General features: G+C 44.8%; 136 protein-coding genes, 1 tRNA gene, 1 pseudogene and 1 riboswitch (1 of these 139 cut by a window edge). Of the genes and pseudogenes, 34 read left to right on the forward strand and 104 right to left on the reverse strand.

The genetic code is table 11. The features are described 5' to 3' along the window. Positions 1–787 precede the first annotated feature (787 nt). Together arsS and FN815_RS04575 are read right to left on the reverse strand one after the other, a co-directional pair. A complete protein-coding gene (gene arsS, locus FN815_RS04570; RefSeq protein ID WP_142453443.1) occupies positions 788–1,834 on the reverse strand; it encodes an arsenosugar biosynthesis radical SAM (seleno)protein ArsS in 1,047 nt (348 codons plus the stop codon). Between the two features lie 51 nt (positions 1,835–1,885). Beyond that, entirely contained in the window at positions 1,886–2,221 is a 336-nt protein-coding gene (locus FN815_RS04575) for an arsenosugar biosynthesis-associated peroxidase-like protein (protein ID WP_142453444.1), read from the reverse strand. Positions 2,222–2,429: 208 nt separating this feature from the next. Between FN815_RS04575 and FN815_RS04580 the strand changes: the two genes are divergently transcribed. Continuing rightward, on the forward strand, positions 2,430–2,906 hold the full coding sequence (locus tag FN815_RS04580) for a hypothetical protein (protein ID WP_246075149.1): 477 nt from the start codon (positions 2,430–2,432) through the stop codon (positions 2,904–2,906). Between the two features lie 7 nt (positions 2,907–2,913). Here FN815_RS04580 and FN815_RS04585 read toward each other — a convergent pair whose 3' ends face one another. The 9 genes from FN815_RS04585 to FN815_RS04625 form a co-directional block, all read right to left on the reverse strand. Next, a complete protein-coding gene (locus FN815_RS04585; RefSeq protein WP_142453445.1) occupies positions 2,914–3,738 on the reverse strand; it encodes an MBL fold metallo-hydrolase in 825 nt (274 codons plus the stop codon). Between the two features lie 242 nt (positions 3,739–3,980). Then, on the reverse strand, positions 3,981–6,044 hold the full coding sequence (locus FN815_RS04590; RefSeq protein WP_142453446.1) for a DUF349 domain-containing protein: 2,064 nt from the start codon (positions 6,042–6,044) through the stop codon (positions 3,981–3,983). A gap of 205 nt (positions 6,045–6,249) precedes the next feature. Next, positions 6,250–7,068: a mechanosensitive ion channel family protein gene (locus tag FN815_RS04595; RefSeq protein WP_142453447.1), complete on the reverse strand. Its 819-nt coding sequence runs from the start codon at positions 7,066–7,068 to the stop codon at positions 6,250–6,252. Positions 7,069–7,191: 123 nt separating this feature from the next. Continuing rightward, positions 7,192–7,377, reverse strand: coding sequence for a CsbD family protein (locus FN815_RS04600; protein ID WP_142453448.1), 186 nt, complete (start codon positions 7,375–7,377; stop codon positions 7,192–7,194). A 103-nt stretch (positions 7,378–7,480) separates the two neighbouring features. Then, a complete protein-coding gene (locus FN815_RS04605) occupies positions 7,481–7,984 on the reverse strand; it encodes a Dps family protein (protein WP_221930236.1) in 504 nt (167 codons plus the stop codon). Positions 7,985–8,246: 262 nt separating this feature from the next. Further along, positions 8,247–9,158 (reverse strand): HAD family hydrolase, encoded by a 912-nt coding sequence (locus FN815_RS04610; RefSeq protein WP_142453449.1) that lies wholly within the window; start codon positions 9,156–9,158, stop codon positions 8,247–8,249. A 1-nt stretch (position 9,159) separates the two neighbouring features. Next, positions 9,160–10,641, reverse strand: coding sequence for a glycosyltransferase family 4 protein (locus tag FN815_RS04615; RefSeq protein ID WP_142453450.1), 1,482 nt, complete (start codon positions 10,639–10,641; stop codon positions 9,160–9,162). Next, positions 10,641–11,615 carry a glucosyl-3-phosphoglycerate synthase gene (locus tag FN815_RS04620; protein ID WP_142453451.1) on the reverse strand — a complete coding sequence of 325 codons (975 nt, stop codon included), beginning with the start codon at positions 11,613–11,615 and terminating at the stop codon, positions 10,641–10,643. The genes FN815_RS04615 and FN815_RS04620 overlap by 1 nt, the downstream gene beginning before the upstream one ends. Further along, entirely contained in the window at positions 11,605–12,804 is a 1,200-nt protein-coding gene (locus FN815_RS04625) for a M20/M25/M40 family metallo-hydrolase (RefSeq protein ID WP_221930237.1), read from the reverse strand. The genes FN815_RS04620 and FN815_RS04625 overlap by 11 nt, the downstream gene beginning before the upstream one ends. Positions 12,805–13,319: 515 nt before the next feature. Here FN815_RS04625 and FN815_RS04630 point away from each other — a divergent pair. Continuing rightward, the gene (locus tag FN815_RS04630; protein WP_142453452.1) at positions 13,320–14,939 is read left to right on the forward strand and encodes a BCCT family transporter; all 1,620 of its coding nucleotides are present in this window, start codon (positions 13,320–13,322) and stop codon (positions 14,937–14,939) included. Positions 14,940–14,956: 17 nt separating this feature from the next. Beyond that, a complete protein-coding gene (locus FN815_RS04635) occupies positions 14,957–15,874 on the forward strand; it encodes a universal stress protein (RefSeq protein ID WP_142453453.1) in 918 nt (305 codons plus the stop codon). 14 nt (positions 15,875–15,888) lie between these two features. Here the strand turns inward: FN815_RS04635 and FN815_RS04640 are convergent, their stop codons facing one another. From FN815_RS04640 to FN815_RS04660, 5 genes are all read right to left on the reverse strand, one after another. Then, entirely contained in the window at positions 15,889–17,610 is a 1,722-nt protein-coding gene (locus FN815_RS04640; protein WP_142453454.1) for a carbon starvation CstA family protein, read from the reverse strand. A gap of 191 nt (positions 17,611–17,801) precedes the next feature. Further along, positions 17,802–18,209 carry a DoxX family protein gene (locus FN815_RS04645; protein ID WP_142453455.1) on the reverse strand — a complete coding sequence of 136 codons (408 nt, stop codon included), beginning with the start codon at positions 18,207–18,209 and terminating at the stop codon, positions 17,802–17,804. A 240-nt stretch (positions 18,210–18,449) separates the two neighbouring features. Beyond that, positions 18,450–20,297, reverse strand: coding sequence for a T9SS type A sorting domain-containing protein (locus tag FN815_RS04650; protein WP_142453456.1), 1,848 nt, complete (start codon positions 20,295–20,297; stop codon positions 18,450–18,452). Between the two features lie 275 nt (positions 20,298–20,572). Further along, complete coding sequence (locus FN815_RS04655) at positions 20,573–22,726, reverse strand: T9SS type A sorting domain-containing protein (RefSeq protein WP_142453457.1); 2,154 nt, start codon at positions 22,724–22,726, stop codon at positions 20,573–20,575. A 103-nt stretch (positions 22,727–22,829) separates the two neighbouring features. Continuing rightward, positions 22,830–29,369, reverse strand: a complete 6,540-nt coding sequence (locus FN815_RS04660; RefSeq protein WP_142453458.1) for a dockerin type I domain-containing protein — start codon at positions 29,367–29,369, stop codon at positions 22,830–22,832. A 932-nt stretch (positions 29,370–30,301) separates the two neighbouring features. Between FN815_RS04660 and FN815_RS04665 the strand changes: the two genes are divergently transcribed. Beyond that, positions 30,302–31,255 carry a YpdA family putative bacillithiol disulfide reductase gene (locus FN815_RS04665; RefSeq protein WP_142453459.1) on the forward strand — a complete coding sequence of 318 codons (954 nt, stop codon included), beginning with the start codon at positions 30,302–30,304 and terminating at the stop codon, positions 31,253–31,255. A 281-nt stretch (positions 31,256–31,536) separates the two neighbouring features. Here the strand turns inward: FN815_RS04665 and FN815_RS04670 are convergent, their stop codons facing one another. From FN815_RS04670 to FN815_RS04680, 4 genes are all read right to left on the reverse strand, one after another. Then, positions 31,537–32,709: a Glu/Leu/Phe/Val family dehydrogenase gene (locus tag FN815_RS04670; RefSeq protein WP_142453460.1), complete on the reverse strand. Its 1,173-nt coding sequence runs from the start codon at positions 32,707–32,709 to the stop codon at positions 31,537–31,539. Positions 32,710–33,081: 372 nt separating this feature from the next. Next, positions 33,082–35,364 carry a TonB-dependent receptor gene (locus tag FN815_RS04675; protein ID WP_185957165.1) on the reverse strand — a complete coding sequence of 761 codons (2,283 nt, stop codon included), beginning with the start codon at positions 35,362–35,364 and terminating at the stop codon, positions 33,082–33,084. 48 nt (positions 35,365–35,412) lie between these two features. Continuing rightward, positions 35,413–35,506: riboswitch (TPP riboswitch) on the reverse strand. Between the two features lie 125 nt (positions 35,507–35,631). Beyond that, positions 35,632–35,769, reverse strand: coding sequence for a hypothetical protein (locus FN815_RS18825; protein WP_185957166.1), 138 nt, complete (start codon positions 35,767–35,769; stop codon positions 35,632–35,634). A gap of 384 nt (positions 35,770–36,153) precedes the next feature. Then, a complete protein-coding gene (locus FN815_RS04680) occupies positions 36,154–37,344 on the reverse strand; it encodes a D-alanine--D-alanine ligase family protein (protein ID WP_142453462.1) in 1,191 nt (396 codons plus the stop codon). A gap of 252 nt (positions 37,345–37,596) precedes the next feature. On the opposite strand from FN815_RS04680, the gene FN815_RS04685 reads away from it, so the two are divergent. Further along, entirely contained in the window at positions 37,597–38,493 is an 897-nt protein-coding gene (locus FN815_RS04685) for a dimethylarginine dimethylaminohydrolase family protein (protein ID WP_142453463.1), read from the forward strand. A gap of 106 nt (positions 38,494–38,599) precedes the next feature. Here FN815_RS04685 and FN815_RS04690 read toward each other — a convergent pair whose 3' ends face one another. Next, positions 38,600–38,962 carry a four helix bundle protein gene (locus FN815_RS04690; RefSeq protein ID WP_142453464.1) on the reverse strand — a complete coding sequence of 121 codons (363 nt, stop codon included), beginning with the start codon at positions 38,960–38,962 and terminating at the stop codon, positions 38,600–38,602. Between the two features lie 114 nt (positions 38,963–39,076). Between FN815_RS04690 and FN815_RS04695 the strand changes: the two genes are divergently transcribed. Continuing rightward, positions 39,077–41,491, forward strand: coding sequence for a penicillin acylase family protein (locus FN815_RS04695; RefSeq protein ID WP_142453465.1), 2,415 nt, complete (start codon positions 39,077–39,079; stop codon positions 41,489–41,491). A gap of 81 nt (positions 41,492–41,572) precedes the next feature. Here the strand turns inward: FN815_RS04695 and FN815_RS04700 are convergent, their stop codons facing one another. Further along, a complete protein-coding gene (locus FN815_RS04700) occupies positions 41,573–42,442 on the reverse strand; it encodes an IS3 family transposase (protein ID WP_246075151.1) in 870 nt (289 codons plus the stop codon). Between the two features lie 11 nt (positions 42,443–42,453). Beyond that, positions 42,454–42,768 (reverse strand): transposase, encoded by a 315-nt coding sequence (locus tag FN815_RS04705; protein ID WP_142453467.1) that lies wholly within the window; start codon positions 42,766–42,768, stop codon positions 42,454–42,456. 345 nt (positions 42,769–43,113) lie between these two features. Between FN815_RS04705 and FN815_RS04710 the strand changes: the two genes are divergently transcribed. Continuing rightward, positions 43,114–43,467 (forward strand): hypothetical protein, encoded by a 354-nt coding sequence (locus FN815_RS04710; protein WP_142453468.1) that lies wholly within the window; start codon positions 43,114–43,116, stop codon positions 43,465–43,467. Between the two features lie 10 nt (positions 43,468–43,477). Here the strand turns inward: FN815_RS04710 and FN815_RS04715 are convergent, their stop codons facing one another. Continuing rightward, positions 43,478–44,446 (reverse strand): YheT family hydrolase, encoded by a 969-nt coding sequence (locus FN815_RS04715; RefSeq protein WP_142453469.1) that lies wholly within the window; start codon positions 44,444–44,446, stop codon positions 43,478–43,480. Between the two features lie 294 nt (positions 44,447–44,740). Here FN815_RS04715 and FN815_RS04720 point away from each other — a divergent pair, with 294 nt between their 5' ends. Next, positions 44,741–45,502, forward strand: coding sequence for a lysophospholipid acyltransferase family protein (locus tag FN815_RS04720; RefSeq protein ID WP_142453470.1), 762 nt, complete (start codon positions 44,741–44,743; stop codon positions 45,500–45,502). On the opposite strand, the gene egtD is transcribed toward FN815_RS04720, so the two are convergent. Both egtD and FN815_RS04730 read right to left on the reverse strand, forming a co-directional pair. Then, positions 45,474–46,409, reverse strand: coding sequence for an L-histidine N(alpha)-methyltransferase (gene egtD / locus FN815_RS04725; RefSeq protein WP_246075153.1), 936 nt, complete (start codon positions 46,407–46,409; stop codon positions 45,474–45,476). The genes FN815_RS04720 and egtD overlap by 29 nt on opposite strands. A 111-nt stretch (positions 46,410–46,520) precedes the next feature. Beyond that, the gene (locus FN815_RS04730; protein WP_142453471.1) at positions 46,521–46,772 is read right to left on the reverse strand and encodes a hypothetical protein; all 252 of its coding nucleotides are present in this window, start codon (positions 46,770–46,772) and stop codon (positions 46,521–46,523) included. A gap of 272 nt (positions 46,773–47,044) precedes the next feature. Between FN815_RS04730 and FN815_RS04735 the strand changes: the two genes are divergently transcribed. Further along, positions 47,045–48,676: a sodium/sugar symporter gene (locus FN815_RS04735; RefSeq protein ID WP_142453472.1), complete on the forward strand. Its 1,632-nt coding sequence runs from the start codon at positions 47,045–47,047 to the stop codon at positions 48,674–48,676. 243 nt (positions 48,677–48,919) lie between these two features. Beyond that, positions 48,920–51,382, forward strand: coding sequence for a glycoside hydrolase family 2 TIM barrel-domain containing protein (locus tag FN815_RS04740; protein WP_221930238.1), 2,463 nt, complete (start codon positions 48,920–48,922; stop codon positions 51,380–51,382). 400 nt (positions 51,383–51,782) lie between these two features. Here FN815_RS04740 and FN815_RS04745 read toward each other — a convergent pair whose 3' ends face one another. The 27 genes and pseudogenes from FN815_RS04745 to FN815_RS04865 all read right to left on the reverse strand — a co-directional run bounded on the left by FN815_RS04745 (position 51,783) and on the right by FN815_RS04865 (position 105,082). Next, positions 51,783–52,826, reverse strand: coding sequence for a UDP-glucose--hexose-1-phosphate uridylyltransferase (locus tag FN815_RS04745; protein WP_142453473.1), 1,044 nt, complete (start codon positions 52,824–52,826; stop codon positions 51,783–51,785). A gap of 362 nt (positions 52,827–53,188) precedes the next feature. Continuing rightward, on the reverse strand, positions 53,189–54,370 hold the full coding sequence (locus FN815_RS04750) for a galactokinase (protein ID WP_142453474.1): 1,182 nt from the start codon (positions 54,368–54,370) through the stop codon (positions 53,189–53,191). A gap of 94 nt (positions 54,371–54,464) precedes the next feature. Continuing rightward, the gene (locus tag FN815_RS04755; RefSeq protein WP_142453475.1) at positions 54,465–55,502 is read right to left on the reverse strand and encodes a DUF5107 domain-containing protein; all 1,038 of its coding nucleotides are present in this window, start codon (positions 55,500–55,502) and stop codon (positions 54,465–54,467) included. 120 nt (positions 55,503–55,622) lie between these two features. Beyond that, positions 55,623–58,010, reverse strand: a complete 2,388-nt coding sequence (locus tag FN815_RS04760; RefSeq protein ID WP_142453476.1) for a glycoside hydrolase family 2 protein — start codon at positions 58,008–58,010, stop codon at positions 55,623–55,625. Positions 58,011–58,029: 19 nt separating this feature from the next. Then, positions 58,030–60,822: a rhamnogalacturonan lyase family protein gene (locus FN815_RS04765; RefSeq protein ID WP_221930239.1), complete on the reverse strand. Its 2,793-nt coding sequence runs from the start codon at positions 60,820–60,822 to the stop codon at positions 58,030–58,032. Between the two features lie 157 nt (positions 60,823–60,979). Further along, entirely contained in the window at positions 60,980–63,580 is a 2,601-nt protein-coding gene (locus tag FN815_RS04770; protein WP_142453478.1) for a glycoside hydrolase 5 family protein, read from the reverse strand. Between the two features lie 217 nt (positions 63,581–63,797). Then, on the reverse strand, positions 63,798–65,948 hold the full coding sequence (locus FN815_RS04775; protein WP_142453479.1) for a T9SS type A sorting domain-containing protein: 2,151 nt from the start codon (positions 65,946–65,948) through the stop codon (positions 63,798–63,800). 124 nt (positions 65,949–66,072) lie between these two features. Next, positions 66,073–67,116, reverse strand: coding sequence for a T9SS type A sorting domain-containing protein (locus FN815_RS04780; protein ID WP_142453480.1), 1,044 nt, complete (start codon positions 67,114–67,116; stop codon positions 66,073–66,075). Positions 67,117–67,262: 146 nt separating this feature from the next. Beyond that, positions 67,263–68,771, reverse strand: a complete 1,509-nt coding sequence (locus tag FN815_RS04785; protein WP_142453481.1) for a RagB/SusD family nutrient uptake outer membrane protein — start codon at positions 68,769–68,771, stop codon at positions 67,263–67,265. A 92-nt stretch (positions 68,772–68,863) separates the two neighbouring features. Then, a complete protein-coding gene (locus FN815_RS04790) occupies positions 68,864–71,995 on the reverse strand; it encodes a SusC/RagA family TonB-linked outer membrane protein (RefSeq protein ID WP_142453482.1) in 3,132 nt (1,043 codons plus the stop codon). A 316-nt stretch (positions 71,996–72,311) separates the two neighbouring features. Beyond that, entirely contained in the window at positions 72,312–74,231 is a 1,920-nt protein-coding gene (locus FN815_RS04795) for a glycoside hydrolase family 43 protein (RefSeq protein ID WP_142453483.1), read from the reverse strand. Positions 74,232–74,391: 160 nt separating this feature from the next. After that, on the reverse strand, positions 74,392–75,417 hold the full coding sequence (locus tag FN815_RS04800; protein ID WP_221930240.1) for a DUF4861 family protein: 1,026 nt from the start codon (positions 75,415–75,417) through the stop codon (positions 74,392–74,394). 8 nt (positions 75,418–75,425) lie between these two features. Continuing rightward, positions 75,426–76,382: a glycoside hydrolase family 43 protein gene (locus FN815_RS19270; RefSeq protein ID WP_342780475.1), complete on the reverse strand. Its 957-nt coding sequence runs from the start codon at positions 76,380–76,382 to the stop codon at positions 75,426–75,428. Further along, a pseudogene (locus tag FN815_RS19275) lies at positions 76,368–77,438 on the reverse strand (glycoside hydrolase family 43 protein); the annotation flags it as partial. The gene FN815_RS19270 and the pseudogene FN815_RS19275, both read right to left, overlap by 15 nt. Before the next feature lie 60 nt (positions 77,439–77,498). Then, complete coding sequence (locus tag FN815_RS04810; protein ID WP_142453485.1) at positions 77,499–79,352, reverse strand: glycoside hydrolase family 2 protein; 1,854 nt, start codon at positions 79,350–79,352, stop codon at positions 77,499–77,501. A gap of 52 nt (positions 79,353–79,404) precedes the next feature. Further along, positions 79,405–82,476, reverse strand: coding sequence for a beta-galactosidase, LacZ type (gene lacZ, locus FN815_RS04815; RefSeq protein WP_142453486.1), 3,072 nt, complete (start codon positions 82,474–82,476; stop codon positions 79,405–79,407). 262 nt (positions 82,477–82,738) lie between these two features. After that, positions 82,739–83,956 carry an AGE family epimerase/isomerase gene (locus FN815_RS04820; RefSeq protein WP_142453487.1) on the reverse strand — a complete coding sequence of 406 codons (1,218 nt, stop codon included), beginning with the start codon at positions 83,954–83,956 and terminating at the stop codon, positions 82,739–82,741. Between the two features lie 45 nt (positions 83,957–84,001). Next, entirely contained in the window at positions 84,002–85,330 is a 1,329-nt protein-coding gene (locus tag FN815_RS04825; protein ID WP_221930241.1) for a BNR repeat-containing protein, read from the reverse strand. Beyond that, positions 85,327–87,294 carry a DUF2264 domain-containing protein gene (locus FN815_RS04830; protein WP_142453488.1) on the reverse strand — a complete coding sequence of 656 codons (1,968 nt, stop codon included), beginning with the start codon at positions 87,292–87,294 and terminating at the stop codon, positions 85,327–85,329. The genes FN815_RS04825 and FN815_RS04830 overlap by 4 nt, the downstream gene beginning before the upstream one ends. Before the next feature lie 261 nt (positions 87,295–87,555). After that, complete coding sequence (locus FN815_RS04835; RefSeq protein ID WP_142453489.1) at positions 87,556–89,163, reverse strand: RagB/SusD family nutrient uptake outer membrane protein; 1,608 nt, start codon at positions 89,161–89,163, stop codon at positions 87,556–87,558. Positions 89,164–89,181: 18 nt separating this feature from the next. Further along, a complete protein-coding gene (locus FN815_RS04840; protein ID WP_142453490.1) occupies positions 89,182–92,154 on the reverse strand; it encodes a SusC/RagA family TonB-linked outer membrane protein in 2,973 nt (990 codons plus the stop codon). 664 nt (positions 92,155–92,818) lie between these two features. Further along, a complete protein-coding gene (locus FN815_RS04845; protein ID WP_185957168.1) occupies positions 92,819–94,072 on the reverse strand; it encodes a rhamnogalacturonan acetylesterase in 1,254 nt (417 codons plus the stop codon). A 317-nt stretch (positions 94,073–94,389) separates the two neighbouring features. Further along, a complete protein-coding gene (locus FN815_RS18835) occupies positions 94,390–94,533 on the reverse strand; it encodes a hypothetical protein (protein ID WP_185957169.1) in 144 nt (47 codons plus the stop codon). A 65-nt stretch (positions 94,534–94,598) separates the two neighbouring features. Further along, positions 94,599–97,508 (reverse strand): sugar-binding domain-containing protein, encoded by a 2,910-nt coding sequence (locus FN815_RS04850; RefSeq protein ID WP_221930242.1) that lies wholly within the window; start codon positions 97,506–97,508, stop codon positions 94,599–94,601. 232 nt (positions 97,509–97,740) lie between these two features. Beyond that, positions 97,741–101,133, reverse strand: a complete 3,393-nt coding sequence (locus FN815_RS04855; RefSeq protein ID WP_142453492.1) for a DUF5107 domain-containing protein — start codon at positions 101,131–101,133, stop codon at positions 97,741–97,743. A gap of 25 nt (positions 101,134–101,158) precedes the next feature. Next, positions 101,159–102,589 carry a sugar porter family MFS transporter gene (locus FN815_RS04860; RefSeq protein WP_142453493.1) on the reverse strand — a complete coding sequence of 477 codons (1,431 nt, stop codon included), beginning with the start codon at positions 102,587–102,589 and terminating at the stop codon, positions 101,159–101,161. A gap of 54 nt (positions 102,590–102,643) precedes the next feature. Next, positions 102,644–105,082 carry a beta-galactosidase gene (locus FN815_RS04865; RefSeq protein WP_142453494.1) on the reverse strand — a complete coding sequence of 813 codons (2,439 nt, stop codon included), beginning with the start codon at positions 105,080–105,082 and terminating at the stop codon, positions 102,644–102,646. A gap of 261 nt (positions 105,083–105,343) precedes the next feature. On the opposite strand from FN815_RS04865, the gene FN815_RS04870 reads away from it, so the two are divergent. Beyond that, positions 105,344–106,264: an AraC family transcriptional regulator gene (locus FN815_RS04870; RefSeq protein ID WP_142453495.1), complete on the forward strand. Its 921-nt coding sequence runs from the start codon at positions 105,344–105,346 to the stop codon at positions 106,262–106,264. Positions 106,265–106,611: 347 nt separating this feature from the next. Here FN815_RS04870 and FN815_RS04875 read toward each other — a convergent pair whose 3' ends face one another. The 12 genes from FN815_RS04875 to FN815_RS04930 all read right to left on the reverse strand — a co-directional run bounded on the left by FN815_RS04875 (position 106,612) and on the right by FN815_RS04930 (position 125,284). After that, complete coding sequence (locus FN815_RS04875; protein ID WP_142453496.1) at positions 106,612–107,631, reverse strand: LacI family DNA-binding transcriptional regulator; 1,020 nt, start codon at positions 107,629–107,631, stop codon at positions 106,612–106,614. A gap of 262 nt (positions 107,632–107,893) precedes the next feature. After that, positions 107,894–109,420, reverse strand: coding sequence for a hypothetical protein (locus FN815_RS04880; protein ID WP_142453497.1), 1,527 nt, complete (start codon positions 109,418–109,420; stop codon positions 107,894–107,896). 56 nt (positions 109,421–109,476) lie between these two features. Then, positions 109,477–110,793 carry a D-tagatose-bisphosphate aldolase, class II, non-catalytic subunit gene (locus FN815_RS04885; protein WP_142453498.1) on the reverse strand — a complete coding sequence of 439 codons (1,317 nt, stop codon included), beginning with the start codon at positions 110,791–110,793 and terminating at the stop codon, positions 109,477–109,479. Positions 110,794–110,856: 63 nt separating this feature from the next. After that, on the reverse strand, positions 110,857–112,650 hold the full coding sequence (locus FN815_RS04890; RefSeq protein ID WP_221930243.1) for a glycoside hydrolase family 31 protein: 1,794 nt from the start codon (positions 112,648–112,650) through the stop codon (positions 110,857–110,859). A 41-nt stretch (positions 112,651–112,691) separates the two neighbouring features. Then, entirely contained in the window at positions 112,692–114,206 is a 1,515-nt protein-coding gene (locus tag FN815_RS04895; protein WP_221930244.1) for a hypothetical protein, read from the reverse strand. Between the two features lie 33 nt (positions 114,207–114,239). Next, positions 114,240–114,983 carry a c-type cytochrome gene (locus FN815_RS04900; RefSeq protein WP_142453499.1) on the reverse strand — a complete coding sequence of 248 codons (744 nt, stop codon included), beginning with the start codon at positions 114,981–114,983 and terminating at the stop codon, positions 114,240–114,242. A gap of 18 nt (positions 114,984–115,001) precedes the next feature. Further along, the gene (locus tag FN815_RS04905; RefSeq protein WP_221930245.1) at positions 115,002–116,471 is read right to left on the reverse strand and encodes a flavin monoamine oxidase family protein; all 1,470 of its coding nucleotides are present in this window, start codon (positions 116,469–116,471) and stop codon (positions 115,002–115,004) included. A gap of 57 nt (positions 116,472–116,528) precedes the next feature. Beyond that, the gene (locus FN815_RS04910) at positions 116,529–118,604 is read right to left on the reverse strand and encodes a glycoside hydrolase family 36 protein (protein WP_142453500.1); all 2,076 of its coding nucleotides are present in this window, start codon (positions 118,602–118,604) and stop codon (positions 116,529–116,531) included. Positions 118,605–118,614: 10 nt separating this feature from the next. After that, complete coding sequence (locus FN815_RS04915; RefSeq protein WP_142453501.1) at positions 118,615–119,694, reverse strand: amidohydrolase family protein; 1,080 nt, start codon at positions 119,692–119,694, stop codon at positions 118,615–118,617. Beyond that, positions 119,691–120,656 (reverse strand): carbohydrate kinase family protein, encoded by a 966-nt coding sequence (locus FN815_RS04920; RefSeq protein WP_142453502.1) that lies wholly within the window; start codon positions 120,654–120,656, stop codon positions 119,691–119,693. Before FN815_RS04920 ends, FN815_RS04915 begins: the two co-directional genes overlap by 4 nt. Positions 120,657–120,739: 83 nt before the next feature. Beyond that, complete coding sequence (locus FN815_RS04925; RefSeq protein WP_142453503.1) at positions 120,740–122,206, reverse strand: RagB/SusD family nutrient uptake outer membrane protein; 1,467 nt, start codon at positions 122,204–122,206, stop codon at positions 120,740–120,742. A 36-nt stretch (positions 122,207–122,242) separates the two neighbouring features. Beyond that, positions 122,243–125,284: a SusC/RagA family TonB-linked outer membrane protein gene (locus FN815_RS04930; RefSeq protein ID WP_142453504.1), complete on the reverse strand. Its 3,042-nt coding sequence runs from the start codon at positions 125,282–125,284 to the stop codon at positions 122,243–122,245. A gap of 336 nt (positions 125,285–125,620) precedes the next feature. Between FN815_RS04930 and FN815_RS04935 the strand changes: the two genes are divergently transcribed. The 3 genes from FN815_RS04935 to FN815_RS04945 all read left to right on the forward strand — a co-directional run bounded on the left by FN815_RS04935 (position 125,621) and on the right by FN815_RS04945 (position 128,674). Continuing rightward, positions 125,621–126,538 (forward strand): DMT family transporter, encoded by a 918-nt coding sequence (locus tag FN815_RS04935; RefSeq protein ID WP_142453505.1) that lies wholly within the window; start codon positions 125,621–125,623, stop codon positions 126,536–126,538. Positions 126,539–126,613: 75 nt separating this feature from the next. Then, complete coding sequence (locus FN815_RS04940; RefSeq protein WP_142453506.1) at positions 126,614–127,765, forward strand: SIS domain-containing protein; 1,152 nt, start codon at positions 126,614–126,616, stop codon at positions 127,763–127,765. Between the two features lie 87 nt (positions 127,766–127,852). Beyond that, positions 127,853–128,674 carry a class II fructose-bisphosphate aldolase gene (locus tag FN815_RS04945; RefSeq protein WP_142453507.1) on the forward strand — a complete coding sequence of 274 codons (822 nt, stop codon included), beginning with the start codon at positions 127,853–127,855 and terminating at the stop codon, positions 128,672–128,674. 77 nt (positions 128,675–128,751) lie between these two features. Here the strand turns inward: FN815_RS04945 and agaR are convergent, their stop codons facing one another. Then, positions 128,752–129,516, reverse strand: a complete 765-nt coding sequence (agaR, locus tag FN815_RS04950) for a transcriptional repressor AgaR (protein ID WP_142453508.1) — start codon at positions 129,514–129,516, stop codon at positions 128,752–128,754. A gap of 371 nt (positions 129,517–129,887) precedes the next feature. Here agaR and FN815_RS04955 point away from each other — a divergent pair, with 371 nt between their 5' ends. Next, positions 129,888–130,310 carry a DUF4249 family protein gene (locus FN815_RS04955; protein ID WP_142453509.1) on the forward strand — a complete coding sequence of 141 codons (423 nt, stop codon included), beginning with the start codon at positions 129,888–129,890 and terminating at the stop codon, positions 130,308–130,310. A gap of 32 nt (positions 130,311–130,342) precedes the next feature. Further along, positions 130,343–131,743 carry a glycoside hydrolase family 28 protein gene (locus tag FN815_RS04960; RefSeq protein ID WP_142453510.1) on the forward strand — a complete coding sequence of 467 codons (1,401 nt, stop codon included), beginning with the start codon at positions 130,343–130,345 and terminating at the stop codon, positions 131,741–131,743. A 260-nt stretch (positions 131,744–132,003) separates the two neighbouring features. Here the strand turns inward: FN815_RS04960 and FN815_RS04965 are convergent. Continuing rightward, a tRNA-Val gene (locus FN815_RS04965) sits at positions 132,004–132,081 on the reverse strand. Between the two features lie 136 nt (positions 132,082–132,217). Here FN815_RS04965 and FN815_RS04970 point away from each other — a divergent pair. The 4 genes from FN815_RS04970 to FN815_RS04985 all read left to right on the forward strand — a co-directional run bounded on the left by FN815_RS04970 (position 132,218) and on the right by FN815_RS04985 (position 138,991). Next, a complete protein-coding gene (locus FN815_RS04970; protein WP_142453511.1) occupies positions 132,218–133,522 on the forward strand; it encodes a thiolase family protein in 1,305 nt (434 codons plus the stop codon). Positions 133,523–133,863: 341 nt separating this feature from the next. Continuing rightward, positions 133,864–134,235: an endonuclease domain-containing protein gene (locus FN815_RS04975; protein WP_142453512.1), complete on the forward strand. Its 372-nt coding sequence runs from the start codon at positions 133,864–133,866 to the stop codon at positions 134,233–134,235. 447 nt (positions 134,236–134,682) lie between these two features. Next, the gene (gene fadJ / locus FN815_RS04980; protein WP_142453513.1) at positions 134,683–136,800 is read left to right on the forward strand and encodes a fatty acid oxidation complex subunit alpha FadJ; all 2,118 of its coding nucleotides are present in this window, start codon (positions 134,683–134,685) and stop codon (positions 136,798–136,800) included. 460 nt (positions 136,801–137,260) lie between these two features. After that, complete coding sequence (locus FN815_RS04985; protein ID WP_142453514.1) at positions 137,261–138,991, forward strand: SWIM zinc finger family protein; 1,731 nt, start codon at positions 137,261–137,263, stop codon at positions 138,989–138,991. Between the two features lie 336 nt (positions 138,992–139,327). On the opposite strand, the gene FN815_RS04990 is transcribed toward FN815_RS04985, so the two are convergent. The 12 genes from FN815_RS04990 to FN815_RS05045 form a co-directional block, all read right to left on the reverse strand. After that, positions 139,328–144,259, reverse strand: coding sequence for a tandem-95 repeat protein (locus tag FN815_RS04990; RefSeq protein ID WP_142453515.1), 4,932 nt, complete (start codon positions 144,257–144,259; stop codon positions 139,328–139,330). Positions 144,260–144,380: 121 nt separating this feature from the next. Further along, entirely contained in the window at positions 144,381–153,044 is an 8,664-nt protein-coding gene (locus tag FN815_RS04995; RefSeq protein ID WP_142453516.1) for a leucine-rich repeat domain-containing protein, read from the reverse strand. 123 nt (positions 153,045–153,167) lie between these two features. Continuing rightward, complete coding sequence (locus FN815_RS05000; protein WP_142453517.1) at positions 153,168–160,757, reverse strand: S8 family serine peptidase; 7,590 nt, start codon at positions 160,755–160,757, stop codon at positions 153,168–153,170. 98 nt (positions 160,758–160,855) lie between these two features. Continuing rightward, positions 160,856–161,086 carry a hypothetical protein gene (locus FN815_RS05005; RefSeq protein ID WP_142453518.1) on the reverse strand — a complete coding sequence of 77 codons (231 nt, stop codon included), beginning with the start codon at positions 161,084–161,086 and terminating at the stop codon, positions 160,856–160,858. Between the two features lie 44 nt (positions 161,087–161,130). After that, on the reverse strand, positions 161,131–163,113 hold the full coding sequence (locus FN815_RS05010; RefSeq protein WP_142453519.1) for a hypothetical protein: 1,983 nt from the start codon (positions 163,111–163,113) through the stop codon (positions 161,131–161,133). Between the two features lie 475 nt (positions 163,114–163,588). Continuing rightward, entirely contained in the window at positions 163,589–165,757 is a 2,169-nt protein-coding gene (locus FN815_RS05015) for a hypothetical protein (RefSeq protein WP_142453520.1), read from the reverse strand. A 97-nt stretch (positions 165,758–165,854) separates the two neighbouring features. Further along, on the reverse strand, positions 165,855–166,631 hold the full coding sequence (locus tag FN815_RS05020) for a hypothetical protein (RefSeq protein WP_142453521.1): 777 nt from the start codon (positions 166,629–166,631) through the stop codon (positions 165,855–165,857). 59 nt (positions 166,632–166,690) lie between these two features. Continuing rightward, complete coding sequence (locus FN815_RS05025) at positions 166,691–167,710, reverse strand: hypothetical protein (RefSeq protein ID WP_142453522.1); 1,020 nt, start codon at positions 167,708–167,710, stop codon at positions 166,691–166,693. 93 nt (positions 167,711–167,803) lie between these two features. Further along, on the reverse strand, positions 167,804–170,068 hold the full coding sequence (locus tag FN815_RS05030) for a heavy metal translocating P-type ATPase (protein WP_142453523.1): 2,265 nt from the start codon (positions 170,066–170,068) through the stop codon (positions 167,804–167,806). A gap of 106 nt (positions 170,069–170,174) precedes the next feature. After that, positions 170,175–170,393 carry a heavy-metal-associated domain-containing protein gene (locus FN815_RS05035; protein ID WP_142453524.1) on the reverse strand — a complete coding sequence of 73 codons (219 nt, stop codon included), beginning with the start codon at positions 170,391–170,393 and terminating at the stop codon, positions 170,175–170,177. A 161-nt stretch (positions 170,394–170,554) separates the two neighbouring features. Beyond that, complete coding sequence (locus FN815_RS05040) at positions 170,555–170,989, reverse strand: type II toxin-antitoxin system VapC family toxin (RefSeq protein ID WP_142453525.1); 435 nt, start codon at positions 170,987–170,989, stop codon at positions 170,555–170,557. Next, positions 170,979–171,239 carry a DUF6364 family protein gene (locus FN815_RS05045; protein WP_142453526.1) on the reverse strand — a complete coding sequence of 87 codons (261 nt, stop codon included), beginning with the start codon at positions 171,237–171,239 and terminating at the stop codon, positions 170,979–170,981. Before FN815_RS05045 ends, FN815_RS05040 begins: the two co-directional genes overlap by 11 nt. 328 nt (positions 171,240–171,567) lie before the next feature. Between FN815_RS05045 and FN815_RS05050 the strand changes: the two genes are divergently transcribed. Beyond that, entirely contained in the window at positions 171,568–173,643 is a 2,076-nt protein-coding gene (locus FN815_RS05050) for a S9 family peptidase (RefSeq protein ID WP_142453527.1), read from the forward strand. A gap of 484 nt (positions 173,644–174,127) precedes the next feature. On the opposite strand, the gene FN815_RS05055 is transcribed toward FN815_RS05050, so the two are convergent. The 5 genes from FN815_RS05055 to FN815_RS05075 form a co-directional block, all read right to left on the reverse strand. Beyond that, the gene (locus FN815_RS05055; protein WP_246075155.1) at positions 174,128–175,309 is read right to left on the reverse strand and encodes a mechanosensitive ion channel family protein; all 1,182 of its coding nucleotides are present in this window, start codon (positions 175,307–175,309) and stop codon (positions 174,128–174,130) included. An 87-nt stretch (positions 175,310–175,396) separates the two neighbouring features. Beyond that, the gene (locus FN815_RS05060; protein WP_142453528.1) at positions 175,397–177,880 is read right to left on the reverse strand and encodes a glycogen/starch/alpha-glucan phosphorylase; all 2,484 of its coding nucleotides are present in this window, start codon (positions 177,878–177,880) and stop codon (positions 175,397–175,399) included. Positions 177,881–178,020: 140 nt separating this feature from the next. Next, the gene (gene ispE / locus FN815_RS05065) at positions 178,021–178,893 is read right to left on the reverse strand and encodes a 4-(cytidine 5'-diphospho)-2-C-methyl-D-erythritol kinase (RefSeq protein WP_142453529.1); all 873 of its coding nucleotides are present in this window, start codon (positions 178,891–178,893) and stop codon (positions 178,021–178,023) included. Continuing rightward, positions 178,886–180,301: a CCA tRNA nucleotidyltransferase gene (locus FN815_RS05070; RefSeq protein ID WP_142453530.1), complete on the reverse strand. Its 1,416-nt coding sequence runs from the start codon at positions 180,299–180,301 to the stop codon at positions 178,886–178,888. Before FN815_RS05070 ends, ispE begins: the two co-directional genes overlap by 8 nt. Positions 180,302–180,447: 146 nt before the next feature. Further along, complete coding sequence (locus FN815_RS05075; RefSeq protein WP_142453531.1) at positions 180,448–181,302, reverse strand: transglutaminase family protein; 855 nt, start codon at positions 181,300–181,302, stop codon at positions 180,448–180,450. A 167-nt stretch (positions 181,303–181,469) separates the two neighbouring features. On the opposite strand from FN815_RS05075, the gene FN815_RS05080 reads away from it, so the two are divergent. The 5 genes from FN815_RS05080 (at position 181,470) to FN815_RS05100 (ending at position 185,677) form a co-directional block, all read left to right on the forward strand. After that, positions 181,470–182,702, forward strand: coding sequence for an arginine deiminase (locus tag FN815_RS05080; protein WP_142453532.1), 1,233 nt, complete (start codon positions 181,470–181,472; stop codon positions 182,700–182,702). A 23-nt stretch (positions 182,703–182,725) separates the two neighbouring features. Then, on the forward strand, positions 182,726–183,940 hold the full coding sequence (locus FN815_RS05085; RefSeq protein WP_142453533.1) for a site-2 protease family protein: 1,215 nt from the start codon (positions 182,726–182,728) through the stop codon (positions 183,938–183,940). Beyond that, positions 183,940–184,356, forward strand: coding sequence for a hypothetical protein (locus tag FN815_RS05090; RefSeq protein ID WP_142453534.1), 417 nt, complete (start codon positions 183,940–183,942; stop codon positions 184,354–184,356). The genes FN815_RS05085 and FN815_RS05090 overlap by 1 nt, the downstream gene beginning before the upstream one ends. A gap of 47 nt (positions 184,357–184,403) precedes the next feature. Beyond that, positions 184,404–184,877 (forward strand): SsrA-binding protein SmpB, encoded by a 474-nt coding sequence (gene smpB, locus FN815_RS05095; protein WP_142453535.1) that lies wholly within the window; start codon positions 184,404–184,406, stop codon positions 184,875–184,877. A 320-nt stretch (positions 184,878–185,197) separates the two neighbouring features. Continuing rightward, positions 185,198–185,677, forward strand: a complete 480-nt coding sequence (locus tag FN815_RS05100; RefSeq protein ID WP_142453536.1) for a DUF411 domain-containing protein — start codon at positions 185,198–185,200, stop codon at positions 185,675–185,677. 477 nt (positions 185,678–186,154) lie between these two features. Here the strand turns inward: FN815_RS05100 and FN815_RS05105 are convergent, their stop codons facing one another. Next, entirely contained in the window at positions 186,155–186,703 is a 549-nt protein-coding gene (locus tag FN815_RS05105) for a DUF2911 domain-containing protein (protein WP_142453537.1), read from the reverse strand. 23 nt (positions 186,704–186,726) lie between these two features. Beyond that, positions 186,727–187,839, reverse strand: a complete 1,113-nt coding sequence (locus FN815_RS05110) for an amidohydrolase family protein (protein ID WP_142453538.1) — start codon at positions 187,837–187,839, stop codon at positions 186,727–186,729. Positions 187,840–188,232: 393 nt separating this feature from the next. Between FN815_RS05110 and FN815_RS05115 the strand changes: the two genes are divergently transcribed. Both FN815_RS05115 and FN815_RS05120 read left to right on the forward strand, forming a co-directional pair. Further along, positions 188,233–189,228 carry an amidoligase family protein gene (locus FN815_RS05115; RefSeq protein WP_185957170.1) on the forward strand — a complete coding sequence of 332 codons (996 nt, stop codon included), beginning with the start codon at positions 188,233–188,235 and terminating at the stop codon, positions 189,226–189,228. Beyond that, positions 189,218–190,027: a gamma-glutamyl-gamma-aminobutyrate hydrolase family protein gene (locus tag FN815_RS05120; RefSeq protein WP_142453540.1), complete on the forward strand. Its 810-nt coding sequence runs from the start codon at positions 189,218–189,220 to the stop codon at positions 190,025–190,027. The genes FN815_RS05115 and FN815_RS05120 overlap by 11 nt, the downstream gene beginning before the upstream one ends. Here FN815_RS05120 and FN815_RS05125 read toward each other — a convergent pair. The 9 genes from FN815_RS05125 to FN815_RS05165 form a co-directional block, all read right to left on the reverse strand. After that, positions 189,998–190,708 (reverse strand): LytR/AlgR family response regulator transcription factor, encoded by a 711-nt coding sequence (locus FN815_RS05125; protein ID WP_142453541.1) that lies wholly within the window; start codon positions 190,706–190,708, stop codon positions 189,998–190,000. The genes FN815_RS05120 and FN815_RS05125 overlap by 30 nt on opposite strands. After that, complete coding sequence (locus FN815_RS05130; RefSeq protein ID WP_142453542.1) at positions 190,705–191,904, reverse strand: sensor histidine kinase; 1,200 nt, start codon at positions 191,902–191,904, stop codon at positions 190,705–190,707. Before FN815_RS05130 ends, FN815_RS05125 begins: the two co-directional genes overlap by 4 nt. Further along, on the reverse strand, positions 191,901–192,257 hold the full coding sequence (locus tag FN815_RS05135) for a DUF4907 domain-containing protein (RefSeq protein ID WP_142453543.1): 357 nt from the start codon (positions 192,255–192,257) through the stop codon (positions 191,901–191,903). The genes FN815_RS05130 and FN815_RS05135 overlap by 4 nt, the downstream gene beginning before the upstream one ends. Continuing rightward, the gene (locus FN815_RS05140; protein WP_142453544.1) at positions 192,238–193,293 is read right to left on the reverse strand and encodes a Kelch repeat-containing protein; all 1,056 of its coding nucleotides are present in this window, start codon (positions 193,291–193,293) and stop codon (positions 192,238–192,240) included. The genes FN815_RS05135 and FN815_RS05140 overlap by 20 nt, the downstream gene beginning before the upstream one ends. Positions 193,294–193,298: 5 nt before the next feature. Beyond that, positions 193,299–194,597, reverse strand: coding sequence for a DUF4270 family protein (locus FN815_RS05145; RefSeq protein WP_142453545.1), 1,299 nt, complete (start codon positions 194,595–194,597; stop codon positions 193,299–193,301). Beyond that, positions 194,594–195,346, reverse strand: coding sequence for a hypothetical protein (locus FN815_RS05150; protein ID WP_142453546.1), 753 nt, complete (start codon positions 195,344–195,346; stop codon positions 194,594–194,596). The genes FN815_RS05145 and FN815_RS05150 overlap by 4 nt, the downstream gene beginning before the upstream one ends. Positions 195,347–195,736: 390 nt before the next feature. Next, positions 195,737–196,927 carry a TolC family protein gene (locus tag FN815_RS05155; RefSeq protein WP_185957171.1) on the reverse strand — a complete coding sequence of 397 codons (1,191 nt, stop codon included), beginning with the start codon at positions 196,925–196,927 and terminating at the stop codon, positions 195,737–195,739. A gap of 165 nt (positions 196,928–197,092) precedes the next feature. Then, positions 197,093–200,281, reverse strand: coding sequence for an efflux RND transporter permease subunit (locus tag FN815_RS05160; RefSeq protein WP_142453548.1), 3,189 nt, complete (start codon positions 200,279–200,281; stop codon positions 197,093–197,095). Between the two features lie 66 nt (positions 200,282–200,347). Next, positions 200,348–201,460 (reverse strand): efflux RND transporter periplasmic adaptor subunit, encoded by a 1,113-nt coding sequence (locus FN815_RS05165; RefSeq protein WP_142453549.1) that lies wholly within the window; start codon positions 201,458–201,460, stop codon positions 200,348–200,350. 276 nt (positions 201,461–201,736) lie between these two features. Between FN815_RS05165 and FN815_RS05170 the strand changes: the two genes are divergently transcribed. Together FN815_RS05170 and FN815_RS05175 are read left to right on the forward strand one after the other, a co-directional pair. Then, entirely contained in the window at positions 201,737–202,765 is a 1,029-nt protein-coding gene (locus FN815_RS05170; RefSeq protein ID WP_142453550.1) for a sensor histidine kinase, read from the forward strand. Positions 202,766–202,767: 2 nt separating this feature from the next. Beyond that, positions 202,768–203,529 (forward strand): LytR/AlgR family response regulator transcription factor, encoded by a 762-nt coding sequence (locus FN815_RS05175; RefSeq protein ID WP_142453551.1) that lies wholly within the window; start codon positions 202,768–202,770, stop codon positions 203,527–203,529. 2 nt (positions 203,530–203,531) lie between these two features. Here the strand turns inward: FN815_RS05175 and FN815_RS05180 are convergent, their stop codons facing one another. Beyond that, a complete protein-coding gene (locus FN815_RS05180; protein WP_142453552.1) occupies positions 203,532–206,321 on the reverse strand; it encodes a glycoside hydrolase family 2 protein in 2,790 nt (929 codons plus the stop codon). Positions 206,322–206,623: 302 nt separating this feature from the next. Between FN815_RS05180 and FN815_RS05185 the strand changes: the two genes are divergently transcribed. Next, positions 206,624–208,621 carry a serine hydrolase gene (locus FN815_RS05185; protein ID WP_185957172.1) on the forward strand — a complete coding sequence of 666 codons (1,998 nt, stop codon included), beginning with the start codon at positions 206,624–206,626 and terminating at the stop codon, positions 208,619–208,621. A 286-nt stretch (positions 208,622–208,907) separates the two neighbouring features. On the opposite strand, the gene FN815_RS05190 is transcribed toward FN815_RS05185, so the two are convergent. The 6 genes from FN815_RS05190 to dnaX all read right to left on the reverse strand — a co-directional run bounded on the left by FN815_RS05190 (position 208,908) and on the right by dnaX (position 218,030). Further along, entirely contained in the window at positions 208,908–209,879 is a 972-nt protein-coding gene (locus FN815_RS05190; RefSeq protein WP_142453554.1) for a sugar phosphate isomerase/epimerase family protein, read from the reverse strand. Positions 209,880–209,905: 26 nt separating this feature from the next. Continuing rightward, positions 209,906–211,870, reverse strand: coding sequence for a hypothetical protein (locus tag FN815_RS05195; protein ID WP_142453555.1), 1,965 nt, complete (start codon positions 211,868–211,870; stop codon positions 209,906–209,908). 585 nt (positions 211,871–212,455) lie between these two features. Continuing rightward, entirely contained in the window at positions 212,456–214,336 is a 1,881-nt protein-coding gene (locus FN815_RS05200) for a M1 family metallopeptidase (protein ID WP_142453556.1), read from the reverse strand. Positions 214,337–214,876: 540 nt separating this feature from the next. Beyond that, complete coding sequence (recR, locus tag FN815_RS05205; protein WP_142453557.1) at positions 214,877–215,479, reverse strand: recombination mediator RecR; 603 nt, start codon at positions 215,477–215,479, stop codon at positions 214,877–214,879. 74 nt (positions 215,480–215,553) lie between these two features. Beyond that, complete coding sequence (locus FN815_RS05210; protein ID WP_142453558.1) at positions 215,554–215,901, reverse strand: YbaB/EbfC family nucleoid-associated protein; 348 nt, start codon at positions 215,899–215,901, stop codon at positions 215,554–215,556. Positions 215,902–216,056: 155 nt separating this feature from the next. Next, positions 216,057–218,030, reverse strand: coding sequence for a DNA polymerase III subunit gamma/tau (gene dnaX / locus FN815_RS05215; protein WP_142453559.1), 1,974 nt, complete (start codon positions 218,028–218,030; stop codon positions 216,057–216,059). Positions 218,031–218,735: 705 nt separating this feature from the next. Here dnaX and FN815_RS05220 point away from each other — a divergent pair. The 3 genes from FN815_RS05220 (at position 218,736) to FN815_RS05230 (ending at position 227,960) form a co-directional block, all read left to right on the forward strand. Next, entirely contained in the window at positions 218,736–222,653 is a 3,918-nt protein-coding gene (locus FN815_RS05220; RefSeq protein WP_142453560.1) for a response regulator, read from the forward strand. A gap of 473 nt (positions 222,654–223,126) precedes the next feature. Continuing rightward, positions 223,127–227,686, forward strand: a complete 4,560-nt coding sequence (locus tag FN815_RS05225; RefSeq protein WP_142453561.1) for a T9SS type A sorting domain-containing protein — start codon at positions 223,127–223,129, stop codon at positions 227,684–227,686. An 82-nt stretch (positions 227,687–227,768) separates the two neighbouring features. Further along, complete coding sequence (locus tag FN815_RS05230) at positions 227,769–227,960, forward strand: PID-CTERM protein-sorting domain-containing protein (protein WP_142453562.1); 192 nt, start codon at positions 227,769–227,771, stop codon at positions 227,958–227,960. A 335-nt stretch (positions 227,961–228,295) separates the two neighbouring features. Here FN815_RS05230 and FN815_RS05235 read toward each other — a convergent pair whose 3' ends face one another. Next, entirely contained in the window at positions 228,296–230,017 is a 1,722-nt protein-coding gene (locus FN815_RS05235) for an adenine nucleotide alpha hydrolase family protein (protein WP_142453563.1), read from the reverse strand. Then, a protein-coding gene (locus FN815_RS05240) for a tetratricopeptide repeat protein (RefSeq protein WP_142453564.1) crosses the window boundary here: on the reverse strand, positions 230,017–230,686 show its 3' portion. 263 nt of this gene lie beyond the right edge of the window; 670 of the gene's 933 nt are visible here — the last part of the coding sequence; its start codon lies beyond the right edge, outside the window — the gene reads right to left on this strand; the stop codon is at positions 230,017–230,019. Before FN815_RS05240 ends, FN815_RS05235 begins: the two co-directional genes overlap by 1 nt.

Below are 230,686 nucleotides of genomic sequence, written 5' to 3' on the forward strand. Positions count from 1 at the left end.
CTCTGTTGGTACTGTTGAGGTTCAACGGCAGAAAAAACCAGCCTGGATATACCTGACGAAGTGCATCTGCCTGCAGGCAGTGCATAGACCAATACTGAAGGTGCCAGGCTGGCTCGATTCCAATAAAACAGGCAGAGAGTAAAGATCACAAGCTACTTATACAACCTTTTGCCTGTTGGTAAATAGTTCTCCCTCTAACATATGAGACCGCTGAACTTATCCGACCCTTTGTAACATCTTCCCGAAGCGGTCGGACGAAGGGTAAATTTATGTCAATTGTTTAAACATTGTTGAGCAAACAACGAAATCGTTTTAGTGATACTCTTTGTAGAGATTTAGGCATCTTAATAGTATCTGTTCCTCTTTCACCCCTTTATAAAATATCCCAAACCACCGATTCTATTATATCCACCCGTCATTCCCGCGAAGGCGAGAATCTTATAGTTGCGAAGGACACATTAGCTGTTACAGTCTCTACTACACATACCGCTTCGAATGGAATACTTAAAATAGCTCCGGCTTTCAGGCCGGTGATAGCATGACAGAGGCACCAAAACCCGAGCCCAGATGAAAGAAAAGCCCCATTGATTATCGAGGGTTGAGCTCCCATAGCTTTGGAAAGATCGCAACCAAAGCTTCGAAAAATGGAATAATCCCAACCACCATCAGGGCGAAGCTTTACTCTACTACAATTTCACCCCCCCGACGGAAGTCGGGGGCTATGGTAATTTGCAATTATGGATCATAACCAATCAGGGCATTTAATTTATAAACCAATCCATTTCAATTAAACCGTAGCTCCACCACAACTACTTCCAGCACCGGCGGTGCAGCCGTAGCAATGCTGGTTGATGCGAATCTCGCGGTTGTTCAGCTTTTCTAAATCAAAATCACGGATGTGTTGAACACTGTTGGGATGGGTTTCCATTTCCAGCATCTGGTTGAAATCACAGTCATATAGGCGGCCATCCCAGCCTACCGAGATGGTATTTCGGCACATCACATTGGCGGCCGCGCCGGGATTGAATGACTCCACCAGCTTCTCCATGTACTCATCCAGGTTACCGCTCATCAACAGAAAATTAAGAAAGCGACTGATGGGCAAATTGGTAATGGTGAACAACTCGTTAAATTCGATCTCATGCTTGCGACTGAGCTGTCGCTTGAACTCTGCCTCCAATGTCTTTTGATCACCCGGCAGAAAGGCACCTACGGGATTATATACCAAGTTGAGTATCAATCCCGTGTTGTCTTTGCCATAGCCAATATCATTAAGGGTCTTAAGAGCGGTGATGGATTTATCGTAGGTTCCTTCACCCCGCTGACGGTCGGTACGCGACTTGCTGTAGAAAGGCAGCGAACAGGTTACTTCCACCTGATGCTCTTTGAAAAAATCTGGCAAGTCGCTGAATTTGTTGGTTGTGAGAATAGTAAGGTTTGATCGCACAATCACGCGCTTTCCCATTTTTGAAACTTCTTCCACAAACCAGCGGAAGTGCGGGTTCATCTCTGGAGCGCCCCCTGTAAGGTCCACGGTTTGGATATCGGATTCACGCAAGGCATCCAGGCAATGCTCAAAAGTTTCCCTGGTCATGATTTCCTGCCGGTCTGGCCCGGCATCCACATGGCAATGCTTACAAGTCATATTGCACATGTAGCCCACGTTCATCTGAAAAATATCTATGCCGGTCGGTTTAAGGGGATGAAGCTCTATCTCTTCCAGCTTTTCACCAAACTTTGGCAGGCTTTTTAGTTTTTCGGAATGATGGTTAATGATATCAAGCTGCACGGCCGGGTCCGACAGCGTATGCGCTTCTGCTTGTAAACTCTTCATAGGATGTAATTAATAGAATAAAAATAATTGATACACAAAGTGTGCAATACCTTACATAGACAAGTCCTTCACCTTGTTCATCATCTGCACGCCATGCACCAGCGAGGATCCTCCGCGAATAGCCGCAGATACGTGCACAGCTTCCATCATTTGTTCCTCGCTGGCCCCGGTTTCCAGGCTTTCGGTGGTATAGGCATCAATACAGTAGGGGCATTGCACCGTGTGTGCTACGGCCAGGGCTATCAATGCTTTTTCTCTTTTGGTAAGTGCCCCTTCTTCAAATACCTCGCCATAGTAATCAAAAAACTTCTCTCCCAGCTTTTCCTGGAATTCTGTAATATCACCAAACTTCTTTAAATCCTCTGGTTTGTAATAGGTCTTGTCCATAATAGTTTTGTTATGCTTAAAAAATGGGTTAATAGTTTTATGCAAATCTCATAGGCACGATGTGGTATAATCAACCTCAACATCCTATAAAATAATTCGTAGCTGCTTTATTGTTTTATTTTGAACAGGAATTAAAACTTCAAGTTGAAACTTTTTCCTGTCTCAAACCTTTAAGTGAATAGAATTCTAACCAAAATTTATTTTCAGAATGAAAAAATATAAACTGATACCACTTCTATTTATAATGGCTGGTATTATAGCCGTTTCTTCACCCGATGCCAAAGCACAAACCCAGGAAGGCGGAGACCTTGGGATAGGCGTAATGTTAGGTGAACCAACGGGACTTTCTTTTAAACTTTGGAATAATGACCGTTCGGCCCTGGCTTTTGGAGCAGCATGGTCTTTCGGCGCCTATGACGCCTTGCACCTGCATGGTGATTACCTGCTACACTCTTGGTTTAACGAAGTTGATCAGGGTGAACTTGCCTTTTACTATGGTATTGGTGCCCGCTTCCTATTTGCAGACCCTGATTCCAAAGTGGGTGTTCGTGTACCATTCGGGTTAAATTATCACATACAAGATGCGCCGGTTGATGTGTTTATTGAAGCTGTGCCCATCTTAAACTTAACTCCTGCCACCGAGTTTGATGGCAACGGGGCATTGGGTATCCGCTACTACTTCTAATCTGCGGTTACTGCACCGACACTTTATCAGATTTGATACAGGGCAGGGTTATTTCCTGCCCTTCTTTTGCCAGCCATATTTTTTCAAATTTATCAGCATGCTCCTTCATAAGCGTGTGCTCCAGGCGAGCCAGTACACCGTCTGAATTATCGGGATCATGATGTGTAAGGCATAATTGTTTCACGCCCGCTCTTGCGGCCATATCTACTGTCAGCTCCCAGGCGGAATGTCCCCATCCCTTTTTCGACTGATATTGTTTTTTTGAATACTGGGCATCATGAACGAGCAGATCCACGCCTTCCAAAAAATCACATAGTTTGCTATTGAACTCATCGGCTGAACGGCCTCCTTTTTCATCCGGGATTTCATTATCCGGAGCAAAAACTATGGATTTATCCTGTGTTCTCAGTTTGAATATGGCCGTAGGTACGGTATGATTTGCCCACATATATTCCATGGTATAATGCTCAAATACTTTCTTACCGTTTTCAAAGTTCTCGCAATCAATATCTGCTTGCAGCATATCCATGGAGACAGGGAAAAAGGTTTTTGACATATGTCCCTGCAGAATTTCCCGGCACCCCATCTCTCCCTGAGGGGGAAGATAAATCCGGAACCAGTTTTTATGATCATAAAAAGGTTTAAAGAAAGGAAAGCCTTGCAAATGATCCCAATGTGGATGCGTGATAAAAATACGGCCTTTAGCAGCATCTGTGTCGTTTTCGAGTGCATTACCAAGATTTCGCAACCCTGTTCCACAATCAAAAATAAGCAATTCATCCTGAGAAGGGATCTCCACCTGCACACAAGTGGTGTTCCCTCCATATTGCATATTTTCAGTGTTGGCACAAGGGGTTGAGCCCCTGACTCCCCACAAAATTATTTTAATCGCATTTTCCAAATTCCGGGTATTTTATTCTCGCCTCATAAAACGCGTATTTTCAAATAAAAACTACACATTTTATTACCGCATTAGCAAAGTAACCTTTTATACGGCAAATACATTCTGAGATATACCAGTCTCATGAATTATGCTGAATTGTACAGAAATCTCACCCGCTAAACCAAAGAAAATTATTCTTCTTCGTCGCCGTCCTCCTCATCGTCAAGGTCGGCACTGTTGTTTTTTATAAGGTCAATTTCTTTCTCCAGGTACTTGATTCGGTCATTCTTCTCCTCGATGGAAGATTCCGCTTTATCAATTTTATCCTGCAATTCATCGCGAAGCGCACTTCCTTTATTCGTTGGCTTAAAATAGGTTTGTGCCTCCTCGTACTGAATGACTTCGCTTTCGAGCTTGGATACCTCTTTCTTGAGCTTATCACTTTCCTTGCGGTATTTAATGACTTTCTTGCGGTCATCGGGATCAACACCTTGCGAAGCTAATTTCTTTTCCATGCCCAAATCAGAACCCAGTGCGCGGTAGCGATCGTATATCACGTCGCAAGCCTCGCGGTACTGCTTCCAGATTTTATTTTTCATTTTGATGGGCACATAGCCGATATCCTTAAACTCCTGCTGCAATTCTTTGGCTTCTTGTACTGCCAGCGCAGGATCGTCGTGGGAGCCCAGCTCTTCGAGTTTCTTAAGGATTTCCTGTTTCTTCTCCAGGTTTTCCTTCTGATCTTCCCGCCGGCCTTTAAAGGCTTCTCTGCGGCGATCGTAGAAGACATCCATTTCACCCTTGAACTTCTTCCAGATCTTGGATGATTTCTTCCGGGGTACAGGACCAATTTTCTTCCACTTCTTCATCAGATCTTGCATAATCTGATGCCCTTTATCAAAATCGTCGGTGTCTTTTATTTCAGATGCTTTTTCAATCAACTCATGTTTTTTATCCAGGTTCTTCTCTTCCTGCTCCCGGAGTACATCAATATTATCTGATTTCTTCTGATTGAAAGCATCCGTGGCTGCTTTAAACTTGTCCCACATTTCATTCTCTTCTTTCTGTGGGAGGTTACCTGCTTTTTTCCAGGCCTTGTGCAGTTTGTTCACCTTGCGTGCCGCTTTGGCAATATTGTCCATATCAACCAGCGCTTCGGCCTCTTTCACGAGGTTCTTCTTCTTATCAAGGGCCTTCTCAATCTTCTCGCGATACTTCTTATCAAACTTGAACCGGAGTTCGTTAAACCTATCCTGTACCGCATTAAAGCGATCCCACAAGCCCTGATTTTTATCGGAAGGCACACGACCTACTTTACGCCATTGTGAGATGAGCTTATTGAACTTGTCTTCCATCTCGCTAAAGTTGGAAGTACTTTCACTTAAAGAATTGGCCAATGAATCCATTTTGTCAAGCAGAAGAAGCTTAAGCTCCAGGTTTTCTTCTTCTTTCTGAAGCTTTTTAACCAAGCGGTCTACTTTGTGGTCTTCAAACTCTGCCAGCAGTTCATTGTAGCGTTTGTCCAGGGCTTCAGCTTCGCCTTGTGGCAACAGTTTGATAGAGTCCCACTTTCCTCGGATTTTGCCTACTTCGCGAGTAGCCGTCCATTTCTCTTCACTAACAATATCGGAAAGCTCTTTGAGGAGCTCTTTTTTTCTGGCAAGATTTTCTTCTTTGCGGCGATTTTGCTCTTCGTAGTGCTTGCGCTTCTTTTCCTCAAAGCCTTCACGCAACTCATTAAATTCATCGATGAGCTTGCTTGCCTTATCACTAACGGATTCAGGACCATCAGCAACCTGCTGTGCGAGATTAGCCAGCTCTGTAGTTACAAAGGTCCAGTCTGTCTGAACTACCAGTTCTTTGGCACGCTCCACGATTTCCTCGTAGTAACTCTCAGCGTCTACTTCAGACTCTTCGGCTTCACCGTCACCCTCCTCTTCCGAGGCTTCAACGTCTTCACTTTCAGCTGATTCTTCTTCAGCTTCCTCGGCATCTGCAGCCTCGGCACTTTCTTCTTCTGCGGACTCTTCAGCAGTTTCAGCTTCCGGTGCTTCTTGTTGCTTCTCTTCAGATTCAACAGCAGCTTCCTCTTCAACAGGAGTGTCTTCTGTAACAGATTCATCAGTGGCCTTCGAAGTCTCTTCAGTCACTTCTTCCTGCTTGGTAGGCTTCTCTTCGCCTGCAGAAGTGTTGTTTTCTTCAGCGTTGGTATTTTGATCTTTGGTATCGGTGTTGTTTTGCTCCAGGTTCTTCACAGTAACCTTCCTTTCCTCGTGGGACAGTTTTATGATTTCACGGCTCTAAGCCTTCTTCGTTAGACTTGTTAAGATAATATATCTAACCAATTTTTGGCAATGCCGTCTAAAAAACCACAAACCTATTCAGATCAGGCAGATACGATGGGTTGATATGTACCGCTGCTATTAAAAGATCGTCACCTAAAAGCACGAAACTGTCTTCTTACTCTTCTTTATGCAAGTGCACATCGCGCTGAGGAAAAGGCATTTCGATGTCGTTGTTATCCAACTCTTCTTTAATTTTCTCCAGATTCTCCCAGAAGTAGCTCCAGTAGTCTTCGGTCTTGGTCCAGCTGCGCACGGAAAGATCAAGGGAGCTATCTCCCAGATTTGTCAACACAACCACTGGCTCTGGATCTGGCAATGTACGTTCATCACTATTCAACACATTCAAAATTACTTCACGGGCCTGTTTCACATCTGAATCATAACTGACACCTACCGAAAACACGGCTCTTCGTGTTTCTTTTCTTGAATAGTTTGTAACAGGTGAATTTGCAAGCTGGCCGTTGGGAACAATAATCACCTGGTTGTTCGGAGTTCTGATGGTGGTATGCAAAATATCAATTTTCTCCACCGTACCAGACTCGCTTCCGCGTTCTATAAAATTCCCAACCTCAAACGGCTTAAAGAACAGGATCAGTACACCGCCTGCAAAATTGGAGAGGCTGCCTTGCAGTGCCAAACCTACCGCCAAACCCGCTGCACCAAGAATGGCAATGAACGACGTCATTTGAACGCCCAACATACCCAGGGCTGTAATATAGACCAGTACTTTCAATAAAATGGATATCAGGCTTTTCAGAAATGCCACCAGTGCATCATCCACATTACTGCGATTTAGCACCCTTACGGCTCCTTTCACCAAAATCTTTACAATCCATAAACCAATGACCAGCGTAGCAATTGCCGCCAGCAGTTTAGGACCAAACTCCATTACAAAGCCCATTAATTCTTCTGAACTGATCGTAAAACTATCCATTTACTATACTCCTAATTTTAAAATTTATACTCTCAAATATGGCAAAATAATTAAACAGTATCATTTATAGCCATAAAAAAAGGAGGGCTGTTCACCCTCCTTTCAAATACAAGTTTTTTAAAATCAGAGTTCAGCAATTTCTTTTTTTATCTGATCTTTTGTTTTACCAAGTTTTTTCTGAAGCTTTCCGAGCAGCTCATCTTCCTGCCCTTCTGTGTAAGCTAAGTCGTCATCGGTAAGCTCACCGTATTTTTGCTTCAGCTTTCCTTTAGTTTCGTTCCAGTTACCTTTTATGTTAAGGTCATTCATAATGCTCTCCTGTTTGCTTTAATTATATGTATCAGTTGATAAGAGAGAAGGCAGACGAGCCGCCTTCTGCTCTTGGTATATTCTATATTAGTAAGTCGTTGTTTTAATCTTCTAAATGGCTTCGAAGCATCCAGGCTGTTTTGGAGTGTACCGTCAGACGTTCCGTTAACAGATCAATTGTAGCTTCGTCTTCGGCTTCGTTAGCAGGTTTTAGTGCTTCACGTGCAGTGCGGATTACCTGCTCGTTGGCTTTAGCTAAGCGTTTCACCATTTCTTTGGCCTTGGGCTGGTCAACATCTTCTTCAATAGATGTTAATTCATTGAATTCTTTAAAAGAACCCGGAGCCCGAAAACCGATGGCACGAATACGTTCCGCAATTTCATCAATAGCTTCAGCAAGTTCCGTGTACTGTTCTTCAAATTGCTCGTGAAGTTGATGGAAAAGTTCACCTGTAACGTTCCAGTGATAATTGTGTGTCTTCAAATACAGCAGATAACTGTCTGCCAATACTTTTGAGAGTCCTTCAGCAATTTTCTCTCTGTTCTCTTCAGTGATCCCAATATTTACTTCCATGGTTGATACTCCGTTTAGTGTTTCAATATCCATCGTGCAACTTACTTTGTTTTTGTGAATATTCAATTAAATAAACAATACTAAACAGGATTGGTTCCATTACTCAACTCCTTATTTAAATAGATTTACAATAACCCTCATCGACAGTATTTATGGAACATTCAGAGGTACAAATTAGCTTCTTTTTACCCCCGCATGGTTATCTTAAGAATGCTCAAATCCTTTGTATTAATTTGGAAATCTACAGCTCTTAGAAATGCTGAGCTAAGCTGTATACTATTTTTCTTTTCGCTTATTAATCAAGGCATTCGGGAATCTGGCTAAGATGAGTGATGCTAATATCAGGTTCTATATTTTGGCACCGTTCATCATTCTCCCTTAGACGTAGTGAACGTTGATCTCCTGCAAACAGAGCGGTCTTAAAACCGGCCTCAGCAGCAGGGTATACGTCATTGAGCATATCGTTACCCACAAATAGTACTTCTTCTGGTTCAATTTCATAGTCCTCCCGAAGCTTTTTGCTGGCTATCTCATAAAAATGAACCGATGGCTTGGCGATGTCTTCCGAAAAAGACCAAAACAATAAATCCGGATGGAAGCCCATCTCTTCAAGCGATTTCTCTGTCAAGGCTTCCAATGTGAGTGGACTATAAAACTGAGAGTTTGAAATGATCCCTAATAAGCGATCACTCTCTTGCAGGCTATCCAGAGTTGACTGCAAGCCGGGCATCAGCCAGGGTTCATCGTAGCGGGTTACAAATTCAGTAACCAAAGCGGGTATATCATCAAAATCGAATCCTCCAATCATTTCTTCCTCTTCCAGCTCCCGAACTGCTTCTATCCAAACACGAATGATATCTACTTCGGGATAATCCTTTCCCTCTTCTTTTTTCTTATGATGGGTTTTCCGTATGATTTTGTGCAGCACGTTTACCGCTTTTTTAGCCACGTCAGGCTCCATCGAAATGCCAAAAGCCTGAAAAGACTCCTGCATGGCTTTAATTTGCCGCTCTTTCCCATCTTGTTGCATGGGCTCGGTCCCGGAAATGAGAATGGTTCCATACACATCAAAAAACACAGCTTTTATATTTTTTAATGGAGATAGTTGTGGCTCAAAACCGGTTTCTATCGGGTCTTTGGCCACAGACCTTTTTCGAATAATCTCTTTAAATTTCTTTAGTTCTTTGGATGTAAATTCTGCCGACATATCAGGTTCTGAGGAGTGAGAAGTTTTGGGGAGATTGAAATCTTTTTAATAGCGAAGAAGACCGGGCATATTTCACCTTTTCTGTCTCGCCATTTTGAAGTGCATCATACACCTCAAGTAATCGCTCAGCGTAGCGCGACAAACTAAATTCCTTTTTCGTGATCGCTTTATTTTTTTCAATAATTGCCTCATCCGGCCATTTGCTACTTAGGGATACGGGCTGTATCTGCTCTTTCAGGGCAGGCTCTTTCCTGAGACGTGCAATCACCGTTCGCTGTATCTCTTCATCCAGCGCCCCAAAGTCAACCTTGTCTTCGTCTAATAACGTGTTTATCCAATAGCTCAGATCTTCTTCTTCAAATTCAATCCCGTAACGCTTCAGGTTCTTTTGTATCGCTTTCCTGAAACGTGCGGTTATCTTAGCCTTACTGATCCATGCTACCGGTATTTTTACTTGCTCGTACATCCCGGGAAACTGAATTCCCCGTTCTCTAAAGTCAGCCACAATGTCGGGTAAAATTCTCCCGGTTAGAGGTTTACCTGCCAGCCAGCTTTCCAGGTAAATCAACCCGAAACCTTCAGCAATGCTGGTTGTGATAAAGGCATCGGCACGGTTCAGTAATTCCGGGAAACTCATGTCCCATTTCTGGCCTGCTTCAAAAGTTACCGGCAGCTTTTCCTTTTCAGCAAACTTTTTCCACTGATTATAACTGTCATGATACTTGGGGTTTTTAGGAGCCAGGGTTACCGCAAAGTGTTCATTTTCGCCGGCGAGAGCTGACCAAAGCAAAAATTCACCAATATTTTTCCTGGGGATTACCCGACAGGGATACAAGTAAAGCTTTCCTGAACCCCCCTGATTATCTTCGTTACCTGCTATTTCTTCTTGCTCCAGATCTAAAGAAACAGGATTGGACAACAAATGAAGTTGATCCTTTTTGATGCCTGTATCCGCCAGGATATCCTGATCTCGTCCATTAAGTACGGCATAGTGAATGTTCGGGGCTAATGGGTAAAGCCGTTGAGCCAATGAATGTTCTTGAGAAACAGACGACTCACCTGATAGGTAGCGATAATTTTTTGCACGATTATCTTCGGCAAAATCATGGATATGAAAAAGCATTCGGTGTTCTTGCTCGGCCAGCCTCAAAACCAGCCGGGTAAAAGCTGCATTTTTCCCTAAGGAGTGATTATGAACATGCCACACATCGGGCAGAGCTCCCAGTTGATCTTTCGCAGCATCTTTCACTTCGGAAACCATCTCTTCGTAATCCCGTTCAGGATTTTCATTACCATAAGACAACCCTTTAACTACTTTGACGATTTCCTCCGGCACATCAAAGGAATCGCCAGGTTCTTCGCCTGTGATTATACACAGCTCCACGTCTTTATTTTTGAGGGCCTCAACAGTATGCTCAATAATACGGGTAACGCCTCCGCCCCGGAGATGATAGTGCAAGATGGCTACGCGTGGTTTACGCATCAGTCCACATTAAATTTTTTGCGGTATTCGGGGATATCAATCATTGGCGGGCGTTCATCCTCGTGAATCTCATGCTCCAGTTGCTCATACTTCTCTTTGCGGGCCTGGAACTGTCGTAAGATCGTGTTGTACGCTTGCTTAACCTCCACTACGTTTTGATCGCCGGCACGGGTTAAAAAAGATTGCAAGAGTCCAAATGCCATGCGACCAAGTGCCTGGGTGGATTGGTTTCGGTGCACTCTTTTATCCAGATCGGTTTGGGCAAAAGCACCGAGGCCATGTTTGCTGTACACATCAATCAGGTGTGAGGTTTCCACACCGTATCCAATTGGAAAGGGAATTTCCTGCAGTACATCCCGTCGTACGGCATATTCCCCGGAAAGGGGCTGAATGATAGCAGTGAGTTCAGGATAAAACAGAGAAAACAAGGGACGGATGAGAATCTCCGTTACACGCCCACCACCTGAAGGCCTCACAGTATCGGAAACGGCAAGCGGGCGGTCATAGAAAGCCTTCACATACTTAATTTCTTCACGATAGATAAGCGGCGCCACCAAACCATAGACAAACCGGGGATGGATGTTTTTAATATCAGCATCCACATATACAATAATATCTCCTTTTAACTGGTAGATTGCTTTCCAGAGGTTTTCGCCTTTACCTTTTTTCTGTTCAAGATCGGGCAAAATATCGCTAGCCAGGTAAGTGTCAGCCCCAAAAGTGGAGGCTACTTCCAGCGTTTTATCCTCGGAGCCGGAATCAATCACTGCAATTTCATCCAGCAACGGATACCGGTTCACTAACTCGGATTTAAACAAGACCACCTCTTTACCGATGGTTTCTTCTTCATTCAGCGTGGGGATACAAAGCGAAATTGTAAGCCCCTGCTCTTCTTTCCGCTGAATAAGTTTTTTGAGATCCCAAAAATCGGAATGGTGATAGGTATTTTCTTCTAACCACTTCTCAATGTTCATTGCAGTGCCCTCCATCCACAGCTAAGATAATAGCTACCAGTTGTGCAAGTCCTTTATACATGGGGTCAATGTTTATAAATTCGTCTTCCATTTGCAGGTTTTTTCCAGATGATACGCCTACGGTCAATGCCGGGATATCGTAATCGATGAAGCCCGAGAGCTCAGAAGTACTCGGTTCATAGCGGGGATTTACTTCACATTCCTTCAATATCTGTCGGGCGCAGCGCACCAGGGGATGTGAAAATTCAATACCGCCCGGCTGCCTTTTAGCAAAAATATCCAAATTCAAATAATCGCCGGTTTTTGAAGCCACTTCTGCCACGGCTTCTTCCAGTCGATAACCAATTTCGTCTACTACACTGCCTGACTCCGAACGTATCTCAAAACCAAGCTTTGCTGTTGTAGCGCGTTTGTTGAAGTCGGCACCGCCTTCCATTTTACCCAACACAATGCTGGAACGGGGACGTTTAGGCAGCGGGATATCGTTAATCTTGTTGATCACTTCATTAATGGTAAGAATAGCGCTTGAATCCCCAAAGCTGGTCCAATCATACTCGGCCGGAATACGGCATACAATCTCTCCGCGCAGCATCCCAATTGACATATGGCTGAGTCTGCCAAACTGAACGCCTTCTACGCAGATACCGGCTTTTATAGGATGTTCATTGTTGGCCAGAAAGAACCTCAACCCTTCAATATCGCCCCGGCCCAGGCTTTTGGTAGAACCCATCAGGATAAGATCGTTCTTAAGCTCAATATCCAGTTTGTTTAAAATATCCGGTAAAGAAGCAATGGCCGCCAGACCTAACGTATTATCAGCTACGCCAGGGCCTGTAACCACATCGGGCTTTACACTTAGTGTGTGATCGGTTTTCTCTGAAAAAACCGTGTCGGTATGAGCCAATACCAAAATATTTCCTTCTCCTTCAGATCCCTCTAACACGCCAAAGCCGTTATCTTTCTCATCCATAGCCGTATTCAGAAGCCCGACTTCACTGAATCTGTTTACCAGCATTTTGTTTCGTCGTTCTTCTTTAAATGTGGGAGCGGGGATTTCGCCCAGCAAAACAAGATTTGCTAAAATAGTTTCCCGCATCTCGCTGATAGCTTCAGTTAATGCGGGTAGTTGCTCTTGGATCTGCTCAAATGTACCAGCCGTTTTTATACTCATGTTTTTTGATGGTGCCATATCAGGTTTTTTAAAAGGCAGATTGTGACATCAAACCGTAATTAATTAACCATTTTTCGCTTTTTACATTATAATTATCAGGTATTTAATGTTTTTATCCTCATTAAACAAATTTTATCCCTGCTTAGTTTGTAAACATAGCTATTCTTAACCTTCAGTTTACACCAAACTTGTGTACATAGAGGCAAAAAATAAAGACAAACTTTTGCAGGCTATTTACTATGCATAGCCTAACTGCTAATGCTGTTGATTTTAGCCCCAATTTGATAATTGGCAGGTTTTTGTTTAGGATTGATGAACTATTTAAGTCTTGATCTCTTTTATAGATGTAGTTGCATCAATTTTTTTATGTCTGCCTGATCCACATTTGTTGAATTTGGCACTTAATTCTTGGGGCTTTATCAAATTTTAGCAGCTTACCCCACCAGGCCAGACATCTTATTTCAAGTCCAGTTTAATGCGACTGAATTCTCACCATTAGTGCTGTATTTAATTCTAACCTAAAACAATCCATCATGGCAATAAGAGGAGAAGAAAAAAAGCCTGGTAAACAGACGGGCTTAAACAAATATTTTGATATCCATAAACCCGTTTTTTGGCCCTCTGTATTACTAATTACTGCAATGATTGTTGCTACCCTATCATTGGGCAGCAGTGCCGAAGATATCTTTAGTAACATCCAGGCTTTCATTAGTAATAATGGTGGCTGGTTTTTTGTTATAGCCGTTAACGTATTTATCCTGTTTTCGCTTTTTATTGCTTTTAGCCGGTTTGGTGATATCAAGCTCGGTGGCGATGAAGCCGAACCCGATTTCAGCACACTTGCCTGGTTTGCCATGTTATTTAGTGCCGGCATGGGAATTGGTATTATGTTTTGGAGTGTGGCTGAGCCCATCTTTCATTACTTATCCCCACCAACCGTTGAGGGCGGAACCACGGAAGCTGCCCAACAAGCCATGAACATCACTTATTTACACTGGGGCTTTCACGCCTGGGGTATCTATGCCGTTGTTGGCCTGTCGCTGGCTTTCTTTGCCTTTAACCGCAATCTCCCTCTATCATTCCGCTCAGTATTTTATCCCCTTATCGGTGATCGTATTAAAGGCTGGATGGGTGACGTTATTGACGTACTTGCGGTGTTGGCTACCCTTTTTGGATTAGCCACTTCTTTAGGATTAGGCGTATTACAGGTGAGTGCAGGCTTAGAACATGTTTTTGGTTTGCCTGATAATATTTATATACAAGTCGGTATTATCATAGCTATCACCGGGGTCGCTACACTTTCTGTGGTATTGGGGATTGATAAAGGCGTACGGGTACTAAGCGAATTTAACGTCCGTATTGCCGCGCTATTTTTAGTGTTTGTGATATTTGTTGGGCCGACCATCTTTATCATGGATAGTTTTGTACAGAACTTTGGCGGATACCTGAATTCTGTAGCAACCTTTAGCTTTTGGACCGAATCCTATGCCGGCAGTGACTGGCAAAACAGCTGGACCATTTTCTACTGGGCCTGGTGGATTTCCTGGTCTCCCTATGTTGGGATGTTCATCGCCCGTATCTCTAAAGGCCGAACGGTTAAGCAATTTGTATTGGGCGTTCTCATTGTTCCAAGTATTATCACGTTTCTTTGGATGTCAGCTTTTGGCGGCTCCGCCATCAGCCTTGAAATGCAAGGCATAGGCAACATTGGAGACGCTGTTAATGAAAACGTAGCAACGGCACTATTTGTATTCCTGGAGCAATTCCCTCTCGAGATGATTACTTCGGTAATCGCTATTGTGCTAATTTTGAGTTTCTTTGTGACTTCTTCTGATTCCGGCTCCCTGGTTATTGACGGACTAACCAGTGGCGGCAAGCTGGATGCGCCTGTTGGGCAACGGATATTTTGGGCACAAACGGAGGGACTGGTTGCGGCCATACTTTTAGTCGGCGGTGGCTTAAGCGCCCTTCAGACAGCCTCAATTAGTACCGGCCTACCCTTTGCTCTTATTTTGTTGGTAATGTGTTACAGCCTGCAACAGGGCCTCAGGCGGGAATACCAAGAGAAACACAACAAAATAAAACAGGAAGAACGCGATACCTATAGAGAACTGGTTAAAGACACTATAGAAAAACAAAAAGACGAAGTTTAGGAGGTACTATTTATATCATGAAAAATTTAGAACACTGGTTTATTTGCCTTGATCTTTCCAAGATGGACGATATCCTAATTGGGTACATTAACTTTTTAACCTCTGTCGTAAAACCTAAAACTATTTCATTTTTTCATGTGGTAGAATCGGGCTCTGTTGCTGATGAGATGGTTGAGCTGTTTCCCGATATCGAATCTGAGGATGATTTTGAAGATGTAATCCGAAAAGAAATATCAGATAAGATTTCCTCAAATTTTGAAAGTTTAGATGATATTGAAACGCGGGTCATCATTAAAGAAGGTCGCCCAACCGACGAGATCATCGAGCTTATGAATAGTATGGATCCTGACTTGTTGGTTATGGGAAAGAAAACCGGCTATAAAGGAGAAGGCGTGATTGCCCGGCGTATTGTTAAGTACGTTCCTTCTTCCATCTTGTTTGTACCTGAAAACAGTCGATACGCCATCAATACCATACTTACCCCTGTCGACTATTCAGAACAATCAGCCAATGCTATTAAAACAAGCCTTGAATTAGTTTCATCTCAAGACGGTAAAGTGAGAGCACAACATATTTTTAAATACCCTTCTCACTTCTTCCCCTATATGCCGTCTGATGAAGAAAAAGCAAAGCTCAGAAATCATTTGGAAGAAAAAGAATCTGAATTCAAGGAAGAATATGATATCCCCGCTGAAGTAGATTTTTCGTTGACCCTGCACAAAGAAGGCCGAATGGGCGACGATGTGTATGATGAAGCCGTACGAAATCAAGCCGATTTGATTGTGGTAGGTGCTAAATCTGGTAAGAAAATTACCAGTATTTTGCGCGACGACTTCACGGATAAGATGACTTATTATTCTTTTGGGATACCACTGCTGGTAGTCAAGAACAAAGACAAACACCGAAAATTTCTCAGTTCCTTATTTAGGGGCTAAATTACTTTGAAGATTTAGCTTTCTTCTTTTCTTACAAGGATAATTGCTTCCAAAATTATCCAAAGGGTGAAGCCAAGAATGATAGACCCAAAACCGAAAAGAAGGAAGTTAGCTTCATTCGCTCCATAACCCGACCAATCTAAAACAACCTGTTCCGTCATAGCCCAGAGCGTCATGGCTAATACAAATATCATTGGTATGAGTGTATAAACGATGCTACGGCCATTCCGTTTTAGCCAAATGGTCACCAGCAATAAACTAATACCTGCCAACAGTTGGTTTGATGTTCCAAATAGAGGCCACAACAAATAGCCGCCAGATCCAAGTCCTTTGGGACCTTCAGGTAATAATACCAAAGCGGCACTTGCTCCTACTGCTATCAAGGTAGAAAGATGTAATTTTGTGAGTGGTTCAACCTGGTATTCCTCCCCAAGTTCATTTATGATATATCTCATCAGTCGCACCGAAGTATCTAATGTAGTAGCGGCGAAACTTATCACGATCACGGCTATAATGGTCTTCGCAGCCTCTAAAGGTATCCACAAGGCAGTAGCCAATTCAGCGGCACCCTCTACGAAAATATTTAAGCCTACCGAACCTGCTTCTGAAAAAGAATGATAGACGTTCATGAACTCTCCGGTGCTATTAAAATAGGTTATGATGGCCGCGATGGTTATTAAGGCCAGTGAACCTTCTCCTATTGCACCAAGATATCCTACAAAGCGTGCATCGGTCTCTTTATCAAGCTGTTTTGCCGAAGTACCGGATGACACTAATCCATGAAAACCAGAGATAGCACCACAAGCTATTGTGATGAATAGAAGAGGAAACCAGCTAACATCGGTTGCCTCAGGATTGGTTGCAGGTGCTGTTATCTCAGGGCTGCTTAAGAATAAGCCGAGATAGAGTATTAAAAGTCCCAACACCAGTTGATATGCATTGATTAAGTCACGGGGTTGTAAAAGCATCCAAACTGGCAGTGTAGAGGCAAAATAAACGTAGACCATCAAAACAATAATCCAGATCAGGAATGCCATCTCTACGCCTGAAAAACCTAACAGAGATCTCCCTTCTTCTCCTCCAAAATATTGGACCAGATCAATCTGCAATAACGGTACATAGCTGGCAATTACTGCTGTTGAGTACATTATTATCAGTACAAAAACGGATGGGATGACCATATTCCCCGTTTTTCTATAGGCTCTTACTCCAATCCAAATGGCCAGCGGTATTTGAATAAAGATAGAGAGTACTGTTGCAGGAAAGCTGATAAACAGGTTTGATATTACCCAGGCAAAAACGGCATTTACCATCAATACCAAAATCAAAATGATGAAAAGAAATAATAGCTTGGCACGGTGACCGATTAACTGGTCAGCAAGGGTCCCAATAGATTGACCTTTATGGCGTACCGAAAGCACCATGGTTCCAAAATCATGAACACCTGCTGCAAAAATAGTTCCTAAGACTACCCAAAGCATAGCAGGGAGCCACCCCCAGTAAACAGCAATTGCAGGGCCTACAATAGGAGCTGCACCCGCAATAGAGGTAAAATGATGTCCTAAGAGCACCCATTTGTTTGCAGGTACATAATCGACATCATCCTGAAACTCATGTGCAGGTGTAATATAGTTAGGGTTCAGTTGGTATATCTTTTCAGCAAGGAATCTTGAATAGTATCTGTACCCAACAAAAAATAGTATAAGCGATACCGCAGCTACCCAACTTGCTTGCATAATTTTACCTCATTTACATTTATCCAACTTTATTTCCCCTCCCCAAATATATAAAAAGAGTGCTAAGTGTAAAGAGTAGCAAAAGGGAAAGCATAAGCTGCACCCTAGCTCTTTTACAAATAAAAAAACCAGCCTGTATTCTTTTCAAGCTGGTCTATGATCTAATCTACTGAAATGATTGTAATATCGTTTTACAGCTTACTATCTATTGAATACTTTCCACCACCTGTGAATAGGGTTACCATAAACATTAGCAAAAATATTAGTGCCTTCTCTTTTTGACTAAAAGGATCCCCTGCATGGGCGAAAAATACGGCTACCGCCATGTTTATCACCAGGATGAATGAAGCTATGCGTGTCCATAATCCTAAAGTCACGAATAAGCCACAAATTCCTTCAGCAAATGCAGCCAATATGAGAGAAAGTTCTGGCCCAATCCCAATGGGATCGGCAAATCCAAAATCACCATTTATAACTTTCATCAGTTTTGGCAGTCCATGGGTAAATATAAATAGACCCGCGCCAATCCTTAGTAACAGAACTGAATAATGGACAGATATAAATTTATTAACGTCTGTTGATGTTAACTTGTTAAACATAGTATCACCTCATTTTTATTGATGTCAAGTCTTGGTTATTGGCTGGCTTAAAAGCCGGTCTTTTTTGTAAACTAAATAAAATTAAAAGGAAGGTCTTAGCTAATATCTACATATTTGTTATCATTTTTTTGCATTTCACCGTTCCCCCATCATGTACAGATATAAAAAAACCCTTCATATAATGCTGATAGTCAGGCTTATACAAAGGGTTTCAGCAAATTTGCCGTAATTCTGAAGTTATTACTTCATTAATAGCATTTTCTTTGTTTCAGTGAAGCTTCCTGCTTTTAACTTCATCAAGTAAATCCCACTTGTTAAATTGTTTGCATCAAAAGTAACAGTATATGTACCTGCACCTTGCTGTCTGTTTACAAGTGTAGTAACCTTTTGGCCCAGTGCGTTGTAAACTTCTAACTGTACCGTTGCAGCTTCTGCAACATCATAACTGATATTGGTAGTAGGGTTGAAAGGGTTTGGGTAATTCTGATTCAGGGCAAAACTGCCTGGAGTGCCTGCAAGTTCATTGCTAATGGTATCATTTACATTCACTGTGGCACTGGTTGTTACTGAATTAACTCCATCGGAGGCCTCAACAGTGATCGTTTGCTCACCATCCTGACCATCTTCTGGAGTCCAGGTAAATACACCTGTTTCAGAATTAATGGTCGCACCTTCTGGTCCTTCTACTATTGAATAAGAAACTTCACTTCCTTCAGGGTCAACCGCAACATATGTAAATTCAAATAACTCTCCTTCATTAAGGGTAGCGGAGGATGTCAATGCAGTACCAAAAGTTGGTGCATTATTTGGTACTTCAACAGTTACAGCTGCTGTAGTTGTATCCGATAAGGAACCGTCAGAGATAACAACTGAAAAGCTGTACTCACCTGTTTCACTTTCCCAGTTTAGTTCACCTGTTGTTTCATTAATAGTAGCCCCAGTGGGTGCTGTGTCTAACAAGCTGTAAACAATGTCGTCGCCATCAGCATCTTCGGCTTCATAAGTAAAAGTTAAAGTACTCCCAGTATCTATGGTTGTATCTGGTAAAACAGCTGTAAATTCAGGTGCATTATTCAATACTGCTACAGTAACTGTTGCAGTTGTACTATCAGAATAGGCTCCATCGGTAACTATGGCTGTAACATCAAAAGTACCTGTTGCTGATGTTTCCCAGCTGAATTCTCCAGTGGTTGGATCAATCTCAGCTCCTGCAGGACTATCATCAGCCAATGAATAACTCAAAGTGTTTCCATCTGGATCATCAGCCGTAAACGTAAATTCAAGAGTGCTACCAGCATCTACTGTAGTATCTTGCAATACATTAGTGAATTCAGGGGCTGAATTTGCATCAACAATTACTGTGGAATAGGTTGTATCAGAAAGCTCTCCATCACTTACAATTGCCTCAATTTTAAAAATTCCTTCTGTGGTGACCCAAGTGAACTCTCCGGTTTCAGAATCAATAGAAGCATTTTCGGGGGCTCCTTCACCTAAACTAAAATTTAGGGCATCACCTTCAGGGTCTTGAGCTGTATAAGTGAAGTTCAGAACCGAACCCGCCTTTGTTGTGGTATCAGATAAAGCGCCCTGAAACTCAGGTTTTTGATTTGGGATCTCATCCACTACAGAAACAGATAGATTATATGGCGCTGTAATATTTGTTTGTAGTCTGGTACTGCCATCATAACCAACATCAATAATTGAGAAATTAAAACCTTCACTAGATTCTCCATTGTCTTTCAAAATGGCTTCGATTGTGAATAGGATCAGCTCTCCACTAATAGTTCCGCCATACGCACCAAATTTTATTCTACCCTTTTCAGGTTCATTAGCGTTGAAAATCCCTGATACTCCTGCACCATTGTAGACATCATCTTCGCTAACACTGATTAAAGTGGTATCGTAGTTAAATTCAAAGCTATAACTGTCACTTTCGTAGCTTTTGAAATCTGCAGTAACATTGATTTCAACTGTATCACCAGGCATGCCGATGATATCACCTCCAAAATCGAGCTCAACAACCTGAGCAACACTTATTTGGGTAAGCAAAAATGCGAATAATAACGATAGTAGATATTTAATATTCATAGGTTTATTTCTTGATTAAAACTCTCCGTAACAACTCTTAATTACATTATGGAAAAGTATAATTATAATTTTTCTGCTTCTAAAATTAAGATTTTTCTTCCATTAGTTGTGGCAACTATTAGACATACCTGATAATAAATAGGATGTTCCTACAATAATGCCTTTATCAGTTATCGGGTTTTAAGCGATAAACTAAAATCACAAAACATAAAAAAAGGCTCCCAGGTAAGTGGGAGCCTTCTCAAACAGTCTCTCTTATTGAGCCTGTATGTATGCTACTTCAATAATAACATCTTCTTGGTGTCTGTAAAGCTGCCGGCTTGTATTTTAAAGAAATACACGCCACTTGTAAGATTTGTAGCATCAAAGGTTACAGTATAGTTACCTGCTCCCTTTTGCTCGTTTACAAGCGTTGATACTTTTTGTCCAAGAGCGTTAAATACATCAAGTCGCACAGTACTTGCTTCAGGTACTGCATATGTTATATTGGTAGTCGGGTTAAATGGGTTTGGATAGTTTTGCTGTAGTGCAAAAGACTTAGGAGTAGTTCCGTCTATAGGAAGACTAACAGTATTGTTTACCATTACTGCCACAGTAGTAGACACTGTTGAATTACCATCGGTTACTTCTACGGTGATGGTATAACTGTCACCATCATCACCTGCGGTTTCAGATGGAGTCCAAGTAAATACACCTCCACCAGTGATAGAAGCTCCCTCCGGTCCTTCAACCAAGCTAAAGGTCAATTCTTCGCCATCAGCATCTTCTGCTTCGTAAGTGAATTCAAACTCTTCTTCCTCGTTAATGGTAGCACTTTCTTCCAATACACTTGTAAATGTAGGAGCAGCGTTACCTGGTATGATTTCGATCATGTCCACATAAACAGTTGGGGTAGCTGAAGCACCTGAGCCATCAACCTGAAGGCCGATACGCTCAATTGTTTCAGATGGAGGAACTACAATATCCATAGTTACCCAAGTGTCTGCGGCAATGTTACCAGAACCGTACCAATTGCTGTTCCAGCCCCATCCATTATTCTGAACAAAAGGCTGAATGCCATTGATCGCACTAAGAGAAGATGCAGGTACGTATACATGGAATCTAACCGTATCGCCTGGTGCAGCTTCTGAGTTATCATTCACAAATGCGCCATTAGCAGCATCGCTTCCAACGGTGAACATAACGGAATAATCGCCGTCATAAGCTTGATCATCGGTAATTTCACCTGACGTAGTATAGTTGTTATCGTCGAGGAAATACCAGTAACCGAGCGTGCCATTTTCAAAGCTGAAAGGAGCACTTCCTGCAACAGTTACTGCAGCAGTATCGGTAACAGAAGAGGTACCATCAGTTGCTTCTACAACAATGCTGTATTCGCCTTCTGAAGTTTCCCAGCTAAAAGCACCTGTACTAGCGTCGATAGTTGCACCAGCTGGTCCTTCGAGGATGGAATAAGTTATAGTACCACTTTCACTTGATGCCATGTAGTTGTACTCAAGAGTAGATCCTGCGTCAACAACAGTATCTGGAAGTGCAGACGTGAATTCAATAAGTCCACCTTCTCCAACTGTAACACTACCATCAACTCCGGTAATTACTACCAGGTCTCCGTTGCTGTTGAAGAAATCAACTTTAACGAATTCCAACTCAGAGCTTGTTTCTGCCAGATAAGAAACATCCAGCTTTAACAGGTCTGTCCCGTTGGAAGAAATTGCAGAGCTACCAGCCCAAGCGATTTTGGCAGTATCTGTAGCACTTGTTCCCAAGTCTAAGAGTCCGCCTTCAGAAACAGTACCGTCAGCACTAACACCATCAATAGAAATAGCGTCAGAATCGTAGGTAAAGCTGAGCTCGTAAGAATAGATATCTAAACCACTGAGGTCATCAGTAGTAATAACCAATTCTTCAGAAGAGCCAACTGATCCGTTAACATCAGGTAATGCTATTAATACGTCACTGGCTGAAGTTCTGATATCGAAAGGAGTTGAAACATTGTAAGCCAGGTCATCGCCAATATTGATATTGGTAAACTGTACACCAGAAGTGTTTACTCCTGAATCTTTAAATGTTCCTTTAACTGTGAACAGTACATTCTCTCCAGTGATGCTGTTATTATACGTTGCAAGAATAATTCGGCCCATTTCAGGTTCATTCACCTGAAAATCTCCGGTTACTATAGATCCGGCTTCAATTGAATCGACATCAATCTCAACGAGAGACGTGTCATATTCAAATTCGAAATCGAAATTATCGACCTCGGTTTCGCCCAGATCGGCTGTAACTTCGATGGTGAATGCATCACCGGGTCGGCCGGCAAGATCCCCTCCAAAGTCAAGCTCCACTTGTTGTGCAGATGCCGTGCCGTTTATTAAGAACAGCGTCAGCAGTGCCAACAGCGAGTTAAATATTATTGTTTTAAAGTTCTTCATAAGATGATTCCCTTGTTTGTATATGAGATTCTATATAACTGAGATAAATTTCCTTTCATAGAAAGAAAAGAAGGCGGGCAGGATTGCCCGCCTTCCATTCAATTTACTTAATTAAGGTCATCTTTCTTGTGGTCGTGAACGACTTGTTCTCTGCTTTCGCCTGGATGCGGTAGATGTATACACCACTTGCAAGTCGAGATCCATCTACATTCACTTTATAAGCGCCAGCGTCCTGACGTTTGCTTACCAGAGTCTGAACTTTCTGTCCGTTAATGCTATACAACTCGATGGTTACGTCTGCAGCTGAAGGCAGTGCATAGCTTACAGTTGTAGTAGGGTTGAACGGGTTAGGATAGTTCTGCTCAAGGGCAAACTCTTGAGGAGTCGCACGCATGTTCAATTCATCCAGTAGGTATTCACTGTTGTTAGCAAAACCTTTACCTGAGAAGGATGTTTCAGCATACTCATCAGTGATAGAGAAGGTCAGCGTAGCAAATTGACGTCCTGAGATAGGTGTTGAGCCTGCGAGAGCAAATTTAACTTTGCCTTCGTCGATAGACTTAACAACCATCCAATCTTCTGGCAGACCGTTGAAGTCAATAGACTCAAGGCTTGCAGCAGAAGCGTCGAAGCTTCCGATAAAGTCAACAGCGTAGATTGCAGAACCTTCAACGTTCAGAGGAACGCTAATGCTTCCGTTGGTTGACTGAGTTTTACCGTATGCAACGATTGCTTGATCAACTTTTGCACTTGTGCTAAATGGCAGCTCTGTAATGTCTTCGAGGAAGTAACGGAATGTTACAGAAGCATCGAAGGAGTTTACAGTACCATTTTCGTTTACATCAGCAGCACCTTCTTGTGCAGCAGTGAAGTCAACTTCTTCAATAGCAGCGCTCAAGATGAGAGAAGCATCAGAAGAGTTAACAGTACCGTCAGCATTCACATCACCGTAAGCAGGGTTAACTGTTACTTCAAATGTTTGCTCTGCAGTTGCGCCAGTAGCGTCTTCTGCTGTTACAGTAATCGTAATTGGCTGCGGATCAATGGATCCCATTTCACCTGTTACTGTCAGTGTATCGTTGCTTACGCTTACAGAAGCAGAATCTTCAGCAGAACTTGCAGCTGTAAATGTGTAAGGAGTAGATCCACCAGCAAAGAAGCTAGCAAGAGTATCTACAGACACAGTACCAGCAGCTTGGTTAGCATCATCACCGGCACGTACTACAACATTATTCATAGTACCAGTTGTGCCGAATACTCCGCCAACGTTCAGTGTGAAGGATACATTAACTGTATCGTTAGATGCATCAACACCTACCACAGAAATCGTGGTGTTACCCATTGTAAGAGCAGGCATCTCCAGAGTTACACTATCTACAGAAGCTTCAGCTACTGAATCAGCAGAAGAGCTAGCAGTGAATGTGTAAGGAGCAGAACCGCCAGAGTAAACTGTGGTTAAGTCGATAGCAAGAGTGTCGCCTACGTTAGCTACTTGATCGTCAATTGAAGCTACAAATGCAGCGTTCACTTTAACTGTGAGTGAGCCAGTATTGCTGTCACCGAGTTCATCAGTAGCAGTAATTGTAAAGTTGGCTACACCTTCAGAGCCAGCAGCGATGTTTAATGTGTCGCCATCAGCATCTGCAGTTGCTACCGTAGCATCATCTACAGAGATATCATAGCTACGATCGCCAGTACCACCTGAGAACAAGCTGTCCAGGTCGAATGCTAAGTTATTACCAGCGTTAACAAGTAATGTATCAACATCCAGAATCTCGAGGTTAGATTTCAGACCGTAGGTAAAGATAGAACCGTTACCTGCCTGAATACCACCTTGTACATTCAGTCCAATAACTGTTGGATAAATGTCTCCGTTTTCAACGGAACCAGTCTGGTAGTTATCATAATCGTCTGCATTTCCTTGCAGTCTCCAGTCGTTATCTACGTTACCAGCAGCTCGACGGATAATGCGGATGTCTTCAACATCGGTAATAGCACCGTCTTGCGTGTACTCACCATAACCCTGACGCTCCATTTCGAGCTCATAAGTAAGGTTAGATGGCAGAGAAGCACTGGTCTTAATTGGCCAGTAGAACTCATCTGGGTAACGAACAATATTTACACCTTCACGAACACCGTCAACAATTGGGAATCCGTTTTGGCCGCCTGGGTTACCTTCTTCGTGACCAACAGTCATGTAAATGCCTTGTGGCAGAGAGTTGGTGTTAGTGAAAGTAAAAGCAACAGGGCTGTACTCATCTTCAGGAGCACCATTCAATTCGTCCTGGTTGTTACCACCAACAGGGAAAATAATGCGCTCAGAAGTTCCGCTACCAGCAGGCAACAGTTTACGAACGTTACCAAATACGTGGCCGTCAGTTCTGTCGAATCCTTGATCTGTGGTAGAAGTGTGTACAAGCTGGATGTAGTTGTTATCACCAGTCCAAACAACACCAGTCTGGAAGTGAGGATCAACTGCATTGTTAGAACCATCAGCGAATGTAATATTACCAGATTGGATATATACATTTTCTGCGTTGAATACTAAGGCATCACCCTCTGCAACTTGGTAGTTACCACCAAAGTTAACGTTCTGAACACCTGTACCATTAAAGGTAATAGTGTTGGTTCCGTCAGTTGTAAAGAATGCAGCAGATTCAGTATCCAAGTCACCTTGAATATTGATTCCTTGTGTAGTGTTGATATTGATAGCGTCGTTTTCGCCAATTTCTACATCACCAAAGGTATCAGAATTGGCAGCAAGTGTACCAGTGATGGTACTTGCAGCTTCGTTATCAACTGTAATAGAGAAATTATCTCCAGCAAAGTAGTTATCTGGTGTATCTGTATCGATGGTACGAGAAGTACGGAAGATCACAGTGTAATCTTCACTATCGGTATCGATAGCTGCAGCAAAGTCTGCAACGCCATCTTCAAGCTCAATAGAAGAACCAGCTACAAATGTCAGGTTAGCACCTGAGTTATCAACAGTAGTTCCTGTAATAGAGAAGTTACCATTAACGTCAAATGCAGTTGTGATAGCAAGCTGATCGGCAGCTTCAGTAGAAACAACAGTGACATCATTTACACTACCAGCAGCAGCTGCAGGCACTTCATTTCCTGTGCTAATTACATCTGCACCAGCGGCTGTCGCATTATTATTATTGTAAACCAGATCAACAGAGCCTTCAAATGTAGGGGCTACTGCGATGGTGTGTGCATTTTCGGTACGTGTAATGGTTGCACCGTCAGCAATAACAACATCTTCGCTATCCCCGGAAGGCACTAAAAGTGCAGTATTCAGGGTCAGACCATTTTGAACGGTCAGCACATCACCAGATGTCAGCGTTACGTTGTTTGTACCCTGAACAGTAAGGTTCGGAATAGAAACATTAGCGCCACCAGTAATGATAGATCGGCCAGCAGCAGTTGCATCAATAATAATTCCACCTGTTCCAGTAGAAGAGGTATATGCACCTGCAGTAAGGCTCAGATTAGTATTAATCTGAATTGAGTTTTTATTCAACTCAATATCGCCACTTGTGTGAGTGTAAGTACCTGTTACGGTAATAGTACGCGCAACTGTAGGAGACGCTGTACTGTTTGTAATCAGCTCAGTATCACCATCAATTTCCAGATCAGCGATCGTTACATCATCAGTCGTAACCTCTGCGCCTTCCAGAGTCACAACACCACCACCGGTAATGTTTCCTTCTACAGTCAGGGCTTCAGAAACAACTAAAGCTGAAGTTGATGTAGCTGGAGACAACACTGACAGGTAAGGAATAGTTGCGCCGTTAGCTTCCAGGTTAGTACCACCTGTAAATACAAGTGCACCGCCTGTAGAGCTAACAGTAGCATCAGCTCCGCCAATTGTAATATCAGCACCGTTAATTACCAAATTGTTTCCAGCAAGTGTAAGATCAGAATCATCTGCAATACTCAGAGCACCGTTTGCTTGAGTAGCTGAGGAAATAGTAACAGCATCGCCAGCAACAGTTGTAGTAACCGCTCCGTCAATCACACCGTAGTCAGTGCTTGCGTTAGGAGCAGCTTCGTCAGTAGCAATCAGGTCAACAGTCACTGCAGCAGTAGAAGTACCACCGTTTACAGTAAGAGCACCCATTGACTGGAATCCAGAAATAGTAGCAGCAGATCCAGTAACAGTGAAGTCAGCTACAGCGTAGTTGTTGTTAGCATCTTCTTCGCCGCTACCAGCTACAGTTATATTATCACCGGAAACAGTAAATGTTGCACGAGTACCTCCGTCAACAACAGCACCGGAAACATCATGTGTTTGATTATTACCAGACAGTTCAAAATCGGAAGCCGTAGCTGCATCAGAAAGCAATGTACCATCTTCTTCAATCGTAAGTACGCCAGAGATCTCGTTAGACTGGGCTGCACCTGCGGCTTGCAAAGTAGCACCATCTTCAATGGTCAAGTTCACCATGGCAATATCAACGGAAGGCATGATTACAGAGAAAGCACCCGTAGTACTAATGGTAACATTGCGTACATCAGAGGTGAGTTCTGCACCAATAGTTTGGTTAGCTGTAATAGCACCATCGTACTTAATGTCATAAGCAAGTCCGGCATCATTAAAGGAAGCACCACCAGTAACTCCGTCAGAAAGCTGAGGATTTATAGTGAGCTGTTGATTAGCCTGAGTTGGTGAAATATCAAATGCACCACCAGAAATGGTACCAGAGATAAAAGTCAGGTTTCCACTAAAAGTCACATCTGCATTAAGCGAAATATTGTTAGCAGCTGCACCGGTATTCAGTATAATGTTAGAATATCCACTACCAGCAAGAGTTGCACCTGGGGTTGTAAAATACAAACCACCTTCTGTAGGTGTATCACTCACAATAGTACCATTAGTAGTGTTAGTAACTTGCCCATCAGCCGCAATAGTCAATGTGTTATCTTGCAAGTTGAATGTACCAGCCGTTACAGTAAGAGCAGCAGCACCACTTGCGGACAATGAAGCATCGTCAGTTAGAGTAAGTGCCTGACCACTCTTATTCATAGTGATAGCACCAACGCTAAAGTTGGATCCGGGCGTTAATGTTGCAGCAGCAGTCGTTCCTGTAAAAGAAAGAACAGAAGCAGCCGTAGCAGTAAATGTACCCTGGTCGTTAATAAAAGAACCATTATTCAAGGTTAGAGTCTGACCTGAAATATCAAGGCCATTGCCTGAATTAATAGTAACATTAGTAGCAGTAACAGAATTACCTGTAGTCATGGTGCCACTATTGATAGTAATATCATTTGTAACAACCAGTGGATTTACAGAAGCAACAGCGTTACTACCAGTAACAACTAAGTCACCAATTTCAGCACCAGCTCCAGATGTGGTAATATCATTTCCAGTTGTTACGGTACCAGTAACCTCAGCATTAGCGGCCAAGTCAAGCGCGCCATCCAAGTCAACATTACCATCAACCATTCCGGCAAGGTTAAATGCAATATCACCAGTAGTACTAGTTAGTGACACATTACCAACTATGTCGCCATTACCAGCAACAGCACCTGTACCGCCAACATCGCTCGTGTTATTAATAGTCAAATCACCAGTTAGCGTAGCAGCTCCAGCGATAGTCGTAGTTAATACACCAGCATCACCAGCATTTGTTATAGAAACTTCGCCAGTTACATTACCGTTAAACGCAATACTACCAATACCACTGGCACCGTTATCTGTATCTGCCTGACTAATAGTTACATCACCAGTAATTGCTTTACCAGCTGCAAGGTCTAAACCAGGAGCATTTCCTGCAGTTGCATTAACTACAAGATTACCAGTAAAACTATCGTCAAGATCAACAGATGCAGAAGCATTTACGGTAACAATACTGCTACCAATAACACCATCTCCATTACCAGAAGCGTCATTCAGGTCAAAAACAGCAACAGTCACATCTTTGGTAAGATCCAAAGCTGTTCCTGCATTTCTGGTTTCAACAATAAGAGATCCACTACCAAGATCAGCAGGAAGCTCATCACCGGTTGTATAATCAGCAGCTACATTATAATTAACATTAACATTGGTAGGGAAATCAATTGTACCGGTAAGCGTACCAGCAGTTGTTCCGTTTCCAACAAAAATATCTCCACCTGTAGTTGTTACAAGATCAGTTCCAGCAACAATATTACCTTGCGTCAGATAAATATCATCTACTGAAAAGGTGTTTGCACCGTTAGCAGTAAACGTCAGTGTTTTACCTGAACCATTTATCGTAAGGTCCTGAGTGTTAACCACAGTTTGAGTACCAGTAGTTCTAGCAACGAAAGATACTGTTTTACCAACAGTAACGTTTTCGGCGTAGTTACCAGCCTCTATACTAATGATATCACCATCACTAGCAAGTGACAGCGCATGTGTAATGGTTTCAACCGGACCGTCACTACCACTCAATGATGGGGCAAGACCGTTATTGGTGTTATTACCACCGGTATCCACATAATATGTTGTTTGCGCGTACGACGTTGTCACACCCATCGCTACGGCAAATAAGAAAGTTAAAATTGAAAAAGCTACCGTTCGTAGCAATTTAGGAGGTTTCATACCTGGCTCCTCTGTTATTTTAGGTTTTGAGCGTGGTATACCCACGTCGTTGATTATTGAAGCAGTTTTCATAGTGATTTACTTTGTGTATTGGTTATGTATTATAAAATGATTGATGTTCGTGTTACAATTCTTTTAAAACCTTACAAATCTTACAAGTTATTCACCTGAAAATGAGTGTATTGCATCCCGATTTTCGCATACAAGTCAGCAAATTTACTCATCCATCTGTTGGGGTTAAATTTTTGTTAGAAGTTAAATTGTACATTGTTTACAGACAAGCCCAAATTACTAATATTTTTCATTCTTTCAAGTTTCAATAATATAAAAATTTTATCCGAAGACTATGCCAGAAGCATTGTCGATCTTCAGAATATATCAACTGCTTGATAGTATGCTATAAGTAACTATTAATACTTCACATGCATTCCATTAATGCAGAAAACTTGAATCCTTGTAATTTTTCTGGCTTTATGTGCTTTCAGTGATTGGAAATTATAAACAGCATCACAAAACCTATCTATTTTCACTTCTGTTGTCTTCATTTAACTTCCGGATAAATGGCTTTTTTGTGCAATATCGTGCAATTAGCTTTCTTTACTATTCGCTATTGCTGATTTCATTTATCAAATTATCTAAAGAACTCTCCCTCTTGAAAGGGGGCACTAAAGATAAGGTCTTGTTCTTACAAAACAAGAATAAAATTATGGGAAACTTAGACTTCCGCAATTCTGCTTTTCGGCATTTTAACGGAAAAACTTAAATTTATGTTCGTCATCTACCTGAACTTATAATCCCCACTATTGTTCGCTTCAGGATACATGCTCTAAAATGATAGCTAAGCAGCTCCTATTATTTTATCTGATTGGCTGGAGGTCCGTAATTGCCTTCGATGGTTTTGTTACTGATTTATGAAATGCATATTCCTTAATTCCAACCAAAACGATTCGTATCTTCTGATTGTTAATCACTCACTCTATTAATTATAAATTATACTATATATAATGGTCATTATAATAGGTGCCGGTCCAATCGGCCTTGCTACCGGAATTGCACTTCAGGAACAAGGCATTCCTTTCAAAATCATTGAACGAGGCTGTCTGGTTAATTCTCTCTTTCACTATCCTACTAATATGACATTCTTTTCAACTTCGGATAAGCTAGAGATTGGTAATATTCCATTTATCTCACATGGCTCTAAGCCTACACGAAGTGAAGCACTTGAATATTACCGACGGGTAGCTGAGCATTATGATTTGCCTATTCATCTCTATGAAACCGTAACCTCACTTGAGGGAACGGACGGCGACTTTACGGTTAAAACCGACAAAGACATTTATAAAGCAGAAAAAGTAGTGGCAGCAACTGGCTTCTACGGACAGGCTAATATGATGAATGTACCCGGTGAAGACCTCCCAAAAGTAAAACACTATTATGATGAGCCACATCCTTATGCCTGGCAAAAAGTATTGGTAGTGGGGGGCGGCAACTCGGCCGTAGATGCCGCACTGGAATGCTGGCGTGGTGGTGCTGAAGTTTCTATGCTACTTAAACATGACACCATCAAACCTACTGTTAAATACTGGGTGAAACCGGATATAGAAAACCGGATTAAAAATGAAGAAATCCCGGCTTATTTTAATTCTGAAGTGAAAGAAATTCGAGAACGGGAAGTTGTACTGAAAACTCCTGATGGAGAAGTAACCCTCGAAAATGATTTTGTATTAGCAATGACCGGCTATCACCCTAACTTTTCTCTGATGGAAAGTCTGGGCGTAGAGCTTACTGAAGACAAGAACTGCATGCCTATCTACGATGAGGACAGCCTGGAAACCAACCGTAAAGGCGTTTATGTAGCTGGAGTAGTTTGTGGCGGCATGGATACGAGTCGCCTTTTTATTGAGAACTCCCGCGTACACGCTGAACAGATTGCTACTCATATCCAAGAGCATTTGTAGTTTTTTTGTTGATGGAAGATTGAAAATTACAGATTGCAAATTGTGGATTCATTCCGTACTTCATCTGACGGCTGAATTTGCGCCTCGCACCTTAAAACCTGCAAAGAACCGTCTGATGAATTTCTTCGGCCAGCCCGGCGCCACCTACTTAATAATCATCATAGCTACCTGTGGTTGTTAACAGCATTTGATAATTACCCCTTAAAACAACAAAGGCGCCTTATCAGACGCCTTTGCTGGTTCTTAACCTCATAGCATACCTCATAGAGTAATTGTGCTATTTACCGAAATCGTTTATAAACTTCTCCCAATCGTCCAGAAACAGATGACTGTGAAGAGTATTTGTTATGAATACTTCCTATCTGCTTAATTCTTTTTTCAGCCAGAGCATTCGATGCTTGGTGGGCAGGAATCTCATGTTCTTCCGCATAATTTAAAATATCGGTGATGGTATCATAGATTTTAGCGGCTTTTTGCATCGCCCGATCTTCGTTGTAGCCTTCCAATTCGCTTGCAATATTGATAATACCACCTGCATTAATTACATAATCGGGCGCATATATAATACCACTATCCATTAATAATTGACCATGGCGGTCTTCTTCATCTAACACATTATTAGCACCACCCGCAATAATATCACAATTAAACACACCAAGTGTATCATCATTAATGATGCCACCTAATGCACAGGGCGTAAAAATATCCACATCCAGTCCATAGATTTCATCCGGGGAGACGAGTACGCCACCCACTTCTTCTGCCAGTGCTTTAGCCTTGGCTTCATAAATATCACAAATGAATAACTTTGCGCCTTCCTTAGCGGCATAGCGCGCAAAAGAGGAAGCCACATTACCGGCACCCTGTAAGGCTATTCGCTTTCCTTCCAAAGAATCACTCCCGTAAGCTTTCTGAGCACAGGCTTTCACTCCCATATATACTCCATAGGCTGTTACCGGCGAAGGATTGCCGCTACCGCCTAATGCTTTGGGAATTCCGGTTACGAATTTGGTTTCGGAGTAAATCCATTCCATTTCCTGTTCGGTCATCCCTACATCCTCTGCAGTGATGTACCGGCCTCCTAAACCATCTACAAACCGACCAAAGGCCCGAAATAGCGCTTCATTTTTGTCGGTGTGAGGATCTCCAATAATGACAGCCTTTCCTCCCCCCAAATTCAATCCGGAAATAGCGGCTTTGTAGGTCATACCGCGTGAAAGACGAAGTACATCTTTCATTGCAGCCTCTTCGTTTTCATACATCCACATCCGGGTTCCCCCTAAGGCTGGTCCCAGTGTAGTATTGTGGATTGCAATGATAGCCCTTAGCCCGGTTTCGGGATCGGAGCACATCACCACTTGTTCGTGGCCATGGTTAGCCAGTTCATTAAAAACGGGAAAATCCGCATCTTTCTTAATGCCTGCATTAACTTCTTTTACGGGTGCTTCTGTCATAATTAAACTACCTGCCTACCATAAATCATTTATTTCTGGAACCGCTTCCAAAATCTGTATTTATTTATAGATTTTCAACCGCAGAAACCAAAATGTGAATGATTTACAATTTATTTAGATGATATATTTGAGGTTTCAGTGGCTATGTTATTCACAAGCCACGTTGTGAATCAGCTCAAAGATAGCATAATCAGAAAAACAGAAAAATACTTTAATAAATTTTTAAGTCTATTAGAATTTAATACGTTATTAAATTAATAATAACAATCATTATGTTTTAAATAATTATGCGTTAATGCAAAAATGACTAATAAAAATTAAGCCCAAATGCGTCATTTGGGCTTAATTTATTACACACTCTTACTTTTTTCTTTAAAACCTAAGGCTGGCTGTTAAAAAGAAATTCAATCCAGCATTTACCAGGTAACCAGGTTCACCACTCACGGGCGATCCACTCGAATAATAGGGCTCGTCAGCCAGGTTGTTGAGCTCAAGCCGCAGAGCTACGTGATCAAGCTCGTAGGCTGCCGAAGCATCCAGCACGAAATACGAGGGCAATGTTAGGTCTGGATTATTGGTAAGCTCAAGATAGGACTCACTTACATACTTACCTGAAAGCGCCACCGTAAACCTCTCTACAGGACGAACTTGAACCTCTTGATTTACAATCCATTCCGGGCTCAAAATAGGAGTCTTGTTCGTGTAGGTATCCCCTACGCCGGTTGTAAAGGATTCAATCTCGCTTTGCATGTAGATCAGATTCCCTTTTAAAGATAGCAGATCAATCGGCAGATAATTCCATTCCAGCTCTACGCCGGTGCGGTAACTGTCGGGGATATTACGGCGTTTTTGTACACCAAAAGCCAGCACTTCACCAATGGGTGCAATCTCATCCTGAAAGTCCATGAAGAAGTAGTTGGCATTGAACGCTAGCTTCTGATAGGTAAGCTTCACACCGGCCTCGTAATCGTTCACATATTCCGGGGCAAAACTATCTGCCCTGGCCTGATCGTAGTTGGCGGCGCCAAGACTAAATCCTCCAAAAATGTCGATTCGGGTTGGTTCGCGTCCCATTCGTCCGGCAGAAGCGTAAGCCGTTACATTCCGGCTAAACGTATAACTTGCGCCAATTTTTGGGTTGATGAAGGTCCAGTCTTTCACCAAGTCACCCTCCGGGGCAATCCCGATGTAGCTGTAATCCGGTTGGATAGATAAGGTAGCAGTACGGATCTGCAAATCAGCAAAAAGCGTTAACTTATCCCTATTCCACTCGGCCTTGCCAAACCAGCTGAATTCCTTTTTATCCGAGGTTTCGTAGTAATACGGATTTTCAAAATCGGGTGCGAAGGATTCTTCATTAACACGGTCAAAAATATAGCCGTGGATGCCTGAACTTAGATTCCAGCTTTCGTTTTCCCAGAATCCGTTCACCATCAATCCATAGTGATCGTTGTATAACGGATAATTAATTTGAGCCAGCGTGGTATCAGAATCGGCATACGTGTACAAGTAATCCCCACCTGAACCTCCATAATAAAGAGAAGCATTGGTTTTAAACTGATCACTGAAGATATGCGTGTGCTGCAGCTGCACCAGTCGCTGACCAAAATCGTCCTTATCGTTTTCATTCAGATAATTGGTTCGGGGATCAGCTTCCAAATCGCTTTCAGCCACAGCTGAATACCCCAAACCGTTTTTAGAGCTGGCATTAAAGGCATTGATTTTGATCATATCTTTCTCACCGAAATATCCTCCTGAAAAGAAAAAGGAAGAAGCATCGGTGCTGGTGTTATAGCGGTAGCCATCAGATAGAATACGGCTGTAGCTTCCATAAAATGACCACTTATCATCAATCATCCCGGAAGAAAGACTGGTGTTCATCCGGTAAGTATCAAAAGATCCCATCCCGAGCTCTACCTGCCCGCCTTGCGCCCGGTCTTCAATATTGACCGACTCAAAGTTGACCGATCCTGCATACGAAGCCACGCCATTACTGCTGGTTCCTACGCCGCGTTGCACCTGCATAGACTCAAAACTATTGCTGATGTCCGTGAAGTTTGAAAAGAACACGCCATGGTCAATCATATCATTCAGCGGCACCCCGTTCAGGGTCATATTGATACGCTCCTGGGCAATTCCCCTTAATCGCATCCCTCCGTAATTAGCCAGACGGGTTCCCGACTCGGAATAGGAAAAGATAGCCGGAGTTAGTTCTTCCAGCAAAAATACGGGTTGTTCGCCGTTGTATTTCTGCTCGATCTCCCGGCGTTGAATCGTACTTTGCGCTACCGGATCGTTGACCTCAGCGCGTACGCCTTGAATCAACACTTCCTCAAGGTTTACAGACGGCTCAAGATAAATCTCCAAATCCTGCGCTACGGTTACTTCTTTGGTTTGATAGCCTACAAAACTAACGGTTAGTGACTCAATATCATCAGCTAACTGCAGCTTAAATGAACCATCGAAGCTTGTTGAAGTCCCAATATTGGTTCCGGGCACATACACACTGGCTCCCGCCAATGGTTCCTGGCTTTGGGCATCGTACACAACGCCCTCTAACGAATTAGTTTGCCCCCATGCCTGGGATGAAAAAAGAAAAGTGAATAGAAATAAAAGTGCCGGTAATACCGACTTCTTGAAGTGAATGGTAAACATGAATTCCTCCATTTATTACAGATTAATGGAGGAGGTTAACTTGCGTTACTGTGCGGATACAGGTTTCCCTACGCCGGTATTATCCGGTTCAGGTATTAGGGTATGATCTCAGCCCGCGGTGCAAGCACCCCCAACCTAGTGAGGTGCAAAGATAAGGGCTTGTTCTTCAAATTGTAAATGAATGTTTGAAGGAATTTCAGATTGTTTATTGCAGATTACAGATTGAAAATAGAAAGATGGAAGATTGGGAGCATTTGATACCACATCTTAAATCCCAAAAGCAGTCATCCCGGTCAGGCCGTAGCGTAGCGGAAGTGCAGAACCGGGATCTCCTAATACGGGCAACACCGCACCCAAAGATTTCCCCGCTTGGGCGGGGATTAAGGGGTGGGTAAATCTAGCCAAGGCATCGCTTTTTTTTAATGAAGAAGACCCATATCGACTTTGGCTACTTTCCGACCTCTTTTGTTTTCTCCTTCTCAAGGAGAAAGACGCTTGTATGGCATTTTAGATAAGAATTATTTTCGTAGCCAAATTATACTCTGAACACTTCCTCTCCTTGTGAAGGAGAGGACTGAGGTGAGGTCAATGTTTCGAGTAGACACTGCGGATTGCCTGCAGGAAGCTCTGCTTCCACATAGTGCCATTGCAAATAATGCATCTGTAAGGCTCAAAGGCAGTTGTAAGTAGATTCTTCACTCCGCATTCGCTTCGTTCAGAATGACAGCGTAAACGGTAGCAACCATAGCCGCTCTGCGGACAGACTTTCACTTTTATGTGATTGCGGGATTACTTACTCCCCTTCAACCCTTTAATCCCCTTCATTGCTTTCTCACTCAGCAGGTTGGTATCGTAGCTGCGAACGCGGCCATTTTTGGCTTGATGCTGTTTCAGGGCAATATCTACCAGTTCTTCCAGCAGTTTGTCGAATGGAAGATCGGTTTCCTCCCACAAATAAAAAGAGAAGGAGCCCGGGATGGTATTGATTTCATTAAAATAAACTTCCTCGGTATTGGCATTTACCAGGAAATCGAGCCGGGCCAGGCCGGAAGCGTTCAAGGCTGAAAAGGTTTTGGTGGCCAGGTTTTGAATTTTCTTGGTGAGTTCCGATGAAATATCTGCTGGTATCACACGATCGGCCGAAGCCATACCTTTGTCGCCGCCTTCACCACTTTGGTATTTATCCTCGAAGGAAAGCGTTTCGGTTTTTCCAAGGGGTTTCTCGCAAACGCTGGGACGACAGTCTTCCGGCGTACCAATTACCGAGCAGTTTATTTCCATAAGCGGGTTGATGGCTTCTTCAATCAATAAATGTGCATCGTAGCGGAAGGCGGTCTCTACCGCATTTATCAATTCTTCGCGGTCATTGGCTATGGCCACGCCAATACTGCTTCCCAGAGAAACCGGCTTTACAATCAGTGGATAGTCATAGCCTTCAGCCACTTGAATAATTTCCTCTTGCTCCTGCTGCCAATCACTTTCGTAGAAATTCACGGCTCTGGTTACCGGCACTCCTTGCGCCGCAGCTACCAACTTGGCTTTCACTTTATTCATCCCCACGGACGAACCCAGAACTCCACTGCCCGTGTACGGGATGTTCATCATCTCACAAACACCCTGAAAACTACCGTTCTCTCCTTCACTTCCATGAAAAGCACACACCACCGCATGTACCGGGTAACTCTTGGGTTTGGAAAAAAGCCCGCCACCTTCCTGCTCCCTGAGCAAGGTTTTGCCGGTATCGTCTTTTACAAAGGCACAAGACTTCGACGCCTCTTCCAGCTTATCCAATTCCTTGAAATTGCTGAGGTCCAGAAGTTTCTCACCCGTCAGCCAACGCCCCGATTTGGTCACATACAGCGGAATGCAGTTATAAGCTGAATCTTCCAGTGCAGAGATGGCTTGTATAGCGGTAAGCACAGAAACTTCATGCTCTGGCGAAACGCCGCCGAAAGCAACAATCAGATTTTTTTGAGACATAATGGTGTGACTAAAATTTTGTCCGAAAATAGGATTGTTTGAGGATAATTACAGGACGGATATAGATGGAAGTTAAAAATGAAAATTTAAAGATCAGTGATAGTGAGATCTGCTTTTAGCGGGATCATTAAGCTTATCAAATATTTTTTAACTATTTCGAATGACATGCAGCTTGTTCCTCAGTATGATATTTACAATATTTGTAATTCTGTGCACTTATCTGATTACCCCAAATAAATATTCTTAATCTATATGGCAAAAGTTATCGCATCTTCCAGTCAACTGGATTTTTCGCTTTCAGAGCTTGAAAGCATGCCCCTTCCTGAAAAAGTTCTATTGGTGAAGCCCACCTATTTTACGGTGGAGTATGTCATCAACCCGCATATGGAGGGACATATTGGAGATGTAGATAAACTGGCCGCCCAAAATGAATGGGATCACCTGAAAAGTGCCTACGATGAGCTCGGCTATTACACTCACGTCGTGGAAGGACAGCGCGGTTACCCCGATATGGTTTTTTGTGCCAATCAAAGTTTTCCTAACATCACCAAAGATGGAAAGAAGCAGGTGATTATGAGCGTGATGCATGCCAGGGAACGCCAGGGGGAAGTACCTTTTATCCGAAAGGTGTACGAAGAAAGCAGTTATGAAATTCTTTACCTGGATGAATCCAAATTCAACAGCTTTGAAGGGATGGGCGATGCACTTTGGCATCATAAAAAGAGATTAATTTGGGGCGGTTATGGCTTCCGAACTTCCAAGGAAGTGTATGAGCCCATTTCTGACCTTTTTGACACGCCGGTGATTGCCTTAGAACTGACCGATGAACGCTTCTACCACCTGGATACCTGCCTGTGCATATTGGATGAGGCCACCGCCCTTATCTATCCAAAAGCTTTTACCGATGAAGGCATTGAGCTGATCGAAAGTATTTTTGAGAATGTAATCGAGGCTTCCAAATACGAGGCGGAAAAACTATTTGCCTGCAACGCTACCTGTCCCGATGGCAAAAACGTCTTTATCCAACAAGGCTGCGTGGATGTAAATCATAAACTCAAAGAAGCTGGATTTAAAGTACACGAATACAGCACCTACGAATTCCTAAAAAGCGGCGGCTCTGTTTTTTGTATGAAGATGTTGTTGTGGTGATATAGTGTTTGGGTGTTAAAGTGTTACGGTGCTATGGTGTTAGAGTTTTATGGGTAGAGTTTCCACCTTTGGAAGGAACATAACACTATAACACTATTTTGGGTGCTTATTTGTTGTAATGTTTGATTAGGGAGAGGATCATCCGTTGGCAATGCAAAGCATCTTCTCGAAGCTTTTCTGCGAATTCCTCGGGAATGTATTCCAAATCTTCTGCTACGTATAGCAAACTTTGTACTTCTGCGGCAGAGCTTTGGGCGAAATCGTAGAACCGAACGGAATCTTTTCGATGGAATCTTGAAAATCCTTCCGCTATGTTCGTCATAATAGAAACAGTCGCCCTTCTTATTTGATCTATAAGCCCAAAATCTTTACCAAATTTCCCTTTACTGCTCGTTTTATAAATCTCTTTCACCAATATTCGAGCTTCTTGCCAGCAGTTTAAATCTTCAAATCGTGTAATTTTTGTCATAGTGCAATTATTGGTTAGGATGTATATACTAAGAGCCACATCAAGCCAATTCCTTACATAATTTCTAAGAAAACTCTGTAACACCTTAACACCATCGCACTGTAACACCACCCTATGAACCCCATCAAAGCTACTGCCTCCTTCCTGATTCTTCTTGCCGTTATTATTACGCTTAATGCTAAAATTGGTCCGGTGCCGCCATTAGGTGCTTTTTTAGATCCGGAGGCTGGCTTTTGGGCTAATGCAGTGACTAATACTGCGGAATCTGAAACACTGGATATTCCGGGTTTGCAAGAAGAAGTAACCGTGTATTTTGATGAACGTAATGTGCCCCACATCTTCGCCCAAAATGAACACGATCTGTTTTTAGCCCAAGGATACATCGTCGCCCGCGACCGACTTTTCCAGATGGAAATGCAAACCTACGATGCGGCCGGCCGACTGGCTGAAGTTGTAGGTCCACAGTTGTTGCAAAGAGACCTCAACACCCGCCGGCGCGGGATGGCCTATGGAGCGGAACAGGCAATGGAGGCTATCAACCAGGATTCACTTATTTCCTCTATCGTAAATGCGTATGCAGACGGTGTGAATGCCTACATCGATGAACTTTCTCCGGCTGACTATCCCGTAGAGTATAAAATTCTGGGCATTGAACCGGAAACCTGGGAACCCATCAAAACCGCTTACCTGCTCAAAAATATGACCCGCATGCTGGCTGGTCGGCATAACGATGTACGCACCAGCAACACCATCCAATATTTTGGGGATGATTTTGTGGAGAAATACTTCACCCGCAAACCCGAGCTCAACGACCCCATCATACCACCTTCCAAAGAATGGGACTTTGACGGCGACATCCCCCCTTCGCCCGATTCTCTCTTCACTCCTTCCGTTTCTAAAGTGATTGATCCCTTTCCGTTTCAGGAAGGTATTGGCAGTAACAACTGGGTAGTAAGCGGTGAGAAAACAGCTTCAGGCTACCCCATCCTGGCCAACGATCCACACCTGGGACTATCGCTACCCTCCATCTGGTATGAAACACAACTGCATGCGCCCGGCATCAACGTGTATGGTGTAGGATTACAGGGTTCGCCAAGCATTATCATTGGTTTCAACGAGCAGACGGCCTGGGGTACAACCAACGTAGGTTCGGATGTGATGGACTGGTACGAAATCCAGTTTCGCGACGAAAGCAAGCAGGAATACTGGCACGATGGCCAATGGAAGCCTACCACCCAACGGGTTGAAGAAATCAAAGTCCGTGGAGAAAACACGGTACGGGATACGGTTATTTATACCCATCACGGTCCCGTTTTTGAAGTAGAGACGTCCACCGGGGAAGACGGGCCGGTGTATCATGCCCTGCGATGGATTGCCCACGAAGCGTCCAATGACCTTCGTACGTTTTATGGCTTCAACAAGATGGAAAATTATGAGGATTACCGGGAGGCCGTAAACAACTACACCGCACCCGCCCAGAATTTCGTTTTTGCTGATACGGCCGGCGATATTGCACTTTGGATTACCGGCAAGCTTCCGAAGAAATGGGAGCATCAGGGGCGAACCGTCAGCGATGGCACAGATGCTACCTACGACTGGCAAGGCTGGATTCCTTCCGGACAAAATCCCCACATTAAAAACCCCGAGCGTGGTTTTGTAAGCTCTGCCAACCAGGAATCCGCAGCGCCCAACTACCCCTATTACCTGGATGATGATTTTGCTCCCTACGAGCGCGGGCGACGTATTAATGATCTGCTCGCAGAAATGAACAACATCACCCCGCAGGATATGCAGCGTATGCAAATGGATAGCTATGCGTATAATGCGGCGACCATCATCCCCGAAATGATTGCATGGACGGACCGCTCCAAATTAGATGAAACCGAACTGGAAGTATTGGATCTAATGAGCAACTGGGATTTCCATATGGATGCCGAAAAATCAGCCCCTTCGGTATACCTGCGCTGGTTCAATCAATTTTATCGGGCGGTTTGGAGTGATGAGTTTGAGGGCACGGAAGCCAACCTTCGCTATCCGGCTCGGGATATATTTGTGGAAGTTATCAAGAATGAGCCCACGATGGCTTTTGTGGATGACATAAACACACCGGAAGTCGAATCCCTTGGTATGCTGGCCACCCAAACTTTTAAGGAAACCGTAGCTGAACTGACAGAAGAATATGGCCCGGATATAGAAAGCTGGCAATGGGGATATGATATTGATAATGACCTGAACCATATTGCTCAAATCCCCGGTTTTGGAGCTCAGGATTTATTTACCAGTGGCTCTGCCGAAGCCATCAACGCGGTAAGAGGCACGCACGGCCCCTCCTGGAGAATGGTCGTAGAATTGGGCCCCGAAGTGAAAGGCTGGGGCGTATACCCCGGCGGACAATCCGGCAACCCCGGCTCGCCCAATTACGATAACACCATTGAAGCCTGGCGTACAAGTCAGCTTTTTGAGCTGAATTTCTTACGGGATGAGCCGGAGGAGTATCAATACAAGCTGGAGTTATCCAGTAGAAACTAAGAGCAATTTTTATTGAAGATTGAAAATTGCAGATTACAGATTGGACTTGCAACAAAAAAGTGGACAATGGGTTAAGGGTGATTATGCGGCCTGTTGTAGTTTATGTTTAAGTTGTTGCTCGGCCTCGGCCGGTGTTTTATATCCCAGGGAAGAATGCAAGCGTTTTCGGTTGTACCAGCTCTCAATATATTCGAAGAGCGCTGTCCGTGCTTGCTGGTAGCTATTAAAGCGTCCTGTATGGGAGATTAATTCTGCTTTTAAGGTCTTAAAGAAACTCTCCGCCGGGGCATTATCCCAACAGTTTCCTTTGCCGGACATGCTTTGCACCAGCTGGTATTTACGAAGCAGGTTGGTAAATTCTGAACACGCATACTGACTGCCCCGGTCGGAATGGAACATCATTCCCGGGGCAGTCCGGCGCTTGGTTTGTGCCTGATTAAAGGCTGCTATACTGGTTTGCTCAGCACTTAATGTCCTGCTTAAGGCCCATCCTATTATCTGACGGTCGGCTAAATCCATTACCGTGGTCAGGTATAACCAGCCTTGCTCGCTTGGCAGATAGGTAATATCGCTGACCCACACCTGATTGAGCTGCCCGGGGCTAAACCGGCGATCCAACAGATTTGCCGCCACCGGATAGCGATGGCCCGAGTCGGTGGTCTTTACCCACTTCTTGCGCAACTGGCTGGCAATACCCATACTTCTCATCAAACGGGCTACCCGCGGGCGTGATACCTGCCAGCCCAGGCGCAGTAACTCCTGGTAAATGCGCGGAGCTCCATACCTACGTTTAGACAAGACCCAAACCAGTCGAATGGCTTCTCTAAGTCGCATGTTCTCGCTGGTACGTTTGCTCGGTGGGCGCCCCATCCACCGGTAATATCCACTGGGGGAAACCCCAAATACCTGCGACATCTTCCGAATGGGAAACCGATGGCTGTGATCGGCCATAAACTGATAAATCACCCATCGCTCTTGCCGAAGATGCCAATGGCCTTTTTTAGGATATCCCGCTCCATCTTGGCATCGGCCAGCTGACGCTTTAGTTGCGCAATCTCTTGTTGTTCCGGACTCATCGCAGCTATGCCTTGACCGGTAAACACCGGAGTATCTGACCCGCTGCGCTGTTCATAAGCGGCTCGCCACTTGTAAATTAACGCCGGTCGCAACCCTAATTCACTGGCCAGTTCCCGGATGTTATCTCGCAAGTAACTTTGTTGGATCACATCCAGCTTAAATTCCTTGCTATATTGTTTGCGTGTTGGTTTTATTCCCATGTCTATATTTTGTTTTTCCAGACACAATATACCTTAACTTCCTGTCTACTAAAATGTAGCAACTCCACTGACGGCTGTCATGACACTCCGCACCTCCAACCCTGAAAAGAGCCGTCCGATGGATAAATTCAAGCATTTTCTAAATATTTCAACCTCCTATTGCACCCCTCAACCCCCGCTTGGGCGGGGATTGAGGGGTGGGTAAATGGTGCCAACGCTTCCATAATTTTTGATTGATAAGGAGCATCAATTTAGTCCCCCCTCGTTCCATACGCTCTGCGTTGGAACGCAATGATTCCAGCGATAAATCCGTATCATTCAGCCACAAACATTAGCCCACTTTATATGCCCATCACCCCAACATCCAAAACCAAAAGCCGTGCCACCAACCTGATTCGCATCAGTGTATTGTTGTTGATATTACCGGTTTTATATCTTGCTTTATGGTACCCTATTTCTACAGATGAAACCCTTACTTACTTCGAAAAAGTAACTAAGCTAATGGGCTATTTCCCCGAGAAGCTCCGCCACCCCTACTGGATCACCGTTACCTTTTGTGGACTCTCGCTTTCTTCAGCTATTTTTGGATTCAACTCCTATCTCAAATTCGAGACCCGACAGGGACAAATCATCGCTATCATCATCAGCGCCGTAGCTGTTTTTCTCACTGCTATTTTTGGCATGATGGTAATCAGGTGAAATCACTATATTACTCCCCGTCTTCAAGCCACTCCGAAATCACCCTAAAGGTCCAGCCTGGAGGATCACTCAAAAAACCTACATGCCCGCCTTCTTCTGTAAAACAAGTAGTGATATAAGGATTGCTTTTCATCTCTTTTAACGGTGCATATTGAATAGGGCACAGTGGATCCACTTTACTATGAATGATCAATAAATCCGTTTTCACCTCTTCAAAGAAATGCATACTGGCGGATTGATGGTAGTAATCGTCGGCGTCTTCAAAGCCATGAATGGGAGCCGTAACCTGGTCGTCAAACTCATATACCGAATCTCCATTAAATGAGGGTAAATCCGGAAATTCCCGCCTTTTGTTTTCCAGTTTCTCTACCAGGGTTTTCAGGAAATTGATTTCATATACCCGGTTAAATCCATGATGCAAATTGATGGAACCAGCTTTCAAATCGTACGGAGGTGATACAGCCACAGCACGTTCCACCTGACTTTTAAAGCCCTCCTCTCCAAGATATTTCACCAAAGCATTTCCACCTAATGAGTATCCCACCGCATACATAGCATTATCGGGATAACGCTGCTTTAGCCAGTCAAAAAAGAACCGGTAATCATCGGTTTCACCGGAGTGATAAAAACGGGGCTGTCGGTTCAGGCGGCTTCCACATCCCCTAAAATTTAAGGCTGCAGAGCCTATGCCTTTTTCCTTCAATACCTTCATCAGATTTCGGATGTAATACCGCTCACTGGACCCTTCCAGGCCATGAAATAAAGCTACTACCGGCTTTTCAGGCTCACCTTCACAGATGTCAATCTCCAGGAAATCCCCGTCCGGGGTATCTATCTCCAACCGTCTAACATCAGGCTTTTCTACCTTACCAAACTGCGAGGGTACGATCGTATGCACATGGGTATTCCATGCCCACCAAACCGGTTGAAAGGTTTCTCTAATACGCTGGGACTTCTTCTCTGTAACTTGCGTACCCATCTGAAATTGCTATGGTTACTAAAGCACAGAAGGTATCAAATATTTTTTGATTTATGGAACACATGAGCTGGTTTTAAGATATGTGAGAATTAATCCAAAAAACCATCAGAGTCATTCCAGCGCAGGCAGGAATCTAATTGTTGCTAGTAAATCAAAAGTTGATACCTGAAAAGCAATTGGATTCCGGGCCTATAGCAAAATTCAGATTGAGCGATTAGCTCAATCACTCAATAAACAAATCATCCCCTTACATTTTGCTTTGCTTCCGCTATATTCAGGCACAAATTTATTCCTATGGCCAGCTCACTAACTTTTATTGAATACCTGCGCAGCATTTTGGCGATTATCGTTTTTTTCCTGATGTTCGCCATCTGCACACCGGTGATTGCTGTATTGCTCTTGCTTAGCTTTGGGCGGGCTACCAATTTCATAGTCGAGAACTTTGGTCCCATCATCGCTTACCCTGTACTTTGGACTTTAGGCATTCGTTTCAATGTGATTCAACACGGAGAACCTGTGAATCCTCCCGTTATCTATACCATAAACCATAGCTCTACGCTAGACCTTGTGACCATGATTGCCCTTGGGCTGCCACATATCCGCTTTGTAGCCAAATGGGAGCTTCAATATAATCCCCTGTTTTTTATTGTTGGCAGACTTACAGGACAGATTTTTATTCAACGTAAAAGAAGTGCCAAGGCCATCCAAAAATTACAAAACACCTACGACCGTATTCACCGGGATAATCTATCCATCATGGTAGCTCCCGAAGGTTCTCGCAAGCATCCCGGTGTTATCGGTCCTTTCAAGAAGGGGGCTTTCCATATGGCCATTGATCTAGGGCTGCCTATTGTCCCCATCTACTTTGAAGGCAATCAGGAACTCAGCCTGGGCGGTTCACTCTTTTCTAAAAGCGGAACCATTAATGCACACATTCATCCCCCGGTAGATACTTCCGAGTGGAAAAAAGAAACCATGGATGAGCATATCAAACAGCTGCGGGATAGGTACCTGGAGTGGGCCGGCGTTAGCAAGGCTCAAGATATTGTAAGCTAAACCAGTCATTTTCATCCGTCCAAACTTGTTTTACCTCAAACCATGGAGCAACCATATCCCTGAATTCCTCCAGCGAATATTTATGTGAATTCTCGGTATGAATACTTTCTCCTTTTTGGAATGATATGGTCTTATCACCTACGGTTACTTCGTGGCTTTCTTTACACACCAGATGCATCTCAATCCGCCCTTCCTGCTCATTCCAAATTGCGCGGTGATTAAATTTCTCGAGGTCAAAACCTGTCCCCAATTCATCATTAATATGCGTAAGTATATTTTTGTTGAATGCAGCCGTAATGCCTTTCGAGTCGTTGTAAGCAGCTTCCAGGACTTCCACATCTTTTTTGAGGTCAACGCCAATCAGAAAAGCCCCTTCTCGCCCCGTAAGATCAGTAACTACTTTCATGAAACGATGCACCGTCTCACGCTTAAAATTGCCAATGGTTGAGCCTGGAAAGAAAACGATTCTCCTTCCCTCTACAGAAAGTTCAGGTAGTTGTATCGGCCGGGTATAGTCTGCCCCTAAGGGCGAAATTTCTAAGTCAGGATATTCACGCCGTAGTTCTTTGGCTACTTCCTGCAAATACTTGCCGGAAATATCGATTGGGATATAACCGGTAATGGTGTTCAGCTTGTCTAATAGAATGCGTGTTTTTTCACTGCTTCCGCTACCCGGCTCAATAAGCAATACCCGGTCTCCCAGGTATTCACCTATTTCAAGGGCATAGTCCTCCAGCAGTTTACGTTCGGTTCGCGTAGGATAGTACTCTTCTAACCGCGTAATCTTATCAAACAGCTGTGATCCGTACCGATCATAAAAATATTTACTGGGCAATGACTTCTGAGGTTGTGCTAACCCTTCTTGCACTTCCCGAAGCATACTTTTTGACCGGTTTAGGCTGGACATAAACGATTTTACCAAATTGATCTTCAGTTGCGTTCAACCGAATCTGCAAATTTATGGTTCCGTTCACGCACAGCCCGCAGGGTGTAATTTTACTTTATACCGAGGATATACTTATTTATCCCGGAAAAAATATATTTTTTTATTGTCAGCGTCTCTTCGGCTTTTCACTTTGATATCGTTTTGCTTACCGAATTGATAAACAGCCGTACGCATTGAATTAATATTTTTTTCGTTGGTATAACTCACTTCTACAGCTTGTCCACCGGGCTTTAATTTTTCAATAGCTTCCAGCAGTGGTTTAAACTTTGAAGTTCTTTTTTTCGATGATTTAACCTTTGATCGGTTTACTAGTTTAATGTCCATTGTCCTTAAATGATTGTCCTAATTTATTAATGATACCTATAAATAAATATAATGATTAATTAACTATATAAAACAGGGTCATATTGTTTTATACCGAAATTTACAGTTTTAGTTAATCACCTGATATGTATACCATTGCGGGATTTACACAACTATATTTATATCAACTTTAAATCCTTCAAAAACGCCAAATAAAGCAAATTTTTTTAAGCATATGTGCGCTCAGAAATTTACATTACGGAAGTTTTATCACACACTTAACCAACTGATTTATGACTGGAATAGATATTGTAGTATTCACCGCCTACTGTCTGCTTATTGTGGGCATCGGGCTATGGGTATCGCGCGATAAAGAAGGACATCAAAAGAACGCAGAAGATTATTTCTTAGCTGGCAAATCCCTGCCATGGTGGGCTATCGGGGCTTCGCTAATCGCAGCCAACATCTCGGCTGAGCAAATCATCGGGATGTCGGGATCGGGTTTTGCCGTAGGTCTCGCCATTGCCTCCTACGAATGGATGGCCGCTATCACGCTGATTATTGTAGGTAAGTACCTGCTACCCATCTTTATTGAAAAGAAACTCTACACCATCCCGGAGTTTATTGAGCACCGCTTTAACACTACCCTCAAAACCATCCTCGCCGTTTTCTGGATAGCATTGTTTGTATTTGTTAACCTTACCACGGTAATGTTTTTAGGAGCCAAAGCGCTCGACACTATTATGGGAACCGGCGATGGCAGCCTGATTATGTATGCTCTCATCGGGCTGGCATTGATTGCCGCAGCCTATTCGCTGTACGGTGGACTTTCAGCCGTGGCATGGACTGACGTGCTGCAGGTGGGATTATTAGTCTTGGGCGGTTTCGTAACCACCTTTGTAGCTCTCCATAACATCACCCCCGAAGGCGGTATTTTTAACGGCTTAAGCCACTTATATGAACATGCGGGTGATAAATTCCAAATGATACTGGACCGGTCAAATCCAGAATTTAATAATCTGCCCGGCATTGCGGTACTAATTGGCGGACTTTGGGTGGCCAACCTGTATTACTGGGGCTTTAACCAGTACATCATTCAGCGTACGCTGGCCGCCAAATCACTCAAGGAATCTCAAAAAGGGATTATCTTCGCGGCTTTCCTCAAGCTCCTAATTCCTTTAATTGTCGTTATTCCCGGCATCATCGTATACGTATTATATACCCAGCCCGAAGGCACCGCGCACATCCCCGGCGTGCTGGACGCTTTCACTCGAACCGATGGCAGTATTAACTACGATAATGCCTACCCCTGGCTAATAAAGATATTTTTGGCACCCGGCTTTAAAGGATTGGTAGTAGCAGCGCTTGCCGCAGCCATCGTGTCGTCCCTGGCTTCTATGCTGAACTCGGTAGCCACCATTTTTACCATGGATATCTACCGCCCCTATTTCAAGAAAGATGCTACGGACCGACAAACCGTAAACACCGGTCGCATCACTGCAGCTGTGGCTTTGGTTATTGCTGTTATTATGGCTCCACAGTTACAAAGCGTTCCGCAGGTGTTCCAGTACATTCAGGAATACACGGGTATGGTTAGCCCCGGCATCCTGGCCGTATTTATTATGGGGCTTTTCTGGAAGAAGACCACCACCAAAGGAGCCATTTACGGGGTGCTGTCCTCCATCGTCATTGCCATCTTGCTTAAGATACCCGCTCTGCAATTACCGTTTCTCGATCAGATGTTCTACACCCTTATCATGACCATCGTTATTATTGCGGGCGTAAGCTTAACCACCAACCCCCACGATGAAGATCCAAAAGCCATCCACACCACGGCCAGCTTGTTCAAAACCGGTCCGGCCTTTAACATTGGTGCTTACACTATCTTGATTATCACCGCATTGCTTTACGCATTTTTCTGGTGATCTAACGACTATTTAACCCATAAGCCCCGTTGCACACAGCGGGGCTTTTTTATACATCCCATTTTCCACAGACTTTCAGATTTGGAAATGCACAACAATCTTCCAGGCCCATTCCCCTTCGCCCCGCGAAGGGGTGGCCAAGCCGAATGGCGATGGCCGGGGTAGTCCATTACCCAATTTTAATTTTGAGTGTTAACGTTAACTTTTCATATTCCGATAGCAACCTAACCAACCCACTGTGTCATGAAAGTTTTTAGCTCTTTTTTCTTATCAATCATTTCCTCACTCTTTCTTTTTTCCGGGGTGATGGCTTTTCAACAACAGAGCCCTGATCAAAACCTCCGGCAAGTTACCACCTTGCAAACCGGCTGGACCTTTGCTAAAAGCAATCATCCCCAGGCAAAAACACTGGATTTTGATGATTCGGATTGGGAACAGGTTTCCGTTCCGCACGATTGGGCTATCTCCGGTCCCTTTATTATGGATGGTGACGGAAGCACCGCCAAACTGCCCTGGAAAGGCCAGGGTTGGTATCGCAGGACACTGGATATTCCCGCTGATTTAGGCAACAAAAGAGTGTACTTGGAGTTTGACGGCGTAATGGCCTTCCCAAAGATTTACGTCAATGGCGAACTGGCCGGCAAATGGGATTACGGCTATAACTCCTTTTACCTGGATGTGACCGAGCACCTGAGTCCCGGCGGAGAAAACCTGCTGGCTGTACACGCCGATACCCGTCAACACGACAGCCGCTGGTATCCCGGGGCCGGCATCTACCGCAAGGTGCAGATGAAAATTGTGAACCCCGTGCATGTGGACATTTGGGGTACGTACATCACCACCCCTATTGTAAAACCGAATTATGCAGACGTACGCATCAGAACGACCGTTGAAAATAAAACGCAGAACGATGCAGATATAAAAGTGGAACAAATTATTTACAGTCCAGGAGGTAATGAAGTAGGCCGCGGAGACATCACCCCAACAATAAAAGCCAATAGTGAAGCCCAGCCAGAAGTCACCATCACGCTCACCGATCCGCAGCGCTGGGATATCGACAACCCGGTTTTATATACCGCCAAAACGTTGGTCTATAATGGTGATGAACTGGTGGATAGTTACAAAACCACTTTTGGCGTTCGCACCATCCGGTTCACTGCCGATAACGGCTTTTACCTGAACGACCGTCGGGTACAATTTAAAGGCGTGAACCTGCATCACGGTCACGGCCCACTGGGCGCCGCTTTTCACCCGCGTGCGATGGAGCGTCAACTGCAGATTATGAAAGACATGGGCGTAAACGCCATCCGCACCAGCCATAATACGGCCGCCCCGGAATTGCTGGAACTGTGCGATAAAATGGGCCTGCTATTTTTCAATGAAGTGTTTGACAAATACGACGAAAAAGCAGGTATCACGGATACTACGGATTTCGATAGCTTTGCACGCCGCAACATCCGCAACCACGTAGTGCGCGACCGCAATCACCCCTCCCTGTTTTTGTGGAGCGTTGGAAATGAAATCGGCGATGTGCAGTGGAATGTCGACAATGGCTTTCAGCGGCTAAATACCATGGTGAGTTACACCAGAATGTACGACCCGACGCGCCCGGTTACATTGGTGAACGACCAAACCGAAGGTGCCCGTATGCGCCATTTTGATTACTACGACGTGCACAGCTGGAACTACAACCGCCGGTATCGTATTGCGCGACAAATGGAACCCAATAAAGCGGTGATTATCAGTGAATCGGCCTCTACGGTTAGTACGCGCGGGTTTTATGAGTTCCCCCTGCCCGACGAGCACACCTATTTCACCAAATCCCTGCAGGTTAGCTCTTACGATCTGAACGCTCCCTGGTGGGCCGAAATCGCCGATGATGATTTCATGTGGCAGCAACAGGAACCTTACATTGCCGGCGAATTTGTGTGGACCGGCTTTGATTACCTGGGCGAACCCACTCCGTACGCCAACAACCAGGTTCAGGACATGGGCATGACTGACCGTGAAGCCTCCCGCAGTTCCTATTTTGGGATTGTAGACTTGGTGGGCATCCCCAAAGACCGTTTCTATCTCTACAAAAGCTACTGGAAACCGCAAGAAACCACCATCCACATTCTGCCACACTGGAACTGGGAAGATGCTGATCAGGATACCATCCCGGTTTTTGTGTACACCAATGGCGACTGCGCCGAGCTGTTTTTAAACGGTGATTCCCAAGGCAAACAATGCAAAAATCCTAAATCGGAGACTTCTGTGGAACGCTTCCGGTTAATGTGGGATGATGTGGTATATGAGCCCGGTGAGCTGAAAGCCGTAGCCTACAAAGAGGGCGTAAAAATCGGCGAAGAGATCAAGAAAACCACCGGCGAAGCCACCAAGCTCAAACTGACGCCCGACCGTACCGCCATCACCGCAGATGGCATGGATTTATCGTACATCCTTGTAGAAGCTTTTGATGCCGAAGGAAATGCGCATCCCCTAAGTGATGAGCGCGTGAACATCTCCCTGGAAGGACCGGCCCAGATTGCAGGCGTAGGCAACGGAAACCCGCAATCATTCGAGCCCTTCCAGGCCGACTACGCAGATCTTTTTTACGGAAAAGCGATGATTATACTGAAATCTAAACACCAAGCCGGCAAGGTTACGGTAAACGTAAGTGCAGATGGGTTTGAGGGGGATGCAGCGGAAATTGTGGTGAAGTGAGTAGTTGATGGGTGATTACGGTTAATGAGTAGAATCCGCTCCCTGGCCACAGACACCCTCCGCCGGTTTTGGCGAGCCAAAACTAAGGCACCTTCCTCAAGGAAGGACTTGTTCGAAGTGGAATTCAATAACCTGTCCCTAATTCAGCTTCCAATGTTTAATACTATATCTAAAAGTCTCTCCTTGAGGAGAGATCGCCCAATGCGGCTGTTCCCGCATTGGGCGTGAGAGGTGTTGGCGCCAAGGCCAAAAACTATTTTACCCGGCACAAATATTCATTTCACCCTTAAGGCTGGTTCCCAAGCTCCTGCTTGGGAACCTAAATGTGAAGCTCCAGCTTCAATACCATCGCTAACCAAGACCTTCCCACCAAATCTTCCTACGGAAGATGCCAACTGCTTTATCTCTGCTTATAATGCACTTCCGGCAGATCACGCAATAATCCGGCACTATATTCAGCCGTGACATCACGCTGTGGATTGGCGAGCATCTCGTAACCCACACGGAACTTTTTGATGGTAGCAGAGCGCAGCAGCGGTGGATAAAAATGCATGTGATAATGCCATTCGGGATGGTCCTCGCCATCGGTAGGCGCGGGGTGATGTCCGGCTGAATATGGGAAGGATACTTTAAACACATTATCGTATTTAATAGTTAGCCGGCGGACGATATCAGCCAGTCCTTTTTTCTCGGCTTCATTCATATCGGTAAGGCGGGCGAAAGGTCGCTTGCTGATAACAAGCGTTTCAAATGGCCAGAACGCCCAGAAAGGTACCACTACAGCAAAATGGTCATTTTCTACCACTACCCGTTCTTTTTTATCTAATTCCAGCTTCAGGTAATCTTCCAGCAGGGTGCGTCCGTGTTTTTCGTAATGTTTTTTGAATTGCTTCCACTCTTTGGCGGGTTCTTCCGGCACGGTTTCCTGCGCCCAAATCTGTCCATGCGGATGCGGGTTGCTACACCCCATCACTTCGCCTTTGTTCTCAAAAATCTGCACGTAATTAATGTAATCTCTTTCACCAAGTTCACGGTACTCTTTCACCCATAAATCCACTACATCCTCTACCTGTGAGGGCTCCATCTCCGGCAAGGTCAAATCATGACGGGGCGAAAAACAGATCACTTTACAAATACCACGCTCCCCTTTGGCTATCAGCAATCCGCCTTCATTAAACACCTCATCAGAGGTATCGGGCAACAAGGCACTGAAATCATTCACAAAGGAAAAAGTGGATTCATAATCCGGATTCTTGGCATCACCGGCACGCTCATTACCGGGGCAAAGATAACAGCCCGGATCGTACTTAGGCTTTTTCTCACCGGCCGTGTCTTCTTCCTGCCCCTGCCACGGGCGTTTGGTACGATGTGGCGAAACCTGCACCCATTCGCCGGTTAGCAAATTTAATCTTCGGTGGGGATGCTGGCTAAAGTCTAGATTCATGGGTGTAGGGTTAGGAGTTTCGGGTTTTGTGTTGTGGGTTGTGGGTTATAGCTCGTTACCAAGCTCCGGCTTCCGTGATTTTTGATAAGCCATGATTTATCGTAGTACATCATACAAATCACATCTATCACAGTTTTATGGATTAAACAAATGATGCCTTGGCATGAACACCTCTCACAATCAAAACAGGAATAACTGTTTTGACTGATCTCTCCTCAAGGAGAGACTTCTCGAGGTCGTATTTAGCTATAGTGCTCATAGTAAGATGTCGATATGGAATTACACATCGAAGAAGTCCTCCCTTGAGGGAGGTGCTGGGTTTTGGCTTGCCAAAACACGTGGAGGGTGTTAGCGCCAAGGCTTCACTTCTTAATATCAGCTTCATCACCTTGCAACACCTGCGTGCCGCCATTTATTTGGGTGATATAAATCTCGGTATCTTTGCCGGTGCGGGCTTTGTATTGTTCTTTGATAGCATCGGTAAAAGCCTCCACATGCTGCTCTTCTACCAGATTGATGGTGCAGCCACCAAAGCCACCGCCCATCATGCGGGCGCCCAGTAATCCGGGCTGATTTTTGGCGATATCCACCAGTACATCCAATTCCTCACAACTTACTTCGTAGTCGTTACTAAGCCCATCATGAGACGCGAACATACGTTTTCCAAAGGCTTCAAAATCGTTGTTTTCCAAATCGCGGCAGGCTGCATGTACGCGCTCATTTTCTTCCAGCACGTATTTACAACGCCGGTAGACGACTTCCTCCATTTCGTCTTTATGTGCATTCAGAAGCTCAAGATCCACATCACGTAAATTCTTGATTTCTGGTTTATAATTCTTCATCACTTCCACACCTTCTTCACACTGGCTGCGGCGCACATTGTATTCCGAATCGGCAAGGTTATGGCTTACTTTCGAGTCACAAAGCACAATTTTAATATCATCCCGTATAAATGGATAGAGTTCATATTCCAACGACCGGCAATCCAGTTTCAGCACCTTATTGGCTTCGCCATGCAGGTTGATGAACTGATCCATAATCCCGCAATTCACACCTACGTGATTATGCTCGGTCAACTGACCAATTTTAGCCATTCGTTTCCGGTCTAATCCTAAACTAAATAGCTTTTCCAAGCCCACCAGCACAGCACCTTCCAATGCAGCTGAGGACGACAAGCCCGCCCCAATGGGGATGTCCCCACCAAACACCACATCAAATCCTTTGGGTTTATGACCTGCTTTCATCACCTCACTCACGGCCCCTTTGATGTAATTAGCCCAGTGCTTGTCACTTTTTTGAAGGTTATTGAGGTCCAGCTCCACGGCTTCATCCATATCCTCTGAATAGGCCCGGATCTTACCGATACCATTTTTAGCTATACCCAGCAATATCACCTTTTGTATTGCTGCTGGTAATACAAAACCATCATTATAATCAGTGTGCTCACCAATCAGGTTTACACGTCCGGGCGATTGTATCAGCACCGGTTCTTCGTTAAATCGTTCTTTAAACCGGGATTTTATTTTTTTGATAAGGTCAGTCATGCATCAATCCGTTTTCATCTATTTCCATCACAAAACTAACAACAGTTCGTGAATCCACAATGAAGATAGCGCTATTTGTTAACGATATCATCTATTAAAAATCAACAGGTTTTGCGTTTATTAGTGAAAAGGCAACCTTCCATTCTTTTACTTCTTTTGGTTGTATATACACACTTTGGCTCAACTGTCTTGCCTCCGACAATACATCTGTAGATGCCGTTGTTGGCTCAAAAGCAATAGAATAATCCGCTGTATAGTTATCATCGTCGGGCCAGCCCCCATAGCACAACCATAGTCCCAGATGCGGAACAGATTCAGTATCAAATTCAATCAACAGGCTTTCATCAAACCGCTTGCGATATAAAGCCGCTTTACCGGATTGTGGGTTTTCAACAAACAACTTGCTGGCAAAACCTGAAGACTTTTCTTTAACCACATCAAAAGAGCTACTACCAGGTATCAATTCCGGCCAATTAGCAGTTTCACCGTCTTCCAGACGTTCATCTGTAGCAGCATGTATCCTAACCTTTCGGGTTTTTTGGGGCAACAACACTTCATCTCCAGCTTCCACACTTAGCAAAGGGTGAGCAGACCACAAGTAATCAAAAGCTTCATCCCCGGTGTTTTGCAACCGGTATTTAAATTCCACCTGATTTTTGTGCAAGCTGATTTCTTTTCTGAAATTATATTTCATCGCCTTGCCACTGATGTCTAACACCAGCTTATCAGGTTGAATATCAGCTCTCCAGGCTTGGGTCCATAATTCCCCATGGTCTGGAATATTTCGGGTCGTTCCATTACTTTCGTAGATATCTGCTCCTATGGAAGGGAAACACTCATCAAAACCATAGGCATAGGGAGGCAGGAATGCTTCTGCATATTTCGGCAAATCGATATCATCTAAAGGTACATTTCCAGGCCTGATAAACTGTGTACCACTCTGCTTATTCAGTAGTTCTGTGATTTTACCACCCATTTCCGGAACTACTGTCAGCTTTATGTATTTATTCTCGAAAGTAACTTCCCGTATTGCCTTTTTTGTTTTTCTTTTGGATGCCGTCTCTTCTAACAATGTTTCTTCTTTTACGTGTTTGCGGAAGTCATTTGAGTGTCTGTTTTGATACTTCAGCATACTTCCAGTTCAATAATCGTTATGTTCACATGCCATTATTTGTATTCAAATAAACTTTTTTCCATGGCAGAGGCTTTTTACAAACCACTTAAAATCGTTTTATGTTTCTTCATTAAAACCTCACTCCACTTTTAGTTCTATGGAACCCACTTCCAGCCCTTCTGCTGCTGCACGGATAACAACCTTTCCAGCTTGTTCTCCTGCCCGAAACAGAACGGTTGCAATACCGGCTTCAGCCTGTATCGGATTCTGCCCGATTAACTCACCTTCGCCCTCCAGGGTAAATTCAACTTCTTGATCTGCATCCCACACAGTGTTTCCGTCGCTATCGGTAATGTGTGCATATACAAATACCACATCATTTTCACCGCTTTGAATTTTTTTACCGCTAAGGTCCACGGCCATTTCAATTTGTGCAGGTTCTTTTGGGGTGATACGCTCATCGCTAGCTACTACTTCTTCGCCGATATATGCCTCCGCCCGTAGCGTGCCCGGAGTAAATTCATCCAGCTCAAAGGTAAATGGCGGATGCTTTAACTCAGATGATATACGATCGGTATCAGGTCCCTGACGGGCAATCTCTTCTCCATTTAATATTAACGCCACTTCTTCCGCGTTGCTATACACCTTCACCGTAGTATAGTCCGGATCATTCCAGTAGTTGGCGATATAGGCCATTGGGCCATTAAACTCAGCTTCCGCTTCATCCAGATTTTTATCCCCCTGACTTTGATAAAAGTAGAAGGTGAATTTTGGAATTCTGAAAATATCACTGATACCGGATGCTTCCAGGTTATCGGCATAGCCCCGGTTGTAGTCATACATCACCCAGTTTGCATCCCCGAAAGAAGGACCTTTGAGGTTTGAATTATGTGCTTCCTGGAAATTTAGGGCTTGCTGAGCCAGTCTTTTTTGACCAAAACCCCGCAATTGCCGCGAATTACGCTCATCTTCAGTCAGATCCTCAAAAGCCGTTTGGTTGAAGCCTGCGTTATGAGCGTAGTACTCCCAATCACCATATTCAGCAATAAACAGGGGCTTATCTTTCTCGTAACCACTCCAGTACCCGGGGGGACGTGAGTGCTGCCGCGCCGGAATAAAAATATCATAGGCATAGTCACGCCAGCCACTGGTATAATTTTGGCCGTAAGGCAGCTCTTCTTTCACAGCGGAATGCGCCTGATCCATGAATGAATCCGGCATGCCGGATTCATTCAGTGAGGCCTCCCAAAATACAATACTGGGATGATTGCGATCACGCCGTATCATAGTTCGTACATCATTCAACGCACGCTCGGCAAATATTCCATCCTGGTAAAACTGCCAGCCCGGTATGGCATCCATGAATAAAAGTCCAAGTTCATCGGCGGCCTCCAGAAAAGCCGGATCGGGCGGATAGTGCGCTATACGGATGAAGTTGAAGCCCGCTTCTTTAGTTTTATAAGCATCGCGGTACTGTGCCTCATTCGATAAGGCGTACCCGATGTACGGATAATCCTGGTGACGATTGGTTCCACGGAGGTACAGGCGCTCGCCATTGAGGGTAAACTGGTTTTCTTCATCAAAACCAAAAGTGCGAATGCCAATGCGCTGCTGCCAGCTATCAATTAATTTCGTCCCGTCATAAAGCTGAGCGGTGAGCGTGTACAGGTATGGATGGTCAGGAGACCATAATTCAGGGTTTTTAACGGCTATTTTTTCGGTATGAATCCTGTTGGATTCGGCCGGAATACTTAAGTCTGAAACAGTTGAACCCACCGATTTCCCTTCTGCATTACTGAGCACCAAGCTGAGGCGGACGTCATCTTCTTTTGTAGCCCTGCCGTTTTCAACATCGATTTGCACATTCACTTTGGCTTCGCCACTCAGTACATCTTCATACCAAACATATACACCGCCGGCTGCCTTGCGGTTTGCAGCAATAGGATCGGAGATATGCAGAGGATCTTTGGCAACCAGATACACGTCCCGGTAAATGCCTCCGTAGTAATTAAAATCCAATGTGGCCATGGGTTTCCCTGGCGGGATTTCCGGATTGTCTTCATTATTCAACCTAACTAATAGCGTATTCTCCCCTCCGATGCTCACTTGATCGGTAATATCTACTACAAAGGGCAGATATCCACCGGCATGATAGCCAACCTGTTTCCCATTCAGGTACACCCAGGCCTCGTGCATTGCCCCTTCGAATTTCAGGCTGAGATGCTTGCCTTCGTGTTCCGGTTCAACCCTAAAAAACTTACGGTAGAAACTATCGCCCTGCCATTGCTGATCTTCAATCACCAGGGGCTCAATGTTAGCTGTATGGGGCAATCGAATAGATTTCCAATTAAGATTGCTAGAAGCAAGATCAAAAAGGGATGGAGTTATGGTGGTATCCATATCCTTCACAAATTCCCAGTTCTTGTTAAAGTCAAAGTGCGTTTGTACGGTTTCAACCTCAGAAGACGGAGTACATCCCCAAGAAAAAATTAAGAGCGATAAAAGAGCTAAAAATGATCTATTCATATCTACGCTATCGGGATATTTACTTAATGAGTAATAACTTTTTAGTCATGGAAAAATCACCAGCCTTGAGCTGGTAGATATACATGCCGGAGGCAAGGTCAGCAGCTTCAAAAACTTCAGCGTGGGTGCCCGCCGGTTGTATCCTGCCATCTACCAATGAGGCCACCACCCGTCCGGACATATCAAAAACCTCTAAATTGACTTTGCTGTTCACGGGTAACTGATAACTGATCACTGTAGATGGATTGAATGGGTTTGGGTAATTCTGCCTCAGTGTAAATTCGTCAGGGAGGCTAATCTCGCTTTCACTGGAGGTTGCCATTTCGTAATCGAAAGTCTCGCAGGAACTCCATTTGTGAGCCAAAATCATATCCTCTTCGCCCATATTATAACCACGGCCACGACCAGAAGTATGGAAGGCGGTACATGTAATCGGTATTTCCTCTTTATACTCTTCATAATTATCCCAGGTGCCAGTGGTCATATAGTAGTAGATCCCTGATGCACCGGGTTCAGCTTCCATCACGTGGGTATAAATATCGCCGTACACATTTTCCATCTCTACAATATCCCAGTTCACGATCACCCCTGTCAAAAAAACGCCACGGGAAGTATCTTGACCCTCCATATCCACAGCAAATCGAACTTCCGTCGGTTCGGGTTCTACCTGTATATCAAAAGTGAATTTAGTTTGGCTGCCACAAGCATTGGTATAACGAACAAAGTAACTGCCGCCCTGTTCTTCCCTAAGTTCTTCCAAGGTGATTTCGCGTCCTTCTGCTGTAAAACCTTCGGGCCCGGTCCAGCTCCAGCTGCCTTCTCCCTCAGCTTGTGGTGCCAACGATACAGTTGCACCAAATTCTACAAAAGCATTGGCAGTAGCCTCAAACTCACCGTCCCCAACCTTCAAAAAGGGAGTTATGGGAGTGAGCGCACAGCTGGATATATCTTCTTGGGCAAATTCCACATCAGGTGTAGACAATGGGAAATCCATATCGGATGCCACATAAAACCCCGGATGCGGCGGCTGGTTGTAAGCCGTATTCTGCCAGGCTATAGCCGTACGATATACGGGGTCATGCATAAAAGTGTATAGTCGGTGATCGGTAGGCATGGTCGTAGTAAACACCCGCAAGCGCTCATTATCAGTGGTTCGCAACAACACTTCCTCACGCCAGTCACCTAAAATATCAGCCTGAAGATTCGGGTTTGATTTGGTGCCATTGACGGAAGCCGTACCACTGCCTGACAGCAATGTAGTTCCTGAATTATTGGCCACGCTCCACTTGGTAACCCTGTTGCTGTTCAGCAGCTCACGGCTCAGCTCTCCATCCCACCAAACCACATGGTTGATGGAACTCGGAATCTGCCCTGCCACATTGCCATCCATATCATACAAACCCATTCCACTGGATGCCCAAAACTTGAATCCCGGCACCTCCGAATCCAGTTCTGCAGCCGCACCACGGCCTATGTCTCCTGACTTATCATTATTAAAGAGCATAGAACCATCATCCGCATTACGCAGCGATACACCGTATTGATCCCATTCGTGGGGCATAAAAATCTTGGGAATAGGATCGCCTTTCACCATTTGGGTAACATGCAGCGCATCGCCATGTCCCTGTCCGGTATTATGCAAACCGGAGCCGTCATCGTCAATTACTACGGAGCCATAAATAATTTCGTGCCTGCCGTCGTTATCGGCATCTGCTACCGAAAGCTGGTGATTCCCTTGTCCCTCCCAGGAGCTTCCATATTCCGGATCGTCGGTATCAAACACCCAGCGTTGGGTTAGTTCACCATTGCGCCAGTCCCAGGCTACTACCACCATACGAGTGTAGTATCCACGGGCAAAAATAGCACTCGGTTTTTCGCCATCTACATAGGCCACACCGGCAAGGAAACGATCTACCCGGTTGCCGTAGCTGTCGCCCCAATCCTCCTGCATGGTACCACCACGTACCGGCACATATTCAGTGGTCGCCAGCTCCGCGCCTGTCTCCCCGTCAAAAACAGTAAGATACTCCGGGCCTCTCAATATATAACCGTCACTATTACGAAAATCTGCGGAATGATTCGCTGAAGCAGCCGGTCCTTTACTCAAAAAATTACCATTGCCATCTTTAGTGCCGGGAGCCGTTTTCACCATCAATTCGGCTTTTCCGCTGCCATCAAAATCATACACCATAAATTGTGTGTAATGCGCCCCAGCCCGGATATTACGTCCGAGATCAATACGCCACAACATGGCGCCATCCAGCGTGTAGGCATCCAGATATACATTATCAGTCTTGCCTGCCTGTGAATTATCTTTGGCATTCGAGGGATTCCATTTTACTACCACTTCATACTGGCCATCGCCATTTAAGTCTCCCACAGAAGCATCGTTGGGCGAATAGATGCCGCCCTCCGGGCCTTGCTGTGGTCGGTTTAGCGGTATATCAAAATAGCCGGCGTGTTCGCCTTCTGTGTTTTTAATCAGCCTTGCCGGCTTGCTGTCGGTTTGTTCGGAGCCATCCACCACGGCACGCACCGTATAATTAGGGGCTTCTCCGCCATCGGTATCTGTGAACAAGGTAGCACCCGTAATCGGGGCTTCATTTAGTTTTTCTCCGTCACGGTACACATTAAAACCGGTGTCGTAGGCTTCATTTCCCAGCAATCGCCAGGAAACCAGATAGCCGTTCTCTTGCGCTATAGCTATCAGTCCACGATCTAAATTTTCCACCTGTTTGGTTTGAGCCTGGGCCGTAGAACCCAAACTCATCATCCCGCTAATAATTAATACCGGCAGCAGGAATATTCCCATCACTGTCTTCATATTTATGCTGTTATTAACATCTATCATCACGCCTCGATTTTCAACCCTGTAGAGATCTAAAACCCTTCCAGAGTTATTACAATTTTAACTTTTTGCTTCAGACCTCCAAGGTTTGGCAAACCTTGGAGGTCTGTGTCGCTATCTACTACTCGTTCTTGTGCAACCAAATGCCGTCCATATGAAATCCTGCTGCCTTTCCAATCAAGTCTTCATTATCTGCCGGATTGAGAAACACTTGTACAATTTCTGCTTCTGATACATCCAGCGGCCCATCCGCTTCCGGTTCAAACCAATAGGGTAAAAAGGTTGGGTACGGACGAGGCAGCAGCACCATTTTTCCCGGTTCAAAATCTTCTTTCTTTAGCGTGATGGTTTCTGTCTGGGCAGTAACCTCAATTCCTGTGGCGTATGGAATGCCCCGCCGGTCTGTAACCACTACCGTCAACTGTTGCCGGGCGGCTGTGGCGCCGGATATTTTCAGCGAAAGTGTTTGAAAAGATTCACCGGTGCGATCTTTTAAATAACCGCCGACATATACACTTAGACCGGGAATGTCGGGTGTTCCTTCCAGACTATCTGCAAAAACGCGGACATAAGACTCGCCGGTATTCTGATCAAACCCCAAACTGCGCTGGTAATCGCTGGACCAGGGTGAGAAAGCAAAATCTAATTCAGCTGCATCCTCTGTGGCCGAAAATACCTGAACGGGCGCCTCAGCGGGAAGCACCGGCACGCTCCACATTTCCTCATGATAATAATCCCACGCCCACGGGTAGCCGGGATGTCCCCCTGGGAAGGTAATTTGCTCCTCCTCTTCCCCAATGGTAATCCAGTAATTCAGCTGTCCTTGGGTTAAAAAATCGGCAGGCAACTCGGCTGCATATATCCCCGGCTTCATTTCTTCCATGGGGAAACTGCCGCCCTGACGTCCATAGGGAGCCGCAATCACGCGAACCTCCCGCTCACCCACTCCAAGCACCGTTGCTTTTATAGATGCCGGCTCGCCCGCTAACAGGTTTTTTTCGGGTTGATGTGTGACCACCGGTTGTTCGTAGGTGTTAGCTTCTGGGGCATAAAATTCATTCAGGCCGATATTTTGTTTCCCAATGGTAGTTTCCGCTTCAGGCCGGCTGTTTTTCTTTGATGAATGCGTGAGCAGGTACGTTCCGGGATTTACCTTAAACAAACCCTCTTCTGCTGCAGTCAATTGAGCGTTTCCATCATTCAATCCGGAAACAGAAAAATCACTCCCCAAATCCGGCAGGTTTATTTCCATTTCGCGTTCACCCCACAAAATATGCGTTACCTCTTTGCTAAAATTGGGCTTGGCAAAAGGATCGCTGACAGGCACCGCATCGGGATACACTTCCAGCCGCCACACGCCCTCTTCCAGCTTATCCAGGAAATACACGCCCGTACCGCGGTACTTTACAACGGGCGAGGAGCCCGCTCCCGCAATGTGCCTCAGGTTTGAAGGAGAAGAAGGCTCGGATTCGGTGTGATTGGTGTAATAAAATTTTTCCCCGGAGTTCAGCTCGGCCAGGTTTTGGGAATGACTCAACCGAAAATCGCCAAACACAGTATCAGCTAAAAAAGAATCAAAGGTTTGGCGGCGATCTACCTGGTGAAAAACTTCCGAGGCAATCATCATACTGAGGGCTCTTTTTGGAGAATACGCCAGGTTCAGAAAATGCGTGGGATAATCGGAGTTGTGCGGCGCAATGGGCACCGGATCGTAGGCAAATTGTGTGGCCCATTGGAAACCGGCCTCGCGAAAGCTGCGGGCCATCATCGGATAGGCGTACGTGTGACGCGTATCAGCGGCATCAAACTCGTACACCATCATGGCTTTACCGGAAAAACCCGCTCCATCCCGAAACGGAATGGGATAATCGTGCACGTAAGGCATATAATTTTGATGCTGGGTTTCCCCGCCTACCAATCCGCCGGGATACCATTGAAAGGTGAGACCATCTACCTCGGCCCGCATCACCGCATCCACTACCGAGGGATTTTGGGCGATGTTATAAAATATGGGTTTTTCCCAGCCGGTATCGCGCACGTGATCGGCCATTTCGTTGATGAAATCCGTAATGGCTTGTTCATCGCCCCAATGCGAGGGTTCGTTAATAATTTCCATAGCGATGATATTGGGATCTTCGCGGTAGGTTTTACCTGTGTATGGATTTTTGTGATTCAAAAACTGATCGAGGTAATTTTTGATAACCGGATAGAATTCCTCATTCCGGGGCGCTTCTCCTTTGGAGATGTAATTGGCGAAACCGTCGGTGGGCGTAGCGCCATCGGGATAGGCATTGTTATAAAAAGTTAGCGGGGTGAGGATAACTTTGATGTTCCGCTCTTCCAGCTTGGCCAGCATATAATCAAACAAATCCAGGTGTTCGTTGGGGATGAGATTACCCAGGCTGTCGCTGATCTCCGTATCCCAGAGGTGAATACGGAAGGCATCTAAACCCAGCCGTGCAAAGTGGTACACATCCTGGTCGATAGCCGCTTTATGATCTTCGCCCAACAACTTTAACGCGCGGTAGCTGTGGGCAAAAGGCGTGGAATAGTTCACCCCAAAATAGGTGACTTCTTCCCCATCCGGTGAACGCAGCACACCATCCTCATCCACATAATGAAAGGCATTCTGGGCAGCCAGTGGGGACATCATTCCAAATAAAAAAAGAAGCAGCAGACTGCTTAATCGCCCTAAATATTTCATTTTTAATTTTCGGTTCATTCGTATCTATTATTGTTAAAATAAAGAGTGTCGTCGCGCGGAGTTAACCAGCTTGAAATTTGATTTATTAAGCTAAGCGATGCGGCCCCGAGCAGTCGGGGTTGAATCTTAGCAACTCCATTTCCATCATTTCGTTGTTAAACATCCGGCCAGTATCCGGGAGATTGCCGCGTTCCCGAATACTCGGGACAATGACGATTTATTTATTGAACTCAAATTACTTCACCAGCATCATTTTTCGGGTTTCCACAAACTCCCCGGCCTGCAGCCGGTAGATGTACAAGCCTGATGAAAGATTAGACGCGTCAAACACCGCCGTATGCTCTCCGGCCGCCTTCCGCTGTCCATTTACCAACCCGGCCACTTCCCGCCCCAAGGCATCGTACACCGTTAGCTCCACCGTACTATTCACGGCTAACTGGTAACTGATTAATGTAGATGGATTGAAGGGATTCGGGTAATTTTGCTGCAACTGAAAATCACGGGGAAGCTGGCCTTGGTGTTCGTTAGAGACGGTAATGGCTTCACACGATCCCCACTTAAAAGAAAACACGGTATCGTCTTCGGTGATGTTGTATCCGCGATCCGAATCGTACATATCGGCGCAGGCATCGGGGACGGTTTCGCGGGCATTCCAGTCATTTCCCGAGAGAAAGTAATAGGCGCCGGAGTCTCCAATTTCTAATTCGGTTTGATAGGAGAATATTCCTTCCTGCTGCTCGGTCATCGGGATGATAGACCAGTTACCACCTCCCTCATCTGCCGTAAAAGTTCCGGTGACGTACACACCATTCGAATAATCCACCCCGGCGTCCGTCATATCTACTTTAAAAGTCACCTCTACCTCGCCGGAGGCATAAATGGCCTCGCAACTGCCCCACTTAAAATCAAAGAGCGTGTCCTCACCTGGCATGGTGTAGCCGCGGTCGGTATCCCACATGGTGGCACAGGTTTCTGGTACGGTTTCGCGCGCATCCCAGCTGTTGCCGTTTACAAAATAGTAGGCACCGGAATCGGCCTCATTTATATAGGTATAATAGCTGTAGATACCGTCGCGCTCATCGGCCATGGGCAGCAGCTGCCAGTCGCCCCCTTCTTCCTCTACGGTAAAACTACCGGTGATATACATCCCTTCTTCTGAAACTTCTTGCCCACTCATATCTACTTTGAAGGTGGCTTTGGGCGCTTCAGGGTTTTTGTAAAATTCGGGATTCATCCAGCGGCCGCCGCCGTTGTCCATAAAGTTGTAGTCGCCGGGTGTAAAAAAGGCGACATGCGTGTGCGATGACCCGGTAATCCAGGGCGTGCGGCAGGGCGTATCTACCCAGGCCGGTTCCCAAAAGATGACGCCACTTCCCCCGGCACGAATCACTGCACGGGTGTAGTCGGTCATGTACTCCAGTTGTTTTTCGGGGATAACGGGAAGGTAATTTGGGGAGGGTTCGTCAATAATGCCACCCATATCATCCGACCACAGATACCCTGTTTCCAACACCATTACTTCGCGGTTCGGATAATCTTCCACCAATCCAGCTACAATATTTTCCAGCTCAGGGATGCTGGCATCGTGCCAGGCGTAGTAATAGGAAAAGCCAATGATATCAAAATCGGTTACGCCGTTATTTATGATGTTGCCAAACCACCATTGCAAACCGTTCAAACCGGCAAAATGCAGCGCTATTTTTGGATCGATGGAGGCTGTTTCACCCACATCCCGTACGGCTTGTATACCGGCATTAAACAGCTGTGCATGGCGCGACCAATTATTCGAATTCGGAACCCGGCCGGCGGTCTCAAATCCGTCTTCTTCCGGGATGTGAAACATCATGCCGGAGTTGTTTTCGTTCCCTACCTGCACCAGGTTGGGCATCAGGCCTTCGGCGTCCAGCTCGGTTAATACATCGGAGGTATATTCATACACCGAGTCGGCCAACACCTCCACATCGTCGGCAATATCAACCCAATGTTTAGGTACTTGCTGTCGGCCGGGATCTGCCCAAAAATCCGAGTAGTGGAAATCAAGCAGCACTTCCATACCGTTATCACGGGCGCGGCGGATGGTTTCTTTTACATCTTCCAGGTTGCTGTATACAGGCTTTACACCTTCGGGTTGTTGCAGCGGCGCTTGCCACCAGGAAGGGTTCACCCACAGCCGCACCCTTACCAGGTTCGTGCCTTGGTCAGCAAAAATCTGGTAAGGATCGGTTGATTGACCCTGGTATTTATAATCGGCCCCACAATCCTCCATTTGATTCACATAGGAAAGATCATTCCCAAAATAAAAATCCTGGTTTTGTGCTTGTCCCGGATTGGCAAATAACAGAAACATACATACAAGACATACCGGTATTTTTAAAAAATCTTTCATAGTAAATTTTTTGGATGAGAAACAGTTTATAAAAAGAAAACCGCGAAGGCGCTAAGAGCGCAAGGAGAATTCAACGTTCTTAGCGCGCTTTGCAGTTTCCATCCACTAAAGCAATGGCGATTGATTACTTAATCAGCATCATTTTACGGGTAAATGTGCCGGCTTCAGTTTTTAACCGATACAGGTAGATGCCGGAATTAAGCTCCGAGGCATCAAAAGTCGAGGTGTGCTGCCCGGCAGATTTCATGCCTTGTTGAAGAGTGCGAATTTCACGTCCCAGCGCATCATACACCGTAAGCTCTACATTGGAGGCATGCTCCAGCGTAAAACTGATGTTGGTAGTGGGGTTGAATGGATTCGGGTAGTTTTGAGCCAACGCAAAAGTGCGGGCTACATCTTCTCTTTCATTGGAAACCGCGCCTCCCTCAACAATAGAGAAACTGTTTACAAATAAACTGCCCTGACCGGTATCGCTCCAGTTAGGCCGTCCATCATTGAAAAAGTTGATACGATCTGCCGTAACACCTTCAACGGTTCCACTGAAATCAACATGAGATTGCTCGGTAATAGCCACGACGGTATAATCCAGGTTTGCGCCGTTTTGCGTGATGGAAACATCCAGCGCTACACCGCCCTGTCTCCATTGGTCACCTTCGTCCCAGTCAGCCGTGGAGGCGTGTGCTTCCACAGAATCACCGTTAACAAAGTAACCGGCCTGATCAAAGTCTAACCGCATTACGGCTTCTGTGTCCCAGCCACCGTTGTGCAAGGTAAAACCCGTTAAACCGGGAGAAGCCCAGTTCCACGCCATCTTAAAGTTAAGTGTTTGTCCGTCTTCGAGCGCTGCAGCAAAGGCTCGGCCTAAGTCTACACGTTGGTCACTGGCATCCGATGCAGATGCACGCAGCACAAACGACATCCCGTCGGTATCAATAACGGCAGAATTTTCTCCGTTATCTGCGGCGGTTTGCAAGGTAATAGCAGCATCTTCACCGTTAATTATACGGTTCCATTCACCAAAACCGGTTCCCATATTTTCTCCGGCTTCAAATTCAGCGGCCGTATAATTTGAGGCATCATCCTCTGCTATCACTTCCTGCGCGTACAGGCCAGTGCCCGTTGCCAGAACCAGCAGAGTAGCAAGTAGTAATTGTCGCGTTATTTTCATAGGTAGATCTCCATTTAGGGTTAATTAAATCACGTTTGAGGGTAGTATTAGGGTTATTACAAATGTATTGGTGTGATAAAATCTGCCAGGTTCCGGGCATCACAAACCATCGGGGCTTTACCCGGCAACCTGACAGGTTACAACTATTAGTTATATCCGGGGTTTTGCTCCACAATGCCGTTACTCTGCACAATCACCGTTTGCGGAATAGGGAAAAGCACATGATGCGGCTGGGCGTTGCTCACTCCACGAGCCCGTGCATTTTCAATAAATTTACCATGGCGAATCAGGTCCATACGCCGCAAGCCTTCTCCATAAAATTCACGGGCCCGCTCTTCTAACAGCGCATCCAAAAATTGCTGGCTCGACAGCCCGGCCCATCCTTCCATATCCAGCCCGGCACGGTTGCGCACTTGCTCTACCAGTGCCAAAGCCTCTCCGGTTACTCCCTGCTGGCGTACTATCGCTTCCGCAAGCGACAGCAGCACTTCGGGGTAACGGAATATAGGTTGATCAAAATCATAGCCCTGACCGGGGTTTCCGGTAAGGTTTTGCGTAAATTTCAACGGAATGGCTCCCTGCATACCGTTGCCACGGCTTACGGTTGTACCGCGGGAGTTCTCATAACTGTCCACGATGGTGGCACGGCGTTCGTCTTCTTCAGAAAACTTGTCATAAAATTCCCAGGGCATGTAGTACACGTTCCAGCCCGGTTGTGTTAGCCCTTCAATACCGCTGGCATAATTAGAAGGCACTACCTCAGCTACCCAGTAATTGGGGGCGCCTTCACCGGCTGGTATAGCATGAATCATCTCGTTGTTTCGTTCGGCATGAAATACGTCGGCATAGTTGGGAAGCAGGCTGTATCCCATATTCATGAGATCGCGTGCCACAGCTTCGGCTTTAGGCCAATCTTTCTCGTGCATGTACAAACGCAACAAAATCATGCGGGCCGTTCCCTTGGAAACACGTCCCCAGTTTTCCGCATCGTTGTTATATTTTTCTTCCAGGTTGGGGATAGCCGCCAGCAGGTCGTTTTCCATGGCTGCCACGTACTCTTCCTGGCTTGGACGAGGGTTAATTTCCGTGTCGTGCAAGGTCTCCGGGTCCAGTTTAACCGGAACCGGGCCGTGGAAATCGTAGATAGAGAACATCAGCCAGGCCCGGAGGGTGCGTGCCTGGGCTACATAACGATCCCGAACATCCTGGGGTACATCGGCCTCGGAAGTTTCGATTTGCTCAATTACATCGGTAGCCCTTGCGATGAAGCGGGATTTGATGTAAGTGGCTGCAAATACGTTGCCTTCCATAGTAAAAGTAGCCGGGCCCCACGTAAAGTTGTTAAACACAGCGTGATCGGGGGCGTACATTTCATCGGTGGTTACCATGCTTTGACCCAGGTATGATTTGGGATCTGCATTGTAAAGCGCGGCCGACCATACGTTATCGCCAGGATCAGAAAAGCCCCAGTCGCTGGTAAAGGGACTGTACAGGGCCACTACGGCTTGGTCAAAATCCGATTCCGAGGAGAAGAAGGTATCGGGCGTTAAATCGCCATAAACCTCCGGCTCCAGCATATCCGAACATGCTGTCATCAGCAGGCCGCTCAGGCCCACCACAACAACCATTAGTAATGATAATTTTAGTTTCTTCATGGTTCTGCCTGTTTCTTTCAAATAATTAAAAACTCTGTTTGTTGATTTTCCGCTATTCATCCTTTTCATAATCGTCTTCTCCTATGCCCGGTTTAAAATTTGAGGTCTACGCCTACCGTCAGCGAATAAGACTTTGGATAAGGATTGGCTTCGGTGTATTCAGGATCAAAGCCGGAGTAATTGGTGAATACCCCCAGATCCTGCATGTTCACAAATAGCTCGGCCGAGCGCATGGACAAACCGGTCCGGGCCAGCAAACTTTGCGGAAGGTTATAACTTAGCGATACGTCCCCGATGCGGATGAAACTGGCATCTTGCAGGTCAAAATCGTCGCCTTCGGGGTTGTTTCCGGTATAGGGATTGTCGGCTACACCGGGACGTATACCGTTCGGGTTATCCGAGCTCCATACTTTTCTTGCCAGCTTGGTGGTATTCAGCGGGGCACCTGTTAAACGCAAACCAGCTACGTTAGGGGTGTAGTTGTTATAGCGGTCAAAGTCGAGATCACCATACACAAATACACTAAGCGTGAAATTGCCCGCAGAAAAGTTATTGCCCAAACCAATGGACCATTTGGGTATCCCATTTCCAATCTGAACTACATCTTCACTGTTCAGTTGTCCGTCACCATTTTGATCTACATAAATTACGTTCCCCAAATTGGCATCAGCCATATGAGAAGGTCGATCCGACTCACTTTTAATAATGCCATTTGTTTCCCATCCGTAGATAGCGCCATAGTCATCCGTTTCGCCTATATATTCTGGCAGATCCACGCGTGTGTTCCGCTCCTTCCAATAGCTTCGGTAGTAGGAAACATTAAAGTTGGTGGACCACTGGAATGTTTGACTTTGAAAATTTTGTGTGGTCAGCGAAAGTTCTATTCCCTGACTTTCCGTCGAACCTACGTTATCAGCCACAAGCCCCACCGCATTGTTGAAAGGCAGCGTGTTGAAGTCGAGCAGATCTTTGGCTGTTTTTTGATAGATATCGAGTCCACCGCGAATGCGATTGCGGAAGAACCCAAAATCCAATCCAAAGTTAATGGTCTGTACCGTCTCCCAGGTCAGGTTGGGGTTTTCAATTTGTGTGAGGGTCACCCCGTTGCGTACGGTGTTGCCAATCAGATAGGAGAAACCGGTGCCATACAGGCGCAGCGTATTTCCACTGAGCACACTTTCGTTACCGGCCAGACCGTATCCAAGACGTACCTTCAATTCAGAGATATCGCTGTAATCTCTCATGAAATCTTCTTCAGAGACAATCCAAGCGGCAGAAACACCGGGAAATACACCCCATTTATTGTTTTCAGAAAATACGCTGGAGCCATCCCGGCGTACAACCCCGGTGAGGATGTATTTATCATCAAGGGTATAATTCAGGCGCATAAACTGTGATAGTTTGGTGCGCTCGTCTTTGTAGGAAGTGAGCTCGTTGCGTTCGGCATCTTCGGCAGCGCCTACATTGTTATCCCGGAAAGCATCCGTAAAAAAGCCGATACCGACCAAACCAAAACCTTCATTGTTCACCTGGTACATACCCGCACCGGCTACAGCGGTCAGTTCACTGTTTTCAAATGCTTTATCCCAGGTTAAAAACCCTTCTACGGTTGAATTTTTACGGCTGTTCAGGTTTTTCTGGGCCATCCCGTCTGAAAGGTTAGCATGGCGAGACGTGCGGGGCAAATAAAAACCACGCTGCGTTTTTTCGCTATTGTACTGTGCGGTTACCGTACCCATCAGGTTATCGGTAAAATCCATTTCCAGCTTGGGAGCTACCGAAATATTTTGGGTTTCACTTTCATCCGAGATATCAAGGAAAGAAACCGGATTCATAATCAGCGTGTTATATGTTCGTGTGTATTCGCCAGTACCCTCTTCATACACATCCAGGTTTGGTGCATAAGCCACCGAAGCTTGTATCATATTGTACAAATCGGCCCCGCCAATACTGCTACCGGTAGTAGGATTATTTCCATCAATACGACTGATGGAAGTACGTACATTCAGCCTGGCAAAATCTCCCAGTTCCTGATCCAGGTTTAACCGGCCAGAGTATCGTGTGAGCGATGAACTTTTCAGGATAGCCTGATCATCCTGAAAGTTAAAGGAGGTGTAGATTCGGGTGGTTTCATTACCCCCGCTTACGGTGAAATTATGCTCCTGCATCCAGCCGTCTTCCATTACCAGGTCAGGCCAGTACGTGCCTTCGCCCGCACTGTTCATTTGACTTTCGGAAAATAATTGGGTGTAGGTATAATTAGCAGGATCGTTGTTACCGTAAGGGGGTAAGTTATTTTCGTAACGGTGATATTCATGGGCTAAACGATTTTGTTGTCGCATAAACTGCTCGGCATTCAGCAATGGAATGTAATCATGCGGACGTTGTGTGGTCACGCTACCTCTATAATCCACTTGAATTTTACCAGCTGCCCCGCTTTTAGTGGTGATAAGCACTACTCCGTTGGCCGCGGCCGAGCCGTAAATAGCTGCCGCACTGGCGTCTTTCATCACCGAGATAGACTCAATATCAGAGGGGTTCAAGTAACTCAATGGATCGCGATCCACCCCGCCGTAGAAACCTAGCACACTACCTGAACTGCCTTCATCAAACAAACCGGGAACGGTGGATGAGTTATCCGTAAGCGGAACCCCGTCAATTACGTATAGCGGCTGGTTGCTTCCGCCCGGCGAAATGGCCCCCCGCACGTTCACGGAAAGTCCGCCACCCGGCTGTGCGCTGCGGCGTTGCAAATTTAAGCCCGGTGCCTGCCCCTGCAGCATCTGGTTAAACGAGTTACGTGCTACCGTGCTCAATTCATCTGCACTTACCGAAGAAATAGAACCGGATACCGTACGCCGGCTTTGGGTTCCGTAGCCCACTACCACCAGCTCTTCGCCTTCGATAGCCTCAGGTTGCAGGGCTACATTAATGGTTTCCCTGCCACCAATTGGCACCTGCAGGCGCTCATATCCCACAAAAGAAAAAACCAGGGTATCCGAGAGGCTTGGCACATCCAGCGAATATTCCCCGTTTACATCGGTTGAAATACCCGTGGTAGTATTCTGTAAAATTACATTTACCCCAGGCAAAACCGAGCCATCCGTGGCATCTGTAACCACACCTGTTACAGTACCTTGCCCATATGCAGTGACAGAAAACATAAAAGCAGATACCATCACCACCAATGAGAATCTAAGTTTAAAACGTAACCTTGAAACCATATTCAACTCCGTGTTTAAGAGATCAAAGGAAATGATAACGATACCCCTTTGAGACTCATATTCTGTGTTAAAATTCCAACAGTAAGCGCTTTTTTACGCTTTTAAATTAATGTTATCGATAACATTTTAAATAATATAAAACCTCATCTTCAATAGTCAAACCAAATCTTTGAAAAAAAAGAAGCGCTTTTATCCCCCTCCTTGGCTTAAAAAAATCAGATCTTTAGAGATTTAGGAAAGAAAGATAGATTCTGATTAGTGACTTCTTAGACTTGTCCGCAGCCTCAAATTTGTGAGTGCCGCATTTTATATTCTTTTAATTTGGAATAGCCTGAATACCTTTATAAGTAGGTTTCACTTGTAAGATTCTCTGCTTTTCATCAAACTTCAACGGATCTATGGCTACCTCACGATGGAAGCCGGCTGCCCTGCCCATATTGATACCTTCCGGAACCGAAAAGCGATGATACACGATGTACCACTCATCTTTGCCCGGCACCTTAATTACCGAATTGTGCCCGGTACCGTAAATACCTGGTTCAGGCTCAGGCTTCTTCGCGATAACAAGATTTTCTTCAGGAATCTGTAACGGCCCTAACGGACTATCCGCCGTGGCATAGCGCACGCGATAATCAGGACTCCGGGTATCGTTTTCGCTCCACATAAAATAGTATTTCCCATTTCTGTAGAACACCTCCACTCCTTCGCGGAAGGTGTTATCAGGTGTCATCACTTGAATAGTCTCTTTTTTGAGGGAGATCATATCATCATTCAATTCTGCAACCGCCAAATAGCCATTGCCCCAATACAAATAGGTTTTTCCGGTTTGCGGATCGGTAAATACATCCGGATCTATTTCCTGACCACCTTGCACGCCTTCAGGCTTGTAATCAATGAGCGGTTGACCAGAATCTGTGAATGGACCGGTGGGTTCATCTGCTACCGCTACCCCAATTTGCTGAGCGGCCGTGAAGTAATAGAAGTATTTGTACTCGCCATCTATCTTCTTTTCCATAGCGGTGGGTGCCCAGGCATTTCTGTCGGTCCAACTTACGTCTTCTTTTAGGTTTAGAATGATGCCCTCATTTGTCCAGTTAACCAAGTCTTCCGAAGAAAATGTTTGAAAGTAATAGCCGCTCCAGCTATCAAAACCATCGCTGGTTGGGTACAGGTAATACTTTTCATCCTTATGCGAATAAAAGATTTCCGGATCGGCATAGTAGCCTTCCAGCACGGGATTATTATTTATTTCGGGAAGATCCCCGGGTGTACCCCATTCATTTAAAAGCCGCTTTAACTCACTACGGGTAATGGGCAACACGGAACCATGACGCGGATGGAAATCCATGGATATCTCATGATCCACCACCTCAAAATTTCTTAAATCCGTTGTTTTGGTAAACTGATAAGACCCTTGCATGTACACATCGTACATCAGAATATATTCATTGCTTTGATTCAGCTTAAACACCCCTGAACCTTCTACCGCTTCAGAAGTTTGCTGTTTGTAATCCGGGCTTTCCTCCCATTTACCGGAGGTTAAATCAGTGGTAGTGGCAAGCTTGATGCCATTGCCATGCCCCTCGGTTTTATAAAACAAATGGTACACATCATCTTTTAAAACAATATCGCCGTCAATGCAGGATTTCCCATTGGAAGGGAAAAACAATTGTTTGGGCTCGCTTTCCAAACTTGTAAAGTCTTCATTGGCATAGGCGTAGTAAATGATGTCCGACTCATCCCCATGCTTCATCGAGAAATAGATCATGTACTTGCCGGCTTCTTCGTCATAAATGGTTTGGGGCGCCCATACCCGCTTCAGGTCTTCATGGCCTTCAAAACGGTTTTGGATGTTTACTACGCTGGAAGTCCAGTTCACCAAATCCGGGGATTTCAGCAACACCATGGCACGATTGGAGCTCCACCCCAAGTGCGAAGTCATATCAGTGACCACCATATAAAAGTTGCCATCTTTACCGCGGAGAATATGTGGATCGCGCACTCCGCCTGTAGAACTAATCTTTTTAGAATCGAGAACGGGCTGGTTGTCATTCAGGACATAAAAGTTGTAACCGTCCAGGCTCACCCCAAAATGGATGGCTTCTTCTTCCACGCTATTGCCGGTAAAATAGGCGAAGAGATAGGCTTCCAAATCTTTTTCAAGCGGTTGCGCGTTAAGCGTGTTGAATGCTAATAGTGTGAGTACACCGGCTATGTAAATCTGGAGTCGGGTCATGTCTTTCTTTCCACTCGTTTTTTGCAAACCTGAGGACTTCCGATATCCGTCAGATTCGGCCCTTATGATGTAATTTTTTAATAGTAAATACTGTATCCAAAACACTTCCGGGGTTATCCTAAAGTGTTCAAATAATTTTTATGATCGCTGGTTTGTGGATTTACTCCAACTCGCCATCTTCTTCTAATTCCCTCAACAAATCACCTAAATAGTTTTCAAAAGCGGCCTGGTTAGTAATGCCGTTTGGTTCTTGCTCCCACGCTGCCAGGAAATAATAGCTTAACTTTTCTGCGGGATTGAATACCACCAGGTGATCGTCTTCGCCCGTGGTTACTTCACTAACTTCATCCAGTTTGTAGAAAACAGCCATGCCCAGTTTATCCGTATCATTTACGAGGGTTTGGGCGCCGTAAGTCGCAATGTAGCCCCAATTGGAACCTTCGCTTTTCATCAGCGGCAGACCATGATCTACAATGCCGGTGCTAAATCCTTCAATGGGTTTGGAAAATGTAAACTCTGCTTTGGTATGCCGGCCTTCCGGGAAAATGCTCAATGTAGATTGCAGGTCTACTTTGGTACCAGCGGTTTCCCATCCTTCATAATGAATATTTACCGAGGCTTTATCATCTGAATTTTCTATATCTACTGAAGTGTTTTCTACCTCATTAAAATGCAACACTTCTCCATCCACATATCGGCCAAACCCGCCAATACCCAGGGCATTTCCAACTTTGAGGATATCCATGCCCCAGCCGGCCATTTCGTGGTACGAATCAAAGCCTTCTCTACCCACATACGGTAAAGCCAGCGTGTCCACTTTCTTACCAAAAATATCGATGGCATTTCGCCAGTCCAGGTATAAGCGGTAGCCAACCTGCTGGTTTTCCCAGCCCGGACCTTCATAGCGGATGTACCAGGTATGATCGGTATGCTCTTCCGGCACGGTCATGCTGTCTACATTCTTGAACGAGCCTCCTATATACTCTTTGTGCCCCCGATCCCCATCTTGCCATTCCCCTCCTTCTTTGATAGAAATTTCGGCATATGGCGCAGTGGTATCATCTCCTGGTTTGGACTCACCGGTCGTTTTCTTTTTCTCCGTACAGGAGGCAAAGGCTACCATCAAAGCAAGGATGCAGGTGAAAACCTTTAGTTTAGAAGTTGGGAATGCTATACTCTTTCTCATTTTTACCGTCAATTTTTGGGTTGATAGATTTTTCCGACCTTCAGCTTGTCGCCTGATATATCCACTTCAAAATAGTGGGGATAGCGGATGTACCTCCCGTTTACACTTTTATGACTATGGGCTACCATCAGCAGCTTGCCTTCCAGGGTTCGGAACAGCATACCATGGCCAAAGTTGGGAGGAGTGATGGGCTCTTCTTCCTGAACCCAGGGGCCGTCGATAGTGCCGCTTTCAGAGTAGGCTACTCCCTGCGTGTACACATCGTGTACCCAGCTGGTCCAAATCATGCCAAGCCGGCCGGTTTCTGTACGGAACAGGTATGGTCCATCGGTCACTTTACTTGGGCCGGCACTTCCGTCTTCATATTCTTCTTCGCTCCAGGGAGAGTCCTTGGCGCGGAACAAGATTTCACGTCCGCCCACTGTACCGCTTAAATCAGGCTTCAGTTCAATTTTTTCCATCGTACCGTTCCAGTTCTGGAGCCATTCATGGCAAAAAATCATATAGGGTTTTCCATCCTCACCAACCCAAAAAGTACCGTCTAAAGTGGGTTCATCGGCTGGTAAATAGGTAGGATCTTCCATCGGCACATAAGGACCACCGGGTTTATCGCTTACCAGCACGTGACTGGCACGGCGATCAATCGCATTGCCCCTGACCGTATCAATTTGCACATCCCGGTTCGTGAAGGTGGCGAAGTAGTAGTACTTGCCTTTATACTGATGCAATTCTGCCGCCCAAATCATGGGATTAAGTCCCATCCAGGAACTGGGGTCGGTCATAGCTACTTCGTAGGGTCCATCCCAAAATTTCAGATCTTTGCTTTCCCAAAGTAAACCGCCGGTGCCCGTCATATAATAGGTTTCCGTTTCGGAATCAGCTAAAATGCTCGGATCGCTCAATATGATGGAATCCAGGGGGACATCTTGCCGTATTGGAAATCTTCTCCTCTCAAAGAAATCCAGGCTCCATTCATCCCGCCATCGTATCACCGGCTGGCCGTTTACTACTTCGATAGGCAGCCAAATATATCGGCCGTCGATATGGTTCTCCGGTTTCCAGCGGTCGGCCATAAAAATAAAGGCGTCCTCTTTACCCTGAACCGGGAGCACAAAAGTGCTTTGGGAATGGAACGTAACATCCGAGTCTTTCCCGATTGCCGGGTTGTTAAGCTCTTCCCAAGGACCCCAAATAGATTTTGCCCTGAATGATCGGGCCGCATTCGGGTCCCAGCCGGTGGCCCCTGAAGCAATCAGGTAATACCATCCGTCTTTTTGAAAGATCGCCGGAGCTTCATTATGGCCTCCGGGTTTTACTCGTATATATTTTCCGGTGAAATCCAGATAGTCGTCCGTTAATTCGGAGATGTGTAGGGTGAGATTGTCTTCGGCAGAATGAATGTGATAGGCGGTTCCGTCCTCATCCACAAAAAGGGTCATATCGCGCGACATCTGCCCTTTTTCAAAATCTCTTCGTACAAACAGGCCTTCTTCAATGGCTTCATGCCATTCGGGCGTCCACCACTCAAGAGTGTCTTCACCGGGCTTGGGCGATTTCCATGCTTCTTCAAAATTCACCGGCCACTGTTTGGCATTCGGGCGAAATGATTTCTGGTACTCGAAAGGTCCCGTCGGGCTATCACTTACAGCCAATCCCGTACGGGCGGCACTGTAGCCCTGGTCCTTCAACTCCAGGTGAAACCACATCACATATTGTTCGGTACTTTCATTGTAGATCACTTTAGGGCGCTCCATCACGCTGCCAGCCGTGATTTCAGAATCCGGATCCTCACTTACGGAGAGGGCCACGCCTTCCTTTTTCCAATTGTACAAATCATTTGAAGAATACACATTGATGCCCACATGGGCCTTGCTGGTTTTGCCCTTATGCTCTCCATACCAGTAGTACACGCCATCGTGGTACAAAATGCCGCCGCCATGGGCATTGATATGCACCCCGTCCGTATCTTCCCAAATTTCTCCGGGTTGAAAAGAGGTATGGTGTTGCGCCTGGGCCACCATCGGCGGCCCAAACACAACAGTGAACAGAAATAAGCAAAGGATTGCTTTTCTCATGGCAGGTCACCTGGCTTTTTCCTGTTGTTCTTTTAATTCTTTGTAATAAGCCTGCAGTACATAGAAGGCTTTCTTCTTTTCACCATTGTTACCAATCAGGCCTTTCCGGTTCCATCCATCCTGGTATTCGGGATGATTGCGGCGTGGAGAGCGAAAGTCCGTCAAAATCCAGGGTGAAAGTCCGGTGAAGTTGTCCGGGAAACGATTCTTAAACATATCTACTTGCTCCTCATAGTACCATTCCTGGTACTCTTCACTGAAACGGGTTAGCTTATCGGCATGAAAGCCTGGCTGGGCGCCCGCACCGGTTTCACTAATAAAAAATGGTTTGTCATATTTGGTTTCCCATTGGGCTGTGCGACAGGCATCGGGAAGTCCGCCGTACCAGCCGAGGTATTCATTCAGGGAAACGATATCGGTGTATTCACCCAATGGATCATCCACATAGTTTTTACCCTCGTTGTAACCAACCTCAAGAGCCGCCGACACTAAGCGGGTGTCGTCCATACGCTTGGTATCTTTTACCAGCGTGCTCATGAAGTCGGTTCGCGTTTCACTAACAGGAGTTTCATTACCAACCGACCAAATGATGACCGAGGCCCGGTTGCGGTCCCGGGATACCATTTCTTTCAGTTGAGCCTGCGCTTTATCCAGCACTTCGGGATTCTCAAAATCGATAGTCCAGTACACAGGAATCTCAGTCCAAACCAGTATACCTAAAGAGTCAGCCAGGCGCGGCATATATTCATTGTGTGGATAATGCGCCAGGCGTACCATGTTGGCATTGAGATCTTCCACCCATTCGTAGAGTTGAGCGGCATCATCACGGCTGTTGGCACGGCGCATCTCCGGAGCAATTTCTTCATGGATACTGATGCCCCTCAAAAAGACCTTCTCGCCATTCAACAGGATATCATCGCCCTGCACTTCCACTTTGCGGAAACCAATTTTATCGATGATTGTATGGCCGTCAAAACTGACCTTTACTTCATAAAGTTTCGGGTTTGATGTGGTCCACAGCTCCATGTTTTCCGCCTCAAAGTTAACCGCCACCGAATCGCCGGAAATAGCAAGAGCTTCTTCGAGTCCCAGTTCAGGGATTTCAATGATAGCATTGCCGGAAGCAGACTTGTTCATCTTCAGCCAGCCTGTGATTTGATAGCTATCATTTTCTAAAGCAGCTTTAATATCCTGTTGCTGATCCAATTGGATATGATATTGCTGTACAAATTGCTGTGGGGTAATCACCAGCTTCACATCCCGGGTAATACCGCCAAAATTCCACCAATCGGTGTTTACTGTGGGGATTTCTTCGGGGTGGCGTTTGTTATCTACCTTCACCACCAGGTTGTTGTCTTTTGCTTTCAAAAGTCCCGATGGAATCTCAAAATTGAAGGGCGTAAATCCACCTTTATGCATACCCAGCTTTTTGCCGTTCAGATACACATGCGCTTCGTAGTTGATGGCCCCAAAATAGAGGTGAGCCACTTCATCTTCGGCCATTGCAGGTTTATCAAAATACCGTTGATACCACACCGTCCCCTCATAATAGAGGAACACACGGTCCTGCGAATTCCAGTCACCAGGCACTTCAATGCTGTATTCATCACTGTAGCCGTGTTCGATTAAATCAGACTTTTCTGGGTTTTCGTTAATATTCCAGTAGGCTCCGCCGTCGTTTTCGTTTCGCTCTCCATACCGGTAGTTATAAAATCCTGTTTCATAGGGATCTATAATGTAGTGCCAGTCCCCGTTTAGCGACACGGCATTGCGGCCCTGCGTGTTGATAATCAGGTTATCCTGGGCAAAAAGTGGCTGCATCAGGGCAAGCATGAATAGTATTGAAAGAAGTCTTCTCATCGGTTTTCCTATTTAAAGATGCCGGGGTTCTAATTCCGGCACTATTTATAATTTATTCCTCAATCAGGCTTATCCAGTACGAATATGAGTATTGGTTGGCCTCCAGTCGGTATGGCTCATGTGGCAAAGCTCCCCAACTGTTATCTCCACCCACGCCGCGCTGTTTGTAATCCACGTGCAGGTACACTTTGTCTTCGGGATCTACATCAATGGTATGGCGCTGTTTTTTGGTTGCTCCCGGATCCAGTGATTCTGCGGATACATTCAGGGCGCTAAAGCCGAGGGGCTGATCACCCGTTACCTTGAGACCTTTACCTTTAGCATTCTGTAGTTTCAGCCAGCGTACGTCGGTTTTGTAGCCGTTTTCCTGCGGACGTATGTATTCCCATGTAAACTGATCGGCTACTGTGCTTTCGTAAGTTCCTAAAAAGGAGGCGGTTTTACGGTCGGAGTAGTTTTCCCATGGGCCTCTTCCGTAATAGCTCAGGTCTCCATACTCGCCTGGTAACTCAACGCGCATTCCAAAACGAGGCAGCTCAGGAAGATCGTTGCCTTGCATATCCAGCTCAGCCGTCACTTTAATATCTCCGTTATTGTGAATGAAGTAGGATACCGTGTATGGTACACCGGCTTCTGCCAACTGCATTTTTACGGTGATGGGCAGCCCTTCCGAAGTTTCTTCACCTACTTCTACTGCGTTTATTTTGGGGGATTTGTGCGCATTTTTCCACACAGACAATCTTGTCGGCATTCTGTTGCCAAAGTCATTATCCGTTGGGGCGCGCCAGAAATAAGGCGTTGGGAAAGCGGTAAGGACTTCGGCTTCTCCTTTCACATGATAAGAAGTGAGCTCGCCGGTTTCCAGGTCAAAGCTTCCCTGCATGTTGCCCGCTTCAAAGGTAAGCGAGTTTCCATCTTCCTGATAGGTCAGTGATTGCCCCTCACTCTCCATTGCCAGGTTTTCGAAGTAGTTTCCGGTTTGAAGGTCAAACTGCTCGCGGGCCAACTCATGTCCGGCTGGCACCAATTCGGTGGCATCTTTTGTAAATGCATACACACTCAGGTAGTATTCCCCGTCATTTTCCAGATTCTCAACCGGCAGGGTTACGGTTGTTGATGTCTGCGGAGCAGCCTGCACATCCAGGATGTTACCGGCTACTACTTTGCCATCCTTCAACAATTCCCACTTAAAATTAAATGCATCCAAATTGGTGTAGAAGTAATTATTTCGAACCGTCAGGTCCTGGTCATCCAGACTAAATTTGATGTCCTGATATACTTTTTTGACTTCAAAGAGTCCCGGATGTACAGATCGGTCGGCCGAAACGAGGCCATTAGCGCAGAAGTTTTCATCATGATGCAGGTGCTCACTTCCCAATCCTCCGCCATATACGAAGTACTCTTGCCCATCTTTTTCGTCTAACAAGCCCTGATCAACCCAATCCCAGATAAAGCCACCCTGCATGTGTGGACTGCTGTCAATGATGTCAAAATACTCCTGGAAGTTTCCATTACTGTTACCCATGGCGTGACTGAATTCGCACATAATGTAAGGCCGTGTTTTGCTATCATCGTCGGCATAGGCTTTCATGCTGTTTAGACCGGGATACATCGGGGCTACAATATCGGTATTCCGGTTTTCGCCGGCTTGTTCAAACATCACCGGACGGGAGGCATCAAACTCTTTCAGCCAGTCGTATGCATCATAAAACACCGGGCCATTCCCTGACTCATTCCCCATAGACCAGCTTATAATAGATGGATGGTTTTTGGTACGCTCTGCCATTCGCTTAATGCGGTCCATATGTGCCGGAGCCCATTCTTCCAAATAAGCAGGATGAACTGATTTATCAAAACCACCCTGCCACTCGGCACCCATAGCGTGGGTTTCAATGTTGGCTTCTTCCACCACGAACATGCCGTATTCGTCCGCAAGCTCATACAGTCGTATGCCGTGGGGATAGTGACTCATGCGGATGGCATTCACGTTGTGCTGCTTCATTAGCTCCAGGTCGCGACGCATGGTTTTCTCGTCTGGCACATGGCCTTTTACCGGATGGTGCTCGTGCAAGTTCACTCCGTTTACCATGATGGCATTGCCATTCACCAGCAACTGGGCATCCTTGATTTCTACCCGGCGGAACCCGGTTTTACCGTTGATGTGATTTTCATTGCCTTGCTCATCCTTCCAGGAGATGGTATAAGAATACAGATACGGAGTTTCGTTGCTCCATTTCTTCACATTGTTAATGGTTTTGGAGAAAGAAGCGCTAAGATTTTTAACCGGCTTCTCTTCAGAAAATACCGTATTTCCATTCGCATCTTTCAATACAAAAGACACTTTTTGCCCACCTGCTTTCACCTCTCCAAACTGACGGAAGTCCACTTCTACATCCAGTTTTCCGTGGGTATAGCTGTCATCCAGATTAGCATTTATGAAATAATCCCAGACGGTTTGTTTGGGCAGTGCTTGCAGATACACATCCCGCTCAATACCACTCAATCGCCAGAAATCCTGGTCTTCGAGGTAGCTGCCATCGTGCCATCTAAACACCTGTACGGCCAGCAAATTCACGCCTTCTTGCAAAAAGCTGGTTACATCAAATTCAGCGGGTGTTTTAGAAGCTTTGGTCATCCCTACTTCTTTACCATTCACATAGATTCTGGCATATCCTGAAATGGAGCCAAAGTGTAGAATAATTTCTTTGTCATCCCATCCTGAGGGCACAGTGAAGTTGGTACGGTAACTACCTACCGGATTGTAATCCCCATCGATGTAGGGCGGATTTTTCGGAAACGGATAAATGATATTGGTATAAATAGGCGTATCAAAACCTTCAAGCTCCCAGTTACTTGGTACTTTGATATCGTCCCAGTTATAGTCACTTAGATCAGTTTTATAAAAATCTTTTGGCCGTTGATCGGGATGCTTCACGATATGAAACTTCCAGATGCCATTGAGGCTTTGGGTCAGCTTTTCACCTTCCTGATGTACTATAAATTGAGCCCGACCTTCTTCTTTGTTCCGGTCTAAAATAGTGGGGTCTTCCCATTCATTTTGCTGGGCTTGTACAAATAAGGTTTGCACGATTAGAGCCAGTATGAGGATTAGAAACTTCTTCATATTTAATAAGTTAAGATCTGATGGTTTAAACGATACCGGAGCCTTCCGGCTTTATAAATTATGTTAACGTGTTTACCGAATAAAAAAACCCATGTAAAAGGAAACCCTTATAGCGTTTTCCCAAGCAACTGGTGCAAGCGTCTCGCTTGTACCAGTTTGTAGATTCTACCTGAGTTCTCTTATTCCAACAAACCACAAGCGAGACCCCGAATAACTCGGGGCGGTAGGCTGAGGAATATTGATAAACGGTAAACGCATTAGGTTACTTTTTGGAGTCTTTATATCGCATCATGGCTTCCACGAAATAGTAATCGCCGTAGGTCAACGGCACGTCTACTTCACTGTTGCCGGGCAAACTGCCTACGCCATGCTTTAGCAGGAAGCCGCCATTCTCGCCTTCTTCAGCCAGGTACTTAGGAGTCAGCAAACTGGAGAGCATATCTACTGCATTTTCATAATAGTACTCTGCTTTTTCGCCCTCTGATAACGTACTTAACTCAAATAAAGCCGAGGCGATGATCGCCCCCGCAGAAGCATCACGGTAGGTATCAGGAATATTCGGGGCATTAAAATCCCAGTATGGAATTTTGTCTTCCGGTAAATTGGGGTGACTCAGAACAAAGTCTGCAATATTTTGTGCTTGCTCCAGGTATTTCTCATCGCCTGTTTCGCGGTAGGTCATTACGTACCCGTACAAACCCCAGGCTTGTCCGCGGGCCCAGGCCGACTCATCCGCTGCCCCCTGGTTGGTAATGCGAGCTTTCACAGAGCCATCATTTTCTTTATAAATCACTTCGTGATAAGAGCTGTAGTCAGGGCGGAAATGATTTTCCATGGTGGTATTCGCATGGTTTACGGCAATGTCGTAATAAGTGCTGTCCCCGCTGTGCTCCGTAGCCCAAAACAGTAATTCCAGGTTCATCATGTTATCGATGATCACCACTAAGTCACCTTCTTCTCCCTTGTTCCAGGAGGCGTTATCCCAAGACCGGATCGCTTTTACCGTATCCTGGTAACGGGTAGCCAGCGACTTTGCGCTGTTCATCAGGATCTCTTCATACTGCTCATTCTCCTGCTGACGGTTGGCATTCCCAAAGCTGCAATACATCATAAATCCAAGATCATGGGTAGAAGTATTGTACTGTTCTTTTTTGAGATCTTTCATGACTTCCATGGCGCGCTTTCTCAGATGTGGAGCATCAATGGCTTCATCCAAATACAACAAGGTTCCGGGATAGAAGCCACTACACCACCAGCCCGAGCCGCTGGTTTCCAGCTCATCCCTTTCATCGTAATAGGTTTTGGGATATTCGCCCGGCTCAATTTGGCTGCCCAAATATTCGTACTGTTTAGCGGCCAGCTCCAGGGTGCTATCAATGGTTGAAATGGATGGTGATGAATCTTGTTGGGTCGCTGATTCGCTATTGCACCCTACAAAAACACTAAGGGTAAATAAAAAAAGTAGAAGTTTAATTTTCATTATTAGCTGGCTATTTCTAATGATTAATAGTTGAGTTTGTGCGTCTTAATTTCTGTTTTCAAACAGTTGCTGAAGATTTTCTATTTCGATGACCTGAACCGGCTTCGGGGCTACTTCTGCCACGCCTTCTCCATCCACTTGCTCTACTTTTTGTGAGAAGATGTGCAGTTCCCGTTTCGTATTCCATAATTCCACATCATAATTCGGTTCCCATTGTCCCACGCCCTGCTCCGTTACATCTTTCAAGGTCCACTTCTTTTTATCTAAAGAGGCGCCCGCTACAGTAATTTTACTGTCTCTTTCTTCATCCCGGAACAGTAAATACACATAATTTTCGTCCATCAAAATTTCGGGACGGGAAATCGGGATGCGTTTGGTGCCACCTCCACTCAGTGAAAAGGTACTTTCCCGGAATCCTGTATCCATCAGTTTCCATCGGCCCTCTTCCAGGTAGATGATCTTAAATTGTGGTTTACTGCCGGCATTCCAATAGGTGGTGATGTACGGATTACCGTTTTCATCTACCGTCATGGCGGTTTGATTGATAAGCTCGCTGTTTTCAGGTATTTCCCAGGCTAGCTCAGCCGCGGTTTCCGTGATGGGGAGATCGTATGCTTCGCCGTTGGATTTCTTCCAGCTTCGGCCGCCATCGCTTGATACGGCATAGGCCATGTCATGATTGGAGGCCACGTCCCAGGTTTCGCGCCATACCCACGAAAGATGTAGATCACCGTTTTCTGCAACATGCATCTGCCAGTAAGCACTGCGCTGTTCTTCCCCGTCCAGCAAATTGTTTTGGAGCTGAATCCATTGTTCGGTGTCAGGATTGTATTCATTTAAAACCATATTGCCCCTTCCCGATTCTCCAGAGCGATAGCTGAACAAGAGCTTTTCATTGGGTAGATTAAAAAACTGTGGGTACGTCACTCTTTCTTCCTGCAAGCCGGTCATTGAAAGCTCCTGAGAAAGCTCAAGTCCGAATGGCTCGGTGCTTTTTACATAACGCAAAGGGGTATTATGCTGATCCCAGCTTACGTGTAAAAACCCGTCACTATCAACCGCCAGGCTGATGCTGTTATGGGCATCTTCCACATTTCCGGAATATCTGCTGATGTGCGTTTTCCAATTTTGATCGCCTAACTCACGCTTCGCCAAAACCATGCGCCCTTCGGCATCATAATAAGCGGCAAATTGCACATCTTGGTACGTGGTGAGCGCTTTTCCGCGAAAAATAACGGCGTTCACTGAGTTATTGGCCCAGCCTTGACCAATGGCCGTTGTCTTGATTATTTGCTCTTCGGAGCAACCAGCTATGAGGCCTGCTAACAGGAATAAAAAAAGTGAAATGATATGTGATCTTAACGCTAAACTCACTGTACTGTCTTTCTTTTGATGGTTACTTCTTTAGCAAAATAACTGGTGCCCTCCAATCCTTCAGCATCTCCCGAAGAACCTTCCATCTGCAAGTTAATGATAAGCCACAATGGTTTATTGGTGAAATTGGTGTAATGCACAACGGTTTGTTTACCATCAATAAAATAGGTGATGCTCGCATGTTCCTCATCCAAACGCTTGATCCGTGCCGAATAGCTGTGCCATGTACCCGCTGCATCCGGGATGGATTCTTTAATAGTCGTTACATTTTGCGGGGTGATAAACGTATTCTGCCAGTTGATGTCATCTCCTTTGAATTCCAGAATATCACTTTCCGGCGGCCAGCCATCCACTGCGGTGAGCCAAAAAGCAGGCCAGGTTCCGGGGGCTGTCGGGGCTTTGAAAACACCTGATACTTCATATTCAGGGTATTCTTCCGTTATGACAATTTGATGCTTGGCATGAATCGCACCGGAAGCATATTTAAGGGGCAGGTTTGGATGCTTACTGCTTGCCTTTTGCTCTTCTTCAAAACGTTCGGCTTTCAGCTCCAGCATATTATCCTGCACAATAATGTTCTTCTCAAACATCCGTGCCGTGCCATTATGGTCATCTCCCCATGGATAGAATAGGTTCCAGTGCTTTTTGAGAGACTGGGCATCACTAAATGAAGTAGCGGGTAACACAACCTCCCAATCCTCTTCCTGAGGACGCCGGTTTGGGTAATAGGCATGATCGATGGGGGCTTCTTTGCCACCCCAAATTTGCTTTTGGGTCCAGTCTTTGGCCGGGGCAGACCAGAATGGCGTTTGCCCAGGCAAACCCAGCACTAAAAAGGCGGTACTACTCAGGTATAGGCTTCCGGTAGAAATGTATCGTTCAGCAATGTCTTTTTGAGGGCCATAAAAACCGATGGTGAGCCACCCGTTTTCATCAAAAGTTCCGGGTACTTCCATTTGTTTTTTGATGACAGCATGCAGGGCTCCCCGTACCTGGGCTGGATCGAGCTCATCCGGTAATTGCTGCATTAGTGCTATTTGGGACAACGCCTGAAAAGCGCCCACGCGGTACGCCAGCGAGCGACCAATCGGCGGATAGGTTCCCTCCGGTGAGATCAATCGTTCCTGAACAGCGGCGTACCGTTGGGCCCGTTCCAGGAATACATGAGCGTTATCAATGAATTTGTAGCGATAGCGCCAGTGCCTTAATTCCGATTTCTTGTCTTCCAACACCGAAAGGATATCCAAAATCATGGGCTGGATGACATAGCTGTTGTAATAGTCCCAGTGAAAATCGGGGCCATCACCGTAGGTACCGTCGCCTACATACCACTCATCGTGTTTAAACAACGCATATTCCATGCGCACCATGTCAGGTTCACCGTCAAATTTCAATAAAGCCGCTTCAATCATCCCACTAAATAACAACCAGTTCATATAAGGTGGGGAGGTCGCTCGTGTTTTTCTGAATTCCCTGAGCATCCGCTCTTGTGTGGTTTTATCCAAATTGCCCCACAACTGTTTGGGTGCCCGAATGAGCGCTTCTGCGAGAAATGCTGCATCTACAAGAGGCTGACCTTCGCCGGAAAAATTCAGGTAATCATTAGCCTCGGGATTAACGGCATTTGCGAGACCTTTTACTGCAAGGTCTATATATTTTTTCCGAAGTTGGCCTTCTTCGGTGTCATCAGGACCCAGCTCAAGCCACGGGGCCATACCGGCCAGTGTTCGTCCAACGGCTTCTAAGTGGGTTACGTCTTCTCTGCCGCCGTATGGGTTGTTTGCCTTTTCTACAGGCATATTCTTTTTTAGCTGATCATTAGCCAGGTTTGTCAATACAGGATCGGCAATATCAACCAGCATGTTTACATAGTATTCCCTCTGTCCCAGTTCTTTTTGCTGAGACATGCCCATCAAGGGCCACATCAATAATAAAATCAGTAAAACAGGAATAGCGCGATTCATGGGTGGAAATCAGGTCTGCTGATGAGCAATTATTGTTTCAATTAGATTTAGATTGGATCAAAAACAGAGCTAAGCAAATACACTCTGCCTTCAGATTACCTCCACTCGGTGTGAATCCCAAGTATAAATAAAAAAGCACCCCAAGTATTCGGGAAGGAATTCTCTCGACTTCTTGACCAAAAATCGATCCGAATTCCAATCCCGAATATACAGAGGCAACTTGGAGGCTTTCTATGCGGAAAAATTAATTGTAGTTAGTAATTAATAACCTGGGTTTTGTGTCAATTCCGCTTCGGTATTAAGCTGAATTTCAGAAATCGGAATGGGCCACAACTTGTTAGCATCTCTAAGGCCTTCTATGGTTGAATTTTCTGGAGCGCCATAATTGTAGGCATCCGTAGCACGATCTAAGAGCTTGTCGGTTCTCATGAGCTCCATGCGGCGATTTTCTTCGGCAAGAAGTTCCCGTGCGCGTTCATCAAGAACAAAGTCCAGATCCATTTCAGCGGCTGTAACCAGAGGGGCATTCGCTCTTTCTCTCAGCACGTTGATGGAGGCAGCTGCACCAGCCATATCCCCTTGCTGAACCTGAGCTTCTGCTTTAAGCAGATAGGTTTCTCCCAATCGCATCAGGATAAAATCCTTCCACATCCCCCATCCAAAAGTATCTCTTGGATCGAAATGTTTCCATTTCATGGTGTATGGTGTCAGGATGAACAAGGTATCCGCACCTTCATAAGGAACCGGCTGTCCATATAGCTCACTGCTTGGATCGTTGTACCAGTGCTGGCGGTGAATGTTGAATCGGGAGTTACGCATGTCCCCTTCATCATATAGATTATACAATACCCAGTTGTTCAGGCGCAAACGGGCAATACCACGGCCCCCCAAAGAATCGGCAGGCATCAACCCATTGCGGCTGTGATAAGAGCCGCCCCAAACACGTCGCTGTTGCGGTGCACCAGTTGATCCGCCACGAACATCGGAAGGGTTTTCCATTTCCAGCACCCAAATAGCTTCACTATTACCTTGGGAGTGACGCATGTTTCCTTTCCAAAACATATCGGAGAAAGGATCGCCAGGTTGGTCGGCTTTAACTCCATAACGTGCGTTCACTAAGGTGAAGTTGGGATTGTTAATTACGCGGTCAGCTTGTGCTTCAGCTTCCGCATATTTACCCACTCGCAGGTAATGTTTTGCCAACAACTGGCTAGCGGCTGCATTACTTACTCTTTGCTCGTCTTCAGTTTGGCCGAAATCGGGAAGATTTTGAACGGCATACTGTAAGTCTTCTTCAATAAGTGCATTCACTTCACTCAAAGGAGCCCGTGTGAAATCAAACTTGGGCTCAGCAATGGGATCCGTTACTATGGGCACCGGACCAAATAGTGTGGCCAGTTCTTCGTAAGCTTTTGCTCTGAAGAAACGGGCTTCTGCATTATATGCAGCCAGCCTCTCTTCGGTCATGCCCTCAATAGCCATGCCTTTGCTTTCAATGTTATTGATCGCATTATTGGCATTTTCAATGATGTCGTATTCCCATCTCCACATCCACCATGTTGCGTGAACATCCGGAGTAAGGGTATTGTATCTGAAAAAGGGAATTTCAACGCCCTGATACTGAACAGGCCAGGCTATGTCGGTCCCCACGTTCCATAGGGCAGGCCATCCCTGTTGGTCAGATTTAGAATAGAAGTTACTGGTTGCCTCATACATCAGTATGAGGGTTGCCCGGAGGCTTTCCCGATCGTTTATGTCGGTAGAATACTGGTCTTCAACCTTTTCGTTTAGGAAGCTGTCGCTACAGGAAGAGATGACCAGAAGAAATAAAACCGAAACTGCTGTAATATATCTTAGTTGGTGTTTCATAGTCATAAATTTTTTGTGTTATAGTGAAATATTCAGTCCTAAAGAAAGGGTGCGTACCAACGGGTAGTTGTTGCCCCAATCTCCTGATCCTCTTGAATACTGATTACTTTCTGGATCCCATCCTTCCCAATCAGTAAAGGTGTACAAGTTCCGGCCCGCAAAGTATACGGTCAGATCTCTGATGTTATACCTTTGCACCAATGATTGCGGAACCCTGTAGCTCAGGCGAACATCTTTAATTCGCAAATAACTGGCATCTTGTGGATGTCCGTAGCCTCTGTTGTTTTCATAGGCTACTAAGGAAGGCCATTTATTACTTTGATTCTCAGGAGTCCAATAGCCTACATCAGCAGGAATATTTCGGCGACCTACTTCGTCGGTGTAGTACACATCGGAATTGTTTCTTAGTATTCCTTGTGCTGTTTCTAAAAATACATTCAGCGTAAAGTTTTTATAGTAGAATGTATTGGTGAAACCACCGGTCCATTTTGGCAAAGAACTGCCCAGGATTTTACGGTCGTTTTCAGAATCAATCTGTCCGTCTCCATTCAAGTCGGCAAACTTTACATCTCCCGCTCTCGCATTGGGGTCATGATTCAAGTGTTCACCGGCATCAATTTCATCTTCCTGCCAGATACCCAACTTTTGGTAGTCATAAACTACGTTTAAAGATTGACCAATAAACCATCTGTTCGGGATATCGTCTTCGTTATCACCATACAATTTCAAAATCTCATTCTTGTAAGTAGAGAATACGATCGTAGATTCCCATCTAAAATCCCCCGTGTTAAGGTTCTCGGTATTCAAAGTGATATCGATACCCTGATTACCTACCTCTCCAATATTATCAAGGATGCTACCAGAACCGGTAATATTGGGAATATTTCTTGCAAGAATCAGATCCGTGGTTTTGCTGTCATATACTTCTATAGAACCTCTAAGCCGGTTTCTGTACAATCCAAAGTCCACACCCAGGTTAGCTGTAGTAGTAGATTCCCACTGCAGGTTGGGGTTACCCATACCAGCTATGTAGGTACCAATTTGAGCTGAACCACTGAATGGGTATAAGACTGTACCAGCCGTACTTTTAGTTCCATATACATCAATAGCAGGGTTACCGGTCGTTCCATAAGAGAATCTCAACTTCAGATCATTCACCTGAAGCACATCTTCCATGAAGCTCTCATTGGCAATATTCCAACCCAAAGCTACAGAAGGAAATACCCCATACTTGGTGGTTTCCGAACCAAATACAGAAGCACCGTCTCTACGAGCTGTTACTGAAAGCAGATAACGGCTATCGTAGTTGTAGTTCACCCGACCCATTTGTGAGAGCCAGGTCTGTTCGTTCTTGTCAGAGTCTCCTTCAATGTTATCGGCTGATCCTACCTGGTGATAGGATAAAGCATCACTAAAAAAGCCGATTCCTCGTATCCAGGAATTCTGATAGATTTGCTTCTCTGCACTATATAAAGCGGTAAGGTCAAAATGATGCTTATCAATGTCCTTGGTGTAGGTAACAATATTTTCGAGTACCCAACGGTTTCTTTCTGAATTGTATTTGTAGGCCGTACCGTTATTATCATTGGCCGCACGACCAGAATAGGTGGCATTGTATCGCGGATTGCGATAATAAGAACCGTTGATTCTATACTGCAAGCCTTCAATACCTGGCTGAACAATAGCATAGGCCGTTCCAGAAAGGTTTTGCACATGATCTACCCGGTCAGTGGTTAGTCCAAGCATAGGATTTACAAACAATTGTTCCGGCGCCATTGGATAAATGATATAATCGCCATTCTCATCAGTTGGCACTGAATAGGGACTCATTGCCGTGGCAAATAAGAAATTGGCGCGTCCACCGTCATAGTTATTATTAGCATAATTTGCATTGGCTCCCGTTGTCAACCAGTCAGTTACTTCCAGGTCCAGCTTAGCTCTTAAATTGAGCCGGTTATACTGGTATCCCTTAATCACACCTTTTTGATCCAAATAGCCACCAGAAAGGAAATATCTTGCTTTTTCCGTACCACCAGAAAGACTTACATTATGCTCAGCAATCAAACCGGTACGGGTAGCCGTATCCATCCAGTCATTAGTGATACCGGCATTATAATTTTCAATTTCTGCGGTATTAGGCAGTATGTTTGTCTGCTCCAATCCTCTTTGCTCCATGTAATCCGCATATTTTTGTACATAGGCATCGGGACTCATAGGCTCCAACATATGAGAAAAGTCTTCCCAACCGTAGGACACACTATAACTTACTTCAGGCTTTCCTGCCTGACCTTGTTTTGTAGTGATAAGCACAACCCCGTTTGAACCACGATTACCATAAATGGCCGTCGCAGAGGCATCTTTAAGCACCTCTATAGATTCAATATCCCGGGTATTAATATCATTTAGGCTACCATAGAATGGCGTACCATCTACAACGATAAAAGCGCTATTGTCGGCTTCAATTGAATTAAGCCCTCTCACCTGAACACCTGCTACCGCACCCGGAACAGACGACCTTGTTGTAATGTTTAGGCCTGCCGTGGTGCCCTGTATCGCCTGGGTTACGTTGGTAACAGGCAAGTTTTCTAAACGACCTTTGGGCACTGAAGAAACCGCACCGGTAACATCCGAGCGCTTCTGGGTACCGTACCCAATCACTACCAGCTCTTCTCCCGAAAGTGTTTGGGGAGATAAAACCACATTGATTAGCTCCCGGCCATTAATAGGTATTTCCTGCCGTTCAAAACCAAGAAAAGAGAATACTAGTGTGTCTTGGAGTGAAGGGACCGTTAATTCAAAAAATCCCTCAATATCTGTTGTAGTTCCCACACTGGTGGTACCCTTAACAAATATATTCACCCCGGGTAATGGTTCTTCCGTATCAGCTTCCGTTACTGTACCTGACACTTGAGTTTGTGCATTTGCCATTCCTACCAGGAGTAGCATCAGTACAGATGTACACAAAAACTTATAAAGTAACTTTTGTATCATATTTTGCTCCTCGTTATAAGACATTTAATAATTGATAAGGTTAACTTTAAATGCCTTTATTTTCCGTTTAAAATTCCAACAACAAGCGCTTTTCTATCCGAAAACCACAATGTTATCGATAACATTTCTTTAAATATATGTGAGCAAAATGAAGAGTCAAACAATTATTTTAAAAAAGGGAAGCGCTTCTACCGCAAGATTAAATAGTTATTAAGATAAGAGTTAGAACATATACTCAACTTAATGGATTAATTAATTTTGTCAATCTCTCTGCTTCTCATCTCAATTTCTGTGAGTAAATGGATACTATGGTGCAAGTTTGTTCAAAAATTGAAGTGCGTTAAGCTGTTGTCAGGCAGGGCACTACATTTTTTGTAAACGAAAAAACGTTGATAACCAATTTATGTAAAAGTTATATCCTCTCCCTTACACTAACATGCAACAATTGCTAAGAAGCTTATGAGGCTATAGCACCATACTCATAAACATCAATAGAGTCTTTTCCATACTTCGGAATATTTTTACCTGAACGAAATAGATATATAAGAGACAAAACAGGGAAAATCCTTCGTTATCACAGACTCTATACATGTTTATAATCTTGTCAATGATTTATAATCTCATCACCGAGGCAGTAAGGGTTGATTAGCGCGTGTATCCCCGTTCAATTTCCACGGGGCTTTCGGTTATCAAAAATCGGCGTTCTCGGAATATCAAACTGTGTAATAGAATCGGGTATAGCAGGATTAAAATCAGGCAGGCTATCTACCAGCTCTTCTGCCAATTCAGGAAGCTGAGTCTTGATTCCTTCTACTATGCATTTGGAGAGCTGATACGCCCCGTAGTTGCTGAAGTGGGTATTATCATTTAATGCATTAACCTGTCCCGGAAAAGTGCCCGCCGAATAGTGGACAAATAAATCCCGGGTGCCCTCCACGCCCAAAGCCTCATACATCACTTCGCTCATCGTGTGCAAATCGATTAAAGCCAGCTCTTCTTCCTGGGCCAGCTGCCGCATGGCTTCCGGATAATCTCCCAGCGTATTAACAACTTGTCCCTGCTCATCAAATCGGCGACGGTGCATAGAAGTGACAAGCACGGGTGTTGCGCCCCATTTTCGGGCTTCATTGATAAAAATTCTAAGTTGATCCTGATATCCCTTAAAGGGTTCAACATGAGTCCAGCCCTCTTTCTGATCATTATGAGCAAACTGTATAAACAGGTAGTCGCCTTCTTTCATGTGGCTTAAGACATTTTTCAGGCGGTTGGAAGATTGAAATTCTTTCAGTGTCAGACCGGATGAACCCTGGTTAGAGATGGCCACCCGATCAGGCTTAAAGAACACCGGCAGCATTTGTCCCCAGCTAGCCCATGGTTCATTTTGCTGGTTGGTAACGGTAGAATTGCCTGCCAAATATACCGTAGTGGCCTGCTCTGCGCGCTCAATTTCAATGGAAGTTATTTTAGGGCTATGATTACTGAATTCCAGGGTGAGCTTGTGATCCCAATCCAGCTTGTCCAGCTCCCGGTCTTTTAGCTGAACCTTTCCGCCGCCTTCTATTTCAGGATGATAGACATTTACCAGGAAGGATTTTGTAATGAAAGCGTCTGTATTGGTGTCAATTTGCTTGGCCATTAGACGACGACTTTCGGCTTTGACTGTGGTTCGCGAAGTGCCCTGCTGATCGCCAAAGGTAACGGTAACACGGTAGTTCCCTTCCGGCACTTTCACCGAAAAGAAAAAGGGAGCGTAGCTGGTGATAAAATCACTACGCAGAGCATCTCTCCCGCCACGATTAACAGATAGTACTTCAGATTCATAATCGAAGCCATAGCCCTGCTCTTCGCTGTATCCGGTAGTAGATGTTACTTTGGTATAGCCCTCCGCTACCTCACCTGTGCCAAAGTCGAACTTCATGGGAAGCTCCGAAACCTGGGAAAAAGCTAAGGATTGGGATATAAGAAAGACCCAAATAGATGCCAGCATTATTCTTTTACATACCGTCATAAATCATCATCCATTTTATTTCCTTTAAGCTTGAGTGCCCAAACCCTGAGCACACCATTGATACGATGGAAAGTCTTTCTTCAAACAACAAAAATACTACAATTAAACAGTTTAAACTATTTGCTTGATTAGGTTTATGAACCAAAAGCATCCTTAACGTTGCAAAATTTGCAACTCATAGTTTCCAATCGTCTCATACCTTGTGTCTCTTTGGAGAGACCGGTTTTTTAGCGGCCTTGTGCTGCTAAAAAACCAGAGAGGGTAGTGCCATTGGCTATTTCTTGTGTTGCTGCACCGTCAGAAGCCTTGGCTTCCCTCTCCCTCGCTTCATGAGCACGCTCATTCCGCATGCCCTCTCCAAAGAGGGACACTGTCCTGGCTTGTTTTATTCTGCCAACTCAATCTCATTATGAAGCCTGTGTTGGCTGATACATGATTAATCCTGGTTTTCAGGCATCAGATCGTCAGTACTTTCATTGGTATAAAAATTTATCCGTTCCGACTGTTTTCTAAAGATATCCTGAATCACAGACATCTCAACAGCATATGGAGGCTCAAACTTATCCGAGCTCATGTATTTAAACAGACTCTGGCGTAACTGCCGCGCTGCAGGACGTTCATCCAGGCGGTTGGTCAGATCGGTGCTGCTCATCAGCAGTTTGCCGTTGCCTACTTTAGCTTCCACAATCAGGCCTAATTTCCGGTTCAGGTGATAGGTGTCGATAGGCTGTACCAAAGGCTCAAACTCATCCGGAAAACCTTCCAGCCACATGACCTGTTGCCGGTCCAGCAGGTCAAACCATTGATAATTGCTGTGATACTGCGTCGGAAAATCCTCGAATGCCGGATGCTCCGGATTTAGTAAAATTCCCAATGTGTGCGGAGGATTCATCTGAAACCAGGAAGTATTCCAAAAAACGGGACGAAAATATTGGATCACATCCTTGCCGTATTGCACCTTACCGGCTGCATCGATGAATACTTTTCCTCCATCCTCCAAAATACGGATGGCCCGGGCATCCAGGCTGTCGGCTACGTGTATTTCAGCCATCTCCGGTTCCGGTGATACAGAAGGAAAGACCCAGAAATCCCAATCGTTGGCATGATCTGCGACCTCAATTTCCAGATTTAATCGTTGAGCCTGTTCAAATTCCGAAAGGTTCAACTCCAAAGCACCCAGTGGAATCGTGTTATCCAGCGGTATCATTCTAGTATCGAAATTGCCTGATGCCACTTCTTTTCCATCAGTATTTTTAATCATCCACCTGGCTTCAATGTCTTCAAGTGGTTCGGGGCCAAAATGCGATACTTCGGCGCTGGCACGGAAGGTTTCATTATTTTCCCACACAAATTTCTCGATCCGAGCCAGTGGTACGGTGACATCCGAAAACCGGCGAAATTCTTCCGGGGAGATATATCCTTTCTCTTCCCAAAATGCGTTTAATACTCCAATTAATGCCGTTCCCTGTCCGGGAAAGTCATTCAGATCGAGCAGCTGAAAGCCGGCAAAACCGGGGGTTCTGAGTGCCGCCTCGATTTCGGCTTTGTACATTATCGACTGCAGTTTGCCGGAGGCCATCATGAAGTCATGGCCTTTCCCTTTCATCCCATTTTCTTCCAAGAGAGAACGGAATAGTTCAAAGTTTTTCGCTTTGTACACGCCGGTATATTTTTCAATCTCTCTGAAGTCAGGAAATACATTGTACTGTCCGTTTTCATGAGCCACATAAGGCATATCGGTATCCTTGATGCTCTCATAATGATCGAACATGGTACCCGGCGTACCATGTTTCCACTTTAGACCTCTGGGCCCCGAGCGCACCAGGAAATCACTTTCCGGCACCACCGGCCAGCTCATCCCGATGGAAGCGCCGGTATATAACCTGCGCGGATCTTCTTCCTGCCAATGGTTGACGTAATTATTTAGATACTCAACCTGATTCCGACCACCGGGTTCATTCCCTGATGCCATCATCACAAAGGAGGCATAATTACCGTACTCATCCAGAATTTGACTGGTCTCTTCCATCAGGTAATCATCTACAGGCTGACCATCTCCCACCGTTACGCCATGATTAGGCCAGCTTGCCGCCTCGGGCTGAAGGTATATGCCCACCCGGTCCGCAGCTTTAAATGCAGCCTCCGGAGGACACCAGGAATGATAGCGTACGTGGTTGAGGCCATGCTCTTTGACCGTCTTAAATATCCGTTCCCACTCGGGGATATCCGTCGGCGGATACCCGGTAAGCGGAAAGCCGGCACAATCCAGTGTTCCCCGAAGAAATACCGGCCGACCATTCACGGCAAAGCGGGTTCCTTCGGCTGTAAATTCCCGCATGCCAAACTCTTCCTGCTGGCGGTGAGATTCCATGCCTTCCGTTAGCAGCTCAGCAGTTATCCTGTACAAAGCCGGGTTGAACTCATCCCAAAGTTGGACCTCTTCTCCGAGCACGTAATTTATTTCCAGAATCAGCGAATCACCTTCAACCCGGAAGGCTTCTGTAAGAGCAGGCACTTCATGGGTTTGGTCTGAATTGAAGGAATGAGCAGAAAGCCGAAGTTCACCGGCAGCCGTTTCCCCGGTCATATTCCCAATGCTAACCACTGCCCTCACAGAACGGTTTTGCACGTCTGGATAAAGCTTTATGTCATCGATGTGCACCAGTGGGCTGGCCTCCAATTCCATATCACCCACAATACCATTCCAGTTCCCCTGGGTGTGGTCGGTGAGGCTGTGGGAGTCGGGCCCCACATTCACTTCGTCCAACCTGTTGTCTACCCGTATGGTCAACTTGTGCGTGCCGGGGCTCAACAGTTCCGTAAGATCATATTTGTGCGGAGTGGAAAGACTCCGCTGCGAAGGCCCGACCTGGTTGTCATCCACCCATACCGTTGTTTCCCAGTGGGGACGTTCCAGCGTCAACTCCATTTTTTTGTTGGTCCATTGCTCAGGTATGGTGATCTCCCGGCTGTACCATGCAGGGCCTACGTAGTGTTTGGGTGGTGTAAGCCAAAAAGGAAATTTAATATCGCCCGGCTGACGGTATTTTTCATACCGGCCATCATAATAGAAAGAACTGTCATAAATGGAACCGGTCCACTGGGTTTGTAAAGTGGGTTCAAACCCCTTGCCATGCTCCATCATAGATCCGGGTAATGGAATGGAGTCATCAAAATTCTTGGCATACCATGCTTCACTCACTCCAATATCCAGAGAATCGATTTTAAACTGCCACTCTCCGGATAGTGAAATTTGGTTGGGATTCTTATTTGAAGAGCATCCCAGAAACATAAAGGCTCCCAGCAATACGCAGGTTAACCGTTGCAACATTCTATTCATCCCCATGACTATTTGATTAATTTTTAAGTTTCTATTTTGATGTTAATGTGATTCCAGAACCCGGCCTCAATATTTGATTGGCCATTTCAAGTGTTAACCTGATGTTTATTACTAAAAGTAGATTTTACAATAGATCTGGAGGTCATTTCGCGGCGAAGGCCCGAAATCTATTTTTTTATCAGGTATCAATCGTTGACTTACTGGCAACAATAAGATTCCTGCCTTCGCAGGAATGACCCTATAGGCTGTTTGCATTATTTCGCACATTTACGTTTGAACTCAGGTTAGGATTATTTCGGTTATTGCTTAAGCCCAGATGTGTTTTGGCGCCAACATGCATGGCATCCCATTCCAAAATGTTATGCAAGCTTGAAGTCGCCTCTTCAAGCTTTTCAGCCCCGAGGTTTCCAAGGGCCATCATATAGGTGCAATGGATTTTATTTCTCAATGAGAGATCCCCGTCAAAAATGAGCAGGTCGGGCAGGGAAACCGCGAAATAATCAATATTGACCTCATCTTTCATGTGTTTCTGCCCGTACTTAATCAGCATCTGGTTTAAAGCTCTCGCTTTGTCAGACTCTCCAAGCTGTTGAAAAGCCAATGCCTGGTATAAGATTTTATCTGCAGGTTGGTCGTTATAAAAAATGGCCGGCTCCGGCTCATAATCTCCTTCCGTAGCTTTTCTCCACCATTTGTTGGCTTCGCCTGACTCTTTCAACCCGTCATAAGCCACGCCCAGCCAATAGAAAATATCGTTTTCACGCGTGCCGTAGAGTTTGCCCTCGCCAAGGTTTTCCGGGTACACCCTGGCTTTCTCCAATTTCTCTATAGCCTGTTGATATGAACCTGATTGAATATCTTCTTTCGCCAGTTCGGTCAGGCTGTACACGTATTGTCCGGACACTCTCCCTTCGCCGCCTTCCCAGGGATGGAACTTGCGGTCCATGATGAGATCATAGGCTTTGCCATATTCACCAAGGAAGTTATACAAGGCAGCTCGTTCGAGATACAAATCATCGCGAAACTCAACCAAATCCATGTGCTTTTCTAAAAACTGCAGGCGCTGCCGCGGATCTTTGTTAGTCCGTTTGTACAACTGGTCCAGCTCCATCAGTATTCGGGCATCGTAAGTGTCCAGAAAGAAAGCTTTCTCAAAACTTTGAATGGCTTTTTCAGGTTTCTGTAGCTTATTGAAGTAAGCAATCCCAAGGTTGCGGTGTACCGTAGGAAAATCGCTGTTTATTTCTTTGGAGTTCTCCCAATAGCGGATCGCGAGTTCATCCTGCCGTCTATCGTAAAAAAGACATCCCAGGTAATAGGGTGCCATGGAATCTTCGTTGTTATACTCCATGGCTTCGCGTAATACAGGAATCGCCTGCAGCCGGTTGGGGAAGCAGTAATCGGGAGGGGCAGTGGCAGCCTTTTGGTAGAACTTAAGAGCAGATTTTTCATCACCCTTTTTGGCATGAAACCATCCCAGGTAGTACAGTACCATCGGATAGCATTCTTCCTCGTTGCCATCAATGGCATGCGAAAGCAACTGTATAGCTTCATCAAATAGTCCGGCTGAGGCATAATCAAGCGCATAGGCAATCAAATTCTGAACGGACTTACGTGACAGACCCAAGAACTTGTTCAAGGCACCATCCGCCTTACCTTTTTCACCTAATTGATTGTAAATCAGATGCTGTTCATAATAAGCGCTGAGATTAAATGGGTCGCGCCCAAGGACCGTTTCTGTATTTACCAGGGCTGCTTTATATGATTCCTTTTTTCGAAGAATAGCGGCTTTCAGCGACCAGCCTTTGCTATTTCTCGCATTCCGGTCCAGCGACCAGTTGATTTGCTCAAGGGCTTGCTCAAACTCTCCCCGTACCGTATTAATTTCAGACAAAGAAAAGTAGGCCTTGTCCTGCCAGGCGCTGTTCCAGGCAGATTTATAGAAAGCGGCATAGGCTTCTTCTAATTTTCCCTGGTATTTCAGACAAAGGCCCAGATTGTAATAAGGCTCTCCGTTGTAGGGATTGGGGTTTCGTTCTGTCAGGCTTTCAATGGCTGTTCTGAAATAGGCTTCGCCTTCCTCAAACCGCCCATGACGCAAGTACCATTTTCCAAGGGCATTGTTATTCCTGATATCTTTGGGATCCCTTTTCAGGGCTTCCTTATAATAGGGTTCCGGCCGGTAAGTGGCATGGCGATATTGCTCCAGGTGCAGGCCCGTCAAATACAGTTGTTCGGTACTCTCAATTTCTTCCGGCTGCTTTGCAGGTTTTGCCGGTTCCGGAAACTCTTCTTCCTGGTTTTTGGATGGTTCATACCTGATAAGCTCGAACCCCTCGCTATCCTCAATGATCAGTACATAATTCTCCTCGGTGATATGCTGATCTAATGAAATGCTTTTCTCATACACCGATTCCGGTGAGAGGTCTGACTGGTCTTCAAATACCAACTCCTCCTCTACAAACAATTTGACCTGAACACAGGCCTGCTCTGAGGTGGCATAAATCTTTAGGTCCGCTTTGTGCTCATCAACCGGTTCAATACTTAATATAATATCCTTTGTCGCATTTTTTACCACCCCAACCTTCTGATAGGGCATAAAATATTGTGAAAAGGACTTCTCTTCGTAGGGCATCAACCAGGAAAAATCCGGCTGATTATCGGTGTAGACCCCGGTCATGAGTTCAATATAGGGACCATCCTCATCGGTTAAATTCCGGTCCCATGCTTTGCCAAAATCGCCATTACCCCAGGTCCATTGTTTTTTTCCGGGAGATACATGATGATTGGCTACATGCAGCAATCCGCCTTCCGTATTGTATTCATAGCCCCCTACAAAATCGTAGTCGGATTGAATGGCCATGTAGGAAGTGGGTACAGGCAGATTCTTGTATCTTGAAATATCGGTACCCGGCGAATAATCTACTTTATAGTACGTGTCTTTGGCTATGGGAAAGGAAGCTACATCGCGCTTACCGTGATCGAATACCGCATTTACATCCGGCGGGAAAACCGATTGGTAGTGTTCATCTACACTTACCGCAGGATTTGCCCACCACAGAAATGTTTGGGGAAGAGCGGTACGATTGTAGAGTTGCACATTGATTTCCAGGTAGGCTTTATCCGGGTAGATGGTAAAACCAGCCATTCCCTTTGTATGGAACATCAATTCAATTTCATTGGTCCATGCCGTTACCGAACCGTCCTCGTTTTCATCAATCTTATAATCTATCGGCTGAAAGGTACTGGGACGGTGATGTTGCGGCCAGTTAAACTCAATCCCTCCCGAAATCCAGGGCCCCAGCAAACCGACCAGCGCCGGCTTTATGACCTGGTTATGATACACAAAATGTCGTTCCTTGATTTTATCATAGGCCATTTGAACCCGGCCTCCGAGTTCCGGCAGAATCAGTATTTTGATGTACTTGTTTTCCAGGAACAGTCCGGTGTAGGTTTTTTCTACTTTTTCATCGTGAATCTTCTCGATAATCGGATTTGGATACACCACCCCGCTGCTGCCCTGGTATACCCTCTTCTGAAAAAACATGGGATTCTTATCCGGCTTACCCGCCGGATAGGTTGGGATGGTAATTGTTTCTTTCCAAATACGAACCGGATTATGATCGTCCATCACAAATCTATTTTTATTGATACCATTATTTCACAAGCTCTTTTTCAAGCTCTTCGAGAGATTTCCCTTTGGTTTCAGGCAATCTTTGGCGAATTAACACAAACCCAACAATGCATATGATGGCATAAAGCCCAAAAGTCAGGGCCGTTCCTTTGGAACCTTCACCGAGTCCTTCATTTAAGAGTGGAAAGGTATAGGTCAATACCAGGGAAGCCGCCCACAAGGCAAACACCGACACCGACATGGCCGCCCCGCGTATGCGATTGGGAAATATTTCTGAAATAATGACCCAGGTTACCGGCGCCAGTGACATGGCATAAAAAGCAATGGCTGCCACCACCAGGATCAGCATGTGGACACCAACCATTTGCGTGTAGTAGAAGAATGCCAATAACAGGTATATCACCGAAAGTCCGCCGGCACCGATGAGCATAAGTTTTTTCCGCCCCCAATTATCCACGGTTTTCATGGCAACCAGGGTAAATATTAAATTCGCTGAGCCGGTCAGAACAATGTTGAACAACATTTCAGATATTGAATAGCCGGCACTGGTAAACACTTCATCGGCATAATTGAAAATCACGTTGATGCCGCACCACTGCTGAAATACGGCCAGCCCGATCCCGATGGCAAGAATGGGCAGAAGCGATGGCTTCCAAAGTTCACTAATGTGCACCTTGTCCGCTTCATTCTTCAGGGTATTCTTAATAGACTGTAGTTGGTCTGAAGCATAGTCAAAGCCCCCTATTTTTTCTAAAACACCTTTTGCTTCATTATCCAGGTCTTGCTTTATCAGCCAGCGGGGACTTTCCGGGATGAACCAAGCCAACACAAAAAAGAGTGCGGCAGGGATGGCTTCTGCGCCAAACATCCAGCGCCAGCCGAATTGACCATTCCAGGAATTCAGAATGTATTCCGTGGTCACATCTGCGGGCATGGAATCGGCCACCAACCAATTGGTGATTTGGGCAGCCAGAATTCCGATTACAATGGTTAGCTGATTGATAGAAACCAAACTGCCCCGGTGTTTGGCGGGGGCTATTTCCGCGATGTACATTGGCGATACATTGGATGCCAGCCCAATACCAACGCCACCCAGAATCCGGGCCCACACAAAACAGGTGAAGCTTTCTGATAGCGATGTTCCCACGGCAGAAACGGTGAACAACAGTCCGGCGAGTACCAGCATTTTCTTACGTCCGAACCTATCCGTTATATATCCCGATAATGCGGCACCGATCAAGCAACCCACCAGGGCATTGCTCATGGCCCATCCGATTTCAAAAGAGGAAGTGAGATTAAAATAGGCTTCATAGAAAGGTTTTGCCCCGCCTATAACCACCCAGTCGTACCCAAACAAAAATCCGCCCAAAGCAGCTACCGAAGAAATCAGGATGAGATAGGAAAACCTCAATGGGTAGCTATTATCATCGGAAAGATTGTTTGGTGCATTCATATTGTTGAAAGAATTATCGTTTTCCGGTTCCTGCTCTTTTAATGTCTTCAGAATTTAATTGTGCTGAATAACCATCAGCGCTTTGTACTCGGGTATAAACTCGATACCGTCAATCTGCAGATAAGAATTGTCCTCTGAAAATGAAGGGATTTTCGATTCGTCAAAATCCTGCAGGTACTCGGCATCGCTGCGCATAGCGTGGAAAAGCAGAAGCATATCCTCATCCTGCATGTTCTCCCCGAACTTTCTCATTCCTACCTCCCAGGGTTCTCCGTAATAAAAATGGTCGCCAACCAGCTTTCCATCTATGAAAGCCATGGCACGGTCGCCGGTATAATTCACTTTCATGATTACATCATTCAAGCCTTCAAAGGAGCCCGCAGACTTAATGATATATCGCTGCTCAGAAACGGAATCAACCTGGAACGGTGGTTTTACTTTTTTGAAAGTAACCTGATAGCTTGAAAAGTGGCTGTCAGTAGAAGACCTGGCACTAATTTGGGCCCCGGACAACCTGGGGGGTTTAGCCAGCTTTGGATAAAAATGTAATTCTACCGCGGCACTGCCATTCTGTGTTATTATTTCGAAATTATCCTGTGTTTGCAGAATCCCGGCATCGGTAAATATCATTTGGTTCTTATCACTTTTCCATGCTTTCAGCGCCATGGATTTCGGAACCACCAAGAAATTTTTTTCATCGATGCGAAAGGAAAATGTCTCTCCTGATCCTCCAGACACTTTGACCAAACCCTCATTGGTCTCAACCACTGCATTCACCACTTCAACTGCTGATGGATCTGCATTTTCTAAAACAAATTCTGGACGTATGCCCTCATTTGAGAAAAAGATAAAATGCTTTTGATTGCCACGGTTCAGGATGGTCATCGGCTGCACGGTTGCGTACCAGATCTCCACTCCATCCAGATTCAGATTAAAGGGAAGGATTGCACTGTTTTCTTTCAGAAGGCTAAAGGTTCCTGTGGAAGGTATCGTAATCTCACCTGATTCCGTCTGCAGGTTGAGTCTGAGATCTTCAAGATCCTTCGTCTCTAAATCATCCTGGAAGTTATGCATGAACACAAAGCCGGAATTGCCATCGGATCGCACGGCGTACCGAAGGGTATTAATATCATCGGGAGTGATCTGTTCATTGGTCTCAGGCAATACCGTTTCCATAGGCGCCAGCTGATGTCCGTAGCTTTCGAGGAAATAATGCAACAGCTTCAGGCTGTGATAGTGATATCTCATCTTCCCGAATTCCCCTATAGGAGCCTGGAAATCGTAGGATATTTTGTTATACCCACCCACTTCCTCATTATAAAATTGTCCGTCAAAGACCGGGGTGGAGCCGCCATGATACATATAGTATCCAATGCCGTTTGATCCGCCGCCAATGGTACGTACCATCATGGGCTCCACACTCTTGGGATTCACGGTTGGACGCCTGGAGTAGGTAACCATGATGCCTGTTCCCAGTTCAGCAGGCAGTGATGGATACATTTCAGGATCAAAACTTACCGGAGCATAATCCGGGTTCTTGTGCATATCCTTGTATAGATAAAAGGGAGATAGCCCCTTGGAAGCCCAGGTTGGATAGGCGTAGGCTGCGGTCACCGGAATACTTCCTTTTTTTACGATGGCGGCATTGCCCCACCCGGTGGCGGTATAAAGCGGTACATCAATGCCGGCATTTTGGGCGATCGTTTTGAGGTTTTCCATATGATCGCTACCGTACTGAGCATTTTCATTCTCCACGTCGCTCACGCTCACCCCATCGTGTATCACCTCGGAATCCTCATGAGAAGCAGTATATTCTAATGGACTCCCCGGGTAATGTAGCCACCACTTCGCTGCGGAATGCTGAAATTCATTTTCGAGCTGTACGCCAATAATCGGGCCCCCATCCTTAAAAAGTTTCCCTTCAATCTGCCGGGCAATCTGGCCATATAATCGTTCTACATAGTTGAGATATCCCGGATCGTTGGACCTGATTTCAAAAGGCCGCCCATACAGCCAATCCGGAATCCCGCCGTTGCGAACCTCGCCATGGCAAAAGGGGCCCAGGCGGACAATCGCTTTCATATCATGTTTTTCCACCAGTTCTATGAACCGGCGAAGATTAAGCTGTCCCTTCCAGTCAAACTCACCTTCTTCCCGCTCGTGCATATTCCAAAACACGTAGGTGGCTATCACATTGACACCACCGGCTTTCATCTTTAAAATAGATTCTTCCCAATACTTTTCGGGATAGCGGGAATAGTGAAATTCGCCCACGATGGGATAAAAAGGTTGTTGATTGTACTCCAAATAGTAATTGTTAACGGATATGCTGTCTTCCTGTGGATTGCTTTCCCCCAAATCCAGATGCCCCTCTACAATTTCCTGTTCTGCATTTCTTAGATCGATTTCATAAGTCTGCCTCTCTTGCCCCACAGTTATGTTACAGGACAGGGCAAAAATCAGGAGAAAAAGAGTGTAGTTACATGTTTTCATAAGAATAGAAGGTTAGTCACTTCCCGGATATTGATTCATTGCTGAGGGCACTTTAAGATATTCCCGTCATAGACAATCCCTAAAATATCAAAGAAAGTATTGGCGCAGTCAAAACCGGTTCTCCAAATCACCAGCCCTTTACTTACTTCCCTGAATTGCAGATACTCCAACGAATGTTTATAGTAAACTATGATTTTCCAAAGTATATAATGAACGTATAATTCACTCTAAAAGAAGTAAATGGACAATAGTTCTATAGCAATGGATAATTCTACTATTAACCCAGATAAAAAACGGGAAGGATTTTTAGGCCAGCAGATGGTCGTAATTCCCCAAAACATCAGAAGAGCTATTGAAAATGACCCCTTCCTCAATAACCTGTACCTCACTGATATTGGCTATTATCCAAATGCCAAAAATCACTTCAGAAAACGAGAAGAGGGCACAGACGAATATATTTTAATTTATTGTACGGAAGGAAATGGCTGGATTGAGATAAACTCTCAGCAGTACAACATGATCCCTCACTCATATTTTATTATCCCTGCTGAAATCGCACATGCCTATGGAGCCGACAAGAAGAACCCCTGGAGTATTTATTGGGTCCATTTTTCAGGAAATACCGCAAAAAGTTTCTACAAAAAACACTGCCAAAGAGGAGAAACAAGAACGGGTGATTCTTTACCGAAAGTAATCAAACTTCCCTTTGAAGAACGCCGGATTGACTATTTTAATGGGTTGATTTCCCTACTTGAAAGTGGCTATAGCACGGAAATTATTGAATACGTGAACCTAACTTTGTGGCAATTACTGGCCTCCTTTGTCTATCACGATTTCTATTCGGAAATAAGACATCAAAATAATGGGACCGATATAGTAGACTCGGCCATTCAGTACATGCAAGAACATATCGATCAATCCATCACCATTGAAGAGTTGGCCCATCACCTTAATTATTCAGCCTCCTATCTTTATTCATTATTCAAGGAGGCTACGGGCTATTCACCCATCAATTATTTCAACCACCTCAAAATTCAGAAAGCCTGCAGATACCTGAGCTTTACCGATATGAGCATCAAAGAAATCAGTTTTGAGCTCGGTTTTAACGACCCCTATTATTTTTCCCGACTTTTTAAAAAAATGATGGAAGTCTCGCCCTCTCAGTATCGAAACAAGCTTTAGAAATTGCAGTTTTAATTAATGTGAGTTTGAGATAAGAATGACACAAAAACAGGCTGGTCATCGCGAGGAGAAAACTTGCTTATACTCAAGCTTTCTGCTTATCGACGCGGCCCCGAGCAATAGGGGTTTGATCAAGGCAACTCCTTTCCCAACGCTTCGTTGATGAAGATCCCAAACAGTTTTAGAGAGATTGCCGCGTCGTTACGCAACCCAAATGTACCTTAGGCATCTTAATCTCCTCGCAAAGACGGTGTATTTTATGTGATAAGAGTGGTATTCAAAAATGCATCCAACGCCCGGTCTGCCGGTCACAGATTCTGTCATTTCTTTAATGCTGTTGCCCAACCTTACTTACATCCACAACTGGAACGAATCATTAATTCTGTGAGCACTTCGATATTTTCGTGCTTCTCTTCGTCGTCTTCTACCAGCCGGATAAGTTTTTGAGCAGCCTTTTTTCCCACTTCGTAAGCTGGCTGCTGTACCGTGGTTAAAGGAACCGGCAACAGTTCAGCCCGAATGTCATCCGAAAAGCCCACGATAGCGATATCATCAGGAATACTAAGGCCGGCTTCTTTAATGGCTTCAATAGCCCCAAATGCAGCGGGATCATTTACGGCCATAACGGCATCGGGCCATTCCTCTTTGGGCAATTCTAAAATCTTTTTCATGGCTTCATAGCCGCCCTCTTCCTGAAAACCGGTGTCAGCCACAAGCTTTTCATCGAGTTCAAGGTGTGCTTCACTCAAGGCTTCTTTAAACCCTTCAAATCGTTTTTTTCCGATAGACACCCCTTGCGGACCCCTAAGATGGGCAATTTTTTTGTAGCCATGATTAATGAGATGCTGGGTAATTTGCTTGGCCCCGGTTTTATCATTTACTGTGATGCAACTCAAACCGATACCATCAATACACCGGTCAAAAAATACTATGGGTACCCCTATATTTGTGAGATTCTTATAAAAAGAGTTGTTTCTGGTGGTTTGCGAGCAGGAAATCATAATTCCATCCACCCGTTTGGAGCGCAGAGTTTCTATGGCGGATTGCTCCCGCTCAAACTTCTCCGCAGAATGGGTTAGAATTAGCTGATAGTTTTTTTCATACGTCACCTCTTCAATCCCGCGAACTACTTCGGGGAAAAAGGAGTGGGATATTTCTGGAATTACCACGCCAATGGTATAAGTCTTTTGGGATACCAAACTCTTGGCCAGGTGATTAGGCGTATAGCCCATACTTTTTGCTTTCGCCAGGACTCTCTCCCTGGTTTTCTCATCCACATTGTCTTTGTTATTGATAGCCCGGGAAACCGTCATGGCGGACAGTCCCAATTCCTTTGCAATTTGCTTAAGTGTTACATTAGAACTCAATCTTCACACTCCTTTTCTAAATTCATTTCGATAAAATAATGCTTTTTCGCCCTCAAAAGTAACAACCCCCTAAAAGATGGAATAAAAGCGTTAATACACAACCTCCTTTTTTAACTTTTTTAGATTGCATCAAATAACCTCATGTTGGTCGTCTTTTCTTTCCAAAAAGAACATTACGTACTCAATTCTTCTTAAACATCTGTAATAATACATGAATTCCATCAGCACCATAAAACTTCTCTGATGCTGATCTGTACTATTTTTATTTGATAATCAGCCAATCACGACTTCCCTGTATATCTTTTCCTTCCAGGGTTATCTCAAGGACTTGCCCCTGTTTGTTTACTGAAACATCTTTTACTAACAGTTGTTTGTTTTTAGCATTAATCTCTCTTTTTTGATCAGCATTTGGCATGTGAAGCTTTATAGTCTGGGTTCCATACACTTTTAAATCAATCAAAAGCTGTTTATTGGATTCCTCCACATCATACACATTATAAGTACCTGTATTCTCTACAAATATACCTGACTTATTATCTCCAAGCTGGTAGGTTAGAGTGAATGTATCGCGTCTTAACTCAGGTAAATACATAAATCCATAGCCTGACTCTTCGAAGTACGCCGGAATACTCTTTCCATTTACTTCTGCTTTCTGTACATGTTCACCTTCCTTCAACTTAACGGAGAGCACCAAATTTCCCAGCAGGTCATTTTCATATGCAACAGATGGCATGTTTCGGTTATCAATGTGTACTACACCGGGTTCTTTTTCTTCAATCTCCGTGTATCGCTTATAGAGCCATTGCGAATTAAACTGCTCCGTATTTTTTGCCAAATAGAACTCCGGGTGTTCTTGTACTTTTTTGAAAAAGTTAATCCATTGTTGATTTACCTCTTCCTGCAGAAAATCATCCTGTGCCAGCCAATTGGGCCAATGGGTTTCAATGATATCTGTGCGGAAACTGTCTATCGGAACTGAAGGTAAAGAAGCCAGCTCGTACCAGGGGTTTCCATAGTTTAAGCGGTCTATAACAAGCACCCCATGATCAAATCCACCGGTAGCCTGCGCCGGGGGATTTAGCTCCTGGATGTGGGTAAAGTCTGTATTCACGTATTTCACGCCATTGTCGTGCATTAGTTTACCGGTGCTATACGCTCCATCCGGATTCCAGTAGTATCCATATGCACAAGGCACAAAACTTTCGGGGAACGAATGCCCAGCTTCTTCGCCCATTCCATATTGCGACATAATCTGCTTAAACACTTCTATGTGGGCCCGGCTATCCGCTTCCGGCCAGGGTTCATTATCCTCCAGGTTGTACCATTCAGCACGTTTGCGCACCCCGTCAATCCAGTGCTCGTGCCCTACTCCGTGGATGCCAAATTCAAGATAGGCGGCATTGTTCTTCACATACTCCATCACCTCAATTTGGGAAGCGTCTATGTTACTTGAGTTGTCGAAGTCATACCCGGCTTTTGTGATCGTTGGAATTTGACTTACCACATTGAGCCGGTCCATCTCACCAAGCACGAACAACCCCATAAACCTGACGCCTGCTTCTTGCCCCACTTCAACGATGGGTTTGTAATCTCTCACATCAAAATCTCGCCTTACGCCAGCTCGCCAGCCTCCTCCTTCATCGCCCAGCGATCGACCTTCATTCCAGCCTAAATCATCGATGGCTACACCAAATGGCCGCTGAAAGATTACCTGGGCGGACGTCAGGCTGGTGCCCATTCCCATTAACACAACCAACAATACGATACTTGTTCTGATTTTTCCTTTCATGGTAACTCCAACATATGTGACAGGTGTAAACTATTTGATGTTAAAACCGAGCCCTCTTATGCATTATTGGTGGCTTGGGTGGCATGCGAATACCATGCGGTTACTTCGCGAATTTTATGCAACACAATTTCTTTGGGATCTTTTTTGATCTGACCATTCAATACTGCCCGGTACTGATTAGTCAAATACTGGCTTAAAAGCGGAAGCGGAATCTCCGCCTGAGACAGATTGTCGAATAAAGTTTCCAAGGCTTCCTTCACGGTTGGATTTTCCCAGTAATAGCGCGAACGATCGCTGTAACTATATTTGCGGAGGAACTTAAGCTGAGGTTCCTCTCCATGGTAGTGTTTTTCCCAGGCTTCCGGATGGTCCAGCATCACCTGATCAAGCACCTCCCGAAAATTTGAGGGGCTTTGTATTTTTTGATTGGCTGCCATCTCTTCCTCAATCATAGACAAGGCAAACACCGCTTCCCGAAACGCAAAGGTGAGCCAGGGACCCACTTTCAGGATGGCAAAACTGTCTTTTACAAGATTACCCAAACAATCCAATGGCTGGTAATCCGTGGAATGGGCTTCAAACACTTTCCCTTCATAATTTTTGATGAATTGGGAGAGATCGGCACTTTTAGAAGGATCATATTCTACCACATCCGAATTACCGAATTCTACGCCGGGCTGTACCACTTGTGCAATCACCCGATCCCAAACATCTCCCAGTCCTCGTTTATAAAAAACCTCTTTTGTTACCTCCAGGGTTTTTTGGGCAGCAGAAACACTGGTTACTTCAATATCTTCCAATTCGCCTTCTGCTCCACCGGGTATGGGCACTTCTGTACCAATGACATATACCGGCTTTGCCACCTCATTTTTTGCCTTCAGGTACGTTTCTTCGGCTACCTGGCATAAACTTGCCGACCGCTCCGCTACTATATAATCATTTAAAGGCGCACCAGGCAGTACATCATCGTCGGCACAGGGAATACTGGTATCCAGGTGAATTTTGGTGAAACCGGCTTGCACATAAACTTTAACCAATTCCCGGGATTTCTCCATCGCCTCCTCGGCGGTTTCATTTTTCCATGGATTGGGTCCTAAATGATCGCCTCCCAATACTATCCTATCCACAGGAAATTGCACCTGGTCGGCTAAATCCTGTATGAAGTCTACAAAATCCTTGGGCTTCATCCCGGTATAGCCGCCAAACTGATTCACCTGGTTGGCGGTGGGCTCTATCAGCAAAAAGCTCTCATCTTCCTTTGCCTGCAGCATGGATGCCACTAATACATATTTATTGGAAGAGCACACAGAATACACTCCTTTGGAGGCTCCTTTATCCTGCGCCTTTACAATATCTAAAAGATAATTTTTCATGAATATTACTACGTTATGATGATCCTTATTTTTCTAAATAGTCTGTTTGATTCTATGAGACGATCACTTTCGCACGAAATGCGGCAGACTCTCCAATCCTACACTAACTTCTACCACCTGATCTCCCTCATACACTTTGCCATTGCTATCTTCCCACCTGCCTTCAGGGAGTACTACCCTGCGTGTATCCACTCCTTTTTCAAGTACCGGAGCCACAAGCAGATCATCCCCCAGGAAAAATTGATCCTTTATCTCCTTAAATCCCTGGTGTGGGAAAACGTATTCCATAGGACGAACGATGGGCTCTCCCGAATGCGCCGACTCACGAGCCAGCGTCATAATGAGCGGTGTATATTTGTTTCGTAGTGCTACCGCTTCCTTTACAGCTTCCAAATGCGTTTCATCCAAAATGCGCCACGGGGCTACGGAAAACTGCATCATGGGCATGAGGGCATGCGATTGAGCCGAACGCACGATGAGCTCCTGATCGATATCTCTGCCGGGCAAAAAGGAGGTGAATTCTCCACCACCGATCATATCGGGGCAGGTAAAGTTATACCCGATGATACCCTGGAGCAGGATATCCGGAACCAGCTTTCGCAAGTCTTCCCAGCTATGTGCCTTGTCTCTCAACCGGTTTACCAGAGGCTGGCCGCCCATTTTCCACATGGCACGATACTCGTTTAAGGGATAATCCAGCCCGACTTTGCCATACAGCTTGCTATGCTCCTGGCGAGAAACTTCCCCTGTTACCGAATACGTATTTTCGTAATGATGATAATCGCCCGCATCAAACTTAAATCCATCCACATGGTACGTTTCCTGCAGGTAGTCTAACTGTTCCTTAAACCAGCCTTGCGTTTCAGGATTGGCTAAATCCAGCAGACCGCTGGCTCCATTCCACCACCGAATCACTGCCGCATCTCCGCTTTCGTTTTGGAGCAGCATTTTCTCATCCCGCAACAGCCTGTAGACATCGCTATCGGGACTTATCATGGGGGCCATCCAAAGCATCACTTTGAACCCCATGGCGTGGAGGGAATCCACCATGGCTTTTGGATTTGAAAACCGGCCGGGGTGGAAGTCCCACTTCCCGTAATCTTCCTGCCAGTTGTCATCAATCATAAGCACGCCGGGAGGAAATCCATTATCTACGATTTTGCGGGCGTACTCCAAAATATCTTCCTGGTTCTGATCGTACATCAACTCAATCCAGGTGTTGTACTGAGGCGCCGAAAACAAAAGCTCGTCTGGCAACTCACCGGCCGGCGGAAAATAGTTTTCCGAAGCAAACAGGTATCCTTCTTTCAGGTTCTTGCCGGCATCTGTATAGATAAGTGATGGTTCAGTCGATATAACCTTCAGGGTATCATTCACCATCGTTACTTCAAATGGCTGCTCCGACCAAATCACTTCCCCTTCACTGGAAAGCAGAAGGGGCTGAACCTGGTTCCCGTAGTTGCTTTCCAGGTTTGCATGATAGCCGTTTTCGATGGGTAAGTTTTCACCATGATTTACAACCCCAATCCACCAAGCCACATCTTGCTCTACCGGGATTACCACCTTATCTGTTTTCTGTTGGGCTGATACCGGCACCGCCCATAAAAACAACAAACACAACAGGGTACTTAACTTAACTTGAGTTCGAGATAAGAATGACACAAAAACAGGCTGGTCATCGCGAGGAGCCCCTTTTTGGGGACTATCTGTTTTTTCTTCCGACGAAGCGATCTCCCGAACAAAGCTCAGAGGCTTTATCCGGGAGATTGCCACGGTATTTGCTCCCTTTCGGTCGCTGAATACCTCGCAATGACGTTTTTTATATAGAACTGACGTTAACATATATTTTTGAGGCATAAATCTATTTTCTTTGATATTCATTTTGTTTCCTTAAAAGATCATCCAAGACCGGGGGTAGCGTTTAAAGTGAGGCTGCCATCTGAATTGAGCTTTTCTTTACAAGCCCACTCCACCGGGTATAATTTTCCTTTTACCTGAAGCTCCGCCGACAAGCGTAACCCTTTCCAGTCGGTTTCTTTTGGCAGCATCATTCTCACTTGCCGCACGCCGGTAGGGAAAGGATACCCGGGATCTACAAAGCCACTGGCAATCTCCTGACCAGCCTCATCCTTCAGAATCAGTTTTAATGCGCCCGGCACACCGGAAAGGCCGTCATTCACCAATCCGAGTATTAGCCCCGGGTGGCCTTCTTTGTTGAAATGCCATATCCAGGAAGGACGAACGCGATACCCTATTTTTCGTGCAATTTCATCGATTGCATCCGGATACTGGCTATAATATCTCATCACTTTGTCTGCCACTATGGCCTGCCAGTTCCAGAGGGAGTAGTAATTAGGGCCCACATCCATCACATGGTGAATTTCATTCTCTGTATGTGTGCCGCCATTGTACACCAGTGTGCCCTCTTTCGTGCCGTCCGACATTCCCACTTCAATAGCCGCGCCAATCCAGGGAGCCCGGTTGCTTAAGTGCGCTATCTGCTGGTTTTCGATAAATATAGTATCGGTCCGCAGCCAGTTGTGCGTTCTCAGGGATTCTTCCAGCAAGGCATCATTTCCAACCCTACTAAAGTCTGGCTGGGTGTTGGTTGTCAGAGGGACGTTCTTCCAGTTTTTTTGCTGATGCTCAAACATCTTCAGAAACGTTTGTTCAGCCACTACGGAGTCAGGAAACGGATGACCCTCAAAAGGCCAGGTGTGTCCTTCTCCCCAGAAACCGTACATATAGGTATCCATGTATTCGATGCGGGGATGTCCGTTATATTTTTCCGCCAACAGGCTATCGAATTCCTGAAACGCTTTTTGAAATTCGGGATGATCATAACGGGGCTCATAATGCACTTTTCCATCCAGACCAATCTCTTTGGTGGTACCCAGCTTGACTAATGGCACCTTTTCAGCCACAAAATCGGGCATAGCCAATCCCGGAATTTCCGGGTTGCTCAGCATCACCCGGAAGGCAATCTGCTTGTCATACTTTTCGGCCATTTCAAAAGCCGTATCCCAAGCCTTGGAGGAATTTAATTTTCCCGGCTTTTGCTGCAAGTCTTTCCAGTTTAATCGCAGATACAGCTTTTGGCCCATAGGGATTTTCGCCAGCTTCTCAATGGATGTCCTCTCTGATTCCCCTTTTACGGCCGGCGGACCTGCTTCATCAATCACGTAAGTGACCAGCCCCATCCCAAAATTTTTAAGGATTTTTGGGGAGGGAGAAGTAGTCATGACTACGCCCCATCCAGGCACCTCTTCTACGGGAAACGGCCCTTGGTGCAAGCGGTTATCAATCTCAGGACCACAGGTAGGTCCTTGTTGGCTTTGGCCTTTCAATTTGAACCCTGCCATGGTGGCCATTCCTGAAATACCTACTGACTGTAAAAACTTCTTCCTATCCATATTTCCACTCGTTTAGATCGTTGCTCCTTTGCTTCATTCTATCTTCAGCAGAACCGTATCAGAACCGCGTATTCCTTCCGATGAGGTATAACTGGCCGTTACCACATAAGCCCCTGGCTTTGCAGCCTTCTCAGGCTGATTGATAATCTCAAAAACTCCCTCTACCCCTGGGTACACCCAGCAGTAATTACATGCTCCCTGCTCCAGGATATATTCTACGATCTCTGTAATTTCCTCTTCAGTGTAATCGGGCGTAGGCGGCATTTGCACCTCACCCCACGTTCCGGATGAGCCTTCACTGATACTGCTTATCAATTCTTCCTTGCTTCTCTCCTGTTTTTCATGAGCATTCGCTATATCGGCAAATGAGGGCCCCACCATGCTCTTTTTATCGGCATGGCAGCCAAAACACGTACTTTGGGCTATCAGCGCTGCACCTTTGGGAAATTTATTGGCAAGCCTTACTCCAACAGGTATGGCACCGGGAGTTAACACTTCTGGCACGTAGCGAAGATTCAACAGCACCCTGGTTGTTTCTATCTCCCCGTATCTTGAACTGCCGTCTGTGGCATCGTTCACTTCTATGGAGTAGCGTATTTGCTGGCCCCATGAAGCATGCTGATCTTTTGCAGAAAGCGTGAGTTCCACTTCAGGCCCTGTGTTTTCTTCAGCAGCATCAAAACGGGAGCTATTGAGCTCTTTAAGCAAGTATTCACCCTGCTGCGAGCTAAACAATATTGCTAAAGTTGTGATGAGCGTAAGTATCAAGCTTTTCATGTTTTCCCTCCGCTCCCTTTATGCCTGATCAATGGCCTTGGCTACCCGGTTGGCAGAATTGGTGGCCGCTTCCATTCCCCAACTCCGGTTGTCGGCATATCCTCCGGCAAAATGGATTCTGCCGTACGGCTCCATCAGGTGCGGCCAGTATTTTGACAGCTCTCCCATGGGAATGCCCATCCTTTCACACCCCGGGGCAAAGGTATCCACCGACCAGTCTTTGATGAGCACCTGCTCGATATCAATATGCTTGCTGTTACCGGGGTACAATTCCTTGAAAGTATCCAGAACCCGTAACGGATTTACCCCGGCAGGCGCCTTTGCCATCAGGGCAGCCCTGGGCGTATCCACCTCATCAGCCACTTGCCAAATGGTTCGCAAAAAGGGATTGTTAAACGTCAGGTTTATGCTGATGTCATCTTTCTTCCAAAACTCTGAACGGGATTGAAATACAATTCTGGATTTCTGCTCATAAGCAACATTCTCAAAAATGAATTTCTTTTCCGGCGGTAACTCCGGGGTCACGATTACATTTCTTAAAGCCGGAACGGGGAGGCAATTGGCGAGATAGTCGGCCGACATTTTTTTATCCTCACCAAACTCCCGATATAAAACGGTAACGCCACTTTGACCATGTTCTATTTCCAAAACCTTACACCCAAGCTGCACCCTCGTGCCAAGGCGTTTGGCAAACTCTTTAACCAGCACATCATTCCCACCTTTTATGCGATAAAGATCAAAGTTTGACCAATACCCTCTTTTTTGAATGATGTAGGTTTGCCACAGCTTGTATAGTGCAGAAGTACCATTTCCTCCCAGTATCTGAAGGGCCGCTTTGGAAGCCTCTTCCTTCTTATATATCTCGGAAATTGGCACGGTGTCTAAATGATCATATCCCACCCCAAATGGTTGATATTCGTCGGTGAAACGATCCAGGTAAGGCTCTAAATACAACTTTTCGAGGCTCACATATACATCCAACTCAGGGTGTTCTGCTACGGCCCGTGCCTCCCTGGCATTCAGACCTCCCATGTTTTTTATCTCTCGTTCCAGGTGGTACCTGCTCTCTTTTTTTGTTAACCAATCATTGCCCGAGAGTGTCAGCCTGTTTTCGCGATGAAAATATGGGAGCACGGGAATGTCAAATTCCTCGATGTATTTCCAATAGTTCTTGTAGCCGGGCTTGGTAAAGTTTTCGGCTCCATAATCAGCATAAAGCCCGTCTGACAACCCATCGTGAACCGACATAACCGTGCCCCCATACCGGCCGGCAGCCTCCAGCACTACAACTTCATGGCCTGAGCGTACAAGCTCATAAGCACAACACAACCCTGCGATACCTGCCCCGGCTACAATTACTTTTTTGGGCGTACCAGCACTTTTTTGAACCGGAATATAGGGCTGCCGCCCCTTCATCTTGAAAGGAGCAGCTGTGAGCCCAAGCCCCAACAAGGAACTTTTTTTGATAAAGCTTTTCCTGTTCATCATTGTTTAGATTACTGGTACGCCAATTAATTAGGTTTAGATAGTAGTGCCGAAACTTGTCTACTTCGGGCTCGCTTTAATCATTACGTGATCCTGGAATGACGTCTCAATACTGGCTTCATCCCCGGATACCGAGCCCAGCTCTTCACCGGTTTCATAGTTGGTGAGGGTATATTCCTGGCCGTCAGTTAATCCCCTCAATTCAACTTGTCCATCATATGAATCAGCATAAAAAGCGTAGAAGATGCTCCCGTCTTTCTCAATGGCATGGGCTTCCGGGAAGTCAAAGCCGATATCATAGAGTTCGCCCAAATACTCGCCTTTGGGCAGCATGTACTCTTTATAAATATCCATCCATTTGGCTACCAGCTCTTCTCTTTCTTCTGTTAACAGGAACTCACTGTCGGGTGCCGAAGACTCCGGCCAGGTAAACTTGGTTCCTATCACCCCGCCAATACCAACGCTTGAAGCAAAATCACTTTGGCCATCACTGAGCTCCACGTGATCACCATAATATGCCGCATCTTCTCCCATCAGGGCTTTGTAGGTTTTACCCTTCAGGCGAATTTGCCAGGAATTCAGGGGATCGGACGATACCGACTGATTCATGAATGGAGTGATGAACGAAGAAATGGAGGCTCCACACGGACAGATTTCAACAACGGCATCCGGTTTGATATCCAATGCGGTATCGTAGATCTCCTTGTACAGTACAGGAAGTTCTTCCACTGATTTTTCCGGATAATCCTGGCGGTCTTCATGTCCGTAATCCGGAGGAACTTGATTTAAGTGCTGCCCATCAATTTTCAATCCGTCATAGCCCCATTCTTCCATAAATATTCTAACCAGCTCTTTGTGATATTCTTTGGTTGAACTGAGTGCCGGATTCAGATAATGGCTGTCCCACCAGGTAATATCCTGGTATTCGCCTTTTTTGTTGACCAACAGCATCTCTGTTTCTTCTTCATGTACTCTTGAGCCGGGATCGGCAGCCAGTGGCGCCCACCATAACTTGGCTTTCAGGCCGTAATCGTGCACATGATCCACAAACTCTTTCATGGTTGTTTCATTGAACTTGTCATTGGTACGCCAATCTCCTTCGGCTATTTGCCAGCCATCATCCAATACGGCCCAGTCAAAACCAAGCTCTTTCACTTTGGGAAGCGTATTCACAACTTGTTCAATAGTGAAATTCCGCTCATATCCCCATGCACACCAAATGGGCTCGTAGGCTGTCTCCGGTGCATCCGGAAACTGAACGCCCTTGGCCTGCAGCAGCTTCCTGTAATTTTTCATGGAGGCATAGAAGTCACCTTTGTGAGCGGTCACAAATGTTTCGAGCGTAGAAAAGCTATCTCCCGGAGATAAAACCCGGTTGAACTTCTTTTGTGAGATACTGTCTGCATCAAACTGAACAGCAATCTGCACTTTACTTTGCATGCCTTCCGAATTTACCGGCAGCGATACTAAATGTGGTTTAAGTTCGCTATGGCCTACCGCCAGACCAGCATCGGGGCGCCACACATCGGCCAAAGGCGTTCCTCCACCGTAGTCAGAGGAGTTCATGCCTTGGTAATTCTTCTGGTAAAAGTTATCACCTATCGGCAAAACCCAATCCTGGCGAGACGGATACGTACCACTTTGAAAGGACCAGAAGTTTTCCATCTCATCGTTATCAGCGAGGGCACTAAGTGTATATTTATTATTGTCCCAACCGTTAATTTCAAGCCCATTCTGCCCGTCATTCTTATACTCAACTTTTGTTACAATCAGGTTGGGCAAATTATCATACGCTGTAGCCGTAACTGTTTTGGTGATTTGCTGCCCCTCCTGCTCTAACTTGCCGGTTACGGTCAACTGTCTACCCTTGCCAATTCTGTCCCGAACCGACTCACTGTTGAACCCGGTTAAAGAGAAATCACTTAGCGTTTGCCCGTTTACTTTTAGAACCTCTGAAGGTTGGAAGCCGTCTATTAAATCTTCTTCGGCTTCAGAAAAGTCAACGTTGGTATGCAGCTGATCATCAAAAGTAAGCGTAAGGTCGCCACTCTGAATCGTTGGTTCTTTGGAAGTTGTACACGCTGTAATGGAGAGTAATACTCCTATTGACAGTATAGCGATGAGGCGGAATTTCATATTCTTAGAGTTATTTTGCGTTGAGAATTTTTTCTGGATTTGTTTGGTAAACTTTGCGGAGTACTTCATCACTAAGATCGAAGCCGTTCAGGCTCCAGTGATATCCAAAGCTATCATGCTCATAGAAATGCTCGTCCATGGTTTGCAGCACGCGAAAGGTGGTATTATACATTCCTTCGGCCGTACCCATATCGGTGCCGTACACAATTTTATCCTGGTGTTTGGTGATGAACTTTTGCACATGCCTTGGAATTTGAGATAACTCGGCATATCGTGCCGATACATCCGCATACAGGTTGGGATATTTTTCCAGCATACGATCCATAATAGCCAGGTCATACGAACTGTTACCAAGGTGGGCGGCCACAAAGGTGGTATTGGGATGCTTGGCTACCGCATTCTCCAGCGTTTTCAGCATGGCTCCATGGCCCAAAATGTCCTCTTTATTATCCAGCCTCCAGTTCAGTGCATTCATCATGCCATCGTTGGTAGAATCCATGTCCATATAAAACCAATAGGGCTCTGCCACATGGATATTGACCGGCATATTCAGTTCACCGGCTCTTTTTAAAACCGGGTCCAAGCGTTCATCGTCAATATGCATTCCAAATGCTTTTGTGGGGTGAGAATAGAAAAGCCCGCTGCCTTTGTCTCCCAATTCCCCTATACCGGTAGCCCCTACTTCATGCAGGCGCTCCAGTTCTTTAACGGCTTTTTCGGCGAAACCGGGTTCTTCGTAACCGGTGTAATCAATACCACACCATACTTCAAAATAGTCGCCATAGGAAGAGTAAAGTGCATGAAGCGAATCATATTCGGCACCGGTGGCATAGGTGAGCAAAATCGTTTTCCGAATGTTGTTTGCCTTCATTGTTTCCACCCATTCTGCGATGCCTTCCTCGGTCTGCGGATAGTTGTGGGAGTGCATATCAATGGCCGTAAATTTGGCTTTATCGGCCTTGTATTCCGGCAGCTTATAAATGGATACCGGGCGATAGTTTTTAAGAAGAATTTCTTCTTCTACATCCTGGGCCATCAGGGTACTTCCCATCAAGGCCAAGACACAGGTAAAAATGACAGTTCTAATCATAGTGAGGTGAGGTTAATTTCAAGATCAAATTTTTCTTTGGCGATGGATTCCAGGGCTTTTAAATCGGTGAAGGCATTGGTTCCGCCCGAGTTAGTGGTTGACAGGGCTCCGGTTAAATTTCCAAATCTGCAGCATTCTTTTATAGATGCCCCGTCTATGAATTTTCGTATAAAACCGGTATTGAAGCTATCCCCAGCCCCAATGGCATCTACAACTTCATCATTGTAAAAAGAGGGCTCTTGCCGAATTTCTCCCTCATGCATATATGCTGAGCCTTTAGACCCCAGTTTCACAATCACATGGTTGCCTTTTTGCTGAAGCTTGCGAATCGAAACTTCCCAGTCTTTGTCGCCGGTCAGGTTTACCAGCTCTGCCTGGTTGGGAAGAAACACATCAACATGCGGTAAAACCTGGTCAAGGTTCATATCCCACTTCTCTTCCGGGTCCCATTGGGGATCAATGGAAGTGGTTAGCCCTAAGGCTTTGGCCCGCTTCATCAGGGTGGAAATGTCCTTGGCAATTTTCGGCTGCAGAAAATAGGAGGAGAAATGTAAATGACGGGCTTTAGCGAGCTGCTCATCGGTTATATCGTCAATTCCCAACTCCGTCATTGCGCCCTGGTGGGTCACCATGGCCCGGTCTTCATCGTAGTTTAGTGCTACGGTTACGCCCGTTGCCAATGATTTATCCTTAATGATGAGATCGGTGCTTACATTCTTTTTCTGAAGTTCTGCAAGCACTTTATGACCAAACAAATCGTCTCCGATTTTACCAATAAAACCTACATTGGCTCCCAGGCTGCTTAAATTACTTGCGAAAATAGCGGAGGAACTACCCAGAGTAAGCGTAAGGTCATCCGCCAGTTTTTCTTTGCCCATTTCAGGGAACCCGTCAATACCGTTGAGAATCAAGTCAACGTTAAGCTCCCCAACTACTAAAACATCAAATTCTTTTTGTGACATATATATTTTTTTAAAAATCCTACCCGGATTAAGTCAAACCCGGGCAGGTAAATGTTCAGAGGTACGCTACTACTATGCTGATGTTAATATCCGGGATTTTGGGTTAATTCCGGATTTACATCTATCTCTGACTGCGGAATAGGGAAGAGCAAATGATGTTCCTGAATGTTGTCTCTGCCTTGAGCTCTCATAACATCTAACGCTCTTCCCGTTCTAACGAGGTCCCACCATCTGTGGCCTTCTTGCGCCAGCTCCACGCGTCGTTCATGATATACCGCTTCACGAAACGCTGACTGACCCATACCGGCCGCCAGATCATCCAGGCCAGCCCTTGCTCTAACCTGGTTTACATACGGATAAGCCTGAGCGGTTTCGCCCAATTCATTTAAGGCTTCCGCATACATCAACAGAACTTCAGAATATCGCATTACCCGTACGTTTACCGGAGAATCTTCTCCCCAGCCAATAAATCCTTCGGTTTTGATGAGATATTTTCGGGAGTTGTAACCCGTAGAGGACCATTCCGGGTTATATTCCTTCCCACCAATCGTTGAACCTTCCATTAATACGGTAGCTTCTAATCGTGGATCGCCTTCTTCAAATGCATCAACCAAATCCTGTGTAGGCATATTGAAGCCCCAGCCTTCCAAACCTGGCATTCCGGAGTTTCGGGGAGCCGTACTAATGTGGATGATATTGCCATCAGCGGTATTACCCCATGGACCGTTGGGGCCGCCTTCTACGTACTGAATCTCGAACACCGATTCTTTGCTGTTTTCAAACTCTTGCTCAAAGTTATCTCCATAATTTTCCAGCAGTTCATATACGCCGGAGTCTATTACTTTTTTAGAGTGATCAGCGGCCTTCTGCCAATCTTTTCGCCACATATACACTTTGGCAAGCATGCCGTTAGCAGCGCCTTTGGTAATACGTCCAAGGTCTGAACCTGAATATGTTTCAGGTAAAACCTCGGCCGCCTCACTCAAATCTTTAATCAGGAAAGCGTACACTTCTTCTTTAGGGGTCCGGCTTACTTTCAAATCTCCCAAACTTTGAGGCTCGGTAATTAACGGAACATCACCAAATAAGCGTACCAGCCAGAAGTAATAGAATCCCCGGAGAAATTTAGCTTCTCCCATCAGGCGTTGCTTCAGGTTGTTATCCATCTCAATATCCGGGATACGCTCCAGGGCAATATTTGCTCTGTAAATACCGGTATAACTGTCTGCCCAGCTCTCTGTTAGCAGAGAATTGGTCGATTTGATATCAAACAAGTCAAACTCCCACCAGGCGGGCCCATCCGATTTACCACCGTCACCTTTATCGGCATCGTCTGAAGTGATATCTCCAATCGACCAGTAACTATTGGTGAACAATCCCCGGTATTGCAGGGGGTCGTACACTGCATTGATCGCAGCTACTGCGTCTTCTTCGGTTTTGTAGAAACTTGCAGCAGTAACCTCATTGGGGGATTGTTTGTTCAGTATTTGGTCATCGCATCCCCAGGAGACGACTAAAAGAACTATCAATAAACTTTTAATTAATTTCATAACAGTAAATTTTTGATTTTAAAGAACGAATATGAATTAAAGACCTAAGCTTACGCCTATATTAAAGGAGCGTGGAACCGGGTAGTTACCCATATCAATTCCATAGTTTAGGTTGTTATTATCAACCTTACCCAACTCAGGATCGAAGCCGCTATAGTCCGTTATGGTGAAGAGGTTTCGGGCACTTACAAAAATCCGAGCACTGCGTGCACCAATTTTTTCCAGCATACTTTCTGACAGATTGTATGCCAGGAGGATATTTTTGAGACGGAAGTAAGAGCCATCCTCAACATACCGGTCTGAAATACGGGCATTATCGTTGGGGTCATTCCATGTTAAGCGGGGCATTTCATTGCTTGTGCCCGGGCCGGTCCAACGGTCTAATACGCCTGCCATCTTATTACCGATATGCGAACCGTTAAGCAGTCGATATCCCATGGTATTCATCAACTTGTTGCCCTGCACGCCGCTGAACAGCATGTTCAGGTCGAAGTTTTTATAGGAGAAATTGGCATTAATACCATATTGGAAATCAGGAATAGGGCTGCCGATATAGGTACGATCGCTATCGTTGATCACGCCGTCTCCATTCACATCCACAAACCGGATGTCTCCGGGTGCAGCACCAGGCTGATCCGCATGACTGTCTACTTCACTTTGATTTTGGAAAATGCCATCTGTTTTATAGCCATAGAACTCACCAACGGAACGACCTTTTTCAGTTCGGGTTAGGCGCACGGATTCGCGATATAGAATTGGAGATGGAACAGGAAGTCCGCCGCCAAGATCCAGTACTTCATTACTGATGGCCGAGAAGTTTCCGCCAATCTTATAGTAAAAATCTCCTACCGAATTTTGATAGAACATCGCGATCTCAAGCCCTTTATTCTCTATCTCACCTGCATTTTGATAGGGGGCTTCCGTGATACCGGAACTGCTTGGAATAGGCACCGGTACCAGCATATCGGTGGTATTCTTAATGAAGTAATCTGCTGTAAAGTTGATTTTATCCTGGAACAGCGCTAAATCCACCCCAATATTGGTTTGTGTGGTAGTTTCCCACTTTACATCCTTATTAGGTACACTGTTTGGTGCTACACCGGGCACTATCTCCTGACCACTTCCAAATACATAGTATTGTGAAAGGTTCAGGCGGGTGGCATAATTGTAATTACCAATTTGCGAGTTACCTGACTTACCCCAGCTTACCCGCAATTTCAAATCATCAAGAGCATTTATATCAGACAAGAACTGCTCTTCAGATAATCTCCAACCCACAGAGAAGGAAGGGAACACCCCATAACGATTTCCTTCGCCAAACTTGGAAGAACCATCAACCCGAACATTACCCGTAAACAGGTACTTACTGTCAAACGCATAGTTGATACGGCCGAAGTAACCAATCATCGCTTCTTCTTCCACAAATTCAGACAAGCTGTTGATTTGATCGGCAGCACTCAGCACTCTTACTTTTTCACTGATAAAGCCCTGGGCCGAAGCATCAATAGACTCATACCTGGATTCACTTACCGAGAAACCAGCCAGGAAGTTTACATCATGATACTGCTTAAATGTATCTTGGTATCTTGCCGTGGTTTGGCTTGTCCAGCCAAAACTGTTGCTGCTACCTCTGTAAAGCTGAGCAATGGAGCTGGAAGTAATTCCCCATCGGTAGGTAGGATTGAATTCAAAATAATTGCCGTCTGTATAATCAACACCCAGTTCAGATTTAATAATCAGGTTTTCGATGGGGGTAATTTCGATATAGGCACGGTTCACTACATTTGAAACCTTGTTTTCTACATCGTTAATCACAGCTAAACCAACCGGGTTGGGGCCCTGGCTACTGCCTTCAAAATCGCCCAGCGGGCCTGCGTATTGTCCATCCCGAAATACGGGTACGGTAGGAGACATTTCCAATGCACCAACAATGCGGTTATCCGTGGCAAATGGATAATCTTCAGGGATAGAAGCCTGATTGGTTCGGGCCAAAGAAAGACGGTTACCAATTTTGAAGTAATCGTTGATCTTATAATCAGCGTTAGCTTGTATTGAGCCGCGTTCAAAACCACTGCCCACCAACACTCCTTCCTGGTCGTAATATCCACCCGATACGAAATATTGCAAGTCCTCAGTTCCACCTGATACCGACAGGTTATACTTTTGCATCACCGCATTTTGTGATAATTCATCCTGCCAGTCGGTTCCTTTTCCTAATGAAGAAGGGTTATCCCAATACGTTTCCAAACCGGAGGCTGCGCGGGCCTCATTCTGCATGCGGGCATATTGCTCGGCATTCAACATGTCCATCTTATTAGACAGCTGCTGGATACCACGAGTCATGTCAAAATCAATTTGAGCTTCCCCAATCGTACCGCCTTTGGTAGTTACAAGCACTACACCGTTGGCTCCATTGGCCCCATAAATAGCGGCAGCTGAAGCATCCTTAAGAATTTCTATCGATTTGATATTCTGCGGGTTGATGGAGTTGATATCCCCGCCAGGGATCCCATCTATAACATATAATGGACTACTATTCCCAATGGTACCAATACCTCGAACATCTACCGAAATACCCGCGCCGGGAGCACCACTATTCTGCGTAATATTTACACCAGCCACCCGACCTTGCAGCGCCTGGTTTAAATTTGTTGTGGTTTGCTGGGCTATTTCAGTTGCCGGAACGGAGGATATAGAAGAAGTCACTTCCATACGTCTTTGGGTTCCATACCCAACCACCACAACTTCAGACAGGCTGCCGATACGCTCAACCAGTTTAACGTCTAAATATTCTTGTGATCCTACCGTAATTTCTTGTGTTTCGAAACCTACGTAAGAAAAAACAAGAATTGTATTTGAACCTGGCACCCTGAGGGTAAATTCCCCGTCAAGATTTGTTGTAGTTCCATTTAATGTCCCTTTTATGACGATGTTTACCCCAGGCAAGGTTTCCCCTGATTCACTATCAGTCACCCTTCCCGTAACGGTAATTTCACTATTTTCACTGTCCTGTCCATGTGCATCAACAGCCATACCCCATACCAATAGGATAAACAGTAAATTGCCTAATATTCGCATATCGACTTGCCTTATTATTTAGAGTTAAAAGCGATTTTTACACGATTTTTCAAAGAATAAGCATTAGCAAGCGCTTACAACTTTGTTTCGTTATTACTAAATCACTTTTTGGTTTCAGTTTCTTACTACTTTCCAAGTAATGGAATTTTAAAATAAATTCAAAACAAAAATTTTATAAAAAATAATGCCGTTAAATAGCCTTAAAACGGACATTATTAATACAAAAGCCTTGAGAGAGAAAAAAACATTCACTTATTTAAAATAATTCTTTGCCTTTCGTTTCCTTATTTTTTAGAATTACCTGTAGTTAATTCCATTTACCCGAATCAATTATTTATGAAAATCAATCAATCAAAAAACTGGCTTTTATATGCCATCGTAACCACTCTCTTTTGGGGAGTATGGGGAGCTCTTATCGAAATTCCAGAAAAAGCAGGCTTCCCGGCCACCCTCGGCTATTGTGTTTGGGCTTTAACCATGATCCCCCCTGCCCTGGTGGCGTTACGAAATATCAACTGGAAGCTTGAGCATTCTAAAAAAGCAATTTTACTGGGCTCTCTTGCTGGTTTTACCGGCGCCGGCGGACAACTTGTTCTTTTTGAAACGCTTCGTCTTGGACCCGCATATCTTGTGTTTCCTATTATTTCATTATCTCCCGTAGTAACCATAATACTATCCACCCTCTTTCTTAAAGAAAAGACCGGCAAGTTGGGCTGGCTCGGCATCGCAATGGCGTTAATTGCTATTCCCTTGCTTTCTTATCAAGAGCCTTCTGCTAATGGAGAAATGAATTTACTATGGCTGGCACTGGCCCTGGTTGTATTTCTGGCCTGGGGTTTCCAGGCATACGTCCTGAAGTTTGCTAATGAAAGCATGCAAGCCGAAAGCATTTTCTTTTATATGATGGCAACGGCTATTGTATTGATTCCCTTCGCTTTATTTATGACCGATTTTTCGCAGGATATAAACTGGGGATGGGACGGGCCTTATTTAGCCGCCCTCATTCAAATCCTCAATTCTATAGGTGCCCTGGCCCTTGTTTTTGCCTTTCGATATGGCAAAGCCATCATTGTTTCGCCCATGACCAACGCTCTGGCCCCCGTAATAACTATTGTACTATCGCTAACCATTTACGCGGTCATCCCTCACCCTGTTATCATTTCAGGCATGGTGTTAGCCGTGGCTGCGGTGTTGCTATTGACCTATGAAGAAGATCTAACCCAAGAAGAAGACAAACCGGTACTGGAGAAGTAGTTAAATAAAAAAAGGAGTGAAGACGGAATTAATAAAAATTACCTCTAAGACTATCTAACCATTTATCAAAATATAATGCAGCTTACATCTAATAAAAATAGCTCTTGTGACGACACTTTTACGTGCAAAGAGATTTTAGGGCAGCCAGAACTCTGGCAGAAAACATATACACAGTTGCTGAAGAAAAGCAGCGAGATTAAAGACTTTTTTGATGCACAAAACATCCACCCCGGAAACGAAATTAATATTATTCTTACCGGGGCTGGAACATCGGCTTATATCGGAGAGATTACCCGTTATGCATTCCTGAAGGCAGGATTTCATCGAACACAGGCAATCCCAACTACCGATCTTGTAACCCATTACGAAGATCTTTTAGACACCGAAACCCCATTACTGCTGATTTCTTTTGGCCGATCCGGCAATAGCCCGGAAAGTGTAGCCGCCCTGAATCTTGCAAACGAACATTGCAAAAAAGTTAGCCACCTTATCATAACCTGTAATCCCAGCGGCAAGCTTTCTCAAAAAGCCGACCCTTCAAATTCTTGCATCTTTACTTTACCCCCTGAAGCTGAAGACAAAGGGCTGGCCATGACCGGCAGTTTTTCCAGCATGGTTCTGGCTACGACCCTAATTGCGGATCTGCCCAATATTCAAGAGCACCAAGCTTCTGTAGATACTTTAGTTGCGCTTGGCAATGAAGTGATAGACAACTACAAAGACGAACTCCAGTACATCGCAAATAAAGACTTTACCAGGGTCATATTTCTCGGAGATGGTCCCAATTTGGGGTGCGCCAGAGAATCTCACCTGAAAGTGCAGGAATTATCAGACGGCATCTGCATTGGAAAATTTGATTCCTTTTTAGGCTTCCGGCATGGTCCAAAAGCCGTGGTAGACGAACACTCTTTGATTGTTTACCTGCTGAGTAACAATGAACACGTCTCCAGGTATCAGTTTGACTTGATTGAACAAATAGCCGATCAAAAACTCGGACTTCACCATATAGCTATTGGAAATAAGATCAGGGACAAAAAGCTGGTAGATACTTTCATTCACTTACCGGAATCCTCTTCTTGCCCGGAACATTTTCTGCCCATCCCCTATGTGCTGGTTGCTCAAATGCTGGGTTTCTATAAATCTGAAGCATTAGCTCTTGATCCGGATAACCCTTCCAAAAACGGAGCTATTTCAAGGGTCGTAAAAGGAGTAACCATCTATGAATAAGACCCTCATTTGTAGCATATCCCACTTTGAAAATATCGAAGTCATGCGAAGCATCTTTTTTTAATACCCAACCTATTTCTCAAATAAATGAAACCACTTAAAGAAAAGTATAAACAGCTCGAAGATGAAGGCAAAGCTCTTTTAGCCGTCAATTTCTACAACTTTGAAACCCTGGCAGGTACTTTGCAAGCAACCAAAGAGCGAAACTCTTCGATTATCCTCCAAGCCACCAGCTCCTCCATTAATTATATGGGATTGCCAGTAACCGTTGGATTAGCCAAATATGCCCGAGAACAGTTTGGGGTGGAAGCCTGGCTCCACCTGGATCATGCAAACGACATTGAACTTATCAAAAGATGTCTGGATGCAGGCTTTGATTCCGTTATGATTGATGCCAGCGAAGAGCCTTACGAAAGGAATATTGAATTATCCCAGAAAGTGGTAAGCCTTGCAGAACCCTATGGCGCTAATGTAGAAGCAGAATTAGGCTACGTGGCTAAACTGGGACAAAACTATGATAAAGTTCAATTTACTCAGCCCGATGAAGCTCGTGCATTTGTTAACGAAACCGGGGTAAATGCCCTTGCGGTTGCCATCGGTTCTGCCCATGGCTTTTACAAAGAGGAGCCAAAACTGGATCTGGAGCTGCTTGCAGCCATTCACGAAGTCACCCCGGCTGCCCTGGTGCTGCACGGTGGCTCAGGTATTCCCGCTGATCAGCTAAAAGGCGGTATTGAACGGGGCATTCGCAAAATAAATGTTGCTACCGAGGTAAAGAACACCTTCATGCAAACCTTAAAAGAAGACCTAAAAACCACCGATGAAATAGATCTTCGAAAAGTATTTCCTTCCGCCATTAATGAGGTTAAAAAGCTGATTGAAGGCAAACTGGATATCATAAACAGTTAGTCTTTGTTGACGGTCACCCCATGCCTGCAGTTTAGTTACTAAACTCACTAAGCTGCAGGTTTTTTCTTATCCGGATGTTATACTTTAATAACCTCTATCCCAATCTTGTTAAACTTCCCTTCTATTTCTTTACTGATTCCTTTGTCGGTAATAATCGTACTAATTAAATCGACATCTCCTATGTAGGAAAAACTGTGTCTTCCAAATTTTGAAGAATCCGTAACAGCAATCACTTCGCTGGCCCGCTCCACCATAATTCGGTTTAGTTGTGCCTCCAGGGGATTGGAGGTCGTCAGACCATAGTCAAAATCTAATCCATCCACCCCAATAAACAGCTTGTCGAAGTAATAGTTTCTCAGTGTATTTTCCGCTTCAGGGCCTACAATAGAATACGATTTATCGCGCAGCACGCCTCCGGTTAACATCACCTCTACATCTGATAAACCTGCAAGCTCCACGGCGATATAAATCGCATTGGTCATTACCGTAATGTTCTTTTTATCCTTCAGGCGGATGGCAATTTCTTTGGTGGTAGTACCCGAATCTAAAATAATGGCATCTCCATCTTTTATGAGTCCAGCTGCGTACTTGCCAATTCTTCTTTTTTCATTGGCATTAATCTTTTCTTTCTCTTCCAGGGATGGGTCTTTATATACGCTATTGCGTAAAAGCGCCCCGCCATAGGTACGATGAATCAATCCTTTCTTTTCAAAAAAATCGAGATCATTTCTTATGGTTACCGAAGATACATCAAAAAGCTCACTTAACTCATCCACCGTCACAGAGCCCGACTCATTCAGCACTTGTATTATCTTGTCACGTCGCTTAACTGTTGATTTCATACGTTTCTTTTTTCCAAAGAATATTAGTAGCAAAGAGAAAAAAAGGAGCTTTGCTTGTTTTTATAGCAAAATATAGGATAAAACCCTTTCAAAGTTAAATTAACAATTTATTTTTACTGTACTAAGTTCCATTCACCTGTGTTTAAATCCCCCCCTGAATAAACACACATATTACGACACCCTGTTTTGATGATACTCTACTATCTTAAACCGGCAAAGTCAACCATTACATTTTGTGGACTAACAAATGTGATGTTTCTTTCATTCTTGTTACGAAGGCCCACCTTCGTAACGCCCTCCCGGAAGCTCCTGCTTTCTGTTTATGGGTGCGGAAATCCAAGTATAGCAATAGGTATTAGCCAAATTACTAATTGTATAGCAAGCACCGCCCCCTCTTCAATCATCAGACCGCCGAAACTCATTTCCCCTGGCTGCTTTTTCCTGAAACGGTCGGACGAAGAGCGGCGTTTTTCCAAAAAATCATTAACACAAAAGATGCATCTGTTGTCTCCAACTTCGTAGAGAATGACAACATTGATAATGGGCAGGTTAATAAACGCTCTATTTTTAGTCCAGATACTGAAATTAGTCTGGGCGATACCGTTAAAGTAGAAATGCGTTGTATAAGCACCCCTGCCTACACCTATTCCTACACCCTTTCTCAAATTTCGGGAGAAGGCCCCATTGGCGGAACAATTCCATCTAATCCGCCCAGTAATATTGCAGGTAGCAATGTTTTGGGTATTTTTATGTACATACCTCAAACATGGACTCAAGTGGTAGTAGTAGAATAAGAATTAACCTAATCGCAGTTTAACTGATAACTATGATGATTCTGACCCAAAAACGACAATTGATCTTGCTGTTCGGGATATTCCTGATGACTGGCACTGCACTGGCTCAGCAGGAAAATAACAGCAATATTGGGATGGACAGTGTGATAGTAGATGCGCCCTTTGAGATGCCACCAATCACTATCCCGGATTTCTCCGCTGCGCCAAGGCTTCCGATCACCGATTTCGGCGCGCAGCCCGGCGATAAGGAATCGACCACACGGGCTATCGATGAAGCAATCGCTCAGGCTCATGCAGCAGGCGGCGGTATCGTCGTAATCCCTGCGGGCGAATGGCTGACTGGCAAAATTCATCTAAAGAGCAACGTCAATCTCCATGTAGAAGAGCACGCCGTTCTCAACTTTTCTGAGGACCCCCAGGATTATCTGCCACCGGTCCATACCACGTGGGAAGGCATGGAAGCTTACAACTATTCGCCCCTGATCTACGCTTTTGAGTGCCACAACGTTGCGATCACCGGCAAAGGCAAGCTCCATGCCCGGCTGGATGTGTGGCGTGATTGGTATGATCGCCCTGAGCCGCATATGGCGGCCCTGGCCCGGCTATACCACATGGCCGCAAAGGGGGTACCCGTGGAAGAGCGCCAGATGGTGGGTAACCAAGCACACTTGCGGCCTCAGTTTATCCAGTTCAACCGGTGTGAGAATGTTCTTATGACCGATGTCTCAATTTCAAGCAGTCCGTTTTGGGTCATCCATCCTTACCTGTCGAAGAATGTGGTCATCCGTGGGGTTAATGTTCAGGCTCACGGCCATAATAACGATGGCGTGGATATCGAAATGAGCCAGAACGTACTGGTCGAAAACTCTACCTTCGATCAGGGCGATGACGCCATTGCCATTAAATCCGGGCGCAACCAGGACGCCTGGCGCCTGAATACCCCCTCAAAAAACATCGTCGTGCGCAATTCCTTGATCCGAAATGGTCATCAGCTTCTGGCAATTGGCAGCGAGCTTTCCGGAGGTGTAGAGAACGTCTTGATCGAAAATTGTCAGTTGGATAAAGAAATTGATGATGTGATGCACCTGCTTTTTATCAAAACAAATGAACGCCGCGGTGGGTATGTTGATAACATTCACATGCGGAACATTACGGCCGGTGAACTGCGCTATGGCGTGTTAGGTATTGAAACCGATGTTCTCTACCAATGGCGTGACTTGGTGCCTACCTACGAACGCCGCCTGACCCCAATCCGTAATGTTCATCTTGAGAATATCAGGACCGGATCGGTAGATTATATCTCCCAGATAAAAGGTAACGCGGAGCAACCTGTCCAAAGCGTATCCTTAATTGATGTGGAAGTAGATTCGGTGCGAGGAGAGAGGTTTACCAATAGCAATGTTGATCATTTTAGTTTTACAAAGAACGAATGATGTAGATGTAGCTGGATCACTATTCAACGCCAAAAAGCTCAACCAGCTTAAAATTTAGTGATACGGAAATCCAGCCACAACCATGGGTATTAACTGAACTACCATGTGTAGCAAGTACCTTCCCTTTTTCAATCGTCAGACCGCCGAAACTCATTTCCACTGGCTGCTATTTCCCGAAGCGGTCGGACGAAGAGCGAGTTGTTTTACAGAAATCCCCAAAACAAAAAAAGCCGGTTGAATCATATGATTCAACCGGCTTTTGGTGGGCGATGAGGGACTCGAACCCCCGACCCCCTCGGTGTAAACGAGGTGCTCTAAACCAACTGAGCTAATCGCCCGACTTGCTCGAAGGGCGACAAATATAAGAACAATTCTAACTCTCACAAAGAAAAATTTCATCCATTCTTGATTTATTGGTTAACACTGTTAACTTATGGGCGGATATAAAACCGCTTCCAATAAATCAAATATGCTATGAGTGATCAAAATCGCCCTTTTTATAATGCCGTGCTGGTAGATGGCTGCCGCATTCCTTTTCAGCGATCGGGAACCAACTATAACGACCTGATGGCTTACGACCTCGGCCGCATGGCCATTGAAGGTTTACTGGCGCGCAACCCCGTAGAGCCTTCCGCCATCGACCGGGTGATTATGGGCACCGTGATACAGGAAGTTAAAACCAGCAACGTGGCCCGCGAAAGTGCGCTGGGCGCCGGCATCCCCGATTCCGTCCCCGCCTTCACCACCACTATGGCGTGCATTTCCTCCAACCAGGCCTTTGCCAGCGGCGTGGATTTAATTCGTACCGGTCAGGCTAAAATTGTACTGGCCGGAGGAACTGAAACCATGTCGGATATCCCGGTGCGGTTCAAAAAGAAATTCCGGCAAAAAGTACTGGAGGCCCGCAAATACAAAAAGCCCACCGATTTCCTCAAGTTTTTCAAAGGGCTGGGATTCAAGGATCTCCTGCCCGAACTGCCTGCTATCGCTGAATTCTCTACCGGCGAGGTGATGGGCGAAAGTGCCGACCGCATGGCTGCCCGCTTTGGAGTGAGCCGTGAAGATCAGGATGAATACGCCCTGCGCTCGCATCAGCTGGCTGCCAAAGCAACCAACAAAGGTTGGCTGGACCAAGAGCTGATCCCCGCTAAAATACCTCCAAAATTTGAAGTAGTTCCCCACGATAATGGCTTCCGGGAGGACACATCTTTGGAAAAGCTTGCCAAGCTTCGTCCTGCTTTCATCAAACCACACGGAACGGTTACTGCCGGCAATTCTTCCTTTCTAACCGATGGCGCCTCAGCCAGCTTCATCATGGAAGAAGAGACGGCACTGGAACTGGGCATCAAACCCAAAGCGCGTGTGCGGCAGTATAATTTTGTGTCTCAAGATCCCGGAGAGGAACTACTGCTGGGACCGGCCTATGCCATCCCCAAAATCCTGGCTGCCATGAACCTCAGCCTGCAAGACATTGATGTATTTGAACTCCACGAGGCCTTTGCCGGACAGGTACTTTCCGTACTCACTGCCCTCAACTCCGACAAGTTTGCCAAAGAATCATTGAAGCGGGATCAAAAAGTCGGCGAAATTCCTATGGAGAAACTGAATACCTGGGGCGGATCTTTGTCGCTGGGGCATCCCTTTGGAGCAACGGGCGTCCGCCTGGTAACCACCGCCGCCAACCGGCTGATCAAAGAAGACGGGAAGTTTGCCTTGGTTTCTGCCTGCGCTGCCGGCGGGCAAGGCCATGCCATGGTGTTGGAGCGGTATGGGAAGTGATTAAAGATTGAAGATTTAGGATTTTTCATTCTTAGTTACTTTTTGACCTCTTTTGTTTTCTCCTTCATAATGAGAAAGACTTGTTGATATACCTTTTAATTATGAATAAGCCTATGATGCTCCGGACAAGTCCTCTCCTTACCAAGGAGAGGATTTAGTGAGGTAAAAGTTTTGGGCTTGAAGCTTGGCAATATTTAAAACCTCATTTTCGAACACGTTGTAATCACCACAAACATTAAGTCACCAACAAAACCGAAACCAACTTTTTGACCTCCTCTGGCTCCTCCTTCATAAGGAGGAGGACGCTTATAAAACATTAGACCTATAAATTATAAATAACCATGAGCCTCAAGAACCCCCGACATACCAAAGAGCTCAGACGACAGCTTCGTCAGAATATGACCGATGCCGAGCGATTACTTTGGGATCGGCTTCGCAACAAACAGCTTTGTGATGTTCGGGTGAAAAGACAATATGGAATCGGACCTTATGTGCTCGATTTCTATGTACCAAAAGCAGACTTGGCAATTGAAGTGGATGGGAAAATTCACCTCAATAAAGAAACCGCAGAAAAGGACGTTAATAAAGATGTTTTTTTGAAAAGAAATCAGATTGACGTTATTCGCATTAAAAATGAAGAAGTGTTCGAAGATCTCGACGCTGTAATTCGTCTATTGGAAAAAGTAGTTCAAAGCAGACTAAAAAGTAAATGATATGAATTGTGCCAAAGCCCAACACCCCGACCTCTTTTTTTTCTCTTTCAAAAGGAGAAAGACTCTTTTGATATGCTTTTTAATTATGAATAAGCCTATGAACTTTTAGATGCTCCGAAAAGCCCTCTCCTTATGAAGGAGAGGGTTGGGTGAGGTCGAAGTTTAAGACCTTGAGTCATGAACAATTTTAAAAACAATATTCACGCACATGTTAGACACATCAATCCTTAAATCACCAACAATTTCGAATCCAACTTTTTGACCTCCTCTGTCTCCTCCTTGAAAAGGAGGGGGACGCGTTGATAAACATCTTAATCAATGATTACACGCCACGACAAGTCCCCTACTTACCAAGGAGAGGATTTAGATGAGGTCGAAATAACGGGCTCCAAGTATTGCACTAAGCCTATTTCAACATTCAGAATTCAACATTTAAAATTTCAGAACATGAGCTACCTCAACATCACCCCAAAAGACTCCGTTGCCGTTGTTACCCTGGATATGCCGGATGAAAAAGTGAACAAACTGAATGAAATCCTGATTGAGGAGTTCTCTGAATTTCTGGATACGCTGGAGAGTGATGATTCCCTTAAAGGCGCGATTCTGATCTCGGGGAAAGAAAACAACTTCATTGCCGGGGCTGATATCGACATGTTTCAGGAGCGGGATACCGCCGAGGAGATAGAGCAGCTCAGCAAAACGGGTCATCAGATTTTAAATCGCATTGCAGATTTCGAAAAACCCATTGCGGTGGCCGTTCATGGCAGCTGCATGGGGGGCGGGCTGGAACTCTCGCTGGCTTGCCATTACCGGGTGTGCTCGGATAGTTCTGACACGGTGTTTTCCCTGCCGGAAGTGAAGCTGGGACTGTTGCCGGGAACGGGCGGAACGCAGAGGCTTCCACGGCGCATCGGCATCCAAAAAGCCCTCACTTATATGCTGACGGGTAAAAACATCTATGTGCGTCAGGCGCGCAATACGGGCCTGGTGGATGAAGTAGTTCACAAGGACGCTCTGGAAACCGCCGCTATCAAGGCCGTGCATAAAATTACTGAAAACGGTGCCTCCCATAAAGTTAAACGCTCCTTCTTCGAGAAGCTTTTGGAGGGGAATCCGCTGGGACGAAAAATCATATTCTCACAGGCACGCAAAAAGACAGCCGGAAGAACGCGGGGCAACTATCCGGCTCCGCCCAAAATTATCGATGCGGTGGAATACGGCTACAAACATGGTCTGGAGAAAGGCCTCGAAAACGAAACCGTACTCTTTGGTGAGCTGGGAGCCACGCAGGAATCCCGCAATTTGGTGAATTTGTTTTTCGGGATGAATGCTTCCAAGAAAGTCCCCAAGCCGGATTTGGTGAAACCGGTGAACAAGATCGGGGTGCTGGGCGCCGGGTTGATGGGATCCGGCATCGCCGATGTCAGCATAAACAAAGGCGGTTATCGTGTGTTACTGAAAGATCAGGATATGGAAAGTGCTGCCAAGGGTGAAAAGGAAATCTGGAAAGCCCTGAATGAAAAGGTAGACAAACGCATCATCAGTGAGTTTGAACGGGATAAGACGGCTGCCAAAGTCACCGGCACCGATTCGTACGAAGGCTTTGACGATGTAGAACTCGTGATTGAGGCCGTTTTTGAAGATCTGGATTTAAAGCGCAACATCATACAGGAAGTGGAAGCGAAAACCCGCGATAATTGTATCTTTGCCTCCAATACCTCCTCGCTGCCCATCTCAAAAATTGCCGAGGCGGCTAACCGTCCCGAAAATGTTATTGGGATGCACTACTTCTCTCCCGTCCAAAAGATGCCTCTGCTGGAAATCATCGCTACCGAACAAACAGCGGACTGGGTGATTCAAACCGCTTGTCAGGTTGGGGTGAACCAGGGCAAAAACGTGATTGTAGTCGGTGACGGTCCAGGTTTCTACACCACACGCATTCTGGCCCCGTACATGAATGAAGCATTAAAACTGCTGGAAGAAGGTGCCTCTATTGAATTCCTTGACAAAATCATGAAAGACTTCGGCTTCCCCGTCGGCCCCATGGCACTGTTTGACGAGGTAGGCATCGACGTAGGCGCCCATGTAGCCGAAACGATGTCGCCCATGTTTGCCGAACGTGGCATCGACACCAATAACCGCGCCCAGGAACTTCTGGATGCCGGCTACAAAGGTCGCAAGAATAAGAAAGGGCTCTATCGATACTTTGACGATAAAGACAAAGAGGTAAACACTGACATCTATAAACATTTCGGTGGCTCCAATCGCACCAACTCTGATAAAGAAACGGCCCAACAACGCATGGCCCTCACTATGATCAACGAAGCCGCCTGGTGCCTGCAGGAAGATATCCTTAAATCACCAAATGATGGTGATCTGGGCGCTATCCTTGGCTTGGGATTCCCTCCTTTCCTGGGCGGACCTTTTCGGTATATCGATCAAACTGGAGTGCAGAAGGTGGTTGATCGATTGGAGAAGTTTGAGGGTGAATTTGGACCGCGGTTTAAGTCGGCAGAAATTTTGATTGATTATGCCAAGGACAAGCGAAAGTTTTATGAAGATTAAATCCTATTGAAATTTTCCAAAAATTGTCACAACCTGACGATAGAAAGTAGGGCCTAACGTCAGTTAGGACAGAAAAATCCGCCCTTAAGATAATACCGTTAGGGATTGCACACCAAGGCGTTTACTCTTCCTGCTATTTTTTCCAACATGCATGTGCCGTCACTATGTGACCTGGTCTCGATTTCTATTTTCCATCCCGGATTAACATCCGGGGCTATTTTCTGTCGATTCCAACGAATCTTAATCTTGGTGACCTGCCAAAACCTCACAGTTTTATGAACAGCTTGACATATCTATCATATGCTAAAAAACTGTGCCTTGCCCATTTTGATTTCAATTCCTCAAAAACATGGTGTAGTAAATATCTGTTTTGTTGAAAACCAAAAACTTTGCACTTTTCTGTTTCTCAACTTCGGTATATGAAATTAACTTAGTCCTTATCCAAAAAAAATTTACCTGCATGAACCTTAAAGATTTTGAACGCAATATCAGCTCCACCATCCTGGATAGTGGATATGATTATTTTGTACAGAATGCGGTGGACGGTCTGGAAAAAGTCGCGCCCGGCATGTGGTTGGCCAAGGTGCATGGCTCTGAGATATATACCGTAGAAGTAAACACGCACAAAACAAAAATAAAGGGATGGGAGTGCAATTGTCCATATGATCACAGCCCGATTTGCAAGCATGTGGTAGCACTATTTTATGCTATTGAGGAAAGGATGAATGATGCAAAAACATTCCCCAAAAACAAGAAGAAATCAGCTAAGAAAAACCGGGTGCAGGAAATCTTCAAGAAAACATCCAAAGAAGAACTGCAGGAATTTATTATTGCGCAGTTTGGCCGCGATGCAGGAATCAAAAATGCGTTTATGGCCCATTTTGTTGAATATCTGGATGAAGATCAGCAGCAAAAATACAAAACCATTGTCCGGAATATTTATAAAGCGGCTCAGGGTCCTTACGAATTTATCGACTATTATTCGGCTGCTTCTCTAACTTCACCGTTATATAAACTTGCTGAAAAGGCCAACGATTTACTGGCTGGTGAAAACATAAAGGAAAGTCTGGCCATCTGTAAAGCACTTATTGAAGAAATCCCGGTTTTTCTTAATAACATGGATGACTCGGATGGCTCAGCCGGAGACCTTCTCTATTATGCTTTTGAAACACTTGGGGCTATCGTGCAGCAGGCTCCGCCAATGTTAAAGGATGAACTGTTTACCTATTGCACGGAAGAATTCCCTAAACAAAAATATCATGGCTTTGGCTTTGAGAGTCACTTTCTGCACTATCTCCCGGAACTCATCACTACTGAAGAACAGGAAGAGCAATTCTTTGAGCTGATTGACCGGCAAGTTAAGATTGAGCAAAAAGAATCATATTCTGATTACGGGATCACTCAGCTCATAAAAACAAAAGTTGAGTACCTGTTGAATAGCCGCAGGGAAGATGAGGCCATTAAGTTGATCAAATCACATAAAAACTACCCGGATCTTAGGAAAATGTTGGTTGATAGGGCCATAGCACAAAAAGAGTTCAAGCTTGCTAAAACCCTGTGTCATGAAGGGGTTGAAGCTGCCAAAGAGAAAAATCACCCGGGCATTGTTACCAACTGGCAGCAAAAATTACTGGAGATTTCAAAAATTGAGGAGGATACTCCTGAAGTTCGCCGGTGGGCCGAAAAACTTTTTTTCGAGCATTATTATGCCATGGGCTATTACAGGGAATTGAAAGCCACTTATTCCCAAAATGAATGGCCTGATAAATGTGAAGAACTGATTTCTGCCATAAAAAACAAAAACCGCCAGTGGATACAAGGTTCATCAGGGATTCTTGCAAATATTTACGCAGAGGAAAAACATTTGGACCAATTGCTAAAAGTACTACAGCAGCCGCCTGTACAGCTTTCGTTTATAGATAGCTATGCTTCACTTTTAATAAAGGAGTACCCGAATGAGTTATTGGATATTTATGAAGAGGCCATTACCAACTACGCCACCCAAACCGGTCGTAATATTTATAATGACATTGCAAACTACCTCAAAAAAATGACACAGATTGAGGGTGGAACGGAAAAGGTTCATCAAATTATTAAAGGCTTCCGGCAGCGGTACAGCAATCGTCCTGCCATGATGGAAGTAATGAACAGAAACTTTCCCGGTACGATGCCCAAGTCGCAAAAACCTTAATAACAGAAATGATAACAAAGGGCGACTACCCAATTCTAATCTGCGCCTATTGTAATTTGAAATTAAGGACATCCATTTCCCAATCGAGACATGAGGAAAAATAAGAAATCAGCTCTTATACAATGCCTTTTTCAAATGAATTACAAACCATTTAGGAGTTTTATATAAAAAAGCCGGACCTACTAAAGCCCGGCTTTTAGGAAGGAAGTACAATCAGGTATTTATCCTATTGTACACTGTTAGCCATTTTATAATAATGCTACTACTTAAATCAATAAAACCTAATATTTACAACTTTATTTGTTAGTCCTTGCCAAGACTAAGTGTTGCAGAAAATTATTTTATTAGCATCATTTTTTTAGTCTGAGTGTAATTACCGGCCCTTATCTGAAAGATATAAATACCACTAGTTAGGTTTCTAGCATCAAATGTAACCGTATATCGTCCTGCCGCTTTTTGTTGATTTATTAGAGTCGACACTTTTTGCCCCAATGTATTAAACACTTCAAGTGTAACTTTGCTCGCTTCAGGAAGTCCATACGAGATCTGAGTAGTTGGATTAAATGGGTTAGGATAATTCTGGTTTAGCACAAATGTTTCTGGTAATCCCTCTTGCTCTAAACCTACACTGTTGTTCACAGTAATGGTCGATGAAGAAGTCACCTCATCAAGTCCATCAGAAATTTCCACATCGATGGTATGTTCCCCGTCTTCGCCATCGAGTATCTCCCAAGAAAAGGCCCCTGTCTCAGCGTTTAATGAGGCACCTTCCGGACCATCCAACATTGTAAATACAAGCTCATCACCGTCCGCATCTTCCGCTTCAAAGACAAACTCGAAGAGTTCTCCTTCGTTGGCGGTGGTGTCGGGAAGAATCGTGATAAATTCAGGTAAGCGGTTTACATTTTCTACAGTCAGTGTAGCTGAGTAGGAATCGCTTAATTCTCCGTCAGAAACTTCAACTGTGATGGCATACTCCCCTGCGGATTCGAAATCTGCTTCATAAGAAAGTTCACCGGTTTCTCCGTTTATAGATGCTGCATCCGGTCCTTCTGTTAGACTAAACGTAAGTTCATCACCATCAGGATCTTCTGCCAAAAAAGTAAATTCTAAGGTTTCATTTTCGGCGATGATGGTATCTGGAAGAACAGCAGTAAATGACGGTGGTTCATTGCTAACACTCACAGTTACGGTGGCAGAGGTAGAAGCAGCACCTTCACCATCAGAAACCTCAACTTGAAATGTATATTCTCCAATATCCCCTTCCCAGGTAAGTATACCGGTCTCACTGTCTAAAGAAGCATCTGACGGTCCTTCTTCCAGACTAAACGCAAGATCATCCCCATCCGGGTCTTCTGCCTGGTAGGTAAATTCCAGTAACGTACCTTCTTCTATAGTGGTGTCGGGTAGTACCGCGGTAAAGGTCGGGATGACATTTTCTATTTCCACCACCGTTAAGGTAGCTGATGTTGATGCCGATAGATTACCATCAGAGACCTGAACCTCAATCATATACTCTCCGGAAACGTCCTCACTAACTGCCCAACTAAGAGCTCCTGTTTCTTCATCAATACTTGCTCCATCAGGACCTTCTGCCAGGCTAAAAGCAAGATCATCCCCATCCGGGTCTTCTGCTTCGTATGTGAAGTTCAGCGTTTGCCCGCTATTGATCGATCCATCTTGCAACACCGTTGAAAATGCCGGAGGGCGATTCACATTATTAACCGCAATAGTAGCCGTGGTTGTATCTGCTTGGGTTCCGTCGGTTACGCGGGCTCTCAGGGTATAGGTTCCGGCAGCTTCAAAATCAGGTGTGTAAGTAAGTACTCCCGTTTCCGAGTCGATGGAGGCTCCTTGGGGACGCTCAATAAATGAAAAGGTCAAACTATCTCCATCGGGATCGTCTGCAACATAGATAAAGGTTAGTTCACTATTTTCATCTATGGCCGTATCGGGCAGTACTTCCGTAAACTGAGGGGGCTGACTCACTTCAAGTACAGACACTGTTGCAGTAGTAGTTTCTGTACCACCTCGTCCATCCGTAACCCCTACACTAACGGTATATTCTCCGACCGAACCAATTTCGGTACTCCATTCCAGCTCGCCGGTTTCTTCATTCAGGGTAGCGCCGTCCGGGGCTTCTTCCAGGGTATAGGTAAGATCATCGCCATCCCCGTCCGACGCATTATAGGTGAACGTTAATGTCTGCCCTTCCCCTATCGTGGTATCAGATAACACCGAAGTAAATTCCGGTTCCTGATTCACATTTGTTATGGTAAGTGTGGAAATAGTGGTATCCGATAATAATCCGTCGCTCACCATAATATGAAGCTCATGACTTCCTGCCATATAATAGCCTGCTGTGTATGTGAATACTCCAGATTGCTCATTTATAAATGCACCATTTGGGGCCTGTAGTATGGAAAAGGCTATTTCATCCTCATCTACATCGGTAGCCGCGTAAGTAAAGCTTAGATTCTGGCCCTCCGCCATGGACGTATCAGGTAAAACTTCTGTAAATTCCGGAGGAAAATTAATGCTGACTACGGCAGTGTCTGTGACGGGATGTTGAACCCGGCCGTCACTCGCCCCTACAATAAATGTATAATCGCCGGAAGCCTCAGCTCCAGCAGTCCATTCCAGCTCGCCAGTTAAAGCATCTATAGTGGCACCGGCGGGGCCACTTTCCAGTGAATAAACCACCTCATCTTCATCAGCATCTGTAGCTGAGTAGGTAAAACTCAATGTTTGAGTAGCACCGATGGATGTATCTGGCATGGTTATAGCAAATTCAGGCGCACGATTCACATCATTAACCGTAACGCTGGAAGTATCAGACGTAGTAGTCGTTCCGTCACTTATTTCAACAACTAAATCAAAGGAGCCGGCTGCTTCAAAATCGGGGGTGTATGAAAGATCACCGGTACTGGCGTCAATAACTGCTTCCTCCGGTCCCTCAGTAATAGAAAAAGACAACTCATCCCCATCCGGATCACTGGCTTCATATGTAAAGGTTAATTCTTCATTCTCATCAATGGTGGTATCGGGAAGTGCCTCTGAAAATACCGGTGGACGATTTACATTATTAATGGTAACAGTAGCGGTCGATGAGACTGAATTATCTTCATCACTTACTTCTACCGTAATATCGACCGTGCCGGCCTCATCAAAACCGGGAGTGTAGGAAAATGTGCCAGTTTGCCCATCAATTGCAGCACCTTCCGGACCTTCAGACAAAGTAAATAAAAGATGTTGGCTATCAATATCACTTGCCTCAAAGGTATAGTTCAGCTCCTCGTTTTCGTCGATGGTGGTATCCGGTAGTGCTTTGCTAAACTCCGGTGGCGCATTTACATCATTAATAGTTAAAGTAGCTTCGGTGGAGACCTCATCGGTGTCATCACTTACTTTTATAGAGATCGTTGCTGTACCGGCATCCTCATATCCCGGTGTAAATGAAAGCTCACCGGTGGCCTCATCCAATGAAGCACTTTCAGGCGCTTCCACGATGGAATAGCTTAGATCATCTCCATCAGGATCTGTGGCCACATAGCTATAGATAAGCTCTTCATTTTCATCAATCGTCGTATCCGGTAAGGCTTTGGTAAATTCAGGGGCACGGTTTACGTTGTTGATGGTGATTGTAGTGGAAGTAGTTACAGCGTCGGTGCCATCGCTTACTTGCACCGTAATATCCTCAGTTCCCGCCTCGTCATAACCAGGCGTATATGAGAATTCCCCGGTATTGGCGTCAATAGCAGCGCCTTCCGGTCCTTCCGTAATGGAAAAGGTGAGATCGTCGCCGTCTTCATCGGTAGCCGTGTAGGTGAAGGTTAGTTCTTCATTTTCATCAATAGTGGTATCGGACATTACTTCACTAAAAGAGGGCGCTATGTTAACTTCAGTTATCGTAATGGTTGCCGTTGTATTGGCAGTTAATGTGGCGTCGGATACTTCTACAGTAATATCTACATTCCCTGCCTCATTATTTCCTGGTGTGTAAGAGAGAAGACCGGTCTGCGAATCAATGGTAGCATCTTCAGGTCCATCAGTTATTGAATAAGTTAAATCATCCCCATCTAAATCAGTTGCTTCATATGTATATAACAACTCTTCATTTTCGCTAATAGATGTATCTGGTAATACCGAAGTAAATTCAGGGGCTACATTTACATTATTAATGGTAATTGTTGAAAAGCTCGTATCGGAAGCTGTTCCATCACTTACTTCAACTTTAATGATTTTAGTTCCTGCATCTTGATATCCAGGCGTATATGAGAAATCACCAGTAGAAGTTCCGATACTCGCATCGTCTGGGCCCTCAATAATTGAAAAACTAAGATCATCATCGTTTGCATCTGAAGCAGTATAGGTAAACAATAATTCTTCTCCTTCATCTATCCCAATATCACCGAGTTCACTTTCGAATACCGGTGCATCATTAACTCCTGTTCCTTCCAGAGTTATATTAAGAGGTGAATCCTCATTTGTTCCATCATGGGTAAGCTGAAGTTCAGCTGTATGTGTGCCTTCAGCATCAGGTGTATATTCAACTCTAACTGTATCTTTTCCGCCTGCGGAAATTTGCATAGAACTTCCATCAGTAATACTAAACTTATCGTTATTCGTACCAGCAATAGCTCCCTCAACCGATAAGGTGGCAGTACCAATATTTTCAATAATCACTTCATTTTCTTCTGTACTGTTAATACTGATATCACCAAAATTAATACTTGTTGAGCTTAAACTTATCCCAGGCTCTTCCTCTACTTCATTGGGCAATACTACCAACACAAAGCCCTCTGACAACACCCCATTTTCTTCCGAAGGCGTAAACTCTCCATTAAAAGAGGCTAAATCCTTACTAACTATACTCCCTCCAAACCTATCTTTCACCGTAAATGTACCATAATCATCCAGTACTGAATGATCCCATGTAATAGTTATCGGCCCCTCATCACTTGCTGGTGCATAACTAAACTCAAATTCTTTTTCCGAAATGTCATTGGCTCGGTATTTAGTGAAATAATCATCGCCTCCTACTGAAAGACGGCTATCAAAAGCCCCGGAAGGTGGAGCTGGAGGAGCATATTGGTCTAAGCCATCCACAAATGAACTACTTCCATCCGGATGTATCCCTACTGTTAATGCCTTGCTATTGGTACCATCTGATACCGTAAATGGCACCGAAAATTGCTGGGCCAGTACATTACCCGTGGTAGTTACAAATGATAAAATGAGCGAAACAAATAGAATCTTTTTTAACATATATACCCTGAATTAGAAGTTTGTATTTCTTACTCCTTTCCTATTCAAGCACCTGCAGAAAAAAAGCCGAACTTTTTTAAAGTCCGGCTTTCATCCCATCATTCCCCTAATTTTAAATCTCCTATTTCAACAATACCATACGCTTGGTTTGCACGAAGTCCTCCGCCTTGATTCGGTACAGGTACATACCGCTGGATAGCATCGAGGCATCAAAGCGTACTTCATGGAACCCGGCGGACTGCTCTTCGTTCACCAGTGTTTGCACCAGCTGACCCATTACGTTAAAGATTTCTACCCGCACTTCTGATTTTTCCGGCAGGGCATAACGGATGGTCGTCTCTGGGTTAAAGGGGTTGGGATAGTTTTGCAAGAGTTGGTACTCCTCAGGGGTACCTAATAGTTCCAGTTCTGTAAGCGCCTGGACTATTACCCGAGTGGTAGAACTTTGCAATTGTAGCTTCCGCCCACCTTCCAATACCGTTTCACGGGGAGGAGCCTGCCCTCCGTATTCGGTAAGCTTAAATACTTCCTTGCTGGTCTGATCCGAAAAACCCAAAGTGAAAGTGACAGGAACTTCTGCCTGCTGTACCTTGATGGTAATACTGTCCCGTGCCAGCCACCAACGGTCACTATTCAAACGAGCATCAAAAGCACCTTTAGGCGGAAGAGGAGGAAGTATAACTTGCTGGTTATCTATCGCTTTTTCCATTTCAGCACCGGTCTCACCAAAGTACAAGGTCATACCCTGTTGGTCTCCGCTATGCACCTGAACCTGATGGTAGCTGCCTGACAAGACTTGTTGCAGGCTTGGCTCTTTACTTTTGGCCAATGGTGCGGGCTCAATACTCACTGTGCCGGCATCGCTGGTGCGCAGCCAATAGCCATGCCCACCATTCAGCCCGTCGGCCGATTGATATACCCCGTTAAAACCAAACATCGTTCCCGGAATTACAATCCCTTCAGAATCCTCTAACTGGCAGGACGGGATACAACCAGCATGACCAGATATCAAGTTCCATCCTTCTTGCAAAGTACGATCAACTTTATCTACCGTTGTACCGGTATAGCTCACCTCTTCGGATTGGCTAAATCGCAGCCAGTAGCCCTCACCCATGCCCAATGTATCGCTGACGTAATAGGTGCCATCAAACCCAAACAGAGTGCCAGAAATAGCATCACTGAATAGTTCACTAAAGTGTTCGTGATCCTCTTCTAAAGCGAGGCCAACCAGGTTCCAGCCCTCTGCATAACTGACCTCGTATTCTTCAAATAAGCTATGAGTAATGACGATATCTGTCAGTTCATCTTCGGATATATTCACATGGGAATACTCAGCCATATTTAATTGGTTAATGCCTGCACTGGGCGAATTTAGCACAACCACGCCTTCTTGCGGAAGGGCCGCTGGATCCCACGAAATACTCAAACTGGTCGTGCCCGAGGCTCCGCGCAGTCGCACCGGCCACTCGGTGGAAGTGGATGTGGTAGGTTGGTAAAAACGCAGGTAATCTTCATCGCCAAAACGGATGCGTGCATCAAAAGCACCCGTGGGAGGGGCCGGAGGTGCATATTGGTCGTAAGCCGCATCGTAACCGGTGGTAGCATCGGGAGCGGTACCGATGGTGAGCGTAGTGGTATGGTCCACATCATCGGAAACAGATAGCATGATCGAATAGTCCGCATTATTGGGCAGCCCTTCCCCTTCCTCAAGAATGATGGGCTCACTTTGCAGGGTTAAATCTGCAAGAGCAGGATTGGTTACTAGCGCAGTATATGTTCCATAATCAGATTCAGAAACAGAAGTGATGGTTATTTGCTTAGAGGTTTCTCCATTCAATACGGTTCCGTCTTTATACCATTGATACTCATTCCCTTCATAATCCAGGTTTATCCCAAAAGTTATAGAAGAGCCTTCAGGTGCAGCAAGCGTATCCCGTTCTCCAAAGGGTTTTTGAGGGTTATACCAAAAATAATTTGCTACATCTTTATTCGGCACTAAATCGTCAAAAGTAAACTTAGCATCCCATACCTCCAGACCCCATAAATTAGATAAACTACTTAAATCAGGTAGCGAATCTAAATTTGTTCGGTATAGATATAAATCACTTAGCCGGGTAAGATTGGTAAATTCTGACGGGACTGCTCCTTTTATCAAATTATCACTTAGATCTAACATCCATAGGTTTGTCAAATTTCCTATCGTTGCAGGAATTTCGCCTACAAATTCATTCCCATCCAGATCTAACTCCCTCAAGTTAGTTAAATTCCCCAGTCCTGATGGTATAGTACCCCCGAAATCATTGTCATCCAGATATAAGGACTCCAAGCTTTGCACATTACTTACATCAACAAGTACCTGCGGGTCTAACTGGTTGTCATTCAGACGAAGTTGCTCCAGGGGCAGGTTTTCAAAACTTGCAGGCATCGTCCCTTCAAACTGGTTATAATCCAACTCTAAACTGCGCAAATTAGGCAGATTGGCTAATGCTGAAGGTATCTCTCCTTGAAACCCATTCCAACCAAGATCTAAACCTCTCAAGCTGGATATAGCACTAACATCGGTCATTACCTGTGGATCCAACTCATTGCTACTCAAGTATAAATAATCTATCGAAAGACTGGAAAATGCAGAAGGAATACTGCCTTCAAATTGATTTCCAGAAAGATTTAACGTTCTTAGATTCGCAAGATTGGCCAGCCCTGGAGGTATCGTGCCTCCAAAATTATTATAGGAAAGATATACTCTTTCAAGGCCTACCATATCTTGTACTACATCGAATACTTGTCTATCCAGTTGGTTACTGCTAAGATTTAAGTATGTCAATGGCAGATTAGAGAAACTCTCCGTAAGCGTACCTTCTAAATCATTATTGGATAGGTTTAAACTTTCCAACTGTGTTAAATTGGATAACTCTTCTGGGATGGTTCCGGTGAGTTCATTGCTACGTAAGGTCAAGTAAGTAAGACTTACTAAATCACCTATTTCTTCAGGAATGCTATCCTTAAAATCATTATTTCCCAGACTCAAATAATTCAGACTTGTAAGCTGCCCGATTTCTGCCGGTATAGGACCATTTAGATTATTACCATATAGATCTAATACTTGAAGGGCTGTTAAGTCCTCTATGGCTTCGGGAAGTTCACCACTCAAGTTATTGTATCTTAAATTTAACTCTACCACCCGTCCACTAAAACCTACAGTTACGCCTTCCCAAGTATCAAGCGGACCTTCCAGCCAATTTGTATTGGTATTCCAGTTTGGGCCTTCGGTAGCATTGTATAACGCAACGAGCGCTAATGAATCAGCTTCTACTGCTCCGTCCTGTAACAGTGAAATAGGCTCGCTCTCCAGTATTAAATCCGGGAGGGCAGGGTTAGTCACTTCGGCTATATAAGTGCCGTAATCACTTTCAGTAACATGAGAGATAGTGATTTCCGTATCTGTTGCTCCTTCCAGAAGCACCCCATTCTTGTACCATTGATATTGATTGCCTTCGTAGTCCAGATCAATGCTAAGGGTAAGGGTTTCCCCAAGTTCTGGCTCCAGTAGTTGCGGGTTGCCAAAAGGCTTTTGAGAATTGTAATAGAAATTATTGGGGACGTCTTTGTTGGGCACCAAATCATCAAAAGTAAATTTTGCTTGCCATACATCCAATGTCCATAAATTTGACAAAGCACTTAAGTCAGGCAATGAATCTAAATTTGTTTGGTATAGATATAAACCATTAATCTCGGCAAGATTATTGAATTCTTCTGGAACTTCTCCAATCAACTCGTTGTAACTTAGATTTAAATAATTAAGATTCGACAAATTTCCTAATTCAGCAGGAATTTCCCCTTCAAACTCATTCCTTTCCAGATATAAATCCTCCAGGTCGTTTAAATTACCGAGTTCTGGTGGTATGTCACCTCCGAAATCATTGTCATTCAGATATAAAGATACTAAGCTCTCCATATTGCTTACGTCAATCAATACCTGTGGATCTAACTGATTACCATTTAAACGCAGATACTCCACAAGCAGGTTTTCAAAACCGGAGGGAATGGTTCCCTCAAACTGATTATAATCCAACTCTAAACTGCGCAAATTGGATAGATTAGCTAATGCAGAAGGTATCTCTCCTTGAAAACCATTAGAACTAAGATCTAAACCTATCAAGCTGGATATGGTACTCACATCGGTCATTACCTGTGGATCCAACTGGTTGCTACTTAGATATAAATACGTTAGCGGAAGATTGGAAAAACCTGAAGAAATACTTCCTTCAAACTGATTTCCAGATAGATCTAACTCCACCAAGTTGGTTAGATTTTCCAGCCCTGAAGGTATCGTGCCCCCAAAATTATTATACCCAAGATACAAGCTTTCAAGGCTTGTAATATCATGTACCACATCTAATACCTGTCTATCTAACTGATTACTGCTAAGATTTAAATACGTCAACGGAAGATTAGAGAAACCCTCTGCAAGCGTTCCTTCTAAATCATTGTATGACAGGTTTAAACTCTCCAAATGTGTTAAATAGACTAACTCTTCAGGGATACTATCCGAAAACTCATTGCCACCCAAACTTATATAAATCAGTCTCTTAATTTGACCAATTTCTACCGGTATCGAACCACTTAAGTTGTTACCATACAGATTTAATATTCGTAAAACATCTAAATCTCCGATCTCTGATGGGATCTGACCGCTCAAGTAATTATACTGCAAACTTAACTCCACCACCCGGCCAAAGGCATTGGTGGTTACGCCTTCCCACGTACTTAGGGGGCCGTCCAGCCAATTATTGTTGTTATTCCAGTTAGGGCCACCTGTGGCATTATACATTGCAACCAAGGCCAGCGAATCAGCTTCTACCTCCTCTTCATATCCTTCGGGTACAACGGCTATCGGCTCACTCGCCAACGTTAAATCCGGGAGAGAAGCGTTGGTCACTTCGGCTACATAGATCCCATAATCACTTTCGGTAATATGAGAAATACTTATTTCCGTAGCTGTTTCTCCTTCCAGCAGTACCCCATCTTTGTACCATTGGTATTGATTGCCTTCGTAATCCAAATCAATACCAAACATGATGCTTTCTCCAAGTTCCGGTTCCAAAAGTTGCGGGCTTCCAAAAGGTTTTTGAGGATTGTAGTAGAAATTATCAGCAACGTCTTTATTGGGTACTAAATCATCAAAAGTGAATTTTGATTGCCATAGATCCAACGTCCATAAATTAGTTAATGCACTTAAATCCGGTAAATAGTCCAAGTCAGTGTCAAGTAGGTATAAATATCTTAGATTAGGGAGATTTGTAAATTCATCTGGAATTGCACCGTTTAGTGGGTTGTTTGATAAATCTAACCTTTCCAGGTTCGTTAAGTTAGACAGTTCCACCGGCACATTACCCGGTAAATTATTACTCCACAGATATAGCCTCTCAAGACTCTCTATATTACTCACATCTGTTAGTATTTGTTGATTTAATTGGTTGTTGGAAAGATTTAAATAGGTTAATGATAAATTGCTAAAACCAACTGGAAGGCTCCCTGTCAACTGATTCCCATAAAGGCCTAAACCTCTAAGATTTGTAAGATTGGTCAGTTCTGAAGGGATCGTCCCTCCAAAGTTATTATCTCCTATATATAAATCTACTAAGCTAGAAATAGTACTTACATCAGCTAATATCTCTCGGTTCAATTGGTTCCTGCTAAGGTTTAAATACGTCAATGGAAGATTAGAGAAGCTCTCTGCAAGAGCACCTTCTAAATCATTGTTGGACAGGTTTAAACTCTCCAGTTGTGTTAAATCAGCTAACTCTTCAGGAATACTACCCGAAAACTCATTATTCCCAAGACTTAAATAGCGCAGTTTGGTAAGCTGACCAATTTCTTCCGGTATAGAACCACTAAAATTATTACCATAGAGGTTTAATATTCGTAAGGCATCTAAATCTCCGATCTCTGAGGGGAGCTGACCGTTCATAGTTTCCCAATTATATCGCAGGCTTAACTCCACCACCCGGCCAAAGGCATTGGTGGTTACTCCTTCCCAAGTACTTAGTGGTCCGTCCAGCCAGTTGTTGTTGGTGTTCCAGTTGGGACCGCCCGTAGCATTATACAACGCTACCAGGGCCAGCGAATCAGCTTCTACGGCTTCTTCATAACCTGCGGGCACCACGGCTATGGGCTCACTCGCCAGCGTTAAATCCGGGAGAGCAGGGTTGGTCACTTCGGCTACATAGATCCCATAATCACTTTCGGTAATATGAGAAATGCTTATTTCCGTAGTTGTTTCTCCTTCCAGTAGTACTCCATCTTTGTACCACTGATATTGATTGCCATCGTAATCCAGATCTACCCCAAAGGTGATGGTTTCCCCAAGTTCTGGCTCCAGTAGTTGCGGGTTGCCAAAAGGCTTTTGGGGATTGTACCAGAAATTATTGGCGACGTCTTTGTTGGGTACCAAATCATCAAAAGTGAATTTTGATTGCCATAGATCCAACGTCCATAAATTAGTTAATGCAGTTAAATCCGGTAAATAGTCCAAATCTGTATCGTACAGATATAAATACCTTAGATTAGAAAGGGTTGTAAACTCATCGGGTATTGCGCCGTTTAGTGGATTATCAGACAGATTTAATCTTTCTAAGTTAGTTAGATTAGCGAGTTCTACAGGTACTGTACCAGAGAGATTATTATTGGTAAGATATAATGTCTCAAGGCTCTCTATTGTACTTACATCAACCAATACCTGCTCATCTAAGTTGTTCGAATTTAGGCGTAGATAATCTAATGGCAAGTTTTCGAAACCTGGCGGAATAGTTCCTTCAAACTGATTATACGCCAGATCTAAACGGCGCAAATTTGGTATATTCGCTAAATCTACGGATATCGTACCACCAAAAGAATTGCCTCCGATATATAACGATTCGAGAGTCTCTATCGCGCTTACATCGGTCATCACCTGTCGGTCTAATTGGTTGTTGGAAAGATTCAAATAGGTTAATGATAGGTTGCTAAAACCAGAAGGAATACTTCCATCAAACTGATTTCCTGATAGGTCTAAAACTACCAAGTTTATTAAGTTTGATAGCTCTGAAGGTATCGTACCGCCAAAATTATTCTCTCCTGCATATAATATCACTAAACTTGAAATGCTACTTATATCGATTAATACTTGTCGATCCAAGTTATTATCATCAAGTCTCAGGTAACTTAATGAAAGACTACCAAATCCGGGAGGTGTTCCTCCTTCTAATTCATTCCCAAGAAGATCTAATTCTACAAGATTGGAAAGAGAGCCTACCCCTTCAGGGATACTTCCACCAAAATCATTATCCCGGAGGTATAATCCTTCCAAAGTTGAAATGTTACTCACTACAGACAGTACTTGCCGATCTAACTGGTTTCCACTTAGTTGAATATATCTCAATGGCAAGTTGGAAAGGCCTTCCGGAATGGTACCTGTGAGCTCATTATATGGCAGAGTTAATTGTATTAACTCGCTTAGATTAGCTATTTCCTGTGGTAACTCCCCGCTTAAATTATTACTCCAAAGATATATGCTTATTACTCTCCCTTCTTCATTCAGATCAACTCCATACCAGGTATTCAAAGGCCCATCCAGCCAATTCTCATTGTTGTCCCAGTTATCCCCATTTGTAGCATTATATAAAGCAACCAAAGCCAGGGAATCGGTTTCATTGGCTTGCACTTCCATCCCCGCCGCCTGATCCATATTCATCGCTCTTACTTCTTCATCGGATTTTTTCCTTTTTTCGGACCATGCTCTATTTCCGTAACCTTCTTCTGCCTTTCGCTCTTCCTGCAAATACTCTCTTTCTGTATCTAATCCAGGATGTACCGGATTTTCTTGTCCGTTTTGATATGAAAGTCGGTTTCCATTTTGTATTAATTGTCCCCTTGGAATTTCTGCATTTCTATTCTGGAACTGTTGTATATCAATGCCTTCAAATTTCACCTTTGGTTTTTCCGTCTGAAAGGTTGCTCGAATATTTTTTAAAATCTCTTCTTCTCTTTCCTTTCTTTCCTGCTCATGCCTTTCTTTATCACGCTGGCCGGCTTGCTGCATATACCGTCTTTCATCATCTGATTCTGAGCTTACTTTTAGCTGTTGCCTTTCGTACTCCTCCTTAAGCTTTTTGACCTTTTCCCGAATTTGTCCATTTTCTACTTTCTCGGTCTCAAAAGTTGCCCTGATCTTTTCCAGTATTTCCTGTTCTTTCTCCTTTATCTTCTCTTCATACCTTTCTTTTTCATCCTCCTGCATGTTCCGGTATTCAGGGGTATTTCCATTTCCCTCTAACTTTTCTTGCTCATATGCAGGCTGAGTTGCCTTTTCCTTCCGCCCCAATGGAGGTTGTGGTGATATCTGTTTTTTCTTTTTTAGCAGACTTTTTTCCCTGAACAAATATTCTGCCTGCTGCAGTATTTGTTGTTCTTCCTGCTGCAGGCGCCCATAATCTTCTACCCGATCATTCCGGGTTTTAAAGAGTTTCCTAAGGCTTTTTTTGAACAACGCTCTATATGCGGCTGTATCAATGACACCATCTTTATAATACGATGCTGCATTTGCTTCCATAGCCTTTATAACTGTTTTCTCCAATTCAAGCTGGACCTCTTCTAAACCAACTTTTTCTGTTTTCCTTGCTTTATCCTGTGCCAAAGCTGGTACTGTAAACATCCCCGCAAAAACCAGCAAAAGTGCTAATGCCCTAATAATTGTTACGCTTTTATTTTGTACCTGCTTTTTTTTAATGGATAGTGGATTAGCCATGAATATACCCTGTAATTGGAATTTGTGTATTTATGGCTCCTTACCTACTTCCACCACTGCAGAAAAAAAGCCGAACTTTTTTGTTCGGCTTCTATCCCATCCCTGCCCCTAATTTTGATTTCTCTATTTCAACAATACCATACGCTTGGTTTGCACGAAGTCCTCCGCCTTGATTCGGTACAGGTACATACCGCTGGATAGCATCGAGGCATCAAAGCGTACTTCATGGAACCCGGCGGACTGCTCTTCGTTCACCAGTGTTTGCACCAGCTGACCCATTACGTTAAAGATTTCTACCCGCACTTCTGATTTTTCCGGCAGGGCATAACGGATGGTCGTCTCTGGGTTAAAGGGGTTGGGATAGTTTTGCAAGAGTTGGTACTCCTCAGGGGTACCTAATAGTTCCAGTTCTGTAAGCGCCTGGACTATTACCCGAGTGGTAGAACTTTGCAATTGTAGCTTCCGCCCACCTTCCAATACCGTTTCACGGGGAGGAGCCTGCCCTCCGTATTCGGTAAGCTTAAATACTTCCTTGCTGGTCTGATCCGAAAAACCCAAAGTGAAAGTGACAGGAACTTCTGCCTGCTGTACCTTGATGGTAATACTGTCCCGTGCCAGCCACCAACGGTCACTATTCAAACGAGCATCAAAAGCACCTTTAGGCGGAAGAGGAGGAAGTATAACTTGCTGGTTATCTATCGCTTTTTCCATTTCAGCACCGGTCTCACCAAAGTACAAGGTCATACCCTGTTGGTCTCCGCTATGCACCTGAACCTGATGGTAGCTGCCTGACAAGACTTGTTGCAGGCTTGGCTCTTTACTTTTGGCCAATGGTGCGGGCTCAATACTCACTGTGCCGGCATCGCTGGTGCGCAGCCAATAGCCATGCCCACCATTCAGCCCGTCGGCCGATTGATATACCCCGTTAAAACCAAACATCGTTCCCGGAATTACAATCCCTTCAGAATCCTCTAACTGGCAGGACGGGATACAACCAGCATGACCAGATATCAAGTTCCATCCTTCTTGCAAAGTACGATCAACTTTATCTACCGTTGTACCGGTATAGCTCACCTCTTCGGATTGGCTAAATCGCAGCCAGTAGCCCTCACCCATGCCCAATGTATCGCTGACGTAATAGGTGCCATCAAACCCAAACAGAGTGCCAGAAATAGCATCACTGAATAGTTCACTAAAGTGTTCGTGATCCTCTTCTAAAGCGAGGCCAACCAGGTTCCAGCCCTCTGCATAACTGACCTCGTATTCTTCAAATAAGCTATGAGTAATGACGATATCTGTCAGTTCATCTTCGGATATATTCACATGGGAATACTCAGCCATATTTAATCGGTTAATGCCTGCACTGGGAGAACTTAACGTAACCACGCCTTCTTCGGGAAGGGCCGATGGATCCCAGGAAATACTCAAACTGGTCGTGCCCGAGGCTCCGCGCAGTCGCACCGGCCACTCGGTGGAAGTGGATGTGGTAGGTTGGTAAAAACGCAGGTAATCTTCATCGCCAAAACGGATGCGTGCATCAAAAGCACCAGTGGGCGGGGCCGGCGGGGCATATTGGTCGTAAGCCGCATCGTAACCGGTGGTAGCATCGGGGGCAGTTCCAATGGTGAGCGTGGTCGTGTGGTCCACATCATCGGAGACGGTGAGAACCAGGGTAAAATCATCATTCAATTCTTCGTCATCAACAATGTTTAAGTCATCTGGCCAGCCATCGGGAGTCGTTCGTATCATCTCGCCCCCTTGCTCTTGCCAAAGAACCCCATCATCCCAGGGCGTAATCGTAAATAACTCAGATTCGTCTGCATTTAACCCGGCTGGGTCAAATTGACTTTCTACAAAGGTTACAAATCCTCTAAGATTCACCGTTTCCCCGGCTTCCGGGGGCACATACGCCCCATCTTCTACTCTTCGAAAATTATATCCCTGGCGATATGTATTTCTATCATTCCTGTACCTAAGCGACATATCTTTTGTGTAGAGTTTAACCCCCCCGTCATTTACATAAAACCAGGGCCGGTTTCCATCATTATTCAGGCTCCCATTTTCTTCTACTGTTGTCTGTTCAATGTGAACATATCTATTTACATACTTTGTGTAGTTTTCCAGATTTGTTTTAAAGCCACTGCCCGAGGGCTCTATTAATGCATCGGCTGAAATGATTGTAGGTTCGAGGAGATGCTGGTATTCAGGAAAATGGTTAAATACATCTCCTCTAAAAATGACACTGTCCGGCTCAAACTGTACCTCGTTCAGATAATAAGCCAGCCTTCCCTTAATCCTAACAACATCCCCCCAAGTGAACTGCTCTATTTGCGTTAATACATCGAAATAAGAAACCACATGCATATACATGCCATCCTTACCCGAAGTGTTTGCAGAAGTATCCACCACAAAAGTGTGTAACCGATTAATATCAACAGTTAAAGCCGGGTTATATCCTGCATATCCCGAGTTCTTCGGCTCGGAAAGAATAACCGCGGTAAAAGTTACATCTTCCCCAACTTTGGGGTGATTGGGGATATCATTAACCGAATTCAACTGATCATATGTATTCAGTTCTCGTACTGTGACTTCCTGGTATTCTTTTACCGGCGGGGTACCCGGCTCTGAAAGTATTTCCAGATCATCGGGCCAATCCTGGGGAGTCGTTCTGACTAAACTACCATCCTGCTCTGTCCATAACACGCCATCATCCCAGGGTGCAATGGAAAATAATCCATCCGTTGTATTTACTTTGATGCCGCCTTGATCTGTATTCGCGTGATAGAGTTCTACAAATCCGCTTATATTGATCTCGGAACCTGCAATCGGCGCATCGAAAACCCCATCTTCTTCCCGTCTCAGGTTATACCCTGTTCGATATTGATCCCATTTATTTTCGTATCGAAGGGAAGTGGAACGGAAATATACTTGTCCATCACTATTCTGAAAATAGAACCAGGGCGTACCGGTTGAAGATGGCTTACTATCCTCAACCGTAGCCGACTCCACTTTTACGTATCGGTTTACATACTTGGTATAGTTATCAAGGTTGATTTGTTGGCCGTCTCCGGTCATCTGGTTCAATTCATCGGTAGTAATGACAGTTGGCTCCAGTAGATCTGCATATTCTTCCATTCCATCAGATATACTTCCAACAAACTCCACATTGGTAGGGACTAACTGAACTTCATTATTGAAAAAATTGTGGATTCCCGTAATGGTTACAATATCCCCCCGTCTGAAATCTTCAATCTGTTCCATCACCTCGCCGTCAGAAACCACTTGCATATACATGCCGTCTTTCCCCATGGTGTTGGCAGAAGTATCTACTACAAAAGTGTGCAGCCGATTGATCATATCGGTATCCGGATTATAACCGGCCAGCCCGGAGTTTTTGGGATGAGAAACGATGACGGCTGTAAAGATTACTTCTTCACCCGCCAGGGGATGGTTTGGTATGTCATTAACAGAATTAAGCTGATTGTATGTATTGAGGTCGCGGATAGTTATATCTCCTCCATCTCGAATAGCTAACTCGATATCTACAATGAATTCACTGTTTACCGGATCGTTCGTACTTATTTGAATTTCACCTCTATATACTCCCGGATCGAGATCAATGTTTTCAGGTCCAAAAAACACCTCCAGATCTTGTTCATCTCCGGCAGGTATCACCCCACTTGTTGGCTCTATATGTACAAACTCCGGCACACTACTTGTTACGGTACCCAACCAAGAAATCTGAACCAATTCCCCTGGTTCTTCTCCTCCTAATACTCCTAATAAAGTCGTATTTCCTGTCTCAAGATTAACAGCTCGTAACTCCGGTTGACCGGAATCAATATTAAAAGCTGCCATATACATGATATCTGTAGCGGCATCATAACTCATGCCCTGCCCGAAATTTGCATCAAAACCTATCGGACCAACCGCACTGGCTTCGGCAGTCTCTTTATCAATCACAAACAATTGATCTGTTACTATATCATAGGTATACAGGTTACCATCTCCCGCTACCGACAACGCAATAGCTCCCGCTACGTCAGCCACTTCACCTATCAATGTTGAAGTGGCGTTATAAATATCAATGATATATAGGTAGGAGAATTCTATATCGGTGGATATCCCATAATACAATTCGTTGAATGGGTCATAGGTCATGCCACTTAACCCTTCTGGCACATCCAGGCTTCCAAGATATGTAATCGCACCGGTTTCCAGATCGGTTTTATATAACTCATCTCCTTCTACATGGTAAGCAATAGTTGGATCCGAGCCGTCTAATGTACCACCTCCTGGAAAATTCTCATTTGGAAAACCACCAATTGGAGTAAGAATTTCGGCTTCCCCTAAATCAAATGAAACAATTTGTCCTGAAAGCGACTCTGCACCATAGGCCAAAACCCCTAATTCTTTAAAATCTATAGACTTTGCTCTTTTTTTTGTCATTCTTGACTGGGGAGCCTTACCAAAAGAATGGTGATATTCACTGTTGGAAAAAGATTGAAGCAGCGGCCCATTCTTTGTGAGCTCTTTAACTTTGGTCGTAAATTCATCAAAGCTTTTATCTCGAACCTGAACGTTGAAGTTAAGGTCACTACCTCCTGTAACATTACTAATATGTAAGTTTTCGATTTTTGTTTGGCTGGAAACCATTTCAACATTAAAGGCTTCCGGAGTAACCACAGCAATAGGAGGAAGAATAGAAGATGCTACTAAAGATATTTCTACTTCACTTTCATCGGGATCGTCGCTATTAATTGTTAAAGTCCCTTCACGAGTTCCTTCTGATTCAGGATAATATATTACCTCTACATCCACAGAATCACCTGGGCTTAGATCAAAAGAAGTTGTATCAATAGAAAACTCTGCTACGTCCAAGATAATATCAGTGACAGAGAGTAAATGGGTGCCTTCATTGTAAACGGTTAAAATTTGAGAACCGGTTTCGTCAACAAATACCTCGCCAAAATCTAAGTAGGAATCAGATACTGCAATATCCTGAATTCCCGTCACATCAACTGTAGCTTCTATTGTGGTCAAAAGTTTATTTGGATCATTGGATGCTAAATCCAGAACCGAAGTATACTCTCCTGTTTCCAAGCCATTTACATCGAAGGTAAAATCAACATCAGTATTATCCCCAGCAGCCAGACTTGCCTCTACAGGATTGATATCTGTAATAAATTGTGGTGCTTTGGAAAAGCTAATAGCCAATTCATCATGAACATATTCACTATTAAAAACTACCTGCAACCCATCAGTACCATCTGTATTTTCTAAACCAATGGTAGAGGTGTTAGTTGGGTCTGACATTGATTGGAATTGAAGCTTTATTGTACCGTTACTTGAAAGCAATGCCTGGAAAGTGTAAGAGAATTCATCATTGTCGTAGCTATAATGCGTAATCTCATTAAATTGTATGATGAACTGTCCTGACTCATTATGGTACTCATAAAAGATTTCTCCACCTTCGGATGGGTTAAGATCATCCCAAAACATTGCTATTAAATTATTTGGTCCACTCGAATCAGGAATTGGAGTATTCGCAAGCACGTACAATAATTGGTCATCAAAACTTAGCAAGCCATTTGAAGTAAGATATGCTTCACTATAAGAAACACCATAAAAAGGAAACTCAAATGGCAAGGTTATTTTAATATAATCATCATCACCTAAGTTCACGGATGTACCGGTCTCTGAAATATCTACCCAATTAAAAACCGGGCCTCCGATTTCATCACTATCAATCCATCGATAACCAAACAGGTCTGGGCCTCCCCCCCCTAAAACGACAGGATTGCCTTTTCTCGTATCATTTTCTCCTTTCGCAGGTATTTGATAATTGAAGTTATTAGATATATCATTTTTCTGAAGATTAGGCTGATTTAATAACTGTAAAGCACCTATTGCGGGAAAGCTAAACTCAAGTACTCCATCACCCGAATTTGCAAAATTAAGTGATTCAACTGACGTCTGCCCTGATAATAGTTCCACTGAAATTATATCAGCACTTAAAGATAATGTAGGTATTCCTAAAGTAGTGGTGCTCGGTACATTTGAGACCTCTGATTCGTTTTCCCATTCATCATACGCTTTTATTGCAAAGTGATACGTTGTGTTATATTCAAGGCCAGAAACCTTTAACACCTCAGGTTCCCCAAATTCAGATGAAATCAAGTCTTGGTTTACTTCAGTAGCTTCTGAAAAATTGACTTCTGATATTGGCTGAGTTGAATGCCGAATATCATATCTATTAGCGGACCCAACTGTCCCATCGTCTCCCGTAGCAGACCATTTTAATAGCACTGAGGTGGAAGCAACATCTGATATTGAAAGATCTGTTATAGTTCCAGGCTTGACCGTATCTGCTACACCTACCGCCTGAAATGCATTTAGCCGGCCGCCAGTCGTAGTTTTACCCTCAAGAGCCGGTAGTAGTTCTACGGAATTAAATATTTTATCACGGACCGTTTCATAAGAAACTAGATTGTTGGAGAGTTCAGGATCCTGAGAAAGAATAAGAGCCGCCACTCCTGTAACATGAGGAGTAGCCATCGACGTACCACTAAAATAAGAATAAGTATCTCCCGGGGTTGTACTCAAAATGGATGAACCAGGTGCAGCTAAGTCAACAGAAATGGCCCCGTAATTTGAAAAACCAGATAAAGCATCATCGTCTGTTGTGGATGCAACAGCTATTACATTATCAAGGTCATAGCTGGATGGATAGTGCGGCATTAGGTCATTGTCATCTCCAATATTATCGGCGCCTCCATTTCCGGCCGCCGCTATAAATAGCTGGCCGGCATCGCCAGCGGCTTCAATAGCATCACTCAAAGCTTGGGAATAACCGCCGCCGCCCCAGCTGTTGCTGGTTATATGGGCTCCCATCATAATAGCATATTCTAAAGCCGATATTGCATCAGAGGTATTTCCCCCATCGGGTCCTAAAAATTTTAGCGCCATTATTTTGGCTTCCCAGTTTACACCTGTCACCCCTATTCCATTATCTCCAACAGCTGCGATTGTACCCGCCACATGGGTACCATGCGCATCTCCATCAGCTACATCGTATGGATCCCCATCATCATTCCAAAAATCATACCCATATACGTCATCAATATATCCGTTGCCATCGTCATCAATACCATTTCCTGGAATTTCCGCCTCATTTACCCACATATTTTCGGATAAGTCTTCATGGGTATAGTCTACACCGGAATCAATCACCCCTATAATTATTTGATCACTCCCGGTAGTAATATCCCACGCTTCCGGAGCATCTATGTCAGCATCTGCCGTGCCTTCTGTTTGCCCATCATTATTAAGCCCCCAAAGATTATTAAACGATGGATCATTTGGAGTTACCGAAGTAGCACCAGGAACCGCTTCAATAGCTCTTAAAATATAATTTGGTTCAGCATACTCTATATTGGGATTATTGTTCAATACGTTCAATGCTTGAGGTACTATCCCCTTACTAACCCTCCATAATTCAGCTTCAATAAGCTTGAATTTTTTGTAAGACACAATTTGGTGATTCTGCTTCATGACTTCTCTTGCGGAATCTGGAATATCAGATTTATATTTCACAATCATCTCTCCCGGCACATACTCTTGAGTGGATTGAGCTTCTACATTTGAAACAATAAATAATATAGAAACAAGGATTAGAAGTATTTGAATTCTAATAGATGATATTAAAATCATGGCTTTATGATTGTGTTAACATGAACAGTATTGTATTACTGTTTGTAAATCATCATCCCCACAAATCTACCTCGCAGAAAAAAACGGCTTTTTATTTTCTAACCTGTAAATACTCGTTTACATCTTTTCATTATTTTTAAAATCCCTTTTTCATCCCCTTTCCCAGGCAAATCCAATTTATCCCGGTTATGCACCACACAACTTTGGCAGACATAGATCTCTTTCCCTTTTTGGGTTTTCACTTTTTCTAACTCTACTATAAACCTTCCAAGCGGACGTGGTTTTCCCTCTACAGCTTCACAAAATTCGCATCTATGTTTCTCTTTCATAATAATAAACTGCTTAATTTTACTTTTTAAGTCCCTGTTATTTTTTACTTAGAAATCTCTTCTTGTACAATCATGCTTCCATCCCAGTATATCACTGAATCTTTAAATGCCTCCCAGTACTCGTAATCCGGGATAAAAGGGACATCACCTTTTTGGTAAAGTTCCCGAGCGATAATGTCGTAGTGATTGCTGGTTATGAAACTGACCGGCTCAAGATTATAATTGAAATAGATATATACGGAAGCTTCCTGCTTGCCATAATTTTCTATTTCACGGCTCACCTCCCTTACTTTAACCCAAAACAGTTCTCTACTTTTGTCAATATAGACCTGCCAGCCAAAGTTAAATTTCTCTACAAAACTATAGTATTTGCCTACTATTGTTTTAGGGATAAACAAGTATTTATCCTCATTGGCTCTTCCCATTCCTTCTACTACATAATCACCCTGTAACGGTGAATGGCCTTGTAAGTCAGCAGGATCTAATACAAACACCGTGGCCAGCCAAAATGCATTATTAACCCCGGTAAACACCAAATCTTCTTGACCATCTTTATCCAGATCAAGTACGGCCATATCGCTAATTTGACCAGCATGCATGTACTCTTGTTCTTTAGCTCCGGTGATTAAATTAAGCCGTCTCACAGATGCCGGGAAAAAATTCCCCACATTCGCAGTCACGATTAATTTTGAAATGCCATCAACTTCTACTACTGCCATCTCAGTGATATTCAGTGAACCCTCATTAGCTAAATACTGACGGGGAAAACCATATTCCATTTTGACAGGTTGCTGCCAAATTATCGAATCTCCACTGACTGACCATGCTTGTATAAAAGTATTTTCCCGATTATAATTCTCCATAGATTTTGACCAAATCAATTCATTGACACCGTCACCATTCATATCGTAAAGCAAGCCCCGGGGGTTTTCTCCATGCTTTTCTACCATTTTTTCTACAGCTACCTCTCCAAGCTCTATACGGTCTACCGTGATATCATACTGATTTTTAAGCACCAGGTATTCTCCAGAATATTCTATACTCACTGGGTTTTGATCTACAGGACCAAATTGTAACCACGCTATGATACCGATCAATATGGCTATTATTAGCCCAAACACTGCATTTACTTTCTTTTTCCAAACCTGCTTTGCTGTCAAACTGATCAAGGACCTTTGGACGTGCAAAGAAATTCGACGGTCATAAAACAGTTCCCTGAGGTGTCCTACTCCTTTTAGAATTAAATGTCTGTTTGGAAACCTTTTATTGAGTAGCTGCACATATTCAGTAACCTGCTCTAATTGGTCCATAGGTACCACCATCACCTGCACCCAAGAGAAAAAAGCAGCATGTACTTTTTCTCTTAGTCCCTTTTCCTCAACTGGCAATACCTTTCCATCTTCATCTATATCACCCGTAACTGCCATACTTGGGTTAAGCTTAAAATATTCTCGGCTATTCTCCCCTTGAAGCATTTCACAATAAAATAGTCCGGACAGTGCTAAATTAGCTGAATGACCTGCATGCCAGGCGTGGTTTAGCTCAAAAGAAGCTGTGGAACTCCAATATTTGGTTCTCACACCGTTTTCCTGAAAAAGTTTGCCTGCAGCCTTTGCTGCTCTTTGACCTATTTTTCCTGCATCTGCACCAATCACTCCAAATAAGGGTTTTATCTCATATTTTGACCTCCGAGCTTCCCCTACTAATTGTACTTCAAGTTTTCTCAAACGCCCCCGAGTATTCTTAGCTCCACCGCCTCTTACCACTGGAATAAAAACCTTTCCCTCTTCCGACTGAGTTTGTCTACCTGATTTTTCTTTCAGAACCAAGGCATTATCATCTGTAAATCGTTCTACTCCGAGCCATTCATTCAGGTAATGAAGTCCCTGCCGTAAATAATCTATTTTTTGTGCAAGTAACTCATCCTGTTTCAGCTCTTGCACCTTTTCAACTACCTGCTCAATCTTTTTAATCTGTACTTCAAATTCATCCGGGTGCATTCCAGTGAATAATAATGGTGATTTCATCCATGGAAATTCGTGAAAAAGCTGAATCAGATAAGAATCAAAACTGGAATAGTGGCCCCGAACGCTGTTAACAAATTCCAGGATTAAGTATAACTGATCCCATTCTGAAAACGATTGCAGTAGTTCATGGTGTATGCGCTCATAAAGTTCTTCTACCCGAATTGGATCTGGTAACATGCTGTCTGTATATCATCTCTTGTTATGAGTTGTGTGAGTGGCTGATCCTGTAAAGTTCGTTACATACTTTTGTTAAGAATATCTTGCATCACTTTGATCTATTCTCCTTACACCTCCCTCGCGTAGCAGAATTTTTTTTAATCTTAGACTCTTCTAATCCACATGGTGATATTTTCTGTACGCTTTACCACATTTAGTAAAGTGCCTTTTTTAAAAACTATTTAAGTTACAGCCCATCCAGATAAGAACAATATCAGTACCTCCAACTGACTCCCACACCCTGTTTTAAGAATGTCTCCTACTGTTTAGAAAAGTTATCACCCATGACAAACTCTTCTCCATTCCAGAAAAGAAGAGAATCCTTAAAGGCCTCGAAATAACCATAATCTGGGATAAAAGAGATGTGGCCTTCATTATATAAATTTCGTGCTACTACATCGTAGTCATCACTACTCACAATACTTTGTACGGACAAATCATGATTAAATGTGTACACTATAAATCCTTGGTTTTCCACGCCCATGAACTCATGAGGAGGAGTATCAAACACCTCTACCCAAAAAAGATCCTTTTTCTTTCTTATTACCCTACCAACATTGAATTTATATACATCGCTGAAGGCCTCGCCAACACTAGTTCTGGGCATCAATATATAAGCATATTCCTTAGCAGATTTTATATTTTTGGGGATATAATCCCCTTGAACTGGAGAATGCCCTAAGACATTCTCAATGTCTAAAACAGCTAGGTATGCCGACCAAAAGGCATTATTTACTCCTGTGATAAAAATCTCGTCCGTGCTATCATCATCAAGATCCATAATTTCCATATCATTGATGTTTCCACTGTGCAGATAGTATCCTAACAATTTTCCATTCGACAGATCATATTTGGCCACAATACCTGGAAAATGAAGTGATGCATCGCCCCTGACTACTAATACAGGTGTATTATTTTTATCTATAGCTATTGCAGTTTCACTCACGTAAAAAAACATTTCATCCATCCCTTGTTGGCGAGGAAATTCAACATCAAATGCAAAATTACTCTCCCATATAAGTTCATTCGAGTTTACATCTCTTACTTTTAATATACTGTTTGCTGGAGCTTGCCTACTTAAACCTTCCGCATATATAACTTCATTTATACCATCTCCGGTTATATCGTAAAACTCAAAAACGGGTTCATCTAATCTCTCACTTACTTCAATATCCTCCTCATATTTGGCCGTTATAAGAGCTATTTCTGATCCACTCTTATTTTGAAAAATATATTGATCTCCTCCATATTCAACTGAAACCGGGTTTTTGTCAATTGGCCCATACACAAGCTTGGCTATAATCAATAATAAAATTAAAAATACGCCAATTACTACTGTGCTTTTGCGCTTTGCGTATGCCTTTTTTGTTACATACTCTACCAAGGGAGTCTTCTTATAAAGTGTCAGCCTTCGATCAAAAAATAGCTCTCTTAACTCTCCAATTCCTTTAACTGCTAAATGCCTGTTAGGGTATTCCTTTCTGAGCTCATCCACATGACTACTTGCCTGTTCCAATTGCTCAACCGGAACCACCAGCACCTGTGCCCAGGAAAAAAAAGCTGCCTCAACTTTTTGTTTTATAGTAGAAGCAGCAACTGCTTTAACTTTTCCTTTTTCCTCTATGTCTCCGGTTACCGCGATAGCCGGATTAAGTTGAAAGTATTCACGCTTGCTTTCTTTTTTCAGTACTTCGCAATAGAAAAGCCCCGCTAAAGCCAAATTCGCTGAATGACCTGCATGCCATGCATGGCTGAGTTCAAAGGCGGCAGTGGCACTCCAGCGTTTGCTGCTTTGTATATTTTCTTTTAGCAGATTATCTGCAGCCTTCACAGAATTGTATCCGATCGTACCGGCATCGGCACCAATCACTCCAAAAACTGGTTTTATTTGATGGTTTTTAGATGATGATTCCCCCATCAACTCTACTTTTAGAGTACGCAACCTTCCTTTCTGTGAGCCCTGTTGATATGCCTCAACTACCGGAACCAACACTTCCCCCTGCCCGAAATCCTTTTTACGCCCCCCTATTTCATTATCAAACTTGTAAAGCGCTGCTACTTTTGTACCGGTTTTATCTTCCCCAAGCCAATTAAACAACAAGTTTAAGCCTTCCCTGAGCCAATCTAACTTCTTTAGAAATTCCTCATCCTGCTTTAGCTCTGGTATGTGATCAATAGCTTTTTCTAAATCATCCAATAACAATTGTAAATATTTAGGATGCATCCCTGTAAAAAGTAATGGATACTCCATAGAGGGCAAATAGTCCAATACCTGTATAAGATATGACTCGTATTCCCGATTTCTTCCATTTAGCCTTTTAAGAAACTTTTGGATAAGATAAAGCTGACTTCGTTCTGAAGTTGAAACCTTTAAACCTGCCAAAGTCTCATTAAAAAAATCCTCAATTTTAAGTGGATCTATACCCATCTGCTAAAACCCTTTTGAACCTATTATTTTACAACACAATTCTGTTGTAAACTGCACAAATCACCCCGAAATGTGCTTTTATTGTGTAATTATATCCCTATTTATAAAAGTAAAATATAGCCTCCATCCTACCTCTAAAACTAAATGAGGTACCTTCGGGATCTATACGATTTAAAATCACCTCGTCAGATTTCTTATTAACCATTAGAATCCGGGATAAGCTACTTTCCTGATCTTTAACAACAAAAGTAACCTCTTCTTTGGTTTGATTTATCTTTACCTCCGAGCCTCCCACATCTCTTAATGAATACAGCTTACCATGATTTACTTTATTCATGTTAAACCTAAAAACCGGTATCCGAAGCACTGCAGAAACCTCTTCCCATTGAATATCTGAAAGTTCACGAACTTGCTTTAACTTTCCTTCCTCATCGGTAACCAAATCCAGTTTGGGGTTTTGGAAAGAGACAATCACCCGCTCGGTAGTACCCGGCTCTTCTCCATGAACATGAAACTGCAGCGTATCATCCATTTTATTTTCAAGCACCCTAACCACTGTTTTTGGTCTCTCTGAAACCAAGGTTGCCTTAGTGACTAGTGAAGCCTTTTCTGAATTTTCACTCATTGCAGCCAAAACTACCGGACTACCAACTCCAGGGTTTTGTTTCTGTCTCTTGAACTCAAGTGGTATAACCGATTCTTTTTCTGACTTAATAGCATCTAACTCTTCGTAATATTCTTTTAAAAACCGATATATCTTAGACGCTTCTGCTGAATTCTTAATTTCCTCGGATATGAATGTGCGTTCTTCATCACTCAAGGTCTGCGGATACCTCAGATACTGTTCTATCTTATATTCACTAACTTTTCTCAAACTACTTTCTTGAAATTACTATTAATTTATTGCCTTATTCTGTCCTTATTTGTAGTTCGTTACCATCTTCTAAACCTGCTGAAATATTCTTCCCTTTTTAATTCACTGACTAGGAATTCTCTGACTTTCCGTACAAGATATTCCAACCGCGTGCGATGTTCTTCTCGATACCTTCCATAAGAAACTTCGGGAAAATAAAATTCAAAATGTTCAAAATAGCCCTCTTTAGGTGATTTTTTTACAAAGTCTGATTCTAATATGTCCTTTACAGCCTGTAAATACTTTTCAAAATGTATGGGATGTAGTTTATCAGAATCAACATAGGTGGAAAATAATTGCGGTTTCAATTCAATGATACTTTGTTCGATAAACTCGTTGATTTCATCAGCGCGTAAATCAGATTTTTGATAAACAATATCTTCTTTGATGTTTAATCGGCGAGCAAATGATTTGCGCAGGACAATTGCAAAATTTACCAGTGAAAGCTTTGCAGAATACCCAACCTCGAATTCCAGGATACTTTTTAATTGATACACGGCTTCAACACTATTTGATATTTCAGAGAGTCGCCCAGATAAACGAATTTCCAATATTTCATCGGTAATATTCGGTTTTTGTATTCTAATAAAATCAACAAATTCAATCTCTCCGGTATTCGAATCATACACGCCCCCTTCCACTTTTCCCTCTTCGAGTGTTCGTTTTAGGTTCCTTATAATCTTTGAAAGAGACGGATCAAAACTGCGGTAATTCTTAAAAAGTCCCTCATTAACTTTGCTGAAAATCAGGCGCCTAATTTTTGAAACAACTTCTGGCTCCGTCATGACGCTACATTCTGCCCTATCCATATACTCCTCTATCTGAAATAAAGAATTACCTTTTCTCCCAAATAAATCGGCAATGCAGTCTAAGGCAAGATCATCTACTGAACTGTAGAGGTGCTGCAACAAAAAATCATCATGTTTAACCTTTGTCCGTAAATATGCCACTGCCACTCTTCGGCAATGGTTACACAATCTTACTGTCGCTCTTTCATCTCCTTCTAAAGCTTGTACCAGCGTATTTTTTAATTTCTCCATACATAACCCGTTAATTCGTCACCAATTAACGTGTTTAGTGGTGAAATTTCAACTTCTTAGCATTAAAATTTATACATATTTTTTCATTCAACCCTACTTCAAATCCGTCTTCCCCAACCTGCGCGAGTTAAATACCACATTAATTGAGCTGAAAGCCATGGCTGCTTCGGCCAGTAGTGGGTGAAGCAAACCTATGATGGCCAGCGGAATCATCACCAGGTTGTAGAAGAAGGCCCAGAACAGATTTTGTTTGATTTTTTTGAAGGTGGCGTTGCTCAGTTTTATAGCACGCAGTACGCCCGGCAGGTCACCTTTAACAAGTACAATATCGCCGGACTCAATGGCTACATCGGTGCCGGTGCCAATAGCGATACCCACATCCGCGCGGGTGAGGGCCGGAGCATCGTTGATGCCATCACCCACCATCGCTACCATATGACCGGATTCCTGCAGTTTCCGTATCTCCTCGGATTTCTGATCAGGCAACACACCTGCAATCACTTCATCAATCCCGACTTTCTGAGCGATGGCCTTGCCGGTCTTTTCATTGTCACCAGTCAGCATAATTGTTTTCAGGCCTAACTTTTTGAGCTCACTAATTGCCTGCTTGCTGTCTTCTTTCACCTCGTCGGCAATACCTATCAAACCAATCAAATTCCCCGCATAACTCACATAAACAGCCGTTTTCGCTTGCTCTTCCAGTTGTTCTTTTTGGGTTGATGGCTCGGCTGCAATCTCTACCCCAAGCTCCTCCATCAGCGAAGCAGTTCCCACACCTACAGCACCATCGCTTAAAATGGCTTTAACACCTTTGCCGGTAACATTTTCAAAACCAGTACTTTTGCCTGGCTCTACTCCACGTTGTCTTGCCGCTTCTACCACTGCACGGGCCAGCGGGTGCTCGGAATTATTCTCTACCGTGGCGGCCAATTCGAGTAAGCGTGTTTCATCCATATCCCCAAAAGTAAGTACGTCGGTTACTTCCGGTTTCCCTTTGGTGATGGTCCCGGTTTTATCCAGCACAATAGCGTCAACATCTTTCATAACCTGTATGGCTTCTCCTTTGCGGATGAGGATGCCGTTTTCAGCGCCCAGGCCGGAACCTACCATCAAAGCTGTTGGCGTGGCCAGGCCCAGTGCACAGGGACATGCAATCACCAGCACGGCAATCATCGCATAAAAAGCCAGAGCCACCGGACCCAGTTCAGGATTCACCCAGGGAATAAAGGATGCGGCCCATTCCACTAATCCTCCAAAAAAGCCGGGAAAGACGAGCCAAGCTGTGAGCGTAAGTAACGCCAGCGCCAGTACGGCCGGTACAAAAACACGAGTCACCCGATCGGCAAAATCCTGGATGGGAATTTTAGAACCTTGGGCTTCTTCCACCATACGAATCACCTGGTTCAGAAACGTCTCGCTGCCTATTTTGGTCGCCTTTACTTTTAGTACGCTGTTGATGTTGAGCGTAGCACCAATTACTTCATCGCCCTCCGATTTTTCTACCGGCATCGATTCGCCTGTGGCCAGCGATTCGTCCAGACTGCTTTGGCCTTCAATAATTTCTCCGTCGGTCGGTATTTTTTCGCCCGGACGCACCATCATCACATCCCCTTTTTTCAATTCATTCACGGGAATCTTGATTTCCTGTCCATCACGAATCACTGAGGCTTCTTTGGCGCCCAGCGTCAGCAGTTTACGAATAGCCTGGGAGGCGCTACCTTTAGCTTTGGTTTCAATAAAACGGCCGGTGAGATGGAAGGCCATAATCATACCCCCAATCATAGCGAAACTATGGAAATCCGGAGCCAAGCGGAGGTGGTGAAGCAAGGCAACAAAACCCGTAGAAAGTGAGGCCAGAGAGCCCATGGCAATCAGCACATCCATATTGGGACTTAGGTTGCGGGTTGATCTCCAGGCACTTTTCACCGTTTCCCAACCCGGTACAATAATGGCAAAGCCAGACAAGGTGATCATCGCAATTTCCATCACTACCGGACCTAAAAACATATAGCCCGTGAGCCACATCGGCAGCATCCACATCACCATAATAACCACTGGCACCCAGGACCAAATCATATTACGACGGGCGGTATCGTATTTCCGCTGCTCACGTTCTTCAGTTTGCTCGGCACGGGATACGGTTTCAGAATCATTCCGCACCAAAGTGAATCCACCTTTGGCAATAGCTTCGGCAAAATCATCCATGGTCAGGTCGCCCTCGTATTCTACCACAGCCGATTCCGTAGCCAGGTTTACCTGTGCCGACTTCACACCCTGCAGAGATTCTAACTGTTTGTCCACTGCATTGACACAACCGGCACAATGCATGCCATCTATTTGAAGAGTTGCCTTACTCATGTTTGATCCTGACTCTTCTGAGTCTTACTAATTGGGAAATATTGGGTACCTGTGATAAGCCTGTCAGTTCTTGAAACCAACACGCTCTTTAGTCCTTGACAAGAAACTATCCTTTTACACCGCTCATGGAATAACCGGCTCCCTCGATGGCTTGCCGAAAAGAACCTTTCTCCACTTCATCTTCGTTATAGCCTACTTCTGCGATGCCTTTGTCCAAATCCACTTTTACGGCTCGGACGCCTTTAACTCCTCGCAGCGCACTATCCACCGCATCCACGCAGTTGGCACATCCCATTCCTTCAATAATTAAAACTTTTGATCTCATGATACTTTAATTGCTTTAGCATTTTGTTCGCATTGAAAATACAAAGTATCACGCAGTGCAAAATGTTAAATGGTGACGGGGATTTATCTAATTTTGCGAAAAGAGTAACTCTGATGAATATGATTTTTCTGAGGTGCTGTGATTAATTATTAGCTATCACATTATTTCTGGTTAAAAGACTCTTCAAGGAATTGGATTGGAGGAAGCACTTTGATTTTATCCAACTCCCTTGTTTTAAAATCTGTATGGTTTCGGGAAATAAGAAAATCACAACCTTGCTCAAGAGCTGCATAGTACTGCAGTGCATCTTCAAGATCTTTCCAATTGGCATTCAAAGCCTTTGATACAACAGATTGGTTTACCGGAGCTACCGCTATATGCTTAAGCATTAACTTTAACAGATCTGTAGATTTTTTAGCGCCCATTTGTGGACGCATCACATAAAATAGTGTATCAAAAGATAAACCAGAGATAAACAACGCTACCTTTCCCTCTTCACCCAACTCAAAAATTTTGCCCGAATGCGATACAAAAGGTTTTCGGTCTAATAAAACATCCAGGCAAACATTTACATCCAACAACAGCTTAGGCGCCATGCTTTTTGAGTATCTCCCTTTGCTTAATGGTTTTGTAGTCCTCTTCCTGATCTTTTTCTTCCATCACTACACTGCCCAGCAATTTACTAGTCCATGAATTTTTCCTGGGCTCCCAGTCCCCGGCTTCTTTTGTTTTCTCAGCGAGATAGTTCTCTACCATTTCTGATACACTCGTACCTTCGCTTTTTGCTAACCGCTTGGCTCTTTCTGTGACCTGTTTATCTATGGTAAGGGTAAGTTTCTTTTTCATGAGAAGAATTTTTATTACACGTGTAATATAATTTAATACACGTATTTCATCAACAAACTATAAAATTGTAATGGGCTTTTTTTGCAGAATAAAACAGGCCCGAACAGTGCCCCTCTTTAGCCGGCTCCGAGACAGAAGATATGAGGCGATGGATAATTATGAGTTCCAAATTCTTTAACGTTTAGGAAGCTAATGATTAATCACAGCACCTCAGAAAAATCACAGATATCATAGTCCAATCCCCCCTACCATTTTTTGCAATTTTTATCCCCTAAAGTTTTTATCCTCAAAGGCACTCTTTTATCAGGTTAATTATCAGCATACATACATGAAAAAACTATTCGCATTACTTGTCTTTATTGTATTTGCAGGGATCAATGTTCAGGCGCAACAGTTTCCTGAGGCGCTAACAATGAAAGACATTTTCCATGAGCCTTTCATCCCCGGCACACGCCCCTCCTTTTCTCACTTCTCCCCCGATGGCAGAACCGTGTATTTTCAATGGAGTGATTCTGCTACTTCTGATACCGATTTATTCCAGGTTGGACTCACGGGTAAAAACCAGCAGGAGGCGCCGGATGATATTATCCGGAATTACGAGCTTTCGCCGGATGGCAAGCATGTGCTGTACACCGAGAAAGGGGACCTGGTTTTAGCCAATACCGACTTTGAGAATAAACGTATAATCGTTGCCACCAAAGATCCCGATTATAGCCCGGTTTGGAATGCGGACGGTTCCAGGTTCGCTTTTGTGAAAGGTGGAGATATCTGGGTTTCTGGGGTGAACCAGGCTTTCATCAAACAAATAACCCGAAAAAAGGAAGACGCCCCCAATTACGATGTTGAAACCTGGGCCGGAGACAAACTGGTTCTTATCCAGCGGGATGAGTCCGATTACCGAGAATACTACTTCCCTGAATATGCTGATACCTATGTGAAGCCCGGAGGCGATCGCCGGGGTATACCTACTCAAATCGTATCTATTGCTCCGGTTGATTCCGGCGAGATAAAAGTCATTTTCAATCGGAAGGGTTATGTAGACATTGATGCAAGTGCTTCCGGTAAGCATGTAGCCCTCGACTATGTAGACCCGCCGATGAAGAACCGCCAAATCATTGTATATAAAGTGGAGGATTACAGCTCAAAAACTTTGTTTGAAGATCAAACCGAAGGCTGGATGTATGGCACTAATATGGAGTTTGCACCTGCTACCGACCGGCTGATGTTCCAGAGCGAAAAGGACGGTTGGAACCATCTCTACACCATTAATCCGGATGGTACCGGTTTTGAGCAGCATACCTTTGGTGAATACGACATCCCATGGGCAAGATGGATTGACGAACGTACGATTGTGATGGCAACCAGTGAGATGGACCGTGGCGAAATTCAGCTTTCCCGCCTGGATATCATCACCAACATGCCTGTTAAACTTACTACTGAAGAAGGATACCGTCGCGACTTTGAACTGAGCCACGACCGCCGTTACGTAGTATATGAGAAAACCTTTTTTAATGAGCCCTTTGATCTGCATCTGGTAGATACCAAAATCCCCAAAAGAGAAACTAAACTGACTAATTCTGTCCCTGAGAGCTTTTTCGAGTACAACTGGCAGCAAGAAGAATTTGTTCGCTTCAATTCCCGGGATGGCAAAACTCGCCTTTCTATGTCGGTATTGCGCCCGGCCCGCCGCAATCCGGCCGGTAATCCCGTAGTGGTGTTTGTGCATGGCGCCGGTTCGCTGCAAAATGTGTACAAAGGCTGGAGTAACAGCTACTGGCGCGAATACCTGTTTCATCAGTATTTAACGCTGCAGGGCTATTACGTGATTGAAGTGGATTACCGCCACAGCACCGGATACGGACGCAAATTTCGGGAAGACGTAACCGGCTGGATGGGCAAATACGAAACCCAGGATATTGAAGACGGTCTCGCTTTTCTTACGGATAACTTCCCTAAGGCTGATACATCACGTGTAGGTATCTATGGTGGTAGCTATGGAGGATTTATGGCTCTTTATGCCGTTAGCGTTTCTCCCGAGCGTTTTGATGCGGCTGCGGCTCTGCGCTCCGTCACCAATTGGGAAAACTATTACTACACCAACCCCTGGTACACCCTGCCACGCTTGGGCACACCCGAAAGAGATTCTGTGAATTATGCCAGAAGTTCACCCATTACTTATGCTGATTCGCTGGAGCGACCCGTATTGTTATTGCATGGTTTGATTGATGACAACGTGGGTTTCCAGGATGTGGCTCAATACATCGAAAAGCTGGTACAGTCGGGTAACGAAGACTTTGAGCTGATGATCTATCCGACCGAGCGCCACAGCTTTCGCGACGAAGATGCCTGGTATGATGAGTACCGGCGAATCTATGAGTTTTTTGAACGGGAGTTGAAGCCGTAATCTTTGCCACAAGCGGACGCTTGCGGCAGGGCTAAAGTTGCGGTGTGCGGTGTGCGGTGTGCGAAAATTACAGATTGCAAATTGAAAATTGCAGATTGTTTGCTATCTGAATAGCTGCTTTGCTTTACCCGATTCTTGTGTGTCGGATAAATTTATCCTTCTTACAAGCAATCAATTCACCCTCGTTCCACACGCTCTGCGTTGGAACTAAAAAACGTAGGTCGGACAGATTTGTCCGACCAGTAGCACCAAAGCAAAAGAACGTGAATCAAAACTTCTACACGCTCCAACCGCTCCGCGGCGGAGGCCCGGAATCTAATTATCCTTTTGTCATCAACCAATTGACTTTATGGCAATAATAAGATCTCTGCCTGCGCAGGGATGACCCCAATATTGCATTATGCCCTTTTCTACTCGCTCCAATCGCTCTTCGTTGAGACAAAGGAATTCAGTCTAAACAATCCCAATTAAGAATAGCAGGAAGCTATTTCTTAGAATCCTCATCATCTTTATCAGGTCGTGTTTGAGATGATTTTTCATCCTCACCATCATCCTTTTTCTCCACTTTGGCCTCGTTACTCTCCGAAACTTCTTCTTTGCTTTCGCTTTTTTTCTTTTGGGATGATTTCTCGTCTTTGGCTTTTTCTTCTTTCTTCGATGACTGCTTATCCTCTTTCTTTTCTTCTCCGCTTGCCACTGGGGTAAGTCCGGAACGCACATGCAAATCTCTTTGCGGGAATGGAATTTCGATATCGTACTCGGCAAACTTGCGCACGATGGCTTGATTGAGTTCATTTTGCACCCTGTATCGATTTTTTACGTCCGCAATCCAAACCAACAGCTTCATATCCCATGACGAATCCCCAAAACTACGGAGCTGTACTTCGTGCTCGATGGTCCGCAGAACACTGTCGCTTTCTTCCGCAACTTCATTCAATGCTTTTAAAACCGTATCCAGATTAGAGGAATAGCTCACCCCCACATCAATGGAAAGCCGGTAGGTAGAATCCCCGTGAGAAAAGTTGATCACATCCTTCGAAACAAACTCGGAATTAGGTACGATAATGGAAATATTATCCAGGGTCTTTACCTTGGTAGAGCGGATGTTTATCTCTTGAATATCGCCTTCAATATCATTCACCGAAACGCGATCCCCCACACTAATGGGTCGCTCAAACAACACAATCAAACCTGAAATAAAATTGGAGGTAATGTTTTGGAGACCAAAACCAATACCAACCGATAGGAAACCAAAAATCACCGCAAGGCCCGTCATGTCGATCCCTAAAAACTGGAAGGCAAAGAAAATTCCAATCACCGTAACAATGTATTGCGAAATACGGGCCAGGGTATACTGCAACCCGCTGTCTCTAACAAAACGGGGCAACACACGCTTATGCAGCAACCTCTTAATAAAAGAGGCAAACAAGGAGAAACCTATCAGCAGCATCACAAAAATGATCAGCTTCAGAAAGGTGACCGGCGTGTTTTGGATGCTGAATAACTGAACCTGTAATAAATCCCAGATATACTGAAACGTTTCCGTAATGGAATAGTCCGTGGGATCAGGAATTTTCATAGCTGAGTCAGCTGAAATGATAGCATCCGCACTATCGGGTTTCAGTGAATCAACTTGAGCTGTTGGATCTAAGGGTATTTGTTGCATGGCCCAAAAGTAAAAAAAGCACCATCTCGTGGCAAAAAAATTAACTTCTGCCCAACATGGTGCTTTTTAATCTTGTTTTAACAGTAACTATTCAGGTTTAAGCTCACCAATTTCGGGAGCTTGCCAGATCTCATCATTGTAATCCCGGATGGTTCTGTCACTGGAAAACTTGCCAATATTGGCTGCGTTGAGAATAGCCTTCCGGTTCCATTCATCCTGATCTTTGAACAACTCGGAAACTTCTTCCTGCCTTTTCACATACGCCTCGTAATCGGCCAGTACCATAAAGTAGTCGCCTTCATGTAGCAGCGCATTGATGATTGGATGAAATAGCTCTTTGTTCTCGGGGCTAAAGTGTCCGTCCCGGATTTGATCCAGCGCTTTCTTCAGCTCCTCGTTTCCGTTGTAATAATTCCATGGGTTGTAACCTTCGCGGCGCATTTGCTCCACGTCTTCTACTTCAAGCCCAAAGATGAAAATGTTGTCATCGCCAACTTCTTCTTTGATTTCAACATTGGCTCCATCCAGCGTACCGATCGTGAGCGCGCCGTTCAGGGCAAACTTCATGTTTCCAGTTCCGGAAGCTTCCATACCGGCCGTAGATATCTGCTCAGACAGGTTGGCTGCCGGAATCATTTTCTCCGCCAGTGACACACTGTAATTTTGCAGGAATACGCACTTGAGCTTGTCGCTTACATCCGGGTCGTTATTTACTACTTCCCCAATGCTGTTTATTAGTTTGATGTGAAGCTTGGCCATGGTGTAACCCGGTGCCGCTTTTCCGGCAAAAATCACCGTACGTGGTGCGATGTCCAGATCCGGATTTTCCTTCAGTCGGTTATACAGGGTAATCACATGCAGTGCCGCCATCAGTTGACGTTTATACTCGTGAATACGTTTAATCTGGATATCAAACATGGAATTGGGGTCTACATCCAGATTGTTGTTTTCTTTGATGTAATCGGCCAGACGTTTTTTGTTCTCCACCTTGATATCGGCAAAGGCTTTTTGGAATTCCTTATCGTCCGCCAGCTTGTTGAGCCCCTTCAATTCATCCAGCTTGGTAATCCAGTCATCACCAATATGCTTTGTAATCAGCTCAGAAAACTTGGGATTACATTGCTTCAGCCAGCGCCGCGGGGTAATACCGTTGGTTTTATTGGTAAACTTGTCCGGGTACATCTCATTGAAGTCCTTAAACATAGATTCCTTCAACAAACGGGAGTGTAGTGCCGCAACCCCATTCACTTTTCGGGAACCAACAATACCCAGATGTGCCATATGCACTACGGGGTTTTCGCCTTCCCCAACAATACTCATGCGGCTCAGGCGATTCTTATCATCACCCAGTTTAATCTTCACATCGTTCAGGAAGCGTCGGTTAATTTCGTAAATGATATGCAGGTGTCGTGGCAACAGGTTACGCATCAGCGATACCGGCCATTTTTCCAAAGCCTCAGGCATCAGCGTGTGGTTGGTATAAGCCATGGTATTTTTGGTGATATCCCATGCTTTGTCCCAGTCCATATGCTCTTCGTCCAGCAGGTAACGCATCAATTCCGGAATAGCCAGGTTTGGATGCGTATCGTTGCATTGAATAGAAACTTTTTCGGGCAGCTTGGTAAAGTCGGAAGACATCTTCTTGAACCGGCGAATAATATCCTGCAGCGAAGCCGATACCAGGAAATACTCCTGCTTCAGGCGTAATTCCTGCCCAACAAATACTTTGTCGTTAGGATACAGCACGCGCGAAATATTTTCTTCCAGCTGGTTATCCCGAACCGCATCAATGTATTGCCCCTGGTTGAAACTCTTCAGGTCAATAGCAGCCGATGATTCAGCTTTCCACAAACGCAGGTAGTTCACAATGCCATTGTCGTAACCGGGAATTGGAGTATCATAAGCAACAGCTTTTACACGGTGGGTGTTCTCCCATTTGTAGTGCACATTTCCATTGCTGGAATTTACCGTACCCTGGTTACCATAAAACTCTACCGGGTACTGCACTTTAGGGCGTACAATGTCCCATGGGTTTCCATACTTGAGCCACAAGTCAGGGCGCTCAACCTGGTAGCCATTCTGAATTTTCTGGTAGAAGATACCATAGTCATACCGGATACCATGTCCGATGGCAGGAATACCCAGCGTTGCCATGGAATCCAGGAAGCAGGCAGCTAAGCGGCCCAAGCCTCCGTTACCCAAACCGGCATCCCATTCATGCTCGCGAATATCTTCATAGTCCAGACCTACCTCATCCAAGGCTTCAGCTACAATATCACGCACATCAAGGTTTACCAGCATATTATCCAACAGGCGGCCAATCAGGTACTCCATCGACAGATAATACACGCGCTTGGCATCCGATTTATAGAAATGTTGCTGGGTGTTTAACATCCGGTCGTTCAAGCGATCCATGACGGTAAGCGCTACACTTTTATACCGGTCCCAGTTGGTGGTGGAATATTCATCTTTCGCCAACGTATGGCGCAGGTGCAGTTTAATATCTTCTCGGAGTGAATCTTTATCCATCCCGGAACGGATGTTAACTCCATTATTCTTTTTCTTACTCATAAATCTCTTTGTTGTGTGATGAGGGTAATAAGGTGTTATAGTAATATGGTGATGGTGCCCTTATTAATCGACTTGCTAAAATTATCTACAGAATTAAAGGTATAATTTTTATAAAACCACCATATTACTATAACACCTTATTACCCCTCCTTTAAATAAATTCCTTGATCAGGTTTAAAGCCCGGCCGTGTTAAGTTAGCCGGGAAACCAAGTTTATGAAACGACTCATACGCGTTAATTGCAACAAAATCCTGTTCAAAAACGCCGAAAACGCTGGAACCGCTTCCACTCATACTGGCGTACTCGGCCCCAAACTCGTACATCTGATCTTTCACATTGCCCACCAAATGCAGGCGTGGAAATACCGATTTCTCCAGGTCGTTCATTAGCAGATAGCGCCACTCATCGGGCTCTTCATCTACCAAAACATTTTTGAGCGAAAACTCCGGCTCAGCAGGCTCACAAAACTGATAGGCTTCTGCCGTACTGCTTTCAATGTTTGGGTATACCGTTACAATCCACGAATCAGGTTGAATATCCAGCGGCTCGATGTCATCGCCGCGCCCGGTACCCAAGCCCGGTTCACCCTTTAAAAAGAAGGGCACATCAGCACCAATGCGTCCTCCCAGCTTTATCAGGTCCTCCTGCGAAAGCCCCAGGTTGGCAATTTTGTTCATCATACGCAGGATAGTGGCCGCATTGCTACTGCCCCCACCTAAACCGGCACTGGTCGGTATATTCTTTTCTACTTTGATGTGAAACTCGTCTTTTAGTCCGGCTTCTTTCTGCAATAACTTCACGGCTTGAACAATCAGGTTGCGATCGTCCACCGGAATTTTTTCATCCGACATCTCCAGATCCATGCGGCCCGAGGGCTTTACTTCAAAACGGTCATTCCATTCAATAAAACAAAAGCCGGTTTCGATGGCATGGTAGCCATCATCCAAACGCTCAATGACATTAAGTCCCAGGTTAATCTTTGCATACGAATTCGAAATCCACAGTTCAGCCATTGTCTAAAAACTCCTCTTTGTGTTCCATCATATAATTAAAAGCGGCCTCATGGTTATTGGGGATATCTCCGTTCAGTATCGCCTCTTTCACTGCATCTTTTACATCTCCCACCGTGCGACTTGGCTTGATATTGAGCGCCTCCATAATATCCTCACCGGATAGCGGATTCTTCCAGTTGCGAATGCGGTCTTTCTCTTCCACTTCCTGAATACGCCGCTCTACATAATCAAAATTCTTTTGGTAGCGCTCTTGCTTATAGTCGTTTTTGGTAGTCACATCGGCTCGGCAGAGTTTCATGAGGTCGTCAATATCATCCCCGGCCTCAAAAATAAGACGGCGGATGGCAGAGTCGGAAACCTCATCCGATACCAGCGCGATAGGCCGAAGATGCAGCCGCACCAGTTTTTGCACGTATCGCATGCGCTCATCCAGCGGCAAACCCAGCCGACGAAAGATCTTCTTGGTCCATTTGGCGCCCAGGGCATCGTGACCGTGAAAAGTCCATCCGGCTTCTTTATGAAATCTTTGGGTTGGAGGTTTGGCGATATCGTGCATAATAGCCGCCCAGCGCAGCCACAAATCGGCGCCCAGTTCTATCACATTATCCAGCACCTTCAGTGTATGCCAGAAATTATCTTTATGGCGCACACCGTTGCGTTCTTTCACCCCATGCAGGGCGCTCATTTCGGGGAAGAACTCTTTGAGCAATCCCGTTTTAAACAACATGGTGAAACCCAACGAAGGATTATCACTCAATATTATTTTATTGAGCTCCTCAATAATACGCTCTTTAGAGATAATATTGATACGCTCAGCCATGTCGGTAATGGCCTGAAAGGTTTGCTCTTCAATCCTGAAATTCAGCTGGGAAGCAAAACGGATCGCCCGCATCATCCGCAGTGGATCATCATCAAAGGTTTGATGTGGATCGATGGGCGTTTTGATATTTTCGTTTTCCAGATCCTTCATTCCTTCAAAAGGATCATTCAGCGCACCGTAGTCTTCTTTATTCAGCGACCACGACAAAGCGTTAATAGTGAGATCACGCCGCAGCTGATCATCTTCCAGTGTGCCGTCTTCCACGATAGGCTTGCGGGAATTTTTACGATAGCTTTCTTTGCGGGCGCCAACAAATTCCAGTTCCAGGTCGCCGGCTTTTACCTGGGCGGTTCCAAACTGTTTGTACACGGCCAGGCTTGATCCATCAATGCGCCGGGCTACCTCTTTGGCTAATTCGATGCCGGAGCCTACGGTTACAAAATCGATGTCAATACTATCTTCCTTGAGTCGATCGAGGTAGTAATCGCGCACATAGCCACCTACTACATAGGCGGGCGTACCGAGCGCGGCTGCCGCGTCGCTAATAATGGAAAATACGGTTTGATGTGAATCGGGTATGTTTTTCATGTGTTCCAAAGCACCGCAAAGATAGGAATGTTGAAGGTTGCTTTCAGAGGAGATCGCGGATTATTTGCTGTATGCTGATTTTTGCCCATCGAGCCTGCGGAACGATACCGGCTTGTAATTTCATTGGACCGCTCTGCAGGCCGTGATTAATCCTGATACATTTCTGCAATGTTGAGCAGGTTTTTAAGACTTTCCATGCGTCCGGGCTCCTCAAGGCGCTCGTAACTGTGAATGAGATTGCGCAGGCAGCGGAGTACGATATCCAGGTTGGTTGCAATGCGGAAATGCTCGGGACGCGGCTCTATGTTGTTTTTCTTCAGAAAGAAATAGCACTGATCGTAGGTGACTACTTCCCCGTTGTCGTACGGGTCAATGAGTAGCTCTTCTTTATCACCCACAAAATTTAGCATAAAATGAATAGGCATGTTGATCCCAAAAAACGGCAGCTCCAGGCGGCGGGCGATAAACATCACCACCAGGCTAAGTGAGATGGGCAGGCCTTTGCGGCGGTCAATCACGTTGCTCAAGTAACAGTTTTCCGGGGCGTGATAGTTGGAAGCATCCCCACGGAAATTCAGGTCTTCAAAAATGAAGGCGAGAAACTTCTTCATTTTCTTTCGCTCATCCAGCTTGTACTTAATCTGGGGCTCCACCACTTGTGCAAAATGATCCAGCTTGTGCTGGTAATCAGAAATTCGCAAAGTTGGATTGCCGAATCGGGAAAGCGTCAAAATAGCTGTTTCCAGTGATTTTCGGGTTTTCAATCCGCCTTCCATCACCTCAATGAAATCAGACTCCAGCGCATCAAAGGTCAGCTTGTGGATAACCTCATTCACTCTCTTTCTTTCGTTCTTATTACTCGTCTCGGCACGATACTGGTCCAGTATAGGTACTGCTTTTTCTCCTAATTGGTGTAGCCGGTTCTCCACGCTTTCCTGCACAAAGGGATCCGGGTCGTCCATCAAAAAAAGCAAGGACTCTATTTCTGATTTTGTTGTCATAAATATGGTCTCTTTTTATTGAGGCTAAAGATATTGATTCACTCAACCAATTACCCCCGATTTCTTTCCCGGAATTTTCTTGGGGAATAATCCGGGTTGGCGCTTATATATCCGGCTGTTAACCTGTATATTTCACAGCTTTCATCAATAATTACTAAGCGCGTACTATGGAAATCAATGTTTCTTCTGAAATCGGTCACCTGCAAGGGGTGATTGTGCATACACCGGGGCATGAAGTGTCTCTGGTAAACCCCGAGCTCAAAGATGAGCTGCTTTTCGATGATATTATTTTTGAAGATGACGCCCGCGGCGAGCACCTTGACATGCTGGACGTATTTAAGACTGCCATGCCCGCTGATGGAAAAGTGATCGAAATCCTGGATATTTTTGAAGAAGTATTGCAAAAAGAAGATGCCCGGGCCTATTTCATTGAGCAAATGGTGAAAGAATTTCCCGAAGCTAACCTCCAGTTGGTTGAGCCTGAATTACTGAAATTGGATCCCAAAGAACTCTTGGTGTTTATCACGCAAGGGTATTTAAAAAACTCCAAAGGGTTTACCCTGCATCCTTCCCCAAACCTGCTTTTTACCCGCGACCTGGCTGCCGTCGTAGACAGTGGCATTCTCATTTCCAGGGCGGCAAAGAAAGCGCGTCTCCGGGAATCACTGCTCATGGAAACCCTTGTGCAGTTTCATCCGCTTTTTGATTCCGTTCGTGATAACGCTATTCGCATCTCCGGCCATCAATCCATTGAGGGCGGCGACGTGCTGGTGGTAAATAAGAAACTGGTGCTTATCGGGATGAGTGAGCGCACCTCTTTTAGCGGATTGATGAAAGGGACCGAAGGCTTATTGAAAAGCGGTGTGGAAACCGTGCTGGCGGTTGACATCCCCAAACAACGTTCGTCCATGCACCTGGATACCATTTTTACTTTTGCCGACCGTAATGAATGTATTGCCTTCCCGCCTGCCATCATGGAACAAAAAAACAATGTAGTGGCTTTGTTTAAAGACGGCGACTCTATCAAAACCGAAATGCGGATCTCATTGCAACAGGCGCTGGAAGAAAGCACCGGTGAGAGCTTCAACTTTATAAAGTGTGGAGGAGAAGACCGAACCAACCAATTCCGCGAACAATGGACCGACGGCGCGAACGTTTTTGCTTTGGCCCCCGGAATAATTGTAGGCTACGAACGTAATACCAACACTTTTAATACGCTGGTAGATCACGGATATGATTTGATGACCCAATTTGAGTTTGTTGAAGAATACGGCAACAAAGAATTTTCCCCTTCCAATGGACAAAAGATTGCCATCAGTTTCCAGGGACACGAATTGTGCCGGGGACGCGGAGGGGCACGTTGCATGACACTGCCCATTTCCCGAAAACCACTACATTAACCTAACCCCATAAACCAAGACGATTGAGCACTGACACCCATCAAGAGGAAATTACGACAGACTTTGAAGTACTTGACTCTCACGAGGAGCCAACCAACAAGCTGGATACCCGGACCATTTTAAAACACCTTGGGCTTTTTCTGCTCACCTTTTTCTGCGTAACCATGGCCGGTGCCAATTATGTAGGTTTTGCTCCCAGTGGTTTTCCTTTCGCTTTGCCAAGCTGGCCTGACACCTTACGGGGATTGCTGTTTGCCGTTTTGTTTCTGTGTTTTCTTACCGTGCATGAATTTGGTCACTATCTAGCCGCGGTAAAGCATAACATCAAAACCACCTTGCCCTACTACATCCCGATCCCTTTTGCCATTGGCACCATGGGCGCCGTTATTCGTATTAAGGAGCGGATTCGTCGGATGTATCAATTGTTTGATGTAGGCGCAGCAGGCCCGGTCGGCGGATTCATTGTGGCCCTCGTTGTGTTACTGATCGGCTTTGCCACCCTCCCTGAGCCCGATTATGTGATGAACTTTGCGGGCCATGAGGAGTTGAAGGAATACGTAGCGCAAAATGGCACATACCCGGAACACATCACCGACCGGACCGAAATGGGCGTTCTTACCTTCGGCAATACCTTACTCTACAGCGGAATTGCTTCCTTTTTTGATAATGTCCCGCCGATGTGGGAGATGTACCACTACCCCTTTTTATTAGCAGGATGGCTGGGCCTCTTTTTCACCGCATTAAACCTGATGCCGGTAGGACAACTGGACGGCGGCCACATTCTCTATTCGCTGATTGGATACCGCAAGCACAGCATGGTAGCAAAAATATTCTTTGCCGGTATCACGGGTCTGGCGGGTACGAGTGCGGTTCCCTTTTTGGGGGATTTCATCTCGGGCTATATTAACCTGCCATATGTGGAATGGCTGGTTTGGGGAGGTGCCTTGTATCTTCTCATGCGCAAAGCTTTCCGCACAAACGACGGATGGGTCAACGCCATGGTAGTAACTTCACTCGCATTCACCGCAGGCTATACTGCCTTCTTTGCTGACGCTGCCACCAGTCAAAACTCCCTTGTATGGCTATTCTGGTGCTTTTTTATTGCATTCGTGGTTAAAGTAGAACACCCGCCGGTAGATTACGAGGAAAAATTATCTCCCACGCGGCGCGTGATAGGCTGGCTGAGTATGCTTATCTTTATTCTCTGTATTAGTCCAAACCCAATTTATATCAATTAATGAAACATCTACGATTATTTTTTCTTGGGGTGATGGCTCTCGGGCTCATTACCGCCTGCTCCGAATCTACCCAAAACCTGGAACAACAGGTGGACAGCCTGATTGCCGAACAGAAATTTGAAGAAGCCCTAGAACTGCTGGAAGATCAACCGGCCTCTGAAGAGGTGACCGCACAAAAAGAGGAAGTACACCTGCAATATGGTATTTACCTGATTTACAATGCAGACCCTTCGCAAATGCGGGAAAATGCGAATGAGGCACTGCGACAGTTTATTGCCGTGCTGGAAATCAATCCTGATAACGAAAAAGCTATTGCGGAAACGGAGCAAATTCTTTCCATTTACCGCACTTTCCCAAACCGACAGCCGGAACAAGAGGTCTTGGATAAGCTACAAGAATTAGGCTTCCAGGTTTAGTATTACAAAACCTGAGCAATCCTTAAATCACAAAAATCTGTGATATTATGAGCGATAAAAAGACGACACCTACCATTCAAAACCGGAAAGCCCGGCATGACTACTATGTAGAAGAAACCTACGAGGCAGGCCTTGCATTGAAAGGGACCGAGGTGAAATCGCTGCGACAAGGCAAAGCCAGTTTTACCGATTCGTTTGCCTACCTGCAAAATGGGGAAGCATGGCTGCGTGAGCTATACATCAAACCTTACGAACATGGTTCTTATTATAACCATGACCCGCGTCGGCCACGCAAGTTGTTGCTCCACAAACGAGAAATCCGCGAGCTCGATAAAGCCATCCAACAAAAAGGCTTTACCATTATTCCGCTGAAATTGTACTTTAAGCGCGGTAATGCCAAGGTATTGATCGGCGTAGCCAAAGGTAAAAAGCAGTACGACAAGCGCGACTCCATCAAAGAAAAAGATGTGAAACGCCAGATTGAGCGGAACGTGAAAGGCAATTACAAGATTAATATGTAGGTCTGCTAATATCTGATACTGGATATAAGTAGCTCCGGTTAAGTATTTTTTAAATAAAAGAACCCGAGCCAATGATGGCTTACAGGTCAATAATTGAACCGAGGGTTATATCCATATATTTTAGATGCCGTGATTGCCAAAGCTTTTGTTTCTGGTTATCCTTTATCATCAGTGGGGCAAAGCTTTAGTTACTGACTTTACTTTCACCGACCTAAAGGCCGGAGCAATTAATAAAATACAAGCTTTTGCATGTTGCCGTACTAAATCTCGGCGAATTCAGTTATTTTTTATCCACAAACTTCATCCCTAACAATTTCATTATGAAGAACAAGAATATTTTAATTATTGGATTATTGATCACCGCCGGCGTTGCTGCTTTTCTGTTTTGGCCCGGTAACTCCAGCAGCCAGCTTTTGGCTTCTGATAAAACCCAGGTGGTGATGTATAAAAACCAGGGTTGCCAGTGCTGTACCAAGTGGGGCGATCATATGGCCGAAGGTGATTTTACTGTAGAAGAAAAACCCACTCCTGTTTTGATGCAGGTTAAACATGAGAATGGCATCACGCGTGAGCTGGCCTCTTGCCACACCGCCATGATTGATGGTTACGTAGTGGAAGGCCACGTTCCCCGTGAAGATGTGGAGCGCCTTCTCTCAGAACGCCCCGACGCTATAGGTATAGCGGTACCCGGCATGCCTACCGGCTCTCCCGGCATGGAAATGCCCGGTCGCCCAGCCGACAACTATGATGTACTGCTGGTGCACAATGATGGCACAACCAGCGTGTATGCCTCGCACTAAATAAATTTGTGACTTAGATTTTATAGTCCTCCTAAAGCATCTGCTTTTGGAGGACTTTTTTGTTTAACATTCCTAAACAACTTTTCCAGAGATAGGTATTGAGATAAGGATAGATTTCAAACATCTACCCAAAGACTGTCATCGCGAGGAGGCAAGTTGCATACACTCTGGCCTTGCGGGTGCCGACGTGGCGATCTTTTGAAGCTTAGCAACTCCCATACCAACGGTGGGGAGTCATCCAGAAGCTACCGCCGAAGGATCTTGCATTTTGCAAAGCATCAGCCCATCATACATGAACTACTTTTTTCGGTAACAGATATTAGGACAATAATGGATTTCAAGAATCTACCTAATGTCTAACATCAACAGCAATGACAACAACCCAATCTGTAATATGAAATTTCAAATCTGCAATTAATAAAAAAAGCCCCTCTGTTTCCAGAGAGGCTTTTGCTTTTCAATAATCAAGCGACCCAGTTATTCCGTGGTAATGGGCACGGCTACTTTGGTTGCTCCCCAGTGTAAATTCATGTGGGCTTTGTCAGCCGAGAGTTCATCAAAATAGATTTCAAACCACTCGGATTCGTCGGCTTCCATGGGAGATGCCATAACGCGTACTACATCTTCGGCTTCATCATATTGGGTTCCCCAAGACAGCTTGTTGTTCAAGATGATGGTCCATTCATCTTCGCCAGGAATGGTGTAGAGTGAATAGGTTCCGGCATCAACAGATTCTCCGCCAAAGCTCAAGTCATCAGAAAAGGTAATAGCGGTAGATTCGTTAGCGCCTGTTCTCCAAACGGTTCCAACCGGAGCCAATTGAGAGCCTTCCCCAAAATAGGAACGCCCTTTCAAACCAGGACGTCCGTAGGTCACTGTTACTACGGTGGTACCAATAGTTTGGCTTACTGAAGCATTTGGACTTGCACGGTTTTGATCACTCCCACGCTCCTGTGCATAGCTAAATTCCGTCGCAAAAAAAGCGGTTACTACCATCAAAAAGGTTAGTTGCAGTAGTTTCTTCATAGTATCCCTGTTAATTATTTGTGTTAGTTGGTTGTGAATAAAGATGCATCGATGCCCGGTACGACCTTGAGGGCATTTTTATAATACACTTTTTCTAACACTTCGTCCGGTAAATTCAATCCATACATTTTCCAGAATGCGTGGCGTTTTCTGAAATAGTCAAAATACTCGTCATCACTTTCCAGCACACGAAAATACACCCAATATTCTTTGGGGCGATAAGTATCTTTGCCGAATAAAATCCGGTCCTGATATTTAACGAAGAAGTCATGGGCAAATCGGGGCTGCCGACCGATCTCAGCCACCGCAGCAGAAATCTCGGTATACACATTCGGAAATTCATCCAGTAAATCACCCAGCCGGGCCAGGTCGTTGCCCATCCAGCCAAGATGTGCGTTAATGAAGGTGGTTTCCGGATGTTTGCGAAATACATTCCATTGTTCCTGCATCACCACTTCCCAGCTGGGATAGCGGGTAGAATCGCCCCGGTGTCGATTAGGGAAGTTCTTCATTTCCAGCCAACGCTCATTTTTTTCGTTGATGGGTGCCCAAAATACTTCCGGCTCGCCGGTATGGATAAGCACCGGAATACCCAATTCCCCTGCTTTGGCCCACACCGGGTCCAGGCGGGGATCATCCGTGTGCAATCGGTTGCCTTCTGAATCTGTTACGGTAAGCCCGAGATTTTTGAAAATCTTGAGTCCGCGTGCTCCATTCTCGTAATCTTCCTGCAGTTGTTGCACGGTACGTTCGGTCCAGTCCGGGTCGTCAATGCCATCAAAATCGAGGTTGGCAAATACGATAAATCGTCCGGGGGCCTGAGCCTCAGCCGCCTCCACCATTTGTTTGAGGCGCTCGCCGGAACGTCCGCTCAGATTCACCAGCACTTTCATATTCAGGCTATCCATCTCTTTTGCAGTGACCGACAGGTCCATCTCGCTCATCCGCCATAAGTGGCTATGTACATCCACAAAAGGATACTTCGCTGATTTAATGACCTCGCCAGGTACTACCAGCGTGGATTCGGGGTCATATTCCTCGAAACTCATAGTAGTATCGGGTTCCTGTGCCAGGGTAGTGTTGCCGCTTAAGAGAAGAACAGCAACGATAAAGTAGAATAGTCGTAGATTTTTCATGCCTAAGTATAGCTAATGCACGGTTTTTGTGCTACTGGTTTTGGGGTGATGATTTTATCAACCCGCTCATCCCCAAAAGTGAATTCGAAACAATACCATAGCCCACGGATAAATCCGTGCGCTATGGGTTTATTTCTAAGAACAAATTACCTCGAATTGGGCTACTCAATGGATTGATTTCTTCGGAACAACTTCAAGCAAGTGCCTGTACTAATTATAGCTAATTCAACCGGTTTTCTTGTAGCAAATTGGTAATTATTTCTTGGCTAAGGTTCTACGCTGTCGCTCAGAATCATAAAAAAAATCTGTAATCTGCAATCAACATAATTTCAGGATTGATACCTTCCTACATTCTGTTTAACGTGTGTATTACTCAAAACAAAACAGGCAATATTGAATTTTAACATACCGCCTCAACAAAAAAACCAGGACGGCAATGAACGCTCGGTGGGCTTCGAGTTTGAGTTTACCGGGGTAGAGATTAAAGATGCCGCCAATATGATCTCTGAGTTATATGGAGGCAAAGTTTCGCAACTGAGCGGGTATGAGTATAAAGTTTCGGATACCAGGTTTGGTGATTTTTCTCTGGAACTGGATGCTAGTCTTTTTCTGAATAAGAAATATGAAAAAGCCCTGAAGTCAATAGGGATAAATATCGACAAGCTTAAGAATAAAGATAAGCTGGAAGACACCCTACGCGATATGGCCTCAACCGTAGTGCCCTTTGAAATTATCACCCCGCCTATACCACTCCCGAAATTACTCCACCTGAACGAACTGGTGGATAAGTTGCGCGAGTGGAAAGCCAAAGGAACCGGCAGCTCGTTCTTTTATGCGTTTGGGTTACATTTGAACCCTGAAGTACCCGAACTAACGGCCGACAGTATTTTGCGGCACTTGCAGGCCTATGTGATGCTGGATGGCTGGATCCGCAAGGATGCAAAAATTGATCTTTCCCGTAAAATCACCCCTTACATCAACGAGTACGAAATTGATTACATACGGCACATTCTGCAGCCTGATTATCAGCCCGACTTACAAACACTGATAGTCGATTACTTTGAATTCAAAAACTCGCGTAACCGCCCTCTGGATTTGCTTCCTGTGTTTATGTTTATGGATGAAGAAATTACCTCCTCGCTACTGGAGGAAGAACTAACCTCGGCACGCCCTACCTTTCATTACCGATTGCCTAATTGTAATATTCAGGATGAAGAATGGTCGTTGGCGGAGGAATGGAACCGTTGGGTACTGGTAGAACGTTTAGCTAAAGACCGCAAAGCATTAAACCAATATGCACGCGCTTTTTTAAATATGGATGAAAAGTCAGTATTTGGTATTAAGAAGAAATGGATAAAACTAATGGACCGGTGGGTAAATGATGGATGATTATGAACCGGTGATTGGTATCACGGGCCCCGACGAAGGGGGACAGGCTGCGTGGCTTTTTACCGCGTTTTCGGTCATTATTGCAGGTGGCAAACCCTTGCGCATCACCCCCAATATGCCTCGTGATATTGAACAAATTGATGGTTTGATATTAGGAGGCGGGGCGGACATTGAGCCTTTGAAATACGGCCAGCAGCGCATAGAAAGAGCGGTACTTACCCGCGACAAACGCACGCTATTTGAATGGGTTCTGTCTATTTTATTCTTCCCCATCTATTGGCTTGCCCGCTACTTTCAACATACCAAACGCTCTCCCATAGATATGAAACGGGACAAGCTGGAGTTTAACCTTCTTCAGCAGTCCGTAGAACGAAACCTACCTGTATTAGGAATTTGCCGAGGAATGCAGCTAATCAATGTGCACTTTAAAGGCACCCTGTACCAGGATATACGTGGGTTTTATGCGGAAAAATCACAGGTATCATCCATTTTCCCCAAGAAGCGTATTGTGATAAAAGATGACACCAGGTTGTGTGAGTTCCTGCAAACCGACATCTGTAACGTAAACGCCCTGCACAATCAGGCTATAGATGAAACTGGTGACGGCATAGAAGTGGCTGCCCGGGAGCTCAATACGGAAGTACGGCAAGCTATCGAGCATCGGGACTATCCTTTTGTAATCGGCGTACAATGGCATCCGGAATACCTGATCCAGATATCCCGCCAACGTAATATTTTTAAACAGCTGGTGAAGGCTGCTCAAGAACAATTACACATGCAGCGAGTTAATACGCTCTAAAAAGTCCTCTCTATTATTTTCACTCAGCCTGGCTTTCCCGGTCTCAAAATGAATTATTCTTCGTTCCACCGATTCAATTTTTTTCAGGTTTACAATGTACGACCGGTGAGTTCGCATGAATAATGACGCTGGTAATTTTTCTTCCAACTTCTTTAAATTGATAAGTGAATGCACCGGTTTTTTGGTAGACGACAGATGAAACTTCACATAATCTTTTAAGCCTTCGATAAAAAGGATATCCTCAAACCTGAGCTTCACCAATTTGTATTCTGAACGAACAAAAATAAACTCCGCTTCGGAATTTTTCTCAGAACTTTGGCTCATATGCAAGAATTCTTTTGCTTTATGTGCAGACGACAGGAATTCTTCATAGCTAATGGGCTTCAGTAAGTAATCTAAAGCTTCTACTTTATAGCTTTCTACGGCATATTGGTCATAGGCTGTAGTAAAGATAATTTTTGGCGGATTCTTCAGCGATTTGATAAAGCTGAGTCCAGATATATCTGGCATCTCAATATCTATAAATAATAGTTCAGCTTCTCTTAACAGATCATCTTCCATCAAATCAAGAGCACTATTCGACGCTTTCAATAAGTTCAGGAATGGGGTTCTGTTGATATAACTGCACATTAGTTCCAATGCAGGCGGCTCATCATCTATGGCTATACATTTAATCATCATACAGGAATCTTTAGATATACAATAAAACGTTCTCCCTTATCCCTGACCTTCAGTGAATAATTATCTTTATACAACAGGTCTAATCTACGTTTAGCGTTCTTGAGTCCTATCCCTTTTTGATCTGTATTGTTCACAGGCTTGTATACATTATTTTGGGTCAAGAACTCAATAAAATCTTTGGTTTGGCGAATGTATATGGTTACAATTGCGGGGTCGTTTTGGCGCACTCCATGTTTAAATACATTTTCCAGAAAGGGAATAAAAAGTAAAGGCGGTATTGTTAGTTCATCATCTTCTACTTCTTTAATAAAGTCAACGGAAATAGCTTGAGACAACCGTACTTTTACCAGCTCTATGTAATTTTCCATGAAGTTTACTTCCATACCCAAGGTCACCTTCTCACGGGATGACTCATACAGCATATAGCGCATCAGCTTGGATAACTTGTGAACGGCTTTTTGTGCCCGATCCGGTTTTGACTGAATAAGTGAATAGATATTATTCAGCATATTGAAAAAGAAATGCGGGTTTACCTGGTTCTTGAGGAATGAAAGTTCTGTTTGCAGCTTTTCTCTACCGATCTCTTCTTTCTCCTGCTCGTTACGATACCACTGCTGTCCAAATTGAATTCCGGTACCTAACAATACGATAAACATTGAAGATAAAAGCGCCAGAAAATCAAATGCCCCTCTTCTTTCGGGTCCGCGATCTTCCGGAGGTGGCATAGGAGAGATTAGTAAACTATCCACATCCATACCTACCCCAATTACCGGGTTGACCGTATCTCCAATTCCTTGAAAAGGGGGAATAAAACTCACCGGTCTGTTTGGATCATTTCTACGAGCCTCTCTAAATGCCTCATTCACATTTAATACATCATGCATTAGATTGTTTGTCATCATGGTGAGCAAAACAATGGCTACAACTGATACTGCATAACCCAAGAACTTTCGCTGAAAAAGCATTTTAGGTATTAACAGAAAGTAATTGAGATAAAACAGCACCAAAAGCAAAAAGATGAACAGATAATTTTTCACCTGAACTTCCCACGGCAATTCAAAACCAAAAGGGTGATTAAGTTGCAAATAGGTAGGCAAGGAAAAAAGGAGCAGCCACCCAAATACATGAATGCCTGCAACTATCCACTGGGTCTTATGGATTTTTATCTTTTCTATAAATTGATTTTCCTTACTCATTTTAGTTGAATTTTTAGGCTATCCAACTCATAAACTGATAAGGCAGGAGTTTTATGATGTTTAATTTTTTGTAAGACTAAATTCCCGGCTTTATTGGCTTCTGCCTGATTTCTGAAAGGTTTTTCCCCGGGAACAGCAGGTATGTAAGGTTGCTTTATCAGAGGTTGGCCGGAGCGTAGTATCTCATACCCCCAGCCTGTACCTGATTGAAATGTCTGTACCTGAAAACTCATGCCTGCTGGCGTTTCCTGATCACCAGAACGAGCCAGCATTACTGACCCTATAAGTATCACACAAAGTAATCCGGTAAGAATATACTTCAGATTCATCTTGTTAATAACTGTCTTCATCATTTTCTATGTTCGGATTGTATTCCCAAAAATCATCGTAATACAAACTTCCGTTATTCCCGGTGCCTACATATGCAAGATTGTTAATCGTAAAAGCCACGGCATCTCTGCGGGCATTGCCTTCAAAAACAGCCAAATCTTCATCCGTCCAGACATCCGTTTCGGGATTATACTGCCATATATTTGATTTATTGCCGCCACTGTAGCCTAACGCTATATAGCCCTTTCCATCCAGTGTAAATGAAACAGCTTTACTGCGGGGTATATCTCTGCTGTTCTCATCCCGGTCTTCATCAAGATTCTGCAGGTTACTCCAAAGCCCGCTCTCTGGGTTATATACCCAAAAATCTGGCTCATATATACCATTACTGGTTCCGGTGCCAACGTATGCTTTGTCATCAATAACAAAAGCCGTGGCGTCAATACGTTTTTCTCCGGGGATACTCACCACCTGCGCCCATTGATCGGTTTCAGGGTCGTATCGCCAGAAATCTTTAAGGTCGTTATCGTCATGTCCGGTCCCAACATAACCCTTATTATTTAAGGCAAATGCAACGGCACCATAGCGAGCTGACCCTCCAAAAGCGGCAACGGAATCCCAGCTATTTGTGGCCGGGTCATAAGCCCAGAAATCCCGCAGGTAGTAACCATCCACATCGTCATTGTAGCCTGTTCCTACATACCCTTTTCCGTCAGCCACAAAAGCCACAGCCGAATTCCGTGGAATACCGGGAAAATCAGCTTTTTGGGTCCAGAAATTCATCTCCGGATCAAACTCCCAGATATCTTTCAAGCGATCCTGGTCATCATCCTGGTCACCATTATAACCGGTGCCTACGTATCCTTTTCCATCAATGGAAAAAGCCACAGCATTGCTTCGTGGAATGCCTTCGTAGGAAGAAATCCGGGCCCAGTCTCCCCATTCTATATTTTCGGTATCACTGTTAAACACGTTACAAGCTGTGAAAGACAAAGCCGTAAGTGAAAGAATCAAAACCGTTTTTATGTAATTGCTATTCATTCTATGTTGCTTATTCATTTTACTTAATTCAATTTGGTAACTACAAGGCTTACGTACATTTTGTAACCGGCATTTGCTGGCCCACCCAGAATAGTTCGGTTAACATTTCCTTGATATTGGGAAGCAGGAGCAGTGAGTAATAATCCATTCCCGGTTATTCGGTCTGTGTCTAGTTCCTCCCGTACAAACTCCGAGATATCCAGCTTATAGTATGTTTGTTGATTAAACTCTTCATCTACCGTGGGAGAAGCAGAAATAGTATTCCCATCATCATCCGTGTATGACCCGATTATCCGGTGCCGAACATCTCCCACATAAACCATGAGAGGATCAGGAAGGGGCGTTTCCTCTTCATAGCTTTGCGCAAGGGGGAAAAGATACAGTTCGGCACCGTTGATAATCAGGTTTGGTCCAACATCAAAAAGATTATCTATGGTTGGGAAATCGAGGCGGGTCATGATACCCACACCATTCTGAATAAATACCTGGTTGCCACTTTCTGTACTTTTAATACTCTCTTTTGGACTTTCCAGTTTATTCAAAGGTGCTTTGCGATCACCCTGTATATTTGAAAAATGGGAATAGAGATTGAAATCATAATACTTCTGTTCCACAACTCCATCTGTAGTTTCAGTGTAATGCAGCCTAAGCGAGAGGTAAGCCGTACTATCTGCCTGAAACCCAAAGATCGAGGTGTTAGATGCGTTGCCGTTAGAAATGGCAATGCCTTTTAAATAATCCTCAAAGTGCTCCTGATCCTCTACTATCTTTCCTTCATTCTGAAAAGCCTCAAACAAAGGCAAACCGAGGGCCTGTGGCAGTAGTATCTCCAGGCTGTCTTTATTTTCCGGGGTGATTGTTACCGAGGCAAGACTTGCACTTTCCGTCTCAAAATCATCAAAGTTATATAACTGGGTATTATCCCCGGCGGGCTCAATGTCTTCCAACACACGGTATAGCGAAAACTGCTGCCTTGCCCCAGCATCTCCGTAATGATAATTTACCTTTAGGCGAAGGCTCAAAGAGTCGTATTGTGCTGTTTCACTTATGGTTACTCCGCTGCCTACACTAAAACGAACAAAACCTTTGGCATATACAGTACCCAAATAATCGTCCTGATAAGAGCCTACCAGCAGGTTTGTAGCGTCATCGGTAACTACAGAATCCATCAAAACACTGGATGCCTTTATGGTGAGGGTATCTGTTGCTATAACCTCCATTGAGCTATCTACAAACCCGGAGCCAATCATGGTTCCGTCCTCACCGCAGCTCACCAAAAAAATCAGTATAAAAATTACCACCAAGCACTTTACGAATTTCATTCTGCCTCGCCCTGTTTTAAAGTGAACTGAAACCAAACTTCGGTTGCTTTGTCAAGCCCATTTTCCTGCCTTCTGTCTTGGGGTGGTGGCATTTGTTTGTTGCCGCCGCCGGGGAAACCTCCCGGAGGACCTCCGGGAGGCGTCCTTCCATCACCCGGTCCCGAGGGCCTCCTAAACGCCCCGGTTTCTAAGCCAATAGTGATGGGTTCATCAGCAGCTTCCTCCTTAAATGGTTGAGCAGCTAACTGCTCAAACGGTATAATGGCGGCATAGATTAAATTCCTGGTAGTTGGGTTTTCCCATACTCTTGCATTCACAATCCCATCAGCTAAGTGGTAATATTCTTCGTTCTCCGGGATTTTGGGAAAGTTGATCAGCTTTAAAAACGTTTTCTCCTCTACGAGATCTTCTAGTCCTTCCTTAGAATGGCCGGCCCCAGTCCTCCTTTCCATATTTTTCGCCAATGGATATTGTATACCCAGGCTTTTCATCTGTTTTCCCTCGAGATCAACCCATAAAGTGGAGCCGGCGACCAGCATTTTTTGCCCAATCGCAGCACTGTTAAACTCGATCGTCACGTACAAGTAATTAGAATCGTTAGAAATAGAATAAAAGAGCTCTTGTTTATCTGAATAGTAGAGGCTATCCGGCTCTCTGTTATATTGGCCCGACAGATCAACCTTCGAAGATTGCCAGCTGCTTTGGGCTTCAATGATAGCTTTGCTATTTCTACATCCTGTAACTGCCATAAGGCAGAGTATTATGAATATGGAATATTGAAAAAAAGATCTAAACAACATGTGATATGGATTGATGGATATATTTGGTTACTATTTTTGCACCGTAGCGTTAGATCCATATGCTATGCTGAAGACAAACTATTAAAGACTTTTCCGGCATGAAATGACATCGGGATAAGCTTCTCTTTGAAATTATTCTGTAATGATATTGCCGCCATTTTGGTCTCTTTTACTCTTGTAGTACTCAATGAACGCTTCAAAGATCAGCAGCTGTAACCAGAATTAAAACATTATTAGATAAACCGTGGAATTGAATAGACGAATGTGCAAATTTTATCTACGTTGGATATAATTTCATTACTCATGATTCATTTTTCTTAGTTAAGCTTGTTAAGCTGATCACTCATCATCGATGATACCGCCAGTAAGTCTCATAAGAGTATGATAGCTTTCTATAACGTTATAAATAGCTCGATTATAGTTGACATCAGCATTCGAATAGACCTGTTGAACATCCCGATAGATAAACGAATTGATCGAACCACTTTCGAATTTCTTTTTTGAAATTTTGAGATTGAGTTCGGCTGCTTCCAGATTTTCGTGGGCAAGTTCAAGTTGCTCTTTCCGCAGTTGGTACAGCTCATGTTCCTGGAACAGTTGATTTTTCAGCGAGGCTTCCATCTCACTAGTTTCAACTTCGCTGATCTGTTTTTCGATTTGCGCAGCTTCCAAAACGCGTTTTCGTTGCCCCCCATTGAACAATGTATAGGATACGGTCAGCGAGGCACTATGGCTAAGGCCTGAGCCTGTCTGCGAGCTAAATCCAGAAGTACCAATATCATAACCCGAGCCACTATATCCACCGCTGGCACCAATACTTACGGTTGGATAGTAGTTACTCCTGGCCAATTTAGTTTGCTGGCGGGCTAGTTCAAGGTTAATGTACTGGTTCCGTAGATTATTGTTGTTCTGAAGCATACGATCTGCCAGAGTTTTCCGATTAAAACTGGTGGTATCAGCCTGGAATTCGCTGATAAGCTGGTAATTTTTTTCTAATGGCGCAGCCATCAGATAATTGAGCTCTCGCATAGCGTTATGATAGGAAGTTTTAGCTGAGAGGTAGTTGGACTTATCTTCAAGATAGGCATTTTGAGCCTGTAACAGATCATAGGTTACAGAGCTTCCGATTTCTTTGCGCCTCTTGGCCAGATCATACCGGTCTTCAGATAACTGCATCAAATCGTTAGCAAGTTCCATGTTCTGTAGTTGAAGTAAAATGTTATAGTAAGATAAGATGATATCTATAACAGCGTTTTCTACATTAATAGCCATATTACCTTCTGAAAGTTTTTGGTACTGTTCCAGCATTTCTTTTTCAATTCGAGCCCCAAAACCTCTAAAGATCGTCCAATCAAGATTGACGGTTCCGCTATAATTGGTTCCGCTTATATCGTTTTGGTCCTGGTAGCCCCCAGAACCGGAGAGAGAAATGGTTGGCAAGGCTCCTGTTTCACCCCAGTGGTTTTCAATACGGCTGATTTCCACATTTTTTCGTTGTATAGTAATACCGTAATTGTTTTTAAGCGCCATACTAATAGCTTGGTCTACTGATAGAGAATCGACACTACTGGTTCCCACATTCAGTTTGTCTTGACCCTTTACAGTTGAAACGAAGAGACTTATGAGGAATATACTTGTGATTGTAAACGGTAAAAGGGATTGTATGTTTTGACGAATGTTCATAATTAATAGAAGTTATACGTCCGTTTGTTGTTCAATTTTGTAGTTGATGACGGCTGGTTCTATCGATTCGGCCGTAGCTTCAGTATTACCCTTCATTTTCTGAATAAACAGTCGGACTCGGTTAATTAACAGTATAACATGAGGCAATAACATCAGAATGAAGAAGGTGCCGAAAAAGATACCATATGCAAGTGCAATAGCCATTGGCACCAACATCTTAGCGTCGCCGCTGCTTTCAAGGATGAGCGGTGACAATCCAATAGTAGTTGTTACAGTAGTAAGCAAGAGGGGGCGAAACCGGTTTCGGGCAGCATCAAAAATGGCCTCCATTAGGGGTTGGCCTTCTTGCAGGTTTTGATTGTATTTCGCCAAATAGATAATAGCATCATTAATTATGGTACCCGACAGGGCTATTAGCCCCCAGAGGCTCATTAATGATAAAGGTTCCTGATGAATGCCATGCCCCCAAACGGCACCAATCGCACCAAATGGAATCATAATCAAAATGATGATGCCCTGCATAGCCGACCGGAAATAGAGCATAATGATAAGTACAATCACCAGAAAGGCCACCCCGAAATAGAAAGCCATATGGGAGACCTCCTCACCGGACTCTCTGGACTGCCCCTGGTGCATATAGGTAACATCAGGATAATTTTCCATGATGTCGGGCATAATTTGCTTATCAATATAATCGAGAATGGGAGGTACCGCATCTTCTGAATTTCTCAGATAGGCTTCAACCCGTATTTCTCGTCGGCCGTTGTAGTGGTTAATACGATTCAGACTTCGGCCTTTTTCGAGATTGGCTACCTCATTCAGAGGAAACGAACCCTGTTCGCTCTTTACCTGCATTGTCTCCAACTGACCCAAAGTTTTACGGTTACTTTCGGGGTAGCGTACATACACCCAGAGTTCATCCCGTCCATCCTGGATGCGTTGAGCCAGTGCGCCAAAGTAGGCTGAACGGACCTGTTGCATCAGACTGTTGTAATTGAAACCCAGGTTGTAGGCTTGTGGTTTCAGGGAAATGCGGATCTCTTGGCTGCCCAGCTGGCTATTATCAAGCACATTATAGAGTGCGGACATCTTACGAAGTTCCCGTTTTAAATCGGAACTGGCACTCTCGAGCTGTTTTGCATCGCGCCCAAAGAGGCTGATTTCTACAGGTGCACCGAATTGATTGGAGGCACCAACTCCAAATTTGTATGCTTCCGGTATTTCGCCTACGATCTCGGAGATTCTGTTTTTGATATCACCGTCTCGTACCGAAGTTTCGCTCATATCATCATTTAAAAAAACGCGAATATTTCCTGCATGTGTACCCGATTCGGTCCCTGTAAAGGCAGAGCCAACAGTAACCTGGGTAAGATCTACATAGGATATGGTATCCTGAGGATTAGATTCCATGAATTTCTGATTAGCCTCCCAGACCGCCCGTTCAACCTCAAATAGTTTTTCTTGGGTAATCTCTTCATTAACTCCGGGTTTGAGTGCAAGATCAATGGTAAACGAGTCTGATGGCGGCGAAGGAAAAAACGTCATTGGAATGTAGCCACCCCAGATCAATCCCCCGGTTATCATAAATACCGACAGTGTTATGGCTAAAGTTATACTTTTCAGGTTCAAACTGCGTTTGAGCAGTGGCAAATAAAGTTGTTCTCTTACCCAGGTGATATACTTTTCACATTTATCTCGAAAACGGCCATAGAGCGATTTTTTCTTAATGTCTTGCAAGGCATTGCCTGAAATCAAGTGGCCCGGTAATACAAACATTCCCTCTACCAGAGAAAAACCCAGTGCCGCTACCACTACTATAGCCATTTCCTTCATCATCTCCATAGTACCTGTAATAAATATCAGTGGGATAAATGCAATAATGGTCGTAGATATAGAGGTGAATACAGCAGGAAGAATTTCCATGGTACCGTCCACGGCAGCCCGTTCCGGTGATTTACCTCTTTCGTAGTGAGTAAAGATGTTTTCACCAATCACAATACCGTCATCCACCAGAATGCCGATTATCAGAATCATGCCAAACAACGAAATCATATTGATGGTAATACCTGCCAAATATCCGACAATAAACATGCCCAGAAAAGACGCTGGTATGCCCCAGGCTACCCAAAGCGACAAGCGATAATTCAGAAGTAAAGACAGTGAAATGAATACCAGAAGGATACCCATCAGGCCATTGCTGGCCAGGATGGAGAGCTGATTGTTAATGACCTGCAGGAAATCCTGCATTACCGTTAACTCGTAATCATCATGATTGGTATTAAACTCCTCTATATAATCATTCACATAATTTGAAATTTCCTCCAAATCCTCATTTGCCAGCTTCTGAATCTGGATCGTCACATTACGTTCGCCTTCCACATAGCTTACGTTGGGAGATTCCTCGAACTGTCGGTTTACCGTTGCCACATCCCCCAGGCGTATCAGGCGACCATCAGGATGGGTAATCACCACAATATTGGCAATTTTCGAGGCATCTACAGATCGATTGCGGGAAACTACCAGCAATTCCTCCCGGGGATTACGAATGGTGCCCCCGTGGATATCAATATTATTATTGGCAATGGCGCTTTGAATCTGCTCAAAAGTCAAACCATAGCGCTCAAGTTGGGTCTCATCAATTTCAATTGCCATCTCAATGGTATTCGGAAATCCCGTTACAGAAATTTGAGAGATGAATCCTGAAGCAAGTAAATCTTCTTCTATGCGATTGGTCTGATTATGAAGTGCCATCAGGTCATCATTGTTGGAAGTCAAAGAAAGAAACATTGCCAAATCAGTTCGCCGGTTCTTAGATACAATAGGCTGTTCGGCATTGGTAGGCATATTAGAGATACCATCAACAGAATTCTTTACATCCGTGTAAAGCTCGTCAATATCGTAATTCGACTGCCCCTCGATGGTGATTGTAGCGCTGTTTTCAAGTGATTGAGACTCAAATTCTTTGATTCCCGGAATGCCGCGGATCTCTTCTTCGATAACGGTTGTTACGCCCTCTTCCATCTGCTCCGGGGTAGCTCCGGGATAACTGACAGTTACAGTAATCGTACGGGATTCAACGATGGGGAAGGTTGCTTTGTTCAAGGAAGAGTAAGAGATAACACCCAAAAGAATCAGGGTAATGATCACCAATTTCCCGTAAAACGGATATTTAACAAAAGTGGATACGATGCGTTTTAACATATGTATTTTTGCATATTAATTTTTTGAAGCGGCATAATAGCTGAGCTAACTACACAGTACGACTGGTTATCTTGTCTCTACCTCCTGATTCTCTCTTACATCCATCAGGGATTCAGTTACTACTTGTGTCCCCTCAGGCAAACCATTGATGATTACATGATCATCCATTTTTAGCACAACATGTACATCATATAGGTTTAGCTGCCCATTGGTGACAACATAAACCTGATTATTATCAAGTAGTGCCTCGCGGGGTAGTTTATAACCTTCGATAAAATTTGAACGAGTAAAACGTGCCTCTACATACTCACCAGCCCGAATTTCTGGGATTTGTTGATAAATATTGACAAACACGCTTACCGATTGAGTGCTGAGATCAATAAAATCAGCAATACGATTAATTTTCCCGATGAGGCGGTCTCCGTTTTCCCGGATCAACTCCACCGCCATACCTTCAACAAGCCATTCAGCATCTACAGGCATGACAGAAATTGTGGCTTCCAGATGATCCGTTCGTATGATGGTAGCTAATTCAGTATTCACCCCCGCTACTGCTCCTACATGTTTATTCACCGTTTTATAGGTACCATCGAAAGGAGCCTCAATGATATATTTCTTGTAATTTATTTCCTGTTGTTCAATAGCATAGTATTCGGAGAGAATATTCCGCGAGGCTAGGAAAACACGTTCCTGCTCACTGTCGAATTCAGGAAGCGGTGGCAGCTCCTCATTGATATCTATGTTGTTGAAAAATGTCTTCCACTTGTCGTACTGTTTGGGGTAGTCAATGCTGATGTCAGCCAATTCTTCTGCCAGCAGTTGCAAATAGCTGCTTCGCGCCGATCGCAACGTGGCATGCGCATCTTCCGAATAAATACGAATAAGCTGATCTCTCTTTTTAAATGATTGCCCCTCTTTTAAAGGAACATCTCCGCTAAGAATACGGCCTGTCACCTCTGATGAAAGTGCCACCTCTTCATAAGAGGAAACCCGTCCCTTATATTCAGCCACCGCATCAAGCGTATCATAGAATACTTCCTGTACTTTTACATGCAGAACATCCCGTTGTTGCTCATCAATCACAGGTTCTTCCTGAAAACTGATCATTCCATAGGCTAAAAGTGCTGCAGTTGCCATTAGTGTTGCGGCCAACAGATATGGGAAAAATTTGCTTTTCATATTTATTCAAGTATTACAGTTGAAAAAGATTTCCCCCATATATAACCTGAATTACTAAGGATCAGCGAATAAATTGAACGAAATGGCGGTTTGAGTAAACGAATAACCTGACAAACCATAAAAAATGGAATAAGCCGGTTTTATCAGTTTATTGAACGATTGGTGTTACTCGTTAACCAGAAATGAACATTGGTTCATCCCTTTTTGTATTTGTAAATGAGGTAGGTACGTTTTAGATACATATTGTATTATCTATGAAAACTTAATCCAACATCAATGCTTGTATCTTTAAAACGAAAGACTCTTTTTCAGCTGCTTTTTTGGATTTTTATTGCCAGTATTAATTACATGTTCGCCTTTAATATTATGTCGCCAAAGAGTGCACTGCTGGCCTGCAGTGTAAATACGCTCTTTCAGATGTTGGCCTTTTATTTAAATACGTTTTGGGTATTTCCAAAATTTTTTAACAGGCCTAATTACATACATTATTTTTTAGTCAGCTTATTCACAATTCTTCTTATAGCAACAATGCAAACAGGAATAGAGCTCACTTGGCTACAGCCACTGATTGAGGCGAAAATCCCTAATATTCAAATACCTCGTTTTTTCATAGCACTTCGTATTTTTGTGTGGCTATCATTAATGTACGTTATCAGCTTGGTTTTTTTGACACAAGAGAAACTAAACCAGGAAATGAGTTTTAAAAATGAACTAGTGGAAGAGAAGCTCGAGGCTGAATTGGAACTGCTCAAAAACCAAATACAACCGCATTTTATCTTTAATGCACTTAATAATATCTATTCGCTGGCCTATCGCAAATCAGATGAAACTCCCGACAGCATTCTCAAACTTTCAGAAATGCTCCGTTACGTACTGGAAGATTGCGCAAAGGACAATGTACTGCTACAGCAGGAGATCGATTATATCAAAAACTATATCAGCTTTAAAAAGATGAAAACCCCCTACAAAGAGCATATCAGCTTTGACTATTCTGAGGCCGATCCAGCGGTTCAACTGGCCCCAATGCTTTTTATCCCATTTATCGAAAATAGTTTCAAATACAGCCGCATCGAAGAGTTCCCGAATGCTTATATAGATATCTCACTTCGCACTTCGCTAAAGAAGATATACTTTCATTTACAGAATTCAATTCCACCAGGTTCCGGAGCAAAATCAGGATCGGGCACAGGAATTAAAAATGTACAAAAGCGGCTGGACATTCTTTATCCTGAAGATAATAAACTGGATATCACAGACGAAGAATATTGTTTTGATGTAAAGCTTGAATTGAATATAGGTGAGTAAACATGGAGCCCTCCCTGAAATGTGCCATTGTGGATGATGAATATCTGGCCCGAGAGTATATTAAGGATTATATTCACAAATTATCCTTTGTTGAACTCAAAGGCGATTTCAACTCTCCACTTAAGGTAATGGACCTGCTAAAAAAAGGGGAGGTTGATCTGCTTTTTCTTGATATTGAGATGCCCGACCTTTCTGGACTCGATTTTTTGAAAACACTTGATCAACAGCCGTATATTGTCATTACTACAGCCTATAGCGATTATGCCCTAGAAGGATATGAACTAAATATTTCTGACTACCTGCTGAAACCTTTTTCTTTTTCGCGTTTCCTAAAAGCGGTGAACAAGGTTTCAGAAGCCGTAGAAAAAGATCGAAAGCTCTCCTCACATACCGCAAGGCGCGCGGCCTCTAATGATGCAGATTCTCCGAGGGAATCTGCACCGCCCGACATCTACGATGATTACCTGATCGTGAGAGCCGACCGCAAATACTACAAGATCAACTACGAGGATCTAATTTATATAGAGGGACAAAAAGCGTACGTAACCTTCCATACCGAAAACAAGAAGATAACGGCGCTGTTTTCCCTTAAAGAATTGGAAGAACAACTTCCCTCCGACCGTTTCGTACGTATTCACAAATCATATATTATTTCGGTCCGAAAGTTGTCTTCACTGGAAGGGAATATGGTGGAAATTGCTGATCAGTATTTACCTATTGGGCGTACCTATCGATATAAAATTGAAGAGTTATTTGGTTTGTAATTTTAAAACAAATTTTTCAATTGCTCCTCACTCACTTCCGTTTGTGGATTGAACTCTTCCGAATTCATGTAATCCAAAATTGACCGATACAGCTGACGGGCTGCGGGCTTGTCTTCCAACTTATCTAACTGAGACATACAGACCAGCAGTTTGCCATCTCCTACTTTAAATTCAAAAATGAGTCCCAGCTTGTGATTACGTTGCAGGTTATCAATCACCTGAACCGTGGGACGGTACTCAGCCGGCGTGTCATCCAGAATCAGCGGATTGCTTTCTTTGATGATAGAGAACCATTGCCAGTTGGTGTGGAAGTCGGTTGGGAAAGCCTCAAAAAGCGGGTGCTTCGGTTCCATGAGCAGTCCCAGCGTTCCCGGTGAATACGGCTTGTTGTTACTTTCACTAATACCTTTAAACATCTCGTAATTCCAAAAATTGGGAGGAAATAATCCGCCCACACTCTGCCCTGCCACATCCTCTTCCCTCGGAAACAACAATACTTTATCACCATTCTCTAATGTGGACAACGCTTTTCGGCTCAAGGCGTCATCAACCCAAACCACACCGGTTTCCAGTTCTTTCTCCACAGGCGGATAAATCCATACCGGGTATTCATTGGCATAATCCGTCCCTTTCAGAGAAACCTCTACGGTCAATGCTGTGGGAGCTGTAAAACCGGCCAAATCCAACGTTATATCTGCAACAATTGGAGCTGTACCCTGCTTAACCGTATTGTAGGATATGGTTTCTTGTTGTATTACAGTACCGTCTTTGTCTTTAACCCTCCATTTCAAGGGTTGGCTGATACCACCTTGTCCATAATTGGCTATTTGAATTTCGGTTTGAAACTTCTCACCGGTAGTCCACACGTATTTGGGGAAACGAAGCAGCAAGACAACCTCATTATTCGATTGCAGCCACTTTTCTTTGGAAACAACGCCTTTGTCATCCATAAAGGCATCCAGAATACCAACCAATGCCGTGCCTTGTCCTGGGAAATCCTGTAAGTCTAATAACTGATAACCGGCCATACCTTGTGTTCGAAGTGCTGCTTCCATCTCAGCTTTGTAGCTAAGTGCCGACCACGCCCCGGAAGCCTTCTGAAAAATACTGTCCATCTCTCCCATACCAGAAGCTTCAAGTCTTTCCTGAAACTTCTCCAGATTCCAGGCCCGAAGCACTCCATCATATTTCTCAATTTCATCGTAATCCGGATAAATCTGGTATTGACCAATTTCATGCGAAACTACCGGGATATCAATTTGTGAGATGGGGTAGCTGTAATCAAAATCGGTAGAAGGCGTTTGGGTGTTCAGGATGCCGCCATCGCGGGAATCCACAAAAGCGTGAGTGAGCCGTGTGTGGGTGCGAATGGTATCGCCGGCAGAAGGCGTGCGGGCCCCGATGAAGAAGTCCGAAACCTCACGCGGGGGCGCATAGCCAATGCTGTTATTGGAACCCATGGTGTAGAGAGGGCGCGGGTCAAACTCTTTAAGCGCCTCCATATTGGCTTCTACACGATCGTGCCCGCTCCAGATCTCGTTGCCGTGTGAGAACATTACAAAAGAAGGATGATTAGCGTATTCTTTGAGCAGCGCAAAACCTTCTTGACGCTGCATTTGTGCCACAGAATCGCTTTCCAATCCTCCCCAAAATGGAAGTTCCGGTTGCATATAAATGCCCACCTGATCGGCAGCCTCAAACGCCGCCCTGGGCGGGGTGTAGGAATGAAAGCGATAGTGATTGATGCCCCAAGATTTGGCAATTTCCAGTACCCGTTTCCAGCTTTCCACATCGGTGGGGGTGTAGCCTGTTTCCGGGAAAACCGCCGCTTCGTGTTTGCCCCGCAGAAAAGTGGTGCGTCCGTTGATGGTAAAATGCGTGCCATTAGCCTCAAAATTTCTCATCCCAAAGCTAACCGTTTTAGCATCTTTGATGTGGCCATTGGAAATGACAGCCGTAAGCTCATACAGCGGTTGGTCGTATTCATCCCATAGCTGCATATTGTCTCCCAGGTGGTAGGCAAGTTCCAAACTTTCCACCACGGTAGTATCTGTTTGTTGAACCGGAAGCGTTCTTGAGGTGCCATCTTCGGTGACATGCATGTGCAACTCCACCGAAATCTGCTCCAGGTTTAAGGCATTGTCGATATCCAGTTGGATGCGAGCGGTTTCATTTTCCACATCAGGAGTAACCTGCAAATTGCTGATGTAGGTTTTGGGCATGGCCGCCAGGTGTAAGTCTCCAATTACGCCGTTCCAGTTGGTTTGGGTGTCATCAGAGTACAGGTGATTGTGTCCGTATGGGGTGCGATCCAGGCTATTGTCGATGCGTAAGGTGATAGTGTGTTCGCCGGGAGAGAGGTATTCAGTTACATCAAAGCGCTGTGGGGATTGCATGATGATGGAGCCGCCGACCAATTCCCCGTCAATCCACACTTTGCTGGGTTTGGTGCGTTCCAGGAATAGCTGAATGCGTTTATCCTGAAAGTTCTCTGGTACCGTTACCTTTTTTTGATACCAGGCGGGGCCTTCGTAATCAAACACACGGTTCAGATGCATGGTGGTGGTATCTGTTCGTTTGAATCCTTTTTGATTGGAATCGGTGGTACCGGGGAGCTCCACGGAGTCTGAAAAATCATTTAGGTACCATTGCTCTTCTATCCCCACTTCCGCAGTATCAAGGGCAAAGGCCCAGGTTCCGCTTAGGTCTATATATTCGCGATGTTCTGTTGTTTGTGAACAGGAAATGGCGATTATAAGAAGCAGTGGGAAGAGCCAGAAATGGGTTTTCATGATCTTGGAAATTAAGAGGTTGGTAGTAGGCTAACGATTTAATCAAAACGAATGATTAAATAATATAGTAAAAAATTTAGTGTTTACTTTTTTCTAAGACCGGAAGGGGATGTATTGAAAACCGGGGGAGTCCTAAACCGCAAAAAATTTTCACCTTCTAATTCCTTTCACCTCATTGAAACAATTTGGCGCAACAACCGAACACGCACGGGCAATCATCTTCGGTTGACCATTTCTATCTTTTGGTTAATTTACGGCATTCGGAGATGGACATATCGGGAACTAAAATCAAACATGCTCTTATGAAAAAAGCTACAACCTTGCTTACGGCCCTCCTTTTAACTACTACCTGGGTGTTTGCCCAGACATCAACCCAAACAGAAAAACCCATTACCCAAGGAGAAACCTATTCGGACTCGCTCGCCTCAGTAAGCGTGCATGCGTACTCGGTAGCGCTGGATTCTGCACAGTATGTGTTTGGTTTCGTCAATCAACAGACGGTGGATGTGGTGGTAACAATTTTCAATCCCGAAGGGGATAAAGTTGCCGAGTTTGACGGGCCGGCTCGTGGTAAAGAATCGTTCCAGTTTGATAGCCGTGCGGCCGGAGAGTACCGCATCGAGATAACCCCGTTTGAAAAAAAGGAAGGCCGGTACAGCATCACACTAAAGCTGGTTGAAGCTGTGGCTGAAGATCCCGCCGGACGTGTAAATCAGTTGATGACAGAATATTCGGGTGATGACGTTCCGGGAGCCGCCGTTTTGGTGATGGAAAATGGCGAAGTCACTTTCCAGGAATCTTATGGCATGGCTAACCTCACTTATGATATCCCTATGCAGGAAAAAACCCGTCATAACATCGGGTCTACCTCCAAGCATTTTTTGACTTTTGGTTTACTTTTGTTGCAAGAGCAAGGCCAGCTTTCGCTGGATGATGACGTGCGGGATTACATCCCCGAACTTCCGGAATTTGACCATCCTGTAACGCTGCGGAATATTGTAACCCACACCAGCGGCTATCGCGAGTTTCTAAATACCATCGCCATGACCGGCCGAAATCCGAGTACGGATTTAAGCCAGGAGCAAATCATTAACATTGTGCAGCGCCAGCCAGAATTGCAAAACGTGCCGGGTGCGGAATGGAATTACAATAACACCGGCTACGCTCTGGCTACCGAAGTTATTGAGCGCGTTACGGACGAGTCTTTCCCGGAATGGATGCGTAAGAATGTGTTTGAGCCTATTGGTATGATGCATACGGTGGTTCGCCACAGCCCGGCACAGATTGTGGAAAACCGTTCGGTGGGTTACGAGCCAGCTAAAAGTGGCGGCTACAAAGAGGTTACAGACCTTGGTGGCGCCATGGGCGCCGGAGGCATTCATTCTACCATGGATGATTTAGCTAAATGGATTCAAAACCTGCTGGAACCCAAGGTGGGAACCCAGGAAATGATTACAGCTATGACCACCCCGGATACCTTGAATAACGGACATTCTTCAGGCTATGGGCTGGGACTTTTTATCCAGGAATATAAAGGGCTCACGCATTATCACCACGGCGGAGCCGATTTAGCGCACCGTTCTATGCTGATGATTTTCCCGGAAATTGGAGGAGCCGTTGTGACACAAAGCAATTTCTCAAATTTTAATGGAAGCATCCCCAATAAAATAGCGGACTTGTTTTTTGAAGATCATCTTAAGACGGAGCCTGAACAAGCAGAAGAGGATACTACGGGCGAATCCGAAGAGTTTGCCTATGATGTTGAACAGTTTGATGCGCTCACCGGTCGCTACGAGTTAAGCGTAATGCCTGGTTTTGTACTCACCTTTTCGCGGGATGGAGAGCGTATTTACACCCAGGCTACCAATCAGCCAGAAATTAATCTGACCGCCACATCCGATTCTACCTTTAGCCTGGTGGGCGTGAATGCTGCTATTACATTTCATCGGAATGAAGACGGTTCGGCGGATTCTTTGACGCTGCATCAAAATGGACACCATACTGCCAAACGCATAAGCTGGGAGCCTGCCCCCGAAGAGCTGGCAAACTACACCGGCCGTTATTTCAGTGATGAGATAGAAACGGTGTACACCGTTGCCCTGGAAGACAGCAGCCTGATGCTGCAACATTATCAAATGGAAGAGGATCTTGAGCTTAGCCCCGGAGATGTGGATTCTTTCAGTGCCGGATTTCCCATTGCTGATGTAGCTTTTGTGCGGGATGAGGAGGGCAACATCACTGGATTCAACGCCTCCAATGGCCGCACCCGCGGGGTGTTTTTTGAGAAGATGGAGGAGTAAAAATTATGCGGATTTTATGCCATTTGTGGGTCATGCAAATTTCATAGACGCCATTGTTGCCCAATTTTCTGGCAACTTAATTTCAAAAAAGACATCGATACGAAAATTTTCTTTTTCCAATGTTCCATATCTACCCACCAACCGTTCCTTCGGAACGGAAAAGATGATCCTTAGGATCATCTGGTAGGTAGCCCTGTAGAACCAAAAGAATAAACCTCCGCCCCAATGGTGTGAGTGTAGCGTTATTTACCGGAGGTTAGTTTCCGCTATCGTTGAAGGAATGGAATCACCCCAGCTCCTCTCTCAAACGCTCAAGCAAACGTCTGGTAGCAATAATGCCATTTTCGGCAGATAGAGAGTCACCTTCATATTCCACGCCGATGTAGCCGCCACTCCAGCCAGATTCTTTCACGATAGTTAACAGTCGTTTATAATCTAAACTACTTTCATTCCCATCCTCATCAAAAGCATAGGTTTTGGCGCTTACGCCTTTGGCAAAAGGCATCAGTTCTTTTACGCCTTTGTAGGTATCGTACTGCTCGGCACAGCTATCGCCCCAGCGCTCGTTGTTTTCACGACGGATGCAGAAATTGCCAAAATCAGGCAACGTGCCGGCGTATTCGCTATCCACTTGCCGCATCACTTCCGTCAGGTGCCCGGCATGGGATGACAGTCCGCCATGATTTTCAACCACTACGCTAATTTCACGTTCAGCCCCATATTCAGCCAACCGACTGAGGCCATCGGTTCCGGCCGATATCCATCCCTCCACATTATTCTCTGCTTTCTCTGAACCAAATAAATTTATTCGGATGGCATGGCAGCCAAGATACGCCGCGGCATCAATCCACTTGTAGTGATTTTCAACAGCTTGAGTGCGTTCGGCGTCATCCTGTACCGCCACAAGACCTTCATTATCCACCATAATCAGTACGCTTTCTACCCCGCTGGCATCAGCACGAAACTTAAGCTCCTGCAGGTACTGCTTGTCTTTGGCTTTATCCGCAAAAAACTGGTTCACATATTCTACTGCGCTAATTCCATATTTCTCTTTGGCAACCACCGGGAAGTTCAGGTTATCCAGTTCGCCGCCAAAAATCTGTTTATTCAGCGACCATTCCGCCAGCGATATCTTGAAATCAAAAGCACTTTTTGAGGAAGAGCCTGCGGATAATAAACCCGGCGAGGAAGCCAACATAAAAGCTCCGCCGGCAGCCAAAGCCGATTTTTTTAGAAATTCGCGTCTTGAGTTATTCATAGGATAGATAAAATAATTTTTGTGGATTAATTGGTTGAAATCGAGTCGCTAAACAGCGAAGTAAAACTCCATGCCCCGGCCGTAAAAGTGGTTGAGCCGTCCTTTACCGATACTGTTTGAAGCCGTTCCATACTACGATTTTGATCGGTGACATACACGTGCAATTTGGTTACTCCGTCCGGAAGTCCGTGGATGGTAGCTTCCCGCTCTGCTCCGTTATTCACCACGTGCACCGCGTATTTTTGGTTGGAAAGATCGCCAAAAGCCGCTGCAGTAATCGTCTCGGAATCATCTTCGATGGGTAGATGAAACGAATTTTTTGGGGTAGATGCCAGTTGTTTCAGGTTCCAGAAGCGCTGCATGGGCTGCAGTTCTTCCTCGTTATTGCCAAACACTCCGCCGCCTTTTAGCAGGGAATAATCAGACGTCAGCTGCCATTGCAAAATGGTTTTGGCCTGGGTGATGGACAAGATTCGCAAGTACAGGTTGATTTCATGCATGGCAAAGGTGGCTTCGTCGAAAATGTCGTTGTAGCGCCAGGCGGCCGCATCGGTGCTTCCTTCCCCAACAATTACGGGGATATTCAGCTCCTCCGAAATATCGCGCCACTGCTGCAGGGTTTCATCGGCCCATCCCCGCCAGGAATGAAAGGAAACCGCACTGATGTACTTATGCGCGGAGGGATCGTTTTTAGCAGGATAGGTGAAAGCGTAGCCGTTGGCATCAGCCGTATCGCCCAGGTATAGCTTGGTCATCAGCCCGCGTTCCGCCAGATGCTCCCCCAAGCCTTTAATAAACTGCCGGTGCTGTTGGGGCATTTGGCGTACGTCAATACCCAAATCCGATTCATTGAACGAAAAAGCTGCCGCTTCCACGCCGTATTCTTTTTTCAGGTACCAGATGTAATCCCCAATTGACTGATAGATTTTCTGAATTTTATTTTGATTGAGCAGGTTGCCCCGTTCGCCATTGGGGCCGGGGCCGCGCCGACGTTCCCCCACAATGGCCCACTCCGGTGCAAACCAAGTGCCCAGCGAAACCGGCATGCCCATATTATGCAGGCGCTGCGCCATGGTCATGGCCGCTTCTACCCTCGGATGAATATTACCAGCTTCTGCCTGCGCAATGGGGTCTTGGTCTTCCTCAGCATGCCAGAACCACCAGGGCATTTCCACACGTCCGTAGGCCACGCGCATATTTTCCAGATTATAATCGATTACTTTTGGATCCACCCGCTCGTTTTGCAAGCGGAAGTTTCCGCCCATCCCGATAAACTCCCGCCCAGGCTCACTGGCATCCAGCTGCAGACTCACCGGCTCCCGGTATATTTCTCCGGAGGCTTCCAGTGTGAAAGTGTTGGAAGCCGTCTGTCCATCGGAAGCATTGCCATCGATAAGCGCAAAGTAGATGCGGGCGGGCTCAGCTTTTGCCTCTTTTTTCAGGTAAATTTGGGTTGATTGTTCGGCCCGTATAGACACGTCCATATCGGCAAAGCTGACCGACACTTCATTCCCTTCGGCTTCTGTTTCATCATTAAAACTCAATGCCTCAGAGCCCTCAATCTCAATGCTTCCTCCCTCTGCAATTTTATCTTCAGGAAATTGAAGGCAAAAGAAAGCCCCGCCAATGACTGTATCAGCTCGGGATGCTACTTTAACTTTCACCTCTGCTTTTCCCTTCGAAAGGTCCCGCACCGTTTCTGTAAAAAACAAGCTATCAAGTCTGGGGGTGATGATTTGGCGTTCACCTTCCCGTTCGTAATCGGTATAATGTCTTTCTTTTGCGGTATGACGCACTTCACTCCAATCCGGCGTAGGCGTGCATAAGGTGGCTTTAAACTCCATGAGCTGCCCTTCTACCCTGATACCATTTAGGTTTCCCCAAGCCATCACTTCAGCCTGAGCTTGTATTTCTGTTGAGAGTATGGGCGATAATAACAGGATTCCGGCAAAAACTGCCAGAACAAACTGGGAGCGCTTTTTTAATTGCATAAAACTGTTTTCGGTTGACTAAAAATGTGAAATACTAATTTGTAAAATAAATTGATAAAAAGCAGGCCCGGGAGAACATTGAGCATTCAACAAGGAATGCAGAACATTGAACGGGATACTGCACCCCTTTACGCTCTGCGCATTTTCAACACAAGCCTGTAGGGACTGAATGAAAACACCGCTTTCGATCTGACGGCTGACTCACCTATCCGTACTCCCAATCCTGAAAAGAAGCCTTCGGACCGAAGAGCTGGAGGTCAACTAAACTCCTGCACTGAAAGCCCCTGTATTCTATCCACACGGTCATCCTGAGAATACTTTCGAAGGATCTTTCATTTTGCGGAGCCTATCCAGCCAATTCCCTGAACCACTTTTTCCAGTGACTCTTAGATCAATATCTTTGGCCTGTTGGTAATTATTTTCTGGCTAAGGTTCTTCGGGAGTACCCTCTGAATGACCCATTATTTTAGTCACTAGATTTCTTCCGAATACTGAAGTGCCGGGTTTTAACCGTTGGCTATGCCCAAACAAAAAAGGCACAGCGGTTAACTGTGCCTTTGAAATTATTCTAAGAAAAGAAATTCTCTAATCTTCCAGGAGAGCTTCTACATCAAATACATCATTCTTTTCGTTTAGATCAGCTAAACGATCGGTAGGATCAATGGTGATGGTTTTGATTTCGGAAGCAGGAGCATCAATAGTGAAGTGGTAGTCGGGTTCAACCCACGGCCAGTCTTCCAATACGGTGCGTTCCATCTCGTTCTCCGCCGGCTTTTCATTGCGCATCATACGCAGAGGAATGTAAAACATCTCCTTGCTGCCGTCTTTGTATTCCACCACGATATCCAGCGGCATCGGCATCAGGTCCACACGCTCCAGCATCACTTTGGTTTCTACCGGCGTGCCAATTACGGAATTGATGCCGTAGTCAATGGTTTTAGTGGTTTGTACAAAGTACTCGTAATACCAATCCAGTATCATACCGGATTCTTTTTCCATCACCTGAAGAAAATCGAGATCGGTGGGGTGCTTCATTTTCCAGTCCTGATGATACTGCTTCATCCCGTCACGAAATGCTTTTTCTCCTATAATGTATTCCAGCTGATTTAGAAAAACAGCGCCTTTGGAATAAGCTGCCACACCATAAGCTGAATTGGTATTGTAGTGATCGGCATGAGTAGTCATGGGTTCTTCTTTCCCGCTTTCCACAATGTAATTGTAGCTTCGGTAAGAACCTGAATGCACATTTCCTTCCCTGTTAAACAGGTGGGCCATCGTTTCGGCCGAGGCAAAACTGGTAAAGCCCTCATCCATCCATTCGTACAGACTTTCATTGGTAGCTATTACATTCTGGTACCAGCTGTGATACATCTCATGCACCATCACCCCAACCAAACTTTGAAGGCTTCTTCCACCGGTAATCAAAGTTCCCATTGGGTATTCCATGCCACCGTCGCCCCCTTGCAGGTTGGTGTACTGGGGATACGGATATTCCCCAAAATGCTCGTTCGCATATTCAAAAGCACCGATGGTGTAATCCACCAGCTGCTCCCAGTTTTCAGTGTACTGGGCATTTTCTTGCTCTGAAGCTTCTTCTACAACAGCGGGCTGCTGATACAAGAAGTGCAGCTTCGGTCCATCTGGAACCTGGGCGGTTACATGTTTGAAGTCAGGATCTGCGCCCCAGAAGAAGTCAATCACGTTGTTGGCCTGAAAGTGCCAGGTCATTTTATCACCAGAGGGGCGGTTTACTTCCGCGCCTTCCTCTTCGTATCCATATCCAATTTCATTGGGATTTTGCAGGATACCGGTTCCACCCAGCACATAATTCTGGTCGATGGTAATTTTCACATCAAAGTTGCCAAAAGGAGCATGAAACTCGCGTCCCACATATTCATTTGGATGCCATCCCTGGTGGTCGTATTCAGCCAGTTTAGGGTACCACTGACTCATGGAAAACTCCACGCCCTCTGCGTTATTCCAGCCCGAGCGACGGATTTGCAGCGGCACCTGGGCGTCCCACTCCATTTTGAAAGTCGCCATCTCTCCGGGCTCGATTGGGTCGTTCAGCTCTACCACCAATACGGTTCCATCGGTGGTGTATTCCACGGGATCACCATCTTGCGTAAGGCTGCGTACTCTTTGATAACCGATTTCATCTTCGCTGAGATGATAGATGCGGTCCTGTACGCGCCGGTCGGGATCTTCGATAGTATGGGAGCGTACATCCATCATGCTACCCGGCTGAAAAGCGTTGAAGTAGAGATGATAGTACACGCGGTCCAGCGTTTCAGGGGAATTATTGGTGTACACCAGCGTCTGCTTACCGGCATATTGATGATTCTCAGCATCCACATCAATTTCCATGGTGTAATCCACGTGTTGTTGCCAGTAGTCACTTCCCTGGGCGTGGATTAGGGAATAAGGGAATAGGGTGATAAGGAAAAGAGTCAGTAGTTTTTTCATGCTTCGTAATTTTAACCGCAGAGGGCGCAAAGGTCACGCAAAGAACGCGGAATTATTATTTGAACAAAAATGAGAAATTGGAGATTAAAAATTTCGTAAAAGTAAGGGGCAAACCCCAACAAGTTTGTGCGGGATAAGCGCAGAGCTTATGTAGTCAGGTGGTGATTCACTTCCAATATTCGAATTAAAAAAGTAAAAGTCTCTCCTTGAGGAGAGTACGGCTTTAGCCGGGAGAGGTGTTGGTGCCAAAAGCTATAAAGTTCTAAATTAAGCAAATTACGCACTTGCACTAACACCCTCCGTCTTGCTCCGCATTCGCGTCGCAATCCACCTCCCTCAAGGGAGGACTATTCTTGGCAATAATATTTCTTTTAGCCCCATGGCTAAAGCCCGTCTGACCAAGGGAAAATCAACGAATCATACCATAATCAAACAATCCATCAGACGGGCTTGAAGCCGTCAGATGGAGAGCCATTTTCTCGCTCCTACGCTCTGCACCAGAACGAAATCAATCATCCGTCAAAAATCATCAATAATAAATCAAAAAGAATTCCGGCTGGCAAAGGCCCGGCTGAGTGTAGCCTCATCAATAAATTCCAACTCGGTACCCATCGGGATTCCATAGGCGATGCGCGTTACATCCACTTCGTAATTCTTCAGCAACTTGTTGATGTAATAAGACGTCGCTTCCCCTTCGGCGTCGGGATTTAGAGCCAGAATCACCTCTTTGATTTCATCATCCTCCCCGACCCGTTTCAGCAGTTCCTGAATACGCAACTTATCCGGACCGATGTTATCCATGGGAGAAATCACCCCGCCCAGCACATGGTAGCGCCCGCGAAACTCATTGGATTTCTCGATGATATACACATCATTAAATTCCTCCACCACACAAATGGCCGAAGGATCGCGCTTGGGGTTATCGCAAATTTTGCACGGATCGGAATCGCTCACATTGCCGCATACCGAGCAGCGGGTTACTTTTTCCTTGAGGTCCACGATAGCCTGGGCCAAGTTCAGCGCGTAGTCGTCATTCTGTTTCAGCAAGTGAATGGCAATGCGCTGGGCCGATTTCCGTCCCGTACCGGGAAGCTTGGCGAGCTGTTCAATCGCCCGCTCCAAATATTCTGAAGTTATCTGCATGTAGTAAGTGGCAAGATGTTAGGCGCAAGGCTCAAGTACTTCTTGTACCTAACACCTTGAACCTTGTAACTAATTTAGAGTCCGAGTTTTGACATGTCCATGCCGGGGATGCCGCCGCCGGGAATCATGCCTTTGTACATCTCCTGCATTTTTTCTTTGGAAGCTTCTTCGGCCTTCTCCAACGCCTTGTTCACGCCCGCCACAATCAGGTCTTCCAGCATCTCCTTGTCTTCAGGGTCAACAACGTCTTTATCCATTTCAATGGAAATCACCTGGCGCTGTCCGTTGGCTTTCACCTTCACCATGCCGCCGCCGGCTTCAGCCTCCACGATTACATCTTTGAGGCCTTCCTGCGCCTCTTCCATTTTCGATTGCATTTCCTGAATCTTGCCGAACATATCGGCCATATTAAAATTGCTCATTGTTCTATATTTGAGTTAATTAAATTCTTTTTCTTGCCACTAAATCACGAAAACACAAAATATGCTAACCGCCAAGGGCGCTAAGGTTTCGCAAAGACCGCGGAATAATTACCTTGCGAACTCCGCGCCATCTCCGTGTTCTCTGCGGTTAAAAATTAGTATTCCAGCTCGGCGCCGAAAATATCCACGATATCTTTGATAATCGGATCCTTCTGCTGGATTTGCTTAAAGCGCTCGTACACGCTCATCGGCTTATCTTTTTCACTTTGTTTCGCCACCGAGATATTAAAACGCAGCAAGGTGCCCACGCATTCCTTCAATTTCTTCTGCAGGTCCGTTTTCTGTTCCTCCAGAATCTTATGCGAAAATTGGCTTTCACATTCCAGGTATAAATCCTTGCCCTTCAGCTTCAGCACTTTCACACGCTCCACCTGCATTTGCAGCAGCTTGGGGAATTCATCTTCCAGCGAGTTCACATAATTAACCCACTGCTCCTGCACATATTCTGCCGTAATTTTCTCAGGCGCCGGTTTTTCTTCTTTTTGCGGGAATGATGCCGCAGCTGCCGCTTCCCGTTTCGGCCTTGAGGGCTTTACCGCAACACCTGCTTTTTTGGAAAGATTGGTTACAATAGCGGGAGCACCTATATCAAATTCGTCATCCTCGTCTTCTTCCGGCTCTGGCTCCATTGCCGGCTCTTCGTAATCAGGTTCTTCCACTTCAAACTCTTCTTCGTACTGCTCATCAGAAGACTCTTCGACACTATTGGTTTCTGATGGCTCCTCTTCAGCCGAATTATCTGCTTTAGCCTCATGCTGTAATTCGGGTTCAGATTCCGGTGCCGGTTCTTGATCTACCGAAGCCTGTTGCCCGTTTCTTTCCGGGGTTGCCTGAACCTGTTTAGGCTCTTCTGCTTCAGAAGCATCCTGGCCGTTTGCATTCTGTTCAGCTTTCGCCTCAGCCGTTGTTTTTTCTTGGCTTGAGCCGTTTTCAGAGGGGCTTACGAAGTTACCGGAGTTTTTTTTTAACTCCTCAAGACCAGCCAACAGTTCACTTAATTTTTCCGAGCGCTCCATGTGGATGAGCTTCAGCAGGGTAATCTCAAACTGTATGCGGGGCTGACTCGCGTCCTTCAGTTTAATCTGCGCCTCGCTGATGATGTGCAACATCCGCATCAAATCATCCCGCGAAAAATGCTTGGCCGTCTGCTGATAACGTTTCTTCGTCTCTTCGGATTCTTCCACCAAATACAACTGCTCCGTTTCATGAGCAATGTACAGGTTGCGCAGGTGCTCGGTCAGTCCGATTAAATATTCCTGAATGTCATAACCTTCCTGCAACAGCGTATCAATAAGCGAAAGACCGGCATCGGCATCGTGGTTTTTCACACATTCCATAAACTGGAACAGTCGCTCGGAGCCTACTACGTTCAGTGCTTGCAGCAGCTCGTCATGGGTGATGGTATCCCCGCAAAAAGCAATCGCCTGATCCATCAGCCCAAGCGCATCACGCAACGCGCCGTCAGCTTTCTTGGCAATTACGTGCAGCGATTCATCATCAATGGAAATATCCTCATCCAAAGAAATCTTGCGAAGGCGCTGCACAATTTCATTCACCGAGATCCGCTTAAAATCAAAACGTTGTACGCGGGATAAAATCGTGGGGAGTACTTTGTGCGGTTCCGTCGTCGCGAAAATAAAGATGGCGTGCTCGGGGGGCTCTTCCAGCGTTTTCAGCAGTGCGTTAAAAGCTGCCTTGGAGAGCATGTGCACCTCATCCACGATAAATACTTTGTACTTCCCGTTCTGAGGCGGAATGCGAACGCTTTCCCGCAGGTGATGCACGTCATCCACTTTGTTATTGGAAGCGGCATCCATCTCCACGATGTTCAGCGTCTGGTTCAGCGACTCGCCGTCCACACTGGTGTCAATCTCGTTGATGGTGCGGGCAAGCACGCGGGCCATTGTTGTTTTACCCACGCCGCGCGGACCACAAAACATATAGGCATGCGAAAGCCTGTTTTGCTTAATGGCATTTTTGATGGTATTGCTCACATGCTCCTGCGAGACAATATCGTCAAAAGAAGTAGGCCGGTATTTTCTTGTAAGTGCGCGGTAGGTTTCTGACATATCGACGTCGGTTTTACGGTCGCACCAATGTACAAAAAGTGTGGCAAAATTTTGGGAGGAAAAAGGAGGAAGGTGAACTTTTGAATATCGAATATTGAATACTGAACATTCAATTTCGAACTGATGCCATTTCAGCCGAGTTTCCGAAAAAACGTAACGATGGATTTTAAGCTACAGCTCCATCATTCGGCTCAGCTGGTACAGGCAACAATCTATCAAATAGAACGAGCCGGGTGATGGAAGCGGGCCAATAAGAAAAATCTCTCGAATACCGAACATTCAATCTCAAAGTTTTCCGGAACTGGGTTTCTTGATCTTGTTCGATATTTTAAAAAATATATTAATTACACCCCGAATAAGTCTCTCCGTTGCCTGTTCGGTATTCGAGTGCGCATCATGATTCCCCAACTCTGTGCAGACTCCCTGTTGCATAAGCTATGGAAGAATCATTGGAAATTAAAGAAAAACGCCTAACGCAAGCATCCAGCTTGTTTGGCTTCAAATTAGGTAAGATATTTTTTCATACCTGCGTTGGTCCAAGCGAGACGCTTGAACCAGAATACAGACGAGTGAATATCAAACTTTCAATATTTATCACAGTTGTTACAAACAATGAATAATCTCCTACGTCAATCCGGTTTTTTATTATTTGTAGCTTGATAAAGCTATATTCGGTCGCCACATCAAATTAAAAGGGTCGATTCATTGGATAAGGTACAGCTGGTTATTGGTCTGCTATTTGGGGTCTTTTTATGGGGTGAAATTTCGGCCCAGGAAACCAATCAAACCATACATTCGGGAATGCCCTATTTTAAGGTTTTCACACCTGCAGATTATCCCGGAGAACAACAAAACCGGTGGATCACGCAATGGAATGACGGCAGCATGCTCATTGCCAATTCCGGGGGTATGCTCCAGCACGCTGACAGCAAATGGAGAATTTTTGGAGCTGAAGACATCTCCTTTATTTCATCCCTTAAACGAAGCAAAATTGACAGCTCGAAAATATGGTCGGGCAGCTTTTCCAATATCGGATATTTTCAACGGTCCGACTCTGCCCTATTTGTTTATAAGTCGTTAACCGCATTATTGCCTGATAGTCTTCGTGATTTCAGTAACATCACCGCCATAGAAGAATTTAATGGAAGGGTCTTTTTCCTGAATGATTTGTACTTGTTTCAATACCATCCAGAAACACAGAAAGCAGGCTTAGCTGAAGCCGTGTACGAATTTATGGACAATCAATCTTTCCGGATTACGCACATAAGTGTATGGCAAAATGCACTGTTTGTTTTTGGGAACGATGGCAGGGTATTAAAACTGAATAGCAACGGAGAACCCGAATGGATTGGAAGTAGCCCCGAAGAAGACATGCTTGGGGTTACCGCGTCCGTTGCATGGCAACAATCTCTGTTAATTACCGACCGAAACCGTGGGCTCGTGCAATTTGACGGCGTATCATTTCAGGAATTTGAAACCTCTGTAAATGCCTACCTGATTGAACATGTCCCCTCTGATATCGCCATCTTCCGTAATGGTTCAATAGCTGTTTCAACGGATGATGGCGGAACGGTTGTAATTGATCAAAACGGATCGTTTGAATACCTGTTGGCCTCCAAAACCGGTTTGGTAGAAAATATTCACAATTCGTTATATATCGACCATAACGAGGACCTCTGGATTTCAGGAAATGAAAGCATAACCAAAGTGCATACCGGTGTTCCCGTGCGGCATATAAGTGGGGAAATTTTTGGCTTTGGGGATGCTTTGCAGATTACTCACTTCCGGGATCAGTTTTACATTGGCTCAATAGACGGCTTGTATGTTCAGGAATATCCGTTTCAGCAAATGCTTGATGCTTCTCCGCTGGATGTATTCACTCAAATAAGTCCTTCGCCATCTCCCTACTGGGATTTTCAGGTGGTTGAAGGAGAACTTTGGACGGCAGGAAATTCAGGCATATATCGCATTGACGGGCGGGAGCTAACACGGCTTTTTAATATTGAAACCTATTTTCTGCGACCTTTTGGAGAGGATAAAATCCTGGTAGTAACCAGTAACGGTGTGGAACTGCTGGCCATGCAAAATGGACAATGGAAACATGAGGGCACCTTGGATGTAGCCGCTTTTTATGTGTATTCCCTGGTGGTAACTAACGAGCACACCTTTTGGGCAGGAGGCGTACAAGGCCAGTTGGTAAAGGTGACCTACGACGCCAAAACCAATCGGTTCAGCCAAAAAAAATATGAAAGGGAAGACGGCCTGCTTCCCAGTGATTCCTACGAACCCACCCTTCAAAATGGAGAGTTGATCATCAACTCAAACAGCGGATTTATGAAATATGATGTACAGTCTGATCGGCTTATCAAGTATGATGTATTAAATGACGAGCTGGGTGGCTGGGGTGAATACTTATCAGTAGATGAGGCCGGGAATTATTGGGTGAACTACATTACCAGCGACTACCGCGGCATTATTCAATTAGAGAAAACATCGAGGAATGAATGGGAAAAAAGAGATACCGAATTTGAGATTTCACCGGATCATTTCGGGGATTTTATTGAAATAAACGGGCCGCATTTATGGGTAGGTTCGACCGAATCGGTGATGTACCGGGATTTAAATGTGCAGTTCGACCGTAGCGCCCCGGAGGTATATATATGGCAAATTCAGTCCTTGTTTGATCAGCAACTGTTAAGTCATTCAGGTCAGGTTAAAGAAATCCCCTATGACCAGCGCAACATCGGAATCACCCTGGCCTCCACATCCTACCGCTTTCCCGAAAAAAATGAATTCCGTTATAAAAAAGTAGATGGAGGCGAATGGTCGGGTTGGCGTGCCGAACCCGAAGTGAGTGTAAACAGTTTCTTCCCCGGCACCTATTCACTGACGGTTCAAACCAAAAATTTTGTACAGCAGGTATCCGCGCCGGTATCATACGCAATTACTATAGCGGCTCCCTGGTACTTATCAAACCTGGCCTATGGATTATATTTAATTGTGATCATCGGTGGACTTGTATTTTCGGTTCGCACCTTATCCAATTACCGTGTCCGCCGCGAAATGGAGCAATTGAAACTGCAGGAAGCAGAAAGATTATTTGAGCTGGATGCCATGAAAGACCGACTGTTTGCCAACATTTCCCATGAATTTAGGACGCCACTAACGATCAGTCATGGTCTGGTAAAGAAAGCATTGCAGCAATTTTCGGACGATGAGAATCATGAAATAAAAAAAAGAGATTTGTTGGTGATGAACCGAAATATGATCCGGCTGAAGGATATGGTAGACCAGATCATTGACCTTACTAAATCAGATCAGAATCACTTAAAACTCAAGCAGAAATATTATCCTGCAGAAAAACTTACTTCCCTTTCAGTGGAGTCATTTCGATCACTGGCTGAGTTTCATGGCCATCAGTTTGAATTCATAGATGAAACCAAGGATGCGATATTATTTGCCGACCGCTCCAAAGTGGAAATCATGATCAATAACCTGATTTCCAATGCCATCAAATTCACCCCAAACGGCGGTAAAATTATTATAAAAGCGGAAGTAAAGGATGACCAGTTTGTTTTGACAATATCTGACACTGGTCCCGGTATCCCGGCAGGTGATGAGGAAGCGATTTTTGAACGATTTCACCGAATTGAACGAAGTGAGGAAGACTATGTGGAGGGTATGGGAGTTGGATTAGAACTGAGCCGTACGCTAGCCCGTTTACATAGTGGTGACATTGTAGCTCAACCAGATGTTGCGCAGGGAGCCACTTTTATGCTTAGCCTTCCGGTTGCTAAAATTGAGGATACCACGCCCGTTATCATGCTGGAAGACTTTGAACACGAAGCTCCGCCACTTGTGGAAGACAGAACTGAAAAAAGTAAGCTGGAAAGACTGGAGCGTATCACCCGTAGGATTCTGCTTGTTGAAGATAACGCGGATATGAGGAGCTATGTGGAGGGTATACTGGCCGATCTCGGAGAAGTAACTACGGCCAATGATGGTGAAGAAGCATTATCGGTGATAGGCGATCTTCGCCCCGATTTAATTATTACCGATTTGATGATGCCCAATATGGATGGCAAAAGCCTGATTGAGAAATTAGCCGCACATGACTTATGGAAGGAAATACCGGTCATAGTGTTAACCGCAAAATCTCTTGAGCAGGATAAAACCGAGTTACTGCGTATCGGGGTGGTAGATTACATCACTAAGCCCTTTGAACCGGAGCAACTGATGCTTAAATCACGTAACCTGCTTACCTACTACAAGCGGAGACTCAGTGCTATGTCCGAGGCTTCTGATAATGAAGAAGAAACGCTGACGCAGCAACTCATTTCATATATCCGGGAACATTTTTCGGATTCCAACCTCACGGTAGACAGGCTGGTGGGTGAATTTCCCCAAAGCCGTCGTTCGCTTTACCGGAATATCCAGAAAGAAACGGGGATGACGCCTTCCGAACTGATCCGGGAAGTCCGACTGACTGCCGCCCGCGACCTGGTGAACCGCAATGAAAAAGACTACCGCCTGGCAGAGCTTGCCGATGCCGTAGGCTATAAAAGTGCCAGCAGCTTCCGCAAAGCCTATGAAACCCGGTTTGGAGTGCATCCTTTGGGGTGATGTTTCCCACACCCATTCAGTCCGGCCCATCTCCCACTACCTCACCCCCTAGCGCAAGCGTACCGCTTGTGCGGTGTTAGAATAGTACAGGATGTTTACTTCACACATTCGTTTGGTCCAAGCGGGACGCTTGAACCAGTACATAGGCTGAATATCGAACATTCAATATGGAACGTTGAATATTGAAGTCCGCCCATCTCGCAAGCGATAGAAAGGGTATTAAAAATACCCCTTTACCCACTAGCGCAAGCGTCCCGCTTGTGCGGTGCTGGAATAAGACAGGATGTCACTTCACACATCCGTTTGGTCCAAGCAGGACGCTTGAACCAGTTCGTGAGTGCCACGGCTTTTAACATAAAACGGCTATAAGCGTCCTTAAACCCACATTTGGCACACTAAATCAGAAAGTTGGCACACCTGAACCGATAAAAAAAGATAGGTTTTGAGTGGATTTTTAACTCACTCAACACGCTATGTATTTATTATTACGAATGGGCTTTTTCGGGGTGCTTTTATTTTTTATTACTTCTTTCATTGCGCAAGCTCAGCAAACGGAAGCCCAGATAGCTGCCGGTTATAACCAAAGCATGGTTCTTACAGAGAAAGGAGAACTTTATACTTTTGGTGCCGGGTATTTTGGTTCCACCGGGCAGGACATCAAACGAATTGATATACCCGGACTGGCAGAACGGTCACTATTAAATGGACAAAAGATCGTTGATCTTGCAATCGATGAAGATGGATCAGCTGCGATCATACTTTTAGCAGATGGCCGTATGTTGGGTGTAGGAGAAAATGATTTCAGCCAACTGGGTGGAGGCGCAATTAATTATCTAAATATGGCTGAAATATCTCGTCCAACCCTTGATACGCTGAATATTGTAGATGTGGAGATGGGGGATCGAACAACGTATTTCATCACAGATTCAGGTAAAGTTTATACGTCGGGAAGTAATGCAAATGGACATATTGGAACAGGGACCAATACTGACCCCATTGCAAAGCCCACTTTGGTGACAGGTATTTCCGATAAAAAAGTAAAAAGCGTCTCTACCAGCACTCTGCACACCTTCTTACATATGGAGAATGGAGAAATTTGGGCGTTTGGGCGGAATAGCAATGGAGAATTGGGTATTGGTAGTACAGTATCACAGGATATCCCAGTTCGAATCGATCACATATTCCCGGCAACCGGGGATTCATTGGTGAAAGCAGTTGCGGGGAATGGACTGAGTTTGTTTCTAACCGATTCCGGCAAAGTATATAGTGCAGGTTTTAAAAATTCAGCTCTGGGGTTTGATCCTTCACCTGCAGGGGACATACGTACCCCACAGTTGATCGACCAAACCAATATTTCATCCAAAAAAATTGTTGATATAGCACTAAGAGATCTTGATGCTGATTTTACCGCCCTGCTATTAGCTTCAGATGGTACAATATATAGTTTCCGGGGAAACAGCAGTTATGAGATAGGTCGATCCAAAGGCAGTCAACTGATAGCCGGACAAATTACAGGTCCTTCTGTTGCCGGGAAAACAGTGGTAGATATATACCCTTCAAATTCAGGGTTTATGTATTTCAAAACAAACGATGATTCCATTTGGGTTTTCGGAGGTAATGCTTCAGATAAGAGTCTTCGATATCTTGACATGCCATCCGGAACAGGAAGAGGGCCTGCTGCAGAAGTATATCCGCGGGTACTTGACTATACCCAAATGGAAGGTAGAGCCGTTTCAAAAATCTTTTCATCGCAATATCGTACCTATGTAATTACAAAGGATAGCCTACTTTACACCTTTGGAAATAATAGTTCGTATCCGAAGGAAATGCTGCTCAGAAAAGCCACTTCCGAGGTGGCTACTCCTACGTTGTTAAGCAAATCAAAATTAGGAGGTTACGCGGCAAAAAAAATATTCGCCGGGGGCAGACAATCATTCGTTCTGAACAGCAATAACGAGTTATACGCCTTCGGTAAAAACAGTCAGGGTGAGCTGGCTATTAAAGACAGTATGGATAAATATCAGCCTGTAAAATTAGACGCCTCCATGTATGGTCATAAAACCATAGAAGATATCGTGGTTGGTTATCGGGATTCAGTCAATGTTACCTTTATTCTAACAGAAGATGGTTCGGTATACGGGTATGGCAATAATTATTATGGTCAGCTTGGATTGGGGAACAACAGTTTTCAGGATAAGCCCGCACAGCTTACTCATTCCAATTTGTCCGGAAAAAAGATCATTCATGTAGCCACCAATGGTTATTCCAGTTTACTGGTGGCTGATGATGGTACTGCCTTTACCTTTGGATACGGTGCAAATGGGTTTCTGGGGCATGGTGGTTCTTCCAATCTGAATGTACCGACCGCGCTCACCCATAATACGGTAGCGTCAGAAAAGATCATCTATGGATCGGTAGGAGGAGAACGGAAGGACAGAATATTTTTTGTATTAGTTACTGAAAGTGGAAAGGTTATTAGCTTCGGAGAAAATTCGAATGGTGAATTGGGGGTTGGTTCGAAAACAGATACACCCACGCCGACCCTAGTCAGCAGTTCAAACATCAGCGATAAAAAAATCATAAAGGTTGCAAGCGGTTTTGATGGGTCTTTACTGTTGAGTGCAGATGGAGAAGTATTTGGTTTTGGGAAAGGAAGATCGGTTGGTTTTGATGTTTTTACCTTTCTTGACTACACCGAACCAACTCTATTAACTTCTGATAAAATAGACGGACGCTTTTCGGTCAATATTGCTTACGATGCAGAGCATTCATTAATTTTACTTGATGATGGTACCGTATTAACTGCTGCCCAAGATGGTTCCAGTACTATTTTGGACTATAATCGAGGTGTAAATGGCGTAGATGACCCAAGTGCCCCTTATGCAGAGCACATCGAAATTCCCGGTTTAACCACCTACAGTTCTCCAGTCCCCACCACAGATCTTGCACTCCATTTAGATGCCGGCAGGGGCTTTACTCAATCCGGAGATACCATTTCGGTGTGGGCCAATTTAGCCGATAGTTTGGATGCCCACGAAAGCACGGCTGCCTATCAACCCAAACGTGTAGACAGTGTGATCAACAACCAGCCCGGGGTGTTATTCGATGGAACTGATAATTCGTTAACCTTGCCTTCAGCTGCTGATCTCGGCATCAGCAGTTCTGATTACGAGGTGTTTATCGTTGCCCGTTCAGCTACTGTGAATTCAGAAATAGATTTTTTGATGGCCGGAGGAAATGAGCAATTTGAGTATCACCTGAATGGTTCTGCAGGCGGGCGGTTTATTCCAACAACCAGCCATTATAATGATCTTGGGCCTATTGGTGAATATAGTGACACTACTGCCTATCTTTTTAATTTCCGGGCAACCGAAACAAGCTCATTCAATGCAGTGAACAGAGCCTTGTCGCAAGTTTCTGCAAATGCACACAGTTCCTATACCGGAGACCTTTTCCTTGGAAAGCGAGCTGATGCTACCTACTTCTTTAATGGCTATATATCGGAAGTGATTATTTACAATTCGATACTTTCGTCTGCTGACCGCGGGCGTATAGAAGATTACCTCTATGCCAAATATGGTCTCGATAATAGAATTAATGAGCAATTTACTCTAACAGGAACGGAGGGTTGGAGGTTGCTGGCAAGTCCGGTGGCCGATTCCAGTTTTGCCCCGTTGCTATCCGATCTATGGACGCAGGGCTTTCCAGGATCTGACTCCCCTGATTACGGCTCTCCCAATGTGTTTACCTGGGATACCACTACGGCAAATGGAGATAACACCAATTGGAAGGCGCTCTCCCGTATGGACACCACTATGCAGCCGGGAGCGGCCGCCCTGGTATATGTTTTCAGTGATGATAATTATACTGAGGAAGGGGATACAGGCTTCCATAAAACCCTGACTGTTAAAGGAATAGAACCATTGGGTACCCAGGATCTTTCCAGATACCTGAATCCAAACGCAAACGGATTTGCCCTTATCGGAAACCCATTCCGCTATGATATCAACTGGGATGCAGTCACCAAAAACGGTCTGTCAAACTCGGTCTATGTATACGATCACAATGCCTCTGAGTGGAAAACCTGGAATGGCTCCACCGGCAGTTTAACTAGCGGAACCATTGGAGCATATAACGGCTTTTTTGTACAAACGCTTGGAGAGAGTGCCACATTGGAAATTCCCGACAGCGCAAAAACCTACACCGCCGAAGAGTTTCTGGGAAAAGAAGTAGCCAAGCCCAATCCTCACCATTTTTCCATCAAAGTGGCCAGTAAATCTGGTTTTACCAACAAAGCATGGTTCCAATTCTCAAAGTCGGCCAAATTAACAATTGATGCATCGGACGCCTATAAACTCCTCCCACTTTCAAGCCAATACGTGAGCTTGGCTTCAGTACTTGATGAATCCGCAGTCTTAGACATCAACCACCTCCCTTTGTCAAATGAGACCTTGGAAATTCCTTTAGAGTTGAATACGACAGAGGCCGGAGCTCACACCTTCTCACTTACAGATACGAACCTTCCGGAATCATGGAGGATAGAATTATATGACCGGGAAACTGAAATTACTACTCCCCTGGCGGAAGACTATAACTTCACCATAATAGCAGGCAAGACAAAAAAGACAGCTACTCTGAACCCCGCGTCTCCACCCGCACTGGCTACTGTTATTCAACCGAAGAAATCACAAGCCAATCCGGCTCGGTTCAGCCTTATTATCACCGCCTCTACGGTCGTATCGAATGAGGAGGAAATGAATGTCCCGGATATGGTTGAGCTTGCACAGAACTATCCAAATCCGTTCAACCCCAGCACCAACATAAATTATGGTCTCCCAAAAAATGCGGAAGTCACGCTGGAGGTGTTTGACCTGCTGGGCCGAAAAGTATCTACGCTCATAAACCGGGAAACCAAGCAAGCTGGAAGACACACCGTTCGTTTCGATGCGGGCAGCCTGGCTTCGGGATTATATCTATATCGCCTGAAGGTCGGCAACACCGTTATCACCCGGAAACTCACCCTTATTAAGTAATTAGAAATCAGGAATGATGAATGTTGAATGAGCCGCGTTGCCTAATAAATCATTCCCTATTAATCGTTTAACATCTTCTATCATGAAAATTTCCTTCATCCTTTTATTCACAATCTTTATCTCACTCATACTGACTACTCTGGCATTCGGTCAACCACCGGGCTTACCGTCCACCGCTCCCTCACAGGCTCCCATTGACGGAGGCCTTGGGCTGCTGGCAGCAGCCGGCGGGGCCTATGCCTGGAAAAAGCTCCGGGATAAAAAAGCGGAGTAATGCCCGGTGAATATCGAACATTCGCTTGTCCCGACTTATTCGGGAAACAATGGACATTGAATGTTGAAGTTCATTCCCGGCGAAAGTAATGGAATAAGTATTGGAAGTATAAAAATATCCCTTCACTTACTAGCGCAAGCGTCCCGCTTGTAAGGTGTTGGCATGGGCCACATAACTTACACTTCGCTTCCGGTTGATCCAAGCGGAACGCTTGAAACAGGACGGAGTCAAGAAATCCCCCGAATAAGTCTCTCCTTTGCCTGTCCCGTTCCGATGGAGGAGAGTACGGCTTTAGCCGAGAGAGGTGTTGGGACCAAGGCTTGGAGTGCTAAACTTTACTCCCCCACCCTGCGAAACACCTCAAAAGCCAGCCACCAGTTTAGTTCACCGGCCAGGTTTGTATTCTTTGCATCATAAAAACCGGAGACCAGCTGTTGTACTTTTTGTTGATTGTAGGCTGGGTATTCCCTTGCTGATTGGGATTGAGCTAAATCCCTTACATACTCTTCAATCTCAAAAAGAAAATCCGCCTGGCGGGTGGATTGATACTGCATTCCCAGTTTTTGTTTGATGCGCATCCACACGGCCGAACTCAAATCTCCCATCCAGTATGGATAGCTGACATCGCCTTTTACTAATGGAATTTTCTGTAATTCCGGTGCATTTTCACGGATAATTTCACGAAACAAACGAGCGTTCTTGCGATAGCTAAGTGGTAGCCCCAGCGCCTGACGAATAAGTTGCGGCTGCAGAAAAGGCATGTAGTTAAAGAGCTGGGCATCGGATCGTGCCTGCTCCGGCCCGGCCCCGTTGGGAACCCGCGTGCGGATGGAAAAAAGATCCAGCCAGTTTTCCAGTCCAATATCTTCTGCATTGGGCATGGCCTCCAGTTCCTGCTGAAGCTCTTCGCGGAAGCCCCGATGCATTTGCCGGCGGACTTCCTCCACAAAAAAATCACCCCGAATCAGAGTTAAATACGGAAGCAAGGTCTCAGCGTCTTTATCGAGCACAGCCTGTTTGGCTCGCAGCATCACCGACACCATAAAGCGGCGCCGGGCAATTTCTCCAAAACCACCATCTACCACGGCAAGGTTCAACTCACAAATTTTCTGATAAGCCTGAAACCCAACCAAATGTGAGGGAGAAGACGTAAACAAGGTTTGTCCGATGAAATCAGGAATAAGGGTTTCCAGTTTTTCGGCAGGAGGAATGGCTTCATGAAAAATGTGCTGCGTTCGACCAAAAGGCTGATTTAATTGGGCGGCGGTATGCAAGTCGGGATGATCAGGATCGCCAAAGGTGTGTAACCGCCAGTCTTCCTCAGACGCCTGCAGCAAGCTTGCAAAAAGCGTGCGTGAATCCATGCCGCCAGAAAGTCCCAGAGAAAGTTTTCGATTCTCTTTCAGGGGTAAAGAAGTGAAATTAAATAGAGATTGCTTGAAAGCTACAGGTTCAGTTTCTGCAAAATCGCAAGTCCAGCGCAGGTTGGTAAGTTTTTCAATTTTCCCGGATTTCACTACCGCATGTCCGCCCTGAGATAATCGCTGAACGCCGTTTACGAAACCCTGAGATGAAAACTGATTGATAGCCAGCCAGCGGCTTCCAAATCGTTCCCAGTTAATGTTCGCTTCTGGAACCAGCTTCATGAGCCAATCCAGTCGGGTTGAAAACAGTGTAAACCCATCGCCTTCGTGCAGAAATATGTTACGCATTCCCAGCTGGTCGGTAGTGCACTCAAGGCGATCTACATCCCATTGCACCACTGCGAAATGCCCGTTTAGCTGATGGAGAAATTCTTTTCCTTGAGATACCGCTTTCTCCCAATCATTGGCTTTCATCAGCCGGGGATTTTCAGTCTGACTAATCCCTATTCCCGATGCCAACCAGCCTTTTTGCTGTTCAGGATTGCGGTAGTAATGGGTGGTACTTTCCAGCCCTCCGCCGATGAGATATAAACTCTCAAATTCGACCTCTAAAAGCGGAGGAGCACCAGCTAAAACTTTAATTTTTTCTTTCAGGGATTGATTGTGCCCCGTAATACCTACAAACCAACTCATTACCTGCGGGCCAGTTCTGCTTCACTGGCAATGTAGCCAAAAGCTGCCCAGTTGCCGTTTTCAACCACATCTTCCCAAATACCGTAAGCTCGTTCTTCCCGACCGTTGATGTGATGCCAGAACCCAAGTCCATAACCCAAAGTGGCGTTATCCAGTGCAGAGTTATCGTCATCCAGCACTTCTTTTTCGGTGAATTCACCTTTGAAGACCATCAGCAATTCATGATAACTGGTGTTTTCAATGAGGTCTAAATCAGGAGAAACCTGTTCCAGCAACTGACCGGCTTTTAGGTCGTTGCCCACTTTACGCAGACTCATATAGTACCAGTACAAGAAAGCCACGCGCATATCGTCGTTATCGGCTACCTGCAGTCCCGCATCGTAAGCCAAATTAGCCTGATCGTATTCGCCTTTCAAATAATGGGCCAGTCCCAGATGATACCAGGTATTGGTTTGAAGCGAGCTAAGCGGAATGCCCTGCGCATTTGGTAAACCGTCCGGTTCGGTTTGATCTTCCTGCCCTTCAAATAGTTGAGCCGCTGTTTGAAAGTCATCGATGGCTTCATCAAATTGGCGTAGCGTTAAATACCGGTGTCCGCGATGACGATATAGCCAAGGGTTTTCGGGATAGGATTCTATGGCTTCGCTAAACTCTTCCAAAGCCTGACGA

Source organism: Gracilimonas mengyeensis (assembly GCF_900182705.1).
Classification (GTDB): Bacteria; Bacteroidota; Rhodothermia; order Balneolales; family Balneolaceae; genus Gracilimonas; species Gracilimonas mengyeensis.

Coding starts and splice junctions, on each gene's coding strand:
- FN815_RS04990 (WP_142453515.1), bottom strand. CDS start 144,259: ATGTTAAAAAAGATTCTATTTGTTTCGCTCATTTTATCATTTGTAACT.
- FN815_RS05185 (WP_185957172.1), top strand. CDS start 206,624: ATGAAAAAAGCTACAACCTTGCTTACGGCCCTCCTTTTAACTACTACC.
- FN815_RS05145 (WP_142453545.1), bottom strand. CDS start 194,597: ATGAAATTCGTAAAGTGCTTGGTGGTAATTTTTATACTGATTTTTTTG.
- FN815_RS04890 (WP_221930243.1), bottom strand. CDS start 112,650: ATGCCTCAAAAATATATGTTAACGTCAGTTCTATATAAAAAACGTCAT.
- FN815_RS04655 (WP_142453457.1), bottom strand. CDS start 22,726: ATGAAGAACTTTAAAACAATAATATTTAACTCGCTGTTGGCACTGCTG.
- FN815_RS04690 (WP_142453464.1), bottom strand. CDS start 38,962: ATGACAAAAATTACACGATTTGAAGATTTAAACTGCTGGCAAGAAGCT.
- FN815_RS04840 (WP_142453490.1), bottom strand. CDS start 92,154: ATGATACAAAAGTTACTTTATAAGTTTTTGTGTACATCTGTACTGATG.
- FN815_RS04780 (WP_142453480.1), bottom strand. CDS start 67,116: ATGAAAATAACGCGACAATTACTACTTGCTACTCTGCTGGTTCTGGCA.
- FN815_RS05120 (WP_142453540.1), top strand. CDS start 189,218: ATGATGGATGATTATGAACCGGTGATTGGTATCACGGGCCCCGACGAA.
- FN815_RS04850 (WP_221930242.1), bottom strand. CDS start 97,508: ATGGGGATGAATAGAATGTTGCAACGGTTAACCTGCGTATTGCTGGGA.
- FN815_RS04855 (WP_142453492.1), bottom strand. CDS start 101,133: ATGGACGATCATAATCCGGTTCGTATTTGGAAAGAAACAATTACCATC.
- FN815_RS04680 (WP_142453462.1), bottom strand. CDS start 37,344: ATGTCTCAAAAAAATCTGATTGTTGCTTTCGGCGGCGTTTCGCCAGAG.
- FN815_RS05040 (WP_142453525.1), bottom strand. CDS start 170,989: ATGGCGCCTAAGCTGTTGTTGGATGTAAATGTTTGCCTGGATGTTTTA.
- FN815_RS04910 (WP_142453500.1), bottom strand. CDS start 118,604: ATGAAATTCCGCCTCATCGCTATACTGTCAATAGGAGTATTACTCTCC.
- FN815_RS04925 (WP_142453503.1), bottom strand. CDS start 122,206: ATGAAATTAATTAAAAGTTTATTGATAGTTCTTTTAGTCGTCTCCTGG.
- FN815_RS04760 (WP_142453476.1), bottom strand. CDS start 58,010: ATGAATAGATCATTTTTAGCTCTTTTATCGCTCTTAATTTTTTCTTGG.
- FN815_RS04905 (WP_221930245.1), bottom strand. CDS start 116,471: ATGATGAACAGGAAAAGCTTTATCAAAAAAAGTTCCTTGTTGGGGCTT.
- FN815_RS04610 (WP_142453449.1), bottom strand. CDS start 9,158: ATGTCGGCAGAATTTACATCCAAAGAACTAAAGAAATTTAAAGAGATT.
- FN815_RS05180 (WP_142453552.1), bottom strand. CDS start 206,321: ATGAAAACCCATTTCTGGCTCTTCCCACTGCTTCTTATAATCGCCATT.
- lacZ (WP_142453486.1), bottom strand. CDS start 82,476: ATGAAGAAGTTTCTAATCCTCATACTGGCTCTAATCGTGCAAACCTTA.
- FN815_RS04800 (WP_221930240.1), bottom strand. CDS start 75,417: ATGAGAAAGAGTATAGCATTCCCAACTTCTAAACTAAAGGTTTTCACC.
- FN815_RS04715 (WP_142453469.1), bottom strand. CDS start 44,446: ATGGGTACGCAAGTTACAGAGAAGAAGTCCCAGCGTATTAGAGAAACC.
- FN815_RS05000 (WP_142453517.1), bottom strand. CDS start 160,757: ATGATTTTAATATCATCTATTAGAATTCAAATACTTCTAATCCTTGTT.
- FN815_RS04770 (WP_142453478.1), bottom strand. CDS start 63,580: ATGAACCGAAAATTAAAAATGAAATATTTAGGGCGATTAAGCAGTCTG.
- FN815_RS04835 (WP_142453489.1), bottom strand. CDS start 89,163: ATGAAACACCAACTAAGATATATTACAGCAGTTTCGGTTTTATTTCTT.
- FN815_RS04595 (WP_142453447.1), bottom strand. CDS start 7,068: ATGGATAGTTTTACGATCAGTTCAGAAGAATTAATGGGCTTTGTAATG.
- FN815_RS05010 (WP_142453519.1), bottom strand. CDS start 163,113: ATGAAATCACCATTATTATTCACTGGAATGCACCCGGATGAATTTGAA.
- FN815_RS05195 (WP_142453555.1), bottom strand. CDS start 211,870: ATGCAATTAAAAAAGCGCTCCCAGTTTGTTCTGGCAGTTTTTGCCGGA.
- FN815_RS04970 (WP_142453511.1), top strand. CDS start 132,218: ATGAGTGATCAAAATCGCCCTTTTTATAATGCCGTGCTGGTAGATGGC.
- FN815_RS04580 (WP_246075149.1), top strand. CDS start 2,430: ATGAAAAAATATAAACTGATACCACTTCTATTTATAATGGCTGGTATT.
- FN815_RS04795 (WP_142453483.1), bottom strand. CDS start 74,231: ATGACCCGACTCCAGATTTACATAGCCGGTGTACTCACACTATTAGCA.
- FN815_RS04860 (WP_142453493.1), bottom strand. CDS start 102,589: ATGAATGCACCAAACAATCTTTCCGATGATAATAGCTACCCATTGAGG.
- FN815_RS05160 (WP_142453548.1), bottom strand. CDS start 200,281: ATGTTAAAACGCATCGTATCCACTTTTGTTAAATATCCGTTTTACGGG.
- FN815_RS04710 (WP_142453468.1), top strand. CDS start 43,114: ATGCCCATCACCCCAACATCCAAAACCAAAAGCCGTGCCACCAACCTG.
- FN815_RS04695 (WP_142453465.1), top strand. CDS start 39,077: ATGAACCCCATCAAAGCTACTGCCTCCTTCCTGATTCTTCTTGCCGTT.
- FN815_RS05155 (WP_185957171.1), bottom strand. CDS start 196,927: ATGGCGCTTAAAAACAATTACGGTATTACTATACAACGAAAAAATGTG.
- FN815_RS04635 (WP_142453453.1), top strand. CDS start 14,957: ATGAAAAATTTAGAACACTGGTTTATTTGCCTTGATCTTTCCAAGATG.
- FN815_RS05015 (WP_142453520.1), bottom strand. CDS start 165,757: ATGGGTATAGATCCACTTAAAATTGAGGATTTTTTTAATGAGACTTTG.
- FN815_RS05235 (WP_142453563.1), bottom strand. CDS start 230,017: ATGAGTTGGTTTGTAGGTATTACGGGGCACAATCAATCCCTGAAAGAA.
- ispE (WP_142453529.1), bottom strand. CDS start 178,893: ATGGCTGAACTGTGGATTTCGAATTCGTATGCAAAGATTAACCTGGGA.
- FN815_RS05190 (WP_142453554.1), bottom strand. CDS start 209,879: ATGAATAACTCAAGACGCGAATTTCTAAAAAAATCGGCTTTGGCTGCC.
- FN815_RS04845 (WP_185957168.1), bottom strand. CDS start 94,072: ATGAAGTTCGACTTTGGCACAGGTGAGGTAGCGGAGGGCTATACCAAA.
- FN815_RS04790 (WP_142453482.1), bottom strand. CDS start 71,995: ATGGTTTCAAGGTTACGTTTTAAACTTAGATTCTCATTGGTGGTGATG.
- FN815_RS05045 (WP_142453526.1), bottom strand. CDS start 171,239: ATGAAAAAGAAACTTACCCTTACCATAGATAAACAGGTCACAGAAAGA.
- FN815_RS04930 (WP_142453504.1), bottom strand. CDS start 125,284: ATGCGAATATTAGGCAATTTACTGTTTATCCTATTGGTATGGGGTATG.
- FN815_RS04665 (WP_142453459.1), top strand. CDS start 30,302: ATGGTCATTATAATAGGTGCCGGTCCAATCGGCCTTGCTACCGGAATT.
- FN815_RS05170 (WP_142453550.1), top strand. CDS start 201,737: ATGCTTGTATCTTTAAAACGAAAGACTCTTTTTCAGCTGCTTTTTTGG.
- FN815_RS04820 (WP_142453487.1), bottom strand. CDS start 83,956: ATGAAAATTAAACTTCTACTTTTTTTATTTACCCTTAGTGTTTTTGTA.
- agaR (WP_142453508.1), bottom strand. CDS start 129,516: ATGAAATCAACAGTTAAGCGACGTGACAAGATAATACAAGTGCTGAAT.
- FN815_RS05200 (WP_142453556.1), bottom strand. CDS start 214,336: ATGAAAAAACTACTGACTCTTTTCCTTATCACCCTATTCCCTTATTCC.
- FN815_RS05035 (WP_142453524.1), bottom strand. CDS start 170,393: ATGAGATCAAAAGTTTTAATTATTGAAGGAATGGGATGTGCCAACTGC.
- dnaX (WP_142453559.1), bottom strand. CDS start 218,030: ATGTCAGAAACCTACCGCGCACTTACAAGAAAATACCGGCCTACTTCT.
- FN815_RS04600 (WP_142453448.1), bottom strand. CDS start 7,377: ATGAATGACCTTAACATAAAAGGTAACTGGAACGAAACTAAAGGAAAG.
- FN815_RS05005 (WP_142453518.1), bottom strand. CDS start 161,086: ATGAAAGAGAAACATAGATGCGAATTTTGTGAAGCTGTAGAGGGAAAA.
- FN815_RS05225 (WP_142453561.1), top strand. CDS start 223,127: ATGTATTTATTATTACGAATGGGCTTTTTCGGGGTGCTTTTATTTTTT.
- FN815_RS04705 (WP_142453467.1), bottom strand. CDS start 42,768: ATGGGAATAAAACCAACACGCAAACAATATAGCAAGGAATTTAAGCTG.
- FN815_RS05175 (WP_142453551.1), top strand. CDS start 202,768: ATGGAGCCCTCCCTGAAATGTGCCATTGTGGATGATGAATATCTGGCC.
- FN815_RS05075 (WP_142453531.1), bottom strand. CDS start 181,302: ATGACAACAAAATCAGAAATAGAGTCCTTGCTTTTTTTGATGGACGAC.
- FN815_RS05050 (WP_142453527.1), top strand. CDS start 171,568: ATGAAAAAACTATTCGCATTACTTGTCTTTATTGTATTTGCAGGGATC.
- fadJ (WP_142453513.1), top strand. CDS start 134,683: ATGAGCTACCTCAACATCACCCCAAAAGACTCCGTTGCCGTTGTTACC.
- FN815_RS04915 (WP_142453501.1), bottom strand. CDS start 119,694: ATGATTAGAACTGTCATTTTTACCTGTGTCTTGGCCTTGATGGGAAGT.
- FN815_RS04960 (WP_142453510.1), top strand. CDS start 130,343: ATGATGATTCTGACCCAAAAACGACAATTGATCTTGCTGTTCGGGATA.
- FN815_RS04675 (WP_185957165.1), bottom strand. CDS start 35,364: ATGTTTACCATTCACTTCAAGAAGTCGGTATTACCGGCACTTTTATTT.
- FN815_RS04605 (WP_221930236.1), bottom strand. CDS start 7,984: ATGGATATTGAAACACTAAACGGAGTATCAACCATGGAAGTAAATATT.
- FN815_RS05125 (WP_142453541.1), bottom strand. CDS start 190,708: ATGATGATTAAATGTATAGCCATAGATGATGAGCCGCCTGCATTGGAA.
- FN815_RS04745 (WP_142453473.1), bottom strand. CDS start 52,826: ATGAATCTAGACTTTAGCCAGCATCCCCACCGAAGATTAAATTTGCTA.
- FN815_RS04865 (WP_142453494.1), bottom strand. CDS start 105,082: ATGAAAACATGTAACTACACTCTTTTTCTCCTGATTTTTGCCCTGTCC.
- FN815_RS04585 (WP_142453445.1), bottom strand. CDS start 3,738: ATGCAATATGGAGGGAACACCACTTGTGTGCAGGTGGAGATCCCTTCT.
- FN815_RS05025 (WP_142453522.1), bottom strand. CDS start 167,710: ATGGAGAAATTAAAAAATACGCTGGTACAAGCTTTAGAAGGAGATGAA.
- FN815_RS04740 (WP_221930238.1), top strand. CDS start 48,920: ATGAAAGTTTTTAGCTCTTTTTTCTTATCAATCATTTCCTCACTCTTT.
- FN815_RS04985 (WP_142453514.1), top strand. CDS start 137,261: ATGAACCTTAAAGATTTTGAACGCAATATCAGCTCCACCATCCTGGAT.
- FN815_RS04975 (WP_142453512.1), top strand. CDS start 133,864: ATGAGCCTCAAGAACCCCCGACATACCAAAGAGCTCAGACGACAGCTT.
- FN815_RS04935 (WP_142453505.1), top strand. CDS start 125,621: ATGAAAATCAATCAATCAAAAAACTGGCTTTTATATGCCATCGTAACC.
- FN815_RS04810 (WP_142453485.1), bottom strand. CDS start 79,352: ATGAGAAGACTTCTTTCAATACTATTCATGCTTGCCCTGATGCAGCCA.
- FN815_RS04900 (WP_142453499.1), bottom strand. CDS start 114,983: ATGAAAAGCTTGATACTTACGCTCATCACAACTTTAGCAATATTGTTT.
- FN815_RS04885 (WP_142453498.1), bottom strand. CDS start 110,793: ATGAAAAATTATCTTTTAGATATTGTAAAGGCGCAGGATAAAGGAGCC.
- FN815_RS05070 (WP_142453530.1), bottom strand. CDS start 180,301: ATGAAAAACATACCCGATTCACATCAAACCGTATTTTCCATTATTAGC.
- FN815_RS04995 (WP_142453516.1), bottom strand. CDS start 153,044: ATGGCTAATCCACTATCCATTAAAAAAAAGCAGGTACAAAATAAAAGC.
- FN815_RS05135 (WP_142453543.1), bottom strand. CDS start 192,257: ATGATGAAGACAGTTATTAACAAGATGAATCTGAAGTATATTCTTACC.
- FN815_RS04575 (WP_142453444.1), bottom strand. CDS start 2,221: ATGGACAAGACCTATTACAAACCAGAGGATTTAAAGAAGTTTGGTGAT.
- FN815_RS04645 (WP_142453455.1), bottom strand. CDS start 18,209: ATGTTTAACAAGTTAACATCAACAGACGTTAATAAATTTATATCTGTC.
- FN815_RS05100 (WP_142453536.1), top strand. CDS start 185,198: ATGAAGAACAAGAATATTTTAATTATTGGATTATTGATCACCGCCGGC.
- FN815_RS04940 (WP_142453506.1), top strand. CDS start 126,614: ATGCAGCTTACATCTAATAAAAATAGCTCTTGTGACGACACTTTTACG.
- FN815_RS05150 (WP_142453546.1), bottom strand. CDS start 195,346: ATGGCAGTTACAGGATGTAGAAATAGCAAAGCTATCATTGAAGCCCAA.
- FN815_RS04775 (WP_142453479.1), bottom strand. CDS start 65,948: ATGAAAGATTTTTTAAAAATACCGGTATGTCTTGTATGTATGTTTCTG.
- FN815_RS04640 (WP_142453454.1), bottom strand. CDS start 17,610: ATGCAAGCAAGTTGGGTAGCTGCGGTATCGCTTATACTATTTTTTGTT.
- FN815_RS04830 (WP_142453488.1), bottom strand. CDS start 87,294: ATGAATCGCGCTATTCCTGTTTTACTGATTTTATTATTGATGTGGCCC.
- FN815_RS04785 (WP_142453481.1), bottom strand. CDS start 68,771: ATGAAGAAACTAAAATTATCATTACTAATGGTTGTTGTGGTGGGCCTG.
- FN815_RS04660 (WP_142453458.1), bottom strand. CDS start 29,369: ATGAAAACTGCTTCAATAATCAACGACGTGGGTATACCACGCTCAAAA.
- FN815_RS04870 (WP_142453495.1), top strand. CDS start 105,344: ATGGATAATTCTACTATTAACCCAGATAAAAAACGGGAAGGATTTTTA.
- FN815_RS05165 (WP_142453549.1), bottom strand. CDS start 201,460: ATGAAAAGCAAATTTTTCCCATATCTGTTGGCCGCAACACTAATGGCA.
- recR (WP_142453557.1), bottom strand. CDS start 215,479: ATGCAGATAACTTCAGAATATTTGGAGCGGGCGATTGAACAGCTCGCC.
- FN815_RS04880 (WP_142453497.1), bottom strand. CDS start 109,420: ATGAAAGGAAAAATCAGAACAAGTATCGTATTGTTGGTTGTGTTAATG.
- FN815_RS04755 (WP_142453475.1), bottom strand. CDS start 55,502: ATGCTGAAGTATCAAAACAGACACTCAAATGACTTCCGCAAACACGTA.
- FN815_RS04735 (WP_142453472.1), top strand. CDS start 47,045: ATGACTGGAATAGATATTGTAGTATTCACCGCCTACTGTCTGCTTATT.
- FN815_RS05055 (WP_246075155.1), bottom strand. CDS start 175,309: ATGCAACAAATACCCTTAGATCCAACAGCTCAAGTTGATTCACTGAAA.
- FN815_RS05230 (WP_142453562.1), top strand. CDS start 227,769: ATGAAAATTTCCTTCATCCTTTTATTCACAATCTTTATCTCACTCATA.
- smpB (WP_142453535.1), top strand. CDS start 184,404: ATGAGCGATAAAAAGACGACACCTACCATTCAAAACCGGAAAGCCCGG.
- FN815_RS05060 (WP_142453528.1), bottom strand. CDS start 177,880: ATGAGTAAGAAAAAGAATAATGGAGTTAACATCCGTTCCGGGATGGAT.
- FN815_RS05030 (WP_142453523.1), bottom strand. CDS start 170,068: ATGAGTAAGGCAACTCTTCAAATAGATGGCATGCATTGTGCCGGTTGT.
- FN815_RS05110 (WP_142453538.1), bottom strand. CDS start 187,839: ATGAAAAATCTACGACTATTCTACTTTATCGTTGCTGTTCTTCTCTTA.
- FN815_RS04730 (WP_142453471.1), bottom strand. CDS start 46,772: ATGGACATTAAACTAGTAAACCGATCAAAGGTTAAATCATCGAAAAAA.
- FN815_RS04895 (WP_221930244.1), bottom strand. CDS start 114,206: ATGGATAGGAAGAAGTTTTTACAGTCAGTAGGTATTTCAGGAATGGCC.
- FN815_RS04945 (WP_142453507.1), top strand. CDS start 127,853: ATGAAACCACTTAAAGAAAAGTATAAACAGCTCGAAGATGAAGGCAAA.
- FN815_RS05210 (WP_142453558.1), bottom strand. CDS start 215,901: ATGAGCAATTTTAATATGGCCGATATGTTCGGCAAGATTCAGGAAATG.
- FN815_RS05080 (WP_142453532.1), top strand. CDS start 181,470: ATGGAAATCAATGTTTCTTCTGAAATCGGTCACCTGCAAGGGGTGATT.
- FN815_RS04920 (WP_142453502.1), bottom strand. CDS start 120,656: ATGTCACAAAAAGAATTTGATGTTTTAGTAGTTGGGGAGCTTAACGTT.
- FN815_RS04670 (WP_142453460.1), bottom strand. CDS start 32,709: ATGACAGAAGCACCCGTAAAAGAAGTTAATGCAGGCATTAAGAAAGAT.
- FN815_RS04700 (WP_246075151.1), bottom strand. CDS start 42,442: ATGGCCGATCACAGCCATCGGTTTCCCATTCGGAAGATGTCGCAGGTA.
- FN815_RS04685 (WP_142453463.1), top strand. CDS start 37,597: ATGGCAAAAGTTATCGCATCTTCCAGTCAACTGGATTTTTCGCTTTCA.
- FN815_RS04720 (WP_142453470.1), top strand. CDS start 44,741: ATGGCCAGCTCACTAACTTTTATTGAATACCTGCGCAGCATTTTGGCG.
- FN815_RS05140 (WP_142453544.1), bottom strand. CDS start 193,293: ATGAATAAGCAACATAGAATGAATAGCAATTACATAAAAACGGTTTTG.
- FN815_RS04625 (WP_221930237.1), bottom strand. CDS start 12,804: ATGGCACCATCAAAAAACATGAGTATAAAAACGGCTGGTACATTTGAG.
- FN815_RS05130 (WP_142453542.1), bottom strand. CDS start 191,904: ATGAGTAAGGAAAATCAATTTATAGAAAAGATAAAAATCCATAAGACC.
- egtD (WP_246075153.1), bottom strand. CDS start 46,409: ATGTCCAGCCTAAACCGGTCAAAAAGTATGCTTCGGGAAGTGCAAGAA.
- FN815_RS04630 (WP_142453452.1), top strand. CDS start 13,320: ATGGCAATAAGAGGAGAAGAAAAAAAGCCTGGTAAACAGACGGGCTTA.
- FN815_RS05105 (WP_142453537.1), bottom strand. CDS start 186,703: ATGAAGAAACTACTGCAACTAACCTTTTTGATGGTAGTAACCGCTTTT.
- FN815_RS04765 (WP_221930239.1), bottom strand. CDS start 60,822: ATGGGAATATTCCTGCTGCCGGTATTAATTATTAGCGGGATGATGAGT.
- FN815_RS05090 (WP_142453534.1), top strand. CDS start 183,940: ATGAAACATCTACGATTATTTTTTCTTGGGGTGATGGCTCTCGGGCTC.
- arsS (WP_142453443.1), bottom strand. CDS start 1,834: ATGAAGAGTTTACAAGCAGAAGCGCATACGCTGTCGGACCCGGCCGTG.
- FN815_RS04615 (WP_142453450.1), bottom strand. CDS start 10,641: ATGCGTAAACCACGCGTAGCCATCTTGCACTATCATCTCCGGGGCGGA.
- FN815_RS04750 (WP_142453474.1), bottom strand. CDS start 54,370: ATGACTGACCTTATCAAAAAAATAAAATCCCGGTTTAAAGAACGATTT.
- FN815_RS04650 (WP_142453456.1), bottom strand. CDS start 20,297: ATGAATATTAAATATCTACTATCGTTATTATTCGCATTTTTGCTTACC.
- FN815_RS04620 (WP_142453451.1), bottom strand. CDS start 11,615: ATGAACATTGAGAAGTGGTTAGAAGAAAATACCTATCACCATTCCGAT.